This window comes from Streptomyces sp. CB02056, assembly GCF_001905545.1.
Lineage (GTDB): Bacteria > Actinomycetota > Actinomycetes > Streptomycetales > Streptomycetaceae > Kitasatospora.
Genome location: NZ_LIPD01000015.1, coordinates 1 through 199193, shown reverse-complemented (window position 1 = coordinate 199193; position 199193 = coordinate 1). Strand labels below are relative to the sequence as shown.

General features: G+C 73.5%; 165 protein-coding genes and 3 pseudogenes. 81 read left to right on the top strand and 87 right to left on the bottom strand.

Annotated features, from left to right (window positions below; translation table 11 throughout):
• The 3 genes and pseudogenes from AMK13_RS33545 to AMK13_RS33530 form a co-directional block, all read right to left on the bottom strand.
• A pseudogene (locus AMK13_RS33545) lies at positions 1 to 720 on the bottom strand (hypothetical protein); the annotation flags it as partial.
• Positions 720 to 1196 (bottom strand): hypothetical protein, encoded by a 477-nt coding sequence (locus AMK13_RS33540; RefSeq protein WP_074005426.1) that lies wholly within the window; start codon positions 1194 to 1196, stop codon positions 720 to 722. The pseudogene AMK13_RS33545 and the gene AMK13_RS33540, both read right to left, overlap by 1 nt.
• Before the next feature lie 206 nt (positions 1197 to 1402).
• Positions 1403 to 2320 carry a helix-turn-helix domain-containing protein gene (locus tag AMK13_RS33530; protein WP_074005424.1) on the bottom strand — a complete coding sequence of 306 codons (918 nt, stop codon included), beginning with the start codon at positions 2318 to 2320 and terminating at the stop codon, positions 1403 to 1405.
• 228 nt (positions 2321 to 2548) lie between these two features.
• On the opposite strand from AMK13_RS33530, the gene AMK13_RS33525 reads away from it, so the two are divergent.
• From AMK13_RS33525 to AMK13_RS33515, 3 genes are all read left to right on the top strand, one after another.
• Positions 2549 to 3250 carry a CHAP domain-containing protein gene (locus AMK13_RS33525; RefSeq protein WP_074005423.1) on the top strand — a complete coding sequence of 234 codons (702 nt, stop codon included), beginning with the start codon at positions 2549 to 2551 and terminating at the stop codon, positions 3248 to 3250.
• 381 nt (positions 3251 to 3631) lie between these two features.
• A complete protein-coding gene (locus tag AMK13_RS33520; RefSeq protein WP_074005422.1) occupies positions 3632 to 5149 on the top strand; it encodes a S8 family serine peptidase in 1518 nt (505 codons plus the stop codon).
• Between the two features lie 249 nt (positions 5150 to 5398).
• Positions 5399 to 5938 carry a hypothetical protein gene (locus tag AMK13_RS33515; protein WP_143204700.1) on the top strand — a complete coding sequence of 180 codons (540 nt, stop codon included), beginning with the start codon at positions 5399 to 5401 and terminating at the stop codon, positions 5936 to 5938.
• 124 nt (positions 5939 to 6062) lie between these two features.
• Here the strand turns inward: AMK13_RS33515 and AMK13_RS33510 are convergent, their stop codons facing one another.
• Genes AMK13_RS33510 through AMK13_RS33500 form a run of 3 tightly spaced genes read right to left on the bottom strand, consistent with a single transcriptional unit; the run spans position 6063 to position 8667 of the window.
• Positions 6063 to 6665 carry a hypothetical protein gene (locus AMK13_RS33510; RefSeq protein ID WP_074005420.1) on the bottom strand — a complete coding sequence of 201 codons (603 nt, stop codon included), beginning with the start codon at positions 6663 to 6665 and terminating at the stop codon, positions 6063 to 6065.
• Positions 6662 to 7921 carry a DUF7224 domain-containing protein gene (locus AMK13_RS33505; RefSeq protein WP_074005419.1) on the bottom strand — a complete coding sequence of 420 codons (1260 nt, stop codon included), beginning with the start codon at positions 7919 to 7921 and terminating at the stop codon, positions 6662 to 6664. Before AMK13_RS33505 ends, AMK13_RS33510 begins: the two co-directional genes overlap by 4 nt.
• A gap of 2 nt (positions 7922 to 7923) precedes the next feature.
• A complete protein-coding gene (locus AMK13_RS33500) occupies positions 7924 to 8667 on the bottom strand; it encodes an ATP-binding cassette domain-containing protein (protein WP_074005441.1) in 744 nt (247 codons plus the stop codon).
• 402 nt (positions 8668 to 9069) lie between these two features.
• On the opposite strand from AMK13_RS33500, the gene AMK13_RS33495 reads away from it, so the two are divergent.
• On the top strand, positions 9070 to 10050 hold the full coding sequence (locus AMK13_RS33495) for an endonuclease/exonuclease/phosphatase family protein (RefSeq protein WP_074005418.1): 981 nt from the start codon (positions 9070 to 9072) through the stop codon (positions 10048 to 10050).
• Positions 10051 to 10104: 54 nt separating this feature from the next.
• On the opposite strand, the gene AMK13_RS33490 is transcribed toward AMK13_RS33495, so the two are convergent.
• The gene (locus tag AMK13_RS33490) at positions 10105 to 10680 is read right to left on the bottom strand and encodes a hypothetical protein (protein WP_143204699.1); all 576 of its coding nucleotides are present in this window, start codon (positions 10678 to 10680) and stop codon (positions 10105 to 10107) included.
• Between the two features lie 1037 nt (positions 10681 to 11717).
• On the opposite strand from AMK13_RS33490, the gene AMK13_RS33485 reads away from it, so the two are divergent.
• The 4 genes from AMK13_RS33485 to AMK13_RS33470 all read left to right on the top strand — a co-directional run bounded on the left by AMK13_RS33485 (position 11718) and on the right by AMK13_RS33470 (position 15236).
• On the top strand, positions 11718 to 12290 hold the full coding sequence (locus AMK13_RS33485; RefSeq protein WP_074005416.1) for a VanZ family protein: 573 nt from the start codon (positions 11718 to 11720) through the stop codon (positions 12288 to 12290).
• Positions 12287 to 12976, top strand: coding sequence for a DUF6518 family protein (locus AMK13_RS33480; protein ID WP_143204698.1), 690 nt, complete (start codon positions 12287 to 12289; stop codon positions 12974 to 12976). The genes AMK13_RS33485 and AMK13_RS33480 overlap by 4 nt, the downstream gene beginning before the upstream one ends.
• A 291-nt stretch (positions 12977 to 13267) precedes the next feature.
• Positions 13268 to 13675, top strand: coding sequence for a hypothetical protein (locus AMK13_RS43135; protein WP_143204697.1), 408 nt, complete (start codon positions 13268 to 13270; stop codon positions 13673 to 13675).
• A gap of 481 nt (positions 13676 to 14156) precedes the next feature.
• Positions 14157 to 15236 carry a hypothetical protein gene (locus AMK13_RS33470; RefSeq protein ID WP_074005413.1) on the top strand — a complete coding sequence of 360 codons (1080 nt, stop codon included), beginning with the start codon at positions 14157 to 14159 and terminating at the stop codon, positions 15234 to 15236.
• Positions 15237 to 15313: 77 nt separating this feature from the next.
• Here AMK13_RS33470 and AMK13_RS46160 read toward each other — a convergent pair whose 3' ends face one another.
• From AMK13_RS46160 to AMK13_RS33450, 4 genes are all read right to left on the bottom strand, one after another.
• On the bottom strand, positions 15314 to 17662 hold the full coding sequence (locus AMK13_RS46160; protein ID WP_074005412.1) for an FtsX-like permease family protein: 2349 nt from the start codon (positions 17660 to 17662) through the stop codon (positions 15314 to 15316).
• Positions 17659 to 18345, bottom strand: coding sequence for an ABC transporter ATP-binding protein (locus tag AMK13_RS33460; RefSeq protein WP_074005411.1), 687 nt, complete (start codon positions 18343 to 18345; stop codon positions 17659 to 17661). Before AMK13_RS33460 ends, AMK13_RS46160 begins: the two co-directional genes overlap by 4 nt.
• Entirely contained in the window at positions 18342 to 18875 is a 534-nt protein-coding gene (locus tag AMK13_RS33455; RefSeq protein WP_074005410.1) for a PadR family transcriptional regulator, read from the bottom strand. The genes AMK13_RS33460 and AMK13_RS33455 overlap by 4 nt, the downstream gene beginning before the upstream one ends.
• 156 nt (positions 18876 to 19031) lie before the next feature.
• On the bottom strand, positions 19032 to 20288 hold the full coding sequence (locus AMK13_RS33450; protein ID WP_074005409.1) for an alpha/beta hydrolase: 1257 nt from the start codon (positions 20286 to 20288) through the stop codon (positions 19032 to 19034).
• A gap of 145 nt (positions 20289 to 20433) precedes the next feature.
• On the opposite strand from AMK13_RS33450, the gene AMK13_RS33445 reads away from it, so the two are divergent.
• Together AMK13_RS33445 and AMK13_RS33440 are read left to right on the top strand one after the other, a co-directional pair.
• On the top strand, positions 20434 to 20892 hold the full coding sequence (locus AMK13_RS33445) for a MarR family winged helix-turn-helix transcriptional regulator (protein ID WP_049654428.1): 459 nt from the start codon (positions 20434 to 20436) through the stop codon (positions 20890 to 20892).
• A gap of 110 nt (positions 20893 to 21002) precedes the next feature.
• Positions 21003 to 21287, top strand: coding sequence for a hypothetical protein (locus tag AMK13_RS33440; protein ID WP_117484918.1), 285 nt, complete (start codon positions 21003 to 21005; stop codon positions 21285 to 21287).
• A 57-nt stretch (positions 21288 to 21344) separates the two neighbouring features.
• On the opposite strand, the gene AMK13_RS33435 is transcribed toward AMK13_RS33440, so the two are convergent.
• The gene (locus AMK13_RS33435) at positions 21345 to 22157 is read right to left on the bottom strand and encodes a maleylpyruvate isomerase family mycothiol-dependent enzyme (RefSeq protein ID WP_074005407.1); all 813 of its coding nucleotides are present in this window, start codon (positions 22155 to 22157) and stop codon (positions 21345 to 21347) included.
• Between the two features lie 221 nt (positions 22158 to 22378).
• Between AMK13_RS33435 and AMK13_RS33430 the strand changes: the two genes are divergently transcribed.
• From AMK13_RS33430 to AMK13_RS33400, 7 genes are all read left to right on the top strand, one after another.
• Positions 22379 to 22903 carry a SigE family RNA polymerase sigma factor gene (locus AMK13_RS33430; protein WP_074005406.1) on the top strand — a complete coding sequence of 175 codons (525 nt, stop codon included), beginning with the start codon at positions 22379 to 22381 and terminating at the stop codon, positions 22901 to 22903.
• Entirely contained in the window at positions 22890 to 23762 is an 873-nt protein-coding gene (locus tag AMK13_RS46155; protein WP_074005405.1) for a hypothetical protein, read from the top strand. The genes AMK13_RS33430 and AMK13_RS46155 overlap by 14 nt, the downstream gene beginning before the upstream one ends.
• Positions 23763 to 24014: 252 nt before the next feature.
• Positions 24015 to 24551 (top strand): EF-hand domain-containing protein, encoded by a 537-nt coding sequence (locus tag AMK13_RS46355; protein WP_074005404.1) that lies wholly within the window; start codon positions 24015 to 24017, stop codon positions 24549 to 24551.
• A complete protein-coding gene (locus AMK13_RS33415) occupies positions 24548 to 25681 on the top strand; it encodes an isocitrate/isopropylmalate family dehydrogenase (RefSeq protein ID WP_241853145.1) in 1134 nt (377 codons plus the stop codon). The genes AMK13_RS46355 and AMK13_RS33415 overlap by 4 nt, the downstream gene beginning before the upstream one ends.
• Positions 25678 to 26301, top strand: a complete 624-nt coding sequence (locus tag AMK13_RS33410) for a cysteine hydrolase family protein (protein ID WP_074005403.1) — start codon at positions 25678 to 25680, stop codon at positions 26299 to 26301. The genes AMK13_RS33415 and AMK13_RS33410 overlap by 4 nt, the downstream gene beginning before the upstream one ends.
• A complete protein-coding gene (locus AMK13_RS33405) occupies positions 26298 to 27248 on the top strand; it encodes an SAM-dependent methyltransferase (RefSeq protein WP_074005439.1) in 951 nt (316 codons plus the stop codon). Before AMK13_RS33410 ends, AMK13_RS33405 begins: the two co-directional genes overlap by 4 nt.
• Before the next feature lie 455 nt (positions 27249 to 27703).
• Positions 27704 to 28489 (top strand): MHYT domain-containing protein, encoded by a 786-nt coding sequence (locus AMK13_RS33400; RefSeq protein ID WP_049659004.1) that lies wholly within the window; start codon positions 27704 to 27706, stop codon positions 28487 to 28489.
• Positions 28490 to 28683: 194 nt separating this feature from the next.
• Here the strand turns inward: AMK13_RS33400 and AMK13_RS33395 are convergent.
• Positions 28684 to 30657, bottom strand: a pseudogene (locus AMK13_RS33395) (M4 family metallopeptidase); the annotation flags it as partial.
• A 942-nt stretch (positions 30658 to 31599) separates the two neighbouring features.
• On the opposite strand from AMK13_RS33395, the gene AMK13_RS33390 reads away from it, so the two are divergent.
• From AMK13_RS33390 to AMK13_RS33360, 7 genes are all read left to right on the top strand, one after another.
• On the top strand, positions 31600 to 32970 hold the full coding sequence (locus AMK13_RS33390; RefSeq protein WP_074005402.1) for an aminotransferase-like domain-containing protein: 1371 nt from the start codon (positions 31600 to 31602) through the stop codon (positions 32968 to 32970).
• Positions 32967 to 34112, top strand: a complete 1146-nt coding sequence (dpgA, locus tag AMK13_RS33385; RefSeq protein ID WP_074005401.1) for a 3,5-dihydroxyphenylacetyl-CoA synthase DpgA — start codon at positions 32967 to 32969, stop codon at positions 34110 to 34112. Before AMK13_RS33390 ends, dpgA begins: the two co-directional genes overlap by 4 nt.
• A 20-nt stretch (positions 34113 to 34132) precedes the next feature.
• Positions 34133 to 34816 carry an enoyl-CoA-hydratase DpgB gene (gene dpgB, locus AMK13_RS33380; RefSeq protein ID WP_049659703.1) on the top strand — a complete coding sequence of 228 codons (684 nt, stop codon included), beginning with the start codon at positions 34133 to 34135 and terminating at the stop codon, positions 34814 to 34816.
• The gene (gene dpgC, locus AMK13_RS33375; RefSeq protein WP_074005400.1) at positions 34813 to 36114 is read left to right on the top strand and encodes a (3,5-dihydroxyphenyl)acetyl-CoA 1,2-dioxygenase DpgC; all 1302 of its coding nucleotides are present in this window, start codon (positions 34813 to 34815) and stop codon (positions 36112 to 36114) included. Before dpgB ends, dpgC begins: the two co-directional genes overlap by 4 nt.
• A gap of 67 nt (positions 36115 to 36181) precedes the next feature.
• Positions 36182 to 36412: an MbtH family protein gene (locus tag AMK13_RS33370; RefSeq protein WP_074005399.1), complete on the top strand. Its 231-nt coding sequence runs from the start codon at positions 36182 to 36184 to the stop codon at positions 36410 to 36412.
• Positions 36409 to 38457: an ABC transporter ATP-binding protein gene (locus tag AMK13_RS33365; protein WP_074005398.1), complete on the top strand. Its 2049-nt coding sequence runs from the start codon at positions 36409 to 36411 to the stop codon at positions 38455 to 38457. Before AMK13_RS33370 ends, AMK13_RS33365 begins: the two co-directional genes overlap by 4 nt.
• A complete protein-coding gene (locus tag AMK13_RS33360; protein WP_074005397.1) occupies positions 38454 to 43406 on the top strand; it encodes a non-ribosomal peptide synthetase in 4953 nt (1650 codons plus the stop codon). Before AMK13_RS33365 ends, AMK13_RS33360 begins: the two co-directional genes overlap by 4 nt.
• Positions 43407 to 43458: 52 nt before the next feature.
• Here the strand turns inward: AMK13_RS33360 and AMK13_RS33355 are convergent, their stop codons facing one another.
• Both AMK13_RS33355 and AMK13_RS33350 read right to left on the bottom strand, forming a co-directional pair.
• On the bottom strand, positions 43459 to 43686 hold the full coding sequence (locus AMK13_RS33355) for a hypothetical protein (protein WP_074005396.1): 228 nt from the start codon (positions 43684 to 43686) through the stop codon (positions 43459 to 43461).
• Positions 43687 to 43831: 145 nt separating this feature from the next.
• Complete coding sequence (locus AMK13_RS33350; RefSeq protein WP_079272724.1) at positions 43832 to 44878, bottom strand: DUF4190 domain-containing protein; 1047 nt, start codon at positions 44876 to 44878, stop codon at positions 43832 to 43834.
• Between the two features lie 237 nt (positions 44879 to 45115).
• On the opposite strand from AMK13_RS33350, the gene AMK13_RS33345 reads away from it, so the two are divergent.
• Both AMK13_RS33345 and AMK13_RS33340 read left to right on the top strand, forming a co-directional pair.
• Positions 45116 to 45652: an AAA family ATPase gene (locus AMK13_RS33345; protein WP_074005395.1), complete on the top strand. Its 537-nt coding sequence runs from the start codon at positions 45116 to 45118 to the stop codon at positions 45650 to 45652.
• A gap of 84 nt (positions 45653 to 45736) precedes the next feature.
• Complete coding sequence (locus AMK13_RS33340) at positions 45737 to 46156, top strand: helix-turn-helix domain-containing protein (protein WP_049660094.1); 420 nt, start codon at positions 45737 to 45739, stop codon at positions 46154 to 46156.
• 29 nt (positions 46157 to 46185) lie between these two features.
• Here the strand turns inward: AMK13_RS33340 and AMK13_RS33335 are convergent, their stop codons facing one another.
• Positions 46186 to 47196 carry a S66 peptidase family protein gene (locus AMK13_RS33335; protein ID WP_074005394.1) on the bottom strand — a complete coding sequence of 337 codons (1011 nt, stop codon included), beginning with the start codon at positions 47194 to 47196 and terminating at the stop codon, positions 46186 to 46188.
• A gap of 156 nt (positions 47197 to 47352) precedes the next feature.
• Positions 47353 to 48186, bottom strand: coding sequence for an arylamine N-acetyltransferase family protein (locus tag AMK13_RS33330; RefSeq protein ID WP_079272723.1), 834 nt, complete (start codon positions 48184 to 48186; stop codon positions 47353 to 47355).
• Positions 48187 to 48360: 174 nt separating this feature from the next.
• Between AMK13_RS33330 and AMK13_RS33325 the strand changes: the two genes are divergently transcribed.
• The 3 genes from AMK13_RS33325 to AMK13_RS33315 are packed head-to-tail and all read left to right on the top strand — an operon-like array spanning position 48361 to position 52057.
• A complete protein-coding gene (locus AMK13_RS33325) occupies positions 48361 to 49968 on the top strand; it encodes an alpha/beta fold hydrolase (RefSeq protein ID WP_079272722.1) in 1608 nt (535 codons plus the stop codon).
• Positions 49969 to 50027: 59 nt separating this feature from the next.
• Complete coding sequence (locus tag AMK13_RS33320) at positions 50028 to 50741, top strand: response regulator transcription factor (RefSeq protein WP_074005393.1); 714 nt, start codon at positions 50028 to 50030, stop codon at positions 50739 to 50741.
• Positions 50741 to 52057 (top strand): sensor histidine kinase, encoded by a 1317-nt coding sequence (locus AMK13_RS33315; protein ID WP_074005392.1) that lies wholly within the window; start codon positions 50741 to 50743, stop codon positions 52055 to 52057. The genes AMK13_RS33320 and AMK13_RS33315 overlap by 1 nt, the downstream gene beginning before the upstream one ends.
• Before the next feature lie 104 nt (positions 52058 to 52161).
• On the opposite strand, the gene ligA is transcribed toward AMK13_RS33315, so the two are convergent.
• The 3 genes from ligA to AMK13_RS33300 all read right to left on the bottom strand — a co-directional run bounded on the left by ligA (position 52162) and on the right by AMK13_RS33300 (position 56841).
• Positions 52162 to 54213 (bottom strand): NAD-dependent DNA ligase LigA, encoded by a 2052-nt coding sequence (gene ligA / locus AMK13_RS33310; RefSeq protein WP_074005391.1) that lies wholly within the window; start codon positions 54211 to 54213, stop codon positions 52162 to 52164.
• A 66-nt stretch (positions 54214 to 54279) separates the two neighbouring features.
• The gene (locus AMK13_RS46150; protein ID WP_074005390.1) at positions 54280 to 55329 is read right to left on the bottom strand and encodes a hypothetical protein; all 1050 of its coding nucleotides are present in this window, start codon (positions 55327 to 55329) and stop codon (positions 54280 to 54282) included.
• On the bottom strand, positions 55330 to 56841 hold the full coding sequence (locus AMK13_RS33300) for a phenylacetate--CoA ligase family protein (RefSeq protein ID WP_241853139.1): 1512 nt from the start codon (positions 56839 to 56841) through the stop codon (positions 55330 to 55332). It abuts the gene before it with no gap.
• A gap of 395 nt (positions 56842 to 57236) precedes the next feature.
• On the opposite strand from AMK13_RS33300, the gene AMK13_RS33295 reads away from it, so the two are divergent.
• The gene (locus tag AMK13_RS33295; protein WP_074005389.1) at positions 57237 to 57887 is read left to right on the top strand and encodes a hypothetical protein; all 651 of its coding nucleotides are present in this window, start codon (positions 57237 to 57239) and stop codon (positions 57885 to 57887) included.
• Between the two features lie 51 nt (positions 57888 to 57938).
• On the opposite strand, the gene AMK13_RS33290 is transcribed toward AMK13_RS33295, so the two are convergent.
• From AMK13_RS33290 to AMK13_RS33275, 4 genes are all read right to left on the bottom strand, one after another.
• Positions 57939 to 58709, bottom strand: a complete 771-nt coding sequence (locus tag AMK13_RS33290) for a hypothetical protein (RefSeq protein WP_074005388.1) — start codon at positions 58707 to 58709, stop codon at positions 57939 to 57941.
• Between the two features lie 157 nt (positions 58710 to 58866).
• A complete protein-coding gene (locus AMK13_RS33285) occupies positions 58867 to 59286 on the bottom strand; it encodes an SRPBCC family protein (RefSeq protein WP_074005387.1) in 420 nt (139 codons plus the stop codon).
• A 39-nt stretch (positions 59287 to 59325) separates the two neighbouring features.
• Positions 59326 to 60336, bottom strand: coding sequence for an aldo/keto reductase (locus AMK13_RS33280; RefSeq protein ID WP_074005386.1), 1011 nt, complete (start codon positions 60334 to 60336; stop codon positions 59326 to 59328).
• Between the two features lie 206 nt (positions 60337 to 60542).
• Positions 60543 to 62114 (bottom strand): alkaline phosphatase family protein, encoded by a 1572-nt coding sequence (locus AMK13_RS33275; protein ID WP_074005385.1) that lies wholly within the window; start codon positions 62112 to 62114, stop codon positions 60543 to 60545.
• A 217-nt stretch (positions 62115 to 62331) separates the two neighbouring features.
• Between AMK13_RS33275 and AMK13_RS33270 the strand changes: the two genes are divergently transcribed.
• Positions 62332 to 63144, top strand: a complete 813-nt coding sequence (locus AMK13_RS33270) for a GntR family transcriptional regulator (RefSeq protein WP_074005384.1) — start codon at positions 62332 to 62334, stop codon at positions 63142 to 63144.
• 95 nt (positions 63145 to 63239) lie between these two features.
• Here AMK13_RS33270 and AMK13_RS33265 read toward each other — a convergent pair whose 3' ends face one another.
• The gene (locus AMK13_RS33265) at positions 63240 to 63755 is read right to left on the bottom strand and encodes a hypothetical protein (protein ID WP_074005383.1); all 516 of its coding nucleotides are present in this window, start codon (positions 63753 to 63755) and stop codon (positions 63240 to 63242) included.
• A gap of 348 nt (positions 63756 to 64103) precedes the next feature.
• Between AMK13_RS33265 and AMK13_RS33260 the strand changes: the two genes are divergently transcribed.
• Positions 64104 to 65120 carry a helix-turn-helix domain-containing protein gene (locus AMK13_RS33260; RefSeq protein ID WP_241853138.1) on the top strand — a complete coding sequence of 339 codons (1017 nt, stop codon included), beginning with the start codon at positions 64104 to 64106 and terminating at the stop codon, positions 65118 to 65120.
• Between the two features lie 381 nt (positions 65121 to 65501).
• Here AMK13_RS33260 and AMK13_RS33255 read toward each other — a convergent pair whose 3' ends face one another.
• Together AMK13_RS33255 and AMK13_RS33250 are read right to left on the bottom strand one after the other, a co-directional pair.
• A complete protein-coding gene (locus tag AMK13_RS33255) occupies positions 65502 to 66533 on the bottom strand; it encodes a DUF4232 domain-containing protein (protein WP_074005382.1) in 1032 nt (343 codons plus the stop codon).
• A 154-nt stretch (positions 66534 to 66687) separates the two neighbouring features.
• Positions 66688 to 68694 carry a ricin-type beta-trefoil lectin domain protein gene (locus AMK13_RS33250; protein WP_074005381.1) on the bottom strand — a complete coding sequence of 669 codons (2007 nt, stop codon included), beginning with the start codon at positions 68692 to 68694 and terminating at the stop codon, positions 66688 to 66690.
• 212 nt (positions 68695 to 68906) lie between these two features.
• On the opposite strand from AMK13_RS33250, the gene AMK13_RS33245 reads away from it, so the two are divergent.
• The 3 genes from AMK13_RS33245 to AMK13_RS33235 all read left to right on the top strand — a co-directional run bounded on the left by AMK13_RS33245 (position 68907) and on the right by AMK13_RS33235 (position 70545).
• Complete coding sequence (locus AMK13_RS33245) at positions 68907 to 69122, top strand: hypothetical protein (protein ID WP_074005380.1); 216 nt, start codon at positions 68907 to 68909, stop codon at positions 69120 to 69122.
• A 265-nt stretch (positions 69123 to 69387) separates the two neighbouring features.
• Positions 69388 to 70017, top strand: coding sequence for an isochorismatase family protein (locus AMK13_RS33240; RefSeq protein ID WP_074005379.1), 630 nt, complete (start codon positions 69388 to 69390; stop codon positions 70015 to 70017).
• Positions 70018 to 70116: 99 nt separating this feature from the next.
• Positions 70117 to 70545: a nuclear transport factor 2 family protein gene (locus AMK13_RS33235; protein WP_074005378.1), complete on the top strand. Its 429-nt coding sequence runs from the start codon at positions 70117 to 70119 to the stop codon at positions 70543 to 70545.
• Here the strand turns inward: AMK13_RS33235 and AMK13_RS33230 are convergent.
• Positions 70533 to 71399, bottom strand: coding sequence for a hypothetical protein (locus tag AMK13_RS33230; RefSeq protein ID WP_074005377.1), 867 nt, complete (start codon positions 71397 to 71399; stop codon positions 70533 to 70535). The two genes, AMK13_RS33235 and AMK13_RS33230, sit on opposite strands and share 13 nt — an antisense overlap.
• A gap of 204 nt (positions 71400 to 71603) precedes the next feature.
• Positions 71604 to 71945, bottom strand: a complete 342-nt coding sequence (locus AMK13_RS33225) for a hypothetical protein (protein ID WP_143204695.1) — start codon at positions 71943 to 71945, stop codon at positions 71604 to 71606.
• Between the two features lie 452 nt (positions 71946 to 72397).
• Between AMK13_RS33225 and AMK13_RS33220 the strand changes: the two genes are divergently transcribed.
• Positions 72398 to 73126 (top strand): DUF6348 family protein, encoded by a 729-nt coding sequence (locus AMK13_RS33220; protein ID WP_074005375.1) that lies wholly within the window; start codon positions 72398 to 72400, stop codon positions 73124 to 73126.
• Between the two features lie 185 nt (positions 73127 to 73311).
• On the opposite strand, the gene AMK13_RS33215 is transcribed toward AMK13_RS33220, so the two are convergent.
• On the bottom strand, positions 73312 to 73677 hold the full coding sequence (locus AMK13_RS33215) for a hypothetical protein (RefSeq protein ID WP_143204694.1): 366 nt from the start codon (positions 73675 to 73677) through the stop codon (positions 73312 to 73314).
• A 274-nt stretch (positions 73678 to 73951) separates the two neighbouring features.
• On the opposite strand from AMK13_RS33215, the gene AMK13_RS46145 reads away from it, so the two are divergent.
• The gene (locus AMK13_RS46145; RefSeq protein ID WP_274538709.1) at positions 73952 to 74074 is read left to right on the top strand and encodes a hypothetical protein; all 123 of its coding nucleotides are present in this window, start codon (positions 73952 to 73954) and stop codon (positions 74072 to 74074) included.
• Between the two features lie 105 nt (positions 74075 to 74179).
• On the opposite strand, the gene AMK13_RS33210 is transcribed toward AMK13_RS46145, so the two are convergent.
• Entirely contained in the window at positions 74180 to 74560 is a 381-nt protein-coding gene (locus tag AMK13_RS33210; protein ID WP_074005373.1) for a hypothetical protein, read from the bottom strand.
• Positions 74561 to 74919: 359 nt separating this feature from the next.
• On the opposite strand from AMK13_RS33210, the pseudogene AMK13_RS33200 reads away from it, so the two are divergent.
• Positions 74920 to 75536, top strand: a pseudogene (locus tag AMK13_RS33200) (tyrosine-type recombinase/integrase); the annotation flags it as partial.
• Positions 75537 to 75633: 97 nt separating this feature from the next.
• Here the strand turns inward: AMK13_RS33200 and AMK13_RS33195 are convergent.
• Both AMK13_RS33195 and AMK13_RS46140 read right to left on the bottom strand, forming a co-directional pair.
• A complete protein-coding gene (locus AMK13_RS33195) occupies positions 75634 to 76104 on the bottom strand; it encodes an SUKH-3 domain-containing protein (protein ID WP_079272720.1) in 471 nt (156 codons plus the stop codon).
• A gap of 2 nt (positions 76105 to 76106) precedes the next feature.
• Positions 76107 to 83867, bottom strand: coding sequence for a polymorphic toxin-type HINT domain-containing protein (locus AMK13_RS46140; RefSeq protein WP_143204692.1), 7761 nt, complete (start codon positions 83865 to 83867; stop codon positions 76107 to 76109).
• Positions 83868 to 84490: 623 nt separating this feature from the next.
• On the opposite strand from AMK13_RS46140, the gene AMK13_RS33185 reads away from it, so the two are divergent.
• A complete protein-coding gene (locus tag AMK13_RS33185; protein ID WP_143204691.1) occupies positions 84491 to 88663 on the top strand; it encodes a hypothetical protein in 4173 nt (1390 codons plus the stop codon).
• 285 nt (positions 88664 to 88948) lie between these two features.
• Here the strand turns inward: AMK13_RS33185 and AMK13_RS33180 are convergent, their stop codons facing one another.
• On the bottom strand, positions 88949 to 89311 hold the full coding sequence (locus tag AMK13_RS33180) for a hypothetical protein (RefSeq protein ID WP_074005368.1): 363 nt from the start codon (positions 89309 to 89311) through the stop codon (positions 88949 to 88951).
• A 314-nt stretch (positions 89312 to 89625) separates the two neighbouring features.
• On the opposite strand from AMK13_RS33180, the gene guaD reads away from it, so the two are divergent.
• Complete coding sequence (gene guaD, locus AMK13_RS33175) at positions 89626 to 92082, top strand: guanine deaminase (RefSeq protein ID WP_079272719.1); 2457 nt, start codon at positions 89626 to 89628, stop codon at positions 92080 to 92082.
• A 167-nt stretch (positions 92083 to 92249) separates the two neighbouring features.
• Here the strand turns inward: guaD and AMK13_RS33170 are convergent, their stop codons facing one another.
• The 4 genes from AMK13_RS33170 to AMK13_RS33155 form a co-directional block, all read right to left on the bottom strand.
• Complete coding sequence (locus tag AMK13_RS33170; RefSeq protein WP_074005367.1) at positions 92250 to 92954, bottom strand: DUF1062 domain-containing protein; 705 nt, start codon at positions 92952 to 92954, stop codon at positions 92250 to 92252.
• 353 nt (positions 92955 to 93307) lie between these two features.
• A complete protein-coding gene (locus AMK13_RS33165) occupies positions 93308 to 93826 on the bottom strand; it encodes a DUF6879 family protein (RefSeq protein WP_338016361.1) in 519 nt (172 codons plus the stop codon).
• A 230-nt stretch (positions 93827 to 94056) separates the two neighbouring features.
• Entirely contained in the window at positions 94057 to 94317 is a 261-nt protein-coding gene (locus AMK13_RS33160) for a hypothetical protein (protein WP_049649547.1), read from the bottom strand.
• Complete coding sequence (locus AMK13_RS33155; RefSeq protein WP_074005366.1) at positions 94317 to 94682, bottom strand: ATP-binding protein; 366 nt, start codon at positions 94680 to 94682, stop codon at positions 94317 to 94319. The genes AMK13_RS33160 and AMK13_RS33155 overlap by 1 nt, the downstream gene beginning before the upstream one ends.
• A 263-nt stretch (positions 94683 to 94945) precedes the next feature.
• Between AMK13_RS33155 and AMK13_RS33150 the strand changes: the two genes are divergently transcribed.
• Together AMK13_RS33150 and AMK13_RS33145 are read left to right on the top strand one after the other, a co-directional pair.
• Positions 94946 to 95809, top strand: coding sequence for a helix-turn-helix domain-containing protein (locus tag AMK13_RS33150; protein WP_074005365.1), 864 nt, complete (start codon positions 94946 to 94948; stop codon positions 95807 to 95809).
• A complete protein-coding gene (locus AMK13_RS33145) occupies positions 95802 to 95993 on the top strand; it encodes a DUF397 domain-containing protein (protein WP_074005364.1) in 192 nt (63 codons plus the stop codon). The genes AMK13_RS33150 and AMK13_RS33145 overlap by 8 nt, the downstream gene beginning before the upstream one ends.
• Positions 95994 to 96148: 155 nt before the next feature.
• Here the strand turns inward: AMK13_RS33145 and AMK13_RS33140 are convergent, their stop codons facing one another.
• Both AMK13_RS33140 and AMK13_RS33135 read right to left on the bottom strand, forming a co-directional pair.
• Positions 96149 to 96994 (bottom strand): helix-turn-helix domain-containing protein, encoded by an 846-nt coding sequence (locus AMK13_RS33140; RefSeq protein WP_074005363.1) that lies wholly within the window; start codon positions 96992 to 96994, stop codon positions 96149 to 96151.
• Entirely contained in the window at positions 96991 to 97746 is a 756-nt protein-coding gene (locus tag AMK13_RS33135) for a DUF6879 family protein (protein WP_074005362.1), read from the bottom strand. The genes AMK13_RS33140 and AMK13_RS33135 overlap by 4 nt, the downstream gene beginning before the upstream one ends.
• 262 nt (positions 97747 to 98008) lie before the next feature.
• On the opposite strand from AMK13_RS33135, the gene AMK13_RS33130 reads away from it, so the two are divergent.
• From AMK13_RS33130 to AMK13_RS33125, 3 genes are all read left to right on the top strand, one after another.
• On the top strand, positions 98009 to 98728 hold the full coding sequence (locus AMK13_RS33130; protein WP_241853137.1) for a DUF5753 domain-containing protein: 720 nt from the start codon (positions 98009 to 98011) through the stop codon (positions 98726 to 98728).
• Between the two features lie 138 nt (positions 98729 to 98866).
• A complete protein-coding gene (locus AMK13_RS44325; protein WP_181970350.1) occupies positions 98867 to 99025 on the top strand; it encodes a hypothetical protein in 159 nt (52 codons plus the stop codon).
• Positions 99026 to 99028: 3 nt separating this feature from the next.
• Positions 99029 to 100201, top strand: a complete 1173-nt coding sequence (locus AMK13_RS33125; RefSeq protein WP_198959487.1) for a methyltransferase domain-containing protein — start codon at positions 99029 to 99031, stop codon at positions 100199 to 100201.
• Between the two features lie 82 nt (positions 100202 to 100283).
• Here AMK13_RS33125 and AMK13_RS33120 read toward each other — a convergent pair whose 3' ends face one another.
• Entirely contained in the window at positions 100284 to 101264 is a 981-nt protein-coding gene (locus AMK13_RS33120; RefSeq protein ID WP_074005360.1) for an ArsR/SmtB family transcription factor, read from the bottom strand.
• Between the two features lie 113 nt (positions 101265 to 101377).
• Here AMK13_RS33120 and AMK13_RS33115 point away from each other — a divergent pair, with 113 nt between their 5' ends.
• On the top strand, positions 101378 to 101995 hold the full coding sequence (locus AMK13_RS33115; protein WP_074005359.1) for an RICIN domain-containing protein: 618 nt from the start codon (positions 101378 to 101380) through the stop codon (positions 101993 to 101995).
• 23 nt (positions 101996 to 102018) lie between these two features.
• Complete coding sequence (locus AMK13_RS33110) at positions 102019 to 102618, top strand: RICIN domain-containing protein (RefSeq protein ID WP_074005358.1); 600 nt, start codon at positions 102019 to 102021, stop codon at positions 102616 to 102618.
• Between the two features lie 120 nt (positions 102619 to 102738).
• Here AMK13_RS33110 and AMK13_RS33105 read toward each other — a convergent pair whose 3' ends face one another.
• A complete protein-coding gene (locus tag AMK13_RS33105) occupies positions 102739 to 103788 on the bottom strand; it encodes an alpha/beta fold hydrolase (protein ID WP_074005357.1) in 1050 nt (349 codons plus the stop codon).
• A gap of 369 nt (positions 103789 to 104157) precedes the next feature.
• Between AMK13_RS33105 and AMK13_RS33100 the strand changes: the two genes are divergently transcribed.
• The gene (locus AMK13_RS33100) at positions 104158 to 107004 is read left to right on the top strand and encodes an ATP-binding protein (RefSeq protein WP_241853136.1); all 2847 of its coding nucleotides are present in this window, start codon (positions 104158 to 104160) and stop codon (positions 107002 to 107004) included.
• 85 nt (positions 107005 to 107089) lie between these two features.
• On the opposite strand, the gene AMK13_RS43805 is transcribed toward AMK13_RS33100, so the two are convergent.
• Positions 107090 to 107263, bottom strand: a complete 174-nt coding sequence (locus AMK13_RS43805; RefSeq protein ID WP_158077773.1) for a hypothetical protein — start codon at positions 107261 to 107263, stop codon at positions 107090 to 107092.
• Between the two features lie 274 nt (positions 107264 to 107537).
• Here AMK13_RS43805 and AMK13_RS46135 point away from each other — a divergent pair, with 274 nt between their 5' ends.
• Entirely contained in the window at positions 107538 to 109853 is a 2316-nt protein-coding gene (locus AMK13_RS46135; protein WP_074005355.1) for a DUF7927 domain-containing protein, read from the top strand.
• 148 nt (positions 109854 to 110001) lie between these two features.
• Here the strand turns inward: AMK13_RS46135 and AMK13_RS46130 are convergent, their stop codons facing one another.
• The 3 genes from AMK13_RS46130 to AMK13_RS33080 form a co-directional block, all read right to left on the bottom strand.
• Positions 110002 to 111945 carry a glycerophosphodiester phosphodiesterase gene (locus AMK13_RS46130; protein WP_074005354.1) on the bottom strand — a complete coding sequence of 648 codons (1944 nt, stop codon included), beginning with the start codon at positions 111943 to 111945 and terminating at the stop codon, positions 110002 to 110004.
• Between the two features lie 204 nt (positions 111946 to 112149).
• The gene (locus AMK13_RS33085) at positions 112150 to 113247 is read right to left on the bottom strand and encodes a baeRF3 domain-containing protein (RefSeq protein ID WP_074005353.1); all 1098 of its coding nucleotides are present in this window, start codon (positions 113245 to 113247) and stop codon (positions 112150 to 112152) included.
• A 227-nt stretch (positions 113248 to 113474) separates the two neighbouring features.
• Positions 113475 to 114065, bottom strand: a complete 591-nt coding sequence (locus AMK13_RS33080; protein ID WP_049659083.1) for a lytic polysaccharide monooxygenase — start codon at positions 114063 to 114065, stop codon at positions 113475 to 113477.
• Between the two features lie 327 nt (positions 114066 to 114392).
• Here AMK13_RS33080 and AMK13_RS33075 point away from each other — a divergent pair, with 327 nt between their 5' ends.
• From AMK13_RS33075 to AMK13_RS33045, 7 genes are all read left to right on the top strand, one after another.
• On the top strand, positions 114393 to 114860 hold the full coding sequence (locus AMK13_RS33075) for a MarR family winged helix-turn-helix transcriptional regulator (protein WP_049659084.1): 468 nt from the start codon (positions 114393 to 114395) through the stop codon (positions 114858 to 114860).
• A 213-nt stretch (positions 114861 to 115073) separates the two neighbouring features.
• On the top strand, positions 115074 to 116276 hold the full coding sequence (locus AMK13_RS33070; RefSeq protein ID WP_074005352.1) for an MFS transporter: 1203 nt from the start codon (positions 115074 to 115076) through the stop codon (positions 116274 to 116276).
• Between the two features lie 73 nt (positions 116277 to 116349).
• Positions 116350 to 116784: a GlcG/HbpS family heme-binding protein gene (locus AMK13_RS33065; RefSeq protein WP_074005351.1), complete on the top strand. Its 435-nt coding sequence runs from the start codon at positions 116350 to 116352 to the stop codon at positions 116782 to 116784.
• 50 nt (positions 116785 to 116834) lie between these two features.
• On the top strand, positions 116835 to 117671 hold the full coding sequence (locus AMK13_RS33060) for an aldo/keto reductase (protein WP_074005350.1): 837 nt from the start codon (positions 116835 to 116837) through the stop codon (positions 117669 to 117671).
• A 71-nt stretch (positions 117672 to 117742) separates the two neighbouring features.
• Positions 117743 to 118762: a TIGR03571 family LLM class oxidoreductase gene (locus tag AMK13_RS33055; protein ID WP_074005349.1), complete on the top strand. Its 1020-nt coding sequence runs from the start codon at positions 117743 to 117745 to the stop codon at positions 118760 to 118762.
• A gap of 144 nt (positions 118763 to 118906) precedes the next feature.
• A complete protein-coding gene (locus AMK13_RS33050; protein ID WP_074005348.1) occupies positions 118907 to 120895 on the top strand; it encodes a hypothetical protein in 1989 nt (662 codons plus the stop codon).
• 241 nt (positions 120896 to 121136) lie between these two features.
• Positions 121137 to 123356, top strand: a complete 2220-nt coding sequence (locus AMK13_RS33045) for an MMPL family transporter (RefSeq protein WP_074005347.1) — start codon at positions 121137 to 121139, stop codon at positions 123354 to 123356.
• Positions 123357 to 123419: 63 nt separating this feature from the next.
• On the opposite strand, the gene AMK13_RS41405 is transcribed toward AMK13_RS33045, so the two are convergent.
• From AMK13_RS41405 to AMK13_RS33030, 3 genes are all read right to left on the bottom strand, one after another.
• Entirely contained in the window at positions 123420 to 124463 is a 1044-nt protein-coding gene (locus tag AMK13_RS41405) for a hypothetical protein (RefSeq protein ID WP_079272716.1), read from the bottom strand.
• 211 nt (positions 124464 to 124674) lie between these two features.
• Positions 124675 to 126009, bottom strand: coding sequence for a M14 family zinc carboxypeptidase (locus AMK13_RS46125; RefSeq protein WP_074005346.1), 1335 nt, complete (start codon positions 126007 to 126009; stop codon positions 124675 to 124677).
• Positions 126010 to 126135: 126 nt separating this feature from the next.
• The gene (locus AMK13_RS33030) at positions 126136 to 129255 is read right to left on the bottom strand and encodes a phosphocholine-specific phospholipase C (protein ID WP_074005345.1); all 3120 of its coding nucleotides are present in this window, start codon (positions 129253 to 129255) and stop codon (positions 126136 to 126138) included.
• 281 nt (positions 129256 to 129536) lie between these two features.
• Between AMK13_RS33030 and AMK13_RS33025 the strand changes: the two genes are divergently transcribed.
• Positions 129537 to 130187: a CatB-related O-acetyltransferase gene (locus tag AMK13_RS33025; protein WP_075983691.1), complete on the top strand. Its 651-nt coding sequence runs from the start codon at positions 129537 to 129539 to the stop codon at positions 130185 to 130187.
• A gap of 97 nt (positions 130188 to 130284) precedes the next feature.
• Here AMK13_RS33025 and AMK13_RS33020 read toward each other — a convergent pair whose 3' ends face one another.
• From AMK13_RS33020 to AMK13_RS33005, 4 genes are all read right to left on the bottom strand, one after another.
• Positions 130285 to 130587, bottom strand: coding sequence for a DUF7701 domain-containing protein (locus AMK13_RS33020; RefSeq protein WP_074005344.1), 303 nt, complete (start codon positions 130585 to 130587; stop codon positions 130285 to 130287).
• Complete coding sequence (locus AMK13_RS33015) at positions 130584 to 131069, bottom strand: RipA family octameric membrane protein (protein WP_053112619.1); 486 nt, start codon at positions 131067 to 131069, stop codon at positions 130584 to 130586. The genes AMK13_RS33020 and AMK13_RS33015 overlap by 4 nt, the downstream gene beginning before the upstream one ends.
• Before the next feature lie 163 nt (positions 131070 to 131232).
• Complete coding sequence (locus AMK13_RS46120; protein ID WP_074005343.1) at positions 131233 to 134244, bottom strand: AfsR/SARP family transcriptional regulator; 3012 nt, start codon at positions 134242 to 134244, stop codon at positions 131233 to 131235.
• Between the two features lie 148 nt (positions 134245 to 134392).
• On the bottom strand, positions 134393 to 135139 hold the full coding sequence (locus AMK13_RS33005) for a DUF4232 domain-containing protein (RefSeq protein WP_074005342.1): 747 nt from the start codon (positions 135137 to 135139) through the stop codon (positions 134393 to 134395).
• Positions 135140 to 135326: 187 nt separating this feature from the next.
• On the opposite strand from AMK13_RS33005, the gene AMK13_RS33000 reads away from it, so the two are divergent.
• The 4 genes from AMK13_RS33000 (at position 135327) to AMK13_RS45370 (ending at position 140679) form a co-directional block, all read left to right on the top strand.
• Positions 135327 to 136778, top strand: coding sequence for a transcriptional regulator (locus tag AMK13_RS33000; RefSeq protein ID WP_074005341.1), 1452 nt, complete (start codon positions 135327 to 135329; stop codon positions 136776 to 136778).
• Between the two features lie 197 nt (positions 136779 to 136975).
• Complete coding sequence (locus tag AMK13_RS32995; protein WP_074005340.1) at positions 136976 to 138406, top strand: uracil-xanthine permease family protein; 1431 nt, start codon at positions 136976 to 136978, stop codon at positions 138404 to 138406.
• A 153-nt stretch (positions 138407 to 138559) separates the two neighbouring features.
• Entirely contained in the window at positions 138560 to 139288 is a 729-nt protein-coding gene (locus AMK13_RS32990) for a heparin lyase I family protein (protein ID WP_074005339.1), read from the top strand.
• Between the two features lie 206 nt (positions 139289 to 139494).
• The gene (locus AMK13_RS45370) at positions 139495 to 140679 is read left to right on the top strand and encodes a nucleotidyl transferase AbiEii/AbiGii toxin family protein (RefSeq protein ID WP_074005338.1); all 1185 of its coding nucleotides are present in this window, start codon (positions 139495 to 139497) and stop codon (positions 140677 to 140679) included.
• 97 nt (positions 140680 to 140776) lie between these two features.
• Here AMK13_RS45370 and AMK13_RS32980 read toward each other — a convergent pair whose 3' ends face one another.
• From AMK13_RS32980 to AMK13_RS32965, 4 genes are all read right to left on the bottom strand, one after another.
• The gene (locus AMK13_RS32980) at positions 140777 to 141211 is read right to left on the bottom strand and encodes a peptidase inhibitor family I36 protein (RefSeq protein ID WP_074005337.1); all 435 of its coding nucleotides are present in this window, start codon (positions 141209 to 141211) and stop codon (positions 140777 to 140779) included.
• Positions 141212 to 141267: 56 nt separating this feature from the next.
• Complete coding sequence (locus AMK13_RS32975; protein WP_074005336.1) at positions 141268 to 141708, bottom strand: peptidase inhibitor family I36 protein; 441 nt, start codon at positions 141706 to 141708, stop codon at positions 141268 to 141270.
• Between the two features lie 59 nt (positions 141709 to 141767).
• Entirely contained in the window at positions 141768 to 142214 is a 447-nt protein-coding gene (locus AMK13_RS32970) for a peptidase inhibitor family I36 protein (RefSeq protein WP_074005335.1), read from the bottom strand.
• Positions 142215 to 142482: 268 nt separating this feature from the next.
• Positions 142483 to 143862 (bottom strand): alpha/beta hydrolase, encoded by a 1380-nt coding sequence (locus AMK13_RS32965; RefSeq protein WP_074005334.1) that lies wholly within the window; start codon positions 143860 to 143862, stop codon positions 142483 to 142485.
• Positions 143863 to 144221: 359 nt separating this feature from the next.
• On the opposite strand from AMK13_RS32965, the gene AMK13_RS32960 reads away from it, so the two are divergent.
• On the top strand, positions 144222 to 144668 hold the full coding sequence (locus tag AMK13_RS32960) for a hypothetical protein (protein WP_049653198.1): 447 nt from the start codon (positions 144222 to 144224) through the stop codon (positions 144666 to 144668).
• Positions 144669 to 145013: 345 nt separating this feature from the next.
• On the opposite strand, the gene AMK13_RS32950 is transcribed toward AMK13_RS32960, so the two are convergent.
• The 5 genes from AMK13_RS32950 to AMK13_RS32930 all read right to left on the bottom strand — a co-directional run bounded on the left by AMK13_RS32950 (position 145014) and on the right by AMK13_RS32930 (position 150280).
• Positions 145014 to 145835, bottom strand: coding sequence for a hypothetical protein (locus tag AMK13_RS32950; RefSeq protein ID WP_049653200.1), 822 nt, complete (start codon positions 145833 to 145835; stop codon positions 145014 to 145016).
• On the bottom strand, positions 145832 to 147886 hold the full coding sequence (locus AMK13_RS32945; protein WP_074005332.1) for a hypothetical protein: 2055 nt from the start codon (positions 147884 to 147886) through the stop codon (positions 145832 to 145834). Before AMK13_RS32945 ends, AMK13_RS32950 begins: the two co-directional genes overlap by 4 nt.
• A gap of 2 nt (positions 147887 to 147888) precedes the next feature.
• The gene (locus AMK13_RS32940) at positions 147889 to 148323 is read right to left on the bottom strand and encodes a hypothetical protein (RefSeq protein WP_049653206.1); all 435 of its coding nucleotides are present in this window, start codon (positions 148321 to 148323) and stop codon (positions 147889 to 147891) included.
• A gap of 425 nt (positions 148324 to 148748) precedes the next feature.
• Positions 148749 to 149312 (bottom strand): peptide deformylase, encoded by a 564-nt coding sequence (locus AMK13_RS32935; RefSeq protein ID WP_074005331.1) that lies wholly within the window; start codon positions 149310 to 149312, stop codon positions 148749 to 148751.
• Entirely contained in the window at positions 149309 to 150280 is a 972-nt protein-coding gene (locus AMK13_RS32930) for a helix-turn-helix domain-containing protein (protein WP_049653211.1), read from the bottom strand. The genes AMK13_RS32935 and AMK13_RS32930 overlap by 4 nt, the downstream gene beginning before the upstream one ends.
• A 363-nt stretch (positions 150281 to 150643) precedes the next feature.
• Between AMK13_RS32930 and murC the strand changes: the two genes are divergently transcribed.
• Positions 150644 to 152071, top strand: coding sequence for a UDP-N-acetylmuramate--L-alanine ligase (murC, locus tag AMK13_RS32920; protein WP_074005329.1), 1428 nt, complete (start codon positions 150644 to 150646; stop codon positions 152069 to 152071).
• Here murC and AMK13_RS32915 read toward each other — a convergent pair whose 3' ends face one another.
• Complete coding sequence (locus tag AMK13_RS32915; RefSeq protein ID WP_049653214.1) at positions 152072 to 153469, bottom strand: UDP-N-acetylmuramoyl-tripeptide--D-alanyl-D-alanine ligase; 1398 nt, start codon at positions 153467 to 153469, stop codon at positions 152072 to 152074.
• Positions 153470 to 153600: 131 nt separating this feature from the next.
• Between AMK13_RS32915 and AMK13_RS32910 the strand changes: the two genes are divergently transcribed.
• The gene (locus AMK13_RS32910) at positions 153601 to 154548 is read left to right on the top strand and encodes a D-alanine--D-alanine ligase family protein (protein ID WP_074005328.1); all 948 of its coding nucleotides are present in this window, start codon (positions 153601 to 153603) and stop codon (positions 154546 to 154548) included.
• Positions 154549 to 154888: 340 nt separating this feature from the next.
• A complete protein-coding gene (locus AMK13_RS32905) occupies positions 154889 to 155791 on the top strand; it encodes a hypothetical protein (RefSeq protein WP_074005327.1) in 903 nt (300 codons plus the stop codon).
• Between the two features lie 176 nt (positions 155792 to 155967).
• On the opposite strand, the gene AMK13_RS32900 is transcribed toward AMK13_RS32905, so the two are convergent.
• Both AMK13_RS32900 and AMK13_RS32895 read right to left on the bottom strand, forming a co-directional pair.
• Positions 155968 to 156273 carry a hypothetical protein gene (locus AMK13_RS32900; protein ID WP_074005326.1) on the bottom strand — a complete coding sequence of 102 codons (306 nt, stop codon included), beginning with the start codon at positions 156271 to 156273 and terminating at the stop codon, positions 155968 to 155970.
• Between the two features lie 109 nt (positions 156274 to 156382).
• The gene (locus AMK13_RS32895) at positions 156383 to 157165 is read right to left on the bottom strand and encodes an alpha/beta fold hydrolase (protein WP_074005325.1); all 783 of its coding nucleotides are present in this window, start codon (positions 157163 to 157165) and stop codon (positions 156383 to 156385) included.
• Between the two features lie 142 nt (positions 157166 to 157307).
• Between AMK13_RS32895 and AMK13_RS32890 the strand changes: the two genes are divergently transcribed.
• Together AMK13_RS32890 and AMK13_RS32885 are read left to right on the top strand one after the other, a co-directional pair.
• Positions 157308 to 160313, top strand: a complete 3006-nt coding sequence (locus AMK13_RS32890) for an AfsR/SARP family transcriptional regulator (RefSeq protein WP_074005324.1) — start codon at positions 157308 to 157310, stop codon at positions 160311 to 160313.
• Between the two features lie 135 nt (positions 160314 to 160448).
• Positions 160449 to 161006: a hypothetical protein gene (locus AMK13_RS32885; RefSeq protein WP_074005323.1), complete on the top strand. Its 558-nt coding sequence runs from the start codon at positions 160449 to 160451 to the stop codon at positions 161004 to 161006.
• 174 nt (positions 161007 to 161180) lie between these two features.
• On the opposite strand, the gene AMK13_RS32880 is transcribed toward AMK13_RS32885, so the two are convergent.
• The 3 genes from AMK13_RS32880 to AMK13_RS32870 form a co-directional block, all read right to left on the bottom strand.
• Entirely contained in the window at positions 161181 to 163013 is a 1833-nt protein-coding gene (locus AMK13_RS32880) for a serine/threonine protein kinase (RefSeq protein ID WP_074005322.1), read from the bottom strand.
• A gap of 250 nt (positions 163014 to 163263) precedes the next feature.
• Positions 163264 to 164625, bottom strand: a complete 1362-nt coding sequence (locus AMK13_RS32875) for a S10 family serine carboxypeptidase-like protein (protein WP_074005321.1) — start codon at positions 164623 to 164625, stop codon at positions 163264 to 163266.
• Between the two features lie 53 nt (positions 164626 to 164678).
• Complete coding sequence (locus AMK13_RS32870; RefSeq protein ID WP_074005320.1) at positions 164679 to 165932, bottom strand: phosphatidylserine decarboxylase; 1254 nt, start codon at positions 165930 to 165932, stop codon at positions 164679 to 164681.
• Between the two features lie 481 nt (positions 165933 to 166413).
• Here AMK13_RS32870 and AMK13_RS32865 point away from each other — a divergent pair, with 481 nt between their 5' ends.
• Positions 166414 to 167208: a pyridoxamine 5'-phosphate oxidase family protein gene (locus tag AMK13_RS32865; RefSeq protein ID WP_074005319.1), complete on the top strand. Its 795-nt coding sequence runs from the start codon at positions 166414 to 166416 to the stop codon at positions 167206 to 167208.
• Between the two features lie 66 nt (positions 167209 to 167274).
• On the opposite strand, the gene AMK13_RS32860 is transcribed toward AMK13_RS32865, so the two are convergent.
• Positions 167275 to 171129 (bottom strand): phosphodiester glycosidase family protein, encoded by a 3855-nt coding sequence (locus AMK13_RS32860; protein WP_074005318.1) that lies wholly within the window; start codon positions 171127 to 171129, stop codon positions 167275 to 167277.
• 326 nt (positions 171130 to 171455) lie between these two features.
• Between AMK13_RS32860 and AMK13_RS32855 the strand changes: the two genes are divergently transcribed.
• Both AMK13_RS32855 and AMK13_RS32850 read left to right on the top strand, forming a co-directional pair.
• Positions 171456 to 172379: a MerR family transcriptional regulator gene (locus AMK13_RS32855; protein WP_158077772.1), complete on the top strand. Its 924-nt coding sequence runs from the start codon at positions 171456 to 171458 to the stop codon at positions 172377 to 172379.
• 416 nt (positions 172380 to 172795) lie between these two features.
• On the top strand, positions 172796 to 174208 hold the full coding sequence (locus AMK13_RS32850) for an MFS transporter (protein ID WP_074005316.1): 1413 nt from the start codon (positions 172796 to 172798) through the stop codon (positions 174206 to 174208).
• A gap of 73 nt (positions 174209 to 174281) precedes the next feature.
• On the opposite strand, the gene AMK13_RS32845 is transcribed toward AMK13_RS32850, so the two are convergent.
• Positions 174282 to 174707, bottom strand: coding sequence for an NUDIX hydrolase (locus AMK13_RS32845; RefSeq protein ID WP_074005315.1), 426 nt, complete (start codon positions 174705 to 174707; stop codon positions 174282 to 174284).
• A gap of 191 nt (positions 174708 to 174898) precedes the next feature.
• Between AMK13_RS32845 and AMK13_RS32840 the strand changes: the two genes are divergently transcribed.
• Complete coding sequence (locus AMK13_RS32840; protein ID WP_074005314.1) at positions 174899 to 176002, top strand: NADH:flavin oxidoreductase/NADH oxidase; 1104 nt, start codon at positions 174899 to 174901, stop codon at positions 176000 to 176002.
• 1232 nt (positions 176003 to 177234) lie between these two features.
• Here AMK13_RS32840 and AMK13_RS32835 read toward each other — a convergent pair.
• Positions 177235 to 177753, bottom strand: coding sequence for a hypothetical protein (locus AMK13_RS32835; protein WP_074005313.1), 519 nt, complete (start codon positions 177751 to 177753; stop codon positions 177235 to 177237).
• 262 nt (positions 177754 to 178015) lie between these two features.
• Between AMK13_RS32835 and AMK13_RS32830 the strand changes: the two genes are divergently transcribed.
• From AMK13_RS32830 to AMK13_RS44320, 3 genes are all read left to right on the top strand, one after another.
• Positions 178016 to 178510 carry a carboxymuconolactone decarboxylase family protein gene (locus AMK13_RS32830; RefSeq protein ID WP_079272710.1) on the top strand — a complete coding sequence of 165 codons (495 nt, stop codon included), beginning with the start codon at positions 178016 to 178018 and terminating at the stop codon, positions 178508 to 178510.
• A gap of 548 nt (positions 178511 to 179058) precedes the next feature.
• A complete protein-coding gene (locus AMK13_RS32825) occupies positions 179059 to 179301 on the top strand; it encodes a hypothetical protein (RefSeq protein WP_074005312.1) in 243 nt (80 codons plus the stop codon).
• A 10-nt stretch (positions 179302 to 179311) separates the two neighbouring features.
• Positions 179312 to 180067: a helix-turn-helix domain-containing protein gene (locus tag AMK13_RS44320; protein ID WP_074005311.1), complete on the top strand. Its 756-nt coding sequence runs from the start codon at positions 179312 to 179314 to the stop codon at positions 180065 to 180067.
• 52 nt (positions 180068 to 180119) lie between these two features.
• On the opposite strand, the gene AMK13_RS32815 is transcribed toward AMK13_RS44320, so the two are convergent.
• The 3 genes from AMK13_RS32815 to AMK13_RS32805 all read right to left on the bottom strand — a co-directional run bounded on the left by AMK13_RS32815 (position 180120) and on the right by AMK13_RS32805 (position 181950).
• Positions 180120 to 180533, bottom strand: a complete 414-nt coding sequence (locus AMK13_RS32815; protein WP_143204689.1) for a hypothetical protein — start codon at positions 180531 to 180533, stop codon at positions 180120 to 180122.
• Between the two features lie 129 nt (positions 180534 to 180662).
• Positions 180663 to 180878: a hypothetical protein gene (locus AMK13_RS32810; protein ID WP_074005309.1), complete on the bottom strand. Its 216-nt coding sequence runs from the start codon at positions 180876 to 180878 to the stop codon at positions 180663 to 180665.
• A gap of 4 nt (positions 180879 to 180882) precedes the next feature.
• Positions 180883 to 181950 (bottom strand): zinc-binding alcohol dehydrogenase family protein, encoded by a 1068-nt coding sequence (locus AMK13_RS32805; RefSeq protein ID WP_074005308.1) that lies wholly within the window; start codon positions 181948 to 181950, stop codon positions 180883 to 180885.
• A gap of 143 nt (positions 181951 to 182093) precedes the next feature.
• Between AMK13_RS32805 and AMK13_RS32800 the strand changes: the two genes are divergently transcribed.
• A complete protein-coding gene (locus AMK13_RS32800; protein WP_074005307.1) occupies positions 182094 to 182474 on the top strand; it encodes a winged helix-turn-helix transcriptional regulator in 381 nt (126 codons plus the stop codon).
• Between the two features lie 134 nt (positions 182475 to 182608).
• Here AMK13_RS32800 and AMK13_RS32795 read toward each other — a convergent pair whose 3' ends face one another.
• Genes AMK13_RS32795 through AMK13_RS32785 form a run of 3 tightly spaced genes read right to left on the bottom strand, consistent with a single transcriptional unit; the run spans position 182609 to position 184765 of the window.
• Positions 182609 to 182854 carry a hypothetical protein gene (locus tag AMK13_RS32795; RefSeq protein ID WP_074005306.1) on the bottom strand — a complete coding sequence of 82 codons (246 nt, stop codon included), beginning with the start codon at positions 182852 to 182854 and terminating at the stop codon, positions 182609 to 182611.
• 37 nt (positions 182855 to 182891) lie between these two features.
• Positions 182892 to 184085, bottom strand: a complete 1194-nt coding sequence (locus AMK13_RS32790) for a sensor histidine kinase (protein WP_241853135.1) — start codon at positions 184083 to 184085, stop codon at positions 182892 to 182894.
• On the bottom strand, positions 184082 to 184765 hold the full coding sequence (locus AMK13_RS32785) for a response regulator transcription factor (RefSeq protein ID WP_074005305.1): 684 nt from the start codon (positions 184763 to 184765) through the stop codon (positions 184082 to 184084). Before AMK13_RS32785 ends, AMK13_RS32790 begins: the two co-directional genes overlap by 4 nt.
• A 144-nt stretch (positions 184766 to 184909) precedes the next feature.
• Here AMK13_RS32785 and AMK13_RS32780 point away from each other — a divergent pair, with 144 nt between their 5' ends.
• Both AMK13_RS32780 and AMK13_RS43115 read left to right on the top strand, forming a co-directional pair.
• Positions 184910 to 185596, top strand: coding sequence for a M15 family metallopeptidase (locus AMK13_RS32780; RefSeq protein WP_079272709.1), 687 nt, complete (start codon positions 184910 to 184912; stop codon positions 185594 to 185596).
• A gap of 254 nt (positions 185597 to 185850) precedes the next feature.
• Positions 185851 to 186765 (top strand): endonuclease/exonuclease/phosphatase family protein, encoded by a 915-nt coding sequence (locus AMK13_RS43115; protein WP_241853134.1) that lies wholly within the window; start codon positions 185851 to 185853, stop codon positions 186763 to 186765.
• Between the two features lie 32 nt (positions 186766 to 186797).
• On the opposite strand, the gene AMK13_RS32770 is transcribed toward AMK13_RS43115, so the two are convergent.
• The 8 genes from AMK13_RS32770 to AMK13_RS32735 form a co-directional block, all read right to left on the bottom strand.
• Positions 186798 to 187430, bottom strand: a complete 633-nt coding sequence (locus AMK13_RS32770) for an SGNH/GDSL hydrolase family protein (protein ID WP_241853133.1) — start codon at positions 187428 to 187430, stop codon at positions 186798 to 186800.
• Between the two features lie 142 nt (positions 187431 to 187572).
• Positions 187573 to 188226, bottom strand: a complete 654-nt coding sequence (locus AMK13_RS44315; RefSeq protein ID WP_074005302.1) for a DUF4232 domain-containing protein — start codon at positions 188224 to 188226, stop codon at positions 187573 to 187575.
• Between the two features lie 232 nt (positions 188227 to 188458).
• Positions 188459 to 189478 carry a hypothetical protein gene (locus AMK13_RS32760; protein ID WP_074005301.1) on the bottom strand — a complete coding sequence of 340 codons (1020 nt, stop codon included), beginning with the start codon at positions 189476 to 189478 and terminating at the stop codon, positions 188459 to 188461.
• Positions 189475 to 190332, bottom strand: a complete 858-nt coding sequence (locus AMK13_RS42455; RefSeq protein ID WP_107418924.1) for a hypothetical protein — start codon at positions 190330 to 190332, stop codon at positions 189475 to 189477. Before AMK13_RS42455 ends, AMK13_RS32760 begins: the two co-directional genes overlap by 4 nt.
• Positions 190329 to 191141 (bottom strand): hypothetical protein, encoded by an 813-nt coding sequence (locus AMK13_RS42450; RefSeq protein ID WP_107418923.1) that lies wholly within the window; start codon positions 191139 to 191141, stop codon positions 190329 to 190331. Before AMK13_RS42450 ends, AMK13_RS42455 begins: the two co-directional genes overlap by 4 nt.
• Positions 191142 to 191196: 55 nt before the next feature.
• Positions 191197 to 192105: a hypothetical protein gene (locus AMK13_RS42445; protein ID WP_074005298.1), complete on the bottom strand. Its 909-nt coding sequence runs from the start codon at positions 192103 to 192105 to the stop codon at positions 191197 to 191199.
• 294 nt (positions 192106 to 192399) lie between these two features.
• Positions 192400 to 193002 (bottom strand): response regulator transcription factor, encoded by a 603-nt coding sequence (locus AMK13_RS32740; protein WP_074005297.1) that lies wholly within the window; start codon positions 193000 to 193002, stop codon positions 192400 to 192402.
• A complete protein-coding gene (locus AMK13_RS32735; protein WP_198959486.1) occupies positions 192999 to 194258 on the bottom strand; it encodes a sensor histidine kinase in 1260 nt (419 codons plus the stop codon). The genes AMK13_RS32740 and AMK13_RS32735 overlap by 4 nt, the downstream gene beginning before the upstream one ends.
• Before the next feature lie 237 nt (positions 194259 to 194495).
• Here AMK13_RS32735 and AMK13_RS32730 point away from each other — a divergent pair, with 237 nt between their 5' ends.
• The 3 genes from AMK13_RS32730 to AMK13_RS45365 all read left to right on the top strand — a co-directional run bounded on the left by AMK13_RS32730 (position 194496) and on the right by AMK13_RS45365 (position 196714).
• Positions 194496 to 195140 carry a hypothetical protein gene (locus AMK13_RS32730; RefSeq protein WP_074005295.1) on the top strand — a complete coding sequence of 215 codons (645 nt, stop codon included), beginning with the start codon at positions 194496 to 194498 and terminating at the stop codon, positions 195138 to 195140.
• A gap of 34 nt (positions 195141 to 195174) precedes the next feature.
• Positions 195175 to 195789 carry an RICIN domain-containing protein gene (locus AMK13_RS32725; protein WP_074005294.1) on the top strand — a complete coding sequence of 205 codons (615 nt, stop codon included), beginning with the start codon at positions 195175 to 195177 and terminating at the stop codon, positions 195787 to 195789.
• Between the two features lie 76 nt (positions 195790 to 195865).
• The gene (locus tag AMK13_RS45365; protein WP_241853132.1) at positions 195866 to 196714 is read left to right on the top strand and encodes an AraC family transcriptional regulator; all 849 of its coding nucleotides are present in this window, start codon (positions 195866 to 195868) and stop codon (positions 196712 to 196714) included.
• On the opposite strand, the gene AMK13_RS32715 is transcribed toward AMK13_RS45365, so the two are convergent.
• The gene (locus AMK13_RS32715) at positions 196690 to 197346 is read right to left on the bottom strand and encodes a class I SAM-dependent methyltransferase (RefSeq protein ID WP_074005293.1); all 657 of its coding nucleotides are present in this window, start codon (positions 197344 to 197346) and stop codon (positions 196690 to 196692) included. The genes AMK13_RS45365 and AMK13_RS32715 overlap by 25 nt on opposite strands.
• A 407-nt stretch (positions 197347 to 197753) precedes the next feature.
• Between AMK13_RS32715 and AMK13_RS32710 the strand changes: the two genes are divergently transcribed.
• The gene (locus tag AMK13_RS32710; RefSeq protein ID WP_074005292.1) at positions 197754 to 198095 is read left to right on the top strand and encodes a hypothetical protein; all 342 of its coding nucleotides are present in this window, start codon (positions 197754 to 197756) and stop codon (positions 198093 to 198095) included.
• Between the two features lie 137 nt (positions 198096 to 198232).
• Here AMK13_RS32710 and AMK13_RS32705 read toward each other — a convergent pair whose 3' ends face one another.
• Entirely contained in the window at positions 198233 to 198994 is a 762-nt protein-coding gene (locus AMK13_RS32705; RefSeq protein WP_143204688.1) for a CPBP family intramembrane glutamic endopeptidase, read from the bottom strand.
• Positions 198995 to 199193: the final 199 nt, after the last annotated feature.

Here is a 199193-nt window from a genome sequence, read left to right as displayed (position 1 = left end):
GGCGGTGATGTAGACGCGCTCGGTGCCGGGCGCGGCGTGCAGGACGGCGTCCAGGATCTCCCCGGGGGTGCGGGCACCGAGGTCGAGGCGCACGGTCTGGTCGCGGACCGCGAGCATCCCGGCCGCCGCGTCCAGGAACACCGTGGAGCGGGCCTGCTGTGTGAAGTTCGGGCGCTTGGAGAGCAGGCCGGTCGTCACGGCCTCGAACCGGGAGCCTGCCGGGCCTTCGGGGAGGGTGGGCAGCTCGCGCGGGCCGGCCTCGACCGCCGGACGTACCGGGGCAGCGACCGAGGCCGCCGGAACGGTCGGCGCGGCGACGGGCGAGGGGGTGGGCTGCTCGAGTACGGCGGCGGGGCGGGTCAGCGCCGGGGCGACGGCGGCGGGTGGCTCGGCAACCGGCGCCGGTTCTGCCGCTTCCTCCGCTTCCGCCACTTCCGCGACGGGCGCCGGGGCGGGCGCGGCGGCGCGGACGGCGGCCGGGGTCGGGTCCAGCAGCGGGGCGATCCGCACGACGTCGCCGACCGACAGGCCCGCGGCCTTCGCGATGGCGTCGGCCTTCGCGCCCTCGTACCCCGCCAGCCCGGCCACCCGTCGCGAACGCTGGGCGGCGAGCCTGTCCAACTCCTTCCGCGCGGCCGCGACCTGCTTCTCGGCGGCCGTGATCCCGGCGCGCAGCTCGCGCAGACCGGCGAGTTCGGCGGTGTACGTCTTGCGGTCCATCAGGCACCGCCTTCCGCGGTGACGGTCGCGGTGGCGAGCTCCGCCGTCTCCCGGTCGATGCGGGCCAGGGCGGCCTTGAAGACGGGGACCAGGTCCTCGTTCATGACGTAGCCCGTCGTGCGCTGGTAGGAGGGGTTCTCGGGGTCGTACTGCGCCTCGACGGGCTGCGGCATCCCGACGGGCCAACGCTTCTTGGCGGCACCCCGGTTGACGGCCTTGGTGATCGCACCGGACCGACCGCGCAGGGACTCCGACCCGTCGGGGCCGCGCAGGTGGCCGGAGGCGACCCAGCCCTCGCCCTCGGCGGCGAGGCGGATGATCTGCACGGCGGTGGCCGGCAGGTCCCGCAGGAGTTGCGCGGCCCTGGTGACGGTCCACTGCGCGTCCTGGAGCACCGGCGCCGCCCCGTGCCTGCCCAGCAGCGCGAAGAGCTCACGCGCCAGGTCCTCGGACACGTCCTCCAGGACGAGTCTCATGTGAACCCCCTCATAGTCCCATGGTGTCGGCTAACTCCACATAGGGTAGCGCTGGGGCGCTTCCCGGCAGCGCGCGACCGGGCAGGTGGCCGCCGGTGAACCGGGCCGGCCCGGCGAGATCGTGGAAGCGCGGGCAGCGGGGGCCCGGGACGGTCTCGCCGCTGACCGTCTCGCCGTTGAGCCGGCAGATGTCGAAGACGTCGGTCTCAGGGGCGCCTGGAATCCTGGCACTTGAGCATGGCGGGCGGGGTGGCGCCGTCGTCGAGGCAGATCCTGACGGTGGAGGCACCGCCGGCAACATCCGCGGGGATTGCGGCGTTGTAGTTCTCGCTTGCGCCGCAGACGACGCCGGTGTGAATGCTGCCCAGTTCGCCGCCGGAGGCGGAGTAGCTCGTCGCCGTGGTGTCCCGACAGCCGGACGAGTCCTCGGACTTGCCTTGCCCGCTCAGGCCGACCGAGCGGTTGTACCAGGTCAGGGTGCCCTTCGTGGAGGTGTTTCCGTAGATGATGTCGAAGTCGGTGGTCGGGAAGGCGGCAGGAGGCGCGGCGGCGGGCGACGACCGGCGGGCCTCGTCCGCCCCGCCGGTCGTCGCCGTCGGGGCGAGCAGGCGATGGACCAGCAGCCCGCCCGCGACCACCCCGGCCAGGGCCGCCGTCGCCCCCGCCACCCAGGCGACCCGGTGCCGGGGCCGGCCCGCCGCCGGGGCCGCCGACGGCTCCCCGGCCCCGGCGGCCACCACCGCCTCACCCACGGCCTCTCCTGCCGCCACCGCGACCGCCGCCACCGGCACCGGGGCCGCCACTTTGGCGGATGCCGCCCCCGCCCGCAGCTCCTCGTCCACCCGCGCGCGCAGGGCGAGCGCCTGGTCGAGGTCCCCCTCCGCCAGCCGGTAACAGGACCAGAGCGCGCGGACTGCCGCCTCCGGCGCCGGGTGCCGGCCGTCCGGGCTCTCGTAGCGGGAGACGGTGGTCTGGGCGATGTTGAGCCGCCGGGCCACCGTCTTCTGCGGCAGTTCCCCCGCGCGGGCCCGCCACTCGCGCAGCGTCCGCGCCAGCTCCACCCGCGCCGACGCCCCGTCCCCGACGCCCTCCGCCTCCGGCCCGGTGACTCCCCTGTCCGGCATCCGTCCGCTCCCCTCTTCTTCGGCCCGTGCATATCCGCAGCTCGGAGCGCACGCATACCCGACTGCATACGAATGAGTAACCATCTGATCGCGCAGCGTAGGAGTCGGCGGCCCGGCCGTGCAACGCTGACGACCAGCCGGTGAAACCCCCGGCGAATCCCACCCCCTCCCGTACCCGGGCATTCGTATGCCGCCCCGGGGCACGGGATGCACTCGAAGGAGTCACCGATGTACCCGACCCGTCACCTCACGCTCCCCACCCTCAAGCAGCGCACGGGCCGCGCCGTCGCCCTCGCCGTGCTGACGGCGGCCGCGCTCACCGGGACCGGCGCGGCGGACGCGCTCGCCCTCCCGGCGACCCCGCCCGCCGCCGGCTCCACCGCCACCGCCGACAGCAGCGCCACCGCCACCGTCACCGGCGGGACCACTGCCGACGCCGACGCCCTGCGCGAGGGTGCCGCGGCGCCGGCGGCAGCCACCCTGCGGGACCGGATCGCGGCGGCGGCGCGCGGTCAGATCGGGGTCACCGAGAGCGACTCGGCCTGCCAGAAGTACCTCACCGGAAAGGGCCAGACCTGCCGCAACACCTCCTGGTGCGCGGCGTTCGCCGAGTGGACCTGGCGGCACGCCGGGGTGAAGAGCGTCCCGACCACCCTGCTCGGGCGCGGGGTCGGCAAGTGGGGGCAGGAGCACCACCTGTTCCACACCGGCTCGCCGAAGCCCGGCGACCTCGTCGTCTACGGCCCGCCGGCCTACGAGCAGGGCGGCCACGTGGGCGTGGTGGTCTCGGTGAACCGTGACGGCACCCTGGACACCGTCGAGGGCAACGTCAGCAACAAGGTAGCCCACCGCCACATCGACCCGCGTACCGCCAAGGGCGGCGTCAAGAAGTGGAAGATCTCCGGCTACGTGACCCCGCCCGGCGCCTGATCCCCACCTCCGCGCCCCGGCCCGGGGCCGCGTCCTCCGTGGGGTGGAGGGGCGGCCCCGGGCCGGGGGGTTCGCGGGCGGTGCGGCTGGGGGCGGGGCCCCGGGCCCGGTCACGGTGTACGTCCTGGCGACCAAGCCGTAGCGTTCCGGGGGCAGTTGTCGATCCCTGCTCTCCGGTTCGACGCGGGGCCGCGCACCTTGGCGGACGTCCGGGGGGGCGTGCCCGGTGCGGGAACTCCCGGTCGCGCGGGCCGTCTTGGGCACGGTCGGCATATCGGGGCGAGGTGGTGGACAGCTTTACTCCCGTACCACCCTCATGTGCCTGCCCGGCCGTCACTCTGCTGTCGGGCGGGTCCCCCACCCTGATGATGCGGAGACCACATGGCTCGACGACGTTCCTTGCCCCGGCTCGGCCTGGCCGTCCCGGTCGCGCTGGCGCTGACCGCCTCGCTCGGCTTCCTTCCCGCCTCGGCCTCGGCGGCGCCCCGAATACCATCCGCCGCGCAGGCCGAGGACGCGCACACCCTGTCGTACGTCGTCAACACCAGGACCGACCACCGCACGATCGCCGAGGTGCAGCGGGCCATCACCGCGGCCGGCGGCACCGTCGTCGTCACGTACGACGGGATCGGCGTCATCGTCGCCCACTCGGCGGACCCCGGCTTCGGCGGGCGGCTGCGCGCGGTGCGCGGCGTGGAGTCGGCGGGTGCCACGCGGACCGCGCCGCTGAGCGCGGCGGGGACCACCGAGGCGGGTGCCGTACGGCGCCTGTCCGAGGCCGAGGTGGCGACGATCGCGAAGGCGTCCGGCAGCGGCACAGAACCCCTCGAAGCCGAGCAGTGGGCCCTGCGGGCGATCGGCGCGGACAAGGCCGCGGAGATCAACCCGGGCAGCAGGGACGTCACGGTCGCCGTCATCGACACCGGCGTCGACGACACCCACCCGGACCTCGCCCCGAACTTCTCCCCCTCGCAGTCCGCGAACTGCGCCAGCGGCAAGGCCGACACCACGTACGGCTCCTGGCGGCCGGTGGACGCGAACTACTTCCACGGCACGCACGTGGCGGGCACGATCGCCGCCGCCCGCAACGGCGTCGGCGTCGCGGGCGTGGCACCCGGGGTGAAGGTCTCCGGCATCACCGTCTCCCAGCCCACCCCGCGCCAGCTGATCTACGCCGAGAGCGTCGTCTGCGCCTTCGTGTTCGCCGCCGACCACGGCGTGCAGATCACCAACAACAGCTACTACGTGGACCCGTGGCAGTACAACTGCCTGGACGACCCCGACCAGAAGGCCATCGTCGACGCGGTCAACCGCGCCCAGCTCTACGCGCAGCGCAAGGGCACCCTCAACGTCGCCGGGGCCGGCAACGCCAACCACGACCTGGCCTCCGACGGCTTCACCGACGGCGGCAGCCCCAACGACTCCACCCCGGCAAGCCGGACGGTCGACCCGCACCGATGCTGGGACCTGCCCGCGCAACTGCCGGGCGTCGTCACGGTCAGCGCGACCGGCGCCAAGGGCGCGAAGGCGTACTACTCCAACTACGGACTCGGCGTGATCGACGTCGCCGCGCCGGGCGGCGACCAGTACCAGGCCTCGGACACACCGTCCAAGGAAGGCGGCATCCTGTCGACGCTGCCGGACAACCAGTACGGCTACGAGCAGGGCACCTCCATGGCCACTCCCCACGCCTCCGGTGTGGCCGCGCTGCTGAAGTCCGCCCACCCGGAGGCGACCCCGGCCCAGTTGCAGGCACTGCTCAAGGCCCAGGCGGACAACCCGGGCTGCCCGGCCGGTCCGAACGGCGACGGCGCCGCGGACCCCGTCTGCGCGGGCGGCAAGCGCGTCAACGGCTTCTACGGCTTCGGCATCGTCAACGCGCTGCGCGCGGTCGAGTAGCGGTCGAGTAGCCGGCACCGCACCCGTCCCGTGCCCGAACGCGCTGACGCCCCCGGCTGTCCAGGCCGGGGGCGTCAGCGTTCGCGGCACGCCGGGTGCGCGCCACGCCCCACAGGTCGGGCGGTAGGCCCCGGGACCTTTCGGGCGGGTACGGGCATTGAACGTCAACTACGCTGCTGTCACCATCAGTTGGCCGATGCAGGACCGGTCCGCCGAGCGGGCGCGGATACGGGGAGGGAGGCGGCGAGGGTGCGGACGGCAACACGGATCGCGGCGGCGGTACTGGCGGTGGCGCTCCTGGCCGGAGCCGCGGCGCTGACCTGGACGCTGACCGCGGAGCGGATGAGCGCGGCCATGGGGCTGGGCCCGCCGGACGGCGTCGTCGTGGTGGAGGACTGCTACGAGGTGTCCGACAGCGAGGGCTACAACGACGGCACCAACTGCAAGGGCAGCTTCACCCCCGCCGGCGGCGGCGCGGACCAGGCCCGGCCCATCGTGGTACAGGACACGAGCGGAAAACACCGGGCCGGCACCCGGCTGCCGGTACGGCTGGCCAAGGGCGTGGCCCACGAACCGTCGGCGTCACCCGCCATCAAGTACGGCATCGCCGCCGCCATGATCCTCGTCCTGGGCACCGTGTCGGCCGGCTGGCTGCTGACGACCGCCTGGCGCGGCCACGCCCCGGAGGGCAGCATCCTGCTCACCAGCGCCGGCGTCGGGCTCATGGCCGTAACGGTCCTGGGTATCGCCGCCGGCCTGCTCGCCGGAATCGTCGCCCTGTTCCTCTGAGCCGGATCGGCAGCCCGTCATGCGGCAACCGCTCGCTGCCGCGACTCGGGCGGGCACGTCATCGGTGCGGCCACGACCGAGGCCCCCTTCATCCGACGGTCCCGCTCCGACAGCGATCGAGACGTCAGTCGCCATCGACACCGGCACGCCGGCGCAACGGGGGGACGACGAGCGAGAGAGCACCGATGGCAAGCAGGACCAGAGCTTGTATCGACGCGGTAACTGATCTGGCGTCGTGCAGTGGCCAGGCCCAGATGCCGGGCCTGTTGTGCACCAGACCGAAGGAGGCGCACAGGAAGGGGAACAGCGCAGTGGCCGCCGTGGCGACTCGCCCTCCCGCGAGCCAGCGGATGATGAGGGCGAGGCCGAGGTAGCCGGCGAAGTCGCGGGCCAGGGCGGTGGCGGCGCTGCCCGCGCCCGCCGTGGATGCCACGACGGCGGCCAGCGCGCAGACCACGACACATGCGGCCATGAAGACCGCGTCCCATCCGCCCACGGCGCGGACCGCGACGCGCTCCGCGACAGCGTCGGCACGGGCCTGGCCCTCCAGGATCAGACAGACGGGAACCAGCGGAAGGAGCGAGGACATGGGCAGGTCGAACGTCAGCCCGCCGATCACCACCGGGATGGGGACCATCACGGAGTCGGCGCCGCTGCCCAGCAGGATGCAGGAGAGCAGGCCGACGGCGACGGCGGGAACGTACCTGATGCGCAGCCACCAGATCATCGGGCCGCCTGGAAGGAGGGCGCGCCCGGCTGATGGTACTGCGTGGGGTCCAGGACCGGCTTGACGTCGCAGCGACCCAATGTGTCCGCGTTCTTCCGGAACCACGCGAGCTGTTCACCCTGCGGGAGTGTCATGACCTGACGGGCGATCTGCACCTCCTGTGGCCGGTAGCTGCCTTCGACCGTCCTGGGGGTGACTCCGGCCGTGAGCTTCAGCCAGGACGACAGTGGGGCGACCGCCTCCACGCCGGGCCAGCGGGCGAACGACTCCTTGGCGCAGTCGGGAGCCCCGTTGGGGATGTACCCCAGCGCGACGAGTGATTGCACCTCGTCCTTGCCGGGCCGGGCGGATAACGGCGCCACCGTCAAGGGCTGTGCCAGACCAACGGCTTGGAGACGCTGGTGGGCCTCGACCGCCCAGTCGGTGATGCTGGTGGCGTCGGCCCGCTGCTCGGGCCACAGGCACACCCGTGGCGCCGCCGTGGTGCAGGTCTGCTCGCTTTCCGGACGTGCTTGCGCCGCACGGTATCCGAGAGGTGCCGCGATCCCCGCCCCTGCCGTCGCCGTGGCCGCCAGTGCCAGGACGGCGGTCAGCCGGTAGTTCCCGCGCAGCCTCGTCCAGATCCAGGCGGCGACCACCATCCCGACAGCCACGACGGTCGGCGCGAGGACCGCCCGGGTGGCCGGCAGTTGGTCCAGCGCGCAGCACTCGGTGAGGTTGCGGCCGTTGAGCTGGCGGACCCAGAAGGCGTCGAGGGTCGACGGGTAGGCCATCCAGAGGAAGCTGGCGATGAGGGTCAGGGGCACGGCGAGCAGCCGCGGCAGGACATGTCCGAGTACGTAGCCGGCCACGGTGTGCGCGAGGACGACCAGCAGTTCCAGGAGGATGACGACGGGGGTGGACCAGCCCGGAACCCCACCGGCCTGCGGAACGAACAAGGCCAGGGCGGCCAGGACGGAGACCGTGCCGAGGGCCAGGGTCGGGGCCAGAACGGAGAGGGCGATGGCGGTGGCGGAACGGGCGGGTGCCGTACCGAGGACCGCGGACCGGCGCACCTTGAGGCCTTCCCAGGCCCCGCAGGCCGCGACGGCGGGTGCGGTGAAGCTGAGCAGGAAGCTGCTCTGGGCGGTGACGGAAGGCCAGTAGCCGTCGGTGATCCAGCCGGTCATTCTGCCGCTGTACATCGTGATCCACACGAGCAGGACGGGCATGGCCCGCACGGCTGACGAGATCCGGAAGATGGTGCGCCAGGGCACGGTCACACCTCCCCGGTGACGATGCCGGCATAGGCGGTCTCGGCACGCCGTTCCGCGGGGACACCGCGCGGCGCGAGCGTCAGGAAGGAATCGATGGGCCCTTGATGACGCACCTTTCCCTGGTCGAGGACGACGACCGAGTCGTAGGTCTCGGCCAGGTCCTCGGTCTGATGAGTGGAGACGACGAAACTCGTGAGGTGGCGCAGCTCGCCGATCAGTTCCCGGAAGACTCCGCGCTGGACCGGGTCGAGTCCCGCCGTGGGCTCGTCCAGGAGCACGACCTGGGCGTCGTGTACCAGGGTCTGGGCGATCCCCAACCGTCGTAACTGTCCACCGGAGAGTTCCCCGCTGCGCCGGTCCGCGAGCGAGGTGAGCCCGACCTTCTCGATGGCCTGCCGGGACCGCTCCCAGGCCTCGCTCCGCGACATGCCCTTGAGCCAGCCCGCGTAGGCCGCCTGTTCCCGCACTCGCAGGCCGGGCACCGGCCGCACGTGCTGAGGGAGCCAGCCGACCTTCCGACGGTAGGCCTTGAGGTCCTTGGAACTGCTCGTGTCCAACCCGTCAAGGGTGATGCGACCGGCCTCCGGCCTGAGAGCGGAGGCGATCAGGCCCAGCAGGGTCGACTTGCCGGCGCCGTTCGGGCCGAGCAGCACGCTGCACCCTTCTCCCAGGCGGAGGCTGAAGGAGTCCAGGACCCGGGAGCCCTTGCGGTAGCCGAAGGAGCAGTCAGTTACTTGAACAGGCATGATCACCGATCCGCTTTGCATTCTGAGCTGGTGAGAGATGTGGCGCCGCGTCACCCGGACGCTTTCCCACAGACACGTGCAGCATCGGCTATCCCACTGCACGCCGGTCCGGGCGGTTGACACAGCCGGGGCATCCATGCGGGCGCCGGCACGTGTCGGAGCGTTCCTCCCCGGAGATGGCGACGGAAGCATGCTCACATCCGTTGATCTGCACCATCTTCCTTCTGGAGGGCTCTGCCGCGAGGCCTGCTACGAAAGTTCGGATCCGATGATGCCGTACAGATCGGCGAGGGGCCCGGCTTCGGCCGGTGGTGCGGAACCGGGGCCCCGGGCGCGGGCGTCCGTCCTTCTCGACGGCGGCCGGTGATCATGGCTGCCGGCCGCCGCCCTGGAAGGAGCACCGTGACGGACCGTACGTCGAAGAGCGCGTCGCCCGCCGGCCGGAGCCGTTGGCGGCTCGCCGCGCTGGTCGGGTGCGGGGTGCTGCTGCTGGGCCCGGCCGCACTCGCGGTGGTGCGGCTGCTCGGGTGGGACGACGGCACGGTGCTGGCCCTGCCGATGGCCGGGCTGCCGTACGCGGCGCTGCTCAGCGTGCTGCTGCTGGCGGTGGTGGCGGTGCTGCGCGCACGGTGGCTGACCGGGGTCGCGGCCGCGCTGGTGGTGCTGCAACTGTGGTGGCTGGTGCCCCGGTTCGTCCCGGACGGGGCCGGCGCGCCCGCCGACGCGCCCCGGCTGCGGGTGGCGACCAGCAACAACTTCATGGGGCAGGTCTCGCCGAAGTCCCTGGTCGACCTGGTGCGCGAGCAGCGGATCGACGTGCTCGCGGTCGAGGAGCAGAGCGACTCCGCCGCCGACGCCCTGGACGCGGCCGGCATCCGCACCCTGCTGCCCCACCGGGAGCGGCCGGCCGGCACCGACACCGCGCTCTACACCCGGCTGCCCGTCGGCTCCGCCGCCGACCCGGCCTGGCCGACCACCAACCTGACCGTCGACGTCGGCGGCCGCCCGGTGCAGCTCGTCGCCGTCCACACCTACTACCCGCTCGGCGACGCCCGCCGCTGGGCCGAGGACCTGCACGGCCTGCGCGCCGCCGCGCCCGGACGCAACCACAACGCGGTCCTGCTGGGCGACTTCAACGCCACCCTCGACCACAAGCCGATGCGCGACCTGATCGGCACCGGCCTGACCGACACCCACGAGGAGCTCGGCGCGGGCCTCTTCCCCACCTGGCCCCAGGACCACCCCGACTACCGCGTCCCGGCCGTGATCCAGATCGACCACGTCCTGCACGGGCCCGCGCTCACCGCCGTCGACGTCTCCGAGCACGCCCTGCCGCGCAGCGACCACCGGGCCGTGGTGGCCGAACTCGCCGTCCTGCGCTGAACGCCGAACCCGGGCAGCCGGCGGTACGGAACGCCCCGCACCACTGCCCCGGGGTCACCGACCAGCCGCCGGAGCGGGAACCACCGCCCCGCGCGCGATGCGGGCGCGGCCGTCGGGCGGCAGGACGACGAGGTACTGCCGGTCGGCGTCCTCCACCCGGGCCAACGTGACGGACCTGCCGACCGCCGCGAGCGCCTCGGCGGCCGGACCGGCCTCCTCCGTCATCAGATCGAGCCGGGCGTGGGACTGGAGGTCCGTTGTCGGGCCGGTGATCCAGATCGCGATCGACGCACCCCGGCGCAGCGCGGCGAGCAGGTCCGTGCGCAGTGGCGCGTCGTCGGCGTCCCGCAGGAGCAGGTCGTGCAGGCGTTCCTGTCCGCACGGCCGGGACGGCGCGGCCTCGGCAAGCGCCCGGCACTTGTGGCACGAGCCCGGGTACTGCGGCTCGAAGAGGTTCAGGAAGCGCCTCAGGTACCGGCCGCGGATCCCGCACAGGGTGCGGCCCGTGCCCCCGGCGTGCTGGACACCGGGCACGCCCAAGACCCCGACCGCGGGATAGTCGGCCGGCTCGCACGCGCCGGCGAACGACCAGGTGGGGCCCGAGGCGCCACTGTCGGGAGTGTCGATCATGCGGAGCAGCATGGCACGCCCGGGACCGCCCGTTCCCGCGCGCCCACCGCGAACTCCGGTCGGCCGTCCCGAAGGGCGCGTTCCACCCGGCCGAGCCGGCCCCCTGCGGCCTCGGGTGCGTCGAGGACAACAGCTGCGCGGGGACGTCGGCGGCCCAGGTGAACACCGAGACCGGGAACCGGGTGTCGCAGTACTGGTTGCTGCTGGGCTTCCCCGGAATCCGTCCCGCCCGCCAGCACTGCCCGGCGGTTCGGGACGCTGGAACGGCGACATGTGCCCTGAGCTGCGCGTTCGGCGGCGCCTGGAAAGCCGCGGCGGAACGAGCAGGGCACTGGAACGGGTTCCGGGACCGGGGAATTCACGGAACTGGCGCACGGGCCGACGGACCGTCCCGTCGCCCGCGCACGGCCGGCAGGCCGACCCCGGCCAGCGCCGCGATGCCGAGGGGTCCGGCGGGGGAGCGACTACCTGCTCGACGTCGGCCGGATCCACGCCGCCTTCGTCACCGACACCCGAGACCGCGGCGAGACCCGCGGCCCGCTCGACCTCGTCCCCGCACCGGCGAGGAGCGCAGCGCGGTGCAGCCGGCGGCGCGTGCGTCCGGCTGCGGGGCTGTGGCCGACGAGGTCCCCGTGGGCAACGGTGCCCGAACCGACGGTGGCGAGCCGTCCAGGTTCGCACGGCCCACGGAGCAGGACGGGAGGGCAGGTGAGAGCGGTTGGGGTGGAGAGCCATGCGGCGCCGGAGGGGTGACCCCTCCAACGGCCACCGCCAAGGCGGTGGCCCAGGAACGGCTTGGCGTGCTCCTGGACGGTGGTGGCCCACCGGCCGCGGCTTGACGGGACGCCACCGGGTCGCCGGGAGCACGGACGGTTCTGATTCCCGACTTCCGATCGCCCTCCATCTTTCCGGTTTCTCCGCAAACGACTGCTGCCTAGACCTCCGGATACACATGGGCTGGGGCTGGACAGGCATCTGCCTCTATCGTGTTCCGAGGCGACAGCCCCTGGCGAATCATTCGATCGGAGTTTGCCCCCATGTGGAAGATCGCCCTCCATGTAAACGTCATGACCGTGACGATCGGCATGCTGGCGGCCCTCGCCTGCGCTTTCGCCTCTGCGATCGCCTTACGCAAAAATAGGCGACTGATGGTGCGAATCTCCCAGGTAGCCACCGTTATCGCATCCGCCGTCATCCTCTACATCACCCTTCGGCCACAGGGCGGCTGGGGGAATATCGGCCACAGCGGTCGGAGCCTCAACCTCACCCCGGCCGCATTCCTTGACGATGCCGCGCAACCTCACAGCCTCGCCTGGGAGGAGCCCATCCTCAATGCGGCGATGATGCTCCCGCTCGGAGTCGTCGCGTTCACCGGGTTCAGTCGCCGCCTCTTCGGCCTCGGCTTCGGCTTCGCCCTCTCCGTCGCCATCGAATCGGTGCAGTGGCCGACCAAGAGCGGCCGCTCTTCCGACATCATGGACGTCGCGGGCAATACGGCCGGATACCTCCTGGGCGTTGCCCTGCTTCTCGCTGCGCACAGGATCCTCTCACTGGGCACAGCGAACCGCACCCAGCAGAAGGACCGCGATGGAACGACGGTGACCCGGTGACCCCAGTGCCGCGGGAATCGAAATCACCCACTCGCCCGGCCGACGCGGTCGTCTGCGCACTCGCCGTCCCGGCGGGGTTGGCACTGGGCGTCGTGGCCCTGGTCGCCGACACTGTCCCCGGTCAGCTCGGTTCCATTCTGTCGGTGGCCGCCAGCACTGGCGTCGCCTGGGGAGTGGGAGCCGGGATTCTGGGAGCAGCCTGTCAGAGGCTGCTGACAGCGGCCTGCGCAGGCGCGCTGATCATGGTCCTCGCCGTGCTCACCTACTACGGCGGGAACGCCGTAGTGCACATCAGACCCAGCGCCGGCAGCGGCTATCTGGTGGACAAGACCGGTTTCTGGGCGATGGTGGCGGTCGTCGCCGGTCCCGCCGCCGGCGCGCTTGGATGGCGGATCACCCATGGCACCGCCCTCGCCAAGTCGTTGGCCGCGGGCGTCCTGGGGGGCCTGGTGGTGGTCCAGGGCCTCTACGCCTGGAGTCCGACGCGGTCCTACATGTTCGGTGGTGACGCGACCGCACGAGTCTGGATCTCACTGCTGCTGATCGCCGCGCCGCTCGGGGGCGCCCTGTGGGTGAGTCGCGGCCTGAGGCCGGCTGCCGCCTTCGGCTCCTTGGTCTGCACGTCGGCGATCGGGTTCTTCCTGTGGAGCACCGCGCAGTCGCTCCACCTGCTCCGATCGTGGTGAATTCTGGCCGCCGGGCCAGAATTCACCTGCGACATATCACCCATAAACCCGCGCGGCCAAATCATGACATTCCATTTTCAATTCCGCAACACATCCCATCCGGCAAAAATCGGCATCTCGATACGGATATCATGATTCAAAAACCGGAATGATGGCCACCATTAGCGGGTCAACGCCGAGCCGTTCCATCCAAGAGTCAATTCAGCATTGCGTGCACGATCACCGATTAATAAGGTCGATTCCGAAGCCCGATCAGGGCCCAGGAATACCAGGGAGAATCCCATGTGAAGCTTGACAAAGGCAGGAACGATCGCCGCGACGTCCCTGTTGTCACTCGGAGCGGGGGCCCTTCCCGCCGCCGCAGCAGAGGCGCCGTCGACGGGAGAGGCGCCGGCATCCATCCTGGACACCAGCAGGTGCACCAGCCTCAGCAACGGAACCCTCTGTGTCCGGATCAAGGACGCTCGATCGACCGTCGAGGTGACCTACTCGAAGAGCGCCGGAGGCGCTGTCACGGCGCGCTTCGGCTTCAACTACCAGGGCACCGACTACAACGATGCCGGGGCATTCAGCATCAACGCCGGGGAGACCAAGTCCTACGCCTGGCACAACCTCAACGTTCTCTGCAACAGCGTGGTGGGCTTCCTCAGCGTCACGGGCCAGGGACGTTTCCAAACCCCGGCGGTCAGCGACTGCTGACCCACGGTACTTCTACCACTCGGCAGACCTGACGCCGTCCAGCGTGGGACCGCCGTGACCACTGCCGCTCCCGGTGCATTTCGCACCGGGAGCGGCAGTGCTCCGTCTCCTCGCACGCGGCGACGACGGCCCGGGCGTCCTTGAGCGCGATCGGACTCCGCTCGGTCCGGGTGCAGCCCGACTCTGTCGTGTACGGGCTGGATCGTGGCGGCACTCCGTCTCTTCTGCGCGGCGAGGCCATCCGTCCCGGCGCCGGCGGTCGGCGCCATCTTGGCCTGATGATCGCCCCCGTCGCGCGGCGGTAGCGGGGCGGGGGCTTCGGGTCGGCCCGGCCACCGGGCCGGGACGGTTGGACAGGGCGGGGGCAGGCGGGCTGTCTCCGGCAGTCGGCGGGTGGCTTTTTCGCTTTCCATCGACCTTCGGGCTCTGATAGGACAGCACCCGGCCCGATCGGGCCCATGTGCGCAGGGGGGAACACGACATGTGGAAGACCAAGCGTCGGCACCGGGGGCGCGTCGCCTCGATGCTGGCTTCGGCGGTGGCGCTCGCCGCCGTGATGACGGCCGCGCCGGCCGGTGCCGCGCCCCGGGCCGTCACGGCTGAGGCGCCGACAGCCGGGCTGAACCTGATGCTGCGCGCCGATCCGGGGAAGGTCGTCCAGACCCGTCGGGCGCCGGACGGGACCTGGGACGCCGCCAGGGAGGTCCCGCAGTTCTACAGCTTCCGGTACTGGACGACCGTCGTCGACTCCGGACGGCTGCGGCTGCTCGGCCTCCGGTACTCCGGTCCGATGAGCACGCAGTTCGTCCAGTCGACGCAGCAGCCCGACGGCAGCTGGCCCGCGCCGACCCCGATGAAGGGCCTGGCGGAACTGCCCCTCTCCAGTCAGTACTTCCAGACCGGCAGGGCCGGCGCGGCGGTGGTGAACGGCCAGGTCCAGCTGGCGGCGATCGACCCCTCGGGCCGGCTCGTCCACACCGTGGAGGGCCCGGACGGGAACTGGCAGCCCTGGGGGGCGATCAGTGCCCCTCCGGGACTCGCCTCGGACCGGTTCTCCAGCCTCGCGACGGCCGAGGTGAACGGTGAACTCCACATCGTGGCCACCGTGTCGAACGACGGAAGCGTGCTCCACACCATCCGGCACGCGAACGGCACCTGGGACGGCTGGGGCAACATCATGGGCGCGGCCGGGACTCCCTCCCCGTGGGGTGCGCCGCACGACGTGGTCGCGGCGGGCATCAACGGACAGCTTCAGGTCGCCGTGGTGAACAACAGCCAGATCGCCGTCTACCACACGATCCGCACCTCCGACGGCAACTGGGGCGGCTGGGGGCCCATCGGCCAGCAGGTCCTCGACCAGCCCTTCTACGTGTGCGGCGCCGACGGCGCCAACGTGGACAACGAGCTGCACCTGGTGTTCGAGACCTGCACCAGCAGCGGCACGCTCTTCCACACCGTCCGCCACGCGAACGGCAGTTGGAACAAGGCCGGGTACGTCCAGGGTGCCGTCGACCTCTCCCCCTGGCGGCCGGTCCCGAACGGATCGGCCGCCGGCGGCTGACCGCGCCGGTGACGGTCGACCGGCCCGGGGCCGTCGCCCGGGCCGGCTGACCGTCACCCACCCGGGCGGGGGCGGGGCTATTCGTGGCGCAGGGCGTCCGGGCGCATCAGGCGCAGGAGTTGGGGCAGGCCGAGGGCGGTGGTGAGGAGGACGGCGCCCGCGGCGGTGGCGGTCATGGCGAGCAGGGAGGCCCAGTCGGTGTTCAGGGGGACGCCGGAGGAGTACTGGAGGACCGTTCCGGTCAGCAGGCCGGCGGCGGTGGCCAGGGCCAGGCCGAGGGCCATCGGGAGGAGGGTCTGCCACAGGACGGACAGGGCCAGGACGCGTCGGGGGGTGCCGACGGCGTTCAGGACGCCGAGGACGCGGCGCTGTTCGCGCAGGCGTTCCAGTTGGCCGACCAGCAGGCTGAGGGCGACCAGCAGGAGGGTGATCGCCGATCCGGCGGTCAGCAGGCGTTTGACGGCGAGGTAGGTGGCGTCGGGGGCGGGGTCGAGCGGGAATTCGGTGCGGGCCTGGGGGTCGATCGCCATGACGGCGGTGGTGAGGTGTTCGTTCGGGTCCGGGAGCGCGTCGGCGAGTGAGACCAGGACGGTGGCCGGCTGTCCGCGCAGGGCGTCGGCGGGGACCGCGGCGGGGGTGAGCAGGAGCAGGCCGGTTCCGATGCGGCCGTTGGGGTCGGCGTCCTGGACGGGGGTGACGGTGGCGGTCGGGGCGGGCAGGGGGAAGGGGGCCGATTCGCCGGTGCCGCGGTAGTAGGCGGCGTGGACGGTCGTTCCGGGCGGGACGGGGTCGGTGCCGGGGCGGGCGGTCGGGCCCTGGAGGGCGAAGGAGTCGCCGTCCTCGCAGTGGGGCAGGGTGGCGAATCCGCGCAGGACGGCGCAGGAGGCGATGCGGACCGAGGGCAGTTCCCAGGACTTGGCCGTGGCGCTCTCCAGGGCGAACTCGGTGTAGGCGGCGGTGGCCTGGATCCCGGGGCTGCGGGCGAGGCGGTCGGCGAGGGCCTCGGCGGTGGGGGCGCCGCCGGGGAAGGTCACCGACTGCCGGTAGGGGCCGGTGGTGGGCTGGGGCCGGGCGTACTGCTCATACTGGGTGCTGATGCCGAGGAAGAGCGTCTGCAGGGCGATGGCGCCGGCGATGGCGACGACGACGCCGCTGACGGCGGTGGCGGCCGGCCCGGAGCCCGTCTGCAGGCGGCGGGTGGCGAGTTGCCAGGACAGGGCGCCGCCGCCGGCCCGTCGGGTGACGGCTTCGACGAGCCAGGGCAGGAGGGTGCAGACGCCGGTCAGGGTGAGCAGCACGCCGAAGGCGACGAGGAGCGAGCCGCGGGTGCCCTGGGCCGGGTCGGAGAGGGTGAGGGCGAAGACCGTCAGGGACAGGCCGGCCAGTGGCAGCATGAGGCGCCATCCGATGCGGCGCCGGCCGGGGTCGGAGCGGCGGACGGTGCCGAGCGGGTCGAGGGCGGCCCGGCGCATGGCGAGCAGGGTGACGCCGACGGCCATGAGCGGGACGACGACGGCGATCGCGGCGGCGATGGCGGGCTGGGGTGCGACGTCCTCGGGGTAGAAGCTGAATCCGGCGAGGCGGACGCGTCCGATGAGCTGCCGGCCGAGGAGGAAGAGCGCCGTTCCCGCGGCCAGGCCCAGCACCGTTCCCACCAGGGACTCCCCCGCGGCGATCCGGGCGGTCATCCGGCGGTCGGCGCCGCCCAGGCGCAGTGCGGCGAGCCGGCGGTCGCGGCGTTCGCCGCCGAAGCGGGCGGCGGCGGCGAGGAAGACGCCGACCGGGGCGAGCATCACGGTCAGGCCGACGGCGTTGAGCAGGACCAGTTTGGGGTCCATGTCTTTGGGCGGTGAGAAGTGGCCGAACGCGGTGATCCGGACGGCGCCGGTGTCGACCGAGAGGTGGTCGCCGCCGAGGACGTAGTCGGCCTGGCCGGGTCCGAGCAGTCCGGCGGGGCCGATGGTGCCGGTCACGGGGTAGGGCAGGCGTTCGCGCAGCAGGTGGTTGGCGGGGTCCTTGAGGAGGTCGGCGAGGGCCGGGGAGACGGCCATCGTGCCGGGGGCCGGGTAGGCGGCGAGGCCGGGCGGGAGTGCGGCGTTCGGGCCTTCGGGTTGGACGACGCGGCCGCGGACGGGGGTGCCGTGGAAGGCGGTGTCGGCGGTGGCGACGAGGACGGTGCGGTCGCCGGGGGTGGGCAGGTCCTCGTCCCGGAAGGTGTCGTTCTGGGTGTAGAGGCGCTGGTCGCGGTGGTGGACGAGGCCGGGGAAGGAGGCGGTGAAGAGCAGGAGGGCCACGCCGAGGCCGACGCCGCAGGCGGTGAGCAGCAGGCGGCCCCAGCCGTCCCGTCCGCTGGTGACGGCGAGCCGGGCGCCGAGGGCGAGTTGGTCCAGGTGCGGTCGGCGGACCCGGGGGTCGGTGGCGCTCACCGGGTGGTGGCCAGGTCGCGGGTGCGGCCGTCGCGGACGACGATCTCGCGGTCGGCGTAGGCGGCGACCCGTACGTCGTGGGTGACGAGGACCACGGCGGCGCCGCTCTCGCGGGCGGCGCGGGTGAGCAGTTTCATGACGCGTTCGCCGTTGAGGGAGTCGAGGGCGCCGGTGGGTTCGTCGGCGAAGACGGCCCGGGGGCCGGTGATCAGGGCGCGGGCGGCGCCGACGCGTTGGCCCTGGCCGCCGGAGATCTCGCCGGGGCGTTTGGCGGCGGTGTCGGCGACTTCCAGGCGTTCCAGCCATTCGGCGGCGCGGGCTTCGGCGGCTTTGCGGCGGGTGCCGTTCAGGCGCAGCGGGAGGGCGACGTTCTCCAGGCAGGAGAGTTCGGGGACGAGTTGGCCGAACTGGAAGAGGAAGCCGAAGTCGGTGCGGCGCAGGGCGCTGAGCTCGCTGTCGGTGCTGGTGGTGAGGGAGCGGCCCTGGTAGGTGATGGCGCCCTGGTCGGGGCGGGTGATGCCGGCGAGGCAGTGCAGGAGGGTGGACTTGCCGGAGCCGGAGGGGCCCATGACGGCGACGAGTTCGCCGGCGGCGACGGTGAGCGAGGCGCCGGCGAGGGCCGGGGTGGGGCCGAAGGACTTGTGCAGGTCCTGGGCGTGGAGGAGGGGTTCGGCGGTGGTCAACGCGGGGTCTCCGTCAGGCGGGCGGTGAGGTCGTCGAGGCGGGCGGCGGTGAGTTCGAGCCAGCGCAGGTCGGCTTCGAGGTGGAACAGGGCGTGGTCGCAGATCAGTTCGTCGGCGAGGTCGCCGGCGAGTTTGCGGCGGGTCAGTTCGCGCATGGTCCGCAGGTGTTCGGCGCGTTGGGTGTCGAGGACGTCGGCGGCGGAGCGGCCGGTGAGGATGGCGAGCACGACCTTCTGGTAGAGGGTGCTCTGCAGGTAGGGCTGCGGGTCCTCGGGGTGGGCGAGCCAGTCGGCGAGGTCGGTGACGCCGGCGTCGGTGATGGCGTAGCGCTTGCGGTCCGGGCCGCCGCCGGCTTCCACGCCCTCGACGACGACGAGGCCGTTCTTCAGCAGGCGGGAGAGGGTGGCGTACACCTGTCCGTAGTGCAGGGCGCGGTCGCGGCCGAAGTGCTCGTCGTAGAGGCGTTTGATGTCGTAGCCGTGGCGGGGCTGGGCTTCCAGGAAGCCGAGGAGCATCTGTCCGAGTGACATGATCAAGGACTATACACACCATGTATACATGGTGTGTATAGCGAGGTGCGGGGCTGCCGCCGGTGCGGGCTCCTCCAGCCCGGGGCCGCCGCCGGGAACGGGGGAACGCCCCGGGGCATGGAGGTGCCCCGGGGCGTGGCCGTCCGTCCGCGCGGGTCAGCCGCGGCGCAGCGCGGTGAGCGGGGCGGGGGCGGTGCCGAGCCACCAGGTGGGGTCGGCGCTGCCGTCGGTGGTGCGGCCGTCGCGGTGGACGTAGTGGCGCACGTCCCGTCCGGGGTCGGTGAACTCGCCGGCCAGGGCCCGCTCCAGCCACTCCGCCCCGAACCGGAAGACCTCGGCCGCCACTCCCCCGAGCGGGTGGAACTCGTCCTCGTAGACCCGCAGCTCCTTCGGCGCCCGGATGCGCTCGAAGCTCTCCAGGGCCTGGGCGAGGTCGGTGAGCTCGTCGAACTCGCCGATGCCGTGGAGCACCGGGCAGGCGATGTCGGCCACCAGGTCGCCGAGCGGCATGCGGTGGGCGAGGTCGCGGTCGAAGGCCTCCTCGTCGGTGTACCCGGCCATGTACATGTAGTTGTTCTTGAAGGTCGGCTGGGCGCGCTCGAAGATCGTGGCGAAGTCCCCGGTGACGGCCTCGAAGGCGGCGAGCGCGGCCAGGCGGCCGTCGGCCGCGGCGGCCCGGGAGCCCCAGTAGCCGCTCATCGAGATGCCGAACATGCCGATCCGGTCGGCGTCGACCTCCGGGAGCGCGGCCAGGTGGTCGAGGTAGCGGCCGATCGCCCGCTCGTAGTTGCCGAGGTCGACGGTCAGCCCGCCGGCGCGGCTCTCGCCCTGGCCCGGCCCCTCGATGGACAGCGCGACCATCCCGCGCGAGGTGTAGTAGCGCTCGGCCGCCCAGATGTAGTCCTCCTTGATCATGTCCATCCCGGGGCCGAGGATGACGGCCGGCGCGTTGCGGACCGGCCCGGCCGGCAGGTGCAGCAGGGCGAAGATCCGCGAGCCCTCGAAGTCCAGCTCCACCCGCCGCACCCGGCCCTCGCGCAGCGCGCCCAGGCGCTCCACGCAGTGGTTGGCGTGCTCGCGCATGGCCGCCTTGCGCGGGTCGGCGGCGTCGAAGAGCGAGTACTGCGCCCGGCCCCACATCACGGCCGCCCTCAGGTAGAGGTCGGCGGCGGTCTGCGCGAAGCCGCCGCGCTCGTGGTGGGCGGCGCGCTCCTCGGCCTGGCCGGCCACCGTCGCCCACGCCTTGGGCAGCATCGCGCCGCTCCTGACGAGGGCGAAGACCTTGGCGAAGTCGGTGTGGTCGTGGCCCAGCTGCTCCATGGTGCCGACGGCCTCGGGGTGCAGCGCGTCGAAGCCGCCCTGGGCGAGGGCGATGTCCAGGGCCCAGCTCTGGCCGGCGGAACGGACGGTCATGACGGTCTCCTCTACGGGGTCCGACGGGGGGATCCGGTTGCGGGTCCCCCGGCGGGATCCGATTGGCTAAGCACTTAATGAATAAGTACTTAGCTATTAAGTCCCGAGGCTAGGCTGCTGTCAACCCGACGAAGAGGACCGACCAATGGCCGAGCCGCCACCCACCGACGACCGCGCCCGGGCGCTCGACCGCCTGGCGCGCGCCGCCTACCGCCTCAGCGCCGCCGACGCCCGGCTGCGCGGACGCGCCACCCGCACCCCCGGCGCGCTCTCCCTCACCCACGCCCGGGCCCTGCGCACCCTGGCCGAACAGGGCCCCCTCAGCATCGGCGGGCTCGCCGCCGGCACCGAGACCACCGGCGCCGCCACCACCCAGCTGGTCAACGGCCTGGTCGCGGCCGGCTACGTCACCCGCACCCGCCAGCCCGAGGACAAGCGCTCCGTCCTGGTCGCCCTCACCGACACCGGCCGGGCCCTGCACGACCAGCGCCAGCGGGCCCTGGCCGACGCCCTGCACGGCGACCTGGGCGACTACGACGACGACGCCCTCGACCGGGCCACCGAGGTGCTGCAGCGGCTGTCCGCCGTCTACGACCGGCTGTGACGCCGTGAACCAGCCGGAGCGGGGGCGTCCCTGACGTCCGGGGGCGCCGGGGCTGGGCCGGATGCCGCTGTGCGGGTGCAGGGGGGCGGCGTTGCGGCGAGGTTGTGGTGGTGGACACCGTCATCGTGCTCGAACCCGATACGCCGACCAACGTGCGGATCCTCGGCCCCGGCCGCGTGCCGGCGGACCCCGAGAACCCGGTACGGATGGCGCACGCCGCCCCCGCGGAGGCCTCGGGCGTCTGCGGGCCGCTCACCCTGTGCGGCCTGCGCACCTCCGAGATGACCCTCGCCCCGCACCGCTCCCCCGGGCCCGGCCGGCCGCGCTGGAACACCTGCGGGGCGTGCCGCGACGCCGAGGGGGGCGCGGCGGCCCGCGCCCCCGGTCCGGCGTAACCGGCCCGGCCCCGGCCCCGGCCCGGGCGGCCGCCCGGCGGGGTCAGGGGTCAGGGGTCAGGGGGCGGCGAACAGCCCGGGGAAGGACGGGGCCAGCCAGGGGCGGCGGCCCCAGGCGAGCACCTCGCCGCGCAGCAGGGCGCCGGGGGCGCTGCGCCGGCCCAGCGCGATGAGCAGGAACGCCACCGGTTCGACGAGGATCGTGCAGTCCGGGCGGCGGGGCGGGTCCTGGCTCACCGCGGCGGCGCCGTCCGTGAAGGTGACCGCGAACCCGTCCAGGCCCCGGCCGCGCAGCCGGTAGCAGGCGCTGTGGCCGGCCGCGGCGCGGGCGTCCGTCACCCGCGGCATGACCGTGCGCACGAACGGCATCGCCAGCCCGACCCGGCGCCGGTCGATCGGGTGCGGGCGGCCGAGGGCGACGGCGATGTCGTAGAGGTGGCCCAGCATGTGGGTCAGCAGGTAGGCGCCGAGGGTGTCCAGGTCCATCCGGCCGAGCGGGGTCGACACCGGCTCGGTGCCCGCGCGCGGGGCGGCCGCCACGGTGAACTCCCGTGCCCGCCGGGCGATCTCCTCGGCGAGCACGTCCGGGTCCCGTTCGGGCCGCTCGGCCAGCGAGGCCGCGTTCGCCGCGGCCAGCGAGCCCGGGGTGCCGTCCCCGTACGGCCGTTCCTCGCCGGCGGCCAGCGCGGCCATCAGCTCGTTGGCCATCGCCAGGTGGGCGGCCGCCTCGGCGACCGTCCACTCGGCGCCGGGGATCCGGGTGTCGCCGCGGCAGCCGGCGAGCAGGGCGACGGCCTCGTCGCCGACCGCGGTGACCTCTTCGAAGAGCGCGGTGCGCGCGGCACCGGGAGAGTGCGGGGGGAGAGTCATGGAGGTGAAGCGTGGACGAGTGCCGCGCCGCTGTCCAGGTCCCCGCACCGCCCGGGGCGCCGGGCCGACTCCCGGACCGGATCGCGGGTCCGCGCCCGCAGGCAACCCGAACCGCCCCCCGACGCGTCGAGCTGCCGTGAGAGCAAGAACGAACACGCGGCCCGGGCGGCCGCCACGGCAGACGGGAACGGCACGGACACCATGGCGGGGACGACGGCAGGATGACGAACGCGACACCGCCGGACTTCGAGGAGTTCGTCGCCGCCTGCGGGCCCAAGCTCCTGCGCACCGCCTGGCTGCTGACCGGCGACCCGCACCAGGCCGAGGACCTGCTGCAGACGGCGCTCGCCAAGGTCTGGCCCAAATGGACGCGCATCGCCCCCGACCGGCCCGAGGCGTACCTGCGGAAGGTCCTGGTGAACTGCCACGTCTCCTGGTGGCGGCGGCGCTGGACCGGGGAGCTGCCGCACGGCGAACTGCCGGAGCCGCCGCCGGGCCCGGACCCGTACGACGGGGTGGTGCTCGGCCGGGTGGTCGCCGAGGCGGTGCGGTCGCTGCCGCCGCGTCAGCGGGCCGTGGTGGTGCTGCGCTTCTTCGAGGACCTCAGCGTCGAGGAGACCGCCGAGGTGCTGCGCTGCAGCACGGGCACCGTCAAGAGCCAGACGCACCGGGCGCTGGCCGGCCTGCGCGGCCGGCTGCCGGCCCGGGAACTCCTGCTGGACGGGGGACCCCGTGAACGGCGCTGACCTGCTCGACCCGTACGGTCCGGGTGACGGCGGGCCCGACGACGAGGAGGAGCTGCGGATCCTGCTCCACCGGGCCGTCCCCGCCCTCGGTTCGCCGGAGGACCGGATGGAGCGCGTCCTCGCCCGGGTCGAGCGGTCCAGGCGCCGCCGGCGGGCGGCCGGGCTCGCCGCGGGCCTCACCGCCGGACTCACCGCCGCCGTGCTGGCCGCCGCGCCCGCGCTCGCGCCGGCACCGGTGCGGGGGGCCGCGACGGGGCCCGCGGGCTCCGTGTCCGCCCCGGTCCTGTCGCCCCCGGCGGCGGCGCCCGCCCCGTCGGTCTCGCCCGCCCCGACGGTGCCGGGGGAACCGTCCGCCGGGAGCGGGGCGACGGTCTTCTTCCCCCGGCTGCCCGAGATGCTCCTCGACCCGCCGGTGAACTGGCACGCCCTGGCCGCGTCGAGCGCCGACCCCCGGGAGCGGTTCGGCTACCTCGGCACCCAGCCGCTGGGGGCGTCCCCGTCGTGCGCGACGGTCGCGGCCCGCTGCCCGCTCGCCGGGCGGCTGGCCGTGGACGGCGCCGTCCTCGCGTTCCGGCTGGTGGACGACCAGGGGCTGGCCGAGAAGCTCGGCCCGGACCCGTCCGGGCTGGGCGACACGGCCCTCGACAAGGAGTGCGCGGCGCTCGGCGGCGACCGCGAGCTGACCGGCCTGCGCGCCATCGACCGCGACGGCCCCGCCGCGGTGGTCGAGGTGACGGCCTGCCTGCGGCAGGCCTCCGACCCGACGGTGCGCCAGGCGCGGCAGGCCTTCGACTCCGTCCGCTCCGCCCCGCCGGGCAGCCGCTCGCCGGGCCCCACGGGCCGGGCGGCAACGCCGTAGGCCCCGTCGTCCGGCCCCTCGCCACGCGCGAGGGGCCGGGCGGCATCCCGGCGGCGGCTGCGGGCCGTCGCACGAGCCAGCCTGACTATCTGTCCAACCGACCGGCCCGTCATGCGCGCGCGGGCGCATTGCCCACGATCGGGTGGTCCGGCCGTACTTCGCGCGCCGACGGCCGGGCCGGGACCGGATAGTGGAGCGGTCGCCGAGGCACGGGCCCGGCGCCCTTCGTCCGGAAGACCGAGGTGTACCGCCATGCCCACCACCGCAGCCACCGACCGTGTCGGGCTCGTGTTCTCACTGTTCGACGCCGACGGGAACGGCGCCATCGAACCGGCCGACTTCGACCTGATGGGCAGCCGTGTCGTCGCGGCGCTCCCCCAGGCCGACGAGGAGGCCAGGGACCGGCTGCTCGACGCCCTGCAGCGCTACTGGCGCACGCTGGTGACCGAGCTGGACGCCGACGGCGACGGACGGATCAGCCCCGAGGAGTTCACCGCCGTCGTGCTCGACCCGGAGCGCTTCGACGCCACCATCGACGAGTTCGCCCGGGCGCTCTCCGAGCTCGGCGACCCGGACGGCGACGGCCTGGTCACCCGCCCCGACTTCCTCGCCCTGATGACCGCGATCGGGTTCGACCACCGGAACACCACGGCCCTGTTCGACGCGTTCGGCCCGGTGGACGGCGACCGCGTCCCGGTCGCCGTCTGGGCGGAGGGCATCCGCGACTACTACCGCCCCGAGAAGGCCGGCATCCCCGGCGACCGCCTGGTCCCCGGGACGGCCCGGTGACCCCGGCCGCCCACCAGGGCACCGGCCCGGCGCCGGTGCCCGTCGCCGGGCAGCCCGCGATCGGGCTGGCGGTGGGCCGGGGCACCGGCCCCGAGCTCGCCGCCGTCTTCGAACGCGTCCTGCGGGTGCTCACCGCCGCCCGCCCCACGGGCGTGCGGATCGTCCGCTCCCCGCGCCTCTACCACTCCTACGTCTCGCTGCGCTCGCTGGCCGGCCCCGCCGGGATCCAGGACCTGACCGGGCAGGACGCGGAGCACTACGAGCGGTTCTGCCGAGACCTCGCCGACGCCGGCACCACGGCCGTCTTCCGCACCGCGATCAACGCCCAGTCCCTGTACCTGGTGCGCCACCGCCTGCGCGCCGTCAAGGTCGACCTGTTACGGGAAGGAGAAACGTCACTGCTCCTGGTCCGCGACCAGGCCCAGGGCTTCTACACCGGGGAGAACCGGCACACCCCGGGAGAGGTCGTCCGCACCATGGCCTTCAGCCGGGAGACCACCGAGGCCGTCGTCCGCCACGCCCTGGAGCGGGCCCGGCGCGAATGGCCCGACGGGCGGATCGACCGCATCGTCATGGCCTACAAGTTCCATCTCCTGGACGGCGCGTTCGACGCCTGGGTCGCCGACATCGCCGAGCGGCTGGGCATACGGATCGAGGTGTTCCAGCCCGACACCGTGAACCGCAACCTCATCACCCACGGCCTGCCGGACCGCACCCTGCTGATCGCCGGGAACGAGTGGGCCGACATCATGCACGTGGTCCTGCTGGACCGCTTCGGCGCCCAGCGGCAGGAGAGCCGCTGCACGGAGAACGTGTACCTCGGCCCCGGCGCGGCCGGACTGGTGGAGTACCAGACCGTGCACGGCTCCGCCGACGACCTGGCCGGGCGCGACCTGGTCAACCCGGTGGCCACCCTGCGCGCCGCGGCCCTCGTCGCCGAGCGGCACGCCGCGGTGCCCGGCGCCGTCGGGGCGGTCGAGACCGCCCTGGCCGTCCTGGACGACAAGGGCGTGCACACCCCGGACCTCGGCGGCCGGCACTCCACCACCGCGGTGGTCGACGCGCTGGTCGACGTCCTCGACCTGCCCGACGCGCCCACCGGATCCACCGCCCCGGTGGGCGGGCCGTGAGCGCCCGGACGGGAACGGCCCTGGTGGTGGTGGACCTGCAGAACGACTTCTGCACCGGGCCGTTGGCCAGGGCCCGGTTCGGCGGCGACGGCGCCGTCCTGGACGCCGTGGTCGCCAACAGCGTCCGGGCGGTGGACCTGGCCCGGCGCGCGGGCGTGGAGGTGGTGTTCGTCCGCTTCCTCGGCGACACCGCCCACCAGGGCGCGGCCTGGCGCGCGCGGGACCGGCGGCTGGGCAAGCGGCCGAAGTGCCTGGAGGGCACCTGGGGAGCCCGGTTCCACGGGGTGGCCCCGGCCCCGGGCGAGCGGGTCTTCACCAAACGGGCCTGCTTCGACGCCTTCCTCGGCGACGGCCTGGAGGAGCACCTGCGCGCCGGCGGCACCGGGCACCTCGTCTTCGCCGGCCTCTACGCCGACGTCTGCGTGGACTCCACCGCCCGCACCGCCTTCCAGAAGGGCTTCCACATCACCGTCCTGACGGACTGCACCACCTCCCTGCACCTGCCCCACGACGAGGTCCTGCGGTTCATGCGCGTCCTGTACGGCGCCCGCACCACCACCGGCGACGACCCCGCGGCGTGGACGGCGCCCGTGCACGAGGAGGACCCGTGCACGCCCTGACCGGACCGGAGGACGGGACGGCCGCGGCCGCGGCGCACGGCGTCGCCTCCGGAGTGGGCCGCACCGCCCTGCTGGTGGCGGCCGCCCGCGCCATCGAGACCCACCGCCCCGACGCCCTGGCCCGCGACCCGCTCGCCGAGCACTTCGTGCGCGCCTCCCCCGCCTCGGCGCACTGGCCCCTCCACCCCGACCAGGTCCCCGACGCGGAGGCCGACCCGCTGTGGGGGCGCCTCGGGCGCTACTTCGGGCTGCGCACCCGCGTCCTGGACGACCACCTGCTGGCCGCGGCGCGGGCCGGCACGCGCCAGGTCGTCATCCTGGGCGCGGGCCTGGACTCCCGGGCGTACCGGCTCGACTGGCCGCCCGGCCGCGTCCTCCACGAGATCGACACCGAGCAGGTGCTGGCCTTCAAACGGGCGGTCCTCGACGCGGCGGGCGCGGCCCCCGCCACCGAGCGCCGCCCGCTGGCCGCCGACCTCCGCGGCGACTGGGCCGGGCCGCTGCTGGAGGGCGGCTTCGACCCGGCGGAGCCGACCGCGTGGCTCGCCGAGGGGCTGCTGCTCTACCTCCCCGCCGAGGCCGAGCGACGGCTGATGGCCGCCGTGCACCGGCTCAGCGCGCCCGGCAGCACCCTGGCGTACGAGCTCAAGGACGTGGCCGCCGAACCGCCGGCGGTGCGCACGGCCCCCGCGTACGTCGCGGCCCGGGAGCGGCTCGGCATCGACCTGCGCGCCCTCTTCGACGCCGGCCCCCGCCCCGACTCCGCCGCGGAACTCACCCGCCTGGGCTGGACGGTGGCCGTGCGCAGCCCGTACGACTTCACCGCCCTGCACGGCCGCGGTCCGGCGCCGGAGCCGGACGACGCCCTGGCGGCCAACCGCTGGGTCTTCGCCGCCCGCCGCGGTCGGCCGGGCGGCGTCCCGGGCGGCATCCCGGGCCGCCGCTGAATTCCGCGGCATTCCGCGGTATTCCCTGCCGTTCGGCGGGGGGTCTCCCCCGCCGGACGGGCGGGATTATCCAAGGGGTTTTCCGAAAGGGAAAAGGATGCACCCGCTGCGAAAACCGCATTACTCGACGTAATGTCGATCATGGATTCCGCCGCCTCGCGCCGCCCTTGTCCGGGGCCCGGGTCCACATCAATTCCGCTGCATGGCAAGGGACTTCACCGATCCCCGCGTGACCGGCGGGGGTGCCGGGAAATGCCGGACGTCGGCGGATTCACCTGACCGATCCTCATCGGTTCACCCGGTTGTCGATTTCGCGGAAACTGTTCGTCGCTATACGATCCTTCAGGAATCGGATCCTGATCCCCGGCCGGACCGGCAGCCCCCGCAGTCGCCGCACCGGCCCGGGCAGAAGCGCGTTCCGCCCGTCCCCCCGCACGAACGCACTCCAGGTGACCATGCATCCCCACACCGCCCACATCGACGGGTTCCACTACGGCTGGATCAACCCGGTCCTGTCCTACCTCATCGCCTGCACCGGCGCGGCGCTCGGACTGCGCTGCACCGTACGGGCCCTGACCCTGCCGCCGGCCCGCCGCCTGGGGTGGCTGCTGCTGTCCGCGGTCGAACTCGGCTGCGGCATCTGGACCATGCACTTCATGGCGATGATGGGCTTCGCCGTCACCGGCTCGTCCGTCGTCTACCGCGTCCCCGAGACCCTCGGCAGCCTCCTGCTGGCCATCGTCGTCGTCGGCGCCGGCGTCCTGTACGTCGGCTACCGCCGCAGGACGCTCGCCTCCCTGCTGATCGGCGGCACCGTCACCGGCTGCGGTGTCGCGGCCATGCACTACCTCGGCATGGCCGCCATGCAGGTCCAGGGCGTGGTCTCCTACGACCCCGTCCTGGTGGCCGTCTCCATCGCCATCGCCGTGGCCGCCGCCACCGCGGCGCTGTGGATGACCCTCAACATCACCGGCTTCGCCGCCTCGCTGGTCGCCTCCCTGATCGCCGGGGTCGCGGTCACCGCCATGCACTACACCGGGATGGCCTCCGTCTCCGTCCGGCTGGACGACCGGCTCCTGCCCGCCGGCCTGCCCGCCTCCCAGTTCGTCGTCCCGCTCGCCGTCGCCATCATGGCCGTCATCGCGATCGGCGGGTTCGTCCTCACCCTCTCCCCGCAGGACCCGGTCGACGTACCGGCCCGGGAGCCGCTGCGCGTCAAGCTCTTCGACCGCGGCGCCTGACCGGCCCGCCGTGCCGCGCGCACGGCACCGACGCCCCGGGGGCGGCCCGGACAACGGGCCGCCCCCGGGGCGTTTCGCGCGTACGGCTGCGCCGCGGCCCGTCCCCCTCGACGGGCCGCGGCGCAGCGGCTTCACGGGGTGTCAGCGCGTGCGGGTCACACGGCCTGCCACAGCGCCGGGACGTTCGGCGGCTCCCAGCCGACCATGGCGGTGTGGCCCTGGAGGCAGCGGTAGGAGGCGCCGTTGTAGGTCACGACGTCGCCCGCCTGGTAGGTGGTGCCGGCGGTCCAGGTGCCGCCGGGGTTGGGGGTGCCCCCGCCGCCGACGGTGAGGCTGTACTGGGCGGTGTGGGTGGTGGCGCCGGCGGTGCCGGTGACGGTGATCTGGTAGGTCCCGGTCGCGGCGCTGGAGGCGGCGGACAGGGTCAGGGTGGAGGAGGAACCGGCCTGCACCGATGAGGGGTTGAAGCTCGCGGTGACGCCCGCCGGGAGGCCGGAGGCGGTGAGGCTCACGGTCTGGGCGGTGCCGGAGGTGACGGCGGTGCTCACCGTGGAGGTGGTGGAGGCGCCGGGCTGGGCGGAGCCGGAGGCCGGGCCGAGGGAGAGCGAGAAGTCGTTGCTGCCGTTGTTGGAGCAGGTGGGGTCGCCGCTCTGGGCGGGGACGCTGACGGCGTCCCAGGCGGCCTTGGCCCGGTTGAAGAAGGTGCAGGTCGGGTCGAGGCTCTTGGCGGCGGTCAGGGTGGCGGTGCGGTAGCGCTTGTAGGTCATGCCGCTGGTCTTGAGCAGCATGCCGCCGTAGAAGACCCGGCCGGCGTCCTTGATGCCGATGCCGGTGACGGAGGAGTTGTTGCAGGTGGGGCTGGTGGGCTTGCCGCCGCCGGGGTTGGAGCCCTCGGCCAGCAGGTAGAACCAGTGGTTGAGCGGGCCGGCCGCCGCGTGCTCCTCGGTCTGCGGGATGGAGGAGGAGTAGCAGTTGGGGTTGTTGCTCACCAGGGAGGGGTTGTACATGTTGCGGATCGGGCCGTTGCCGACCAGGTTGATCATCTCGCCGACGGTGTAGTCCGGGGAGTCGTACGGGGCGGGCTCGTTGGCGTACGACTCGGTCAGCGCGCCCATGATGTCGCCGGTGGCCTCGCCCAGGCCGGACTCGTTGTTGGCGCCGCCGGGGGTGTACTGGTCGATGCCGTGGCCGAACTCGTGGCCGACGACGTCGATGGAGGCGATCCACTTGTTGGCCTGGCTGTGGCCGATGGATATCGTGCTGCCGTCCCAGTAGGCGTTGACGTCGTTGAGGCCGACCTTGACCGGCCAGCTGCCGCCGTTGCCGTTGTGCCCGTTGCGACCGAGCCAGTCGCGGAGCATGTCCCATTCCTTCTGGGCCGCGAACATCGCGTCGCCGCAGCCGGTCTCCTTGCTGGAGGCGCTGCCGGTGCCCCAGGAGTCGCTGGACTTGGAGAAGACCTGGCCGGTGCTGTAGTCGGAACAGGACAGGCCGGGCCGGTTCGGGTCGCGCAGCGAGTAGGAGCCACCGGAGTTGGTGGTGCTGATGGTGACGGGCGCGGGGCCGTTCCACTCGCTGTTGATGGTGCCGGCGCGCACGTCGTCGTAGCTGTCGACGACCTCGCCGGTGGTGGCGTCCACGAAGACGTGCAGGCGGCTGGGGGCGCTGCCCTTGTGGCCGGTGAGGACGGTCTCCCAGGCCAGGCGGCCGGTGCCGTCCTTGACGCGCACGACCAGGCGGCGGGACTCGACGGAGTCGACGGCGGCCAGCTTGGTGCGGGCGGTCTTCTCGGCGTGCTCGGCGCTGACCTGCGGGGCGGTCGAGCCGCCGACGGGGCCGGTGGCGGCGGACTGCAGGGCGCGGACCTTGCCCTGGGCGTCGGCGAGGACGACCGCGTCGCCGCCGACCACGGGCAGGCCGTGGTAGCTGCGCTCGTAGGAGACGGAGTAGAGGCCGCCGAGCCAGGGGGTGACGGTCTTGCGCTCGTAGGTCTCGCCCGGGCCCTTGGCCAGCGCGTCCAGTCCGGCCGCGGCGACGGCGTCGGCGGCGTTGACGGCGGCGGCCAGGGCGCTCGGCGGCGCCGGGGAGGGGGTGGGCGCGGCGGTGGCCGGGCCCGTGGCGGCGGCGATCATGCCGGCCAGCACGGTCAGGGTGGTCGCCGTGGTCAGCAACCTGCCTGCGGTGACTCTGCGTTGCATCGAGGCTCCTCGCATGTGGGGGTCCTCGACCGCGGACGGCTGGGGCTGGTGGCGCGCCGCGCAGCCGTATCCGGGGGACGGCCGTGCGGGCCGTCCGCGCTCGGGTGCCCGAACACTCACACGGCGTCATGCTCGGGTCAATGCCCGGTGCGCGCGGGGCGGGGGGTTGGCGAATTCCGTCAAGCCGGGCGGTCCGGTTCGGCGCCAACCTGGGCTTTTGTCCCAGTGGTTGAGACCACGTCAGGTGACGGGCCATGATCGGACGGCGACCGGTCGGGGCGGGCCGGCCGCGGTGGGCCGGACCGGCGGGCGGGCCTCCGGGGCCGCCCGGCCGTCGGGCCCCGGGCCCTCTCCCGGCGGCGCCCCGGGCGGCCCGGCGCCGCGGGGGCGCGGAGGCGGGCCGGTCGGCGCCGGGGCCGCGGGCACGGCGGCGGGACCAGGAATCCGGTAGCAGGCTGTGACGGGGCGGAAACCCACAGCGCTTGACAGCCCCTCGCCCGGGGGCGCGTACTGGAACGAGGACAAACAGCAGACAGGGCCCTGTGCTCCGGATATCCGTCGGATACCGCGGCCGGTGCGAAAGCGGCGACAGGGCGTGCTGGGATCTCGGTACCCCCTCACGCCGCCTTCGGCCCGGTGCCCGACGGCGGTTTTCGCGTGCGGGCACCGCGCCGCCGCCGTTCGGACGGTGCGCCCGCGGTGGCGCCGCCGGAGCCCGTGGGCCCGTCCGAGGGGCCGCCATGAGACCGACGTCGAGACCGACCGATGTTCGAACGCGGGAGGACGGTACCGGCGATCCGCCCACGGGGCGCCGCCGCACCGTCGCCCTGCCGCGCGTCCTTCACGCGAGCCCTGGCATCCGCCGTCCGACGGGGTGCCGCACGGCGGCTCGTCCACGGAAAGGCGGGCACCATGGTGCTCGATTCGACCACGCTGCACTCGAGCATCGAAGACCCGGTTCTCGACCGGATGAACTTCCTCAACGAGATCACGTCCAGCTACCCGGACGCGGTGTCCTTCGCGCCGGGCCGCCCCTATGACGGATTCTTCGAGGTCGAGGAGGTCCACACCTACCTGCGCCGGTACGCGGCCTACCTGGAGAGCCGGGGCGCGGGGCCGGCCGAAGTGCGCAGCGGCTTCTACCAGTACGGGCCGGCGGCGGGGCAGATCCGGGAGCTGATCGCGTACTCGCTGCGGCAGGACGAGGGGTTCGAGGTCGCGCCCGAGGCGATCGTGGTGACGGTCGGTGCGCAGGAGGCGATGTTCCTGGTGCTGCGCGCGCTGTTCGCGACGCCCGAGGACGTGCTGCTGCTCGTGACCCCCTGTTATGTCGGGATCATGGGGGCCGCGCGGCTGCTGGACATCCCGGTGGTCGCGGTGCCGGAGCGTGACGGGCGGCTGGTGGTCGCGGACCTGGACGCGGCGGTGCGGGCGCAGCGTGCGGCGGGTCGCCGGCCGCGGGCCGTGTACGTGGTGCCGGACCACGCGAATCCGACCGGGTCGACGCTGGACCTGGCGACGCGTACCGGGCTGCTGGAGCTGGCCGGGCGCCAGGGTCTGCTCGTCCTGGAGGACAGTCCCTACCGGTTGAGCGGCCCGGGGCCGCGGTGCCCGATGCTCAAGGCGCTCGACACGTCGAGGAGCGTGATCCAGCTCGGCACCTATTCCAAGACGGTGTTCCCCGGTGCGCGGGTCGGCTACGTGGTGGCCGACCAGGAGGTGCGCGACGGGCGCGGCGGGATCCGGCTGCTGGCGCGGGACCTGGCGAAGGTGAAGAGCATGGTGACGGTGAACACGTCCTCGCTCAGCCAGGCGGCCGCGGCGGGTGCGCTGCTGGGTTCGGACGGGCGGCTGTCGGTGCTGAACGCGCGGGCGGCCGAGCACTACCGGCGCAGCATGGCCGCGACGCTCGCGCAGCTGGAGCGGTGGCTGCCGGAGCGGCGGCGCCGGGAGCTGGGGGTGGGCTGGAACCGGCCCGACGGCGGTTTCTTCCTCACGCTGCGCACCGGTTTCCGGACCGGTACGGCGGCGCTGGAGCGGTCGGCCCGGGAGTTCGGGGTGATCTGGACGCCGATGGAGTTCTTCCATCCGCACGGCGGGGGCGAGCGGGACATCCGGCTGTCGATCAGCTACCTGACGCCCGGGCAGGTGGTCGAGGGCGTCGAGCGGCTGGTGCGGTTCGTGGAGACGCTCAGTGAGGAGACGCGCGGCGGTGGGGCGCGCGGTGGTGGACGCACGGTGGCGACGTGCCCGGTACCCGGAACGGAGAGTGACGCACCATGACCACGGCCCTGGACCGAGCGCCGGCCGCCACGGTCCCGCGCATCGTGAGCGTGGGCACCGCCGTGCCGCCCGAGCACTACTCCCAGGAGGAGCTGCTGGACCTGTTCGGGATCACCGACCGCCGGGTGCGCTCGGTGTTCCTGCTGGGCTCCATCCGGCAGCGTTCGCTGGTGCTGCCGCCGGCGGCGCCGGACGGCACCAGGCTCCGGGAGAGCCAGGGCGACCTGCTGGACAAGCACAAGGCGTGGGCCGTGAGCATGGGGGCGGACGCGCTGCAGCTGTGCCTCAAGCGGATCGGGGCCGACCTGTCGGAGGTGGCGTACCTGTGCTGCGTGACCTCGACCGGCTTCCTGACGCCGGGGCTGAGCGCGCTGCTGATCCGCGAGCTGGGCATGGACTGGCACACCGCGCGGGCCGACATCGTCGGCATGGGCTGCAACGCCGGGCTCAACGCGCTGGCGGTGGTGGGCAACTGGGCGGCGGCGAACCCGGGCCGGCTGGCCGTGATGGTCTGCTCGGAGGCCTGCTCGGCCGCGTACACGATGGACGCCACGATGCGCACGGCCGTGGTGAACAGCCTGTTCGGCGACGGGGCCGCGGCGGTGGCGGTGGTGGCGGACCCGGTGAACGACGGGCGCCGCCCGGCGGAGGGGGCCGAGGACGAGGAGGCCGAGGAGGAGGGGCCCGGCCGCCGGCTGGAGGGGCCCCGGATCCTGCGGACCGCGAGCGTGACCATCGTCGACGCGATCGACGCGATGCGCTACGACTGGGACCGCGACCAGGGCCGCTTCAGCTTCTTCCTGGACCCGCAGGTCCCCTACCTGGTCGGCGCGCACGTGGAGGGGGTCGTCGACCGGCTGCTGGCGGGCACCTCGCTGCGCCGCGACGACGTCGCGCACTGGCTGGTGCACTCCGGCGGCAAGAAGGTCATCGACGCGGTCGCCGTCAACCTCGGGCTGACCCGGCACGACCTGCGGCACACCATCACCGTGCTGCGCGACTTCGGCAACGTCTCCAGCGGCTCGTTCCTCTTCTCCTACGACCGGCTCCTGCGGGAGGGCGTGGTCCGCGACGGCGACTACGGCGTGCTGATGACCATGGGGCCGGGTTCGACGATCGAGTCCGCGCTCATCCAGTGGTGAACCGACCAAGGGAGACCGCAATGCCCGTCAACGCCCTGCCCGAGGGCCCCGTGCTGCACGTGGACGGCCGCCGGGAGATCTCGGCCGAGCTGACCGCCGCCCTCGGCGCCCTGTGCGACGAGGCGGAGAGCGCCGGCGCCGACGCCGCGACCCTGTTCCTGTCCGGCGCCCCCGACGGCGAGGCGGTGGCGAAGGCGGGCGACACCGCCGCCGTCACGAAGTGGGAGCGGGCGGTACGGCGCTTCGAGCGGCTGCGGCTGCCCACCCTGGCGGCGGCGAGCGGGGAGTGCGGCGGCGTCGCGCTGGACCTGCTGCTGGCGGCCGACGTCCGGGTGGCGGCCCCGGACCTGCGGCTGCTGCCGTCCTTCCACGGGCAGGCCGTCTGGCCGGGCATGGCCGGCTACCGGCTGGTCCAGCAGCTCGGACCGGCCCGCGCCCGGCGCACCGTGCTCTTCGGGGTGCCGATCACCGCCCGCGAGGCCCTGGAGCGGTGCCTGGTGGACCAGGTGAGCCGGGACCCCGGGCGCACCCTGGCGGCCGCCGCCCGGCTGCTGCGCCGCCTGTCCGGCCCCGAACTCGCGATCCGCCGCCAACTGGCCTTCGACGCCCAGTGGATGAGCTTCGAGGACGCGCTCGGCCCGCACCTGGCCGCCTGCGACCGCGCGCTGCGGCGCACCCGGGCCCCGGACGGGGTGACGGCGTGAGCGCGGCCACCGGGCGGGCGCCCGCCGCCGTACGGGAGCGCGCCGCGGACGGGCTCGACCGGGCGGCGCGGCTGCTGCCCCCGTTCCCCGCGCCCGGGCCGCGCACCGGCGAGGAGCGCGAGCGCGCCGAGCGGGAGCTGGACGCCGGCCGCGCGCGGCGCACCGCCTTCCTGGACCGCCACGCCGAGGAGCTCTACGACCGGATCACCGCGGGCCGCACCCTGCGCCCGCGGCTGGACGCCCTGGTGGAGGGCGCCGCCCGCGCCGTACCGAACCTGGTGCCCACCGCGGCGCAGCTGCGCGCGGAGCGGGCCCTGCCGGTCGCCGAGCGCCTCGGCTACGAGATCGACCTGGGCGTCCTGCTGCGCGGCGTGCTGCGCGGCCCGGCCGCCGGCGGCCACCTGATGGACTCCATGCTGCGGCCCACCGGGCGGGCGCTGGAGCTGCTCGGGGAGTTCCGGGCCACCGGGGTGGTGCGGATGGACAGCACCCGGCTGGAGCGGCGCGCGGGGGTGGCCCGGATCACCATGTGCGCCGGGGACCGCCTCAACGCCGAGGACGAGCAGCAGGTCGACGACATGGAGACCGCGGTCGACCTCGCGCTGCTGGACGAGGGCTGCGAGATCGGGCTGATCCGGGGCGGCGAGATGACCCACCCGCGCTACGCGGGGCGCCGGGTGTTCAGCGCCGGGATCAACCTCAAGCGGCTGCACGCGGGCGAGATCACCCTCGTCGGGTTCCTGCTGCGCCGCGAGCTCGGCTACCTCAGGAAGCTGCTGCTCGGGCTGCGCACGGACGACGCGTCCTGGCGCTACCCGTTCACCGACATGCCGTGGGTGGCCGCGGTGGACGGCTTCGCGATCGGCGGCGGCATGCAGCTGCTGCTCGCGGTGGACCACGTGCTCGCGGCCTCCGACGCCTACCTGAGCCTGCCGGCCGCGCAGGAGGGGATCGTCCCGGGCGCGGCGGACTTCCGGCTGCCCGCGGTGACCGGCCCCCGGCTGGCCCGGCAGATCATCCTCGGCGGGCGGCGGGTGCGCGCGAGCGACCCGGAGGCCCGCACGCTCGTCGACCAGGTCGTCGACCCGGCGGACCTCGACCGGGCCGTCGAGCGGGCCCTGGAGCTGCTGCGCGACCCGGCCGTCACCGCCAACCGCCGCATGGTGAACCTCGCCCTGGAACCGGCGGACGGCTTCCGCGCCTACCTGGCGGAGTTCGCCGTCCAGCAGGCGCTGCGCATCCGCGCGGCGGACGTGCTCGGCAAGGCGGGCCGCTTCACGGCCCGGCCCTCCGGGTGAGAGCGCCGCGCCGCTGCCCTCCCCCGCCGCCCCGGCGGGCGGCACCCGAACGAACAAGGAGACCGAGATGACCAGCCCCTTCGACGACCCGGACGCCTCCTACCTCGTGCTGGTCAACCCCCTGGGCCAGTACTCGCTGTGGCCCGGGTTCGCGCAGGTGCCCGCCGGGTGGCGGATCGCCCGCGGCCGGGGCTCCCGCGACGAGTGCCTGGCGTACGTCGACCGCGTCTGGACCGACCAGCGCCCGCCGGCCCCGACGGCCGCGGCGCCGGACGGCAGGGAGGTCGTCGCGCCATGACGAGCGGCCCGGGCCCGCTGATCACCATCCGGGCGACCCCCGGCGACGGGACGCAGCCGGCCCGGGGGCAGGTCAGGCCCGGCACCTCCCGGCGGATCCTGCCCTACCTGCGGCCCTACCGGCGGCAGATCGTGGCGCTGCTGACGCTGACCGTGGTCGACGCCCTCATCACCGTCTCCACGCCGCTGCTGTTCAAGGAGCTCATCGACCGCGGCATCGTGCCGCGCGACCGGGCCGTGGTGGCGGGCGCCGCCGTCGCGGTGGCGGTCCTGGCGCTGCTGCAGGCCCTGGTGGGCTTCCTGGTCAGCCGCAGTTCGGCGCGCATCGGCGAGGGGCTGATCTACGACCTGCGCACCGAGGTCTTCCGGCACGTGCAGCGCCAGCCGCTCGCGTTCTTCACCCGCACCCAGACCGGCTCGCTGGTGAGCCGGCTCAACACCGACGTGATGGAGGCCCAGCAGGCGGTGACGGTGCTGCTGTCCAACGTGCTCTCCAGCCTGCTGGTGCTCTGCCTGGTGGTCGCCACGATCTTCTACCTGTCCTGGCTGATCGGCCTGGTGGTGCTCGTCACGGTGCCGCTGTTCGTGCTGCCGGGCCGGGTCGTGGGGCGGCGGCTGCAGCGCAACCTGCGCACCTCGATGCAGCTGGACGCCGAGCTCGGCTCGCTCATGCAGGAGCGCTTCAACGTGGCCGGCGCGCTGCTGGTCAAGCTCTACGGGCGGCCCGAGCGCGAGGACGGCCGGTTCGCCGGCAACGCGGCCCGGGTGCGGGACGTGCGCGTGGTCACCTCCGTCTACGCGCGGATGCTGCTGGTGACGGTGACGCTGCTGGCCTCGCTGGCCACCGCGGTGGTCTACGGCGTCGGCGGCGAGCTGGTGGTCGCCGGGAGCATCCAGATCGGCACCCTGGTGGCCCTGGCCACCCTGCTGGCCCGGCTCTTCGGCCCGATCAACCAGCTCTCCAACCTGCAGTCGAACTACCTGACCGCCCTGGTCTCCTTCGACCGGCTCTTCGAGGTGCTGGACCTGAAGCCGCTGATCGTGGAGCGGCCCGATGCCGTCGCCCTGCCCGTACCGGGCCCTGGCCGGGCCCCGGAGGTCGAGTTCGAGGACGTCTCGTTCCGCTACCCGGCCGCGAAGGAGGTCTCCCTCGCCTCGCTGGAGACGCTGTCGCTGCCGGCCCCGGAGCGCTCCGGCACCGCCCAGGCGCTGCGCGGGGTGAGCTTCCGCGCCCCGGCGGGCCGGCTGACCGCGCTGGTCGGGCCCTCCGGCGCGGGCAAGACCACCGTCAGCCAGCTGGTGGCCCGGCTGTACGAGCCGACCGGGGGCACCGTGCGGATCGGCGGCGTCGACGTGCGCGACCTGTCCCTGGCCTCGCTGCGCGACACCGTCGGCATGGTCACCCAGGACGCCCACCTGTTCCACGACACCATCCGCGCCAACCTGCTCTACGCCAAGCCGGACGCCACCGAGGCGGAGCTCGTCGAGGCCTGCGAGGCCGCGCAGGTCCGGGACGTGGTCGCGGCGCTGCCCGACGGCCTGGACACCGTCGTCGGCGACCGCGGCTACCGCTTCTCCGGCGGCGAGAAGCAGCGCCTGTCGATCGCCCGGCTGCTGCTCAAGAAGCCGTCCGTGGTCGTGCTCGACGAGGCCACCGCGCACCTGGACTCGGAGTCCGAGGCGGCCCTGCAGAAGGCGCTGTGGACGGCCCTGGCCGGCCGCACCGCCCTGGTGATCGCGCACCGGCTGTCCACGATCCGCGAGGCCGACCAGATCCTGGTGCTCCAGGACGGGCGCGTGGTCGAACGCGGCCGGCACGCCGCGCTCGTCGACGCCGGCGGCCTGTACGCGGAGCTCTACCGCACCCAGTTCGCCGACCCGCCCGCGCCGCGCCCCGAAGCCGGGCCGGACCCGGCCGACGGCTACGGCGCCCCGCCCCCGCTGCCGCCCGGCGGAGGCCCCTTGCGCCTGCTGCCGCCGCCCCAGGCGGCGGCCGGCCCCGACCGACCCGAACGGCCCGACCAACCCGAACGGAGAGCACGATGAGCCAGCTGACGGTCGAGGACGTGTGGCCGCTTTCCCCGCTGCAGGAGGGACTGCTGTTCCACGCCTCGTACGACCAGGACGCGCCCCGGGACGTGTACGTGGGGCAGCGGGTCCTCAACCTCGACGGCGAACTGCGGCCCGAGGTGCTCCAGGCCTCCTGGCAGGCGCTGCTGGACCGGCACGCGAGCCTGCGGGCCGGCTTCCGCTCCCGCGCGGCCGGCGACACCGTCCAGGTGATCGCCAAGGGCGTGCGGATCCCGTGGACGTACGCCGACCTCGGCGCACTGGACGAGCGGGAGGCCGACGCCCGCGCCGGCGCCCTGGCCGCGACCGACGCCCGGCGCTTCGACCTCGGCCTGCCCCCGCTGCTGCGGGTGCTGCTGCTGCGCGCCGGCCCCGACCGGTACCGGATGGTGGTGACGATGCACCACATCCTGATGGACGGCTGGTCGCTGCCGATCCTGTTCGACGAGCTGTGGCGGATCTACGACAACGGCGGCGACCCCTCGGTGCTCCCCAAGGTGCCGCCGTACCGCGACTACCTCGCCTGGCTGGGCCGCCGGGACACCGACGCCGCGCGCGCGGCCTGGCGCGCGATGCTGGCCGGCACCGGGGAGCCCACCCTGGTGGGCCCGGCCGACCGCAGCGGCCCGCCGGTGATGCTCCGGCACGTGATCGACCGGATCGGCGACGACCTCACCGACCGGCTGCGGGAGACCGCGCGCGACGCCGGGGTCACCCTCAACCGGGTCTTCCAGGTCGCCTGGGCGCTGCTGGTCGGCAAGCTGTCCGGCCGCCTGGACGTGGTCTTCGGCGCGACCGTCTCCGGCCGCCCCGCCGACGTGCCGCAGGCCGACCGGATGGTCGGGCTGTTCATCAACACCGTGCCGGTGCGCGTGCGCCTGGACGCGGCCGTGCCCTTCCGCACCGCCATGGCCGCCCTCCAGGACCAGCAGGCCGCCCTGCTCGACCACCAGCAGCTGAGCCTGCCCGAGATCCAGCGCGCCGGCGGCCCGGGCGCGGTCTTCGACACCCTGATGGTCTTCCAGAACTACCCCCGCGGCCCGATGGCCGCCCCCGCCGCCGACCCGGCGGCGCCCGGCGCGCAGCGGCCCGCCGCTCCCCCGCCCCCGGGCGAGGGCCTGGGCGGCTCCGCGCTGCGCAGCGGGGAGCAGGCCGGCGGCCCGCTGGGGCGTGGGCCGGGCCCGGAGCCGCCCGCGCCCGCCGACGGGACGTCGAAGCCGCCGCCGATGCCCGCCTGGGTCTCCCGGCGCGGCCCCGCCGGGGTGCGGGTGGCGGCCGGCGGCGGCGAGGAGGCCGCCCACTACCCGCTGACCGTCGTCGTCACGCCGGCCGACGACACCGAGATCCGGCTGGACTACCGGCCCGACCTGTTCGACGAGCGCACCGCCCGCGGCCTCGTCGACCGGATGACGCTGGTGCTGCGCCAGGTCGCGGCCGACCCGGACGTGCCCCTGGGCCGGCTGGACGTGCTGACCGGCGAGGAGCGGCGGGACCTGGACGGCTCCGGGAACCGGACCCGCCGCGAGCTGCCCGAGGCGACCCTCGCCGAGCTCTTCGAGCGGCAGGTGCGCCGCACCCCCGCCGCGGTGGCCGTGGTCGCCGGGGACACCGAGCTGACCTACGCCGCGCTGGACCGGCGGGCGAACCGCCTGGCGCACCGGCTGGCCGGGCTCGGCGTGGGCCCCGAGACGCTGGTGGGCGTGGTGGCCGAGCGCTCGCCCGAACTGATCACCGCGCTGCTGGCGGTGGTGAAGGCCGGCGCGGCGTACCTGCCGATGGACGGCCGGCACCCGGCCGGGCGGCTCCGCGCGGTCGCGGCGCAGGCGGGCCCGGCCGTCGTGCTGGTGGACGCGCCCAACGCCGGGCGGGGCCTGGCCGACGCCGGACTGTTCGCCCCCGCCGAGCTGTTGCGCCTGGCGGCGGAGCCCGCCGAGGAGACGGACGCGGAGCCGGAGGCCGGGGCCTTCCCGCCGGTGCCGGTCCGGCCGGAGAACCTCATGTACGTCATCTACACCTCCGGGTCCACCGGCCTGCCGAAGGGCGTCGCGGTGACCTACGGCAGCGTCCTCGCCTTCTGCCTCGACGAGTGCTGGTCCAGCGGGGCCCTGGAGCGGGTGCTGGTGCAGGCCAACCACGCCTTCGACGCCTCCACCTACGAGATCTGGACGACGCTGCTGCACGGCGGCCGGCTGGTGCTGGTGCCCCCCGGGGACATCGACACCGTCGAACGCGGCCGGCTGATCGCGGCCCAGCAGGTCACCAACGTGCACGCCACGGCCGGGCACTTCCGGGTGCTCGCCGAGCAGGCCCCGCACATCTTCGGCGGCGTGCGCGAGGTCTCCACCGGCGGCGACGTCGTCTCCGCGAACGCCGTACGGACCCTGCTGCGCTCCCACCCCGGCATGGTGGTGCGCACCACCTACGGCCCCACCGAGACCACCGCCTTCACCACCCAGCTGCCCTTCACCGACCCGGACGCGGTGCCCGACACCGTGCCGCTGGGGCGGCCGATGGACAACACCAGGGTGTTCGTCCTGGACGCCTTCCTGCGGCCCGTGCCGGTCGGCATGACCGGCGAGCTCTACCTCGCCGGGGCCGGACTGGCCCGCGGCTACCTCGGCCGTCCCTCACTCACCGCGGAGCGCTTCGTGGCCTGCCCCTTCCCCGCCGAGGACGAACCCGAGGGCGCCCGGATGTACCGCACCGGCGACCTGGCGCAGTGGACCCCGGACGGGCAGCTGCTCTTCCTCGGCCGCGCCGACGAGCAGCTCAAGATCCGCGGGTTCCGCGTCGAGCCGGCCGAGATCGAGGCCGTGCTCGCCGCGCACCCCGGCGTCGCCCAGGCGCTCGTCGTCGCGGTCGAGGACGAGGACGGCCACAAGCGGCTGGCCGGCTACGCCGTGCCGGCCGGCGGCGACGAGTCCGCCCTCGACCCGGAGGCGCTGCGGGAGCACCTCGCCGGGAAGCTGCCGGACTACCTGGTCCCGGCCTCGGTGACCGTCCTCGGGGCCCTGCCCGTGACGGCGAACGGCAAGCTCGACCGGGCCGCCCTGCCCCGGCCCGTCTTCGCCGGCCGGGCGGCCGGACGCGAGGCGGCCACCGACGCGGAGGAGCTGCTGTGCCGGCTGTTCGCCGAGGTGCTGAACCTCGAACAGGTCGGCCCGGAGGACGACTTCTTCGTCCTCGGCGGCGACTCGATCACCTCGATGCTGCTGGCCGGGCGGGCCGGCAAGGCCGGCCTGGCGATCTCCCCGCGCCAGGTCTTCGAACTGTGCACGCCCGCGGAGCTCGCACGGGTGGCCGGGCCGGTCGACGGGACGAAGGCGCAGCACGCCGAGGACGTCCCCTACGGCCCGGTCCCGCTGACCCCGGTGATGCGCGAGGTCGCGCGGCGGGCGGGCTCGGTGGCCCGCGCGGGCAGCCAGGCGATGCTGCTGACCGCGCCGCCCGGCCTGACCACCGGGCAGCTGGCGGACGCGCTGCAGGCGGTCCTCGACCGGCACGAGGTGCTGCGGGCGCGGCTGGAGGAGGACGAGGAGCAGCTGGTGGTGCCCGAGCCGGGCACGTCCTGGGCGGTCGCCGCGGCGGACCTGGTGAGCCGGGTGGACGCGGCCGGCCTCGACGGGGAGCGGCTGGACGCGCTGGTCGACGAGCAGGCCACCGCCGCCGAGGCCGCGCTCGCGCCGCGCGACGGCGTGATGCTGCGCGCCGTGCTCCTGGAGCGCGGCGCCGGGCGCGGCGGCCTGGTGCTGCTGACGGCCCACCACCTGGTGATCGACGGCGTCTCCTGGCGGGTGCTGGTGCCCGACCTGGCCCTGGCCCACGCGGCCCTGGCCGCCGGCGGCGCGGACGCGGCCGGGGCGGCGGTCGCCGCCGAGGCGACGTCGTTCCGCCGCTGGGCGGTCGCCCTGGCGGAGCGGGCCCGGGCGCAGCGGACGGTGGACGAACTGCCGGACTGGCGGCGGGTGGTGGACCGGGTCGAGGAGCCGCTCGCCGACCGGCCGCTCGACCCGCGCGTGGACACCGCGGGCGGCGGCCGCTCGCGCGCCGAGCTGACCGTCCCGGCGCGCACCGCGGGGCCGCTGCTGGCGGCCCTGCCCGCCGCCTTCCACGCGGGCGTGGACGACGTGCTGCTGTCCGGTCTGGCCGCGGCGCTCGGCGAGTGGCTGCGCGCCCGGGGCAGGCCGGTGCCGGAGGGCTTCCTCATCGACCGGGAGGCGCACGGCCGGGTGCCGCTGTCGGAGGACATGGACCTGACGCGCACGCTCGGCTGGTTCACCGCCGTCCACCCGGTGTGGCTGGAGACCGGGCCGATCGACCCGGCCGAGGTCCGGGCGGGCGGGGAGGACGTGGCGCGGCTGATCAAGCGGGTCAAGGAGCAGTTGCGGCAGCGGCCGGGCGACGGTCTGGGGTACGGGCTGCTGAGGTACGCGAACCCGGCCACGCGGTCGGTGCTCGCGCCGTTGGCGGCGCCGCAGATCGGGTTCAACTACCTGGGCCGGTTCGGCGGTTCCGGTGAGGAGGCGGGCTCCGCGGACGCGGACGCCGGGGTGGGCTCCGCGGCCGGTGGGCGGCCGTGGACGTCGGCGGGCGAGCACGTGATGCCCGGCGGTGTCGACCCGGCGATGCCGCTGCGGCACGTGCTGGAGATCAACGGCCGGGCGCGGGACCTGCCCGAGGGCCCCGAGCTGTCCTTCGTCCTGGAGTCGCCGGCCGGGCTGCTCGGCGGGGCGGAACTGGCGGACCTCGCCGAGCGCTGGCGGGCGGTGCTGGAGGGCCTGGTGCGGCACGCCGACGAGGGCTCCGGCGGCCACACCCCGTCGGACTTCTCGCTGATCTCGCTGGGCCAGGAGGACATCGACGAGTTCGAGTCCGCCTTCGGCGGCGGGGACGGCGCGAAGGACGGCGAGAAGGACGGCGGCTGAGGCGGCGGCGGGCAGGGGTCGCGGCCCCGGTGGGCGCGGCCCTGCCCGGGGGTCAGCCGTCGCTGCCGATCGGGCAGGTCGCGTCGGGGGCGTGGCCGAGGGGCCAGGCGAGGCCGACCAGGACGGCGTTCTTGATCTTCGGGTCGAGTTCGACGACGGGCACGGCCTTGTTGTAGGCGTTGCCCTGCGGGTCGAGGCAGATCCAGCCGCTCGCGCCGTTGACCCGGTTGCTGCCGTGCATCCGCCTCCAGCCCTCGGTGACGTCGTCCGTCGAGGGCATCGCCACCTTGTCCGTGGTCTGGTTGCGGATGCCGGCGACGGCGGTGGTGACCGAGACGGGGCCTCGGTTGCCGATTCGTGACGTGCCGTCAGAGTTGCCGCGGGGGGCGGTCGGGCGGCCTCGGGCGGTGGGGGCCGGTCGGGGGTCAGCCGGCCGGGCCGGTCCAGATGACGTCCTTGTACTCCGTGCCCATGGTGTGGTCGAACCGGACGGAGAACGGGTCGCCCGCGCCGGCCGGCAGGGCGTATGCGGTCAGCCCGGTGGCCTCCTCGCCCGGGGCCAGGGACTTGGTGAGGATCTTCATCCGTCCGCTGCCGTCGATCAGGGTGAAGACGAGGTTGCCCTTGGCGTCCCGGACGGTGGGCAGCCCCGAACCGAGGAGCGAGACCTCCGCGGGCCCGGTGTTGACGACGGTGATCCTCACCTGGACGATCGTGGCGTCCTTGGGGGTCTCGCCCACGCCCCCGCGCGGGACGTACGGCTCCGGCGCGGCCATCGTGACCTTCAGTCCGTCCGGGTAGGTGTAGGACTGGCCGAACGACAGGCGCCGGGCCCGCTCGTCCGCGGCCCGCTTCTCCTGCTCGGCCGCGAGCCGCTGGCGCTCGGCCTCGATCCGCGCCTTCTCCTTGGCCGCCCGCTCCTCGGCGGCCTTGGTCGCGGTCTCGAAGCGGATGCGCGCGGCGTCCGCCTGCGCCTTCTGCTCCCGGTGGACCTCCTGCACCCGGTTCACGACGAACACGCCGGTGCCGACCGAGACCAGCAGGCCGGTGACGCCCAGGACCACGCCCGCCAGGGCCATCGCCCGGTTGGCCGCCAGGCCCTTGCGCACGTGGCCCAGGGCGATCACGCCGAAGACCACGGCCAGCAGGGCGGGCAGCCAGGACAGCCAGAACAGGATGATGGTCAGGCCGAGCACGACGCCGACGATCCCGAGCACCATGGCCGCGATGCCCAGGCCGTTGCGGGGCTGCGGCGCGGGCGCCGGCATCGCGTAGGGCGGCCAGTACGGGGCGCCGGGTGCCTGGCCGGGGGCCTGACCCGGTATCTGCCCGGGGCCCGCGGCGGGGGCGGGGCCGAAGCCGGGGACCGTGGGGGCCGCGTCCCGGCCCTGGCCCGGCGGCGCCCACGGGTCGGCGGCGGCCGGCTCCTCGGCAGGCCGCGGGCTGCTGTCGGGCGGGACGGGAACGGTCATGCGGAATCCTTCGGGAACGGTGGGATGTCGGGCGGGCCGCTGCTCGGCCCCGGGTCGGGGGCCTCCTGCCCGGCTCCCCGACGGCAGCGGCCCGGCCCCACGCGTCACCCCCTGGGACGGGACGCCGGCCGGGCCGGCGAGTGATCAACATATACAGTGCCGGGCCACGGCCTCCCGCCGGGTACCCGGTGGGCGCCCGGTGGTGTGGGCGGGGCGCGGCGCGGGGACGGTCGCGGTGTGACGGGCAGTCCGGAGAGCGTGTTGGTCGTGGTGCGGGGTCCGAGCGGCGCCGGGAAGTCCAGCGTCGCCGCTCGGCTGCGGGCCGCGTACGGGCGGGGCCTCGCCGTCGTCGGGCAGGACCTGCTGCGGCGTACCGTGCTGCGGGAGCGGGACGTCCCGGACGGGGCGAACATCGGGCTGATCGACCTGGTCGCGCGGCACGCCCTCGACCACGGCTTCCACACGGTCGTCGAGGGCATCCTCGCCGCCGAGCGCTACGGGCCGATGCTGGCCCGGCTCGTCGCCGACCACCGGGGCCGCAGCTTCCTGTACTACCTCGACGTGGACTTCGACGAGACCGTGCGCCGGCACGCCACCCGCCCCCAGGCCGCCGAGTTCTCCCCCGAGGACATGGCCGACTGGTACCGGCCCCACGACCTGCTCCCCGACGGTCTCGAACGGGTCGTCGGCCGGCACAGCGGCCTGGAGGAGACGGTCGGGCGGATCCTCGCCGACACCGGCCTCGCCCCGGCCGGTTGGACGCCCCGGCCCTGAGGGGCCGCGGCCGGCGCGCGGGCTTCACCCAGGGCGGAACCCCGTGCTCTTCCCCCGGGGCGTCAAGTACCTAGGGTGTGAGGGGTGAGCACCCATGCGCCGAACGAAGCCCGCGTCATCCCCCTGCGCCCGCAGGCGCAGCCGCCCGCGTCCGGCGGGCCGTCCCGTCCCCCGCACCCGGCGCCCGTACGGCGGGAGCCGCTGTGGCGCGACGTCGTCGGCGACGTGCTGCGGCGCGAACGGCTCGCCCAGGAGCGCACGTTGAAGGACGTCGCGGAGGCGGCCCGGATCTCGATGCCGTACCTGTCGGAGCTGGAGCGCGGGCGCAAGGAGGCCTCCTCCGAGGTGCTCGCGGCCGCCGCCCGGGCGCTGGGCCTCGGCCTCGGCGACCTGCTCTCGCTCGCCCAGGACGAGCTGGCCCGCTACGCCGCCGTCCCGAGCCGCACGGGCCGGGGCCGCGCCCCGTCCACGGGCCGGTACGACGGGCTCTGCCTCGTCGCCTGACCGCTGCGGCGGCCGGCCCCGGCGGGGGGTCAGGAGACCGCCGGGGTGAGCAGGGTGAGGGTGCGGGCGGTGGCGTCGGCCTCGGCCCGCACGCCGAGGGGCAGCGGGAGGTTGGGGCCGGCGTGGCCGAAGTCCACGCCGGCGAGGACGGGCAGCGGGCGGTCGCCGAGCACGTCCAGGACCACCTCGCGCAGCGACGGCTCTCCCGCGCCGGCGGGCCCGTCGGAGCCGACCCGGTGCGGGGTGCCGACCACCATCGCCGCGATCCGGTCCAGGACGCCGGACAGCCGCAGCACGTGCAGGTCCTTCCAGACCGCGGACAGCGGCCGGTCCACCTCCTCCCAGAAGAGCACCGCGCCGTCGAAGGACCGCGCGGGGACGGCGTACGGGGTGGCCTGGAGGGCCACGAGCCGGTTGAGCAGGCCGCCGACCAGCGGGCCCCGGGCGCGGCCGGCGCGCCAGCACTGCCACGGGGAGAGCGCCGGCAGCGGCCCGGGCGGGGCCGGCACGGTGAGCACCCGTAGGTACGCCTCGCGCAGCGCCCGGTGCGCGCCGTCCTCCTCGGGCCCACCCGCGAAGCGCCCGCTCCACTCGCCGAAGCCGTAGGTGGCCATGTCGGCGTGCACGCCGACCAGTCCGGTGCGGGCGTGCAGGGCCAGCAGCAGCTGGGAGACGTCGCTGCAGCCCAGCACCGGCTTCGGGTCGGCGCGTACGGCGTCCAGGTCCAGCAGGTCCAGCCAGCCCGTCACCGCCTGCCCGCCGGTGTGCGCGACGATCGCCCGCACCTCGGGGTCGCGCAGCAGCGCGTTGAACTCCGCCGCCTGCTCGGCGGGACGGCCCGCGGCCCACCAGTGCCGGCGCCCCTCGGCGACCGACGGGCACACCCGTACCCGGAAGCCGAGTTCCTCCAGCACGGCCGTGCCGCGGGCCAGGAGGTGCCGGTCCCCGTCCTCCAGCGGACCGGACGGCGCGGCCACCGCCACCAGGTCGCCGGGGCGCAGGGCACGCGGGCGGAGCAGGGCGGTCGGCGCGGTGGGCATGGGGCGACCCCGGTTTCACAGGTGGGCGGATCCGGCCGGGCCGGACGGGCGGGACACCCCCGGCGGCCGCACCGGCCGGGCGGGTCGGACCGCAGTCTCGCCGTCGGCCCGCGCGGCGGCAACCGGTTTTCGCCCGGGCGGGCGGTCGCCGGGCGCTCAGCCGGGGAGGGCCGGCAGGCTCGGCAGGCGGTCCAGGGTGATGCCGAAGCGGGTGCGGTACGCGGCGAGGGCCTCGTCGTCGGTGAGGGTCCGTTCGGTGCGTTCGCCGGCCGGGGTGGTGGTGATGAGGCGGTTGCCGCTGAGGGTCGCCCGGCCGCCGTCCGCGGTGAGCAGTGTGCAGGTCGTGGAGCGGGTGAAGTGGGAGTCCGGTGAGGTGGTCTGCCACCGGCAGGTCGGGGCGAAGTCGGCGAGTTCGTACGGGCGCGGGCCCAGGCGGTACTGGGGCGTGCCGTCCCGTAGGACGTCCAGGTCGCCGTGGGCGCCGGTCGGGGTGAGGGTGAACGCGCCCTCGGCGTCGGCCTGTTCGCCGCGCTCGTCGAGGCGCAGCGGGTGGTGGCTGAAGCGGCCGAAGCCGACGTCGGCCAGCCACGGTTCGTCGAGGTCCACCCGCAGGGCGAGGTGGTCGAAGGGCGGGCCGAGCCGTTCGCCGTCGAAGACGCGGGCGGCGAGCAGGCCGACCCGGTAGCCGAGCGAGGTGAGCAACTGCGCGAAGGCGCCGTTGAGTTCGTAGCAGAAGCCGCCGCGGCGGCGGGTGACGACCTTGGCCAGCAGGGCGGCGGGGTCGAGGACGATGCTCTCGCCGAGGTGGATGTCCAGGTTCTCGAACGGGACGGTGCGCAGGTGCGCGAGCTGGAGCCGGGCGAGCGCGTGCGGGGAGGGGGCGCCGGGGTCGGGCAGGCCGATGCGGTCGAGGTAGGCGTCCCGCTGGGCGGCGGTGAGGCCGCCGGTGGGGCCGTCGGACGGCTGCTCGGGGTGTGGCACGTGATCCATCGGGCCATTCCACCCGGGAGGCCGGGCGCGGGGCCATCGGCTTTTGGTCCTACGCCCCCGGGTTCCCGCGCGTCCGGGTTCTTACACGCCTTTGCCGTCACTCTGCCGAACGGCTGACGGGCGCCCGGCAGAGTCGTGCCCACACCGACCGCAGGACGTACGGAGGACACCGCGATGACGACGAGCACGGCGAGGGGCACGGCCACCGGGGCGAACGGCGCGAGCGCGAACGGCGCGGACACGGGCGGCGCGGGGCGGCGGGCCCGGCGGGGCGCCCTGGCCGCCGCGGCCCTGGCGGTACTGGCGACGGCGCTGCCGCTCGCCGCCGCCCCGCCCGCGCAGGCCTCCGCCGCCGGGGCGCAGGGCCGGCCCGCGTGGTGCCCGGCCGTCCCCGGCCACCGGGTCGACTGCACGACCATGCGCCGGCCCCTGGTGACGGGCGAGCCGCGCCTGGGCGGCGTCGACGTGAGCTACGCGGTGGTGCGCCACAGCCGCCCCGGTCCGGCCCTGGGCACCGTCGCCCTCAACCCCGGCGGCCCCGGCGAGACCCTGATCGACCGCGCCGAGCAGGTGGCCGGTGCGCTGCGGGGGGTGCTGGACGACTACGACGTGCTCCTGCTGGACCCGCGTGGCACCGGCCGCTCCGGCCGGCTGCCCTGCGACGTCACCGAGGCCGAGTACCGCTGGGCCCCGCGGGCCGGCCAGCGCGAGCTCGTCGCCGAGTGCGCCGAGGAACTCGGCCCGCGTGCCCGCGGCTACACCAGCGCCGCCACCGCCGACGACATCGACGCCGCCCGCGAGCGCCTGGGCGCCCCCAGGCTGGTGCTGTACGGCATGTCCTACGGCACCTACCTGATGCCGGTCTACGCCGACCGCCATCCCGAGCGGGTCGAGAAGATGGTGCTGTCCGGCGCCTACCCGGTCGCCTTCGACTCCCTGGCCCGGCCCGGCGCCCAGCAGGTCTCCCTGACGCTGCGCCGGATCTGCGAGCGCAGCGGCGCCTGCGACCCGGACACCGCGGTGCACGACCTCGCCGCCGTCGCCGAGCGGCTGCGCGCCCGCCCGCTGAAGGTGACCGCCGAGGCCGGCGGCGAGCGGCGCACCGTGCTGTTCACCGAGGACAAGCTCGCCGACCTGATGTACGAGCCGGCCACCCGCGGCATCGGCCTGCACCCCGGGGAGTCCGGGCTGCTCGGCGCCCTGCCCGCCGCCCTGCACGCCTTCGCCGCGGGCGACGAGGGGCCGCTGTCCGCCCTGGTGCGCGGCGAGATGGAGGGCACCGGCACCGAGGACCAGGCCTCCTTCCTGGCCGTCACCTGCAACGACTACGTCCGCGCCTGGGACCCGGACGCCCCGGTGCCGGAGCGCCGCCGCCAGTACCGCGCCGCCCTGGCCGCCGCCGACCCGGCCGACTTCGGGGCCTTCAGCCCCGAGGGCTGGGCCGCGGGCCAGACCGACGGCGGGGACAACTGCCTGAACTGGCCGCGCCGGGGTACCGCCCGCCCGCAGCCGACCGACCTGGGGAACCTGCCCGACGTGCCCGTCCTGGTGCTCTCCGGGGACCTCGACACCAACACCCCCGAGGTCAACTCCCGCCTGTCGGCGGCCCAGTTCCGCCACAGCGCGTTCGTCTCGGTACCCAACAGCGGACACCTCCCGGAGATGGGGTCCACGGGCTGCGCCCTGGAGATCTCCAGCGGCTTCATCCGCACCGGCGAGGTCGGCGACACCTCCTGCCTGGCCCAGGTCCCGCCGGTCGCGGTCGTCCCGGTCCCCCGCTGACGCGTCGTCGGCAGCCCCCGACCGGCCTGACCACGCCCGCCACCAGCGAGGATGACACCATGACAGATCCCACCGCCGACGCCCGGCGCACCGTCCTGGTCGTCGAGGACGACCCCGGTGTCCGCGCCACCCTCGACCACCTGCTGCGTTTCGAGGGCTACCGGGTGCTCACCACCGCCGACGGCCAGGAGGCGCTGGAGCTCCTGGAGCACCGGCGCCCCGACCTCGCGGTGGTGGACGTGGTCATGCCCCGCCTCGACGGCCTCGCGCTGTGCCGGATGCTGCGCCGGCGCGGCGACCGCCTGCCCGTCCTCGTCCTCACCGCCCGCCACCAGCTCGGCGACCGGGTCGCCGGGCTGGACGCGGGCGCCGACGACTACCTCGCCAAGCCCTTCGCCACCGAGGAGCTGCTGGCCCGCATCCGCGCCCTGCTGCGCCGCACCGAGCCGCTCGACGCCGGGGACGGCGAGGACACCGGGCTCGTCCTCGCCGACCTCGCCCTGGACCCGGCCGCCCGGCTGGCCCACCGCGGCGGGCGCCGGCTCGACCTGACCAAGACCGAGTTCGACCTGCTGGAGCTGCTGCTGCGCAACCAGGGCACCGTCCTGACCCGCCACCGGATCTACGAGCGCATCTGGGGCTACGACTTCGACACCGACTCGCGCTCGCTCGACGTGTACGTCGGCTACCTGCGCCGCAAGACCGAGGAGCACGGCGCGCCCCGGCTGATCCACACCGTGCGCAACGTCGGCTACACCGCCCGGACCGCCTGATGCTGCGCACCCGCATCGGCCTGGTGGTCCTCGCCTCCGTCCTGCTGGCGATCGCCGTGCCCGTCACCGCCGCCTACCGCGGCGTCAGCACCCTGGTCTCCGACCAGCTCGACCGGAGCCTGCGGGACCGGGCCGAGACCGTGCTCGCCGCCCTGGACCTCGGCTGGCTGCCGCCCGCCCGGCCCGACACCGTCGAACAGCTGCTGCCCGCCGACGGCACCGCCCGGCCGCTGGCCCCGGGCGGCGGGCCGGCGCTGCCGGTCTCCGAGCGGGCCCTGGAGGTGGCCCGCACCGGGCAGGGCTCCCACCAGGAGGACGCCACCGTCGACGGCACCCCCTACGGCGTCCTCACCCAGGCCCGCCCCGACGGGCAGGGCGCGGTGATGGTCGGCCAGACCTACGCCGGGGTCACCGAGGTCGACGACGCGTTCCTGCGGCGGATCACCGTCACCAGCGTGGCGGCCGCCGCCGCCTGCGCCCTGCTCAGCTGGCTCGTCCTCGGCCGCATCCTGCGCCCGGTGCGGCGCCTGGCCCGCGCCGCCGAGCACATCACCACCACCCGTGACCTGGCCACCCCGCTGCCCGCCGCCGGGCGCGACGAGGTCGGCGGCCTCACCCGGGCCTTCGAGTCGATGGTCGGCGCGCTGCGCCGCTCCCGCGAGCAGCAGCAGCGCCTGGTCCAGGACGCCAGCCACGAGCTGCGCACCCCGCTGACCTCGGTGCGCGGGTGTGCCGAGCTCCTCCAGCGCGCCCGCGGCCGGCTCGCTCCCGAGGACGAGGAGCAGATCCTCGCGACCCTGGTCACCGAGACCGTCGCGCTCGACGAACTCGTGCGTGAGCTGGTCGAGTTGGCCACCGACCAGCAGAGCGCGGAGGAGCCGGAGCCGCTCGACCTGCCGGCCGCCGCCGAGGACAGCGCGCGGCGCTTCCGCCGCCGCACCGGCCGGGAGATCGCCGTCATCACCGAGGGGCCCGTCCCGGTGCTGGCCCGTCCGCGGGCGCTCCAGCGCTGCGTGGACAACCTGGTGGGCAACGCCGTCAAGTTCAGTCCGGACGGCACCCTGGTCCAGGTCCGCGTCACCGGCACCCGGCTGGCCGTGCGCGACCGCGGGCCCGGGATCGCCGCCGGCGACCGGCAGGCCGTCTTCGGGCGCTTCTACCGTGCCGCCGGCACCCAGTCGACCCCGGGTTCGGGGCTGGGCCTGGCCATCGTCCACGACCTGGTCGTCGCGGACGGCGGCACCGTCTTCGCCGCCGCCGCTCCCGGCGGCGGTGCCGAGGTCGGCTTCCGGCTGCCGCCGGCCCCGGGCGGCTGACGGTCCGCCGGACGGCGCCCCGGCGGACCGTCCGGAGGGGCCCGGGCGGACGCGTGAGCGCGAGAAGTCCGGCCCCGGCCGGACCCCCGCGCGGGACGGGCCCGTCAGGCCGGGAGGAGGTGAGCGGCCACCAGGGTGGCGAAGTCCTCGGGGGTGAGGATGCGGATGCCGAGCTCCTCGGCCTTGGCGCGCTTGGAGCCGGCCTTCTCGCCCGCGACCAGGAGGGTGGTGCGCTTGGAGACCGAGGAGGAGGCCTTGCCGCCGGCGCGTTCGACCAGTTCGTTCATCTGGTTGCGGGAGAGGTCGGCGAGGGCGCCGGTCATGCTGCCGGTGACGACGACGGCCTCGCCGGCGAGCGGGCCCCGGTCGTCGGCGGTGTCGCCTTCCCCTGCCGTCGGTGTGGCGGCGGGAGCGGTGGGGGCGGTGACGGCGGTGCCCACGCCGAGGGCGGCGAGGCGGTCCAGCAGCGGGGCGAGTTCGGCGAGTTCGGCGGCGACGACGCGGGCCTTCTCGGTACCGATGCCGTCGACGCCGGCCAGGGTCTCGGCGTCGGCGGCCCGGATCGCCGTCATGGAGCCGAAGTGCGCGGCGATCCGGCGGGACATGGTCCGTCCGGTGCCGCGGATGCCGAGGGCGCAGAAGACCCGGTTGAGCGGCCGGGTGCGGGCGGTGGCGATCGCGGCGAGCAGGTTGTCGGCGCTGGTCTCCCCCATCCGGTCCAGAGTGAGCAGCTGTTCGCGGGTGAGGGTGAACAGGTCGGCGAGGTCGGTGACCAGGCCGGTTTCGACGAGCTGGACGGCGCGGGTGCCGCCGAGGCCCTCGATGTCGAGCTGGTCGCGGCCGGCCGCGTAGAGGACGGAGGCGACGGCCTGGCAGTCGCGGCCGCGGACGCAGCGCCAGCGCTGCTCGGTGGTGTCGATGGCGTCGCCGCAGCGCGGGCAGGTCTCGGGGAAGGCGATCGGCTGCTCGGCGCCGGTGCGGGCGTCGAGCACCGGGGCCTCGACCCGGGGGATCACGTCGCCGGCGCGGTAGACGAAGACCTGGTCGCCGATCATCAGGCCGCGCCGTTCGATGTCGGCGGGGTTGTGGAGGGTGGCGAAGGTGACGGTGACGCCGTCGATGACGACGGGTTCGAGGACGGCGCGCGGGGCGATGACGCCGGTGCGCCCGACGTTCCACTCCACCGCGAGCAGCCGGGTGACCTGGTGCTGCGCGGCCAGTTTGCGGGCCACGGCCCAGCGCGGTGCGCGCGAGCCGGAGCCGGCCTCGGCGCGGTCGGCGGCGAGGTCGGCCTTGACGACCACGCCGTCGATCCCGAAGGGCAGTTCGGCGCGCAGCGCGGCGATCTCCTCGACACGCTGCTGGACCTCGGCGGTGTCGGCGCAGCGTCGGGGGCTGGCGGCGGTGGTGGCGGCGGTGTGGGCGCCGAGGGCGGCGAGGTGGTCCAGCAGGGCGCTGTGGGCGAGGCCGTCGGGGCCGATGGCGTCGTAGGCGAAGAAGGTGAGTTCGATCCGGTAGGGGCGGTCCTTGGCCCGCAGGGTGCCGGCGGCGCCGTTGCGCGGGTTGGCGAAGGGGGTGGCGCCGTGGTCGGCGCGTATCCGGTTGGCGTGGTCGAACTGGTCCTGGGTGAGGAGGACTTCGCCGCGCAGTTCGATGTCGGCGGGTTCGGTGAGTTCGGCGGGCAGGCCGAGGACGGCGTCGGCGGCGTGGGTGATGTCCTCGCCGGCGAGGCCGTCGCCGCGGGTGACGACCTGCTGGAGGCGGCCGGCGCGGTAGCGGGCGGCGATGGCGAGGCCGTCGAGCTTGGGCTCCACGCACCAGGCGGTGACGGGGCGGCCCAGGCGCCGTTCGAGGCCGGCGGCCCAGGCGTCGAGTTCCTCGGCGGAGAACACGTTGTCCAGGGAGAGCATCGGGGCGCTGTGCGGGACGTCGCCGTTCGCGGCGCCGCCGGCCACCTTGCCGGTCGGCGAGTCGGGCAGCGTCTCGCCGGGGTGGGCGCTCTCGTAGGCGGCGATGGCCCGCAGCAGGGTGTCGTACTCGTCGTCGCCGAGCGGGGTGGAGCCGTCGGTGTAGTACGCGGCGGCGGCCCGGACGGCGGTGGCGACGGCGTCGGCGTACGCGGACGGGGAGGACAGCGGTGCTGCGGTGGCGGTCATGCGGGAATCATGGCGGCCGGCACTGACAGGGCCCCGGGGCGCGCGCCGGCGGAACGCTGGGAGGTGTCAGACCAGCCGGGCGGTGGTGGGGGTGTCGGTGCCGTGGCGGCGGGCGTCGCGGCGGGCGTGGCCGGGGGTGGGGCCGGTGCCGAGGACGCGGCCGTCGGCGAGGGCGAGCCAGGTGCCCGGGGGTGTGCCGTCGGGGACGGGGGCGGCGAGGGCGGCGGCGGGTTCGTGGCCGACGGAGGACGGCAGCGGGAGAGGGAGCTGGTGGCCCTCGCGCCACTGGGCGGTGGTGCGCTCGCCGCCGGTGCGGCGGCGCCAGTACAGGTGCTGGGCGACGATCAGCGGGCCCAGGGCGGTGAGCAGCGGGAATCCGCTGGTGAGCCAGCCGGCGGCGAAGCAGGCGCTGACCGTGCTGGTGGTGAGCAGGCCGACGAGGGCGGCGACGGTGGCGGCGGTGCGGCCGTGGGCCTTGGCGGCGACGAGCGGGTAGAGGACGAGCAGCAGGAGGTCGCCGAGGCCGACGGCGACGGGGGCCGGGCCGCCGGTGAGGGCGAGCAGGGGGGCGAAGGGGCGGTCCTGGACCTGTTCGAAGAAGCGGGTGGTGGTGTCGGTGAGGGTGGTGGCGGCCAGGTCGTAGCCGGTGAGGACGGCGGCCAGGGCGGCGGTGTGGCCGGAGCGCAGGCCGCTCTGGGTCCAGAGGTTGGCGACGCCGACGACGGCGGTGGCGATCATCAGGTCGCTGCCGGCGCGGGCGGCGGCTGGGTGGCCGGTGAGGGCGGCGAGCGCGGTGGCGGCGGTGGCGGTGAGGGCGGCGGCCCAGGACCAGGGGGTGGCGCGCAGCGGGGTGGCGGCGAGCAGCGGGGCGAGGGTGAACTGGACGGCGAGGCAGGCGACGAGGCCGAAGACGGCGGAGACGGCGGCCGCGGGCAGGGCGGTGTAGAGCAGCGGGGCGAGGACGACTCCGGCGCACAGGACGGCGATGTCGCCGCCGGTGTAGACGCCGACCGGGGGGCGGGGCATCCGGACGCGGGCGAGGTACCAGGCGGCCAGGGCGGTCTCGGCGGCGACGGCGGCGCTGAGGGCGGCCAGGGCGGCGGGGTCGACGGTCATTCAGCGCCTTCCGGGGACACGGTCGGGGGCGGCGGGGGTGCCGGGGGCGGCGGGGACGTCGAAGGTGCCGAGGGTGTCGAAGGTGTGCTCGCGCAGGTCGGCGCGCAGGGGTGCGGTCGGCGGCATGGCGGCGCGGTCCTCGTACAGCAGGATGTCGGCCAGGCGCAGGCCGGCGGCGCGGGCGCGGTCCTCCAGGCGGCCGCGCAGGGCGGTGGCGGGCAGGCGGTCGACCAGCAGGTGCAGGCGGGCCGGTCCGTCGGGGCCGTCGGGGCCTTCGGTGAGGGCGTGGCGGGCGGGCAGCGGGACCTCGGGTTCGGCTTCGACCAGGTCGAGCACCTCGCGGGTGGTGACGGTGCGGCTGAGCGGGCCGTTCCAGCGGCCGAGGATCTCGGAGGTGGCGGGCAGGTGGGCGAGTTCGCAGTCGGGCGGCTCGGCGGGGAGGCGTACGAGGTCGCCGGTGGCGTAGCGCAGCAGCAGGGTGCACTCGCGGTAGGGCACGTAGGGGGTGTGCACGACGGTGCCGGTGCCGCCGGGGGCGGTGGCTTCCCAGGTGAGCGGGTCGAGGACTTCGAGGTGTCCGAACTCGGTGGTGTGGTGGAGGTGGCCCCGGGTGCAGGGGGTGGCGCCGGAGGGCAGGATCTCGGTCATCAGGTAGGCGGAGGTGGCGGTGGCGCCGAACACGGCCTCGGCGCGGCGGCGCAGCGGTGCGGAGAGCACCTCGCCGCCGACGCTGATCGACTCCAGGCCGAAGTCGGCTTCGCGCCACTTGTGCTGTTCGGCCTCCTGGACGAGGGCGGCCAGGTAGGAGGCGGAGGTGGTGAGGTGGGTGACCTGGGGGTCCTTGCCGGGCAGGCCGAGCGGGGCGGCGAGGCGGTCGAGGGCCACGGCGGGGGCCACGGTGCCGAGTTGGACGAAGCCGGCGCCGGCGCGGGTGGCCGACTCCTCGGCGTTGACCAGGGACAGGGTGGCGCGGGAGCAGCCGGCGTAGGCGACGGTGTGGCGGGGGCGCAGGCCGAGGCCGAGCACGGCGGAGATGGTGCTGAAGGCGATGGCGCACTCGAGTTCGGCGCGGGAGAACCACACGGCGGTGGGGGTGCCGCTGGTGCCGGTGGTGAGCGCCTGCAGGGCGGGGCGGGCGGTGTCGGAGACGAAGGCGGCGGGCAGGGCGCGCAGCGCCTGTTTGGGGGTGACGGGGACGCGTGACCAGTCCTCGGGCTCCAACCGGTCGGGGTCGAGGCCGAGTTCGGCGAAGGTGCGGCGGTAGTAGGCGGTGTGCCGGGCCGCCGTTCGGGCGGTGGCGCGCAGGCTGCGGCGGGCCACCTCGCGCCGGACCTGCGGGTCGACGTGTCCGGCGCGGCCGGGCAACAGGGCGGAGTCCTCGCCGGGCTCGCCGAACTCGGCGATGGTGGCGACCAGGTCCCGGGCGAGGCGCTCCAGGTCGCGGGGGCGGATGCGACGGTTCGTCAGGATCGCTGCGCCGTAGCGCAGTTGGCTCAGCGCGGTCGCGAACAAGCGGACTCCCAGGCCAGGGTCGGACGATGGGCCACCCGGCCCCGGCCGGGGTCGGTCGGATCAGACCATGTGCAGGAACATCGCGGCGGTGAGGGTGCTGAAGGCGTACTTGAGGTAGTGCTTGACCATGATCGGTTCTCCCTCGTACGGGCGGCCGGCCGCCCTGGCCGGGCGCAGCGGCGGATGTCCGGGGCCGGGTTCCGGCCTGCGGGCAACGGCAGTATAGGGACGGTCCGGCGGTGTGCAACAGGCTATGTGCACAGCCAACCTTCCGCTTGTGCAGGGGAGTTCGGGGTTGTGGGTGTGCGGTGGGGGTGTTCTGGGCACGATCTGACGAATCCATGCCGGGTGCCGGCCGCGTGGCGGTCCGACACCCCCTCCCCCGAGGAGTCCCCTTGACGAACACGTTCCTGCGGCGGCTGTCCTTACCCGCCGCGCTCGCCGTCCTGACGGTCGCGGCGTCGGCCTTCGCCACCGGTACGGCCCACGCGGCCGAGCCGGGCGGCCCGTGTGACCCCCGCGTCTCCCGGACCGGGCTGTACGAGGTCTCGACCGCCGTCGTCGAACCGGTGCTCACCCACTGGAAGGGCATCACCATCGCCCCGGGCACCACCGGCTCCGTCGAGACCACCGTGACCGAGGTCCAGAACGTCAGCACGACCTTCAACGCCTCGACCGAGATCAACGCGGAGGCGGGGGCGTTCTTCGCGAAGGTCTCCATCAAGGTCGGCTTCTCCGTCCAGACCAGCAAGTCCACCACCAGCACCTGGTCCCAGAAGGTCACGCTGAACTTCTCCCGCCCCGGCGACTACGCGGTGTTCAAGGGCACCAACCGCGTCCAGGGCAAGGCCGACGAGTACGTCTGCCTCCCCCGCGGCGGCTGGGGCAACAACGACCCCGGTGACGGGTACTGGGCCTACGCCTTCGGCTCCCACCCCACCTACAGCACCTTCGACGCCGAGATCGAGGGCACCGTCTCCTGCGACACCCCGGTCAACCCCGGCACCGTCCAGGAGCTGGCCCGCAACAAGCTCGTCTGCCACTGAGCCCCACCCCCGCCCGGGGCCGGTCCGTGCCCAGGACCGGCCCCGGGCGGGTCAGCGCCGGGGTACGGCGGTGTGCGGGATGGCGAGGTCGGCCATGCGGTGCAGGACGGCGGCGGGGATCGCGGGATTCCTGGCGGCGGCGTCGGCCCGGCACGGGTCGAGCAGCAGCACCACCAGCTCCTCCGGCGGCAGGGCCGGGTTGACGCGGGCGAAGTGCCGCACGCCGCTGTCGGGGTCGGCCGCGAGCGCGGCCGCGGTGGCGGGGGCGAGCCGACGGTCGGCGGCGGCGGCCCGACGGACGGCCGGGTCGGGGTCGGCGGCGGCCCGTTCGACGTGGGCGGGGGTGGCGGCGGGGTCGTCGAGGGCCAGGGCCCGCAGGCGCGGGTTCGGGTCGGCGGCCAGGCGCAGCAGGCCCTGGCGGGGGAAGCGGGGGTGGTTGCGCGGGCGGCCCGGCCCCTCGGCCAGTTCCGCGAACAGCTCGCGCAGCGCCGCCCCGGGCGTGGCGGCGATCAGCCGCTCCCACTGGGCCGGTGACAGCCGGCCGCTCTCCGCGGCGCCCATCCGCACGCGCCGGTCGGGGTGGGCGATCGCGGCGTCCAGGACTCCGTCGGGCAGGTCGTCGCGGTCCAGGAAGTGGTGCTCGCCGGCGTCCAGCAGGCGCAGGAGCAAGCCGCCGGGGGCCGTGCGGTTGTGGCCGAGCCCGGACAGCCAGGCGAGGCCGGTCGCGCGGTCGACGGCGGTGGCGCGGGTCAGCGGGGTCCAGACGGGGCCGGGCTCGACGGGCTGTCCGGCCTCGGCAGGGGGTGTCGGTGCTGGTGTCACCGGCGGGAGCCTACGCCCGCCGCCCGTACGGCCCGCGGGGCGGGGCCGGGCAGGTCGGAGCGGCGGGAACGGGCGGAAACGCCGGCGGCGCGGCGGCCCGGACACCCGATCCCCCAGGTGTCCGGACCGCCGCGCCGCCGGTGCGCGGTGCCCCGGGTCAGCCCGCGAGGGTGCGGGCCAGGGCGTCGAGGCCGTCGGCGTAGATGCCGGTGAACAGGTCGACGACCTCCTGCTCGGTGGCGCCGACGGGGTTGAAGCGGCCGGACCACTGGACCTCGGCGAGGTCGGCGCGGCCCGGGACGGCGTGGACGCGGAGGGTGGAGACGTAGCCGTCGACCGGGAACGGGGCCTGGAGGATGGCGTAGCTGTACTGCCGCTCGGTCTCGTTGAAGTCGACGAGGCGCTCGACGATGACGTCGCCCTCGGGGTTCTTCAGGCTGCGCACGCGGCCGCCCTCGGAGGCGGTGCTCTCGGGGATGTAGGGCAGCCAGTCGGGCAGGGCGTCGAAGCCGCCGATGAGGCTCCAGACCTTCTCGGGGGTGGCGGGGACGGTACGGCTGACGGAGGTGGAGGCCATGGTCGTTTCTCCTGTCACTGCGGTGGGGTGTGCGGGTGGTCAGGCGTTGTTCGGCAGCGGGGCGGCCGGGCTGACCAGGCCGGCTGCGCGCAGCTCCTGCCAGAACGCGGCCGGGACGGTCTCGTTGAGGGCGGCGACGTCCTCGGCGATGCGGCCGGGCTTGGTGGCGCCGGGGACGGCGGCGGCGGTCACCGGGTGGGCGAGGGAGAACTGCAGGGCGGCGGCCTTGATGGAGACGCCGTGCTTGGCGGCCAGGGCCTTGAGCTCGGTGACGCGCTCGATGATGTGGGCGGGGGCCTGCTGGTACTCGAAGTGGGTGCCGCCGGCGAGGATCCCGGAGCTGTAGGGGCCGCCGACGACCATGTCGACGCCCTGCTCCTGCGCCATCGGCAGCAGCCGCTGGAGGGCGTGGTCGTGGTCGAGCAGGGTGTAGCGGCCGGCGAGGAGGAAGCCGTCGGGCTGCGGCTCGTCCAGGGCCAGGGTGAGCTCGATCGGCTCGGTCTTGTTGACGCCCAGACCCCAGGCCTTGATGACGCCCTCGTCGCGCAGGCGGGACAGGACGCGGAAGGCGCCGGTGCGGGCCTCCTCGAACTTGGCGAGCCACTGGTCGCCGTGGAAGTCCTGGGCGATGTCGTGGACCCAGACGATGTCCAGGCGGTCGGTGCCCAGGCGCTTGAGGCTGTCCTCGACGGAGCGCTCGGTGGCCTCGGCGGTCCACACGTGGAGCATCTTGTTCGGGTTGCCGTGCTCGAAGAGGCCGCCCTTCTCGCCGAGGTCGCGGGCGCCCTCCTCCAGCTCGTCGAGGATGACGCGGCCGACCTTGGTGGACAGGACGTACTCGTCGCGCGGCTTGGTGGACAGCACCTCGCCCAGGCGCTCCTCGGAGAGGCCGGCGCCGTAGAAGGGGGCGGTGTCGAAGTAGCGGACGCCCTGGTCCCAGGCGGCTTCGACGGTGGCCAGGGCCTCGGCGTCGGGGATCGCGCGGAACATGTTGCCGAGCGGGGCGGTGCCGAAGCCGAGCTTGCCGGGGAGGATGTTCTTCAGGGACATGTCACTGCCTTTGCGGAGCGGGCGGGCGTCATGGGGGACCCGCCGGGGGTTGCGTCCGCACCGAAGGATTAGTGCAAACGCGCCTTACATGCAGGAACAATAGTTGCATACGCGTGACAATGCAAGGGGTGGGCCGATCCCGCCGTCTACGGCCGCGGGCGGGGGCGGGGCCCGGTGCCCCTCCCCCGCCCGCGCCGCCGCCCGGGTCAGGAGGCGGTGAAGGAGACCTGGTCGACGGTCCAGAAGGCGCTGTTGGTGCCGGTGTAGCGGAACTGGAAGCGGGCGGTGGTGGCGCCGGCGGGGACGGTGACGGGGAGGTTCTCGACGGTGTTGAGGTCGCTGCGGTAGGACTTCACCAGCTGCGGGGCGCCGTTGTCGAAGACCACGTAGATGTCGCCGGTCTGCGGCCCGTCGACCTTGTAGTTGGTCGCGAAGGACAGCACGCCGCGGCTCGCGCCGGAGACCGGGTAGGCGGGGCCGACCAGGGTGGAGTCGAACTGGCCGGCGCCGTGCGCCTTGTCGTCCCACTCGTCGGAGTCGGCGACGGCGAACACGTTGCGGGCGCGCACGTTGGTCTCGCGGGACTGGCCGAGCTGGGCGGCCGTCCAGAACTCGTCGGTGGCGAAGGTCCAGCCGCGCCACTCGGTGACGCCGCCGCTGGGCATGCGGGAGTTGTCGATGCTCCAGCCGGCCGGCGGGGTGTGGGTCCAGCCCTTCACCCCGGCCGGGATGCCGCTCTCGTCGGCGCGGGCCTGAAGGCTCGGGCGCAGCGCGTCGAAGGCGTCGGGGGCGATCTCGTCGATCGGGCGGCCGTCGAGCTTCCAGGCGGGGTCGAGGGCGACGCCCTCGTGCTTGAGGACGGTGGGGGCGATGTCGACGGGCTTGACGTCGTAGCGGCGGGAGCCGGGGGCGTAGCCGGTGCCGTTGGCGATCAGGAAGGTCTGGCGCTCGTTGGCGCTGTTGCCGCCGTGGCCGCCGGCGTCGGTGTGGCCGTGGTCGGTGGTGACGACGACCAGCCAGTCCTCCGAGGCGTACGTGGGACGGGACTTGACGGCCTGGAGGACCTGGCCGACCAGGGCGTCGGCGGAGTGCAGGGCGGCCGCGTACTCGGGGCTGGTGCCGCCGTGGTTGTGGCCGGCCTCGTCGACCTGGTCGAAGTGCAGGAAGGTGGTGTCGGGGTTGCCGTGGGCGAGGTAGTCGACGGCGTCGGCGGCGGTCTTGGTGTCGTTCTCGCTCTCCTGGAGGCGCAGGTCGGCGCGGCCGTTGAAGACGTTGCCGGCGATGGGGTTCCAGGAGCCGATCACCAGGGTGGAGGTGGTGGGGTCGGCGTTCTCCAGGCGGGTGGCGAAGTCGGGGAACAGGTCGAAGCGGGAGCCGGTGAAGCTGTTGTCCTTCACCTGGTGCTTGTCGGGCCACGCGCCGGTGGCGATGGTCGACCAGCCGGGGCCGGAGAGGGTGGGGGCCAGCGGGTTGGCGTAGAGGTTGCTGGTGGCGGTCATGCCGCCGGCCATCAGAGCCTTGAGGGCGGGGGCGTCGGCGGTGAGCAGCTTGTCGTAGCGGGTGCCGTCGACGCCGATGACCAGGGTCTTGGCCTGCTTGGTGCCGTTCGGCAGGCCCTGGTACGGGCCGCTGGGGGCGGCGGCCCCGGTGGCGGCCCCGGTGGCGGCCCCGGTCGCGGCGGGGGCGGCCGTGGCGGCGGTGGTCGGTGCGATCAGCGCGGCGGCGGTGGCGGCGAGGGCCGTGGCGGCGGCGAGGGCGGCGGTGCGGGAGGTGCGCATCGAGGGCTCCCAACTGGTCGTCAGTGCGGTGCAGTTGCACCGGGAGTGAGGATGCGCCGGGCGGGCGAGGACGGGCCCTCGCCGGATCCACGGTTGTATGAACAACCGCGGAAATTCAGACCAGACCCGTTACGCTTCCGTGATCATCGACCCCGGGGAGCCGGGCACGGCCCGTACGGCCCGGTGCGGCCCGGGCGGCGCTCGGTAGGCTTGCGCGGTGAACCACCCCATCTCCCGGGCCGGCCCCGAAGCGGCCCGCGCCGGCGTCCCCGAGCACGGCCGGGTGCCCAAGTACTACCTGGTCAAGGCGCGGCTGGAGGAGCTGGTCGCCGAGCTCGGCCCGGGCGGGCGGCTGCCCACCGAGGCCGATCTGGCGCAGCGTCACGGCGTCGCCCGGGCCACCGTGCGCCAGGCGCTGCGCGAGCTGCTGCTGGAGGGCCGGCTGCGCCGGCAGGGCCGGGGCACGGTCGTGGCCGGGCCGAAGATCGAGCAGCCGCTGTCCCTGAGCAGCTACACCGAGGGCGTCTCGCGCCAGGGCCTGCGCCCCGGGCGCACCCTGATCGGCCTGGACCGGCTGCCCGCCGACGCGGCGGTGGCCCGGCTGCTGGAGGTCCCCGAGGGCGAGCCGCTGTGGCACCTGGAGCGGGTGCTGCGCGCGGACGAGGAGCGCGTCGGGCTGGAGTCCACGTACGTGCCGGTGGCCCGGGTGCCCGCGCTGGACCGGGACTTCGACCCCGAGGGGTCCTTCTACGGCTACCTGCGCGAGCACGGGGTGCGCCTGGGCGCCGCCGAGGAGCGGATCGAGACGGTGCTGGCCACCCCGCGCGAGGCGCTGCTGATCGGCACCCCGCCGGCGCTGCCGATGCTGCTGCTGCACCGCCGCAGCCTGGACGCCGCCGGGCGCCCCCTGGAGCAGGTGCGCTCCCTGTACCGCGGCGACCGGTTCAGCTTCACCCTCGCCCTCGGCGCCCCGGACAGCGCCCCCCGGGTGGGCGGCGCCACGGAGGCGGAGCGACCGCGGGGGAACTGACGCCGGCACCGGCGGCCGCAGGGGGTGCGGCCGCCGGTGCCGGGCATCACGGGCCCGGCGGTGTCAGCAGGTGCCGGGCACGGGCCGGGTGGGTGTCAGCAGGTGCCGACGCGGCCGGACTGCGAGGACCAGACCGGGACCCAGGGGCTGCTGTTGTCGTGCGGGCGGTAGACGACGATGTTGGCGTCGTTCTGCATGCGCACCCAGTTGGCGCTGGGGTTGCAGCCGAAGCCGCTGCCGGTGGCCCACTTGGCGTTCTTGAAGGTGTCGTAGACGACGAAGTTGCCGTCGTACTGCATGATCGCCTTGCCCGCGCCGCCGAAGGTGGCGGTGTTCCACATCGCGGTGCCGTAGCGGTCGTACTCCACGAGGTTGCCGTCGGTCTGGTAGGTCAGCCGGTAGGCGCCGTTGGCGGAGACGAGCGAGTCACCGGGCAGCAGGCAGCTGCCCCAGTTCATGTGGTCCCAGCCGCTCGGGTTGCGCGAACAGTTCCACTCGCTGTTGACGTCGGCGGACGCGCTGGTGGCCGTCGTCAGCCCGGTGAGCGAGGCCAGCGCCAGGGCGGCGCCGGCGAAGGCGAGCGTGCGCCTGGTCCTTCCGGTGTTCCTCATCGTTCCCCTCTTTCCGCTGCGGCGCGGTTCCCGACCGGCCGCGGCACGGTCTCGTCGACGGCGGTACGGGACACGCCCCGTACGCCGCCCTCCGATGGGAGCAGGGCCTGTCGGTCCCTGCGTTCATGCCAACGGGCAGTGGCGGACGGCCGGTTCACCGGATTTCCCGTCGGGCGACGGCGGCCCCGGGCGGAGCGCGGCCGGGCTCCGGGCCCCCGGGCGGAGGACACCGGGCCTGACCTTGTAGGTTTCGGTGTCACCGGCTGCGAGGGGCCGGTGACACCTGGTGGGGAAGGGGAGCCCGACCGGACAGGGAAGGGGACGGACCCCGGACGGGAAGGGCGGACAGTGACCACGAGCACGGCGAGCGTGTTCCGCGGTGAGGGCGTACCCGAGAGGGAACGGTTCGAGTGCTGGCGGGAGTTGGTCAGCCGCACCCGGGACAGCGAGGTGACCAGCGACCACTCCGACGACTTCCGGGCGGAGATGCGGCGCCTGGAGCTCGGGCCGGTGACCCTCCTGCGGACCTCCTTCCCGCCGACCCGCTTCCAGCGCACCGAGCGCCGGGTGCGCCGCTCGGACCTCGGAGTGTTCCACCTGACCCTGCTGCTCGACGGCGGCTTCGTCCTGACCCCCGGCAGCGGGCGCACCGAGACCTTCGGGCCCGGCAACCTGCACATGCTCGACAGCTCCCACTCCTTCGACCTGCGGGCCTTCGGCTCCCGCGCCCAGGCGCCCGCGGAGCGCCGGATCGAGGCCGTCGGCGTCGACTTCCCCACCGCCCTGCTGCCGCTGCCGCCGCACCGGGTGCACGAGCTGCTGGGCCGCGGCTTCTCCTCCCGGGAGGGCGCCTGCGCGCTGCTCTCGGAGTTCCTCGTCGGCCTGGACCGGCAGGCCGCCGTCCTGGGCCCGGTCGAGACCCCCCGGCTGGGCGGCATCGTGGTCGACCTGGTGGCCGCCTGGCTCGCCCGGGAGCTGGACGCCGAGGCCGCCGTACCCGACGACACCCGGCAGCGGGCCCTGGTCGAGAACGTCCGGGCCTTCGTCGGACGCAACCTGCACGACCCGGAGCTGACCCCCGCCGTGATCGCGGCCGCCCACCACATCTCGGTCAGCTACCTGCACCGCCTGTTCACCCGGCAGTCCGGCGGCGAGACCGTCGCCGCCTTCGTCCGCCGCCGCCGGCTGGAGCGGGCCCGCCGCGACCTGGCCGACCCCGCGCTGCGCGACCTGCCCGTCCACGCCGTCGCCACCCGCTGCGGCCTGCCCCGCGCCGCCGAGTTCAGCCGCGCCTTCAAGACCGCGTACGGCCTCTCCCCCAGCGAGCACCGCCAGCGGGCCCTGGCCGGGGGCGCCGGCGGTTAACCGTACGGGCGGCACGGCCGCGCCGACGGGGCCGCCGGGATCGAGGAGTCCCTCTACGCCGCGATGGACGCCGCCTGCGAGGGCCTGGACACCGACGCGGTGCTGCGCCTCCTGCACAACACCGGCCGCCGGCCGACCCACGCCCCCCGAGAACCCCGCACCGCGAGCACCCCGCGCGCACGGACGGGCCGGAAGGCCGCACCTGTCCACCCAGTGCCAAGGACTGTCGACTCGGTGCCAACACGGCGGGGGTGCCTCCCTGGCATCCTCCACGAGTGAACACCGCGCGGCGGAACATCTCGTTCCGTTTCCGCGCCGACGGCCCGGCACGCCACGGGGGAGCGTGCCGGGCCGTCCTTCCCTCTCCAGGACCTCAGGACCTCAGGGCCTCGGGTCCGGCGACGGCTTGTCGTTCGCGTCCTCCCGGGCCCAGGCGCCGGCGCCGAGGCGGCCGGTGGTGCCGAGGTCGAGCTCCGGGACGACCATCACGGGGGCCGCGTCGGCGGTGGCGCGCACCCGGACGTAGGGGGCGTTCTGCGGGTCCCCGGCGCCGGCCTCGGTGGTGTTGCGCCACACCAGGGTGGCGCGGGCGCCCTCCCCCGGCCCCAGGGCGATCTTCTGCGGCGGGTTGTCCGCGCCGGTGCCGGAGGCGATCTCGGCGCCGCCGCGCAGGATCCGCACGCCGTCGAGGGGCTTGTGGTCGGGGTCGAGCGGCTGCACCTGCGGGTAGCCGTCGAGGGTGACGGTGGCCGTCCCGCAGTTGCGCAGGTGCAGGCCGACCGCGCGCAGGCCCATCGCGGCGCTGCCCTCGTCGGCGTACAGCCGCAGGCCGGAGGGCGGGCAGGGGCCGCCGGCACTGGGCGCCTCGGCGGTGGGCACGCTGCGGACCTGGAGGAGCTCCGGCTTCGGCGGGTGGGGGTTGTCGGACCGTCCCAGGGTGGGCGCGCCCGGGCGGGAGCCCGGCCCGGTCGCACCGGGCACGGCCAGGTCGATCCGCCCCTTCTCGGTGGCGCCGGGGGCGAGCCCGGTGACGGTCCGGGTGAGCTTCCCTCCCCCGCCCGGGCCGCCGAACACCGCCGCGCCCCGGTCCGGATCGGGACCGTTGAACACCACGGTGTAGTCGTACGGTTCGGCGTTCGGGTTGGTCACCTCGTACTCGAAGCAGGTGCGGCCGACGGCGGTGATCCGCGCCCCGCCCTGGGCGAGCGCGGTCGGCTGCGGCACGCCGGGCGCGCTCGGCGGCGCGCTGCCGCACGGCCGGGGGCTGCCGGAGCCCTCCGGGCCGCCGCCGGAGGCCGCGGTCGTCGCGGTGCCGCAACCCGCGAGCAGGAACGCGGCGGTGGCGACGGCCACGGCGGACGCGGCAGGGTGCCGGGCCGTCAACGGGCGGCGGGACGGGGAGAGCTGGCGCATCGGGCGAGTCGATCACGCCCCGCACCGGACGGCAGTGAGCTGCGCCACTTCACGGGCAACAGTCCTGCCACGGTCCGCGCCCCTGGCGGACGGGCCTCGGGCGCCGACCCGTACGGCCGGCGCCCGAGGCCGTGACTCCGGCAGGTGGCTCCGGTCAGAGGAGCTGGAAGGACCACTCCTGCTTCCAGCCGCCCTCGCAGCTCCACACCCCGAGCTGCTTGAAGTCGGAGTCGTGGGTGAGGCAGTCGTCGTCGCCGATCTGGACCCGGTACTTGCCGTTGCCGAGGCCGACGAACTCCCACTTCTGGTTGGCGGTGTCGCCCCACGCCTGCTGCTCGGCGACGTAGGTCTCGGGGTTCTCGGTGAGGTTGAACCCGAGGTCGTTGACGATCCGGTAGCGGTCCCCGCCCAGCGGCTTGACCGTCCAGGTGGAGCCCTTCGCCCCCAGGATCCCGCCCACGATCGGCGAACCCCAGCTCGCGGTCTCGTTGGGGGCCGTCGCGCCCAGCCCGTTGGCGAGCTTCAGGAACAGCGGCCGCTCGGTCGGGATGTCGGAGGACGGCTTCGGCTTGGGCTTCGGGTCCGGGTCCGGCTTCGGGTCCGGCTTCGTCGGGGTGGTCGGGTCGGTCGGCGTGATCACGCCGCCGGACGTGGATTCGAGCACCCACCCCTGGTGCCAGTCCTGCTTGCAGGTCCACACGCCGAGCTGCTTGAAGTCGGCGTCGTGGGCGAGGCAGTCGTCGCCGGAGATCCGGATCTGGTACTTGCCGTTGCCGATCGCGGCGAGCTCCCACTTCTGCCGGGAGGAGTTGCTCCACGGCTGGAGTTCGGCCAGGTAGCCGCCGTTCTCGGTGAGTTCCAGCCCGTACGAGCTGGTGATCCGGTAGCGGCCGCCGCCCGCCGGGGAGAGCTTCCACTTGGACTCGTTGCCGCCCCGGAGCCCGGCGACGACCGACGCGCCGGCGGAGCCGTTGACCGGCACGGCGCCCAGGCCGTTGTCGAGCTTCAGGTACACCTCGGCGCCGGTGCCGGTGCCGCCGCCGGTCGTGGGCGGGGTGGTGGTCGGCGGGGTGCCGCCCCAGGCCCAGTTCTGGTTGGGCGCGTCCCGCCGGTCCTCGGAGCCGCAGGCCCAGGCCGCCACCGTGCTGCCGTTGGCGGTCCGGCCGCTGAAGTCGTCGATGCAGACGTCCTTGGAGCGGTCGTCCTGGTCGGTCATGTGCCGGAAGCCGCCGCCGGCCGACATGTTCCAGCGTTGTCCGGGGATCTCCAGGCAGTCCCACACCTGAAGCTTGGTCCCGTTCGCGGTCTTGTTGGCCTCCAGGTCGAGGCACTTGCCGTTGGCCGCCTGGAGCTTGTAGCCGTTGTACGTCCATTTCTGGGCGTCGCCACCGTTGCATTCCCACATCTGGACGGGGGTGCCGTTCGCGGTGCCGTTGCCACTGACGTCCAGGCAGGCGTGGTAGCCGGGGGCGCTGGAGTCGGGGGTCAGGCTGCCGGTCCTGGTGCCGTAGCCGGAGCGGGAGGGGAAGTGGACGGTGCGCACGTCGCCGTCGCACTTGTACGGCCGCGCGGTGCCCGAACGGCAGGTCCACGGCTCCTTCTTGACGCTGTCGCCGTCGTTGCCGGTGAACGCCCAGTTCAGGTAGCCGCCGTCGCCCCGGTTGCGGAAGGTCGAGTCCCCCTGGAAGACCCAGATCCGGAAGACGTCGTAGCCGGACGGCTCCTTCTTCTCCTTGTCCAGGAAGTGGTTGAGCTTGTAGGTGGTGTCGAGCAGCACCCCCCGCATGTCGGACTTGTACTCGTTCCGGAACCACTCGGTGTCGTACAGGTCGGTGCCCACGGTCTTGAACACCATGACGTTGAACCCCGGGAACTTCGCGCTCAACTTCGTCGCGGTGTTCTGGGTGAACTCGGCGTTGTCCAGCTTGTTGAGGTTGGCGGCGTCGTGCATCAGCCTGATCGTGTCGAAGGCGGAACTGATCAGCGCCGTCATGCAGTTGCCGCCGCCCGGCGAGGCCGGGGTTCCGCAGGTCTTGTCCACCGGGGCCGCCGCGGCGGCTGCCGCGGGCGCGGCCTGGGCCTGCGCGGTCAGGCCGGAGACCACCGCGACGGCGGCGACCCCGCAGGCCAGGGCGCGTTTCAGGCGGGAGAGGAGGTGCAAGGTCGGAACCGTCTTTCTTCTCGGGGAAGTTGGATGGTGGCACCGGAAGTTCGCCGTCCCGCGGCTCCTGACGCGATCCATATGACAAGATCAAGAAGCCTGACGCCTTTCACGCGCCACCCCGGTCAGCGAGCCCCGCTCACCGGCCTCGATCCCTGTGGCCCGGGCGAGCGGGCCGTCAGGGAGTCGTCAGAGATTGGAGGACCCGCGAGGTGTCCACATCACCGGAGTTCCGCGGCTTCGACCTGGTCCGGCGCGGCTACGACCGCGAGCAGGTCGACCACTACCTCAGGGCCCTGTCCGGGGCCGTTTCACTGCCGCCCGTGCCGGCGTTCGAGATCAGGTGGCGGGGCTACGACCGCGAGCAGGTCGACGCGCGCATCGCGGACCTGCTGCGCGGCGGGGGCAACAGGGGCGGCAGGGCGTAACCCCACGCGGCGGGCTCGGCGTGGGAAGTCGGACCGGCCGACTTCCCGCGCAACGGCCCGGCACGGTCAGCGCCGCCTCGAACACCCCGAACGCCTCGTCCACCGCCGGGTCCGCCACCGTCCCGGCGGCGACACCCCCGCCCCGCTCGTGGATCGGGCCGCAGACGCCGAGGCGTCACTTACTGTAGGCACATGAGTGCAGATAGGCGTGTCCGGGCGGATATGGCCCGGTTCGACACGGATCGCCCCGGCGGGTGAGGGCGTCATGACCGCACCCCGGATCCCCCTCACCATCGACAACACCGCGCTGGTCCTGATCGACCACCAGGTCGGCACGATCGGGTGGGCCGGCGAGCCGGCCGGCGAGGACGAACGCGACCAGCTGACGATGTGGGTGCGCACGATCGTGCGCTTCGCGGCGGCGGTCGGCGTCCCCGTCGTCCTGACCAGCAGCCTCGAGGACCGCCAGCAGGGCCCGCTACTGCCCGACCTCGAGACCCTCGTGCCCGCCGCGTACGCCGCCCGGGTACGGCGCGCGGGCGTCATCAACGCGTGGGACGACCCGGCGTTCGTCGAGGCCGTCCGTGCGACCGGTCGGGAGAACCTCCTCGTCGGCGGCCTGACCACCGAGGTGTGCCTGGTGCCGCCGGTCCTGTCCGCGATCGAGGACGGCTTCGGCGTCGCCGTCCTGCTCGACGTGTCGGCGGCCGGCACGCGCACCTCCGCCGCCAACAGCCGCGACACCCTGCGGGCCGCCGGGGCGGAGCTGCTCACCGTCGTCCCGGCGCTGACGCGGCTGCTCGGCAGCTGGCAGAGCGAGCACGCCGCCGCGTTCTTCGACGCGATGGGCGGCGAGGGCGTCTTCGCCGCCTTCGCCCGCGGAAACCTCAGGTAGACCCCGCACCGGCCTCGGACCGGTCCCGCACCGGCCTCGAACCAACCTCGCACCAACGTCGAACCGACCTCGGACAGACCTCGGATAGGGAGCACCCGCATGTCCGGCATCACCGCAGCCGACCGCTTCGAGATCCACGAACTGCTGGCCCACTACTGGAAGACCGTCGACGAGGGCGACCTCAAGGGCTTCGCCGACACCTTCACCGAGGACGGCAGCCTCACCAACTACACGGGGACGACGACCGGCCGCGAGGCGCTCGCCCAGTGGCTCGACGACTACGGCCCGAGCCGCGCCGGCAACCGGCACATGAGCACCAACACGACCGTCACCGAGGTCGACGCGGACACCGCGACGGTCTGGAGCTACATGGTCGTCATCGCCGCCTTCGAGCCGCGGACCCAGACGCCGCACGTCGCGGCCTACGGCCGGTTCAACGACACGGTGGTCCGCGTCGACGGCGGGTGGCTCTTCAGGGAGCGCCTGATGGACGACCTCGCCCTGAACGCCATCGACTACCCGGGCTGAACCACCGCGGGCGGCGCTCCCTGACCGGTGGCGCCGTCCTGCGCGATGACGGCCTGGGCCCGCTGCGTCCGCGCGCTCAGCTGCTGGGCGAAGCTCCGCAGGGAGTCGGCGTTCCTCGCGATGTACTGGTTGTCGTAGGCGGTCTCCACCGCGACGAGCCGGCCGACCGTGTTCAGGGAGAGCTTGCAGGCGATGTCGGCCTCGGCCGTCGGCACCTCGTCGGGGCTGCGCGGGGGCGGCGTCCCGGCGGCGGGGGCGGTGCCCGCCGCGGGAGTGGTGCCCGCCGCGCCCCACTTGCGGTCGCTGTAGGCGTCCGCCGGGTTGGCGTAGCTGTAGCCCTTCCCCTTCATGCACGCGCTCCACTCCGCGTACGCGGCGGTCAGGCGCGGGTCGGTGAGGGGGATCCGGGGGCCCTTGTCGGGCAGCCCCTGCGCGGTGCCCGGCACCGGCGGCGGCCCGCCGAGCGCGTCCGCGCCGGCCTGCCAGCAGCCGCCCTTGGGCACCGGCCTGCCGTTGAAGCTCGTGACCGGCTTCCCCGAGGGGTCCGCTCCGTAGAGCACCGAGGTGACGTCCGGGGAGAGGGTGGAATCGGGGATGACCTGGTTGCGGTCGTACCCCTTCTCGGCCGCCTTCGCCGGGGCGAAGTACCCGTAGAGCTGGGTCCGTTCCCGGGCCGCCGTCGCCGCCTGGGTGAAGGCGTCGTAGGTCTCCTCCGGGGCCTGGAGGCCGAAGTCCTTCATGCAGCGGGCCGTGACGAGGTGCGAGGCCCGACTGATCGTCACGGCCTGTTCGGCGGTCGGCTTGTAGCCGTCGAGGGGAAGGGTGATCTGCTCCGGCCGGTCGATGACCGGCACCTGCCCTGTCGGCGGCGGGCCGGAATTCGCCTGGCCTCCACCGGAACAGGCGGAAAGGGAACTCACGGCCACGGCCAGAACGGTGAGCGCGAGCGGGGCGCGTCCCCGCGGTGGCATCGGCATAGGAATTCTTCTCCTCCCTGGAGAAAGACGGAGAAAAGCGGGCGGCGGGCATCCGGAGGACGCCCGCCGCCCCTGGCGGAATCACACGATCTGCACTTCGGAAACGTGCGCGCTGGTGAAGCTGAGGCTTCCGCCGGCGTAGAGGTTGTACGGCGTGCCGTTCGCCGTGATGATGCCGTTGTTCCACTGCGAGGTCACCAGGTTCACGCCGTCGACGTTGGGGTAGATGGCCCCCACGCTGCCCGCGTAGCAGAGCTGCCAGCCCGACATCCACAGCTCGATGCCGTAGGCCTTCGCCCCGCCGCCGGGGCACTGCACGGGGCCGATGGCGCTGGCGGGCGAGGCGGCGACGACGCCTCCGCCGACCACGGTGGCGGCGGCGAGTGTCACCGCGGCAATTCGCTTGCTGATACGAAGATTCATGGAAGTACCGCTCTCCCTGTCCCATTCGACTGACGGATCGTTGCGACCTGGCGATGCGAAATGACCGGCCCGCGTCGGGCCGTTTTCCCCGGCCCTCGCGGCCCCGTATCGCCGACAACGGAAGAGAGTGTCACTCGCCGCCGGGATCGACCAGCCCTTGCCGAGGGCCGACGGAATAAAGCGGACAAAGGCGCCCTCGGGGGCGGCGGGCAGGAATCCCGAAGACGATCGTCCGATTCGCTTCTGCCTGCGGATATGCCGGGAATTCACGACCGCCGAAAACAGGTTGATGTACGTACATCGTCAAGCGGCCTTCGGGCCGCCCTCCGGCCGCTGTCTAGCGCAGGAGCCGCAGGGCGAGGACGTCGCGGCGGGTGCCGTCGGATCCGGAACCCGCATGCATGGGGACCGCGAGGCGAACAGCCCCATCGCCGCCTCCGTATGATCCCCGCATGTCCTGGATACGCCGCCGCTCTCGCGCCACCGAGCCACCCGATGGCCGACTGCCCGATCTCGCGTTCCTCGCGCTGGTCCGCGATGCACTCGAGGAGGTCGCACCCGACAGTACGGCGGGTGCCGAGCTCAAGGGCAACTCGCTGCTCAGTCCGCGGGGTTGGGCCGTCGCCGTTGGGCCGGCGGGCCACGGGGACGACCGGCACTACGACCTGATCGCCATCCCGGACGTGAACGTCCAGCACGACCCGCCCTGCTTCGGGGACTGCGCCGTAGTCGTCACCACCCCGCGCGACGCGGCCGGACTGTGGGCCCGTTCCGCCGGCGCCTGCATGCTCGAACTGATCGACGGACGCGGCCGCTTCGCCGACCACCTGGATCCCGCCCAGGAACACGGCGTACCGGGGTGGCGGTCCATCACCTCGGGCGTGCTGGCGTACGGACTCTCCGCCGAGGAGAATCGCGACCTCCAGGAGGCGCTGCTGGAAGCGAATGTGCTTCACGAGATCGCCGACACCTTCACCGCCGACCTGGAATCGCCCTGGTTCAACGGGGTCCGCGTCTTCTACGGCGGCGCCCCGGGAGCAGTGGAGTCCGAGATCCGGATCAACGGCGAGCGGCACGAGGCCGCCTCAGCCGCACTGGCCGCGCTCAACCTGCCCGAGCCGACGGTCTTCACCGTCGCCCGTTCCTTCAGCCTGATGCTGCCCGCGGAGCGCACCCCGTAGCGGGTGGTGGTACGCCACTTCTCCATGTTCGGGACCTGAAGATGCTGGCGGTGGGCCGGTCGAGCCCGTCGAACTCGGTCTCCGTCTGGGACGGGACCTTGTTGTCCAGACCGATCCACAGCACCGCTATCGGAGGCCCGGCAGCGTGGTACGCCGCGTTGACGCAGCAGACCCGGCCGTGGCTGTCATAGAAGCTGTCGGTGATGTTGCCGGCCGCCGTCCACGTCGTACGCCTGCTCCTGGACTTGGCGCGGGCGCAGGAGACCGTCGTACAGGGAGATGCCGGTGCGGTAGTCGCCGTCCTCCAGCAGCATCCTGGTCGTGACGGCGGGCTGCTTGCCCGGCTCGATCGTGTAGGCGTACGTCGCGTTGGCCGACGCGCTCTTGTCCCGGCCTGGGTTCCACACGGCTGTGGTGCGGCCCATGGCGTCGTAATCGGCGTACGTGGTGCGGCTGTTGACGTCGACGACATTCACCGGCAGGGCGCGCAGGCCGTCGCGGGTGGTCGTGGTCGCGGACTTCTTGGCGTTGGTCGACCGGACGATCGTCAACTGGGAGCCACTCGCCGGGAGCGTAGGACGTCGTGCGGTCTCGGAGGTGATCAGGTCAACCCGGTACCGGGTCATCGGGACAGCCCTCGGCGGAGTCGGCCCGGCTGGGAAGCGGGTCTCCGTGGCCGAACACGACGGGCTGGAGCGTCTGCACGGTGGCGCCGGCCTTGGCCGTGCGGGTGACGGACTTCAGCCACAGGGCCCGGCCACCGCGGACCGACCTCTACCCCTGTGGCCCGGGCGAGCGGTCGTCAGAGATTGGAGGACCCGCGAGGTGTCCACATCACCGGAGTTCCGCGACGTCGACCTGGTACGGCACAGCTACGACCGCGACCAGGTCGACGCGCGCATCGCGGACCTCCTACGCGGCAGGGGCAACAGGGGCGGCAACGCGTAACCCACGTGGGCTCTTGGTGCAGGAAGTCGGACCGGCCGACTTCCTGCACCAAGGGGTGTCCTGCTACTCCCATGGCGAACGCTCAGCCGGGCTGCGGGGCACGGACTACAAGAGACACCGGTCGGGCGCCAACGTCCGGTCGATGTACTCGTCGGAGTCGGGGGCCTCCCCTGTCAGGACGGTGGCCAGGAACTCGGTCATGGTGCCGTCGAAACGGACGAACTCGCTGATGTCGAAGCGCCACACCACGACCGGCCACTGGTCCGGGTCTCCGGCCGAGGTGCCCCAGCAGAAGTAGTCGGAGATGGTGTTGTTGGCCCAGACGAGCAGACCGCCCTTCGCCGGGAACGGCGCGTAGGGCCTGCCGAGCTCGGGATTCCACTCGTACCACCCGTCGAGCATCTCCTCGACTTCCACGTTGAAGTGGCGGAAGTGTTCGTACCTCTCCTCGTCCGGAGTGCCGGGGTCGAGGTCCGGGGTCACCATAGCGAACTCTCGCCGCGGAAGTGGGCACGGCCGTACCGCTCCACGAACGCACCGTAGTCCGAGGGCAGTTCGGTGCCTAGCCCTTCGACGGCCCCCTCCCAGTACACCCGGAACGGCTCACATCGGGGCTCCCCCATGATGTCCGCGAGACGGCCGACAGCGTTCGCCATTTCCCGTTCCCCCCTGACCTCCGAGCGGGACCATCTGCCACCGCAAGGGCTCAGCCTCCCATCGCTCACGATCTTCGACCCCCGCCCTGCCCGCCGGCCGTCGGCGGCCATGAGGAATCCGGGCGGGCAGGGGGCCGGCAAGCCAAGGGTCGCGTACGGCGACGCCAGGTGCGACCCCCTCTGCTGCGCCGCCCTGAGGCGCTGTTCGAACCCGCCCTGCACACCGGACTCCGCAGGGCGAACTCCTCGGCCTCCGCTGGGAAGACCTCGGCCTCGTCACCAGTACCGCCAGCATCCGCCGCACTCTCCAGCGCACACGCACCGGCGGCCTCACAACCCTGCCGACCAAGACCATCAGCTCGGAACGCCGCATCGCCCTCCCGGCCGCGTGCGTCACCTCGCTCCGCGTGCACCGTGAGCGACAGGCCCGCGAGAAGCATCAGGCCGGCGCAGAGTGGGTGGACAACGACCTCGTCTTCACCCGCACGGACGGTCACCCCATCGAACCCGCCACCCTCACACGGCACTTCAACGCGCTACTTCGCCACTCCCGCCTGCGGGCGATCCGGTTCCACGACCTGAGGCACTCGACTGCGACCCTGCTCCTGGAACAGGGCGTCGAAGGCGTCGTCATCAAGGAGCTGCTGGGCCACGCCCACATCGGCGTCACTGCCACGGTGTACGCCCACGTCCGGATCCGCCTTCAGCGGCAGGCCATCGACCTCCTCGGACACGCACTCGGAAACCTCGCCGAGACCGGAATCGAGGGCGACGAGCCGCCGCTTTGTGCAGCACCCGTCCGCTGACGTTGCCGTCAACTACTGCCGCCAGAGACCGCTGAGGCCCCACCGGAAGGCATTTCCGGTGGGGCCTCAGCTATTCCTCTAAAGCACCGAACGCGCCCTACAGCTCCCAGTTCCCAATGAGTTGTGGCCTGGATCCATCAGCCAGCTTCGCAAAGAAATCGTCAACGCAGTCCGCATATGCGAACACCGAGGAGTCCATCCCAGCAAAGAACTTGCCAGATGGCGACACATACACGGTGAGGTGAAATCCATCAATTCCCAATGGGCACAGGGATTCACCAACTACGCCAGAGCAGCGTCCAGCAATCCTCGCATCACGCGCGGTGCACACCCGCGTGGGGTCAAACTCAGTCCAGCAGAATATCTCCTTGCTATTCAAGTCGATGCTGGGCAGGTGCTCGATCCGGAGTTGCCAGAACGCCTCCAAGAATCGGTGCGCCGCAGGCGACACATCGAAGCCGACGAGCTTCATCTCACGTACGAGTCCAGAGACGTCGGCCACGACGCCAGGCCTCCAGCCTGCCGCTTCAACCAAACGGCGCCCTCGTCCATGGATTATCAATTCCATGCTCACCCTCCGACCGATAGGTCAGTCGCGCCACGCCTCACTAGCGCACTCTGGCAGGATAGACAGGCCGCCTCGGGTAGGCCAGTGGAACTTCTGACAGTGAGAAATTCGATATCGCTGAATTGAAGAGGACGCCCAAACATGCCCTCAAAATCAGCCGCATGATTGGCAAACAGTGCATTGCATGCGCGCATCTCCGCGCAGTTAGCCGCATCTCCCTCGAACATCTGCCCGCCATCGGCTGCAGCTTTCTGGATCTCAGGCTCCAGATAGGCTGGGCGGGAGGAAGCTCCAGAATAGCCAGGCTCCATCATGTCCGTGTTCTTGATGCGTGCAACGGAAGTCATCGTGGCATCTTCTGGCGCTTGCTTGGCGGCGGCGCGAGCAGCAGAGCCCATATCCGGACCACAGGAATTGTGGACCAAGATCGGCACATCGCCCGCCACAACATAGTACGTGTGGAAGTCGGCGATCGTCAGGTTGTACATCCAGGAGCGACCCGCAACAGGGCGCACGGCCGCGACCTCGATGAGGTCGCCGGATTCGCTCTTGAGGACATGCCCAACCGTGAGCTCACCCGCTGGCGTCCACGAACGGGTCGTGTCATCCCAGAAAGGGTGGTTGGACGTGGTGTGGACGGTTTCCTCGGCAACGCCTGCGGTTTTGATTGTCACATCGACGAGGTCTTCGTCGTCGTTGATCAGAGTGGCCAGGACAGGCCGGTCCCCGTTGTCCTCCCCTGCGGGTCGTTCCGGGTCGTTTGACTTGACCTTGTCGCCGATCTGGATTTCGCCGATATTCTTGCTGGTACCGTCGGCCATCAGAACGGGCGTGTCGGGCGTGAAACTGCAGTTTCCGAAGAGCTTTTTGAGTGCCTTCTTAACTACCCCAGATTCTTTGATCAGACCCTTGGCTGCCCTGGCGCCCTTAGCTGCTCCCTTTACGGCTCCGGGCCCACCACCAGCAATCTCCGCTACAGTCTCGGCGATCTCCCCGAACCTGTAGGCCGGATCGTTGTGTGAAATACCGAACAAGTCAGCTGCAGGGTGCGCAGTCGTTTTCATCGGAACAATGCCTGGAATGACGGTGACGCCAGCCTGCTGGTTAACCCCCGCCATGGCATTATTCATCGCGGCAAACGGGCTGTTCTCCGTCAGCCACCCGACGGCGGAGTCGAACCCGCCAGCAGCCATCTTTCCGGCTATGCCGGGAAGATCCTTTAGTTTGGGTCGATCCGGGAAGATCATGATCCCAAAGATCGAGATCAGTCCGCTGGGGTCGCTGAGGTTGACGGGGTTGTTGTTGCTGTAGGCGTAGCCGTTGATCTGCTGTGGGTCGGTGGGGTCGAGGATGGGGTCGACGGAGATGAAGCGGCCGTTGGCCGCGTCGTATTCGCGGGCACCGAGGTGGGTGAGGCCGGTGGTGGCGTCGTTGGTGCCGCCGACGAAGCCGCGTTCGGTTGGCCAGGAGGCCGGCTTCTTGCCTCGGGGGGTCCCGAAGGGGGTGGTGTCGCCTCGGGTGTAGTCGAGGTTGTCGGCGCTGATGGTGAGTTGGGCGGTTCCCTGCTGGTCGTTGATGAGGTAGTTGAGGCTGCCGTCGGAGGCCTTGACGAGGGTGACGGGACCAGCGGTGATGTAGCGGGTGCCGGTGACCTTGTTGGCAGTCTTGTCGAGCTTGAGCTCCTGGCCGTCCAGGTAGAGGGTCACCGCGTCGGGCTCACGGCGCAGGAGGCGGTTGCCGTTGGCGTCGTAGAGGAAGGTCGTGCTCTTGCCCGCGGTGGTGGACTTGGCGCGGTGGCCCTCGGTGTCCCACTCGAGCGCCTGGTCGCCGTCGACGGTGACGCGGCGGACGGTGTTGCCGGCCTCGTCGTAGGTGAAGGTGTCGGTCCGGGCGCCGGTCCCGGTGATGTCGACCCGGGACAGGGCGTGGGGCCGGCTGCCTCCCGCGGCGGGGTAGGTGGAGGTGCGCTGGGTCTGGTCGCTCGGCGGGTTCTCGGGGATCTGGGTGAGCTGCGCCCAGGGCAGCCAGCTTCCGGTGGCGTAGGCCCGCTTGGTGTAGTTGATCGCCCCACTGGCGACCGTGATGAGCTTCAGGTCACCGCCGGAGCTGACGACCGCTGCGGACGTGGGCTGGTTGAGCTGGCCGACGACCTGGCTGACGTTGCCCCAGCCCGCCCAGGTGGCGTCGGGCTTGCGGATGGTGTGCCAGATGTTTCCGCCCGCGATGGCGGCGACTTCGAGGCCGGCGCCGGTCGCGGTGGCGGTGAGGCTGGTGGGCGAGGTGAGCGCACCGGTGGCGCCGTAGACGTCACCCCACTTCTGCCAGATGCCGTTGCCGAAGCGCACGGTGTGCCAGAGCCTGTCGCCCGCGATCACGATGACCTCGAGGCCGGAGCCAGTGGCCGCGCTGGTGACACGGGTGGCTCCGGTGAGGCTGCCGGTCTCGCCGTAGACGTTGCCCCAGCCCGCCCAGACACCGTCGGGCCTGCGCAGGGTGTGCTTGAGCACGCCGTCGGACAGGGCGAGGACCTCCAGACCGGAGGCGGTGGCGGACAGCGAGAGCTGGCTCGGGTTGGTGATGGGCCCGACCACGTTGGTGACGTCGCCCCACCCTCCCCACTTGCCGTTGGCGTCGCGCAGGGTGTGCCACACCCTGCCGCCGGCGACGGCCATGATCTGCAGGGTGTTGTCGGCCCAGGCCGCCACGACGTACTCGACGGCGGCGGGCAGAGGCCCGGCCTGGGTCTTGTGCAGGTTCTCGAAGTTGGCCCACGTGCCGTCGGCGCGCTGCTGGGCGAGGTAGACCTGGCCGTCGGCGATCGCGACGGAGGCGGTCTGCCCGTCACCGGCGATGGCGACGGAGGTCACCTTACCGGTGTCCATCAGCGGACCGGGGGCGGCACCGAAGCTGCGGTTGGTCGCCTGGGTCCGGTTGCCGGCCGCGTCGTAGGTGTAGCTACTCCAGTACGGGTCCACTCCGCCGACATAGGGGGCAGTGGTCGAGGTCGGCTTGGCCACGCAATCGTCGGTCGACGACCAGGCATCGGTCAGACGCTGGGCGAAGTCGTACGTGTAGCACTGGGTGTCCGCGACAGTTGCGTTGTCGCGGTCGTCGCGGACCCGGGTGATGTTTCCGACCGGGTTGTAGGTGTAGGTCTTCTTGTCGAGGGTCTGCGGGCCGCTGCGCTCCCGGTCGGTCTGGACGAGAGCGAGTCGCTGGGTCGCGTTCTCGTAGTCGTAGGTCTGGACCGCCCTGGACCCGACGTTGCCGGTGACACTCTGCTGGAGCTGGCCCAGCGGCGAGTAGGTGTTGCCGAGCGAGTACACCCGGCTGCCGCCGCTCACCGTGGTGGGCAGACCCAGCGGCGTGTAGTTGCGGCGGACGGTCTCCTGCGGGAGTCCGCCGCCGGCCGGATAGGTCGTGGTGTCGACCAGGCCGGTGTTGGGCGTGTAGGTCTGGGAGGCGTTGTAGGTGCCGGCGAGCAGTCCTTCGCTGTCCGGGACGGTGACGGTGGTTCCGGTGGGTCGGGCCGCGCCGTCGAACCCGGTGATGCCGGTGGTGTAGGCCTTGCCGTTCTCCCAGCGGGTGCTGCCGGTGGCCAGACCGTTACTGCCGGGCAGGGTGTCGTAGGCCCACTCCGCCAGCTTGGTCCCCGTGGTGGAGCCGTCGAACATCCCCGTCTTGCGGCCGAGGACATCGTAGGCATACGCGAGCGTCTTGCCACGAGCGTCCGTGACGGTGGCAAGTGTGCCGTCAGTGTTGTAGGTGCTGGTGGTGGTGCCCTTGTCCGGGTCGACGGCCTTGGCCTGGCGGCCGAGCAGGTCGTACTCCCAGGTCCAGGCGTTGCCCGCGGCGTCGGTGAACCGGGTGAGCTTGCCGGCCGGGTTGTAGGAATACTTCAGGGCCTCGTACGCCGACACGGGGGCGTCGAAGTCCGGGCTCCCGCTCTTGTAGTGCCGCACCTCGGAGGTACGGCCCCGGGCATCGGTGATGGTGAGCGTGGGGGTGCCGCCGTCGGGCGGGGTCGTCGCGCTCCAGTTCACGCCGTAGCGGGTGGTGGAGCGCCACTTCTCCATGTTCAGGGACTTGAAGATGCCGGCGGTGGGCCGGTCGAGGCCGTCGAACTCGGTCTCCGTCTGGGACGGGACCTTGTTGTCCAGGCCAATCCACAGCGCCGCGACCGGAGGCCCGTCGGCATGGTACGCCGCGTTGGACCGGTAGACCCGGCCGTGGCTGTCGTAGAAGCTGTCGGTGATGTTGCGGCCGCCGTTGTGGGCGGTGCTGCCGCCGTGCGCCTCCTCCTGGACCTGACGCGGACGCAGCAGACCGTCGAACAGGGCGATGCTGGTGCGGTAGTCACCACCATCGAGCAGGGTCCTGGTCGTGACGGCTGGCTGCTTGCCCGGCTCGATGGTGTAGGCGTACGTCGTACTGGCCGAGGCGCTCTTGTCCCGGCCCGGGTTCCACACGGCCGTGGTGCGGCCCATGGCGTCGTAGTCGACGTACGTGGTGCGGTTGTTGGCGTCGACGACCTTCACCGGCAGGGCACGCAGGCCGTCGTAGCTGGTGGTGGTCGTGAACTGCTTGGGGTTGGTGGACTGAACGACGGTGGCCTGGGAGCCGCTCGCCGGAGTGTAGGACGTCGTGGTCTCGGCGTTGTTGACGTCCTTGACGGAGGTGACTCGCCCGTACTGGTCGTACGCGGTGGTGACGGCCGTCAGGTAGTGCGGGGTGGCGCCGTCGTAGCGATCCAGGGCTTCCGTCGTGATGGCGCTGCCCTTGCCCGGCTCCGGTGCTGACCCGAGGGGCTTGCCGTCGTAGGCCGTCCTGGCTTCGCTCGTAACGGTCACCGGCGTAGCGGCGGTCGAGCAGAGCGTGCTGGCGGTCTGGACGGACTGCGGGTAGGAGATCAGCCAGTTGGCGGTGTCGGGGGTGACGTAGGTGGTGCGGGTGCACTGCTCGTCACCGGTGACGTTCGTGTCGCCCTCGTCCGAGACGGTCTTGACCTGACCGTAGTCGTCGAAGGTGCTACTCGACCGCGCGGTACGGGCGGTGCTGCCGTCCGGCTGGAGCGCCTTCGTCGTCGTGCTCTCGGTGCGGACCATCGAGGCGGTCACCGGGGGCAGGACTGCGGCTTCGGGCCGGCCGGTCTCGCCCGGCGGGGTGGCGGTGGGCTTGCCGTCCTTGCTGGGCAGGGCCTTCACCGCCCGGCTCGCGGTGCCTCGGACCCAGGGGTTGTTCACCGTGCTGGTGATCGGCTTGCCACCGTCACCGTCGTAGACGATGGTCTCGCGAGCATAGCCGGCGAGTTCGTTGCTGTCCTTGACACCCTGGAGGGGGCTGACCGGCCTCGGCTGACCGTTGGCGAGGGTGTCGCCGTCCATGCCGCGGAAGTAGACGGTCTCGGTCAGGCTCTTGCCGGAGTCGCCGACGCGGGTGCGGACCCGCTGGTAGCCGCGGAAGTCGCTCCAGGTGCGCTGCTTGTCCGGGGTGAGCTCGGAGTTGTCGCGCCGCCAGGCGGCCCCGTCGAGGTACTCGTACGCGGTGACCTTGTCGGGGGATCCCGAGCCGGCGACCAGGTCGTGCTCGGTGACCTTCTCCACGAGGTACTTGTGGAACCAGTCGAGGACCGGGTCGACCGCGCCCTCGGGGGTCCACCACGTCGGATAGCAGCGCCTGGTGTTGCTGTCCAGGGCGGGAACAGACCCCGCAGCGCAGTCGATGGCGGTGTACGTGATGTCGGTGTTGGAGCCGGTCTCGGAGGTGATCCGGTTGACCCGGTACCGGTTCATCGGCGGCCGGCCCTCGGCCGAGTCGACCCGGTTGGGGCGCAGGTCCCCGCCGAAGGTCACCGGCTGGAGCGTCTGCGCGGTGGTGCCGGCCTTGGCGGTACGGGTGATGGACTGCAGCCACATGGCCCGGCCGCCGCTGTCACCGGTGGCAGGGAAGTACTGGTCCAGGCTCCAGGCGTCGATGTCCCGGTAGCTGCCGTCGCCCTGCAGGGCCTGCGTGCTGATGCCCGTTACGCGCCGCTTGGACCAGAAGGTCGGGGAGCTGTTGCGGCAGTCCTGGTCCTTGTCGCAGGACTGGTCGACCGGGGTGTCGAACCAGTTGGCGGCATTGGCCTTGGTGAAGGAGCAGTCCGCCGCCACACACCGGTCGGCAGTGGAGAAGGTGACCTTGCCCGCGGGCGACGCACCGTAGACCTGGCCGGCCCGGTGGCCGTACTCGATGCGGTTCAGCGTGACAGCACGGGTGTAGACCGCGTCCGCCTTGGGGGTACTGGTGGCGGCGCCACTGTTCTTGGCGTAGGCGTTCTTCTCCTGGTCGTAGAAGTACGCCACCGCATTGCCGTGCGGGTCCACGACGTAGTCGAGCTGCCAGCGCCAGGCCCGGTCGCGCGAGGAGTCCTTGAACGCGGGCGCGTAGCCCGGCTCGCCGGGCTGGTTGCCGAACACGGGCACGGTCAGGGCCGCACCGGTCTCGGGCTTGCCGGCGCTCCAGCCAGGCAGGCGGTTCTTGCCGAAGAAGTACTGGGTGCCGTCGGTCGTGGTGACCTTCCAGTACTCGTTGTCGGTGTCGCCGTTGGCGGTGTCCGACGCGTTGCCGTTGAGCTTCTCCACCCGCGAACCGTCGTCTTTCGACAGCTTCCACGTACCGCTCGCGTCATCGCGCACCAGTGCGGAGGCGCTCCCGTTGAGCGAGACCATGGCGTTGTCGGACTTCCAGCACAGGTCACCACCCGTGGCGGGAGCGTTGCTGCCCGAACCCTTGTCATCTGTGCACGCGGTGTAGCTGCGCTCGACGAAGCCGGGGTTGTAGTCCCAGCCGTCACCGATCCACGAGGACTGGTTGTTGGTGGACGCGGTACGCCCGTCGATGGCCCCGGACGAGTAGCCGAGGGCGACCTTGGGAGCCATGCCGCCGGGAACCGGCGGCAGCTCGATCGGGTAGGACCAGTCGAAGGAACCGGTGTTGCCGGTCACCGACCAGGTGCTGGACGGGGAGAGCGAGGTCGCCTTGTAGTTGCCCTCCGGGCCCGATGCCCCGGCGGTGGCGGCCAGAACCGTCGCACCGGCGACCGACGCACTCGCCGCCTGGACGAACGACGCCTTGACGGCGCCGTCAGCGGGAACCTGGTCAACGGGTGCGGAGACCACGACATCCGCCGTCAGGGTGCCGGCCTTGGTGTCATTCGACGCGGCCAGCGGCGTGGCCGTGCGGCACTGCGGCTGGTCCGGCGTGGTCAGCGCACACGGGGGAAGCTGAACGAAGGTCAGGCGCGAACCCCAGTCGGCCCCAAACGACTCCCGAAAGGCCTTGTAGTCCAGCTGGACCCGGGCCTTGTCCGGCGTGGCGCTGCCCGCCACCGGCTCCAGGTTGACCAGGACACCGTCGAGACCCACGATGGCCGCCGCAGCCCGGTCCGACACGGCCACCCGGACCTTCGACTTCCCGCCCGCCGCCGGCTCCGACCCGACGGAGGTGACGGTCAGCGGGAGGCCGGGCGCCTTCCCCTGGGGCGAGGACTTCGGCGCCGAGGCCGCCGGCACGTCGACCTCGGCCTTCCCTGGCTTGGGCCATGCCGCAGCCGGAGGCGCAGTCGGGGGCGCAGTCGGGGGCTGGGCCGCCTTCGGGCGCTCCACCTCGACCTTGGAGAGCGGGACGGCCTCGACGTGCTGGACGGGCGGCAGCTTGAACTCGCTGCCGGCCGCTACCGCGATGGCCGGAATCTGCACAGCGGCGGCGATCAGAGCCGTCACGGCTATGGGCACAACTTTACGGAGTACTGGGCGTGTTATTGCCTCGGACCGTCGCGTTCGCGGTCCGGGCAATGCGCCCGCTTCGGATGGATGCATCCGTTTCTTTCCTCTGGTCGTCTTGTGCGGGTGCGATCACACCCGGCGGGACGCTATCAAGGGCTGCTGACGAGACGCTCGTTGATGATTCGTCACGCACCTGACCGAAGGTCATTTATCTCTCTTTTATAACTCCTTCACACACTCGGCGACACCCCTCCGCATTGACAGCATGTCGCAAAATACGGCTTTGTCTCATAAAGTCCTCCCTTCTTACTCACTCTCCGCGCCGTGTGATCACAATGTGGCATCTGTTTTCCCCCTCCCCTCAGATCCGGCCACCTCACACTCCACCGGATCGTCACCACTCGCTTGCATGATGGGGGCGCCCTCGAACCGAACAGAAAGTGAAGGGGATGCACCATCACAACGCCCGCCGAATAGGGCGAACGACCCAAAAGTCGGCGGCCGCGCTGATCGCAGCGGCCACCGTCGGAATCGCAGCGATGGGACCAATTCCCGCCCGCGCGGACAGCGGAAGAACTTCCACCACCCCTCGACCGAACACCCCTGAGCAAGAAGCTTTTTTGAAGGCTCATCAGACCAGAAAGCCTGTCGAGGTCGCGGGCCGGCAGGACGAGACGACCGACCTCGTGGCGAACCCCGACGGCAGCTTCACCCTGCGTCGGCACGCGCGGCCGGTCCGCGCGAAGGTCGGTGGGCAGTGGCAGCCGGCCGACGCCACGCTGGAGCGCCGTTCCGACGGAACCATCGCGCCGAAGGCCTCCGTCTTCCCGATGACGTTCTCCGCCGGCGGCAGCACCGCGCTGGCCACCATGCAGAAGGACGGCAAGTCCCTCGCCATCACCTGGCCGACGCCGCTGCCGCAGCCCGAGCTGAACGGCAGCACAGCCCTGTACCGCGATGTGCTGCCCGGGGTGGACCTGAAGGTCCTCGCCGAGGCCGACGGCTTCGCCCACCAGCTGGTCGTCAAGACCCGCCAGGCCGTGAACGACCCCCGCCTGGTCCAGGTCACCTACGGCCTGAAGACCGCGGGCATCACGCTCAACGCCGACAAGGACGGCCGGATCGCCGCGACCGACACGGCCGGCGGCACGGTCTTCACGGCGGAGGCCCCGCGGATGTGGGACTCCCACGCCCCGGCCGCCGCTGCCCAACAGCAGCAGCCCACCGCCACCGCCTCCCCGTTGAAGGCCAAGGCCGCACTGGCAGCGGCCCCGTCCGCCGGCAGCACCCCGCCGTCGGACCCGGCCGCCGCCGGCAGTGGCGAGCACGCGCCGAAGACGATGGCCACCGAGATCACCGCAGACACCCTGCGGGTCACCCCGGACGCCGACCTGCTGCACGGCGCCGACACCGTCTTCCCGGTCGTCATCGACCCGACGTTCACCGACGGCTGGCGCAACCGCTGGGCGGTCGTCTACTCCGCCACGCCCAACGACGCCTACCCGGACGGCAACGGCTGGCACTCCGACAACCCGGCGGACGAGCCCCGCGTCGGCTACAACGGCAGCGGCAACACCCGCTCCTACTTCGAGATGAACACCCGCGGCCTGGCCGGCGCCACCATCATGTCGGCGACCTTCCACGTCGAGGAGACCCACTCCTGGGGCTGCGACCCGGCCGCGGCGGGTAACACCGAACTCTGGGCCACCGGCCCCATCAACACCACCACGCCGACGTGGAACAACCAGGCCTCCTGGATCTGGCAGCTCGATGCCAAGGCCTTCGCCCATGGCAACCCCGGCTTCTGCCCCGGTGTGCAGGGCGCGGACTTCAGCACCGAGAACCTGCGCCAGGTCGTCCAGGGCGTCGCCGACCGGGGCGACGACAGCGTCACCTTCGGACTGCGCACCCCGGACAACTACCTCGGCAACAAGAACAGCTACAAGCGGTTCAAGAACAACCCCTGGCTGGAGATCACCTACAACCGGCCCCCCGTCCTCCACGACTACGCGGCCTGGGAGGGGCAGTGGACGCCGGGCAGCAGCAGCAACGTCAACGTACCGTGCGTCAGCGACCCGGCCGCCTGGCCCACCGTCGGCCGCAACGACGTCGTCCTGACCGCCAGGATCTCCGACCCTGACAGCGACGTCGCCCTGAGCGCCAAGTTCGAGGCCTGGGACCACGACACCGGGCAGTACATCCTGGTCGATCGGGCCTCTGCCCCCAACGGGACCTGGGCCATCACGAGGCTCGGCTGGGCCAAGATGCGTGACGGCGGCCGCTACAAGTGGCACGTTCAGGCGGAGGACGGCATCGCCGGCTCGGGTTTCGGCCGTGACTGCGGTTTCAACGTGGACAGCACCCCGCCGTCCAAGCCGACCGTCACCTCCGCCGACGGCCACAGCATCGACATCGAGGACGTGCCCGCCCGCACCCCGCGCACGGTCAAGTTCGCCTCCAGCGACCAGTTCGGCCTGAAGGGCTTCTGCTACTCCCTCAACAAGCCCCTGCCCGTGGTCAACCAGGGCTGCGGCGGGACCTGGGTGGACGCCGGCCCGGACGGGACCGCCACGGTCTCCGTGACCCCTACTCTGTGGCCGACCAACCGACTCACCGTCCAGGCCATGGACAAGGCAGGCAACCTCTCCCCCTATGACGGCTCGGACGGCGGCCCGAACTCCAGCACCAGGCTGATCACCACCGCCCGCAGCAACTTCGTCCACGACGCCACCGACGCGGCGCTCGTCGGTGACCGACCCGGGGACCTGACCGGCGACGGACACGCCGACCTGGTGGCCGCCACCAGCACCGGCGAACTCGTTCTCTACCCCGGCCGCGGCGACGGCACCTTCGACCAGCCCCGGACCGTCGCCAACCCCGGATGGTCCGGCGCCCAGATCACCCACCGGGGTGACTTCGCCAGCCAGAGCCCGGGCCAGGCATCGGACGGCTACGAGGACCTCCTCGTCAAGCAGGGCACCCGGCTCTACCTCTACCCCGGCAACGGCATGGGCGCCCCAGACGAGTCCAAGCGCACCGAACTGCTCCATCCCAGCGGGGCCGACTGGTCGGGCACCAGCCAGATCGTCGCCGCCGGGAATCTCGACACCGATCCCGGTAGTGACCTGATCGCCAAGGACGGCGACTCCCTCGTTGTCTACAGCGGTACGGCCGCAGGGCCTCTGGCCACCGAGTCCGACATCAACAAACTGAAGCCCGGCACCGTCGTCTCCGCCTCCGGCTGGAGCGACTACGACGTCCTCGCCCCCGGCGACGTCAACGGCGACGGCATCCCCGACCTGCTCGCCCGACGCAACACCACCGACCCGAACGACGCCGAGTACGGACGCGTCCGCCTCGTCCTAGGCGCCCGCAACGCCGACGGTCTCGGCTACCAGGTCGGCGCCCCCGTCACCGGCACGATCTACGCCACCGGCTTCGACCCCCAGCACCGGCCCCTGATCACGACCCCGGGCAACCTGCACGGCACCGTCGCCGACAGCGGCAAGGGCTACCGGCTGTTCACCCCGACCCCGGGCCAGTCCACCGGCGACGTCCTCGCCACCACCCCGGCCGACCCCGCCGCCCCGGTGACCTACTACACCGCCGACGGGACGGCGCAGTCCACCACCTGCCCCACCGGCTGCCTGCTGATGTACCCGGGCACGCCCACCGGGCTCGGGCAGCCGCGCCTGGCCGCCCAGGGCAACCTTCACACCGTCACGGCGCTGGACGGCGGGCAGAGCCTGCGCAGCCCGGCGACGGCGATGACACGCGCCGCCGACGGCACCCTCGTCGCGGTCAAGACCAACGCCGACGGCAGCCTATGGGCGACCAACCAGACGAGCACCACCGGCGGCTTCCGCGACTGGTACGCGCTCAGCGGCCCTGGCGTCCACACCGGGGACCCCGCGCCGATCCTGTCGCCGGCCTCCGGCGGCACCGTGCACGTCTTCGCCCGCACCCGTACCGGCCAGATCGTCGACTACGCCCAGACCGGGCCCACCTCGGCCTTCAGCCCCGCGGCGGCGGTCGGCAGTTCCGCGCCGGTGTTCGCCCAGGACCCCGCCGTCAACCTCGCCGCCAACGGCAGCATGATCGTCACCGCCGTCGACACGGCCGGCGACCTGTGGGCGACCAACCAGCCCGCGCCCGGCGCCGCGTTCGGTGCCTGGTTCAAGGTCAGCGCCAGCGGCGGCCTCACGGGTCGCTCCGCGGCCGTCCTGTCGCCCGCGGGAGGCGGGACCGCCAACCTGTTCGCCCGCACGACGAACGGGCACATCGGCTACTTCGGCCAAGGCAGCCCCACCAGCGGATACAGCCCGGGTGCCTACCTCGGCACCACCTCGCCCGTCTTCGCCGGGGACCCGAGCGTCACCACGGCCTCCAACGGCACCATGATCGTGGCCGCCATCGACGTCAACGGCGACGTCTGGGCCATCGACCAGGCCGCGCCGGGGACGCCGTTCCGCGAGTGGTACAGGATCAGCGTCAGCGGCGGCACCGGCGGCGCCACCAGCATCGTGCTGTCCGCCGGAGCCGGGGGCACCGTCAACATCGTCGCCCGCACGAGCAACGGGCACATCGCCCTGTTCGGCCAGGGCGGCCCGACCACCGGGTTCAGCACCGGCGCCTACCTCGGCAACCCGAACATGACCTTCGCCGGGGACCCGCGCGTCACACTCCTCGACAACGGGGCCATGATCGTCATGACCACCGACGTTGCAGGCACCACCTGGGCGATCGACCAACCCGCCCCTGGATCCGACTTCCGCTCCTGGTACCGGATCTGACAGCTGGCAGGAGGAAATGAGTCCGGCTGGCCTGGCAGCACACGCCAGGCCAACCGACAACTCAAGCTGACAGCGGGTGATCCGCGCCCCGCCCTGGGCAACTGTCGTCGGCTGCGGCACGCCGGGCGCGGTCGGCGGCGGGGTGCCGCACGGGGTAGGGCTGCCGGAGGCCGCGGTCGTGGCGGAGCCGCAACCCGAGGACAGCGGTGCGGCGTCAGTGGCGGCCGCGAGGTGGCGGTCAGGCGGCGGGCGGGGCATGGAGGGCTGGCGCATCGGGCGGGCCGATCACGCCCGCCGCCGGACGGCAGTGAGCCGCGCCGCTTCGCCGGCCACAGTCCTTGCCAGGGTCCACGCCCCGCCGAAAGCCGCTCCGGGGCGCGTCTCAGTCGTCGTCGCGGCTCTGGAAGTACCACTGCTGGGCTTCACCCCCGTGGAGCCGGTCGGCTCCACCGGGGCGCTGTCCTTGCCGCCGGTCAGGGACAGGGCCCTGCCGTCGCCGACCACCGCGGTCTTGAAGCGGCCCTGGTTCTCCAGCGCCACGTCCCGGTCCGCCGGGTTGTCGCTCAGGACGGCGTCGTCGCCGTCGACGGCCGGGTACCGGCCCATGCCGACGTTCCGGACGGTGTCGTACCGCCCGTTCTCCTCCACGTCCCGGTGCCGGGTGTCGAGCTCGCGCTCCTTCTGTCCGACGACCCTGTCGCCCCGGGAAGGTGCTCCCCCGCACCGGCGGGGCCGGGCGCGTCGGCCGCCCAGGGCCCACCTATGCCAGTCCCGCCGAAGACCACTCGACCGGCGGAATCCGGCGCGCAGCGCCGGTCGGCCCCTCGTGAGACTGGGAGCGCAGTCGCCTCGCGGCCGATCGGTCCGCACACGTCCGGCCTGCTGTCCGGTGGGGAGCACAGGGAGTCCGGAGCCTCGGACGGGCCTCGCGGCCGCCTCAACCCCCCTTGGGAGTGAGCCCCATGCGAACCTCTGCGTTCTCCGACGACGGACCCGGCGGACCCGACCGCCTCGGCGACACCCGCGACACCCGCGACACCCGAGCGGGCGGCGAACCGTCCGCCGGGGCGGCCGGCCGGTGCCGCCCGGCGGTGACGGCCGTCCGGGGCGGCCTGGTGTGGTTCCGCGACGACCCGTTCCTGACGCCCGAGGGCGAGGACGACGGGGACGCGCTCGTCTACGTGGAGGACGGGCTGCTGGTCTGCGAGGACGGGAAGATCGTCGCGGCCGGGGACTACGGCGACCTCGTACGCGGCCTCCCACCCGACACGAAGATCGTCCACTACCGCGACAAGCTGATCCTCCCGGGCCTCGTCAGCACCCACGTCCACTACGTGCAGACCCGGATCATCGCCGCCTACGGCAACCAACTGCTGGACTGGCTCAGAGCGGACGTCTTCCCGGAGGAGTCCCGGTTCTCCGACCCGGACTACGCCCGCGACGTCGCGGCCCTGTTCTGCGACGAGCTGCTGCGCAACGGCACGACCACGGCCCTGGTCAACTGCGCCACCTACCCGGAGTCGGTCGACGCGCTGTTCGCGGAGAGCGTCGGTCGCGGGATGCGGCTCGCGGCCGGCAAGGTGCTGATGGACAGCGAGGAGTGCGCGGCCCCGCCCGAACTGCTCGACGCCTCCCCCGAGGTGGGCTACGAGCAGTCCAGGGAGCTGATCGAACGGTGGCACGGGGTCGGCCGCAGCATCTACGCCGTCACCCCGCGGTTCGCCGTCGCCTGCACCCCCGGGATGCTGCGCGCGGCCGGGGAGCTCTGGCGGGAGTACCCCGGCACGCTCCTGCAGACCCACCTGGCGGAGAACCAGGTCGAGGTGGCGAAGGTCCACCAGCTGTTCCCGGAGTGCGAGGACTACGTCGACGTCTACGAGACGTACGGCCTGCTCGGCCCCGGCGCGGTCTTCGCCCACGCCGTGCACCTGTCCGAGCGCGAGTGGAAGCGCCTGTACGAGACCGGCAGCGGCATCGCGCACTGCCCGACGTCCAACCTCTTCCTGGGCTCCGGCCTGTTCGACATGCCCCGCGCCACCGACCCCCTCCGGCGGGTACTGGTCGGACTCGGCTCCGACGTCGGCGGCGGCACCAGCCTCTCCCTGCTCCAGACCGCGGGCGAGGCCTACAAGGTCGGCGCCCTGCGGGACTTCCCGATGACCGGGGTCAAGCTGTTCTACCTGGCGACCGTCGGCTCGGCCTCGGCGATGCGCCTCGACCACCTCGTCGGCTCACTGGAACCGGGGCACGAGGCCGACTTCATCGTCCTCGACCCGGACGCCACCCCGCTGCTCTCCGCCCGCACCTCCAACGCCGGCTCCCTCGGCGAACTCCTGTTCACCTTCGCGCTGATGGGGGACGACCGCGCCGTCCTGGCCACCTACCTCAACGGCCGGCTCGCCCACGAGCGGGACGCCGACGACGCGCCCACCGGGTCCGGGCGCGAGCCCGTCCGCCGGTTCGACGCCGGCGGGGGGAAGCGGTGGCAACGGACCTCTGAGCGCAACTACATGCGGTGGACGGTCTACGACCCCGAGACCGGCTGGTCGAAGGAGCGGGGCACCACCATCAGCGTCCCCTTCGGTCCCGGCATCGACGTGTACAAGGACTCGCTCTGGTCCCTCGGCACGGGCGGCTGGAAACCCTTCCAGATGATGTGCAACCGCTACCAGAAGGAGGACGACACCTGGTACACCAGGCTCTTCGTCAACGACGTCGAGGGCAACTACGTGCTCGCGTCCGACCAGGTCGCGGTGCAGCACGCCAACGACTTCCTGTACTGCGTGAACCACCGCACCGAGGACGACGCCCGCCTGTGGTGGACGCGCTACAACTCGGAGGGCCCCGAGCATGGTTGGTCCCCGCACCGGCCGGTGGAGGACGACCGGGACGTCGCGGTCCGGTCGACCAACCCGGCCGCGACCACCGTCTACGACGGCCTCCTGTACTGCGTGCACGACGACGAGGACGGCTTCCTGCGGTGGATCACCCACGACACCGCCACCGCGACCTGGGGCACCGACCGGCTGGTCCCCGGCGACATCGAGGTCGCCCGGGCACCGGTCGTCGAACGCTTCAAGAACGACCTGTACTGCGTGCACGACCGCGGCGGGGACGAGCTGTACCTCATCACCTACAACAGCGCGACGGACGAGTGGAGTTCCGACGAGCCCATGGTGGACACCGACGGGAACCCGATCCGCACCGGCTACCGGCCCGCCATCGCCCGGTTCAACGACTACCTGTACTGCGTCTACTTCGTCTACGAGAACGCCTACTACGGGTCGCTCTGGTGGACCCGGCTCCACGAACTCGGCGACGAGTGGAGCGTCCCGGAACACATCCCCGACGTCTACTCGAGCTCCGGGCTCGACCTCACGCCCTACTACGGCGGCCTGTACTGCATGCACCGGTTCTGAGCCGGCCCGCGCTGCCCGTCCCCGACGATCTGCCGAGGGAGAATCCCGCGGCCTTGACCGCTGCCGCGGCCGGCCCGCCCGCGCGGGACGCGGGCGGGCCGGATCGGGGACGCGGACGGTGTCGGCGGCCTCCTCGTCCATCGCGAGCAGGCCGTCCGCCCGACCGATCAGGTGCTGCCGACCGCCGTGGCCCGGCGTGGGAGGTCCCGGCCGGGTGCGGGCGGCAGCCCGATCCGGGCCGGGTCGGTGCGTTCGGCGGCGGGCGCGTCGGGGGACTTCGCGTGTTTGGCCGCGTCGACGGAACCGGGTCCGTGGATGGTGAGTTCGAAGTCCTGGTGCGCCTTGGCGTCCGGCGCGAACGGCAGGCCGATCCGGCCGTCCGCGACCAGACGGCGCACCTCGGCCCGGCTCAGGCCGAGACCGAGCTGGAGCAGCCGCTCCACCCGGACCGGCGCGGGCAGCTCGAAGCGCACCCGCACCGGGAGCGGGTTCGGGTCGTCGAGCGCGTACAGCGGCATGCGGGCCTCCAGCTCCCACGTCCCGGTCCAGTCGAGCCGGTACCGGTTCTTCGCCGCGAGCGACGCGCTCATCACCAACTCCCGCACCGCTGCCGGGTCGTTGGTCTCGTACGCCACCAGCCGGGCCGGCTCCAGCGTCGAGACGTGGGCGCGCTCGTGGACGGGCACCTTCGAGGTCCGGTCGCACGTCGCACAGCTCAGCAGCAGCCAGACGTCGAGCAGCTTGCCGTTCGCGTTGACGCGGATCTTCCCCGAGGCGCGGTGCCGCGTGCCGGGGCAGTCGGGGCAGGGCCGGACGACGGTGGGCAGGGCGGACTGACGCACGGCCCACAGGGCCTTGCGGTCGGTATTCATGTGTGTGGGGTCTTTCAGGACTCAGCAGGAGGGCATGCCGAACTCAGTCGGCGGCTCCCGCTCTCTGACGGATGCTCACGAGGGGCGCGACCGATCGCCCCGGGGCCGGTTCGTCAGGCTCCGAGGTCGATCGCGCGACAGGTACGTACTACGTGGCAGTCATCAAAAGTCCATGCGGGAGATCATGATCGGGACGGCGGCCCGCGGCAACCGGATTTCCCCGCGCCCTCGGCCGGCCCCGCCCACCTCCCGCGCCACCTCCACCGGGCGGGCGCTTGGATCTTCCCGGTCCGTGCGAGTCGCTACCGGGGTGGCAGGGGCTGATGCCGGGACGGCCATGGACGGTCGGTCGGTCAGGCGGGACGGTAGTCCGCGTGCGGTGTCGCCCGTTCCCATGCGACCTCGTAGGCCGCCAGGTACCGCTGGGCCAGGTCCGGATCGGTCCGGACCTCCATGCCGGCCTCGGCCCACCGCCCGTCCCCGGTGAAGTGGTGCAGGATCACCACCTCGTCGTCCATGACCCAGCCGTCCAGACCGGGCAGGAGCAGGTCGCCGGCGCGGGAGCGCGGCAGCCACCGCACGTCCTCCCCCGCCGCGACGTTCGGGAACGTCACGTCGTACTCGTACCGGATGTAGTCGGTCACCGGCTCGGAGACGACACGCAGACGGCGCATGGCGACCCCACGGCCAGTTGCCTCAGCCACCACGTCCAGCCACGACCGCCACCAGGACTCGCGGTCCGCCGGATCGAGCCGCTTGCCCTGCTGCCAGGCGATGAACTCGGGGTCGTCCGGCATGTAGCTGTCGCGCATCTCCAGATGCACCGCCGAGCGCCGCGCCTTGGCCAACTGCTCACGAACCGCCGTTGCCACCGTCGTTGACCTCACTGTCCGACCTGGGGATGACCTGGACCATGGCCCCGCCGGTGAAGGGCCGTCAAGGGCGTGATTGAAGCAGCGCCGGAGCCCCCGGCGCGTGGGCGGCGGGGGCTGGCGGGGTCAGGCGTCCTGGTCGGGCGGCGGGGCCGCGCGGAGGGTGGTGACGATGCCCAGGGCGACGATGGCGGTCGCGAGGGCGAGGAGGACGGCGAAGGCCGTCCCGATCAGGTATCGCACGAGGTCCTGCGCTCGGCGTCGAGGAGCAGGGTGAGGAGGTTGAGGAGAGTTGAGGCCGGCGCCGTGTTGAAGCGGACGAGGACGCGGCCGTCCATGGTCCGGTCGGTGCCGATCGAGGGGAAGATGAGGCCGAACTCGCGTCCCCGCTCCACGACTTCGTCCAGGAGGGCGCTGATGTGGTCCTCGGTGTAGTAGCGGATCCGGGGGTCGGTCGGCAGCATCGGGTGACGGCCGGGGCGGTAGATCATCAGACGGCGCCCTTCCGCAGCTCGAACCAGACGGATTTGGCACGCTCGTGCGGGTCGACACCCCAGCCGTGAGTGAGGGCGGCCACGAGCTGAAGGCCCCGGCCGGACTCGGCGAGCAGGGACAGCGGCGGGCTGGAGGGCAGCACCGGGCTCTCGTCCGTGACGGAGACCCGGAGGACGTCCCCCTCGGAGATGATCTCGACCAGCGGCGCGGGGGTTTCGGTGTGCCGCCAGGCGTTGACGAGGAGCTCGCAGAGCGCGAGCTGCGCGTCGAAGATCGGCGAGGCGGACCAGCCGACGCGGGTCATGGTGTTGCGGAGCGTCTGCCGCGCGACCGCGATGGTGGGGGTGTTGATGTGACGCATGGGAGTTCTCCCGAGGCGTGAGTGAGGGGGAACCGGCGGAACATGTGTCGCCGTGAGCCAGGCCGTGGAGAAGGACATGGCTGCTCTGCGGTGCTTGCTAGCAGGCGTTACTGACGATCCGTCGGATCGATGTGAGATCGACCCTAGCGCAGGCCAGTATCCAATTTTCCACTCTTGGGGGAAGTTCACCCTAGGGTGGTAACTGGTGGACCGCCGCTCGACGCGCGCGGCACACTGGCCACACGCACGCCTGGAAGGAAGCCATGCCGCCACGATCGAACCCAACGCTCCGTCAACGCAGGCTTGGCACTGAGCTGCGGAGAATGCGCGAACGGGCTGGCTACGGTGGCTCAGAGTTGGGCCGTATTGTCGGAATGAGTCCGGCTCAGGTCACTCAGATGGAATCAGGACGAATCGGCATCAGTGTCGACCGTCTCCGCACCATCGCCACTGCATGCCATTGCGCCAATCCCCCGCTGGTCGACGCCCTCGCCGAGATGATCGGCGAGCGTGGGCGAGGTTGGTGGGAGGAGTATCGCGAAGTCCTGACGGGAGACTTCCTCGAAGTCGCAGAGATCGAGAGCTATGCCACGGCACTCTCCACCTGCACGACCACCTACATCCCGGGCTTGCTGCAGACCGGCGCCTATGCCTCCGCAGTCTTCACGCGGGTCTGTCCCCCGCTGTCCCATGCGGAGATCGACCTCCGCACCGCCTTCCGCGTGCAACGGCAGCAGATAGTTCGCTCGGGCAAGACTCGACTCCAGGCGTTCGTCCATGAAGCCGCGCTGCGGATGCAGTTTGGTGGTCCCAAGGTCCTTGCCGAGCAGCTCGATGCGCTCCTCAAAGACTCCGAGCACCCGGGGATCTTGATCCGTGTAGTGCCATTCGCTGTCGCCACATTCCCAGGCGCTTCCGAGAACCTCACGTTCGCCAGAGGGCCGATTCCCGAGCTGGACACTGTCCAGATGGATGTTGCCCAAGGCGTCCTGTTCTTCGACTCCCCAGCAGACCTGGCCATGCATCGAACCATCTTCGATCGCTTGGACGACCTGGCACTCTCCCAGGAGAAGTCGCGGGACCTCATTCAATCTGCCAGGAAGGAAGCGGAGAACAGCAATGCCTGAGTCCCACTGGCAGAAGTCCAGCTACAGCGGCGCGACCAATGAGTGTGTGGAGGTCCGTACGGTGAGCGGCGCTGTCGAACTCCGCGAGTCCGACGAGGGCCACCTCACCCTCCGCACCACCCCCACCACCTTCGCCGCCCTCCTCCACGCCCTCAAAGCCGGCGAGTTCGACCGCCACGCCTGAACCCTGTGCGCAGGAAGTCGGCCCGCCCGACTTCCTGCGCAGACACCCCACCGAACCGCTCCGACGCCGTCGTCCACGGCGACGGGGACCGTTGTTCGCCGCCCGGCGGGCCCTTGCTCTCCGCAAGGACCCGCCGACAGAAGGACCCTGCTTCCTCAGTGATCATCACGCGGCACCCGCCAGGACCTGACGATCACCCGGTGTGCCGCCGGACCGTACACGGCGCTCTCCGCCAGCGCGTCCCATGCCCGGATGTGGAGCGCGACGTCCGCCGGATCGTCCAGCCACATCTCCGCGTGCCAGGACTCGGTGATCACCAACGTGCCGTCATGGATCGAGAACCCGACTCCCGCAGGCACTTGCAGATCGGCCTCAAAAGGAACGATACCCAACCGAACGTTCCCACCCGCCAGCCACGGCATCAAAGCCCTCATCTGGGCGGCCATCACGGCCGGCGAGCAGAGACGGGACAGGAGCGCCCCTTCCCACACCAGGAAGTGGAACGAACGCGAGCGATCGGCGAGCACCCTCTGGCGCTCCATCCGAGCCGCCACCGCCGCCTCGACATCACGGATCGAGGGATGAACCCTGGTGTATCGGGCGAGGACCGCCCGAGCGTACTCAGCCGTCTGCAGCAGGCCGGGAATGAGAGTCGGATCGAACGACTGACGATGCCCGGTCTTCTTTCCCTGCGCGGCATGCGCCTCCTGCACCGGTCGCGCGCCACCCGCGAGCTGGCGCCTCCACGACCGGTACTGCGTCTCCAGCGTCCGTAGTCGGCCCACGAGTTCGGCAGCGGCGTCAGGCCTGCCGACGGCCTCCGCCCACGCGACCAGATCCGCTGTGCCGGGCGACTGCCTTCCATTCTCCAACTTGCTGACCTTGGACTGCGGCCAACCCAACAGCGCGGCCAGGGCGCGGCCGGACAAGCCGCTCTCGGTGCGGAGTTCACGCATCCGGGCACCGAGAGCAACCCGTGCCTGCTGAAAGTCGGTGCTCACATAGCGGAAACTACCTGAGCCCGGAACTCCGCGTAGCGCACCGCGTGGTGCCAGGCGGCGTCACGGGCCTGGCAGGCGCGAAGGACCTCCAACGGGTCGGTGACCAGTTCCATGCCGACGGTGCGCTCCCCTTCGAAGTGAAAGCGCGCGACCGTGCGGGAGTCGAAGAGCCAGAAGTCCGATAGCCCGGCCAGCCCGGCGGCGTCGGCGTCCGAGCGCCACATGTACCGGATGTCCTCACCGGCCGCCACGTTGGTTCGGGCGCACGCCAGCAGGTACCGCTGCCCTTCGGTCGGCGGGTTGTCCACCAGCCGGACCCGCTCGAACCGCTTGCCCTTGTCGACCATGCGGCGCACGTTCTCGAACCAGGGGTGCCCGACCTCGCCGGCGGTGTCTCCGCTGCGGAGGAACTCGGAGTAGGAGGGCATCTGCTTGTCGGACAGATAGCCGGTCCTCGTCTCCAGCCGCCACGCGGTGTGCTCGAAGCCATCGTTGATGAACTCGGTGATCCTCTGCTGCGGCACGAACTCCGGCACGGTCGTCGACTCCCTCGGCGCGAACCTCACGAGCAGTTCGCGAGGCACGACTACGAAGCCTTCATCCTCCTTCACGTACTTGAGTTGCGCCACATCCTCCGGGTCCGTCACCGCGTATCCCTGCACCAGCACCTCGCCGGTGTCCATGTCCTCGTACAGCGTCGGACAGTCCCCGACACCAGAGGTGCTACCCACTACTTGCAGCCGCCTTGCCATGGTCCTTCTCCTGTCCGAGAGCTCGGAAGACCTCATGATCTACGCCAACTTGCTCTGCATCATGGATGATTCTCGATTATTCTCAGACGTCTCCGAACCGCCATGGCTCCTCGCATCGCGGCACCCTCGCGAGACTCGCCGATTCTTCTGACAGTGCCTCACTCTCGTGGTCCACATAGTCGAGAATCACGAATCCGATACTCGCTCAACATGGTTACCCGGGCGTTCCGGGTAAGACCGACCGACCATCAGGGGGACGACTGTGAGCCTGAACCAGGAGCGTGCGCTGGTCGGCTACGACGAGATCGAAGCCGGGGCCGAAGGCGTCGGGCAACCCGGAGCGGCGGCCGAGCTGTCGGCGAGGCTGCGCGCCTTCGAGTCAGGGACCCGTTCCTGGCGGCGGCAGTTGGCCGCCGGGCACAAGCCGGTGCAGGACACGCTGACCGCCGAGCACGACCGCTCGACGGTCATGCGCGCGTGGGAGGGCGCCATGGTCGCCGGCATGCTCCAGACGCCCGACTACGCCCGGCACGTCTTCAGCGCCTTCGTCGACCTCCACCGGTCACCGCGCGACGTCGAGGAAGCCGTACGCGCCCGCGTCCAGAGGCAGGAGAGCCTGTACCGGCCGGGCCGGAAGTACCACATCGTCATGTGGGAATCCGCGCTGCGCGGTCTGATCTGCCCCCCGGCCGTGATGGCCGCCCAACTCGACCGGCTCAGCGGCGTGATCGGGCTGGACACCGTCTCCCTGGGCATCGTCCCGTTCGAGGCCTCGCTCACCTTGCCGCCGGCCAACGGCTTCTGGATCCACGACGACCGGCTCGTCATCGTCGAGGACTGGCACGCCGAACTCTGGCTCGACCAGCCGGACAACGTGGCGCTGTACCGGCGCGTCTGGGACACGCTGGCCGGCTCCGCCGTCTACGGCGCCGACGCCCACCGGGTCATCGCGCGGTGCCGCCGGGCTCTCGGGGACGTGTGAGGAATCCCCGCGAACTCCGCTCCCAGCGGCTCGAATACCCGAGAATCACGCGCCCGCCCTCGAATCGGACACGCCTAACGTGCTCACTGACACCCGTGAGCAGCACGGGAGTCGACCGAAAGCAAAAAGGGGAAGCGCATGCCCGAGTTCGACGGTGGCAAGCACGGTGGCGGCCAGGGCAACGGCCAGGGCGGCGGTCAGCAGGACGACTCCAGCAGCGGCAACAAGCACGGTGGCGGCGGCAGCGACGAGGGCGGGAACACCTCGGACGGCAGCGGCCCGGCGTCCGGGCACTGACGCGTGAGCGACCGGCACGAAGCGGAGGCCGGCCGGGCCAGGCTGGCCTCCGCGCTCATCGCGAACGGATCCCTCGCCCCCGACTGGCTGGCGTCGTACCACGCCGTTCCGCGCCACTGGTTCGTCCCTGACCTGATCTGGCCGGGCCGGGCGGACGGGGTGCGCCAGGGCGAGTCCGTGCACCGCTTCGCCGATCCGGACGGGTGGTTGGGCGCCGTCTACTCCGACGCGCCGCTCACCACGCAGTGGGACGACGGCGAGCACAGCGGGTTCGACCGCGGCACCGTGCCCACCTCGTCCAGCTCCATGCCGACGATGGTGTTCTCCATGCTCGCCGCCCTGGGCATGGCGGACGGCGACCGGGTGCTGGAGATCGGCACCGGCACCGGGTGGAACGCCGCTCTGCTCTCCCACCGCGCGGGGGCCGGGAACGTCGTCTCGGTCGAGGTGGACGAGGACAGCGCGGCCGCCGCACGGCACCGGCTCGCCCGCGCCGGGTACCGGCCCCGGCTCGTGGTGGGCGACGGCTCGGAGGGCTTCGCCGACGGCCCGCCGTTCGACCGGGTGATCGCCACCTGCTCGGTCCACCGGATTCCGTACGCCTGGATCGAGCAGTCCCGGCCCGGCGCTGTGATCGTCGCCCCGTGGGCGCCCGAGTACGGCGGGGAGGCCGTCGTCCGGCTCACGGTCGGCGACGACGGCACGGCGAGCGGCCGGTTCGTCAGGTCGTCCGCCTTCATGCGGCTGCGCCGGCAGCGGACCGTTCGGCCCGGCAGCCTGGAGTACCTGTCCGGGCCGTGGCCGGCCGACGGGGCGGTCTCGTCGACGGCCCTCTCCCCCGACGCCGTCGGCGGGTGGCCGGCCATGTTCGCCATCGGCGTGCAGGTGCCCGGCGCGTTCCCGCTGACCGAGCGGTACGCCGACGGCACGTACACGCTGTGGCTCCACGACACGGCCGTCACGTCCTGGGCCACCGCCGACTGGGAGCCCGGCCGGACCGCCTACGAGGTGGTGCAGTCCGGCCCCCGCGGCCTGTGGGACGAGGTGGAGGCGGCCTGGCGCTGGTGGCGTCGCCGGGGGCACCCCGGCTTCGAGCGGTTCGGGCTCACCGCCACGCCCGAGGGGCAGACGGTGTGGCTGGACAGTCCGGACAACCCCGTACCGGCGCCGCACTGACCGGAGTGGGAAGTCGGCCCGGCCGACTTCCCACTCCGCACCCCTCGCCCTCCCCCGGGCGGGGGCGCGCCCGGGCGTACGTCTACACGGCTCCGCCGAGCCGCTGGTAGAGGACGTGCCGGGACTGCCGGGTGCGGCTCACGAGGCCGGCCCGGTGGAGGATCTGCAGGTGGTACGAGGCCGTGGCCGGGCTCAGGTACAGCCGCTGCGCGAGCTCCGTCGTGGAACGCGGCTGGCTCAGCTCCGCCAGCAGCCTGCGCCGCATCGCGCCGATCAGCGGGTGGTCCCGCTCGGGCGCCAGGCAGTCCACCGGCCCCGCCGGGTAGACGATCAGCGGGGTGCGCGGCGCCGGCACGCCGGGCGGCTCGCCCGCGCAGAACAGCGCCCAGTCGACGAAGACGCTCGGCGTCAGGATCACCCCGTCCGCGTCCACCGTCAGCCGGTGGATGCTGCCCGTCCGCAGGTGCACGATCAGCTCGCCCTCGCGCCACTCCAGGTTCGGCGCCAGGTGGTTGAGCGCCTCGGCGAGCCCGCACCGGGCGATCTCCGACGCCCGCGCGGTGACGTCGGCCTCCAGCCTGGCCCGGATCCCCGGCCACGACGTCGCCAGTGCCCCGTGCCAGAACCGCGCCATCTCGTCGGCGAGGCGGCGCGCGACGTACTCCTCCCCCCGCTCCAGGGCCCGCAGCAGCTGCCGCGGCGGCGGGTGGCCGGAACCCCGGTCCCACGCGTGCCCGTTGACGGCCCCCGCCAGTTCGTAGTGGACCCGTTCCCGCGGGGTCGTCGCGATCTGGTGCAGCGCCGTGTCGATGTCGGTCAGGAACGCCGGGGGCTCCGGCCGGATGAAGTCCGGCGCGTACCCGAGCGGACCGCCGCCGCCGACCACGGCCAGCAGCCCCAGCCGGTTGCGGGACAGCGCCTCCGTCGCCCTGGCCCGCCACTGCGGGGTGAGCGTGCCCGGGCTGAAGCCGACGAGGCGCAGCAGGTCCTTCGCCGCGCCCACCGGTGAGACCGCGAACCTGACGCCCCCCAACCCCCGGGCCCCCAGGCGGATCCGGATCACGAGTGCTCCCCCTTCGCCAGCCCCTTCGAAAGAAATCGAATCATTCGATCGGTCGATCGGCTTGGCGTTTGCTGGATTCACCGCACAGTCCAGCCCCGAGAGGAACAGGACCCGTGATCGTTCACAAGAAGCTGGCCGCCGTCGCCGTCGCCACGGCAGCCCTCGTCGTCGGCGCCACGGGCGCGGCGTCCGCCCAGGGCGCCGGGTCGGCCGAGTCCGCCGGTGGTGCCGGTCACGTGGCCTGGAGCCAGGGCCAGGCGCCCGGCACCCAGTCCGGCACCCAGGCCGGCGCGCTCACCGCCGGCCTCTACGTCCGGATCTACAGCCTGTACCGGGGGACCACCGGCCAGTGCCTGGACGCCGACGCCACCAACGGCGGCAACGGCACCCGGGTGCAGGTGTGGGGGTGTAACGGCACCGCCCAGCAGGAGTGGTTCCTGTCCACCGACGGCAGCCTGGAGAACGTGCGGTTCCCGGGCATGTGCCTGGACGCCGACACCAACGGCGGCGGCGGCAACGGCACCCGGGTGCAGCTGTGGCAGTGCAACGGCACCACCCAGCAGAAGTGGTACCACCCCTCCGGGGACCTGGCCATCTACAACGTCCGCTACAACAACGGCAACAACACCGTGCTGGACCGCGACATCAACGTCGCCGGCGACGGCGCCCAGACCCAGCTGTGGGTCAAGAACTTCCAGTCCCAGCAGTGGTGGGACATCCGCACCGCGTGACGCCGACCCGGAGGAGACCACCCATGGCAACCAGTGGCCACAGCACAGCGGCCTGGCCCCGGACGAGGCTCGGCACGGGGGCCCTCGGGCTCCTCGCCGCGCTCGCGTTCGCCGTCGGGGCGACGCCGGCCTCGGCGTCGGCGCCGACCGCGACGGGGCAGGGCGGCGCAGCCTCGTCCCCCTCGGTCAGGGACGGGGAGATCGTGGAGCTCTGGAACTACAACAGCCAGCACTGCCTGTCGGTCGGGGCCGGGAGCACGGCGGGCGGGGCCGGGATCATCCAGTGGTCCTGCTACGGCGGCGCCGAGCAGTACTGGGGCCTCTACCCGATGCCGAACTCCGGTGGCGGCTACGAGATCGTGAACAGGAACAGCGGCAAGTGCCTGGCCGATCCGGCGAGTTCGCCGAACGCCGGCGTCCAGCTGATCCAGTACGGCTGCGACAAGGGGCCGGAGCAGACCTGGTACTTCGGCTCGAACCCGGACACGGGCTTCGCGCAGATCAGCAACCGGGCGAGCGGCCTGTGCGCCGCGGTCGGCGGTTCGAGCACGACGCCGGGCGCCCCGGTCGTCCAGTGGCCCTGCACCGGCGGCTCCGAGCAGCGGTGGACGACGTCCGGTTGACGGCCGGACGACCGGACGGCCGCCGGTGACCGGGTCTCGCGGCTTCTCCCCCACGAAGCCGCGAGACCCTGCCCGACGCGGCCCGGCCCGACACAGCCCCGGCGGGCGGCTGCCCGTCCGTCAGAGGTGGTCGGCGTCCAGGACGGCCCGGGCGAAGGCCTCGGGTGCCTCCTGGGGGACGTTGTGGCCGACCTCGGGCAGGGTGCGGTGGAGGTACGGCCCGGTGAAGAGGTCGCGGTAGGAGGCGCCGTCGCCGGGGGCGGTGAAGGGGTCGCGGCCGGGGTCGAGGGTGACGGTGGGCACGGCGATCCGGGGGCGGGCGGCGAGCCGGTGCTCCAGCTGGTCGTAGCGGCGCTCGCCGTCGGCCAGGCCCAGGCGCCAGCGGTAGTTGTGGATGACGATCGCCGCGTAGTCGGGGTTGTCGAAGGCGGCGGCGGTGCGCTCGAAGACGGCGTCGTCGAAGGCCCAGGTCGGCGAGACCTGCCGCCACACCAGGCGGCACAGCTCGCGGCGCCTGTCCCGGTCCTCCATGGCGAGGCGCCCGCGTTCGGTGGCGAAGTAGAACTGGTACCACCAGGTGTGCTCGGCGGCGGGTGCCAGCGGCTCCTTCTGCGCCTCGACGTCGGTGATCAGGTAGCCGCCGACCGAGACCAGGGCCCTGACCCGCTCGGGCCACAGCGCGGCGATGATGTCGGCGGTGCGCGAGCCCCAGTCGAAGCCGGCCAGCACGGCCCGCCGGACGCCCAGCGCGTCCATCAGGGCGAGCACGTCGAGGGCGACGGCGGACTGCTGGGCGTTGCGCACCGTGCGGTCGGACAGGAAGCGGGTGCTGCCGTGGCCGCGCAGGTAGGGGACGATCACGCGGTAGCCCCGGGCGGCGAGCAGCGGGGCGACGTCGACGTAGCTGTGGATGTCGTACGGCCAGCCGTGCAGGCAGATCACGGCGGGGCCGTCGGCCGGCCCGTCCTCGGCGTAGCCGACATCGAGCACGCCTGCCCGGACCCGGGCCAGGCGGGAGAAACCGGTCCGGCCGGGCACGGGGGACCCGGCCGGACCAGCGGGGGCGGCAACCCCGGCAACCCCGGCGGCCGGTGGCAGGGCGGCCAGGGACAGCGCGGTGGTGCCCGCGCCGAGTCCGACGGCCCTGGTGAAGGTGCGCCTGTCGATCATTCCGGTTCCTCCGCCTTCGCGAACATGCCGCCCGGGAGCATGAACTGACGGTTCGTCAACGTACCGGACCGCCGCCGGGTGCCGTGGGCAGCACCCCGGGACGGCCGGGGCACGGGTGGCGCCCGGGGCCCCGCCGGAGCGGGCCGGACGGGACCGGGTGGGGGTGAGGGGGCCCGGGTTGCGGGTGGGGGCCGGGGTGGGAGGCAGGCGGCGGCGACGGCGCCCCGGCGGCGAGCCCCGGGCGCGGCCACGGCATGATGTGCCCATGGCCTTCGCACCCCTCCTCGGCGAGCGCCGCGCACGTGAACTCGCCGGACGGCCGTGAGCCGGCCGGTCGAGCCGGGATCGCCCGGCGCCGGATTCGCGTTCGTGGGACGTCAACCTGAACTGGACCGTCTCACCGACTCCATGCTCCGCCCGCCCGCCGTCGTCCTGATCGAGGGCGAGGCCGGCCTGGGCAAGTCCCGCCTGGTGGCCGAGGCCGCGGCCCGGGCCGCCGCCGCGGGCCGCCGGGTGCTGACCGGCTTCTGCCACCCGCTGCGCGAGCCGCTGCCCTTCGGCCCGGTGGTGGACGCGCTGCGCGGCGTCGGCCCGTTCCTGCCGCCCGCGGACCGCATCCCGGCCAGTGCCGGGGCGCTGCGCCCGCTGCTGCCGGACCTCGCCGACCGGCTCCCGCCCCCTCCCCCGGGCGCCCCCGGCGAGGGCCCGCCGGGGCTGCGGCTGCTGGTCCAGGCGGTGCGGGCGCTGCTGGGCGCGCTCGGCGAGACCGTCCTGGTCGTCGAGGACCTGCACTGGGTGGACGACGCGACCCGCGAGCTGCTCCTGCTGCTGGCCCGGGACGTGCCGCCCGGCCTGGCCCTGGTGCTCACCTACCGGGCCGAGGACCTGCCGCCGGACACCCCCGTGCTCGGCGCCGCCTACCGGCGCCCGGCCGGGGTGGGCGGCGCGCTGCTGCGGCTGTCCCCGCTCGCCGAGGCCGAGGTGCACGAGCTGGCCCGGGCCGCGCTCGGCCCGCGCGCGACCGCGGCCCTCACCCGGGTGCTGTTCGAGCGCAGCGAGGGCCTGCCGCTGGTCGCCGAGGAGGACCTGATCACGCTGGGCGAGCGGCGCGGCGCCGACGCGCTGACCACCGCCGCGGACCTGGCCGCCGACCTGGAGCAGTCCGAGGTGCCGCGCGGCCTGCGCGACGCCGTCACCGAGCGGCTGGCCGTGCTGTCCCCGGACGCGGCCGCGATCGCCTGCGCGGCCGCGGTGCTCGGCGTGCCGGCCGGGGAGGAGCTGCTCGCCGCCGTGGCCGGCCTCGACGCGCAGGCCGCGGCGGACGGCCTGACCGAGGCGCTGCGGGCGGCGGTGCTCAACGAGAAGCCGCTGGCGCGTTACGGCTTCCGGCACGTCCTGGCGCAGCAGGTGGCCTACCGGCGGCTGCCGGGGCCGCGGCGCGGCGCCCTGCACCGGCGCGCGGTGGCGGCGCTGGGCGCGCGCGAGCCGAGGCCGCTGGTGCAGATCGCCCATCACACCCTGGCGCTGGGCGACCGGGCGGCCTGGCAGGAGGTGGCGGAGGCCGCCGCCGACCAGGCGGTGGCGCTCGGGGACAGCGGCAGTGCCGGGCCGCTGCTGCGCCGGCTGCTGGACGAGCCGGACCTGGACCCGCGCCGGCGCGGGCGGGCGGCGCTGGCGCTGGCGCGGATCGCCGCCGACGGGGTGGACTCGCTGGCGAGCGCCGCCACGCTGACCGCGATCATCGCCGATCCGCGGCTGCCGGTGCCCGACCGGGGCGAGATCCGGCTGTCGCTGGGCTTCCTGATGGCCGTGCACGGCGGGGACCGGGCCGGTTTCGACCGGATCGAGGAGTCCCTGGAGGAGCTGGAGCAGCGCCCGGACCGGGCGGCCCGGGCGATGGTGGCGCTGGCCATGAACGAGCGCGACGGCGCCGGGGAGCGCGCCTGGCAGTGGCTGGAGCGGGCCGAGCGGGTCCTGGCGGCGAGCCCGGACGAGGAGGTGGCGGCGGCCGTACGGGCCACCCGGCTGACCTTCCTGGCCCGCGAGGGCGACCCGTCGGTGTGGGAGCGGCTGGAGGCGCTGCCGCGCAGCTCGGAGCGGCCGGAGATCGTCCGGCAGACCACCCGGGCGCTGTACAACGTGGGCGAGATCGCCGTCGAGCTGGGCCACGACCGGCGGGCCGCGCGGCTGTTGGAGGAGAGCCGGCGGCTGGCCCGGCAGGCGGCGATCCCGTACCTGGAGTGCTACAGCCGGATCGCGCTGGCGCGGCTGGACGGGCTGGCCGGGCGGTGGGAGGGGCTGGAGGAGCGGCTGGCGGCGCTGGGCGCCGAGTTCCCGGACCTCGCGATGGCCGGCATCGAGCAGGCGTTGCTGCTGGGCCGGCTGGCGGCGGCGCGCGGGCAGCTCGCGGTGGCGTACGCCCGGTTCGCGGAGGCGGAGCCGTACGGGGAGCGGGAGTCGCAGGTGACCGGGGCGCTGCGGGTGGCGGCCGGGCCGGCGGCGCTGCTGCTGGCGGAGGGCGACGTCGCGCGGGCGGCGGCCGTGGTCGCGCCGGCGCTGGACACCCTGCGCGCGGCGGGGGCCTGGCCGCGGGCGGCGGAGCTGCTGCCGGTGGCGGTGGAGGTGCTGCTGGCCGGGGGCGACCGGGCGGGCGCGGCGGAGCTGGCCGGGCAGGCGGGGGCGGGCTTGGAGGGCCGGGACGCGCCGGCCCCCCTGGCGGCGCTGGCCTTCGCCCGGGGCCTGCTGCTGGCCGACGGGGGCGAGCCGGCGGGCGCGGGCGCGCAGTTCGTGCGCTGTGCCGGGCTGTGGCGGGAGATCGGGCGTCCGTACGAGGCGGCGCGGGCCGAGGAGCGGGCCGCCGCGGTGTCGGCGGGGGTCGACCGGGTGGCGGCCGGGGAGCTGATCGGCGCCGCCGAGCGGGCCTACCTGGCGCTGGGCGCGGCCTGGGACGCGGCCCGCTGCCAGCGGCTGCGGCGCGAGCTGGGCCTGGGGCGGGCGGCCTCGCCGGGGCGGCGCGGCTACGGCGAGCGGCTGTCGCCGCGCGAGCGGCAGGTCGCGGCGCTGGCGGCGCAGGGTGCGGCGAACCAGGACATCGCCCGGGCGCTGTTCCTGTCGACCCGTACGGTCGAGCACCACGTGGCGAGCGCGCTGCGCAAGCTGGGGGTGGGCCGGGCGGGGCTGGGCGAGGCGCTGGCGGCGGAGGACGGGGCCTCCTGAGGAAAAAGGGGGTCCCGCCCGCTCCCTCAAGAGGCGGGACCCTGTCCGTGGTGTCGGCCGTGCCGGTGGGTGGGTGGGTGGCCGGTCAGCCGTGCCGGTGGTGGCCGGCGCGCTCGACGAGTCGGGAGAGCCGGGCCAGGCGGGCCAGGCCCGGGCGGCGCAGGCCGCTGCCGCTGCGGCGGGCGGGCAGGACCAGTCCGGGGTCCGGGGCGGTGAAGTGCGCGTCGGCGTAGAGCCGCAGGCGTTCGCGACGGGTCATGGGGGCGACCTCCGGGGGGTGAGGGGTCGTCGGCTTGGGCGGGTTCCAGGAAACCGGCTGGGCCGGGGCGGGAACAATGCGTACCGCTACCCAATCCCCCGTACCGAATCCTGGGTACCCACCGCTCCCCCGGACCGGCGGAGGGCACACCCCGGGCCGTCCGGCCACCGGTGCTGACCCGGGCGGGTGAAGAAACCACCCGTCAGGCTTCGATTCCCGCCGGCGCAGGTACGAGGTTCTGCTGTCCGTGTCGCCTCCCGACAGCGAGGTTCCCGTGTCACCTGTCCGACGGCTGCGGCCGCGTCCACCGCACGTCCTGTCCGCGCTGCTGGCGGTGGTGCTCGGTGCGGGCGCCGCGGCCCTGGCGCCGCCGCTCGCCGCGGGGGCGCCGCACACCGGGCACGCCCGGGCGGCCGCGAAACCGGCGGCCAGGGCCGCCGAGGCCGCCGCGCCGAAGCCGCGCGGGGCCGGGACGCAGCGGCCGATCGGCCCGGACCCGGTGGTCGACCTGCTGGCGCACGGCAACCTCACGATGGCCTCCAACTCGGTGCTGACCTGCGACGACAGCGACGGCACGGTCTGCTCGGACACCGAGGGCTCGAACAACGGCCGGACCAAGTTCATCAAGGTCGACCCGAACGCCCCGGGCCCCAACGCCGCCTCCGCGCAGCTGCTGCTGCCGGCCGGGGCGAACGTGCTGTCCGCCCGGTTGTACTGGCAGTTCAACCCGACCAACACCAGTACCGCGGGCGGCACCTCCGGGGACATCAACAAGGGCAACCAGGTGTCCTGGAAGGTCCCGGGCGCGAGCGGCTACCAGCAGGTGACCGCGGACACCTACGACTGGTTCGACCAGAAGGTCGGCGGGAACCCGCCGGAGCCCCTGCTGGCCGGCGGGGCGGTCAAGGACGTGACGGCCGAGGTCCGGGCCGCCGGCCCGGGCAGCTACACCGTCGCCGACATCCAGGCGTGCGCCGGCCGCTCCTCCGCGCAGAACTACGGCGGCAACAACGTCGGCTGCTGGGGCGGCTGGTCGCTGGTCGTCGCGTACGAGGACCAGGCCGAGCCGCTGCGCTACCTCCAGGTCTGGGACGGCTACCAGCTGCTGCGCGACCCCGACAACTCGACCACGCTGACGCTCGGCGGCATCCGCACCCCCGCCACCACGGCCCCGCGGGCCACCATGGGGATCACCGTCGGCGACGGCGACGCGCCGATCGCCGGGGACACCCTGGCGGTCGGCTCCACGCCGGAGAACCTGACCCTCCTGCCGATGCCCGGCCCCAACGGGGTCGGCACCGACAACGCGTTCACCAGCCGGATCGACCACGTCGCCGCGGACGGCACCGGCACCAACATCACCACCCGCGACCCCGACCCGGTCAACAACTACGGCTACGACGCCCGGATGATCGACGTCACCGGCAAGATCCCGGCCGGCAGCGAGCAGGCCCTGGTCCGGATCAGCGGCGCCGGCGACGCCCTGGAGCCGCAGGCCGCCTGGCTGGCCCTCGACGCCCTCGAACCCGACCTGCGGATCACCAAGGCCAACACCCCGCCCGGCAGCCCCGACGACAACCCGCCCGGCCTGGTCGGCCCCGGCGAGACCATCACCTACACCTTCTCGGTGGCCAACCGCCGCCAGGACGGCAGCAGCACGGACCTCGACACCGCCACCGGCGTCACCCTGACCGACACGATCCCGGCGGGCACCACCTTCGTCCCCGCCTCCAACCCGGCCTGCCAGGCCAGTGGGCAGACCGTCACCTGCACCGTCCCCGACCTGCCCCCGGGCGCCGAGGCCAACGTCGCCTTCCAGGTCACCGTCGACGCCTCGACCGCCGTCGGCACCCACCTCGACGACACCGCCACCCTGCGCTTCGAGGGCAGCCAGACCCGGCGGGCCCAGGAGCGCACCAGCAACACCGTGCGCAACACCGTGGCCGCGGTGCCCGCCTACAGCATCGCCAAGACCGCCGACCCCACCACCGCCAAGCCCGGCGACACCGTCCGCTACCGGATCCAGGTCACCAACACCAGCCAGGTCGACGCCCCCGGCGTCACCCTCACCGACGACCTGTCGGGCGTGCTGAACTCCGCCGCCTACGGCAACGACGCCGCCGCCGACCGCGGCCAGGTCCAGGTCTCCGGCACCACGCTGACCTGGAGCGGGGACCTGCCGGTCGGGGCCACCGCGACCATCACCTACTCCGTCACCGTGCGTTCCACGCTGACCGCCGACGCGGTGCTGCGCAACACCGTCTCCTCCGACACCTTCGGGAACAACTGCCGCCCCGGCTCCACCGACGCGCACTGCCGCGCCGAGGTCCCGGTCACCGTGCCCAGCCCGAGCCCGTCGCCGAGCCCCAGCCCGTCGCCCAGCCCGAGCCCGACGTCCTCGCCGAGCCCCGGCCCGACGACCTCGCCGCAGCCGAGCCCGAGCCCGACCCACGCTCCCCCGCCCGGCCACGGCGGCCAGCTGCCCGAGACCGGGAGCAACGCGGCCCAGGTCCTGCTCTTCGGCCTCGCCGCGCTCGGCACCGTCGCGGCGGGCGCGCTCCTGCTGTGGAGGAGCCGCCGCACCCGCTGAGCCCCCGCACCCGCACGACCCCACGGCCGCGCCCACGCCCCCCGCGTGGGCGCGGCCCCGTGCTGTCGTCCGCCACCGGGCACGCCGCGGCCCCGCACCGCCGACGGGGGCGCTGCGGGGCCGGGGCGATACGGGGCCGGGGCGCCGGTCAGCCGCGCGGGGCGGTGTCCAGGGCGCGGGCGTCGGCGGCGATCAGGCCGGCCCGGTCGGCGACGACGCCGCGGCCGGCCTGGTCCTCGGCCCAGGCGGCGAGCGGCTGGTACTGGCCCTGGCCGAGCATCGTGGTCAGGGTGGCGACGGCGTTGCGGTCGGCGCCGGAGGTGAGCACCAGGGCGGCCAGGCCGGTGGGGGTGGCGGCGACGGTGAACGCGGTGGTGGTCTCGGCGCGGCCGCCGGGGCCGGTGGCCTCGGCGCGCAGGGTGTGCCCGCCGAGCGGGAGGGCGGTGGCGTCCAGGGCGGTGCCGGGCGCCAGCTCCTTGCCGTCCAGGGTGAGGCGGACGGTGTCGGCGCCGGTGGACTGGACGGCGGTCACCGGCCGCGCGGCGCGGTCCAGGGTGGCGCCGGCGGCCGGGGAGGTGATCGCCACGGTGGGCGCGGCGGGCCGGACGGGGGCGCCGCCCTGGAGCCAGGCGCTGTTCCAACCGGCGAGCTCCGCCGGGCGGTTGGTGATGACGCCGTCGACGCCGGCGGCGTCCAGGGCCTTCCAGCGGGCGGCCGAGTCGACCGTCCAGACGTTGACCGCGACGCCGGCCGCGTGCAGGTCCTTCACCACGTTCGGGCGCGCGGCGAGGCCGGCGTCGGACGGGTTGTAGGCGGACAGGCCGAGGTCCCTGGCGACCGCCACCGGGTCGGCGTCGAAGTCGCCGCGCAGCAGTCCGAGCGGCAGCTCGGGGGCCAGCTCGCGGGTGTAGCGCAGGGCGTCGACCTCGAAGCTCTGGACGAAGACCCGGCCGGTCATGCCGTGGTCGCGGACCTCCTTGACGATCCGGGCGACCTCGTCGCGGCTGTGCTGGCCCTTGATCTCCAGCAGCAGGTTGCCGCCGCGGGTGCGCAGGTCCTCCAGCTGGGCGGCCAGGGTGGGGACGCGGGCGCCGGCGTAGGCGGGGCCGAACCAGGAGCCGGCGTCCAGGGAGTCGATCTGGGCGGCGGTCAGGTCGCGGATGCGGCCCTTGCCGTTGGTGGTGCGGTCGACGGTGTCGTCGTGCAGGACGTAGGGGACGCCGTCCTTGCTGGGCTGGACGTCGTTCTCGATCCACTCGGCGCCGCCGCGGCGGGCGATCTCGTCGGAGAGCAGGGTGTTCTCGGGGGCGGCGGAGGAGGCGCCGCGGTGGGCGAAGACGGTCAGCGGCGCGCCGGCCGGGCGCAGCCAGCCGCCGGGGGCGAGCGCGGTGACCTTGAGGTCGTCGAAGGAGACGGTGGAGCCGTTGACCACCAGGGCCTGGCCGCCGTCGGCGCTGCGGGCGACCTGGGTGGTGCGCAGGGCCTCCTTGCCGTCGAATATCCAGAGGGCGGTGGTGCCGTGGACCTCGACGGCGATGCGCACGTCGCGGCCGGTGCCGGCGGCGGTGGGGGCCGCGGCGGTGTTGGTGACGTTCCAGACGTTGGCGGGGGTGCGCTGGGCGAATTCCAGGCCGTTGGCGGCGGTGGTGCCGGTGCGCATGGTGGCGATCGACCAGGGGGTGACGCCGGACGCGGGGACGTCCAGGCCGAGGGCGGTCCAGCGGGCGTTGTCCTGGACGCTCTCGAAGCGGGCGGTGGCCTCGATGCGGAAGTCGTCCAGGTGGCGGCCGAAGGTGATCCGGCTCTGCTGCCCGGAGTTGGCGGAGGTGCCGACCAGGCGGCCGCCCTCGACCTTCCAGTCGCCCTCGACGGCGGTGAAGCCGGCCGGCAGGGCGGGGCCGGAGAAGTGCTCGTCGAGGACGACCTCGCCGGGGGCCGGGGCGGCGCCGGCCGCGGCGGCCGCGGGGGCGGCTTCGGCGGAGACGGCGCTGGGGACGTTCAGGGCGACGGCGGTGAGGCCGAGCGAGGCGGCGACGGCGGCGGCGAGCAGGCCGGTGCGGCGGGCCGAGCGGGGGCGGTGACTCTGTGTCATGCGCCGCAGGTTAGGGGCGATTGCCGAACCGGGCGCCACGATTCCGGGAACCGTTCGTGGCCGTTGCACGTGCGGTGCGCGAAGATGGCGGATTCCGTGCGCCGGCTGGCCGGTTCGTTTCCGTACGAGCGCGGCGGACGCGCGGCGGGCCGGGTGCGCCGCAGCCGCCCGTCGGGGCGGCTGCGGGGTGGGTCGGGGGGCGGGTCAGTAGCGCAGGACGGCGGCGATCCGGCCGGCGTCGGCGAGGGTGTCGTCGGGGACGAAGCCGACCTTTCCGCCGGTGTCCAGGGCGCGCTCGATCACCTCGTCGACGATGTCCTCGCGGGCCCCGCTCTCGCCGGCCTCGGCAGGCACGAGGTGCTCGCCGTCGTCGCGGACGGTGGCGCGGAAGTTCTCCTCGACCACCAGGCGGGCGATCCGGCCCTGGCCGACGGCCTGCCAGACCTCGTCCAGGCCGGCCGCGAACTGCTGGGCGCCGCGGGCCTTGTCGAGCTGGGCGAGGTGCTCGGCGACCTCCTGGTCGGCGTGGGCGCGCACGGCGGGCTCGACCACCTTGCGGACGGTCTCGGCGTCGGCCTGGGCCAGACCGCCGTGCGGCAGCTGGGCGGCGGCCTCCTTGGCGATCGGGCCGACGGCGTCCAGCAGGGCGAGCGCGGCGGCCTCGCCGACCACGTACAGCGGGCGGGGCGCGGCGGCCAGCAGCCTGCCGACCTCGGTGTCGGCCTGGCGCAGGAAGGTCTTGGTCGCCTCGTCGCGGAAGGTGCTGGGGGTGTCGCCGATCTGCTCCTGCCGCTCGGGGTCGGGGTTGTCGAAGACGCGCGTCAGCGGGAAGCCGTGGTCCTTGTCCTCGGTGACCCGCTCCTCGGTGCCGCCCCACAGCACCACCTTGTCGGCGGCCACCGCGAGCACCCAGTGCGGGCGCTCGGCGGCGTGCGAGGCGACCAGGTTGCGGGTGAGGAAGGTGTCGGACAGGACCACCCGGGCGGGGGCGGTGCGCCCGAGTGACCAGACCTGGTGCTCGCCAGGCGCGGCGAAGAGCGCCAGGCCGTCCTCGGCGTGCACCAGGTCGACCTCCGTCAGGGCCCGGTCGAGCTGCTCCAGCACGTCGATCCGGTCGGCGCGGGAGACCTCCGGGTCGGCCTGGACGCGTTCCTTCGCCTCGGCCAGCAGGTTGCGCAGCCGGACCGGGTCCTGGGTGTTGTCCGGCTCGCGGCGGTGGGTGGGCATCAGGATCGACACCGCCGGGTAGGGCCGCGGCCGGCGCAGCTCGGCGAGGACGGCGGGGCTGAGGTCGGGGCGCATGGAGACCCTTTCCGAAGGCGGTCGGCCTTCTTGCGTGGACGCGCGGAGCCTTGGCACTGCTGCCAAATGTCGCCAATGTACCTATTTGCGGCTTCTGCGGCGCGCGAGCACGGACGGGGAGGGGCCTTCAGCACGGGGGGCGGGCGGCCCGCCGGCGCCGTCCGGGTTCGGGCGGCGGCGTCGGCGGGCACGCGACGGCCGGGGCCGTCGGGGCGGGCGGGGAGCGGTCAGAACTGGACGTCGGTGCAGGAGTAGAAGGCGTTGCCGGTGTCGGCGACGTCCCAGACGGCGACGACCACCTGGTGGCCGGTGCGGCCGGTGGGCAGGGTCGCGGTGTGGGTGGTGGTGGCGGCGGGCTGGCGGCCGTTGTAGGGGACGGTCAGGAACGGGGTCAGATCCAGGGAGGCCCGGGTGATCGGCTGGCTGGCGTCGTAGCCGGGCTTGGTCAGGAAGTACCTGAAGCTGCTGGTGGAGTGCCGGGCCTCGATCTCCCAGGTGAAGGTGAGCTGCTGGCCCGCCGTCACCTTGGTGGTGGGCCAGCTGCCGCCCCGGGGGTTGTCCAGCGGGGCCCAGCGGGCGTCCGCGCCGGCGCAGATGGTGCCGTCCGCCGGGCCGCGGGTCGGGAAGCCCTTGGGGCCCTCGACGCTCTGCGGCTCCCACTGGATGTCGCCGCAGTCCCACGGGACGGCGTTGGCCCCGCAGAGCGCGGAGCGGCTCGGCGGCAGGTTGATGAAGCCGTGCGACTGGGCCGGCAGGGCCGCCGCGATCGGCAGGGCGATCGCGGCCGCGGCGGCGGCGATCAGGTGGCGCTTGCGCATGGTGCTCCTCCGTGGGGGTGGATGGAGTGTGCGCCCGGCGCGGGGCGTGCGCGTGCGCGTGGGGGTGCGCACGGCGGTCTGCCCGAGACATGGCATGCCCGCGCCAGACCGGTTGCCCGACACCGTAGGATCTGCCTTCCCTCCGCGTCAATGGTCTGAACCATTTGCGCCAAAGCCGCGTGATGACTGGGCTCCGACCTGCATCCCGCGGCCCCACCCGCTCCCGAATCGCGGGGGAGATTATTTGCACAAGCGCTATACAAGCTCTGGCCGATATTTCTGTTCATGGCTTATCCTGGACCCAGCCATACCCGGAAGGAGGGGCCCATGACCGCCACGGACCCCGCGCTCACCGCGCTCGCCAACGGCTGGGGCGCCCTGTCCCTCCTGCACGGCAGGATCGAGTCCCACATCGAACGCGCCCTGCAGGCGAAGCACGACCTGAGCGTGCGCGAGTACTCGCTGCTCGACGTGCTCAGCCGCCAGCACGACGACGAGGGCGGGCACCTGCAGATGAAGCAGGTCGCCGACGCGGTCGTGCTCAGCCAGAGCGCCACCACCCGCCTGGTCACCCGGCTGGAGGACCGCGGGCTGCTGTCGCGCTACCTGTGTCCGACCGACCGCCGCGGCATCTACACCAACGTGAGCGAGGACGGCCTGAGGCTCCTGGAGCAGGCCCGGCCGACCAACGACGCCGCGCTGCGCGAGGCGCTCGACGAGGCCGCCCGCACCCCCGCGCTGGCCTCGCTGGTCCAGGCGGTCGAGGCCGTGGACGCCGCCGCGCCCACCCGCTGACCCCGGCCGGCCCCGCGCCGCCACTCCCCCGGGCCCGGCCCGTCCGAACCGCACACGCGGTCCGGACGGGCCGGGCCCGGCCGCGTTTCCGGCCTCCCGACCCCGACCCTATGGCGCGTGCCACCTATCCGCGTTTGCACTTATCGCGCGTCTGCAACTATTGTTAGGGCACGCAAGGCGCTAGCTCAAGCAATCACAGAAGGGTTCGGGCCCATGCCTCTCGCTCTCATCGCCCTGGCCATCGGCGCATTCGGGATCGGGACCACCGAGTTCGTGATCATGGGACTCCTGCCCCAGATCGCCGGCGACTACGGCGTCTCCATCCCCAACGCGGGCCTGCTGGTCACCGGCTACGCCCTCGGCGTCGTCATCGGCGCGCCGCTGATGACCGTCCTCGGCACCAGGATCAGCCGCAAGACCATGCTCATGCTGCTGATGGGCCTGTTCGTGGCCGGCAACCTGCTCTCCGCGTTCGCCCCGTCCTTCCCCGTGATGCTCGCCGGGCGCATCGTGACCTCCCTCGCCCACGGCGCCTTCTTCGGCATCGGCTCCGTCGTCGCCGCCGACCTCGTCGCCCCGCAGAAGAAGGCCGGCGCCATCGCCACCATGTTCACCGGGCTGACCGTCGCCAACATCGTCGGCGTCCCGCTGGGCACCTACATCGGCCAGGCCGTCGGCTGGCGCACCACCTTCGCCGGCGTCGCCGCGCTCGGCGTGGTCGGCCTGCTCGGCATCGCCAAGCTCGTCCCCGCCATGCCCCGCGCCGAGGGCGCCCACCTGCGCCGCGAGCTGACCGCCTTCCGCAACCCCCAGGTGCTGCTCGCCATGGCGATGACCGTGCTCGGCTTCGGCGGGGTCTTCGCCGCGATCACCTACATCGCCCCGATGATGACCAACGTCGCCGGCTACGCCGACGGCTCCGTCACCTGGCTGCTGGTCCTGTTCGGCGTCGGCATGTTCCTCGGCAACCTGCTCGGCGGGCGCTACGCCGACCGCAAGCTGATGCCGATGCTCTACACCACCCTCGGCGGCCTCGCCGTGGTGCTCGCCCTGTTCACCCTCACCGCCCACAACAAGGTCGCCGCCGCCGTCACCGTCCTGCTGGTCGGCGCCCTCGGCTTCGCCACCGTCCCCCCGCTGCAGAAGCGGGTCCTGGACCAGGCCCACGGCGCCCCCACCCTGGCCTCCGCCGTCAACATCGGCGCCTTCAACCTCGGCAACGCGCTGGCCGCCTGGCTCGGCGGCATGGTGATCAGCGTCGGCCTCGGCTACACCGCCCCGAACTGGGTCGGCGCCGTCCTCGCCGCGGCCGCCCTGCTGCTGGCCTTCTGGTCCGCCGCCCTGGAGCGCCGCGACCGCACCCGGGAGGCCGCCGCCACGAGCGCGGCTCCCCGCCACGCGGCCCTGCAGCACTGACCATCGACACCACCGGCACACCACCGGCCACCGCCCCGACCGGAACCCACCCCACCCCGGGAGAAGCACCACCATGAGCACCACCACCGCAGTCGCCCCGATGACCACCGCCGACGCCGAGCTCCTGGTCGACGCGGCCCGCAGCGCCGCCGAGGCCGCGGGCGTGCCGGTCAGCGTCACCGTCCTGGACGCCGGCGGCCACCTGCTCGCCTTCCGCCGCGACGACCGCGCCGTGCTGATCTCCGGCGAGACCAGCACCCGCAAGGCCTACACCGCCCTCCAGCTGAACGCCCCCACCGCCGACCTGGTCGACCTGGTCAAGCCCGACGGGCCGTTCCACACCCTGCCCACCGCGCTGGACCGCCCGCTGCTGTTCATCGCCGGCGGCATCCCCGTCCACCGCGACGGCCGGCTGGTCGGCGCCCTCGGCGTCGGCGGCGGCGCCCCCGCGCAGGACCACTCCTTCGCCGCCGCCGCCCTCGACCGGCTCGCCCAGCTCGCCCGGTGAGCACCCTCCGCCCCACCCCACCGACCACACCCTCCGAAGGAGACCAGCACATGACCACCCCCACCGTCCCCACCGTGAAGCTGAACAACGGCGTCGAGATCCCCCAGCTCGGCTTCGGCGTCTTCCAGGTCCCCGACGACCAGACCACCGCCGCCGTCGCCGCCGCCCTGGAGGCCGGCTACCGCAGCATCGACACCGCCGCCATCTACGGCAACGAGACCGGCGTCGGCCGCGCCCTGGCCGCCTCCGGCGTGGCCCGCGAGGACCTGTTCGTCACCACCAAGCTGTGGAACGCCGACCAGGGCTACGACGCCACCCTGCGCGCCTTCGACGCCAGCCTCGCCAAGCTCGGCCTGGACCACGTCGACCTCTACCTCATCCACTGGCCCACCCCGGCCCGCGACCTCTACCTCGACACCTGGCGCGCCCTGGAGCGCCTCGTCGAGGAGGGCCGCGTCCGCGCCGCCGGCGTGTCCAACTTCCAGCCCGCCCACCTCCAGCGCCTGCTGGACACCAGCGCGCTGGTGCCCGCCGTCAACCAGGTCGAGCTGCACCCCGGCCTCCAGCAGGCCGAGCTGCGCGCCTTCCACGCCGAGCACGGCATCGCCACCGAGGCCTGGAGCCCGCTCGCCCAGGGCGCCGTCCTGGACGACCCGGCGATCACCGCGATCGCCGAGCGCACCGGCAAGTCCCCCGCCCAGGTCGTCCTGCGCTGGCACCTGCAGCTCGGCAACATCGTCATCCCCAAGTCCGTCACCCCGGCCCGCATCCGGCAGAACCTCGACGTCTTCGACTTCGAGCTGACCGAGCAGGACATGGCCGCGATCGCCGCCGGCGACCGCGACCTGCGCACCGGCCCGCACCCGGACCAGTTCAACGCGAGCTGACCCCGCCCCACTCTCCCGTCCCGGGCGGTCGCACCGCCGCCCGGGACGGGATCTTTTGTGAAGGACCCGCCATGGCCCCGTCCCACCCCGCACTCGCCCGACTGGCCCCCGCCGACGGCCGGCTGACCATCGGCCTGGAACTGCCCCTGGACAACGACTGGGGCCAGGACCGCGGCCGGGCCGACCGCGCGGCCGGCCGCCCCTTCGGCGTCCCCGACCTCGCCGGGCACGCCCGCCTCGCCGCCCTCGCCGACCGCCTCGGCTTCGCCGCCCTGTGGGTGCGCGACGTCCCGCTCTACGACCCCGTCCGGTTCGGCGACGCCGGCAGCGTCTTCGAGACCTTCACCCACCTCGGCCACCTCGCCGCCCTCACCCGCGACGCGGTCCTCGCCACCGGCGCGGTCGTCCTGCCGCTGCGCGAACCGCTGCTCGTCGCCAAGGCCGCCGCCACCGTCGACGTGCTCTCCGGCGGGCGCCTGCTGCTCGGCCTCGCCAGCGGCGACCGCCCCGTCGAGTACCCGCTGTTCGACCGCGACTTCCACGGCCGCGGCGCCGCCTTCCGCACCGGCGTCGAGACCCTGCGCGCCGCCTGGCGCCCCGGCCCGCTGGAACTGCCCGCCGCCGGCCTCGGCGCCGAGCAGCAGCTGGAGGTCCTGCCCCGGCCCGTCCACCCCGGGGGCATCCCGATCGCCGTCGCCGGCGGCGCCCAGCAGAGCCCCGAGTGGATCGCCGAGCACGCCGACGCCTCCCTCAACTACCCCCGCGACCCGGACGCGCTGCGCACGCGGCTGCGCCAGTGGCGCGACCTCGCCGGCGACAAGCCCTACCTGACGCCGATGGTCCTCACCCTCGCCGAGGACCCGGCCGCCGCGCCGCGCCCCATCCGGCTCGGCCTCAGCACCGGGCGCACCGCCCTGATCGAGCACCTGGAGCTGATGGCCGAACTCGGCGTCGCCCACGTCTCCTTCAACCTGCGCCCCAACGACCGCCCCGTCGACGAGCTGCTCCAGGAGCTCGCCGAGGAGGTCCTGCCCCGCTTCGCCGCCCCCGCCGCCGTCCCCTCCGCCGCGGCGGCCGGCCGGCGCGGCTGAGCCGGGGACGGGCCCCGCGCCGGCTCGCCCGTACCGGGCAATTTCCGCCGCGTCCCGTGGCCGGATGCGCCCGGGCGGCCGGCCGGTGTGGCAGGTAGGGGGACGAACCGCCGTTCGTCCCCCTACCGCCGAAACGGAGCCCCCATGCGCCGACGCCGCGGCGTCCTGCTGACCGCCGCCCTCCTGGCCCAGCTCGCCGCCGGACCCTCCCACGCCACGGCACCCGCCCCGACCGGCCAGTGCGGGGTGGTGCGCAGCGGCGACACCCCGCTGGGCGGCGCCGAGGTGACGCTCTACCAGGCCGGGGACGGCGCGGGCGCCGCGCCCCGGGTGCTGGCCCGCACCCGCAGCGCGCGGGACGGGCGCTTCGTCCTGGACTACCGCCGCCCCGAGGACCCGCGCGCCGTGCTGTACGTGCTGGCCGGCCTGCCCGGGCCCGGGGGCGCGCGCGGCGCCGGCGGGCCGGCGGTGCTCGCCGCCGTCCTGAGCGGGGCCGGGGCGCCGCCCGAACTCGTCGTCAACGAGCGCACCACCGTGGCCGTCGCCTACGCCCTGGCCCGCTTCACCGGCCCCGACGGCGTGGCCGGCCCCGACCCCGGGCTGCGCAACGCCGCCGCCGTCGCCCACAACCTGGCCGACACCGGCACCGGCGGCATCGCCGCCCCGCTCGCCGCCCCGCCCAACGGCGCGCTCACCTCGACCCTGGCCGAGTTCAACACCCTCGCCAACCTGCTCGCCGCCTGCGTCGACGGCGCCGGCGGCGACTCCTGCGACCGGCTGCTCGACCTGGCCCGGCGCCCCGGCCGGGAGCGGCCCCGCGACACCCTGCGGGCCGCCGTGGACATCGCCCACGACCCGGGCCACAACGCCGCCGAGCTGTTCGCCCTCGCCGCCACCGCCCCCCGCTACCGGCCCGCCCTGCCCGCCGCCCCCGAGGCCTGGACCGTGGCCCTGCGCTACGACGGCAACGGCCACGAGCTCGACGGCCCCGGCAACATCGCCTTCGACGCCGACGGCAACGCCTGGGTCAGCAACAACTACCGCTACGGCGCCGACCCCACCGTGCCGGTCTGCGGCGGCGACACCGTCCTGAAGTTCACCCCGGACGGCCGGGACGCCCCCGGCGCCCCCTACCGGGGCGGCGGCCTGTACGGCGCCGGGTTCGGCGTCACCGTCGACGCCCGGGGCTCCGCCTGGGTCGCCAACTTCGGCTTCCAGGGCCATGGTTGCCCGATCGACCCGGCCCCGCTGGAGCGCAGCCTCTCGCAGTTCGCCCCGGACGGCACCCCGCTCTCCCCGCCCGAGGGCTGGCGCGCCGACGGCATCGTCCAGCCCCAGGGCCTGGCCGCCGACCGCTCCGGCACCGTATGGGCGGCCGGCTGCGGCGCGGACAGCGTGACCCGCGTCCCCGACGGCGACGCCACCCGCGCCCGGGAGGTCCCCACCCCCGCGCTGCACAAGCCCTTCGGCGCCGCCGTCGACCCGGCGGGGCGGCTGTGGGTCAGCGGCAACGGCAGCGACAGCGTGCAGGTCCTGGGCCCCGACGGCACCCTGGAACGGGCGGTGACCGGCGGCGGGCTGCGCCGCCCGCTCGGCATCGCCACCGACAGCCGGGGCAACGCCTGGGTCGCCAACAGCGGCATCCTGCCGGTGCCCTGCGGCGACACCACCGCCGGGGACCTCGCGGACGCCGCCGTCGCGGGCGACGCGGGCCCGCGCCCGGGCGCCTCCGTCACCCTGATCCGCTCCGACGGCACCCCGGCCCCCGAACCCTTCACCAGCGGCGGCCTGTTCCTGCCCTGGGGCGTCGCCGTCGACGGCGAGGACACCGTCTGGATCGCCAACTTCGGCGGCCACCGCGTCGCCCGGCTGTGCGGCGTCGACCTCACCGCCTGCCCGCCCGGCTTCACCACCGGCCAGCCACTGTCCCCGCCCGACACCGGCTACCCGAGCGACGGGCTGGAACGCAACACCGGCCTGCAGATCGACCCGTCCGGCAACGTCTGGCTCGCCAACAACTGGCGCACCCTGCCCCTGCAGACCAACCCCGGCGGCCACGAACTCGTCGTCCTGGTCGGCGCCGCCGCGCCCGTGCCGGCCCCGGGGCTCGGCGGGGCCGCCACCCGGCCCTGACCGGGGGCCGGCCGTCCCTTGTGCGGCGGCGCGGGCCTACGGGCCGGTGCCGCCGGAGCCGTCGGGGGCGTCGGGGGCGTCGGGTTGGGGCCGCAGGTCGCGGGACCATCGGACCGTCGGAGCCGTCGGGCCCCCGGGGCCGTAGGGGCGACTACCCGCCGGTACCGGTGGCGGGCCGCGGGCCGTCGGGGACACTGCGCCGAATCGGCGCACCGCCGTGCAGGAGACCCGGGAGCCTTCCATGCCGCCGTCCGCCCGCCCCGCCCCCTCGGCCGCCGCGCCACCGGCCCGGCGCTCGGCGCTGCGCCGCCTGGGCGAGTGGTGCGCGCGCCACTGGCTGACCGTCGTCCTGCTGTGGCTCGTCGCCCTGGCCGGCGTCCAGGCCGCCAACCGGGCCGTCGGCGGCTCCTACTCGGACGACTTCTCGCTGCCCGGCACCCAGGCGCAGCAGGGCCGGAGCGTGCTGCAGGCGCACGAGCCGGCCGCGGCGGGCACCAGTTCCCAGGTGGTGCTGCACGACGCGGCGCAGCTGACGGGCTTCCAGCCGCAGATCGCCGGGGCGGTGGCGGCGCTGCAGCAGCTGCCGCACGTGCTGTCGGTGCAGAGTCCGCTGCCGCCGCCGGGGCAGGGCCCGGTGCCGGGCGGGCCGCTGTCCGCCGACGGGCTGACCGGGTACCTGACCGTGCGGTTCGACACCAATCCGACGCTGCTGGGCAAGGACTACCTGCCGGGGGTGGACGCGGCGGTGGCGCCGCTGCGGGCGGCCGGGGTGCAGGTGGAGTACGGGGGGCCGCTGGGCGAGCTGGCCCGGCCGGCGGCGGACGACCGGTCCAGTGAGGTGATCGGTTTCGCGGTGGCGGTGGTGGTGCTGCTGGTGGGGTTCGGCAGTGCGATCGCGGCGGGGCTGCCGCTGCTGACGGCGCTGGTCGCGGTGGTGGTCGGGCTGGGGGTGCTGGGGCTGGTGGCGGCGCTGTCGACGTTCGCGACCGTGGCGCCGACGCTGGCGACGATGATCGGCATCGGGGTGGGGATCGACTACGCGCTGTTCCTGCTGACCCGTCACCGGCAGAACCTGATGGACGGGGTGGACCCGGTGGCCTCGGCCGGGCAGGCGGTGGCCACCAGTGGGCGGGCGGTGCTGGTCTCCGGCTGCACGGTGGTCATCGCGCTGTCCGGGCTGTCGGTGTCGGGGATCTCCTTCATCGCCAAGCTGGGGGCGGCGGCGGCCGTCACGGTGGTGTCGGCGGTGCTGGGGGCGCTGACCCTGCTGCCGGCGCTGATGGGGCTGATCGGGCGCCGGATGGACCGGTTCGCGGTGCGCCGTCCGGTCGCCGAGGCGGGCGGGGACGGGCAGGACGGGGCGTGGCACCGCTACGCCCGGCGGGTGGAGGCGCGGCCGTGGTGGTACCTGGTGGCCGGGGTGGTGGTGCTGGCGGTGCTGTCCGTCCCGCTGTTCTCCATCCAGCTGGGCCACATCGGCGACGGCGCGGACTCCACGGACTTCACCGACCGGCGGGCCTACGACCTGATGTCCCAGGCCTTCGGGCCGGGTTCGAACGCGCCGCTGACGGTGGTGGTCGACCAGGGCGCGGTGCCCGCCGACGCGCGGGCGGGGGTGCAGGCCTCGGTGCAGCGGGCGCTCACCGGCCTGCCCGGCGCCGCGAGCAGCACCCCTCTGCAGACCAGCCCGGACGGGGCGGTGCTGTTCGCCACCGTCGTCCCGGCGGGCGCCCCGCAGGACCGGGCCACCACCGACCTGGTGAACCGGCTGGCGGACACGGTGCTGCCCGGCGCGGTGGCCGGCAGCGGCGCGCGGACGTACGTGACCGGCAACACCGCGGCGCAGGTCGACTTCCTGGACATCGTGTCGAGCCGGCTGGTGCCGATCATCGCGGTGGTGGTCGGGCTGGCCTTCCTGATCATCCTGCTGGTCTTCCGCGGCGTGCTGGTCGCGGTCAAGGCGGCGGTGCTCAACCTGCTGTCGATCGCGGCCTCGTACGGGGTGGTGGTGGCGGTGTTCCAGTGGGGCTGGGGCGGGCCGGCGCTGGGGGTGGCGGGGAAGGTCCCGATCGAGAGCTACGTGCCGATGATGATGTTCGCGATCGTCTTCGGGCTGAGCATGGACTACGAGATCTTCCTGCTCTCCCGGGTGCACGAGGCCTGGCTGCGCACCGGGCACAGCCGGGACGCGGTGGCGCACGCGCTGGAGATCACCGCGCGGGTGATCACCTGCGCGGCGCTGATCATGGTGAGCGTGTTCGCCGCGTTCGTCGTCAGCGACAACGTCGTCATCAAGATGATGGGGCTGGGCCTGGCGGTGAGCGTGCTGGTGGACGCGACGGTGGTGCGGCTGCTGCTGGTCCCGGCGGTGATGACGCTGCTGGGCTCGGCGGCCTGGTGGACGCCGCGGTTCCTGGACCGGGTGCTGCCGCACATCGACACCGAGGGCGTGAACTCCTAGGCGGCGCCTTGCCGGCGGCCCCGGTCACCCGGGGCCGCGGGCGGGCCGACGGTCTGGAGACGGTCAGGGGGTGCACATGGCCAGGGCGCGGCTCTGGCCGCTGTGGGCGCGGACCGTCCAGGTGTTGGGGTTCTGGGGGTCGGGGGCGTTGAGTTCGACGTCGTCGTCGACGTCGCCGGTGGCCGTGGTCCGCAGGCGGGCGTCCTGGCCGCCGCCGGCGAGCTGGGTGCCCTGGGGGCAGGCGGCGCGGACCTGTCGGCCGTCCGGGGACCAGTCGGAGGCGACGACGGTGGGCACGGGCGCTCCGGTGACGCACATGGCGAAGGAGCGCACGGGTCCGCTCTTGGCCTGGACCATCCAGGTGTTGGCGCTGTTCGGGTCGGGGGCGTTGGCCTCGACGCCGTCGCTGAGCGCGCCGAAGCCGTTGGTGTCGAGGCGGGCGTCCTGGCCGCCGCCGACCAGGCCGTAGCCGCTCGGGCAGGTGGCCTTCGCGATCCACCCGTCCTTGGACCAGTCGGAGACGACGACCTTCGCCGCGGGGGCTCCGGTGGCGCACAGGGCCATGGCGCGCGCCTGGCCCTTCTTGGCCTGGACGGACCAGGTGTCGGGGGTGTTCGCGTCGGGGGCGTTGAGTTCGACGTCGTCGTCGACGTCGCCGGTGACCATGGTCTGCAGGCGGGCGTCCTGGCCGCCGCCGATCAGGTGCTTGCCCGCGGGGCAGGTCGCCTTGGCGATCCAGTGGTCCTGGGACCAGTCGGAGGCGACGACGGTGGGCACGGGTGCGTCCTTGGCGCACATGGCGATGGCGCGGACCGATCCGGTCTTGGCCTGGACCGTCCAGGTGTTGGCGCTGTTCGGGTCGGGGGCGTTGGCCTCGACGCCGTCGCTGAGCGCGCCGAAGCCGTTGGTGTCGAGGCGGGCGTCCTGGCCGCCGCCGACCAGGCCGTAGCCGCTCGGGCAGGTCGCCTTCGCGATCCACCCGCCCTTCGACCAGTCCGAGGCCACGATCTTCACCGTCGGGGCACTGTCCGCCGAAGCCGAGGGCAGCCCCGCCACCACGGTGCCTGTCGCGAGCACCCCCGCGAGGACGAGACGGGTCCTGTTCATCACGCACTTCCTTCCGCGCACGTCAAAGCCCCTGCGGAGCAGGGGAGTTCGCGCCGAGTCTCCCGTCCGGGTCCTCGCCGCCACCTCGCGGCCGACCTGATTCCCCCGTTCGGGTGATGGGCGGCGTCCCCCGGTCACGCGCCGCCGGGCACGTCCGTTCGGGTTTCCCCGGGGCGGCGAACGGCCCTGCGGCCGGCTCCGGGGACAGCCCCTACCGCTCCGGGTGGCGCAGGGCGACGGCGGCGCGGACGGTGGCGGCCTGGTGGGCGGCCTGGCGGGCGACGGGGAGCCAGACGGGCTGGAAGGTCCGCTGGTACTGGGCGCACCAGTCGCGCAGCAGGTGGTCGAGGCGGGCGGCCTGGGGTGCGGCGGGGGCGCCGGCGACGCGGACGGCGCGGCGCAGCAGGGCGGCGGCGCGGACCGGGACGCGGTGGGCCCACAGGTCGATGCCGGTGAGGCGGGCGCGGGTGATCGGGGTCTGCAGGAGCTCCTGTCCGTGGCCGTCCGGGTCCCATGCGTCGGCGAGTTGGTGCAGGGCGGTGAGCGGGGTGCGGGCGGCGCGCAGCAGGGGGGTGTCGGGGTTTCGCACGTAGGGCAGGGCGGCGTCGAGGAGTGCGGTGAGGAGTGTGCCGCGGTGGCGCAGGCGGTCGGCGCAGGTGCGCAGGTACAGGCGGACGGCGGTGGCGGGGCGGTTGTCGCCGAGGTGGGCGCTGGTGAAGGCGGGGACTTCGACGAGGACGGTCTGGCCGCCGTGGCGCTGGGGGGCGAACCAGGTGCCGGCGCGGGCTTCGTCGGCGCCGTGGTGGGGGGTGAGGACGCCGGTGGTGGTCTCCTGCCGGTCGATGTGGTGGGGGGTCATGAGGTAGACGCCGGGGCCGGATTCGTGCAGGCGGAAGGTGTCGAAGTTGCCGGTCTCGACGGGGATGCCGTGGTGGGCGGCGGAGCGGGCGAAGGGGTGGGCGAGGGCGGCGGGGTCGCTGGTGGCCTGGACGAAGGTGCCGCCGACATCGGTGCTGTGGAGGGAGAACTGGAGGGTGGGGCGCAGTTCGTCGATGAGGTCGAGGAGGGTGCGGCTCTCGGGGAGGTCGGCGCCGGCGGCGGGGGCCCATTCGGGCTGTTCCTCGGCGGCGGGGCGGTAGTAGTGGTCGAAGTAGTCGGGCAGGGTGCGGGCGTGGCGGCTGCCGTCGGCGAGGTGGGCGCCGTCGGGGTCGAGGCAGAGCAGGAAGTGCCAGGCGAGGTCGGGGCGTTGGGCCGTGAGGGCGTGGTGGGCGAGGTCGTCGACGGCGGCGCGGGCGGCGAACTCGTCGGCGTGGGCGCCGGCGACGACGAGGAGGTTGTGCGGGGCGCGGCCGGTTCCGTGCGGGGCGGGGCCGACGGTCAGCAGGGTCAGGGGGCGTCCGGCGCGGGAGGTGCCGACGGTGCGCACCCGGCAGCGGTCGGGCCGGTGGGCGGCCAACTGGTGGGCGGTGGCGGTGAGTTCGTCGAGGCTCGGGTAGCGGTCGTGGAGCTTGGCGGCCCGGCCGGCCGGGGTCGTCGTGTCGGTCACCTTCGGTTTCCTCCCCTGTGGTCGTGGCAGTAGTTCTACCTGGCACGCGGGGCCGCCGGTACGGGTCGGGCCCGCCCGGGCGCGGTGGCTCGGGCGGGCCCGGTAGGGCTGGAGGGGCCGGCGGGGTCAGTCGGTGACGGGGCGGGTGTCGAGGCGGATGTGGTCGACGGCCCAGTACCAGTTGTTGCCGGCGTCGTACATGCGGAACCTGAGGGTCACCGAGCGGGCTCCGGCGGGGACGGCGAGGCTGCGGGTGATCCGGGTGTTCTGGACGTCCTTGCCGGCGTTGTCGTTGCCGGTGGCGTCGGAGCTGTAGGCGAGCAGGCGGGTCTCGGTGCCGTTGTCGAAGACGGCGGTGACGGAGGCCTTCTGCGGGGCCTCCTGGCGGTAGTGGGAGTCGAAGGCGAGGTGGAGGGTGTCGGTGCCGGCCGGGATGGCGACGGCGGGCGAGACCAGGGTGGAGTCGAAGACGCCCTTGCGGGAGGGCGAGCCGGTGTCGTCCCAGTCGTCGGGGTCGGCGACGGCGACGACGCCCAGGGCGCGGGTGAAGTTGCCGCGGTCCTGGGCGCCGAGGGCGGCCCATTCGCGCTTGGTGTGGAAGGTCCAGCCCTGGAGGCGGACGGTGCCCTGGGGCATGGCGGGGGCGTTGACCACCGTCCAGCCCTTGGGGGCCTGGGCGGTCCAGCCGAGCAGGCCGGACTCCGGCTTGAGGGCGCCGGCGAGGGATTCGAAGTCCTCGTCGAGGAGGTGGCCGGTCATCGCCGGGGCGGGGCGGGCGGCGAGTTCGCCGTCGGCGAGGGCGAGGCGGCCGTCGGCCTGGGCACGGGCGGTGACCAGCAGGCGGTGGGTGGCGCCGGCGGGCAGTTGGGCGGGCGGGGTGACCTGCCAGACGGCGGTGGCGGTGGCGCCGGCGGCGAGCTTGTCGGGTGCGGCGGTAACGGTGGTGGCCGTCCAGCCGGGCGGGAGCAGCGGCTGGGTCTCCAGGCGGGTGAGGGCGGTGGTGGCGGTGAGGGTGGCGGTGACGGTGGCGGGGCGGCCGGGCAGCAGGACGGGTTCGTCGATGGTGGTGGAGGCGGCGCCGAGGGCGAGGTCGACGGTGAGGGGGTCGGCCAGGCCGAGGGCGGGGTCGGTGACGGTGCGGTCGTCCCAGGGGAAGCGGCCGGCGATGCGGCGGCGGAAGGCGAGGTCGCCCTGGACGGCGACGGCGACGTCGTACCAGCCCTCGGGGCCGACCTTGAGGTTGACGGTGCGGTCGTCGCCGGCCGCGACCCGGACCTCGCGCAGGCCGTCGCCGTAGGCGAGGTCGCCGACGAGGAAGGTCTGGGCGGTGCGCGAGCGGTTGATGACGTCGACCTCCAGGACCTTGCCGCCGCCCTCCTCGGAGAGGGAGACCTCGTAGCCGGAGGCGGTGTCGCCGCGCAGGTGCCACAGGGCGCCGTCGGGGCCGTGGACGCGCAGGTCGTAGCCGGCCGGGCCGACCTTCCAGACGTCGGACAGGCGGCTCCTGGCGGCGACGGTGTAGTGCTTGGGGGCCTCGCCGGGGGCGGGGTAGACGGCGAAGACGGCGCCCTGGCGGCCCTGGTTGACGAAGTCGAGGGTGAGTTCGTCGCCCTTGAGGCGGGGCTTGACCAGCAGGTTGTAGGGGGCGGGGCGGGAGGAGCGGGTGCCGCGCTGCTGCCGGGGGAAGGTCTGCGGGCTGGGCACGGTGGGGGCGGGGAGCTTGCCGGTGTCGTCGACCTTGCGGCGGTTGCCGCTGGTGTCGGGCAGCTGCGGCCAGGCGGGGTTGCGGCCGGAGAAGTCGAAGACGTTGGTGAGGTCGCCGCAGACGGCGCGCCGCCAGGGGCTGATGTTGGGTTCCTGGACGCCGAAGCGCTGTTCCAGGAAGCGCAGGACGGAGGTGTGGTCGTAGACGGTGGAGTCGACGACGCCGCCGCGGGTCCACGGGGAGACGACGACCATCGGCACCCGGACGCCCAGGCCCATCGGGTAGGGGCCGGAGACCAGGGTCTCGCCGGCGGGGAGGGTGGCGGACCAGTCGAGGGTGCCGTCGGCGGCCTTGACCCGGTACTTCCCGTCCTGGCCCACCACCCGGTGGTAGGTGGAGCCGCCCTTGGCGACGCGGACGACGACCTCGCCGTCGACCGGGACGTTGGACTTGCCGCGGCCGTCGGCCAGCGGCGGGACGGGCGGCAGCTGGTGGTCGAAGAAGCCGCCGTGCTCGTCGTAGTTGAGGATGAAGACGGTCTTCTGGAACACCTCGGGCTTGGCGGCGAGCGCGGAGAGCAGCCGGGCGGTGAGGTGTTCGCCGTTCGGCGGCGCGTAGTTGGCGTGCTCGGACAGGGCGGCGGGGGCGACGATCCAGGAGACCTGCGGGAGGCGGTCGGCCTGGACGTCGGCGGTGAAGGCCTCGACGAGGGCGTCGCCCATGGCGAACGGGTCCTTCGCCTTGGCCGGGTCGCCGACGGCGCGCATGCCGCGCTCGTACAGCGGCTCGCCGGGCTTGGCCTTGACGAAGGGGGTGAACCAGGCGAGGGCGTTGTCGTCGAAGTTGTCGAGGGCCTGGTAGGTCCTCCAGCTGACGCCGGCCTTCTCCAGGCGCTCGGCGTAGGTGGTCCACTCGTAGCCGCCGGGGATCTCGGTGTTGTCGGTCACCGGGGTGTCCCGCACGGTGCCGCCACTGGTGCCGGTCATCGCGTGGTCGCGGTTGGTGTTGGTGTTGCACTGCGTCGAGGAGTAGTAGGCGTCGCAGACCGTGAACACCGAGGCGAGGGCGTGGTAGAAGGGCATGTCGGCGGGCTCGTAGTAGCCCTGGCCGAGCCAGCCGGAGGAGCGGCGGGTGACGGAGCCGTCGGCGCGCCCGTCGTTCCAGGCGCTCATCGAGTCGCCGTAGCCGAAGGACGGCGCGCCCTGCTGGTAGGCGCTGGTGTGGGCGGCGTTCATCGCGAAGGGCAGCAGGTAGCCCTCCTTGCGGCCGGGGTCGGGCTGGTGGAACACCGAGCGGCCGTCGACGCCGCGTACGGCGGTGCGGTCGCCGAAGCCGCGCACGCCCGCCAGGGTGCCGAAGTAGTGGTCGAAGGCGCGGTTCTCCTGCATGAACACCACGACGTGCTGGATGTCCGCCAGCCGTCCGGGCCGGGCCGGTGCGGCGAGGGCCTGCTGGACGCTGATGGGGAGGGCGGACAGCACCGCGGCCGCCGCCGCGCCGCCGAGGACGCTGCGGCGCGACAGTTCGGGCTTCGGACTCATGGGGGTGGGGCTCCTTGCTGACGGACCGCGGGTCTTCGGTACGGGGGCCGGCCGCGCGGTTCGGACCGGACCCGTTATGTGTACGAGACCGAGGTGGACGCGGCCGTGGTGTCCGATGACCGGCCGATGACCGTCAGGAGGCTCCGAGCTGTACAGACAACTTGACGTCATTTGATCAAGGAAGACGGCCGGTGCGGGGAAAACCCGCCGGACCGCCGCACCATCCGATGGATCATGGAACCCCTGATGTCCCGTCACCACGAGAGCGGTGCCCCCTGGTGATCCCCGCCGTGCCCGACCCGACCGTGCTGCACCCCTTCCCCGAACAGCCCCGGGTGGTGCTCCTCAAGCCGCTGCTCACCTCGCCGCTGATCGAGGTCGGCGAGTACTCGTACTACGACGACCCGGACGACCCGACGGCCTTCCAGACCCGCAACGTGCTCTACCACTACGGGCCGGAGAAGCTCGTCATCGGGAGGTTCTGCGCCTTCGCCACCGGGGTGCGGTTCGTCATGAACGGCGCCAACCACCGGATGGACGGGCCCTCCACCTTCCCCTTCCCCATCATGGGCGGCTCCTGGGCCGAGCACCTCGACCTGATCACCGGCCTGCCCGGGCGCGGCGACACCGTCGTCGGCCACGACGTGTGGCTCGGCTACCGCGTCACCGTCATGCCCGGGGTGCGCATCGGCCACGGCGCCGTCGTCGCCGCCGGATCCGTCGTCACCTCCGACATCCCCGACTACGCCGTCGCCGGCGGCAACCCGGCCAAGGTGATCCGGCTGCGGTACGACGAGGCCGACATCGCCCGCCTGCTGGACCTCGCCTGGTGGCACTGGCCCGCCGAGCACCTCACCCGCCACCTGCGCACCGTCATGTCCGGCACCGTCGACGAGCTGGCGGCCGCCGCCCCCGGTGCAGCCGGCGCCTGATCCCGCGTACGGTGCCGGGCCCGCGGCCGGGGCCGCTCCCCCGCCGCGGGCCCGTCGCCGTCCCCCGGCTGCGGCCGTCCTCGGGCCGCGGCCGTCCTCAGGCCGTGGCGGGGCGGTGGAGCCGGCGGGCGGCGGTGCGGATGGCGAGGGTGTACGGGGCGTCCAGGGCGCGGGTGCGGGCGTCGAGGTCGTGGAAGGGCACCAGGGCCCGGTGGGTGTCGTCGGTGGTCTGGGTCCAGGCCGTCCAGGCGTTGTGGACGTCCTCGTCGGTGACCTGCTCGCCCTTGGCCTGGAGCAGCACGGCGTAGAGGCGGAACAGGTCGTCGGCGCCCTCGGGGGGTCTGGCCTCCGTGGGCAGGCAGGAGCGGATCAGGTCGGCGATGGGGTCGAGGTGGCTCATACGGCCAGTGTGCCGCTGACGAGCGTGCCGGTGAGCAGGATCAGATGGGCCGCCGCGAATATCATCGGCACGAGCCGTTCCGTGGTGCCGAGTTCGGTGTAGTGCCGGTGGCGCCGGCCGGCCGCCGCGGTGTTCCTGAGGGCGTCCCACTCGTCGGTGTAGATCCGCGCGGACAGCTTCTCCTCCAGGCTGTTGATGACCTGGAACTTGGCGCCGTTGAGGTCCCGGTAGCTGCGCAGCTGCATCCACCAGGCGCCGGAGAGGGTGATGCCGGCCAGCGCGACGGCGGTCGGCACCCACCACGGGGACTCGGACAACTTCGGTATGCCGAAGCCGATCAGGGTGACCAGCGCGGTCTGCACGGACAGGAAGAAGGTGTTGGCGCTGCCCCGGCGGGCCGAGACCCGGTCGGCCATCTCCACGGCGAGCAGGTACAGCTCCAGCAGTTCGGACCGACGGTTCGGCTCCGGCGGCGTGGTCATCGCGCATCCCCCTCGGGCAGGTGGTGTGCCGGCTTCGCCCGCTGCCCGGGCTTCCCCCGTTGTGTCCATCCTTCCCTTCGGGCGGGCCCGCCAGTGCTGCGCGGGGGTGCCCGGCCGCCGGCGGTGGGTCCGGTCAGCGCGGGTCCGGTCGGCGAGGGTCCGGTCAGCGCGGGTAGGTCGACGGCCGCGCGTACGCCGGGCCGCCGGGGGCGGTGGCGTGCACGGCCGTGCCGGGCGCCGCGGTGCCCGGCGACGCGACGGCGGGCGCGACGGCGCCGGCCACCGCGGCGCCGCCGTCCGACAGGGCGCGCAGCGCGGCGCCCGCCTCCGACTCGCCCTCCCCGTACTGGTGCGCGCGGGCGGTGCGCAGCGCGGCGCCGAGGTGGCGGGCGGCCTCCTCGGGGTGGCCGGTGGCGGCCAGGGCGCGGCCGTAGAGGGTCTGCAGGACCACCCGGCGGGTGACCGGGAAGGGCGGTTCGGCGACGGCCAGGCCGCGGGCGGCGTGCTGGGCGGCCTCCTCGTGGGCGCCGGCGGCCAGGCACTCGTGGGCCAGGTACTGGCGGGCGAGGCCGACGAGGTCGGCGCGGCCGGCCCGTTCGGCCAGGGACAGGGCCTTCAGCAGCAGGCCGTGCACCCGGGCCCGGCCGGTGTGGTCGCCGTGGCGGGCGAGCGCGACGGCGTGGTTGACCAGGGCGACGGCCTGGGCGCAGCCGTCGCCGGCCCGGGCGGCGAGGTCGGGGGCGCGTTCCAGGTGGTCGAGGGCCTGGTCGGGGCGGCCCTCCTCCAGCAGGACCCAGCCGAGCAGGGCCCGGGCGCGGGACTGGGCGCCGGGGTCGCGGTCGGCCTCGGCGGCGGCCAGGCCGTGTTCGAGCAGCGGCGCCCAGCCGTCCCGGACCTGCCAGACGATCAGCGGCCACTGGAGCAGCACCAGGCGCCAGGCGCGGTCGTGCAGTCCGGCGGCGACGGCCGCCTCGACGGCGCCGCGCAGGGTGTCGCGTTCGGCGGCGTACCAGGCGAGGGCGCTCGCCCGGTCGGGGAAGGGGCGGACCTCGGCGGGGCGGCGGGTGCCGGGCGGCAGGGCGCAGCACGGTTCGCTGCCCGGTTCGGCGGCGGCGCAGGCGGTGAGGAGGGTGTTGAGCAGGTGGTCGAGCAGGCGGGGCAGCACCTGGGTGTCGGTGTCGCCGGGCAGGCTGCGGGCGTAGAGGCGGACCAGGTCGTGCAGGGTGTAGGCGTCCCGGCCGATCTGCACGATCAGGTGGGCGGTGGCCAGTTGGGCGAGGGCGGCGGCGGCCTCGTCGGGGCGGCAGCCGGCCAGGGCGGCGGCGGTGCGGCTGTCGAGGGTGGCGCCGGTGTGGGCGCCGAGGCTGCGGAACGTCCGGCGGGCGGGTTCGCCCAGGTGCTGGACGGTCAGGGCGAGCGCGGCGGCGACGCTGGTGTCCTCGACGTCGAGGAGGTCCAGGCGGTCCTGCTCGTCGGCGAGTTCGTCGGCGAGGGCGGCCAGCGCGCGGGCCGGGCCGGTGGCCAGGCGGGCGGCGGCCAGCCGCAGGGCCAGCGGCAGGCCGTCGCACAGGTCGGCCAGGCGGGCGGCGGCCTCGGGTTCGGCGGCGACCAGGTCGGGGCCGAGGGTCGCGGCGAGCAGGGTGACGGCCTGCGGGGAGGAGAGTTCGGCGAGTGGCACGGGGCGGGCGGCGTCGGAGGCGACCAGGCCGCCGAGCCGGTCGCGGCTGGTGACCAGGGTGACGCAGTCGTCGCCGTCGGGCAGCAGCGGGCGCACCTGGTCGGAGCGGCGGGCGTTGTCCAGGACGATCAGCATCCGGCGCCCGGCGGTCAGTTCGCGGTAGCGGGCGCCCATCGCCTCGGCGGTGGCGGGCATCCGCTCGACGGGCAGGCCCAGGGCGAGCAGCAGTTCGCGCAGGACGGCGGCGGTGTCGCGCTCGGGCAGCGGGCTGTGGCCGCACAGGTCGACGAAGAGCCGGCCGTCGGGGAAGTCCTGGTGGCGGCGGTGCGCCCAGGACAGGGCGAGGGTGGTCTTGCCGACGCCGGCGCCGCCGGTGAGCAGGGCGACGGCGCCGGGGGCGGCGGTGGCCCGGTCGAGCGCGGCCAGTTCGTCCTCCCGGCCGGCGAAGCCGCGCGGGCGGCGGGGGAAGGGCCAGGGGGTGTGCTGCGCGGCGGTGGCGGCGGGTGCTGCCGGGGGGCGGGCGGTGACCGGTGCGAGCGCGGGTGCGGGTGCGGGGGCGGGCCGCTGGTCGGGGACGGAGGCCAGGCCGCCGACGGTGGGGACCCGCGTGGGCGGCACGGGGTCGAAGGCCGGGCGGTCGGACGCCAGGCGGTCCGGCGGTTCCTGGTCGCTCGGGTGCCGGGCGGGCGGCACCCGGTCGGAGCGGCCCGGCGGCAGGGCGGGGCGCGGGGCGGCGTCGGGGCGGCTCGGCGGGGTGTCGGTGCGCAGCAGGCGGGCGTAGGCGTCGGTGAGTTCCGGTCCGGGGTCGATGCCGAGTTCCTCGGCGAGGGCCCGGCGGGTGCGGTGGAACCAGTCGAGGGCCTCGGAGCGGCGCCCCGCGCGGCCGAGCGCGTGCATGAGGTGGGCGACCAGCGGTTCGCGCAGCGGGTCGGCGGTGGCCTCGGTGTGCAGGAGGCCGGCGGCCGCGCAGTGGTCGCCGAGCCGGCCGTGGGCGCGGGCCAGGTCCTCGACGGCGGCCAGCCGCCGTTCCTCCAGGGCCCGGGCGGCGGACTGCAGCGGCAGGCCGGCGGTGGTGCCGGCCAGGGCGGGGCCCCGCCACAGGGCGAGTGCCTCGCGCAGGTCGGCGGCGGCCCGGGCGGCGTCGTCCAGGGAGCGGGCGCGGGCCACCAGGCGGTCGAACCGTACGGTGTCCACGGCCTGGTCGGGTGTCCGCAGCCGGTAGGCGCCGTTGTCGGTGACGAGTTCGACGCCGGCGGCGGGGGCGTCGTGGGCGGTGAGCAGGGAGCGCAGCCCGGAGACGTGGTTGTGGATGACGGTGCGCGAGTGCCGGGGCGGTTCCTCGTCCCAGAGGGTCTCGGTGAGCCGCTCGACCGTGACCGGTGCTCCGGGGTTCAGCAGGAGCATGGCCAGCAGGCTGCGGCGCTTGGCCGATCCGGCCGGAAGCTCGCGGCCGTCCGCGGCCACCACGGTCACCGAGCCCAGCAGTCGGAACTCCACGCACCCCCCTTGGATCAGATGTATATGACAAGCATATGACAGCACGCGATCCGTCGGTCGCGGAGCGTCGCCCACGAACGGGCGGGGCGGCGCACCGCGGGCGGCGGGGCGGCGGGCACCGGCCCCGCCGCCCCGCCTGGTCCGGGGACTACGAGGTGACGGCGTCGTCCATGGACTGCTGCCAGTAGCTGACCTTGAGCGAGTCGTCGATGTACAGACCCTTGGCGGGCAGCGAAGGGTTGCTTCCCGCGCCGACGCTCTCGTTGCCGGAGGGGCCGTGGAAGTAGACGGCCAGCGAGGTCTCGGTGCGGCCGTGGCCGCCGCTGCCGTCGGTGGCGGACAGGTTCACCGAGGCGTAGCCGGACTCGCCGGGCTTGAGCGTGACGACGGCCTGCGGCTTGGAGTCCTCGATGACCGGCGGCACCGACTGGGCCTCGCCGAAGCGCACGGCCGGGTAGCCGTAGAGGTAGCAGGGGGCGCTGCCGGTGTTGGTGACGGTCAGCAGCAGGTGGTTGACCGGGCGGGTCAGCGGGGCCGCGACGGTCTTGGTGACGGAACCCTCACAGGTGACGGCCTTGCCGTCCGCGAGGCTCGGGGGCTTCGGGGCGGCGGGGGCCTTCGCGGAGGGCTTGGCGGAGGCGGGCGAGCCGGTCTGGGCCGGGGCGCCGGTCGCGGCGGGGGCACCGGTGGCGGGTGCGGGGGCGGGGGCCGCCGGGGCGGGGGCGCTCGCGGCGGGCGGGGCGGTGGGCGCCGGGGAGTTCGCGGAGGTCCCCTTGCCGCCCGCGTCCCCCGCGTCGTCGTTGCACGCCGTCAGGGTGAGCGCGGCGAGCGCGGCGGTCGCGACGGCGGCCAGGAGGCGGGTGCGGGAGGTACGGGCGGTGCGGATGCCGAGCATGTGGGCGTGGCCTCTTCGAAGATCGTTCGGTGTGGTGCTTGGATGACCGGAGCCTGCCCGGTGGCCCGTCCCAGCCGCCACGGTCAACGGCCGGTCAGGGACGCTGGGACACTGGGAGGGGCCCTGAGCAGGGGGGATGCCGGGGCCCTGGAACACGGGGATGAGACATGGGGGTTGGACGATGGGAATGCCGCACGCGACGGGGAGCCCGGCGGCGGACGATCTCGCGGCACTGCTGGGGGAACTGAAGGAGCGTTCGGGGCTCAGCTACGGGACGCTGGCCAAGCGCCTGCACCTGAGCACCTCGACGCTGCACCGCTACTGCATCGGCGCCGTGGTGCCGCCCGAGTTCGCGCCGCTGGACCGCCTGGCGCGGCTCTGCCGGGCGACGCCGCAGGAGCTGATGGAACTGCACCGGCGCTGGATCCTGGCCGACGGGGCGCGCCGGGCCCGGCCGGGGCAGGAGGCGGGGGCCTCCGCGGCCGCTGCCGCCGCCGTACCTGCGGCCGTACCCGCTCCCGTCCCGGAGCCCGTACGGGAGGCGGACACCGGGCCGGCGCCGTCCGAGCCGGCGCCGGACGGGCCGCCGGACGGCGGGGGCGACGAGCCGGTCGCCGTCGGCGTGCCGTCCGGGGGCCCCGCGCCGGGGCGGGGCCGGCGCCGGGTGCTGCTGGCCGCCGTCACCGCGGCGGCCGTGCTGGGGGCGGTGGCCTTCAGCCTCGTCCCCTCCGGCGGGCACGGGAACGGGGCCAACGGTGGGAGCGCGGAGGCGGCCGCCGACCAGCGCCCGGCCGGCGCCGCCGAGGCGGTGGCCACCGACACCGGCCAGCCGGGCGGTGCCGGGCCCTCGACGCCGGGCGCCTCCGCGTCCACTCCCCCGGGCGGCGCGGGCCAGGCGCCCTCCGCCGCCCCCTCGCCCTCCGACTCCGCGCCCGGCACCGCGGCCGGTTCCGGCCTCACCAGCTCCGACCCGGGCGGGGCCGGTGAGGCCGGCCCGGGCGTCTCCGCGAGCGCCTCGCCCACCGCCACCGCCACCACCGACCCGGCGCCGCTGAGGATCGCGACCCGCCCCTACGTCTACGAGAACCCGTGCTACCAGCACTTCCTCGTCGACAGCCCGCCCCAGCAGGTCGGCCCGCCCGCCAACGAGCCGGAGGCGCCGCGCTGGGCCGCCGCGTACGGCGCGGTCGCCTCCGGGGAGCAGCGGGTCGCGCTGACCGTCCAGGGCACCGGGAAGGACACCGTCGTCCTGGAGGCGCTGCACGTACGGGTCGTGACCAAGGGCGCGCCGCTCCCCTGGAACGACTACGCGATGGGGGTGGGCTGCGGCGGCGGGGTGGAGAGCGCCTCCTTCGACATCGACCTGGACAGCGGCAGTCCGACGGTCACCGCCCGGGGCGGGCAGCGCTCCTTCCCGCGCAAGGTCAGCGAGTCCGATCCCGAGGTCTTCTACGTCACCGCGCGCACCCGGGCGCACGACGTGCGCTGGGAGCTGACCCTGGACTGGTCCAGCGGCGGGCGCAAGGGCACGATGCGCGTCGCCGCGGGCAACACGCCGTTCCGTACCAGCGGGGCCACCGGGCGGCCGGGCTACGACTACCCGTTGGGCGGCAGCGAGTGGGAGCGCCGGCCGCGCTGAGCCCTCGGAAGCCGAGCCCGGCGAACCGGACGAACCGCCCGCGCCGGGCGGGCCGGGACCAAGCGGAGGAACCGACTCCGACGGCTGTTACCACACGTCCGCGCAGCTCACGCGCGGGCCGGGTGATCGCCAGGGCACCCGGCGGCCACCACAATGGTGCGGACAGTTCCTCGGAAGTACAGAGAAAGCGAAACACCATGGATCTCGGCGTGCGCTGGAAGCTGCACGGCGACGGGCGTACGCCCGCGCCGGGGGCGGTGGTCCGTCCCGACGAACGGCTCTCCTGGCCCCGCACGGTAGGCCTGGGCGCCCAGCACGTGGTGGCGATGTTCGGGGCGAGCTTCGTGGCGCCCGTGCTGATGGGGCTCGACCCGAACCTCGCGATCATGATGTCCGGCGTGGCGACCGTGATCTTCCTGCTGGCCACCAAGGGCCGGGTGCCCAGCTACCTGGGCTGCTCGCTGTCCTTCGTGGGCGTGGCGGCGGTGATCCGGGCGCAGGGCGGCACCAGCGCGACGGTGACCGGCGCGGTGTTCGTGGTGGGCGTGGTGCTGTTCCTGGTCGGGGTGGCGGTCCAGCGGTTCGGGGCGCGGATCATCCACGCCACGATGCCGCCGATCGTCACCGGCGCGGTGGTCATGCTGATCGGCTTCAACCTCGCCCCGGTGACCGCCTCGACGTACTGGCCGCAGGACCAGTGGACGGCGCTGCTGGTGATGCTGTTCACCGGTCTGGCCGTGGTGTGCCTGCGCGGCTTCTGGTCGCGGGTGGCGATCTTCCTGGGGCTGCTGTTCGGGTACGGGATCTCCTGGCTGTTCGACCGGGTCTTCGGGAAGATCCACTCGGTGGACGGCGGCGGGCACATGACCGACCACTGGCGCCTGGACCTGTCGGGTGTCGGCAAGGCGGACTGGATCGGCCTGCCGACCTTCCACGGCCCGTCCTTCCAGTGGTCGGCGATCCTGGTGGCGCTGCCCGTGGTGATCGCGCTGGTCGCCGAGAACGCCGGGCACGTCAAGGCGGTCGGCGAGATGACCGGCTCCAACCTGGACGACAAGCTCGGCACCGCGATCTCGGCGGACGGCATCGGCTCCATGCTCTCCACCGCCGTCGGCGGCCCGCCGAACACCACGTACTCGGAGAACATCGGCGTCATGGCCGCCACCCGGGTCTACTCGACGGCCGCCTACTGGTGCGCCGCCGGCTTCGCCCTGCTGTTCGGCCTGTGCCCGAAGTTCGGCGCGATCGTCGCCGCGATCCCCGGCGGGGTGCTCGGCGGCATCACCGTGATCCTCTACGGCATGATCGGCCTGCTCGGCGCGCAGATCTGGACCAGGGCCCAGGTCGACCTGCGCAACCCGCTGAACCTGGTGCCGGCCGCGGCGGGCATCATCATCGGCATCGGCAACGTGTCGCTGAAGTTCACCGACACCTTCAGCATCAGCGGCATCGCGCTCGGCACGCTGGTCGTCATCACCGGCTACCACGCGCTGCGGGCGCTGGCGCCGGCGCACCTCAAGACACAGGAGCCGCTGCTGGACGAGGGCACCTCCTCGTACGACGAGAACGCGGAAGGCGCCGGGGGCGCCGGGGGCACCGGGGGAACCGGGGCACCGCGCACCCCGTAACGGACGGGAGCGGGGCCGGGTTCACCCCGGAGGACGGCCGGCGGAAGTGTCCGAAAAGGACCTTCCGTCGGCCGTTTCGTCTGGTCGGGCGGGGCGGTTTGCTGGTCGAATCACTGCTCGCTCGTATCGGCCACTCATCCCCCCGGGAGAGGCATGTCCGTTCTGACGCACCGCCGCAAGGCCGCCGCCGCGGCCGCCGCCCTCGCCACGCTGGCGCTCACCTGCGGCCAGGCCTCCGCCAGCAGCCCCGCCGCCGCGGGCAAGGTCCTGTGGACGCCGAGCACCAGCACGGGCCCGTCCTCGTTCAAGGCCGTCCAGTGCGCGGCGAACAACTTCGGCGTGGTGAAGGACTCCGTGAAGGGCAGCGTGTGGCGGGCCTTCCAGGCCGCCGGTGAGGAGCGCTGCGAGACGCTCAGCCCGGACCTGAAGGAGGGCGACACCTTCTACCTGGGCTGGTCGTCCAAGGTGGACATCAAGGACACCAACAGCCGGTACGTCTTCCAGCTGAAGTGCTCGCCGAGCACCGACACCGCCAACCACCCGATCGAGATCGACATCGTCAACGGGCGCGTCCGCCTCCAGGAGTGGGACACCGCCCACGTGGCGCACTCCCTGTGGACCGCGCAGACCACCAACAACACCTGGCACTCGTACGCGCTGAAGATCCGCCTGGGCCGCACGGACGGCACCATCGACTTCTGGTTCGACGGCGTGAAGCAGACGTTCACCACGGGCTCGGGCACGTTCAAGGGCACCACCTGGGACGGCGACCGCAACTACCTCAAGTGGGGCTCGTACCACCCCTCCACGGGCGACGCGACGAACACCTTCACCAGCCCGGTGATGGCCACCACCCTGGAGGCGGCCACCGCCGGCTCGTGAACAGCCGTGGGCCCGGACCGCGCCGGACGCGGTCCGGGCCCACTGTCCGGCGGAGTCGTGGCCACCTGCCCCGCAGGCGAGTTCGCGCACGTACCGGCGCGTTGCCCGCCCGGGCAACCTTTGCTGCCCGCCCGTACCTGGCACTGGTTCGCCCCCGCCCAGTATCAAGGAGGAGTCGACCGCCCCGCGCCCGTGGAGAGCCTTCCTTGCACGATCACGAGACCACCAGAGCCACCGAGACAGGCGGCCGTACCCCTGCCCGCAAGCCCAGCCCCGCCCCGCCCACGCGGCTGCTCGGCCTCCAGGCCACGGTCGGCAACGCCGCGGTCGTCCAGATGCTCCGCCAGACCGGCCGATCCCAGACCGGCCGATCCCAGACCGGCCATTCCCAGGCCGGCCACTCCCAGGCCCGGCCCGAACAGCACCGACACACCGTCGGCCACGTCCCGGCCCGTCCTCCGGCCGCCGTCCAGCGCGCCGAAGGCGGATCGGACACCGACGCCGAATCCGAGTTCCGACTCGGCGTCGCGGCCACGTTGGAACGGGTCATCAACGACGACGTCAAGGACCGGCTGGGTCTCAGCGGGCTGCACCTGAGCATCGGCGGCGGAGGCGGGGTGGCCGCGCTGAAGGCCGCACGGCCCGTCCAGGACCTCGATCTGCGGCTCCACATCGCCGACCCCGAGGGCCAGGACCCGGAGCTGCGCCGGCAGGTCGTCGCGTACCTCGAAGCCCTGCTGCAGGACGAAGCGGGCACGGACGCCAACGGCACGACGGTGAAGGGCACGTTCGGCGGGGCCGAGGTCAGCGTCACGCTGGGCAAAGTGCCCACGGAGACGCGGGACATGCAGGTGCACGAGAGCTCCGCCCGGGTCCCCCTGACGGTCGTGGCGCCGCTGCGCCTGTTCACGGACAAGGTGACCGCCTTCGCCATGCGCAAGGAGAAGGAGGGAGAGGTCCTGGCGGAGAAGCGGCAGCGGGACGCCCGTGACCTGCTGACCCTCTACTCGCAGATCACCGCCGAGGGGGAACTGGCGGACGTACTGGCCGAGAACGCGGACAACGACGAGCTCATCCACCACGGCCTGAAGAAAGCGGCCCAGTTCACGCAGGAACTGGGCCGCTACCGGAAGGACCACACGGGCGACTTCGAGCCCGCGGAGTGGGAGCGCCTCCGGGAGATCGGACGGACCCTGGAGAGGGTTGCCAAGAGTCTGCGCAAGTCCAAGGCCGAGCCCCCGGCGCAGCCGGCGAGCCCCTCCGGCACCGCCCCGGCGGCCGTCGACGCCCCCGCCGGCACGGATTCCGGCGCGATGACCAAGGCCGACCGCAAGGCCGCCAAGCAGGCCAGGCGGCAGCAGAAGCTGACCGAGCGGCCACCGACAGACTGAGGCACCCCGCTCCGGACCGTAGGCCCGGACCGCCGTGGATGCGGTCCGGGCCTACGGTTTCACACGGCCGCGGGGGTCGGCCGGGTCCTGCGGCGGATCAGCAGTACTTGAAGGAGCTGATCTTGTCGTTGATCCACGACGGGAGGGAGGGCCACCGTTCCCAGGGGCCGATCCTGAACTCCAGGCCGCCGTAGTCGTTGTTCTCGTAGAAGCAGATGCTGCTCCCGGTGTTGTTCACCACCGACGACGTGACGTCCTGCATCCCCGTCCACAGGCCGTTCTTCCGTTCCAGCTTGCCCATGTCGCTGATGTTCTGGTCCGAGGCGATCGCCGGGAACTTGCCGGTGGAGCCCGTGTTGCCGACGTAGCTGTTCTCGGTCCACAGGCAGACGTAGTTGGTGGGGCACGCGCCGGCGCCCTGACCGATGCCGAGGATCGTGTTGGCGCTGGCGGAGCCCGACACGGTCACGACCAGTCCGACGGCGGCGGCCGCGCACAGGCCGAGCCTGGTCATCTTCTGGGAAAGCTTCATGACGATCCGTTCAGGTCGAGGTGGGGAGTCGAGGTGGGGGTCGAGGCGATGGGGGGTCAGCAGTACTTGAAGGAGCTGATCTTGTCGTTGATCCACGATGGGACGTAGGGCCAGTGCTCCCCAGGGCCGATCTTGAACTCCAGGCCGGTGTACCAGTTGTTCTCGTAGAAGCAGATGCTGCTCCCGGTGTTGTTCAGCACCGACGAGGTGATGTCCTGCATGCCCTTGTCCCCACCGGAGCTGCGCTTCTGGAGCTTGCCCATGTCGCCGGTGTCCTGGTTCGACGCGAAGGAGCCGAACTTCGCGTCGTTGATGGTCCCGCCCCGGATGAAGTTGGCCTCCGACCACAGGCAGACGTAGCCGTCGGGGCACGACCCGGCCCCGTGGCCGATGTCGTAGACGTTGGTGGCGCTCGCGGAGGTCGCCCCGGTGACGATCAGGCCGACGGCGGCGGCGGCGGACAGGCCCAGCTTGGCCAGGTTCCTGGAGAGCTTCATGACGATCCGTTCAGGTCGAGGAAAGGGGAAGGAGGGGAGGGAGGAAGGGAGGGGGCAGGTCAGCAGAACTTGAAGGAGCTGATCTTGTCGTTGATCCACGACGGGACGGAGGCCCACTTCTCCCGGGGGCCGATCTTGAACTCCAGGCCGCCGTAGTTGCTGTGCTCGTAGAAGCAGATGCTGCTCCCGGTGTTGTTCACGACCGAGGAGGCCTCGTCCGCCATGCCCTTCCAGCGCCAGAGCTTGCTCTCGTACTTGAACGCCGCCAGGTCCGGGGTGTTCTCGTTCGCGCCCACGGCCCCGTAGTCGACCCCGCCCTTCGGGTTCCCCACGATGTAGTTGTTCTCGCTCCACAGGCACACCCAGTTGGCGGGGCACTTGCCGGGACCGGTCTCGATCGAGGTGAGGATGTCGGCGCTCGCCGTCGTCGTCGTGGCGGCGAGCACCCCGGCCACCGTGGCGGCACCCACCGCGAGCCTCGTCGCCAGTCGCCGCAGGTTCATCATGATGGTCTCCTCTGCTCTTCAACTGCCCAGGGGGCGCTCCGACGTTCGTTCGCGGAGCAGCACCACTGTGGCGGCGAGGGCAGGCGGGACGCATCGGTCATCCGACTGCATGGGGAACCGGCGCCGGCGACCTAAGTCGGCGACCTGGCCGGACCGTAGGCGTCCGGGCATAGGTAGCGCGGCCCGCGGACGCCGACGGGGCCCGGACCGCGGTGGCTGCGGTCCGGGCCCCGGGCTTTCCGTTCCCCGGCTGCTTCGGCTGCTTCGGCTACTTCAGCAGGAAGTCGTACACCGCCTGCCGTCCGGCCGGGTTCGCCGCCCGGTTCTGCACCGAGTGCGCCGCACCCGGCACGATCACGATCTGCGGGTCGTGCGCCAACTTCGCCTGCTCGTAGAGCAGTTCGTACGGCGTCGCGATGTCGCGGTCGCCGCCGAGCAGCAGCACCGGCACGTCCGGCAGCCTGCGGTGCGCCGGCGGGATCGGCGGCACCGGCTCGCGCGGCCAGTCCAGGCAGACCAGGAGGCTGCCGAGCCCGGTCGCGGTCGCCGGGTCGTACGGCCAGGTCTGCTCGGCGGTCAGCCGCTGCCGGGTGCGCTCCAGCGCCGCCGCCCGGCCCTCGACGGGGGTGTCGGTGCTGCCCCACGGGAAGCGCGCGTCCGCGCAGACGGTGGCGGAGTGCAGGCCCTGGCTCAGATCCTCGGCCGGTGCGGCGTCGACCACCTGGTGGACGAGGTCGAAGAGGTCCTGGAGCTTGGCGGGCTGCCCGGCGGCGGCCTCGTGCAGCGCCTCCGGGACCCCGCCGAAGTCCGGGTCGATGAACTCGTAGCCGGTGAGCGCGCTCAGGACCTGCACCCCGTTGCCGTACCGGCGGACGGTGGCGGCGAGGTCGGCGGCCGGGTCGGTGGTGCAGCCGGTGGCCTGGCAGGCGGCCCGCAGCACCCGGGCGGTCGCGGGCATCGCGGCCAGGTCGAGGGGGTCGAAACCCCCTGGCGGCGCCACCGAGTCCAGCACCAGGCGGGCCACCCGGGACGGGTGGGCGAACGCGTACCGCTCGGCGACGATGGTGCCGTACGAGACGCCGTCCAGGGTCAGCCGTCGGGCGCCGAGGGCTCGGCGCAGCAGGTCGATGTCGGCGACGGTGTCGGCGGTGCTGTAGAAGCGGGCGTTCGGGCCGAGGGCGGCGGCGCAGTCGGCGATCGACTGCTTGCGCGGCACGGCGAGGTCGGAGGAGCCCATGTCCTCCTGGAGGCCGGGGCACTGGAGCGCGCCCCGGCCGGTGCCGCGCTGGTCGTACATGACCAGGCGGTAGTCCTTGAGGACGGGCTCCAGCTTGCCCGCCATCTGCCGCACCGTCGGGACGCTGGCCTGGCCGGGGCCGCCGGAGAGGAACAGCAGGTCGCCTTTGGGGGCCTTGGTGTTGCCGCTGATGGCAACGGCGAGGTCGAGGGTGCCGGGGACGGCGCCGCTGTGGTCGAGCGGGACGGTGAGGGTCCCGCAGGTGAACTCGGGCGCGTCCGGACAGGGTGCCTGCCCGGTGATCCCGCCGCCTGGCCTGTCCGTGGCGGCTGCGGGGGTGGCCAGGGTGGTGCCGGCGACCACCGCGACGGCGCCCAGCAGAGCGGCGATGCGGCCGCGCGTGCTCGTCATGTGAGTCCTTCCGCTCGCACCGCGCCCGTGCGACGCGGTCACGGAAGCAGCCTGCGCCCGGGACGGCGGCGAAGGCGAGCACCCGAGCGGGATTCGCCCGGGGAGCGAGCCGGAAGTCCCCGGACGGCCCCCTGTTGCCGATCAGCCCTGACGCCACACCTGTCAACTGGTCAACGGACCGGCATGACCCCCGGATGCCCGTCCTCCCCCTCACCACCACCCACGCCTGCACCTGGGAAGATCTTTTCTTAAATTATTACAAATCATGACATTATCGGCCGTGTATGACTTCCGTCCGGCGAGCGCGACCCACCGCCGACGAGACTCGCCGTGTCAGAGGCCGCGGCTACGCTCCCGACATGGCTTCCTATACGAATGACCCGCTGCACCAGAAGCTGGTCGCTGTCCTGATCCCCCTCCTGCGCCGCACGTGCCCGGCAGATGCCGGCGGCTACGGCGGGTCGTACGAGCTGCGCCTGACCGCCCAGGAGGCCGAGGAACTCGGCGGCGTCCCCCTCATCCGATCGGCAATGCGCAAGGCAGCGCGCGAACTTGGCTGGTCAAAGCTGCAGACCTACGGCATGGGCCCCACGGGCGACATGGCGCTGGCTGGTGTCGTCGATGAGCGACAGATACCCGAGGAGTTCACAACCGTCGTCGAACGGCACCGGCTGGACAAGCAGCGAGCCGCCGCCGAGGCGGCCTGGCAGCTCGTCGCCACCGGCCGGCCGCATGCGGTACGCGGTTCGGCCTTCGTGACCACCCAGGAGTTCCGGGCCGCATACTCCGCGGCCGACCACGCCTGATCCGTGCCGCCCACTGGCAGGCCAGGAGCCGGCATGAGTCGGCAACGCCGCTCATGAGCGAGTTCCACGGCCTCGTCTATGAACAGTTGCTCCGAGGCCACGCGCACGGGGTCGACGGGAACCGTCAGTCGAGGCTGTGTGGCGTCGCCGACCGCTCGACTCGGCCTCCTGGTTTCCCGGGCGACCGGTGCCCGTGAGCTCGGAACTCAAGCTCGTCACGGTGCAATCGCACCCGGGCAGCTCGCCAGGCGGTATCGAAATCGATCTGCTCGGAGGCCGCCCGGGTGAGGCGCCAGGCGCACCAGCTAGTCCGTGGGGCGAGCAACCAGCGCAGGAGGGTGGTTCTCATCTCGCCGGCTCCGGCCGGTCGGCCTCCTCCGCCGACTCGGCACCGTCGTGGATGTCGAGGGCCTCTTCAAGCTCGGTCGCAAGGTCGCCGTGGCCGGCAGTCCTCATGTAGTCGGACGTGAAGGTGACGAGCAGCCTCCGCTGATGCAGCTGGTCGAAACGGGAGAAGAACGTGCGCAAGATCTCCAGAACTTGGAGATCGGTCGGATCAGTGGACGGTTTGCGGGCGGTCGCGAGCAACTGCGACAGACCGGCCAGAGCCTTGGTGAAGTGGGTCCTGGAATCCTCATCGGTCAACTTGAAGTCTTTGAGATGATCCGCCCACGTTCCCGTGTCGGGCATGGTCAGAGCTGCGGCCAGGATCGCCGGGTCGGCAAGCGCGAGGGCGCGAGCTCTGGCCGCCTGGAGGAAGACGGCGTCCTCCACTCCCTGATTCTGGCGGGCGCGCATCACTGCAGCAGTAGCTTCGGTGGCGGCGCGGTCCAGAACCACGGTGGCCTCGGCCCTCAGGACGTGATCTGGGTATCCGGCCAACGGACGCGGACCTGCCAGATGGTCGGCCAGGGCATCCCTCGCACCTGGCAGGTCGGCCGGATCCAGCTGAGCGGCGGCATCCACTGCCGCTCTACGAAGCGAAGTGCGGATGAGCCGTGCGAGGGCCGGTCTGTCGTATCCCGGCAGGTGGTCGGGGTACGCGGTGGCAGTGATCTCCGCAGTGAAGGCGATGTCCGGGTAGCAGGTGGGCAGGACGGCAGGGAACGCGGTCACCTCACGCCGCAGTGCCCGCCGCTGCGCACGGGTCGCGCCGGGCTGGCTCACGATGGCTCCGGCCGGGCGGCCGGGAAGCGCCGGCTGATCAACCGCCGGCGGAACTCACGCATGGCCTTCGTCTCGGCATCGATCTCACGGCCAACGACGATGGCCGCAACCGGATCGAGTCCGATGCGACCGCTGACAATCCGCTCCACGAGGTCGAGAACCTGCTCGCCCGGCAGAGAGCCGTCGATACTGGCCTCGGCCCAGGCCGCGAGGGTGCTCTCACAGGTATGAGCGAGGGCCTTGTCTGGCAGGGTGTCATTCCATCCTGCGACGATCTTGTCAGTGACGGACTCGTCGTGGCGCGCTGCGGCAAGCAGGAGCTCCGTCGGGTACGGATCGGCGGTCAGGTCTGCCAGGGCGAGGAAGGCCCGTCGGCCAGCGCGTGACCTGCTGGCCCTGCCGGGTGTGCTGCTGTCCGGTGGTCCGATCCAGTCATTGACGGCTGCCCAGGTCAAGGCCAGCTTGCCGTGCTCGCTCACCAACGCGCGCAGCGCCCTTCCCGCCTCGCCGTTGGCCTGATCGTCAGCGTCCCGAGCGAGGATGTGCCGGAGGCGTACCAGAGCTTGACCGGGAAATCTCGCGGCGAACGTGCCCTGGCACACCAGGGCGGCGACTCTGGCGACCTCTTGGTCTTTGCTCTGCGCCCAGTTCTCCCGCAGTTGCTTGCGCACCGTCGCACCGAGAACCGGATGCTGCGCTGCGGAGGAGAGCATCCGGGCAGCGGCGTCGCCACGGCTGAGCGCCGCTGGAGCACTCCGGGTGGCCGGGCTGGGCAGGACAGTGCTGTCATTGTGCTCGGCTGCCAGTTTCGCCAGCAGCTCGGCAATGGTGTCGAGCCGGTCAGCCCCGATCTCTCCCTTGGCCGTGATCCGCGCGATCCACTTTCTGATGTGGCTCTGTGCGTCGGCAAGTTCGGTCCAGATGTGCCTGAGCACCGCATAGCCGTAGCCGGGCCGGTGGGTGAAGGTCACCTTATTGTCGCTGACCTTTGCTCCTGCGTCACGCAGACGGCTTCCCAAATCCAGACCCGACAGGGCGTTGCGCACGCTGTCGTCGACTTTCTCTCCGAGTAGATCTCGGGCGGCTTGGTGCACTTGGGAGGGGCTGGCCCCTTCCAAGAGCACCGCTGCCAGGAGCAGGGCGCGGTCCTCCGGTCGTTCGACGGTCCGCCCGAAGAACCCGGTGACGTAGTCGCGCCATCCGGTGAACCGTTCGACTGCCGCTGCGAGCTCCTGCTCGCTGTCGGCTGCGCCTGCGAGCAGCCGGGCGAGTTCGGCGGCATCTGCCGGGTGCATGCCGTCAGTCACCAGCTGGGCAAGGTCCTGCTGGTTCTCCTTGGGCTCGTATCCGGACTGCAGCCGCTCGACGAGTTCCGTACGACGGTGAAACAAGCTGAGGTGCGAGCTGACCAGGTGTCGGGGTGCGGGCGGTCGAGCCTGGACTACGGCGGCCGCTTCATGTCCCATGGTGGGCCAGCCGTCGCGGCCGGCGATCACGATCAGGCAGGATCCGATCTCCGCGAGCCGACGGCCGTGGCCGCTCAGCTTCGACGGCATCTCCTTCGACCAGTCGGCGATCTCGGCGGAGACGTTCAAGAGATATCCGCAGTTCTCCCCGATCGGGAGCAGGCTGCTGTCCGGCGGGTCCCAGTCCGGCGTGATCTGCCAAAGCTCCAGCGAGGGCCTGCCCTCGCTCCGACGAGGCTTGTCCATCATGGTCAGGGCCCGGACAGCGGTGGCATAACGGCCAGTGCCTTCGTCGCCGGCCACAACTGCCAGCCCGCCTCCACGAAGGAGCACGTCACGGACGGCTTCTGCGGCGAGGACCTCTTCACCATCGCGATCGATCCTGACCCATGCCTGCCGCACCACCGAGATCACCGATGGCTCGACGGAGTGGACGGGCAGCAGTTCCTTCTCATGGATGTTGACCACGGCGACCGCGTTGGCCCCGTCGGCAGCCTGGGCCTGGACGACCACCGACCGGTGATTGCCATCAGCTCGTTGGCCCCCGAAGGACTCAAGGCCGGGCTCCTCCATCAGCCGCTCCACTGTTACCTCCTGGGCCGCGTGGAAGCGGTGATGGAGCCCTTCCCCGTACTCACGTTGCCACCAGCCTGAATGACCACGCTGTTGGTGTTCCCGTTCGCGTTCATCACCGCGCCCGCAGCCCTGCCCCCAACTCCCAGGTCAGTAAGCAGTTGCTCCAGCTCTTCAACCGCGTCGGGGTTACGCTGCAGATACATTCCAAGTTGCCAGAAGCACTGCGCCCTCAGCGCCTCCGGGTCCCCGTCACCGTTCGGGCCGCATCTCTCGCCGGCGACGTCCAGTTCTGCCAACTGCCGCTCCACCACCGCTGGTTCATCACGTCGCAGGAAACGGGCGATCTTTTCCCGGACCAAGCCCCACCCGGATCGAGCCACCTCCGCAGCCAGCGCCTCGGACGCACGCGTCGCCAGGTCCATCATGTCGATCTCGGCAGCACTCATCGCTCACCTCTCATCCGGCCCGAGACGATGGGCCACATCCCGAAAGAATGCGAACGGAGCGTGACATCACACAAGCGGAACGTGCACATCGACTGGATCCCGTCCTTGGAGGCTCCAGCGTGCCGAGTGGGCGGCCCGCACTCGTTCGAATCCTGCACACGGCACACTTCCCGACACTCACACAGTCTTCGATGGGCGCCAGGCGGATGCTGTTCGACTAGCGCGTCCCCAACCACGACCGAACGGCGAGCTCAGGCTGGCGTGAATTCGCCGTCAGACTGGAGAGCTCCACCGAACCAGCTATACCAAGGCTCCGACAGGCCCCGAGACACAGGCGCCTCCTCGCCCCCCGGCTCGAAGGGGTACGCTGCCACTCTTCCGACCGGCAGGCCGTGACGCAGCCCGGGGCGCTGCAGCGGCATTGGTCAGTAGGCCCAGGTTGAGCCGGTTCCCCGGTACTCCTCGACCGGAATCGGGTGGACATCGGGGCGCATGCGGTCGGTGTAGAGGAGGCCGTCGAGGTGGTCGATCTCGTGGGCGATGAGGCGGGCGAGGCCGAACTCGTAGGTGGCTGTGGTGATGGCACCGTCGAGGGTGGCGGCGGCGACGTCCATGCGCAGCGGGCGGGGGACCATGCCGCGGACGTCGAAGAAGCTGAGGCAGCCCTCGTACTGTTCGTCGGTCTCGTCGGAGACGGCGGTGACCTTGGGGTTGAGCAGGATGATCGGGTCGGCGTCGGCGGTCGGGGGAAGGACGAGGGCGGCGGCGCGGGGGATGCCGATCTGTGGGGCGGCGAGCCCCATGCCCTTGGCGAAGGAGTGGACGCGGCCGATGCGGTCGACGGCGGTGAACAGTTCGTCGATGACGTCCTGGGCGGCGGTGCGTTCGGCCGGTAGGTCGAAGGGCTGGGCGGGGTGGTTGAGGATGGGGGTGCCTTGCTGGATCACGCCGAGGGACTGCATCTGCTGGCTTGGCCGCACCTCGATCACCTGGTCTCCTTGGTCTGTTGCTGGTTGTCGGCGGTGGCGCGGAAGCGCCATTCGAGGCGGAAGCGGGCGTGCAGCGGTGGGTCGTCTGTGGCCCAGGCGAAGTGCCGGCGCTCGCCGTCGTCATGGCGGCTGACGGCGGTGCGCAGGGGAACGGCCTCGGCGGTCATGGAGGTCTCGGTGCCCCACACGACCGGGTCGAGGGCGCTGGGGAAGTCGAGGCGGACGGCGAGGTGTTCGGTGGGCAGGCGGACGGCGCGCTGGAACCAGTGGCCCCACTTGTCGGCGCCGACGCTGTAGGCGTACTCGATCCAGGTCGCGTCGCCCGGGTAGAGCGGGAAGCGGCCGTGCTCGTTGTCGAACAGGAGCCAGACCTCCTTGAAGGCGTCGCGGTCGTGCTTGGCCTGCCACCGCATGTCCTCGCCCTGGCACGAGGCGCTGAGCGCCAGTTCGTCCCAGGTCAGTGGGTGCCCACGGTAGTGGGCGTTGGAGCGCTCGGGTTCGCCGGGGTAGCGGTCGACGGCGATGCGGATGAGGTAGCGGGTGATGGGCTCGGCGCCCGTGTTCCGTAGGCGGCGGCGCATGGTCAACCGGTAGGTGGAGCCGTCGAATTGGAGTGCGGCCTCGTCATGTTCGACCACGATCGCGGCCCCGGAGGCGTAGGGCTGATCGGCTCGGCGAGGTGTCGGCGGGGCGGTCGGGGTGCGGCTTCGGGAGCGGGCTGCGTCGTAGTCGAGCCAGCGCCGCCAAACGGCTTTCCCGGCATTGAGGGTCTCGTCGGCGAGGCGGGCGAACTCCTCGGTCGGCTTGTGGCGGCCGGACTCCACGTGGCTGACGTACGAGGGGTCGAAGCCCATCTTCCCGGCCAGCGCGCGTTTGGAGAGGCCGCGCACCTCGCGCCAGTGGGCGACTTCGGCGGCGAACGCCTCCATGGCCTGGTCGACCGCGTCGTGGCTGGCCGTCGGTTCCATCCGCTCCGCCCCCAGTGAGTGATGAATGAACCGTGAGTGACCTTAGCTCACCATCCCGTCACGGTCCTGCCTCCGGTTGTCATTGCCCCATCGGGCCCGCACTTCAAGCGCCTGACCAGTACCAACCGCCCACCTTCCGTTCTGCCGAGAGGGGTTGGCCGTGTACGAGCCCCGTCCCGCCACCGAGGTCAGCATCGCGATCCGGCCGGCGCGGTCCTCGGCGTCATCGTGCACGACGACTTCGATTCGGCCCGACTCGGTGCTCACCCGGCGGCCGACTCGGCGCGGGACGGCGGCACCTGCGCGCAGCGCCCTTCCACTCATCGCCCTTCACGGGCTGGACTCCGAACTGGAGCGCACAGCATGGAAACCAGGAACGTGATCGTCCCCGTCCACGACGGCCCCATCGACTTGACCCGCCCGCACTTCGTGGGCGTCGGCGGCGCCGGCATGTCGGCCCTCGCCCGCCTCCTGCTGGAAAGCGGTAGCCGGGTGTCCGGCTCCGACACCGACGACACCACCGCCCTGCGCGAGCTGGAGGACGCCGGTGCCTCGGTCGCCATCGGCCACACCGCCGGCAACCTCCCCGCCGACGCCACCGTCCTCGTGTGGTCCAGCGCGGTGACCCCGGGCAACCCCGAGGTCGCCGCTGCCCGCCGCTCCGGCATCCCGGTGGTGCACCGCTCGGACGTGCTGGCCCGCGTGATCGCCGCCGCCGAGCAGTCCGTCGCCGTGGCAGGCACCCACGGCAAGACCATGACCACCGGCATCCTCAGCGCCGCCCTGGCCCACCTCGACCCCTCGTACGCCATCGGCGGCACCCCGGTCGACCACCCCAACGCCCACCAGGGCTTCGGCGGCCTCCTGGTCGCCGAGGCGGACGAGAGCGACCGCACCGCCGGCCGCTACCACCCGCAGGTCGCCGTCGTCCTGAACGTGGACGACGACCACCCCGAGCAGTACGTCGACCTGAACGACGTCCTGGACGTCTTCGAGCGACTGGCCCGCAACAGCTCCATCCTGGTCGTCTCCTCCGACGACCCGGGCGCCCGGCTGCTGATCGAGCGCCTGCAGGCGGCGCCCGGCCCGCGCGTGGTCACGGTCGGCGAGGCCAAGGACGCCGACGTGCGGGTGCTGCGCGTGCTGTGGGACGGGGCCGCCAGCCACGTCACCGTGCAGGACACGGACGGGTCGTGGCACGAGTTCACCGTGGCCGTCCCCGGGCGGCACAACGCGCTGAACGCCGCCGCCGCGTTCGCTACCGGCCGGGTGCTCGGCACCGAACCCGCCGACCTGGTGGCCGGCATCAACGCCTTCCAGGGCATCAAGCGCAGGCTCACCACCACCGGCACCCACGCCGGGGTGACGGTGCTGGACTCCTACGCCCACCACCCGAGTGAGATCACCGCCGACCTGGCCACCGCCCGGATGCTCACCGAGGGCCGGGTGATCGCGGTGTTCGAGCCCACCGGCTGGACCCGTACCGCCGCCCTCGGCGAGGAGATGGGGCGTCGGCTCGCGGCGGCCGACGAGGTCGTCCTCCTGGACGTGCACGCTTCGGTCGAGTCCCCGCTCACCGGGGTCAGCACCGCGCCGATGGCCGCGCAGGTCGTCGCCTGCGGCGGCCGGGCCCACACCGCGGGTGACGGGCGCGATGCGGCGGATGTGGTCGCCGAGCTGGCCGGGCCCGGCGACCTGGTGGTGACGATGGGCACCGGGACCGCCGGCCGCGTCGGCAGGGCGGTACTGCTGCGGTTGGCCGAGGCCCCGGCGACGGTCCGGGCCGCGTAGTCAGCCGGTGAGTCCCATGGCGTCGGGTTTGGCGAGCCGCATCGCGGCGTCCTCAAGCCCGACGCTGTGGGAGCCCTTCACCAGCACCACGTCTCCGGGCTTGAGGTAGGTCAGCAGCAGGTCGAGGGCGGCGTCGCGGTCCGGGACCAGCGTCGCCGTCACTCCGCCGTCGACCGCGCTCGCGTGAACCAGGGCGGCCTCCGCGCCGCCGACCGCGATCAGGTCCGTGACACCGTTCCGGGCCACCATGCGGCCCAGCTCCGCGTGGTGGGCGTCGGACTCCTCGCCCAACTCCCGCATCTCGCCCAGCACCGCCACCGTCCTGCGTCCGCCGCCGGCCATGGCGGTGAGCGCGGACAAGGCCACGGCCATCGATTCGGGGTTCGCGTTGAACGCGTCGTTGATCACCGTCACGCCGTCCGGCCGCTCGGTGACGTCCATCCGGCCCGGCGTCAGCTGCCGGGCACCGGTCAGCGCCTCCGCCGCCTGCCGCACGCTCGCACCCAGCCCGATCGCCACCGCGGCGGCGGCCGTCGCGTTGGACACGTGGTGGGCGCCGTACAGCCCCAGCTTCACCGGGGCGCTCTCGCCCCTGTACGTGAGGGTGAACGAGGGCCGGCCCGCTCCGTCCAGCTCGATGTCGACGGCCCGCACGTCCCCGGCCCGCGCCCCGAACGTCAGGACCGGCGCGACCGTACGCGGCGCCATCGACATGACGTACGGGTCGTCGGCGTTCAGCACCGCCAAGCCGTCGACGGGCAAGGCCTCGACGAGTTCGCCCTTCGCGACGGCGATCGACTCCTTCCCGCCGCCGAACTCGCCCACGTGCGCGGTCCCGACGTTCAGCACCAGGCCGACCTTCGGCGGGACGATCCCCGTCAGGTACTTGATGTGCCCGGCGCCGCGCGAGCCCATCTCCAGCACCAGCAGGCGGGTGCTCTCGTCCGCCCGGAAGACGGTCAGCGGCAGGCCGATCTCGCCGTTGAACGACAGCGGCGTGGCCACGGTGGTGTCCATGGTCTCCAGCACCTGGGCCAGCAGGTCCTTGGTGCTGGTCTTCCCGGCCGAGCCGGTCAGCCCGATCACCGTCGGCGCCTTCAGCCGGTCCAGCACCGCGCGGGCCAGCGCGCCCATCGCGTCCTGGACGTCCGGCACCACGATCGCCGGCACCCCGACCGGCCGGGCCGCCAGCACCGCCGTCGCCCCGGCGCGGACGGCGGCCTCGGCGAACCGGTGCCCGTCCGTGTGCTCGCCCGGCAGCGCGATGAACAGCGCCCCCGGCTCCACCAGCCGCGAGTCGATCACCCCGGGCCGGTCCACCACGGCACCCGGATCGGGGGCGTCGTGCGGAGCGCCCCCGACAGCCTCGGCGATCTCTTGCAGGGTCATGGGGACCATGGTGGCTCCGATCCGTCGACGCACCCGCCCGCTCGTCCCGGGGCGGCCTGCCCTCGACGCTAGCGGCTCCCCGACGCCCCTCCCGTCATCCGGCGCATTCCGAACCAGACTGCGACAAAAGGAAGATGAGCATGTCTGCAGCTGAACGTCGTATCGCTCTCGTCACCGGCGGCCGCTCCGGCGAACGCGACCGCTCGCTGATCTCCGGCGAGGCCGTACGTGAGTCCCTGGCCCGCCAGGGCCTGCCGCACTTCGTCCTCAACCCCACCGACGAGGACTTCGCCGACCGCGTCCGCGAAGCCGACGTCGCGTTCCTCGCCCTCGCCGGCCAATGGGCCGAGGACGGCAAGCTCCAGGGCCTCCTGGACAGCCTCGGCGTCCCCTACACGGGCTCCGGGGTCCTGGCCAGCGCGATGGCGATGCACAAGCCCACCGCCAAGACCCTCGTCCTCGCCGGCGGCGTCACCGTGCTGCCGCACATCCCGTTCCGGGGCCACGACGACCCCGAGGAAACCGCCCGGGCGTGCGTGGAGGAGCTGGGCCTGCCGGTCATCCTCAAGCCCACCTCGGAGGGCGGATCGATCGGCATGCGCGTCTTCAGGGACCTCAACTCGCTCACCGCCACGCTCACCCACGACACCCGCGGCGGCGAGTGGTTCGTCGAACCGTTCAAGGAAGGCAGCGCCGTAACCTGCGGCGTCCTGGAGAAGGACGGCGCCCTGGTCGTGCTCCCGCCGCTGGAGACCGTCCCCACCACCGCCGAGTTCTACGACCACAAGGCCAAGCGCGACCCCGCCGGCCACCGCTACCGCTGCCCCGCCCAACTCCCGGACGCCGCCCTCGCCACCATCTCCCGCGCGGCCGTCCGCGCCCACCAGGTGCTGCACTGCTCGGGCCACTCGCGCTCGGACTTCCTCGTCACCCCCGACGGCGAGGTCCACTGGTTGGAGATCAACACGCTCCCCGGACTCTCCACCCACGGCAACCTCGCCACCATGGCCGCAGCCGCCGGGATCAGCTACGACACCCTGATCCAGACCATGCTCGCCGCTGCCCGGGCGAACGGGTACCGACCGTGAACACCGCCGACCTGCCGCTGTCGGCAGCCGACATCCACGCGGCCGCTTCGCCGTGCCCGCACCCACACCGCCAACACCACCCCGCCCCTGACTCCCGCACAGGAAGTCGACCTCACCGACTTCCTGTGCAGCATCGCGGCCGGTCGGAGTGGAGCCGGGATGCTTCCGGCCCCCGGCGCGCCGAACGGCCCGCTCCGACGGCACCGGCCGGCGCACCCGTGCGGACCGGTTTCGTGTGACAACCACTCAGCCAGGCACCAAGCGTGACGCCATGGACACTTTGAGTGTCAGTGGTGACTCCTACGGTTACCGAGACACAGTCAATCGATAGGAGAAGAACATGACTTCGCCGAAGAAGCCACGCCGCAACTACAGCAGCGGCACCGTCGCCGGGCTCCTCACCCTGGCCCGCGGCGGCTGCTACTGGCCCGAATGCAAGGAGCCCACCGTCCGTATGGTCGAGGGCGATCCCATCCAGAACCTTCAGATCGCCCACATCCGTGCACTGGAGGACAACGGCCCCCGCGCCGAGCCCACCTGGTCGGAAGCCGAGCGCAACCATTTCTCCAACCTGATCCTGCTCTGCACCGTCCACCACAAGGTGATCGACGGCCCTCGCAGCGGGGCGTTCTCGGTCGAGTTGCTTCTCGACTGGAAGAAGGCTCGCGAGGCCGACGGGGTCGACGCGCTCGAAGGGCTCGGGGACCTCACCAAGGCCGACCTCGGCGAGCTCATCCGTGAGGCCCAGGCCGAGTTCGCCGAACGCCTCGGCCCGGCCCTCGACGAGTTCGCGAAGTCGGCCCCAGAACTCGCCTCCGTCCTCAAGCTGGCCACCTCCGAGTTCGCGGAGCTGCGCAACCACCGCGGCGGCGTTTCCGAAGACACCGCCATGCTCCTGCAGGATGCCGCCCGCTCGCTGCACGGGCTGGAGGACAACGCCAACACGCTCAGCCGGGCGGCACGCGACCTGAAGGGTTTGGAGGACAGCGCTTGCACCCTGGCGGATGCCGCAGACGGGCTGAAGGGCCTGGAAGGCAACGCGGCGGCGCTCGCGGCGGCCGCCCAACGGCTGCGGGGCCTGGAGAGCATCGCGAGCATGCTGGCGAGCGCCGCGAACAAGCTGGGGAACCTGGAAGGCCAGTCCTGGGAACTCAAGGAAGCCTCGCAGGAAATCAAGGAAGCCGCCAGGGAGGTTCTTCGGGCGACCGAGGCCCTGAACGAGGCACGCCGCCGCAACCGGTGACGGACGCTGCCCGCTCAGCCTCCCCGGGGCGACCGAGCCCCGGGGAGGCGCTCCGGCCCGCTTTCACGCACCCGAAGACTTCGGGCCCGCTCGTCCGGGTCCTGCCGTGACCGGTCTTCCCCAAGGAGTCGGCCCCCGCCGCGATTCGGCGGGGGCCGACTCCCGGGGCCGGAGGGTCAGTTGTCGTTGTTGACCTTGGTGTACGCCGCGCTGTAGCCGGTCGGGCAGTAGAGGGTGTCGCTGCCGTTGCCCATGTGCCAGAGGCCGTTGACGGTCGCCTGGCTGCCCTTGACGTTGTCGTTGTTGCAGACCAGCACCAGCTGCCAGTGGTTCTTGGTGGCGGTGGTCTGACAGCTCACCGAGCCCCAGTTCGTCCCCTGGGTGGTGCTGCAGTACGAGGTCGCCGAGGCGGTCGGCGCCGCCATCACACCGGCGGCCACCAGCAGTGCCGCACCCGCCCCCAGAGCCGCGATTCGACGCATGGCCTTCTCCTTTGTCGTGTCCGGACAACGTGAGCGGTCAGCATGCCGAAGATGTGATCGGTTGTATCCACCGGCGACACGACTGGCCGAAACCGGTCCTTCCGCTTGTCTACTGGGCGGTGGTGAGGAAGTCCAGGACGAGGGGGCTCGCGGTGGTGCGGAACTCCTCGAAGTAGGCGTGCCGGGCGCCGGGGAGCAGGTGCGCACGGGCGCCGGGGATGCGGGCGGCGAGCAGGGGGGCGTTGGCGGCGGGGTTGAGCCGGTCGTCGGCGCCGTGGACGACCAGGGTGGGGGCGCCGATGGCCGGCAGGAGGTCCCAGGCGTCGTGCCGGTTGCTGGCCGCGAGGTGGCGGCGGCGGGCGTGGACGGGCATGGCGGGGTCGCCGAGGGTGTGGTGCGGGCCGGGGTGGGAGTCGAGCCACCGGGGGGTGTACATCAGCTCCAGCAGGGCCTGTCGCGCGGCCTCGGGGTCGGGTTGCGCCAGGGCGCGGCGGACGTCGGCGCCGCGTTCGACGCCGTGCGGGCCGCCGGGTGAGGTGCAGCCGAGGACCAGGGCGCGCACCCGGTGCGGGTGGCGGGCGGCGAGCTGCTGGGCCACCCGTCCGCCCATGGAGGTGCCGTAGACGTCGGCCCGGTCGATGCCGAGGTCGTCGAGGACGGCGACGACGTCCCGGGCGAACTGTTCGGTGCTGTACGGGGTGTCGGGCTTGTCGCTGCCGCCGGTGCCGCGGTGGTCGAGGGTGAGGGTGGCGCGGGCGGGGTGGAAGTCGGCGCGGACCGCGTCCCACCAGTGGTGGTCGTTGGCCTGGCCGGCCAGCAGGACCAGCGGCGCCCCTTCGCCGCGCAGCTGGTAGGCGATGCGGGTGCCGTCCGGTGCCGTCGCGCGCGCCATGGTCTCCCCCTCGATCCCGGGCCGGCGGCCAGGGTATCCCCGTACTCCCGGACGGGCCCGGGGCCTCGTCCCTGACCAGGGGTGATGCGGTCGGTAAAATGCGCGCCCGGGGGATCGTGTGCGGGCGGAGGGGGATTGGCCGGTGGGTGGTTTACGGTTCACGGTGCTGGGGCCGCTGCGGGGGTGGCGGGACGGCGGCGAGCTCGTGCTCGGATCGCCGCAGCAGCGGAGCCTGTTGCTCGCGCTGCTGCTGAGGGCCAACCACCCGGTGTCGACCGGTCAGTTGGTCGACGACCTGTGGGGCGATGATCCGCCCGCCAAGCCCTCCGCCGTGATCCGGACGTACGTCCACCGCCTGCGCCGCGTCCTGGGGCCCGCCGCGCCGACCACGCTCAGCGGGGGCTACCTGTTCGCCCTGGACGCCGGCGGGCTGGACACCCACCGGATCGAGGAACTCCTCGGCGAGGCGCGGGAGCTGCGCACCGCCGGGCAGCACGCCCGCGCCGCCGCCGTGCTCCGCTCGGCGCTGGCGCTGTGGCAGGGCGAGCCGATGACCGGGCTGCCCGGCCCGTACGCCGAGCGGCAGCGCGGCGAGTGGGCCGAGCGCCGGGTGACCGTCCTGGAGTCCTGTCTGGAGGCCGAGGTCGAGGCCGGGCCGTCCGGCGAGGCCGTCGCCGAACTGGCCGCCGTGGTGGCCGAGTACCCGCTCCGGGAGCGGTTCTCCGAGCTGCTGATGCTCGCCCTCTACCGGACCGGCCGGCAGGCGGAGGCCCTGGGCGTGTACCGCGCGGCGGACCGGCGGCTGCGGGCGCAGCTCGGCGTCTCGGCCGGGCCCGGGTTGCGCGAGTTGCAGCGCCGGATCCTGGTGGCCGACGCCGCGCTCGTGGCGCCCGCGCCCACCTCGGCGTCCACGTCCTCGCCCTCGGCCACGCCCACCTCCTCGCCCGCACCGACGACGGCCCGGCCCGCGGCCGCGGCCCGCGCGCCGTACCCGGCGGCGGTCCGGCCGACCCAAGTCCCGGCCGACCTCGCCGACTTCACCGGCCGCGAGGCGCAGACCGAGGCGCTGCGGGCCGTCCTGCTCTCCCCCGGCACCATGCCCGTGGCGACGGTGTCGGGGCTGGGCGGCGTGGGCAAGACGGCGCTGGCCGTCCACGTCGCGCACACGCTGGCCGCCGACTTCCCCGACGGCCAGCTCTACCTGGACCTGCACGGGGCCGACGGCCGCCCGACCCGGCCCGAGGAGGCGGTGGGCGCCTTCCTGCGGTCCCTGGGCGTGCCGGCGGAGGGGCTGGCGCCCGGGCTCGCCGAACGCTCCGCCCAGTTCCGCTCGTTGCTCTCGGGCCGGCGGGTGCTGGTGGTCCTCGACAACGCCCGGGACGCCGAGCAGATCAGGCCGCTGCTGCCCGGCCGGGCGGGCTGCGCCGTGCTCGTCACCAGCCGGGCCAGGCTCGGTTCGCTTCCCAACGCGCACGTCGTCGAGCTGACCGCGTTCGCCCCGCAGGAGGCCCTGGGCCTGCTCGAACGGGTGGTCGGCGGGCAGCGGCTGCGGGCCGAGGCGGACACGGCCGGGGAGCTCGTGCGGCTCTGCGGCCACCTCCCGCTGGCCGTACGGATCCTCGCCGCGCGCCTCGCCTGCCGGCCGGGCTGGTCGATGGCCCGGCTGCTCGACAAGCTGGCCGGGGACCGCCGGCGGCTGGACGTGCTGCGCGCCGGGGACCTCGCCGTCGAGTCGGCGTTCCGCTTCGGCTACGACCAGCTGACGCCCGAACAGGCCCGGGCCTTCCGCCTGTTGGCGGTTCCGGAGGTGCCCGACCTGTCGCCGGGGGCGGTCGCGGCGGTGCTCGGCCTGCCCGAGCAGGAGGCCGAGGAGCTGGCCGAGTCGCTGGTCGACTGCTCGATGCTGGAGACCGCGCCGCCGGACCGCTACCGGTACCACGACCTGCTACGCGCCTTCGCCCTGCAGCTCGCCCCGGAGGGGGAAGCGGAGGCGGAGGGGGACCGGCCGGCCGCCGTCCTCACCCGCCTGGTGGCCCGTCACCACGGCGAGACCGTCGCGGCCCTCGGCCCGGCCGCCGCCCGCGCCGCCCTGCCGTTCACCGGTGCCGCCGCCCGTGGCGGCGGCTGCGGTACGGCGGCGGCCCACGGCCGCGGCGACTACCGCGGCATCGGCGCGCTGGTCGGCCAGTACGCCGCCCTCCCCGAGCCGCCCCGGCTCGACCTGGCGGCCGAACTGCTGCTCGGCTACGTCCTGTTGTGCGAGACCGGCCAGGCCGCCCGGCCGCTCGGGCACGCGGCCAAGGTGCTGCTCCACGCCGCCGTCCGCGCGGGCGACCGGACGGGCGAGGTCAGGGCCCGGCTGGTGCTCGGACGGCTGCTGACCGAGGTCGGCTCCGAACCCGCGGCCCTCGCCGAGCTGTTCAGGGCCCGCGACCTGTGCACCGCCCACGACCTGCCGGGGCCGCTGCTCGCCCTGGCCCACGCCTCGCTGGCCGCCCTGTTCGCCCAGGTCGGCCGACCGGGCGACGCCGTCGACGGCTTCACGGCGGCGATCTCGGTGTGGGAGCGGCTCGGCGACCGGCGCTCGGTGGCGGCCGAACTGCTCAACCTGGCGGGCGCGTTCACCGGGCTCGGCCGGTCCGAGGCGGCGGTGCGCGTCGTCGACCAGTCGCTGCTGATCTGCCACGAGCTCGCCGACCACGAACTCCAGGCGCTCGCCCTGGACTCGTTGGGGACGATCGCCCACGACCGCGGCGAGTACGAGCAGGCCCTGCGCCACCACCGCAACGCCCTGGCCCTGCTGCGGCCGGACGACCGGCGCCGCACCGGCCGTACGCTGCTGCGGCTCGCCGAGTCGCTGCGCGCCGTCGGCCGCGGCGAGGAGGCGGTGGCGGCGGCCGGGCGGGCGGTGGAGGTGCTGACGCTCGACGGCGACCGCCGGGGGCGGGGGCTGGCCCTGGCGGCGCTCGGCGACGCGCTCGCCGACCACGACGCGACCGAGGACGCGGCCCGGGCGCACCGGTCGGAGGCCTACGACATCCTGGCCTCCATCGGCTCCCCCGAGGCCGCCCGGCTGCGCGAGCTGATCGGCCCGGCCCGCCCCGCCGTCCGGCCGCGCCGGCAGTGGCCGTCCTGGCTGCCGGCGTGACCCGCCGGAGGTCCGCCCGGTCCGGCGAGCCGACCTGGGGGGCGCCTCCGCGGGAGGACAGGGGGACGCCGGCAGGTCCAGGGCGCGGACAAAACCGGTATCTCCGAGTGCGGGCGCCCTGGCAGACTCCCCGCCATGGCCAACTCCTACGCGCGACCGGTCCTGAGGACGGCGGACCTCGACGAGGCCCTGCGGGCCGCCGGGCGGTTGCTGGATCTCGCCGACACCCGGGAGCTCGAGGTCGACTTCGACGCGCGCGTTCCCGACGCGCGGGCCCTCGAACGGCTCCTGGGCCTCCTGCCGGGTGCCGAGTGGTGGGCCGACGGCGCCGGACACGGCTCCTCCGACAGGGGTGACCCGCCGTCGGCCCACCTCCCGGTCCGGTTGATGGGCTGGGGCATGTCCGCGGACGTGGTGCGGCCGGTCCTGGCGGCGGCGGGGGCATGCCCGGTGTCGGTCCGCTGGGACTTCTCCGGCTGGCCGGAGGCTCCCGACATCGGCCTCGGTGCCGGAGGTCCCAGGGGCGCCTACGTGACGGTCTGCGCGCATGCCCGGGACCTCGACCTGACGGAGCCGGCGGCCGACCACACGGTGTTCGTGCACGTCAAGCATGTCGAGGCCGAACGCGCCCCGTGGCTGGCGGCACAAGTCGGCCTCCAGGTGATCGGCGAGCTGGTGATGGCCCCGTGGTGACCCGGGGCCGTGGCACCGCCCACAGCGCCGCCCCGGCCCCCGGATCGCGGACGAACCCGGCGTCGTCCGCGTCGTAGTCGTACAGCTCGCCGTCGCGGCCCCGGTCGACGGCGGTCTCCGGTCGGATCCGGGCGGCGGCGGGAGGCCCGGGAGCGGGGATGCCCGGCCGGCGGCTCAGTTGAACGTCCACACCTGGTTCTGCGCGCCCGTGCAGGACGCCACGTGGGTCCCGACGCCGATGCCCTCGGACGTCAGGCACAGCTGGGTGGCGACGTTGGCGATCCGGTAGCCGCCCGGGACCTGCGCGATGGCCCAGACCTGGTTCCAGTCGGCCGGCGGGCTCGTCCAGATCTGCACCAGTCCGCTCCTGCGGTCCTGGTCCAGCACCTTGGTGAAGTTGCTGGAGGCGTTGCGCAGGTAGTACATCCCGTCGGCGACCCGGTCCAGCCGCCAGAGCTGCGCCGCCGTGCCGTTGGCGAAGTAGGTGCCGACGGTGTTGCCGTCCTGGTCGTTGGAGGAGTAGTTGTCCAGCGCGCCGTTGGTGCCGGTGATCCGCGCCTCGGCGGGCAGTTGCGGTTTGGGCTGCGGCGTGGGCTGGGCGGACTGCGTCGGGGTCGCGGGCGTCGTGGGGGTGGCCGTTTCGCCGGGGGCGGGGCGGTCGGGGGCGGCGGAGGTCGGCGCGGGCGCGGCCGGGCTCTGGCCCGCGGCGGGGGCGGGGGCCGGGGCGGCGGGCGCGGCGGGGACCGGCGCGGGCGGCGGGGCTGCGGACGTGGCGTACGGCGGGGCGGTGGCCGGTCCGGGCCCGGCGGCGGGCGCGGGGCTCTCGCCCGTGCCCGGTCCGCCCGACGGTACGGGGGCCTGCGCGGGGGCGGACGGCTGTCCGGCGGGCGGGCGGCCGGCCTCGACGAGGGCGGCTGCGCCCGCCACCGCGGACCCGGCCGCGGGCCCGGCGACGGCGGCGCCGGGCGGCGTGGCGTCCCGGCCGGGCCGTACCACCGTCGCCCCGGCGGCCCCGGCGACGCAGAGCAGCGTCAGCGCCGCCACCCCGGCCAGCGCCCGCAGGCGGCGCCCGGGGCGGGGTATGCGCCGGGCCCTCGGCGCCTGCCGGGCGACGGGCCGCTCCGGGCCCGACGGCGACACCGCCGCCTCGCCCGCCGCGAGGGCCTGGCGCAGCGCCGCGGCCATCGTCGCCGCGTCGGGCCAGCGCTCGCCGGGGTCCTTGGCCATCGCCCGCTCGACCACCGCGCGCACCGGCGCGGGCACGTCCCCGGGCAGCGGCGGGACGGGCTCCGTCAGGTGCTTGAGGATCAGTTCGAGGGCGGTCTCCCCGTCGTACGGGAGCCGACCGGCGAGGCACTCGTAGAGGACCACGCCGAGCGCGTAGAGGTCCGCCGAGGCGGTGACCGTCCCGGTGGAGGCCTGTTCCGGTGCCTGGTAGGCGGCGGTGCCCAGCACCACCCCGGGTACGGTGAACCGGGGGTCGCAGGCGGGGCCGGCGATGCCGAAGTCCGCGATCACCGTCCGGTCGCCGTTGACCATCAGGTTGGCGGGTTTGATGTCCTGGTGGACCACCCCGGACGCGTGCGCGGCCTCCAGCGCCTCCAGCACCTGGAGGGCCAGCCGCAGCGCCTCGGCCACCGGCAGGGCTCCGCGCCGCTCCAGGACGGCGCTCAGCGGCTGACCGTCGATCAGCTCCATCACCAGGTAGCCGACCGGGCGCCGGCCGGGCACGTCACCGCCGTGTCCGTCGCAGCTGTGCCCGTCGCCGCCGCTGTGCCCGTAGTCGTACACGCCGACGATGCCCGGGTGCCGCAGCCGGGCCATGACGCGGGCCTCGGCGTGGAAGCGCTCGGCGAAGCCGGGCTCGTCCAGCAGGGCCGGCTTCACCACCTTGACCGCCACCCGGCGGCCCAGGACCTCGTCCTCGGCGAGCCACACGTCGCCCATCGACCCGCCGCCGAGCCAGTCCACCAGCCGGTAGCGGTCGGCGAGCACGGTGCCGCGCAATGCTTCTCCCTGAATCGAGCCCGAGGGGGCCGGAGCGGATCCGGGGGCCGGCCCGGTCCCCTGGGCGCGCCCTGGTCCGGGACGCCCTCCGAGGATCGTGGCACCGGCTGATAGTTACTGACTTGCCATCATATGAATGATGTTCAGCTCGGGCCATCACCACCCCGCGCCCGCGGCACCACGAACGGCGGGGCGGCACCGCAGTGCCGCCCCGCCGTCCGATCAACTCCCCGGCGCCGTCGCCGGTCCGCTACACGAGCGGCCCCTGCGGGTCGTGCCCGTGGAAGGGGCGCTCGAAGAGCCAGTTGTAGAGCATCTCCCGGCAGGTCTCCGGCTGGTACGCCGGCACCTCGTGACCCGAGTCGGGGATGGACACCTGCGTCAGGTTGCCGCGCTGACGGACGAAGCCCTTGGGGTCGCCCGGCGGCTGCTGCCAGATCAGACGGGGCGCGCCGTGCCACTCCGGGTCGCGGTCCCGCATGAGCCTGTCGAGGATCTCCTCGGTGCTCCGGAAGCCGCAGGCGGTGTCGAAGTTCCCGGTGTAGAGCAGCACCTTGTAGCGCTTGGCGCCCCCGTCGCTCCTGTCGATGAGCGCGCCGTACTTGTCGGACGCGTCCGCCATGTTGTCCTCCACCAGGGCATCGGCCACCGGGCCGCTGTTGTCCTCGCACGTCCACTCGAGCCCGAGCGGCACGTGCAGGGCCTTCCTGACGGGATCGGTGTTCAGGTACGCCTTCAGCGTCTCCCAGGGCAGGCCCTTCCAGCCCCGGGCGTCGTAGATGTCGAAGTTCCCGCCGTAGGCCAGGGTCTTGTCCACCAGGGCGTTGCCGTCCTTGGTGGCCTCGGCCAGGCTGCCTTCCTTGATCTCGGCCTGGACCTTCGCGTAGTCCCGGAGCAGTTCCTCGCGCTGGCCGAGGCCGATGAACCCGGTGGTGTAGACGTAGTCGATCATGAGGCCCAGCGAGAGCTCGGGGGTGATCCAGCCGTTGCCCACCGCGATCCCGCGCAGGTCGATGTGCTGTCCCGCCTTCCGCCCGTTCTGCTTGTCGATCTCCAGGGCGATCGCCGGCACGTACTTGCCGGCGTAGCTCTCGCCGCAGACGTACAGCGGGCACTTCGCGTACTCGGGGTGCAGCTGGAAGAACTTCTGGAGCGCCTGCCAGAACATGTGGCCGAGTTCGGCCTCGTCCTCGACGTACTCGTCGTGCTTGGGGTCGTCGGAGTGGCTGTACCCGGCGCCCAGGGGCTGGTCCCAGTAGAGGAGGTGCGCCTCCTGGTTCCAGCTGGTGGTGGTCAGCGACACGGTCCCGACGGTGTCCTCGGTGATGGTCAGCGGGCCGTTCTCCAGGAAGAGCCCGATCAGCGAGGAGGCGCCGGGGCCTCCGTTGAGCCAGATCACCAGCGGTGTGGCGCTGATCAGGTCCTGCTGGTCGGCGACGGGCACGTGGGGGCTGCAGGTCTGGCTCTCGAAGAACCAGTAGAAGAGGTTGTTCTTCGCGGTGCCCGTGCCGTCGAGCTGTACGCGCCCCGCGTAGGAGCGGATCCCCAGCTCGAGGCTCTTGGTGTCGAGGAGGTTTGCCGGGATCGACGTGACGAGGTCGTCCGGGTCCATGGTTCAGTCCTTCGTTCGGGGGCGGATCAACGGGATCGACGGGATCAGCAGGATCACCGGGCGAACGGGATGCCCCGGCGGGACTGCGCGTGGTGGGGGTGGCTGAACAGCCCGTTCGTCCGCTCCGGGTCCTCGAGGGTCCCGATGCGCTGCCCCATGTGCAGCTGCAGGGCCGGGAAGCGGCCGTGCTCGAACAGCAGGATGTTCAGGGAGCCGCCGTACTGGAAGTTCCCGATCTTCTGGCCCTTCGTCACCGGGACGGGCTTCTGGGGGTTCTTGAACTCCGCTTCGTACTGCACGGAGCCGATCGAGTTGAGGCCGACGGTCACCATCGCCACGTGCGTCTCGTGCTTGCCCCCCCTGGGGTCGGTGAACATCGTCCTGAAGATGAGGTATCCGCGGCGGAAGGTGTCGAACATCTCGTAGTCGAACCCGTAGCCGACGTTCCCCTTGTTGAGGAGCTCGGGGAAGTCCCGCATCCCGTAGTAGATTCCGTGGACGTCGTCGTGGGACTCCACGACCTCACCCGCTACCGGCGCGTGGTACCAGTGGTAGGTGTCGGGCATCAGGATGCACGACACGGCCGTGCCCCCGGGCACCGTCTTTCCGCCCTCCTCCCTGGGGACGAACCTCTTGTAGTACTCGGAACCGGCGAGCAGCTGCTTGACGTTCATGGTGACCGTCTTGACCGGGATCGGCGTCTCCTCGGCCAGGTCGTCGACGATCATGTTGATGACGCAGTCGGTCGGGGCGACCACCACACTGTTGTCGTCCTGGGCGTCGATCGGGCGCTTGCCGTCCTTCAGCTCCCGGATGAAGAACTGGTTGAAGGTGGCCCAGGGGCCGTCCTTGAAGTCCTCCATCCTCGTGCCGAGTTCGCTCTCCCAGAGCTTGATGAGCTTCTGCCCGTCCTTCCCCGTGTCGTCCATCTGGTCGCCCTGCAGGTTGGTGAAGTCCTTGGTCATCTCCAGGCCGGGACCGCAGGTCACGAAGACCATCCCGTAGTCGTTCTCGTAGGTGAGCCAGCTGAACTTCTCGATGTAGTCCAGGCCGTCGTTGGGCTTCGTCGTGGTCCAGTTGGTGTACCACTCCGCGAAGAACTTCTTCAGATCCTCGATGCCCTTCCCCTGCCAGTCGTAGTACACCTTCTTTCCATCGGGATCGGTCGGGTCGGCCGGACACTTCACCACGTTGGCGATCGTCGCGTCGAACAGGGTCTTGAAGCCCTCGTGATTGGTGCGGTACCAGTCGTCGATCCTGTCGAGGAAATCTTTGAGGGGCTTCGGGTACTCGTCGTTGTCCGGCATGACTCTCCCTTTCGCATCCGCCGCGGAGGCGTCCCCTTTCGGATCGCCTCTCCGGTCTCGGCGTCCACGAGTATGGTTGCGCCCCGGCCCGCCGCCGACCGGACACGCATGGGCGTCACCGGTCCGTGAATCCCCTTGCCGGTATGAGGAATTACCCCCACCGGCAACCGGCCGGAAAAGCCGAAACGTTCTTCCGGCCGCCTCGACCGGCCCCCGTCAGCCGACCGGCCGAAGCCGCCGGCCACGGCTGCGGGGCGCTCCCGCTCCAACGGCGGACGGCCGGATGGCGCATCGGAACGTCCCGGCGTCCCGCGGTCGCGGCCGGCGGGATCGTTGCTCTGGCGGGGTGATCCGCCACCGCCGTGCGCACGTTGGGGCCCGTCGGGCGCCCGCCGTGCCGTAGGCATGACCCGTGTCCCGGGCCCGCCCCCGTCACCCGCGGAGCCGGGCCCCTCCCCTCCCCCGTCGTGAAGGAGTCGCCATGCCCGCCACGCCCGCCATGTCCCAGGAACCGGGCACCGTCACAGGGTCGTCGGACGCCGCGGCGTTCGGCAAGAGGACACAGGTGAGCACCGACCCGAACGACTGGGTCCCCGTCCTCAAGGCGGGCTTCGTCTGCACCGTCGCCCACCTCGAGATCAGCACCCCGGGCGACCAGCTGGTGATCAAACCGAGGTGCGTCCCCATGGTCTACGCCTACCACGAGGAAGGCGGCCGGAGGCTCCTCTACCTGCACGGGTCCATCTACTACCCGACCGGGATCCCGGTCTCGCTGAAGCACCTGTGGAGCGAGGACGGCGTGTCCGTCTCCCTGGCCGTCACCCTCGTCGACGGCCTCGTCGTCGGACGCGCGGCCATCAGCACCTCGCTCAACTACCGCTCCGTCGTCGTCAACGGCGTCGCCAGGAAGGTCGACCCCTCCGGGCGTGCGAAGACCTTCCACGCGCTGAGCGACCAGGTCATCCCCAATCGCTGGAACGAGCTGCGCCCCATCGACGACACCGACCTGAACACGGACGGGCAGAATCACCCCACCATCGGGGTCCTCTCCGTCGACCTCGACGAGAAGGAGACGACCGTCCACGCCAAGATCGCGACCCACCCCGAGGGGCCCGAACACGAGACCCAGCGGGACTTGGACTACCCCCACGCCTGGGGCGGCACCCTCACCGTGCGCCAGACGTACGGCGATCCCGTCCCCGACAAGCACGTCCCGCCGGGCACCCCCGTCCCCACGTCCGTGCAGGACCTCGTCAAGCGCCACCGGGCCACGTAGGACACGGCACCGCAGGCCCGGACCGTGCGTCACGGTCCGGGCCTGCGGCGTGTCACTGACGGTTGGTCACAGCTTCGCGCACTGGCCGCCCTTCGGGCCGCTCACGGTGTTGGCGAGGCCGCCGTTCACCGGGGCCGGGGTGTTGCCGGAGCAGTCCAGCGGGCCGCGCACGGTGGTGCCGGCCAGCAGGGTGGCGCCCCGGTTGAGCGCGAGGTGGAGCGGGCCGGACAGGGTGGCGCGCAGGATCGCCGTGGTGCCGGTGGTGCCGCTGACGGCGACCGGGCCGTTCACGGTGGTGTCGCTCAGCACCAGGGTGTTCGCGCCGCGGGCGGAGAGCGGGCCGGACAGGACGGAGTCCAGCGCGACCAGGGAGGCTCCGGGCTGCACCAGGACCGGGCCGTCGACGGTGGCGCCCTGGAGGCAGGTGACGCCCGAGGTGACGGCGAGCGAGGAGTGCCGGCCGCGCACGGTGGTGGTGCAGGCGGGCAACGCGCCGACGGTGAGCGGCTGTTCGGCCTTCACCCCGCCGACGGTGACGCTCAGCGTCCCGCTGCCGGGGCGCAGCCCGGTCAGGGTGGCGGTGGCCGGGTCGTAGGCGGCGACGGCGGTGCGCGGGGCGCTCGCGGCGGTGCCGATGTGGACGGCGGTGCCGCCCCACTGGGCGGTGACGGGCCAGGCGACGGGCACGGTGCGCTCGCCGTCCTGGGTGAAGGTGGCGTGGACGGGGGCGGTTTCGAGCAGGCCGAGGGCGGTGGGGGCCTGGAGGTCGACGGTGTCGGCGCGGGCGCGGACCTCGGCGCGCAGCCAGGCGGAGGTGTCGTCGGCGGTGGCGTAGGGGTCGGTGACGCGGCCGGCGGCGGGGTTGACGCCGAGCATCGTCCAGCCGGTGAAGCCGCCGCGGTCGGGTTCGGCGGCGGGGCCCTTGCCGGAGTTGCCGTTGATCAGGTGCGGGACGCCGTCGATGCTCTGGGCGTGGAAGGCGCCGACGTGGCCGGTGACCATGGCGGCGGACTTGCCCTTGGTGCGGAAGTCGGCGAGCCACTGCTCGACGAGGGCGGCCTCCTTGCGGTCGCCGAGCTGGCTGCCCTGGTCGGGCAGCGGGTCGCGGGTGGGGTGGTGTTCGAAGAGCAGCAGGCCGGTGACGGACGGGTCCTGGGCGGCGCCGTCGAGGGCGGTGCGCAGGGTGGCGATCTGGTCGAAGCCGCTGCCGCGCAGGGTGCCGAGCGAGCTGTTGAGGGTGACGAAGCGGGTGCCCTTGACGTCGAAGACCTGGGTGGTGTCGCCGAAGGCGGCCTTGAAGTTGTCGATGGTGCCGGGGCCCATGACCTCGTGGTTGCCGGGCACGTAGTGCCAGGGGACGGTGTGGCCGGTGAGCTGGTCGAACTCGTCGAGGAGCGTGCGGGCGAGGGCGAAGTCGGCGGGGGCGGCTTCGTCGACGAAGTCGCCGTCGATGACGAGGAGTTCGGGTTTGGCGGCGGCGATGTCGCGCAGGGTGCGGCGGGCGGCCTGGACGATGTCGCTGTCGGGGCTGCGGGCGATGAACTGGGCGTCGGACATGACGGCGACGCGCAGCGGGCGGCCGTCGACGGTGCCGTTGGTGAGCACGACGGGGTCGGTGACCTTGGGCTGGGCGGGCAGTTCGACGTCGGGGGCGACCTTGACGCGCAGGTCGGCGAGGGTGAGGGCGCCGGTGTAGGAGCGGGCGGCGCTGGTCTCCATCAGGCGGAAGCGCTGGAAGGTGAGCGGGTACTGGACGCCGGCGGGGACGGGGAACTCGACCTTGCGCCAGCCGGTCCAGGTGACCATCGGGGCGTCGAGGTTGGCGGTGACGCCGGCGGCGGTGCGGTACTGGATACGCGGCCAGGCGCCGTTGCCGTCGCCCTCGATCCACATCGTGATGGAGCGGGGCTGGCCGGGCAGCACGATGCCCTCGGGGGCGATGGCGTACTGGCCGCGGGTGCCGGTGGAGTGGGTGAAGTCGTAGGCCAGGCGCAGGCCGTGGGTGCCGTCGGGGCCGGGGGCGGGGGCCGTCGAGCCGCCGGGGGCGCGGTCGTTGCCGGACTTCCAGGCGGCGGCGTCGGAGAAGTCGGCGAACGGCTTCTCGGTCATGCCGACGGTGACGGCGACGGCGCTCTCCAGGGTGCCGACGGTCAGTTTGAGGGTGGCGGACTTCCCGTCGGCCAGGGCCTTGAGGGCGATGGTGCCGTCGGGGGCGGCGCTCGTCTCGACCACGCCCTCGCCGCCGGTGACCTTGACGTCGGCGGCCTCGACGGGTGCGGTGTGGCCGAGCGCGTCGTAGCCGGTGACGGTGAGGCGGGCGGTGGCGCCGGCGCCTTCGAGGGCGATCGGCGCGCTGCCGGCGCTGACGCGTACCGCCGGGCCGAGCACGGTCAGCGGCAGGACGGCCTTCGCGGCGCCGGTGGCGGTGACGGCGACCTCGGCGGCGCCGGGGGCGCGGCCGGTGACGACCGCGTCCAGGCCGCGGCCCTCGACGCTCGCGGTGGCGCCGGTGGCGGTGGACCACGCGGTGGCGGACGGCGTCGCGGTGACGGCGCCGTACGCCTCGTCGTGGGGCAGGGCGCGCACGGTGCGGTGCAGGCCGGGGAAGAGGCGGGCGGCGGTGTCCACGGCCGGGGCCGGGCGCAGCCGGAAGCCCTTGGCCTGGCCGGAGCCGGGGGTGGAGAACAGGCCGAGGCCGTTGGCGACGGCGCGTTCCCCGCCGTTGTCGGAGGGGCTGCTGACGGTGCCGGCCCGCTCGGTGCCGGGCAGGCGGGCGGCCATCGCGGCGGAGCCGCCGCCGTCCATGTTGAGCGCGTTGTGGGCGCCCATGTCGCGCAGCAGGACGGCGAGGTCGGGGAGGCTGATGCCGGGGCTGTCTGCCTGCCGGCCGTCGACGGTGACCAGGTACATGCGCCGGTTGTCGGCCGAGAAGCCCACGGCCGTACGGGCGTTGAGCTCGTTGCCGTCGTTCTCGCCGGAGCGCTGGGCGACGCCGTCGGCGACCAGGACCTGGTAGCCGCCGACGGCGACGGCGACCTCGCCGAAGGAGGCGCGCGGGCGGTAGCCGACGGAGACCCGGTCGCCGGGCCTGAGGTCGCGCAGGGCGCGGGCGCCGGCCTCGCGGCCGACCAGGACGGTGGCGCCCTCGGGGACGGCGGCGCCGAGCGTGTCGCGGACGGCGGTGACCCGGCCGTCGCGCAGTTCGACCTCGGCGACCTCGGCGGAGCCGTTGGCGACGTTGCCGCGGGTGGCGTCGCCCCAGGCGGGGGTGAAGACGCCGACGCCGTCGGCGGGCAGGCCGTAGGTGTTGACGCCGTTCAGCGTCAGTTCGCGGCCGCCGGGCAGGCTCGCGTGGCCCTCCAGGAAGACCTGGGCCATCCGGGCGAGGCCGTCGGTGCCGACGGTGACGGCCTGGTTCCAGCCCTCGACGGGGGCCTGGACCAGGCCGTCCTTGCGGGAGACGCCGACGCCGAGGGGGGCCTCGGAGGCGTTCATGTCGAAGTAGTCGCCGTTGATCGCGGCGACGGCTCCGGCGCCGCGGGCCATGTCGGTGACGCTCTGGCGGGTGGTCACCTTGCCGGAGGACAGGTAGTCGACGCTCAGGCCCTCGGTGTCCAGGTCGGCGACGAGGACCTTGCCGCGGATCCAGCCCGGGCCGCCGAGGCGGTCGAAGGAGGTCATGGTCAGGCCGGGGGCGATGGGGGTGACCTCGCGGCGGGTGACCACCGACTCGCCGGGGCGGTCCAGGACCAGGTCGGGGGTCTGCGCCCGGCTCTGCGCGGGGGCGTCGGTGGGGGCGGGGGCGGCCCAGGCGGGTGCGGCGAGGCCGGGCAGGCCGGCGGCCAGCGCGGTGGCCAGCGCGAGCGCGCCCAGGGCGCGGCGGCGGGTGCGGGTGCGGGTGCCGGCGGGCGGGGGTGGCATGGGGGTCTCCTCGTGCGGCGGCGGGCTCGGGCGTCTCCGGCGGCGTGCGGGGCGCCGGAAGTGCCGTTCGCCCGCGGACGGTGCGGCCCGGGGGCGTTTCCTCCCAGGCCGCGGGAAGTCAACCGTGCACGGACGGCCTCCAGTTCACGCGCCGGTGAACCGGCCCGCTCGGCGCCGCGAACAGGCGGGCGGATCCGGTGGGAAGGCTGACGTACCGCCACAAAGGGGGTGCGGCTTGCCTCTCCGTGTCCGCCCCCTTCCGTGTTCGTCCCCTTCCGTGTTCGGCGTTTGCCCCTCCCCCTGGGGCAGGGGGCACAGTGGCGGGCGTGCAGGACGACACGATCACCATCGGCGAACTCGCCGCCCGGACCAGGCTCAGCCTCAAGGCCCTGCGGCTCTACGACGCGCGGGGTCTGCTGCCGCCCGCCCTGGTCGACCCGCGCACCGGCGTGCGGCGGTACGGCCCGGCGCAGGTCGAGCGGGCCCGGCGGATCGCGCTGCTGCGCGCCGCCGGGCTGCCGCTGGCGCGGATCGCGGCGGTGCTGGACGCGGCCGAGTCGGACGGCGACGCGGGCGAGCGGGAGCTGCTGGCGTACTGGCGGGAGCGGGAGGCCGAGCACGCGGCCCGCCGGGAGGCGGTGGGCTACGCCCGCGAGGTCCTGGCCGGACGGGGCACGGCCGTGTTCGAGGTCGCCGAGCGCGACGTGCCCGAGCAGCACGTCCTGTTCGTCCGACGGCACGTGGACGCCGCCGAGCTGCCCGGCTTCCTCGCCGAGGCCTCCGGGCTGCTGCTCGGCCGGCTGCGGGAGGCGGGGGCGTGCCTGTCGGGGCCGCTGTTCGCGGTCTACCACGGCCTGGTGGGCGAGGACTGCGAGGCCCTGGTCGAGGTCTGCGCCCCCACCCCGGACGCGGTCGGGCCGCACTGCGTCGGGCCGCACGGCCCGTTCGCGGTGCGCGTCGAGCCCGCGCACCGCGAGGCGTACACCGCCCTGACCCGCCGGCGCACCGCCGCGATGGCCGCCGCCCACGACGCGGTCGCCGCCTGGGTCGCCGCGCGCGGGTACGGGCGGGGCGGGCCGAACCGGGAGGTGTACCACCCGAACTGGGCGACCGCCGGGCCGCTGGAGCACGTCGCGGACGTCGCCGTGCCGCTGGCGGGCGCGGGCTCGGGCTCGGGCTCGGGCTCGGGCGCGGGCTCGGGCGCGGGCGGCCCTCGGAGAGGAGCTGACGACGGGCTCACAACGGGCTGACGCCGCGCTCACGGCGGGCTCGTGACGGCGCCCCGGCGGTGACGCGGCGGGGTCGGTCCCGTACGGACGGGCACCGCCCCGGTGTGGAATGGGCCACATTCCAGGGGCCGTTGACGGTCCGAAGTGACCAGGGTCACGTCCGGCGCGCGTTCGCGGCGCCCGGCGGCGCGGCCCCGTGGCGGGACTGGGCGGGCGCCGTGGCGGCACGGGCGAAGGGCCCGTCCGCTTCGGGACCTTGGTCGCGAATCCCCTCGACCTTCGCCCCGGTGGCGCCCCCTCGGAACCGGGGCAACCGTGGACGGTCGCCCGTTGTGACCGGGCGGTGGCGCCGTCCGAGGTGGGCGGCGTCTTCCCCTGCCGTCTACCCGGCGCACGGTGCGCAGTGCGTGCCGTACGCTCCGGAGGACCCCAAGTACATGTCCCAGACCATCGACAACGCCCCGTATACCGCGTTCCACCGCAGGCTGGCCCTCGCCTGTTCGGGCGGACCCCTGCTCGACGGCTACATCCTGAGCATCGTCGGCGTCGCCCTGATCGGGATGCGCCCGGACCTCGGGCTCTCCACCGCCGAGGTCAGCCTGATCGGCGCCGCCGCCCTGGTCGGCATGTTCGTCGGCGGCGCGCTCTTCGGCGTGCTGACCGACAAGATCGGCCGGGAGGTGATGTACACCGCCGACCTGCTCGTGATGGTCGCCTGCTCGGTGCTCTCCTTCTGGGTGGACGCGGTGTGGGCGATCACCCTGCTGCGCTTCGTGCTCGGCATGGCCGTGGCCGCCGACTACCCCATCGCCACCTCGCTGCTCGCCGAGTGGCTGCCCGCCAAGAAGCGCGGCCGCCTGCTCGGGCAGCAGATCGTCGCCTGGTACGCCGGCTCGGTGCTCGCCTACGTGGTGGGCTACCTGTTCCTGGAGCTGGCCGGGCCGGGCAGCTGGCGGTGGATGCTGGCGAGTTCCACGGTGCTGTGCGTGGTGTTCCTGGTGATCCGCCGCGGCTCGCCGGAGTCGCCGCGCTGGCTGGCCGCCAACGGGCGGGTCGGTGACGCGGTGCGGGTGGTCGAGAAGCACCTCGGGGTCCGGGTCGACGGCCGGGAGCTGATGCCCGATCCGGCCGAGCGCGGCCGCCCCGCCGGACTGCGCCTGCTGATGACCCAGCCCTACCGGCGCCGCACCCTGTTCTGCGGCCTGTTCTTCATGTGCCAGGTCGGCCCGCTGTTCGCGATGCTCACCTTCGGCCCGCAGATCCTCTCCTCCTTCGGCATGCCGGGCGGCACCGTGATGGAGACCCTCGGCACCGGCCTGATCAGCCTGGTCTTCCTGCTCGGCTGCTACCCGGCGCTGCGCCTGATCGACACCCGCGGCCGCCGGCCCGTCATCATCTGGTCCTTCGCGCTGATGACCGTCCCGCTGGCGCTGCTGGGCGTGTGGCCCACCGCCCCGGCCGCGATCGCGCTGCTGGCGCTGTGCGCGTACGCCTTCCTGTGCGGCGGGCCCAACGTGCTCGACTGGACGTACCCCAACGAGCTGTTCCCGACCGAGATCCGGGCCACCGCCGTGGGCGTCGCCACCTCGGTGAGCCGGATCGGCGCGGCCGTCGGCACCTACCTGCTGCCGCTGTCGCTGACCGGGCTGGGCACCGGCCCGACCATGCTGATCGCCGCCGGGGTCACCGCCCTCGGGCTGCTGGTCTGCGTGGCGTGGGCGGAGGAGACCCGCGGCACCGCGCTGGGCGCCTCCCCGGCTGCCCCTGCCGCCCCTGCTGGTGCCTCCGCCGGCGCGCGGACCGCGCGGGGCGCCGTTCCGGCGCAGCGGGTGGCGCAGACGGCGCGCTGACGGAGGACCGCCCGTGCCGTTTCGGCCCCCGCCCGGGCGGGGGCCGAAACGGTCTCCGGGCCGGGCCTGCGGGTCAGGCCAGGTCGCCGCGTTCGCGTAGCAGGGGCAGGAGGTGGTCGCGGACGGCGGGGGCCAGGCGCAGGGTGTCGTCGCGGCCGTCGGTCCAGCGCAGGTCGGCGAGTTCGGCGGCGGGGACGGGCTCGCGGTCCAGGGTGGCGGTGAAGACGGTCATCAGCATGGGCACGCCTTCGAGGGCGGCGGTGGCGCGGATGTCGGTGAGGTGGCGGGGGTCGACCGGGGCCGCGCCGAGCTCCTCGCCCAGTTCGCGGGCCAGCGCCTGGAGGGCGTCCTCGCCGGGGTCGGGCTTGCCGCCGGGGAGGTAGAAGACCTCGGGGGCGGCCTGCTTGCTGACGACCAGGAGCCGGCCGTCCTGGATGATCGCGGCGGCGGCGACGGTGAGGGGCGTTTCCGGGATGCTGGTGGCTGCGGATTCGATCATGGAAGCGATTGTCGCAGGTGGGAGGGTGTCGGGAGGGCGCGCCGACGGGGAACCCTTGCGAGTCCGTGCGCACGCAACTATTGTTTACGAGTGTAAATGCAGCTGCAAAAGTTGCATGCTCGCCCTTGCTTCACCCCGCATCCTTGCTTCACCTGCGTCCTGGCGTCAGCCGACCCCACCGGGAGTCCGACATGAGCACCTCTCTCTTCGCCCCGCTCACCCTGCGGTCCCTGACCGTCCCCAACCGGATCTGGATGCCGGCGATGTGCCAGTACAGCGCGGCCCCGGACGGCGCCGCGGCCGGCGTCCCGACCGACTGGCACTTCACCCACCTCGCGGCCCGCGCCGCCGGCGGCACCGGGCTGATCATCACGGAGGCCACCGCGGTCAGCCCCGAGGGACGCATCAGCCCGTACGACCTCGGCATCTGGAACGACGAGCAGGCCGCCGCCTTCCGCCGGATCACCGCCTTCCTGAAGAGCCAGGGCACCGTCCCGGCCATCCAGCTCGCCCATGCCGGCCGCAAGGCCTCCACCGAACGCACCTGGGTCGACCGCGGACGCCCCGTCACCCCGGACGAGGAGCACGGCTGGACCCCGGTCGGCCCCGGCACCGAGGCCTTCTCCCTCGCCCACACCACGCCGGACGAGCTCACCGAGGAGCAGATCGGCGAGATCGTGCGGCAGTTCGCCGACGCCGCCCGGCGCGCGCTCGACGCCGGCTTCCAGGTCGCCGAGGTCCACGGCGCCCACGGCTACCTCGTGCACCAGTTCCTCTCCCCCCACACCAACCGGCGCACCGACGGCTACGGCGGCTCCTTCGAGGGCCGCATCCGCTTCGCGCTGGAGGTCGTCGACGCCGTCCGCTCGGTGTGGCCCGAGGACCTGCCGGTCTTCTTCCGCGTCTCCGCGACCGACTGGCTCACCGAGAACCCGGAGGACGGCCGCGAGGGCTGGACCTCCCGGGACACCGTCCGCCTCGCCAAGGAGCTCCGGGCCCACGGCGTCGACCTGCTCGACGTCTCCACCGGCGGCCTCGTCCCCGACGCCCGGATCGAGGCCGCACCCGGCTTCCAGGTGCCCTTCGCCGAGGCCGTACGCCGCGAGACCGACCTGCCGGTTGCCGCCGTCGGCCTGATCACCGACCCCGCCCAGGCCCAGGCCCTCCTCACCGAAGGCCGCACCGACGCCGTCCTGATCGGCCGCGAACTGCTGCGCAACCCCTACTGGGCCCGCCACGCCGCCACCACCCTCGGCGCCGAAGTCACCACCCCCATCCAGTACCACCGCTCCTGACCCCCGCCCCGCCCAGCGCAACGCGGGAAGTCGGCCCGACCGACTTCCCGCTCCGCCTCGCGCGGGCACTTCCCCACCAACCGCCCGCGCACCCACCCCACCAACCGCCCAGCGCAGCACAGTGGGCAGTCGACCCCGTCGACTGCCCACTCCACCTCGCACGTGCACTTCCCCATCGACTGCCCTACCCGGCACGAGAAGTCGGCCCCGCCGACTTCCCACTCCGCCCCGCTCACCGCAGTCGCTCCACCAACTTCCCAACGCAGCACAGGAAGTCGAGCCCACCGACTTCCCACCCCACCTCGCGCAGGAACTTCCCCACCAGCCGCCCCGCACGCACGAGACCTTGGCCCTACCGACTTCCCACTCACCCGCCCACACATCCCCAGCCAACGGAGCAGGGGCGAGGGAGCAGAGCAGCGAAGCACAGGAAGTCGGCCCCATCGACTTCTCACTCCGATCCGCTCGCCGCAGCCATCAACGGACCAGCGCAGCGTGGGAAGTCGAGCCCGCCGAATTCCCATTCACCCGCCCTCACCCGACGAAGCCGGAAGGGAGCGGAGTGGCGCAGCGCGAGAAGTCGGACCCGCCGACTTCCCACTCCAGCCCCCGTGCTCACCCACCAAGCCGCGCAGGCCGGGGCCCAAAAAGAGGGACTGCCAGCCAACCTGCGGGCGGACGAGCAAGGCTGACCGAGCTGCACCCGGCGAACATCGATGCGGCACGAGAAGTCGACCCCTCCGACTTCTCACTCCATTCCAACCCCCCACCCCCACCCGGCAGAGCGATGTGGGGGGGGGTGATGGGAGTGCCGCACACAGGAAGTCGAGCCCACCGGCTTCTCAATCACCCCGCCCACATCCCCACCCAGCGGAGCAGGGGCGAGGGGTCCGGAGCAACGAAGCACAGGAAGTCGGGCCCGCCGACTTCTCGCTCCAGCCCCCGTGCCCACCCGCCGAAGCGGTGCAGGTCGGGCCCGAACACCCGGGATAAGGAAGTGCCAGCCGATCTGCGGTGGACGAGGGGCGGCTGGACCGGCGCAGCGTAGGAACTCGAACCTGGCGACGTCCTACAGCAGGTGACACGGCGCGGGGAGTCGGGCCCGCTGACTTTCCGCTCCGGCCCGCGCGCCCACCCTCCATTCTGTGCGGGCCGGGGCCCGGGGAACTGCGGGTGGGCTAGGGGTGGCGGGAGTGGCATGGCGTGGAAAGTCGGGGTGGGCGAGGGGTGGGTCAGGAGTTCTGCCGGCCCGGGATCTCGGTGGTGTCGGGGTCGATGGGGGTGGCGTCGCTCAGGTCTTCCACTCTCAGTGGCTGTTGGCCGTCGAAGACGACCGCGAGGCCGTAGGGGTCGCAGATGGGCAGGCGGCCTTCGGCGAAGTGGAGGTGCCACTCGTCGAGGTAGAAGTTGAGCTGGGGGGAGTCCAGTGGGAAGTCCGCGGCCGGCAGGCGGAGGTAGGGCTGTGACTTCGCTTCGGTGAGGCCGAAGAGGGCCGGGTCGGCCGCCACTGCCTCGCGCACGAAGTGGAGCGCCGTCTCGAGGTAGTGGTCGATCCTGCCGAGGACCTCGGCGACCAGGGGGAGGTCGGCCCGGTCGAGGTCGTCGGTGTCTTCGAGCAGGATGGTGGCCTCGACGGGGGCGCCGTACAGCGTGCTCCTCGGTGCCTGGTCGATGCTCCAGACTCTCAGGCCGTCAGGACCCCGGGAGGGGAGCAGCCGTCCGATGCCGTTGCGGAAGACGTTCGGGGGCACGGTGACTCCGTCTCGCGGGACTCGGGACTCTGGGCGCGGCCGCGGGGGCTGCGGCCGTTCCCTCGGATGGTACGGCCGCAGGAAATCTTTCGGCTCAGCCAGGGCGCAGTGATGGCATTTCAGGGGGTCTCGACCGCAAATTTTCCTGCGGGGCGGGGTGCGTGTCGGATTTGAGTTGGAGTGCACTCCAAGTTCTACGGTTTCTGCCGTGGTCGCCGCCGCACGTGGTCGGCGGCGCGGGAACGGGAGAGGAGCGGCGCCGATGAGCAGGTCCGCGCACGAGGCCGAGGTCCGCCGGGAGCGTTTCGCGCGCGGGTTGGAGGTGCTGGAGCGGATCGACGGCGAGGTCGGGCGGCGGGTGGTGGACGCGCTGGGCGACGTCAGTCCGGAGCTCGGGCACCAGGTGGTCGCCTGGGGGTTCGGGGAGATCTACAGCCGGCCGGGGCTGCCGCCGCGCGATCGGCAGTTGGTCACCCTGGGCATGCTCACCGCGCTCGGCGGGTGCGAGCCGCAGCTGGAGGTCCATGTCAACGCCTCGCTGAACGTCGGGCTCACGCCGCAGGAGATCGTCGAGGCGCTGCTGCACTCCGCCGGCTACTGCGGCTTCCCGAAGGCCCTGAACGCCACCTTCGTCGCCAAGAAGGTGTTCGGCGAGCGCGGCCTGCTGCCGGTCGCGGCGGACCGGCAGGACGACCGGCGGGACGACCAGCAGGAGGACCGGCCGACGGACCGGCAGGCGGGCCGGCCGACCGACTGACCGGCAGCCGGCCGACGGACCGACCGGCCCGGTGGTGCGGACTTCGGCGCGGCAGAAGGTGCCGCAGCTGGCCCGCCCTGCTGGAACAGGGCAAGCCGGATCCCCTGGGTGGTGTCGAGTGGCAACGGCCGGGGAGACCGCGTGCATGGGGCGCGACAGGCCAATGCCGCGCGGGGCCCTGGCGCCTCCGGCTCCTGGCCGGGGGCGGGGCTGGTGCGGGGCGCTCACCCCGCCGATATCCACTGAGGATGGCGTTTCGATTTCCTCGCGGCAAGCCCGAAAGCGCGTGGGAGGTCGGACGCGGCGGGCAGCGGGACCCGGGGGTGCGGACGGCCGGACGGCCGTGAGCTGCGAATTCCTTCTGACGGTTTTTCAATTTCGGCTGGGACAAGGCGAGAAACGGCGGCGTAAACCGTTGGACCGCCCCCGTGGTACACGGCGACCCTGTGCGTGGGTGTCCAGCCCGCCCGGCTCTGGAAGGCCGGACGGGCACGCGTGAGGACCCCGGTCGAGTGGCAGCAACCGCAACCCAGCGAAGCGGAGACCGCATGGAACAGCAGTACACCCCGGCCGCGAACGCGGCGTGCGTCGAGGTCCGGACGGCCCCCGGCACCCCGGTGCCGGTCCCGGCCACCGTGCTCGTGGTCGTCGTCCTCCTCCTCACCACCGCCCTGACCACCCTCGGCACCCCCGCCCGCACCGCCGTCGCCACCCTGGCCGGCGCCGGACTGCTCGGCATAGAGCTGGTCCGCCGCCTGGCCGAGGCGCTCACCGTCCACCGGGCCCGCTAGGAGGCGGCCGGTGGGGCGCCTGAACAGCGCCCTGGCTGAGCAGGACAAGGAGGTCCGGACGCTCGCGCGGTGGCTGCGCGGACTGCGCGAGCGCTCCGGCCTCACCTACAGCCAGATGGCGCGCAAGACCGTCGAATTCACCCGGCCCGTCTCCCTCGCCACCCTCTCCCGCGCGGACGAGGGCCGTACGGTGCCGACCTGGCCGGTCACCGAGGCCTACGTCCGGGCCTGCGGCGGCTCGGTGCGCACCGCCGAGCGGCTGTGGCTGCGCGCCGACGCCCGCAGGCCCGGCCGGAGGGGGAAGGTCGCGGGCTGCGGACCGGCCGCGCACCGGGCCCTGCGGTACGTCACGGAGCGTTCCGAACTGCTCGTCGCCATGCGGCGGTTGCGGCTGCGCGCCGGGAGCCCGACCCTGCGCGAGCTGGAGACGCGCGCGGTGCGGGGCGCGGTGAGCCACCTGCCGCGCAGCACCCTGCACGGAGTGCTGGCGGGCGAGCGGGACTGCACCGAGCGGGTCCTCGTCGAGTTCGTCCGGGCCTGCGGGGTGGGCCCGGCGGAGGAGGACGAGTGGGTCGCGGCCCTGCGCCGCACCACCGGGGCGCCGCCCCCGCCGTCCTCCCAGCCCGACGTCCGCCGCCAACTCGCCGAGGCCCACGCGGAGATCCGGCACCTGCGCCGCACCCTCGGCAGCCGCCCGACGCAGGAAGTCGGCCCGTCCGACTTCCCGCGCCGTACCGACCGGTTGGCGGGACGGTCCGTCCCCTGACCGGGAGGCCCCGCCCGGCCTGCGGGAGCGGGAAGCCGGCCCGTCCGACGTGTCATGCCGTGGCCGGTGGCTCCTCCTCGGGCAGCAGGTACCGGCCGAGGTGCGCCGTGAGGAACGCGGCGATCGTCTCCGCGTCGGTGGACTCCGCGGGCAGGTCACCCGGGCGGGGCTGGTGGATCCTGATGAGTTCGTCCCTCAACCGGGCGTCGAGAAGCGGCGCTTGGTAGCTGTCGATGGTCCCGCGGTAGAACAACCAGTCGAAGATCCTGACGGCGGGGCAGCGGCCGGACTGCGGCTCGTCCGACAGGTGGCTGTCCCCCCAGGCGCCGACGTAGACGTAGTCCGCGCGCCTCAGGGCTCCGTCGAGGTACGGGGTGGGGTGGTCCTTCAGGTTCCAGTAGCTGCGGGCTTCGGCTTCGGGTACGGGTTCCGGGAACGCGGCAAGCCAGAGACGGAATTCGAACACCGGAACAGCCTGGCAGACCCGCACCGGATCCACCGCCACTTCCGCTCCCCCGCTCCCCCGCGCCCGCCGAGGGCGCCCGCGCCGGCACGGGCTGAACGGGGATCCGGCGGGCGGGGGCGCGGGCGGGGGTCAGTCTCCCGGGCGGCGGCGCAGCCACCGGTAGAGCAGGGCGGCCGTGGCGGCGCCGGTGGCCAGGACGGCGGCGTCGAGCCAGGTAGGCACGGCCGGGTCCTGCCCGTGGTGCTGGTAGACGCCGGACAGCAGGGCCCGGGCGGCCAGGGCCGCCACCGCCCCGGCGCCGGTGGCGATGAGGGCCTCGATCTGGCCGGTGCGGCGGGAGGGCACCGGCTCAGAACCCGGTGAGGGTCGTCTTGCCGATCGCCGTACCGGACTCCTGGAGGCGGTGGGCCGCCCGGAGGTTGGCGGCGTTGACGGGGCCGAGGTCGCGGGTGGCGGTGGTGGTGAGGACGCCCGCGTCCACCAGGCGGGCGACCCGGTCGAGGATGCGGTGCTGCACCGCCCGGTCGGCGGTGGCGTGCAGGGAGCGGGTGAACATGAACTCCCAGTGGAAGGAGATGCTCTTGCCCTTGAGGACGCCGATGTCCAGGGAGTCGAAGTCGTCGACGGCGACGATGCCGCCGAAGGGCTTCAGCGCCTCGGCGTAGGCGGTGAGGTTGCGGTCGGTGGCGACGGTGCTGAAGACGTGGTCGAGGCCGCCGGGGGCGACCTCAGCCAGCTGCGGGCCGAGCGGGCGGCTGTGGTCGATCACGTGGTCGGCGCCCATGCGGCGGGCGAAGTCGGCCGACTCCGGGCGGGACGCGGTGCCGATCACCGTCAGGCCGGTGAGGGCGCGGGCGAGCTGGGTGACGAGGGAGCCGACGCCGCCCGCGGCGGCGGTCACCAGCAGGGTGCCGCCCTGCTCCGGTCCGCCGGTGCCCAGGCCGAGGCGTTCGAAGAGGCCCTCCCAGGCGGTGAGCGCGGTCAGCGGGAGCGCGGCGGCCCCGGCGAAGGAGAGGGTGGCGGGCTTGCGGCCGACCAGGCGCTCGTCCACCGCGTGGTAGCGGGAGTCGGCGCCGGGCCGGTCCAGGGCGCCGGCGTAGTACACCTCGTCGCCGACCCGGAACAGCTCCACCCGCGAGCCGACCGCGACCACGGTGCCGGCCGCGTCCCAGCCCAGCACCCGCGGCTCGCCGCCCGGGTCGGCGCTCTGCCGGACCTTGTGGTCCACCGGGTTGACGCCCACCGCCTCGACCCGCACCAGCAGGTCGCGCGGGCCCGGCCGGGGCACGGGCAGCTCGACGTCGAGCAGGCTCCGCGGGTCGTCGACCGGCAGGCTCCGGCGGTAGGCGACGGCGGGCATCGTCGCCGGGATCCCGGCGGTCTCGGGCGTCGGGGGTGTCGCGGGCACGGCGGTCATCAGGGCTCTCCTCCTCGGGGCGCCCGGGGTGTCCGGGCACGTCGGAGACGGTATGCGGAAGGTAGTGGTTACCCGCAAGGACCATTGGTACCTGTTGGGTACCGAAGCAGTACCCGACGGGTACCAATGGGTACCATCGGCGCGTGACGACGACCCGTACGGCGAAGACCCACGCCCCCGACTGCACCGACCCCAAGTCCGTCTACGCCGCGGCCTGCCCCTGCCGCGACATGCTCGACCTGCTGGCCAACAAGTGGAGCGCCCTCGCCCTGGGTGCCCTGGAGGACGGCCCGCAGCGCTTCGGCGCACTGCGTACCCGCCTGCAGGGCGTCAGCCCGAAGGTCCTCACCCAGACCCTGCGCAGGCTGGAGGAGCACGGCCTGGTCCACCGCGAGATCCACGCCGAGGTCCCCCCGCGGGTCGAGTACAGCCTCACCCCGCTGGGCGTGGACGCCTGCGCCCCGCTGGCACACCTGCGCACCTGGGTGGAACGCAACATCGACCGCTTCCCCGTGACCGGCTGAGGACGATCGGCGGCGGACGCCTGCGGTCGTGCTCGGCGACCGGTCGTACTCGGCGACGGCAGGCGGTACGGCCGTCCCGGTCGGGTTCGAGCGCGGCTTCAAGCGTTCGAGGTCGGCTCCGAGGACGCCTCCGCTCAGGGCCCGGACGGGGCGTCGACGGCCTTCGCCCTGCACTGCGGGCAGCTTCCAGGCCGCTTCCTCGCGACGAACGGATGCCGGTAGACCGTCACCCGGCGCCGGGGGATGCCGCAGAGCGTCGCCGTGTCGGCCAGGGCGTGCTCCAGGGCCGGGTCGCCCGTCTCCCGGCTCGCGGCGAAGCCCGTCGGAGCGAGCCCGAGCGTGAACCGGAGGGAACGGAGGCGGCGACCGAGCTGCGGCATGGCCGCCACCTTCCCACACGGCGCTTTCACCGTGACGTCAACGAGAGCCGGGCAGACCGGGCAGGCCCGGCAGGTCGAGGGTGGCGCGGAGGCCGCCGGCGGGTTCGGGGGCGAGGTGGAGGGCCCCGTGGTGGGCGTCGGTGACGGCGGCGACGATGGCCAGGCCCAGGCCGTGGCCGCGGCGGGCCGGGTCGGTCTCGGCGGTGCGGCCGCGGCCGCGCAGGAACGGTTCGGTGAAGGTGGCCACGGCCTCCGCCGTCAGCTGGGGGCCGGTGTTGGCGACGGTCAGGCGTACCCGCCCGGGCCGTTCGGAGTCGGCCCCGGTGGCGACGGTGACCCGCCCGCCGGTCGGCAGGTTGTGCCGCAGCGCGTTGTGCAGCAGGTTGACGGCCGCCTGGCGCAGCAGGACGGGGTTGCCGGTGGTCGGGGCGGGGCGCAGGTCGGCGGTGAGGGTGACGCCGAGGGCCCGGGCCTCGTCGCGGACGGCGGCCAGTGCCTCGCCGGTGGCGGTGGCGAGGTCGGTGGGGGCGAGGTCGGGCGGGGCGTGGCCGAGGTCGGCGAGCTGGAGCAGGGCCTCGCTGATCTCGATGCCGCGCTGGTTGGTGTCCTGGAGGCGGCTGACGAGCCGGCCCCAGTCCTGGCCGGCCGGGTCGGCGGCGGCGACCTGGAGCATGGTGCGGGTGATCGCCAGCGGGGTGCGCAGTTCGTGGGAGGCGTTGGCGGCGAAGCGCTGCTGGGCCTCGAAGGAGTGCTGGAGGCGGGCGAGCATCTCGTCGAAGGCGTCGGAGAGGTCGGTGAACTCGTCGCGCGGCCCGGTGAGGGCGATGCGGTGTTCCAGTGCCCCGCCCGCGGCGCGGTGGGCGGCGCGGGTGATGTCCTGCAGCGGGCGCAGCACCCGGCCGGCGATCAGCCAGCCGCCGACCAGGCCGACGGCGGTCAGCAGGGCCAGGGCGTAGCCGCTGGCGGTGAGCAGGGAGCGCAGGATCTCCTGGCGGGAGGGGGCGTCGGAGCGGTAGCGCGGGTTGGAGGAGGTGAGGGGGTAGTTGGGCACGTAGCGCATGCCGACGTAGACGACGGCGAGGCAGAGGACGCCGGCGGTGACGGCGAAGAGGGTGTAGCTGAGGGTCAGGCGCATCCGGGCGGTCAGCCGGCGCGGGCGGGTTCCGGTGCGGCGTCCGCCCGTACGGCGTCCGGAGGCGGAGGCGGAACCGGGACCGGGGTCGGGGTTCACTGCGGGGTGCCTTCCTGGCGCGGGTCGGTGAGGCGGTAGCCCACGCCCGGCACGGTCTGGATCACCCACGGGTCGCCGAGGCGTTTGCGCAGGCCGGAGATGGTGATGCGGACCGCGTTGGTGAAGGGGTCGGCGTTCTCGTCCCAGGCGCGTTCCAGCAGGTCCTCGGCGCTGATGACGCCGCCGTGCGCCGCCATCAGGACCTCCAGGACGGCGAACTGCTTGCGGGACAGGCCCACGTAGCGGCCGTCGCGGTAGACCTCGCGGCGGAAGGGGTCCAGGCGCAGCCCGGCGTACTCCAGGACGGGCGGCGCGGCCTGGGCCGGGCGGCGGGCCAGGGAGCGCAGCCGGACGACGAGTTCGGCGAGGTCGAAGGGCTTGGTGAGGTAGTCGTCGGCGCCGAGTTCGAAGCCGGCGACCTTCTCGTTCAGGCGGGCGGCGGCGGTGAGCATCAGCACCCGGCAGCCCAGGCCCTGCTCGACGATGCTGCGGCAGACGTCGTCGCCGTGGGTGCCGGGGATGTCGCGGTCGAGGACGACGACGTCGTAGCTGTGGACGGCCAGGCGCTCCAGCGCCGCGTCGCCGTCGGTGACGATGTCGCAGGCCATCGCCTCCAGCCGCAGACCGGCCTGGACCGCCTCCGCGAGGTAGATCTCGTCCTCCACCACCAGGACCCGCACGTGCCGTTCTCCCTCGCTCCGCTGTTCGTACCCATTGGACCCGATGGGGCCTATCGAAAACGTATCGGCCTGCGCAGACGTCCTCGCAACACCGACTTTCCTCCAATGGTCCGGCAACGGACGAGCACCACCGGGAGGCAGGAAATGGACACGACGGACACCCCGACGGAGACGGGGACCAGCACGGCCACGGGCACGGAGACGGGGACGGCCACGGGGACGAGCGCACGGAGCGGACGGCAGCGGCGGCTGGCCGCGGGCGCCGCCGCGACGGCGGTGCTGGCCCTGGCCGGGGCGTGCGCCGCCGACCCGCCGGGCACCGAGGCCGTCCTGCGCACCCTGGCGGCCACCGTCACCGCCCAGCCCGTCACCGCCCCGCCCGTCACGACGGAGGCGGAGGCGGACGGGGAGATACCCGACGGCCGGACGCTGACCCCCTCCGACACCGGCTCCCCCGCCGTGGGCAACCTGGACGGTCCGCTGCGCGAGGCCCTGCAGCAGGCGGCCGTCGACGCGCGGGCCAAGGGCATCGAGATGACCGTCACCTCCGGCTGGCGCAGCAAGGCCTACCAGCAGCGGCTGCTGGACCGGGGGGTGGTCACGTACGGGAGCCTGGAGCAGGCCCGGAAGTTCGTCAACACGCCGGAGAAGTCCGCGCACGTCAGCGGCAAGGCGGTGGACGTCGGCCCGACCAGCGCCGACTACTGGCTGATCCAGAACGGCGCCCGGTACGGGCTGTGCCAGGTGTACGCCAACGAGATCTGGCACTTCGAACTGCTCACGACGCCGGGCGGGACCTGCCCGGCGCCGCTGCCGGACGCCGCAGGGTGAGGGGGCGCGCCGTGACCGCTCCCGCCGGTTCCGACACGCCCGCCGAGGCACCCGACGGGGCCGCCCGGCCGTCCCGGCGACGGTCCGCACCCGGGTGGTGGGCCGTACGCCGGTGGCTGGCCGCACCCGGGTGGCCGGCCGCACGAGGGCAACGGGCCGCACGGGGGCGACAAGCCGAACCCCGCCGACAAGCCGCACCCCGCCGACGGGCCGTGCCCCGCTGGCGCGCCGTCCCCCGGTGGCGGCGCGGGCGCGTGCCCGCCGCGCTCGGGCTGCTCACCGCGCTCGCCCTGGGCGGCCACCGGCTGGTGCCGGAACTGGGCGTGGGCCTGGGCAGCCTGTGGGAGAGCGCCCTGCCCTGGAGCGCCCTGGTGGCGGTGGCGGCGCTGCTGTGCGCGGCGCTGCGCCGGGCACCGGCGGCGGCCTGCGCGGGCGGGGTGCTGGCGGTGGTGTGGGCGGTGGCGTTCGGGCCGCTGCTGCTGGGCGGCGGGGCTCCGGCGCACGGGGCGTCGACGGGCGGGAGCGGCGGGCCGGGGCTGACGGTGGTCACCCACAACGTGAACGCCGCCAACCCGGACCCGGCCGGCACCGCCCGCGCCCTGCTCGCCGCCAGCCCGGACCTGGTCGCGCTGGAGGAGGTCACCGACGCCGCCCTGCCCGCCTACCAGGGCGTGCTGGACAAGGCGCTGCCCCACCACGCCCGCACCGGCACCGTCGCGCTGTGGAGCCGCTACCCGGTGACGGAGTCCCGGCGGCTGGTCATCGACCCCGGCTGGAACCGCTCCCTGCGGGCCGAAGTCAGCGCCCCCGCCGGGCCGTTGGCCGTCTACGTCGCCCACCTCGCCTCGGTGCGGATGACCGCCACCGGCTTCGCCACCGCCCACCGCGACCGCGACATCGCCGCCCTCGGCCAGGCCCTGGACGCCGAACCGCTGCGCCGGGTCCTGCTGCTGGGCGATCTCAACACCGCCGCCGACGACCGCGCCCTCGCCCCGCTCACCAGCCGCCTCACCCCCGCGCGCAGCGGCTTCGGCTTCAGCTGGCCGTCCGCCCTCCCCCTGGCCCGGATCGACCACATCCTCACCCGCGATCTCCCCGCCACCGCCACCTGGACCCTGCCCGCCACCCCCAGCGACCACCGGCCGGTGGCGGCGCGGCTGCGGGGCTGACGGCGGGGGCCCGGCGGCAGGCCCGAACCCGGTCAGGCGACCAGCCGCAGCCAGGCCGCCGCGAGGGCGGCGTGGCCGGCCGGCGTCGGATGGACGCCGTCCTCGGCCCAGTGCTCCGCCCCGCTCGTCGCGGCGAGTTCGGCGAACCTGCCGTCGGCGGCGAGCAGGTGGGCCCCGTAGCGGCGGGCGAGCCTGCGGACGGCCCGGATCTTCGGGTCCAGGTCGGCGCGCCACCGCTCGCGTTCCTTCTCGCCGATGAGCGCGGCGCCGGCCTCGACGGTGCCGCGGATCGGCAGGAGGAACGGCTCGATGAGGACGAGTTCCGTGCCCGCTTCGGCGAGGGGCGCGAGGAGGCGGTCGTAGCCCGCCTCGAAGCGTTCGGCGGGGATCGGGTACCCCCGCGGGTCGAGGATGCGCCGGCCCGCGTCGTTGACCCCGACGAGGATCGAGACGACGTCCGGGCGCGCGTCGAGGACGTCCGCCTGCCAGCGGGCTTCCAGGTCCGTCACCTTGTCGCCCGCGTTCGCGGTGTTCAGCCAGGTCACCGGCCGGTCGGGGTGGCGGTGGGCCCACTCGCCCGCGACGCGCAGCGGGTAGCCGTGTCCGAGGCCGTCCCCGCTCTCCCGGCGGCGGCAGTCGGTGGTCGAGTCGCCGGTGAACAGCACGGTGATTCCCGGCCGGAGGGTGATCGTCGTGGGTGCTCCTCGCGAGGGGTGGGTCCGGACCTCTCGAAGGTGCCGGGCCGCACTGTCACCGCGCTGACGTCAACCTTCATCTCACCTGCGGGGACCGCGAGATGACGATGTGTCAGCCGACGGGGACGGCGTCCTTCGGCAGGGTGTGCCAGTTGGTGACGACCGGCTTGTCGACCGGGGTGGTGCCGACGGGGACGGTCACCGGGTTCGGGTCGGGGGTGCCGATGCCGATGATGACGTCGGTGTACTGGACCGCCTGGTTGCCCTTGGTGGTCTTGGTCATGATGCCCGCGTACACGGTCTTGGCGCCGCTCAGGGTGATCTGCTCTCCCGCCCCGTGCTCGAAGGCGGCGGCCTCGATGCCGCCCGAGCCGAACGCGATGACGGGGTGGCCTGCGGGGAGCGTGCAGGTGATGCCCGACTTGGCCTTGGCGCTGATCAGGAGGTAGCCGCCGGCCTGGGTTTCGGCCTTCGCGCCGAAGTCCAGGTCGTTGGCACCGCAGACCTGGCCGTACCCGCTCTTGTCGCCGGGCGCGGCGGATGCCGAACCGGCGGGCGCGGCAGGGGACTTGGGCGGGGCGGTCTTCGTCGGTGCGGCTCCGGCCGGCGCGGCCGTGGCGGGCGCGGCGGGCTCGGAGGGCGCGGCGGCCTTGGTCACGGGGGCGGTGGGGGCGGCCGCGTCGCTGTTGTCCGGTCCGCAGGCCGTGGCGGTGGCGGCGATCGCCGCGACGGCGGCGGCGGTGAGGGCGAGGCGGCGCGTGCGCATGGGGGTCTCCTGCTGTCGTCCCGGCGGTGCGGTTCACCGGCGTGCGATCACCGTACGGGCGGGTCGTTCACGGGCCGGTGCGGGAAATATCCCGATCCTGTCCCAGAAGGCCTGCGCCAGAAGGCTTGTGTCAGAAGGCCTGTACGGACGGGGTGTTGGACGACGCGCGGGCGGGGAACGCCGCCGGGCCGGCCCCCGCAGGAAGGGGGCCGGCCCGGCGGAACGGAGCGGGTCAGCCGAGCAGTTCGCCCTGGAGGGTGACGACCTGCCGGAAGGGCGCGGTGGGCACGCCGGCGGGGTTGGTCATGGTGATGACGGCGACGACGTCGGCGGCCGAGAGGTAGGCGACGCGGGCGGTGGGGGCGCCCTTGGTGCCGGCCGTGGTGGACTCCACGAGGGTCAGGCTGCTGCCGTCGAGGGCGTCCCAGTCGTCGTGGGGGGTGCCCTTGGTGGAGGGTGCGGCCTTGGGGCCGCCCTTGGAGCGCACGTCGGCGAAGGCGCCCCAGGACTCCCGGACGGAGCCGAAGCGCAGCAGCCGGATCTGGGTGCGGGTGCCGTCGGAGGCGGTCCACTCCCGGACGGTGGCCGCGCGGCAGGCGTGCTCCAGCAGCACGGAGCGCATCTTGACCGGGTCCTGCTGCTCGTCGGCGATCGCGTCGCAGGGCACCCACTGGCCGAACGCGGATCCGGCGGCGGAGGCGGAGGCGGAGGCGCCGGCGGACGCGGAGTCCGAGGGCGCCGGGGAGGCCGGGGCCGACGGGGAGGCGGTCGGCGAGCCCGAGGGGGTGGCGGCCGCGGTGGGCGCCGGGAAGACCGGCGGGGTCAGCGAGCCGCCGGCCTCCTTGGGCGCGGGCAGCAGCAGGTAGCGCAGGTCCGCGTGGTGCGGGGACTTGCCCTTGTCGTCCGGGGCCTCCTGGCCCGCGGGCAGCGGAGGCAGCGTCAGCGGCGCGAAGGTGTAGCGGCCGTCGCTCGCGGTGGCCAGGCCCGGCAGGTCGGTCCGGTCGGGGGCGGTGACGGCCAGCGCGCTGCCGGTGCCGGCGAGGGCGAACACCAGGACGGCGCAGCTCCAGCGCACCGCGGCCTTGCGGCGCCGGGTGCGGCGGGCCTCCTGCTCCGCGAGGACGGCGGGGTCCTCGGCGGCGGCGAAGGGCTCGGCGACGGGCGCGGCGAGCGCCTCCAGGACCGGATCGGCCCCCTTCCCGGGCACGGGCGCGTTCGCGGGCGCGGGCGGCGGGGTGGCGTGGTCGGTCATACGGAGGCTCCGGGGCGGGCGAGGCGGTCGAGCTGGAGGGTGAACAGGGCGACGATCTTGTCCTTGGGCAGCGGCGCCACGCCCTCGGCGCTCATGACCACCAGGAGGTCGCCCTCGGCGGCCGAGCACTCCAGGTAGTCGATCGGCGCGGACGGCGGCGCCGGCATCAGGTAGCAGTGCGCCTCGGGGTGCCCGGGGACGGCCGGGCCGACCCGGAACAGGCCGGTGTCGCCGGTGAAGACCGCGGTGTACTCGTTGATCCGCTGCACTTCCTGCTGGTTGAACTGGCGCAGCTTCAGGCCGATCACCAGGTCGTCCCCGTCGGCGAGGTAGGTGCGCACGCCGGAGGCCTTGACGTGCATGCCCTCCCAGTAGGCGCGCATCTTGTCGCGCTTGTCCTTGGGGAGCTGCTGGAGGTCGGCGTCCATCTCGGCGGACAGCTGCTCGCCGTTCTGCTCGCTGTCGTGGCCGTAGCCGCCGTCGTCCGGGCCGGGCCGGTAGCCGGCCGGGACGGGCAGCAGCAGGTCGCGCATCGAACCGAAGTGGCTGCCGTTGGACTTGGCGCCGTACGGCGTGGCGGTCGCGGTGGGGGTGGGACCGGTGGACGGGGCGGCGGCGGTGGCCTGCGCGGGGTCGTCGTACTGGGTCTTGATGATGCCCACGCCGATGGCCACACCGACCAGCGCGGCGGCGGCGGTCGCGGCCCCCGCGCGCAGCAGGCGGCGGGAGGCGGGGCTCGGGCCTGCGGGTGCGGCGGGGCCTGTGGGCGCGGCGGACCCGATGGGCGAACCCTCGGGTGCCGGTTCGGGCGCGCCCGGAGCGGCAGCGGAGGTGGTCACGGTGTCGTCGTTCATACCAGCCGCTCCCACTGCCGCTTGGCGAGGTCCTTGAGGGTGTCGGGGTTCACCGGCTTGGTGTCGAAGACCTCGATCGTCATCTCCACCGAGCCGCGTTTGGCATGGGCCCCGCCGTAGTAGAACTGCTCGGTGCTCTCGGACCAGTGACGGGGCAGGATGTCCACCTTGTAGCCGCCGTTGGCGCTCTCGGCGAACGGCAGCGGCCAGTAGCCGGTCTTCGCCTCGTCTGCGCGGTCCTCGGTGAACTGGACCAGCTGGACGCGGTAGAAGACGCCGTCCTTCTTCCAGTTCACCTCGGCCGCGCGCCGGAAGCCCCGCGAGGCGAGGTCCTTGAACGTGTCGGCCGCCCCGCTCTTCTCCTCGGCGATTTCGCCGATCGAGACCCAGCTCGGCTTGTCCGCGTGGTCCCCCCAGGGGGCGCTGCCCTCGGGGGCGCCGATCAGCAGCTTGGTCAGGTCGCCGTCGATGCCGATCGGCGCGGGCTGCTCGGCGGCGAGGGCGGCCGGGTCGACCCGCTCGGCCGGGTAGGCCGGGCGGGCGGCCTGGAGCGGCGGCAGCGGCGTGGGCGGGCGCTGGGCCTGCACGGCGTAGCCGACGCCGCCGCCGGCCAGGGTGCCCAGCACCAGGGCGCAGGCGGTCAGCAGCACGGGGCGGGGGCGGCGCGGGCCGCGCGGGGCCTTCGGGGCACCGGCCTCGGGTGCGAACGGCGCGGCGGGTACGGCGGGTTCGGGCGCGACGGGCGGCACGGCGGGCGGCGGCGGAGCGGCGGGCACGGCGGGCACCGGCTCCGCGGGTTCGGTGGTCACGGAAGTGGCTCCAGAGGAGGAGGAAGAAGAGGACGGGGAAAGGGCGGAGCCGGGCTCAGCCGCCGGTGGTGAGCCACTCGCGCTGGCGCTTCATCAGCTCGTTCAGCAGCGCCTTGTCGGGCGTCCCCTTCACGTCGACGTCGATCGTGTACTGGACGTCGCCCTGGCTGGAGATGCCGCTCATCGAGCCGGTGAAGGCCTGCTGCTTGGGGGCCTTCAGGTAGCCGCGGCCGCCGGAGTCGCCGTCGATGTCGAACGGGTCCAGCGACTTGATCTTGTAGTTCTTGGCGAAGTCGGACGCCATCGCGGTGGAGCCGAACTTCAGCAGGGTGACGGTGACTTCGGCCTTGCCGTCGGCGGTCCGGTACATCCGGTTCGCGCCGCCCTTGTAGCCGTAGGACTTGAGGATGTCCATGATGCCGTCCTGCTTGCCGAAGAGGTCGGCGACGTCGTCGTCGCTCATGGCCATCCCGTCCACGGGCCCGTAGGACTCGCCGCCGGCCGGGATGGGGAGCAGGAAGTAGCGCAGGTCGCCCTCGTGCTTGCCGCCGCTGACGGTGCCCTTGACGGTGCTGACGGGGGCGGGCTCGGCCGGGACGGCGGTGGGCACCGGGACGGGCGCGGCCGAGGGCGTCGCACTCGGGGCGGCACTCGCGCTCGCCTTCGACGGGGCCGGGGCGGCCGCGGCGGCCGGGCGGGTGTCGGGCTTGCCGACGGCGACGGTCACGGCGGCGCTGGCCGCGGTGACGGCGAGCAGTCCGGCGGTGGCCAGCGCGACGCCGACGGCGCGCGGCAGCCGGCGCGGGGCCTGCTCCGGTACGGGCGGTACGGCGGCGTCGGCCTGGGCGTCGGGTGCGGCAGCGGCGGGCGCGGCGACCTCGGGAGCGGCGGCCCCCGGCGCGGCGGCTGGCTCGGCCGGTGCCGGAGGTCCGGCGGCGGCGCCCTCGTTCTCGGGCTCAGGCAAGGAAATCCCCCCAGTGAAGAATGCGGAATCCCACGCGCGGGCTCCTCACGGGAACCACTCCCCCAGCGGGTTCTCCGGGCATTCCGTCACGCGTGTCGGCAGGAATTATGAAAGGCCGCCGACACCACTGCCAAAACAATCAACCGCCACACTTTCCCCCAATGTTCGACGAATCGGACACACCGTGATCGAACCGCAATGGGCGCTGTCCTGCGGTGATGACACTGTGTCGACACATCGATTCGAACACGGCCTGCTCCCGCCCCGCCGGTGCCGGGCGCCGGACCGGTGCCGTCAGATCCACCCTTCCTCCCAGGCCCGCCGCGCCGCCTCGTGGCGGGTGCGCACGGCGAGCTTGGTGATGGCCCCCGAGAGGTAGTTGCGGACGGTGCCGGGGGCGAGGTGGTGCTGCTCGGCCAGCGCGCTGATCGGCTGGCCCCGGTGGACGGCGCGCAGCACGTCCAGTTCGCGCGGGGTCAGCGGGCAGGGCGTCTCGGTGAGGGCGTGGGTGGCGAGCCGGTGGTCGATGTAGCGGCCGCCGCCGTGGACGTCGCGCAGGATGTCGGCCAGTCGGGTGGCGGGGGTGGTCTTGGGCACGAAGCCCTGGATGCCCGCCGCCAGTGCCCGGCGCAGTACGCCGGGCCGGGCGTGGCGGGTGACGAGGACGACGGGGACGGGGTGGCGGCGGCGGATGGCCTGGGCGGCGCCGACGCCGTCCAGGTGGGGCATCTCCAGGTCCAGCAGGGCGATGTCGACCGGGTGGTCGGCGGCGGCCCGGACGGCCGCGGGGCCGTCGCAGGCCTGGGCGGTGACGGTCAGGTCGGGTTCGAGGTCGAGGAGCGCCGCGAGGGCGCCGCGGGTGAGGTCCTCGTCCTCGGCGAGCAGGATGCGGATCACGCGGGGGCCTCCCGGTCGGTGTGGCCGGCCAGTTCGAAGCGGCCGTCGGGGTGGGTGGTGGTGCCGACGTGCCCGCCGATGGCGTGGAAGCGTTCCCGCAGCCCGGCCAGGCCGCTGCCGTTACCACTGCCGCTGCCGCCGCGGTCGGTGGCGGGGTGCGCCGGGGCGCCGTCGTTGCACAGCAGGACGCGGACCCGGCCCGCGTCCGCGGTGACGGTGATCCGGCAGTGCCGGGCGCGGCTGTGGCGCAGGATGTTGGTGACGCCCTCGCGGACCAGGGCGGCGAAGGCCGGCTGGAGCTGGTGCGGGACGCGTTCGGCGTCGCCGTCGACGGCGGTGCGGATCCCGGCGGCCTCCAGGAGCCCCACGGCGTTGGCCAGTTCGGTGCCCAGGCTGGCGCTCCGGTAGCCGTGGACCACGGCCCGGGACTCCTCCAGGGCGGCGCGCGCCAGTTCGGTGATCTCCCGGAGCTGGGCGCGCGCCTCGTGGTCGCTGCGGCCGACCAGCCGCTCGGCCAACTCCCCCTTGAGCGTGATGGCCTGGAGCCGGTGGCCCTGGAGGTCGTGCAGGTCCGCGGCGAAGCGCATCCGCTCCTCCGCCACGGCCAGACCGGCCGTGGCTTCGCGGACCTGCTCGGCCTCCAGCACCGCCCGCCACAGCCGGAGCAGGACCAGCTCCACCGCGGCGACGAACAGCAGCATCCCGGCGCCGGTCGCCGCCGGCACCCCGGGCAGGAGGCCGGGGGTCTCGTGGCGCCACTGCGCCACGGTCTCGCCCAGCACCGCGCAGACCAGTGCGACCGCCGTCAGCAGCCGGCGCCGCGCCCGGGCCGGCAGGGACAGGGCCAGGGCCGCCGTCATGGCCCCGGGCACCATCGCCCAGTCGAGCGCGGTGTACGGACGGTCCGCCATCTCGCCCCAGGTGGCGACCGCCACCGCCAGCAGCGCGAGGCTCCACCGCCACTCGGCCGCGGAGGGACTGCGGGGGCCGTACCCCTGTCCCTCCGGCGGGCCGGCACCGGGCTCCCGACCCACGGCGCGAGGCGGCACCGCCCGGCGGACGAGCCGGGTGTGCTGGACCAGGACGGCGACGATCACCGGGGCCGTCAGCGCCGTACGCACCGGGTCCAGGTTGAAGACGACGTCGTTCGCGGCCAGCAGCAGCCACAGGGGCCCCAGGGCGAGCAACGTCCGGCGGGTGAGGAGGCCCAGCCGACCCGGATCGACCACACCGGCCACCGCGAATGAGGTGCTCATGTCCGGCCAGCGTAGAGGCCGTCGCCGGGCCCTGTCTGTAGCCGAACCAGCCAATAGATCATGACAGTTGTCATAAACCGACCGTGACACCGCCCGGCCGGTTCATGGCATCAGCCACTACTGGCGACCGGCGCGCGCCCGCGAGACTCTCCACCGTCTCTCCACGGGGTGCGCGCCCGGGCTTCGCCGCGTGCACACCCTCCCCCCTCACCTTCCACGACCGCTCCAGGAGCACGGATGACCATCGCCCGCAGGACCCGCCGGCGCCGCACCCTCGCCGCCTCCGCCACCACCGCCCTCGCCGTCGGGCTGCTGAGCCTCGGCGCGGCGCCGGCCGCCCACGCCGACACCCTCCCGACCCTCTGCAACCCGGCCGTGGACCGCACCACGGCCGAGCCCGTCAACGTACAGGTCACCCCGCTCGTCACCGACTTCCTGATCTACAACGTCGCCCCGGGGAGCACCGGGCACCACAGCGACATCCTGACCCGGGTCAACTCGGCGACCACCACCGTCGACAACAAGACCGAGATCACCGCCACCGCGAGCGCGCTGTTCCTCAAGGTCGAGGTGAAGGTCGGCTTCTCGGTACAGAAGACCACCTCCAGCACCACCAGCACCACCGTCAGCGACACCTGGGACCTCGTCGATCCCGGCCGCTACGGCCTCTACCGCGGCACCCGGGTCGTCACCGGCCAGTACGTCAACCGCATCTGCGCCCAGACCGGCGGCCCCAACACCGGCATCTGGGTCACCACCTCGCCGTCCCCCGGGACCTTCACCACCTACGAGTCCCCGGAGATCGGCTCGGTCCGCTGCGCGCCCGCCGAGGCCGCCGGCACCGTACGCCGCGCCGCCCAACTCCTCATCAGCAGCTGCTGACCGTCCCGCCGACCCGACAGCCCTTGGAGATCCCGTGACGAACCCGCACCGCACCACCACCCGCCGGGGCGCCGCGCTGCGCGCCCTCGGCGCCACCGCCCTCGCCTCGCTGTCCGGCCTGACCCTGCTCGCCGCCCCCGCCTCGGCCGCCACCCAGGGCCTGGCCTCCAGCGAGTGGCACGGCTACGTCTGCGACGACGGCTACTACCGGATCAGGACGCCCTTCAACCAGCTCGTCGAGCGCAACCAGTACAGCGCCTGGGGACAGGCCATCCAGAACCCCGACACCGGCGCCTACAACCAGCAGTGGAAGCTCTGCCACTACAACTCCGACAACCAGTCGTTCATCTTCCGCAGCCGGCAGAACGAGGGCGACTGCCTCGGCGTGTGGAAGCAGAACCCGAACGACGGCGCCACCGGCGGCGAGGGCGCCAATCTCAACCTCTTCGACTGCCAGGGCTGGATCTACGGCAACCAGATCTTCCACTTCCTGTACCCCGACCCCGGCAACACCAGCAAGGTGATCCTCAAACTCGGGCACAGCGGCTTCTACGCGGCCCTCGGCGACCCGTCCGGCAGCGCCGGCTCGGCCATCGCCCAGTACTCCGACCGGGTGGCCGTGTTCACCCTGGAGCACCTCGCTTCCTGACGTCCCCGTGGCCGTACGGGCCGGGCCGGGCGGCGGTCCGGGCCCGAGGGCGGACGGCTGCGCCTACCGTTGGACCGTGGACGGACAGGTGTGCGGCGAGGAGTGCCCGGTCGACGGGCCGGACCCGGACGGCCGCGGGGTGCCGTTCGGCCGGCCCGACCCGGCCCGCGCCGACCCGGCCTGGCCCGGCGCGGGAGGCGGGCCGGCGGCCGGGGCCGCCGGGGCCGGGGCCCCGCGATTCGCCGTCGGCCCCGGATACGCCCTCTACCAGGGGCCGTTGGCGGACAGCGCCTTCCACCGGCACGCCACCTTCCAGGTCGCCGTCGCGGCCGCCGCCCGCACGGTGGCCATCGACGACGACACCGGGCGGCGCCACCGCGGGCCCGCGCTCGTGGTGGCGCCGATGGTGCGCCACCGGATGGCCCCGACCCGGGAGGTGCTGACCTTCTACGTCGACCCGCACTGCGCCTTCGCCGACCGGCTGCGCGCGGGCTGCGGGCCGGGGGTCGCCGTCGCCCCGCAGTGGCAGGGCCTGACCGAGCGGGACGTCCGGCCGCACGGCGGGCTGCCCGCCACCGGGCTGGACCCGCGGCTGCGCGCGGCGATGGCGGCGCTGGCCGCCGACGGCCGGGAGCCGCTGGAGGGCCTGGCCGCGCGCGTCGGACTGTCCCCGCAACGCCTGCGGGCCCTGGCACGGCGACAGTTGGGGGTGCCGCTGGCACGCTGGCGCAGCTGGCAGCGGCTGTCCCGGGCGGCACTGGCCCTCGGCGAGGGGTGCTCCCTGGCACAGGCGGCGCTCGCGGGCGGGTTCGCCGACCAGGCCCATCTCACCCGGTGGATGCGGGAGTTGACGGGGCTGACGCCCTCGCAGGTGCTGCCCGCCCTGCGCGGAACGGCGGTTCAGGCCGGGCGGCGCGCGGTGTAGAAGGACATCGAGCCGGTCACCGTCGCGACGGTGTCCACCTCGCGCACCCCCTCGAAGCCGGCCTCCGCGATCAGCCGGGGCAGGATGCCGTCGGCGTTCGGCTGGGTGTCCTCCTTGCCGTCGGCGAACTGGACGATCCGGAAGGCCAGCCGCATGGCCGCCGTGCGCTGCCGCCCGTAGTCGGCGATCACCAGCTTCCCGCCGGGGCGCAGCGTGCGGTGCATGGCGGCGAGGACGGCCTGCTTCATCGGGACGGGGCACTGGTGCAGGACGAGGCTGGAGACGACGGTGTCGGCGGTCCCGGCGCCGACGACCTCGTCCACCGCGTCGCCCATGCCGGTGCGGAAGTCGGGTTCGATCCCGGCCGCGGCGGCCTTGCGGCGGGCCAGGCGCAGCACGGCGGGGTCGGGGTCGACGCCGACGACGGTGGCCTGCGGTTCGGCGCGGCCCAGCAGGACGGCGAAGGACCCGGTGCCGCAGCCGACGTCGACGATGACGTCACCGGGGCGCGGGGCGGCGTGCATGGCGAGCAGGCTGCGCCACAGGCGTTCGCGGGTGAGCGAGACGATCGGGTCGTAGAGCCCGAGGGCGAGGCGCCCGGCGGCGGGGGTGAAGGCGTCGGTCGGTGTCATCCGGCCAGTGTGGTCGGGCGGTTGGGGCCGCGTCTTGAACGAATCGCTCGCGGGCCGGGGCACCTGTGGCCGGGCGGCCCCGCGCACGCTGCGACGCCCGGAAGAGTGATTCAGGAGTGCGCCGAAGTCCGTCGGCGTCTCCCGCCCGTGCCGACCGGTCGTGCGGCCAGTATCTCGGTGAACGTGCCCGTACACCGCATATCGAAGGTCTCTAGAGATTTTCCCTGCCCACATGACCGATCCCCATTCCGCTACGGCACGGCTTGCCGCCTTCCTGAGACGAACCTATTGTGGTAATTGGATCCGATAAAGCTATTCATATGCACTGGACCACATGGCCTTTCGCTCGGATGATGATCAGATAGCGAATACTCTCCGTGCGCGCCCAGCGGGAGAGGAGAGCCGAGATGACATCGAAGAAGTCGGCGAACGTTGCACAGGCGAACGTTGCGCAGCTGGCCGGCCCCGGGGTGCTCGGCAGAGAGCAGGACCCTCCGCTCTTCCACTTCGACGTCCCGGCCGAGGATGTCGGCGCCCTGGTGGCGGACACGCTCGGGTACCTGCAGCAGCTTGGCATCGGCCCGGAACAGGGCATCGCCCCGGACGGTGCGATGACCCTCGTCCTGGCGGACGCACGACGCGCCTGGAACGGCAAGGAATGGATCGAGCAGACCGCGGCAGCCGAAGGTGGCACGAAGTGCTGCTACACGTCAGGCAGTCAATCGATCTGCCACCCCCACAGCGCTTAATAGGAGATAGGTTCCGACCCTTGGCTTTGTTCACGGAGTCGATCTCCCGTGAACAAGACCGATCGCGGAACTCGCGCGACTCGTCGCGCTCCCTTGCTGTCCTCCTTTTGCCGACCGGACGGTGCGACGTCTACCGACTAGCGAGGACGCGGGGGTGGAGGAGGAGCGGGAACGGGACCGGGAACTGTACGGGCCCGGAGCAGCAGGGCCAGCCCGAGCCCCAGGTCGACGGCCAGGCCCAGTGCCTGCAGCCAGTCGGCCGTCTTCCCGGGCGAGTAGATCTCCAGGTAGTCGGACAGCGCGTGCACCAGTACCAGCGGCCAGACGCTCCCGATGTACAGGCGCGCCCCGCACAGGCAGAAGCCGAAGGCGCCGGCCTCCAGGACCTGCCACAGCGTGTTGCCCAGGGGCGCGCCGAAGAACAGCCAGTTGCCGAGGTGCCCGACCCCGAACAGCACCGCCGTCAGCACCACCGCGCGCACCGGGCCGAGCGGCCGCGCGACCTCCAACACCAGTGCCCGGCTGCTCAGTTCCTCGCTGACCCCGATGGCGAGCATCAACACCACCCCGCCCACCAGGGTCGCCGTGCCGCCCTCGATCCCGGGCAGCGCCGCCAGCCCCGCCACCACGACCAGTGGCAGCAGCACCGGCCAGCGCGCCATCACCCCGAGGCCCGTCACCCCGCCGGTCGCCAGCAGCCCCCAGGCCCGGAGCAGCACCAACACCACCGCCGCGCCCGCCAGATTGACCACGGTCGGCCCCAACTGCGGGAACCACCCGGGCTCCAACGGCGGCAGCACCTTCGCCACCACCACGATCACCGCCTGCCAGACGACCGCGACCCCGACCGCCCCCAGCACCGGATGCCGGCGCACCTGGCTCCCCCATCGCTTCAGCACGGCTCGATGGTAGGCGCGGCAACGTCAAGTCAGCGCCAGCCCGGACGAGTTGATCCCCAACCGAGATGCCGGTGACAGGTGCACAGGAAGTCGGCCCCGCGACTCTGCTGGCGAAGTATTCGATCTAGGTCAGGCTCAGGCCGTTGTTGCGATGCCGTGTTGGGTGCAGAGTGTGTGGATGCGGGTGGGGCGGCGGCTT

Coding starts and splice junctions, on each gene's coding strand:
- AMK13_RS33540 (WP_074005426.1), bottom strand. CDS start 1,196: ATGAGACTCGTCCTGGAGGACGTGTCCGAGGACCTGGCGCGTGAGCTC.
- AMK13_RS33530 (WP_074005424.1), bottom strand. CDS start 2,320: ATGCCGGACAGGGGAGTCACCGGGCCGGAGGCGGAGGGCGTCGGGGAC.
- AMK13_RS33525 (WP_074005423.1), top strand. CDS start 2,549: ATGTACCCGACCCGTCACCTCACGCTCCCCACCCTCAAGCAGCGCACG.
- AMK13_RS33520 (WP_074005422.1), top strand. CDS start 3,632: ATGGCTCGACGACGTTCCTTGCCCCGGCTCGGCCTGGCCGTCCCGGTC.
- AMK13_RS33510 (WP_074005420.1), bottom strand. CDS start 6,665: ATGATCTGGTGGCTGCGCATCAGGTACGTTCCCGCCGTCGCCGTCGGC.
- AMK13_RS33500 (WP_074005441.1), bottom strand. CDS start 8,667: ATGCCTGTTCAAGTAACTGACTGCTCCTTCGGCTACCGCAAGGGCTCC.
- AMK13_RS33490 (WP_143204699.1), bottom strand. CDS start 10,680: ATGATCGACACTCCCGACAGTGGCGCCTCGGGCCCCACCTGGTCGTTC.
- AMK13_RS33485 (WP_074005416.1), top strand. CDS start 11,718: ATGTGGAAGATCGCCCTCCATGTAAACGTCATGACCGTGACGATCGGC.
- AMK13_RS33470 (WP_074005413.1), top strand. CDS start 14,157: ATGTGGAAGACCAAGCGTCGGCACCGGGGGCGCGTCGCCTCGATGCTG.
- AMK13_RS33455 (WP_074005410.1), bottom strand. CDS start 18,875: ATGTCACTCGGACAGATGCTCCTCGGCTTCCTGGAAGCCCAGCCCCGC.
- AMK13_RS33450 (WP_074005409.1), bottom strand. CDS start 20,288: ATGACCGTCCGTTCCGCCGGCCAGAGCTGGGCCCTGGACATCGCCCTC.
- AMK13_RS33445 (WP_049654428.1), top strand. CDS start 20,434: ATGGCCGAGCCGCCACCCACCGACGACCGCGCCCGGGCGCTCGACCGC.
- AMK13_RS33435 (WP_074005407.1), bottom strand. CDS start 22,157: ATGACTCTCCCCCCGCACTCTCCCGGTGCCGCGCGCACCGCGCTCTTC.
- AMK13_RS33430 (WP_074005406.1), top strand. CDS start 22,379: ATGACGAACGCGACACCGCCGGACTTCGAGGAGTTCGTCGCCGCCTGC.
- AMK13_RS46355 (WP_074005404.1), top strand. CDS start 24,015: ATGCCCACCACCGCAGCCACCGACCGTGTCGGGCTCGTGTTCTCACTG.
- AMK13_RS33400 (WP_049659004.1), top strand. CDS start 27,704: ATGCATCCCCACACCGCCCACATCGACGGGTTCCACTACGGCTGGATC.
- AMK13_RS33390 (WP_074005402.1), top strand. CDS start 31,600: ATGGTGCTCGATTCGACCACGCTGCACTCGAGCATCGAAGACCCGGTT.
- dpgA (WP_074005401.1), top strand. CDS start 32,967: ATGACCACGGCCCTGGACCGAGCGCCGGCCGCCACGGTCCCGCGCATC.
- dpgB (WP_049659703.1), top strand. CDS start 34,133: ATGCCCGTCAACGCCCTGCCCGAGGGCCCCGTGCTGCACGTGGACGGC.
- AMK13_RS33370 (WP_074005399.1), top strand. CDS start 36,182: ATGACCAGCCCCTTCGACGACCCGGACGCCTCCTACCTCGTGCTGGTC.
- AMK13_RS33365 (WP_074005398.1), top strand. CDS start 36,409: ATGACGAGCGGCCCGGGCCCGCTGATCACCATCCGGGCGACCCCCGGC.
- AMK13_RS33360 (WP_074005397.1), top strand. CDS start 38,454: ATGAGCCAGCTGACGGTCGAGGACGTGTGGCCGCTTTCCCCGCTGCAG.
- AMK13_RS33355 (WP_074005396.1), bottom strand. CDS start 43,686: ATGCCCTCGACGGACGACGTCACCGAGGGCTGGAGGCGGATGCACGGC.
- AMK13_RS33350 (WP_079272724.1), bottom strand. CDS start 44,878: ATGACCGTTCCCGTCCCGCCCGACAGCAGCCCGCGGCCTGCCGAGGAG.
- AMK13_RS33335 (WP_074005394.1), bottom strand. CDS start 47,196: ATGCCCACCGCGCCGACCGCCCTGCTCCGCCCGCGTGCCCTGCGCCCC.
- AMK13_RS33330 (WP_079272723.1), bottom strand. CDS start 48,186: ATGGATCACGTGCCACACCCCGAGCAGCCGTCCGACGGCCCCACCGGC.
- AMK13_RS33325 (WP_079272722.1), top strand. CDS start 48,361: ATGACGACGAGCACGGCGAGGGGCACGGCCACCGGGGCGAACGGCGCG.
- AMK13_RS33320 (WP_074005393.1), top strand. CDS start 50,028: ATGACAGATCCCACCGCCGACGCCCGGCGCACCGTCCTGGTCGTCGAG.
- AMK13_RS33315 (WP_074005392.1), top strand. CDS start 50,741: ATGCTGCGCACCCGCATCGGCCTGGTGGTCCTCGCCTCCGTCCTGCTG.
- ligA (WP_074005391.1), bottom strand. CDS start 54,213: ATGACCGCCACCGCAGCACCGCTGTCCTCCCCGTCCGCGTACGCCGAC.
- AMK13_RS46150 (WP_074005390.1), bottom strand. CDS start 55,329: ATGACCGTCGACCCCGCCGCCCTGGCCGCCCTCAGCGCCGCCGTCGCC.
- AMK13_RS33285 (WP_074005387.1), bottom strand. CDS start 59,286: ATGGCCTCCACCTCCGTCAGCCGTACCGTCCCCGCCACCCCCGAGAAG.
- AMK13_RS33280 (WP_074005386.1), bottom strand. CDS start 60,336: ATGTCCCTGAAGAACATCCTCCCCGGCAAGCTCGGCTTCGGCACCGCC.
- AMK13_RS33275 (WP_074005385.1), bottom strand. CDS start 62,114: ATGCGCACCTCCCGCACCGCCGCCCTCGCCGCCGCCACGGCCCTCGCC.
- AMK13_RS33265 (WP_074005383.1), bottom strand. CDS start 63,755: ATGAGGAACACCGGAAGGACCAGGCGCACGCTCGCCTTCGCCGGCGCC.
- AMK13_RS33255 (WP_074005382.1), bottom strand. CDS start 66,533: ATGCGCCAGCTCTCCCCGTCCCGCCGCCCGTTGACGGCCCGGCACCCT.
- AMK13_RS33240 (WP_074005379.1), top strand. CDS start 69,388: ATGACCGCACCCCGGATCCCCCTCACCATCGACAACACCGCGCTGGTC.
- AMK13_RS33235 (WP_074005378.1), top strand. CDS start 70,117: ATGTCCGGCATCACCGCAGCCGACCGCTTCGAGATCCACGAACTGCTG.
- AMK13_RS33225 (WP_143204695.1), bottom strand. CDS start 71,945: ATGAATCTTCGTATCAGCAAGCGAATTGCCGCGGTGACACTCGCCGCC.
- AMK13_RS33220 (WP_074005375.1), top strand. CDS start 72,398: ATGTCCTGGATACGCCGCCGCTCTCGCGCCACCGAGCCACCCGATGGC.
- AMK13_RS33210 (WP_074005373.1), bottom strand. CDS start 74,560: ATGGTGACCCCGGACCTCGACCCCGGCACTCCGGACGAGGAGAGGTAC.
- AMK13_RS33195 (WP_079272720.1), bottom strand. CDS start 76,104: ATGGAATTGATAATCCATGGACGAGGGCGCCGTTTGGTTGAAGCGGCA.
- guaD (WP_079272719.1), top strand. CDS start 89,626: ATGCGAACCTCTGCGTTCTCCGACGACGGACCCGGCGGACCCGACCGC.
- AMK13_RS33170 (WP_074005367.1), bottom strand. CDS start 92,954: ATGAATACCGACCGCAAGGCCCTGTGGGCCGTGCGTCAGTCCGCCCTG.
- AMK13_RS33160 (WP_049649547.1), bottom strand. CDS start 94,317: ATGATCTACCGCCCCGGCCGTCACCCGATGCTGCCGACCGACCCCCGG.
- AMK13_RS33155 (WP_074005366.1), bottom strand. CDS start 94,682: ATGCGTCACATCAACACCCCCACCATCGCGGTCGCGCGGCAGACGCTC.
- AMK13_RS33150 (WP_074005365.1), top strand. CDS start 94,946: ATGCCGCCACGATCGAACCCAACGCTCCGTCAACGCAGGCTTGGCACT.
- AMK13_RS33145 (WP_074005364.1), top strand. CDS start 95,802: ATGCCTGAGTCCCACTGGCAGAAGTCCAGCTACAGCGGCGCGACCAAT.
- AMK13_RS33135 (WP_074005362.1), bottom strand. CDS start 97,746: ATGGCAAGGCGGCTGCAAGTAGTGGGTAGCACCTCTGGTGTCGGGGAC.
- AMK13_RS44325 (WP_181970350.1), top strand. CDS start 98,867: ATGCCCGAGTTCGACGGTGGCAAGCACGGTGGCGGCCAGGGCAACGGC.
- AMK13_RS33110 (WP_074005358.1), top strand. CDS start 102,019: ATGGCAACCAGTGGCCACAGCACAGCGGCCTGGCCCCGGACGAGGCTC.
- AMK13_RS33105 (WP_074005357.1), bottom strand. CDS start 103,788: ATGATCGACAGGCGCACCTTCACCAGGGCCGTCGGACTCGGCGCGGGC.
- AMK13_RS43805 (WP_158077773.1), bottom strand. CDS start 107,263: ATGACCCGTCGCGAACGCCTGCGGCTCTACGCCGACGCGCACTTCACC.
- AMK13_RS46130 (WP_074005354.1), bottom strand. CDS start 111,945: ATGACACAGAGTCACCGCCCCCGCTCGGCCCGCCGCACCGGCCTGCTC.
- AMK13_RS33085 (WP_074005353.1), bottom strand. CDS start 113,247: ATGCGCCCCGACCTCAGCCCCGCCGTCCTCGCCGAGCTGCGCCGGCCG.
- AMK13_RS33080 (WP_049659083.1), bottom strand. CDS start 114,065: ATGCGCAAGCGCCACCTGATCGCCGCCGCCGCGGCCGCGATCGCCCTG.
- AMK13_RS33075 (WP_049659084.1), top strand. CDS start 114,393: ATGACCGCCACGGACCCCGCGCTCACCGCGCTCGCCAACGGCTGGGGC.
- AMK13_RS33070 (WP_074005352.1), top strand. CDS start 115,074: ATGCCTCTCGCTCTCATCGCCCTGGCCATCGGCGCATTCGGGATCGGG.
- AMK13_RS33065 (WP_074005351.1), top strand. CDS start 116,350: ATGAGCACCACCACCGCAGTCGCCCCGATGACCACCGCCGACGCCGAG.
- AMK13_RS33060 (WP_074005350.1), top strand. CDS start 116,835: ATGACCACCCCCACCGTCCCCACCGTGAAGCTGAACAACGGCGTCGAG.
- AMK13_RS33055 (WP_074005349.1), top strand. CDS start 117,743: ATGGCCCCGTCCCACCCCGCACTCGCCCGACTGGCCCCCGCCGACGGC.
- AMK13_RS33050 (WP_074005348.1), top strand. CDS start 118,907: ATGCGCCGACGCCGCGGCGTCCTGCTGACCGCCGCCCTCCTGGCCCAG.
- AMK13_RS33045 (WP_074005347.1), top strand. CDS start 121,137: ATGCCGCCGTCCGCCCGCCCCGCCCCCTCGGCCGCCGCGCCACCGGCC.
- AMK13_RS41405 (WP_079272716.1), bottom strand. CDS start 124,463: ATGAACAGGACCCGTCTCGTCCTCGCGGGGGTGCTCGCGACAGGCACC.
- AMK13_RS33030 (WP_074005345.1), bottom strand. CDS start 129,255: ATGAGTCCGAAGCCCGAACTGTCGCGCCGCAGCGTCCTCGGCGGCGCG.
- AMK13_RS33020 (WP_074005344.1), bottom strand. CDS start 130,587: ATGAGCCACCTCGACCCCATCGCCGACCTGATCCGCTCCTGCCTGCCC.
- AMK13_RS33015 (WP_053112619.1), bottom strand. CDS start 131,069: ATGACCACGCCGCCGGAGCCGAACCGTCGGTCCGAACTGCTGGAGCTG.
- AMK13_RS33005 (WP_074005342.1), bottom strand. CDS start 135,139: ATGCTCGGCATCCGCACCGCCCGTACCTCCCGCACCCGCCTCCTGGCC.
- AMK13_RS33000 (WP_074005341.1), top strand. CDS start 135,327: ATGCCGCACGCGACGGGGAGCCCGGCGGCGGACGATCTCGCGGCACTG.
- AMK13_RS32995 (WP_074005340.1), top strand. CDS start 136,976: ATGGATCTCGGCGTGCGCTGGAAGCTGCACGGCGACGGGCGTACGCCC.
- AMK13_RS32990 (WP_074005339.1), top strand. CDS start 138,560: ATGTCCGTTCTGACGCACCGCCGCAAGGCCGCCGCCGCGGCCGCCGCC.
- AMK13_RS32980 (WP_074005337.1), bottom strand. CDS start 141,211: ATGAAGCTTTCCCAGAAGATGACCAGGCTCGGCCTGTGCGCGGCCGCC.
- AMK13_RS32975 (WP_074005336.1), bottom strand. CDS start 141,708: ATGAAGCTCTCCAGGAACCTGGCCAAGCTGGGCCTGTCCGCCGCCGCC.
- AMK13_RS32970 (WP_074005335.1), bottom strand. CDS start 142,214: ATGATGAACCTGCGGCGACTGGCGACGAGGCTCGCGGTGGGTGCCGCC.
- AMK13_RS32965 (WP_074005334.1), bottom strand. CDS start 143,862: ATGACGAGCACGCGCGGCCGCATCGCCGCTCTGCTGGGCGCCGTCGCG.
- AMK13_RS32960 (WP_049653198.1), top strand. CDS start 144,222: ATGGCTTCCTATACGAATGACCCGCTGCACCAGAAGCTGGTCGCTGTC.
- AMK13_RS32940 (WP_049653206.1), bottom strand. CDS start 148,323: ATGAGTGCTGCCGAGATCGACATGATGGACCTGGCGACGCGTGCGTCC.
- AMK13_RS32930 (WP_049653211.1), bottom strand. CDS start 150,280: ATGGAACCGACGGCCAGCCACGACGCGGTCGACCAGGCCATGGAGGCG.
- murC (WP_074005329.1), top strand. CDS start 150,644: ATGGAAACCAGGAACGTGATCGTCCCCGTCCACGACGGCCCCATCGAC.
- AMK13_RS32915 (WP_049653214.1), bottom strand. CDS start 153,469: ATGGTCCCCATGACCCTGCAAGAGATCGCCGAGGCTGTCGGGGGCGCT.
- AMK13_RS32910 (WP_074005328.1), top strand. CDS start 153,601: ATGTCTGCAGCTGAACGTCGTATCGCTCTCGTCACCGGCGGCCGCTCC.
- AMK13_RS32905 (WP_074005327.1), top strand. CDS start 154,889: ATGACTTCGCCGAAGAAGCCACGCCGCAACTACAGCAGCGGCACCGTC.
- AMK13_RS32900 (WP_074005326.1), bottom strand. CDS start 156,273: ATGCGTCGAATCGCGGCTCTGGGGGCGGGTGCGGCACTGCTGGTGGCC.
- AMK13_RS32895 (WP_074005325.1), bottom strand. CDS start 157,165: ATGGCGCGCGCGACGGCACCGGACGGCACCCGCATCGCCTACCAGCTG.
- AMK13_RS32885 (WP_074005323.1), top strand. CDS start 160,449: ATGGCCAACTCCTACGCGCGACCGGTCCTGAGGACGGCGGACCTCGAC.
- AMK13_RS32875 (WP_074005321.1), bottom strand. CDS start 164,625: ATGGACCCGGACGACCTCGTCACGTCGATCCCGGCAAACCTCCTCGAC.
- AMK13_RS32870 (WP_074005320.1), bottom strand. CDS start 165,932: ATGCCGGACAACGACGAGTACCCGAAGCCCCTCAAAGATTTCCTCGAC.
- AMK13_RS32865 (WP_074005319.1), top strand. CDS start 166,414: ATGCCCGCCACGCCCGCCATGTCCCAGGAACCGGGCACCGTCACAGGG.
- AMK13_RS32860 (WP_074005318.1), bottom strand. CDS start 171,129: ATGCCACCCCCGCCCGCCGGCACCCGCACCCGCACCCGCCGCCGCGCC.
- AMK13_RS32850 (WP_074005316.1), top strand. CDS start 172,796: ATGTCCCAGACCATCGACAACGCCCCGTATACCGCGTTCCACCGCAGG.
- AMK13_RS32845 (WP_074005315.1), bottom strand. CDS start 174,707: ATGATCGAATCCGCAGCCACCAGCATCCCGGAAACGCCCCTCACCGTC.
- AMK13_RS32840 (WP_074005314.1), top strand. CDS start 174,899: ATGAGCACCTCTCTCTTCGCCCCGCTCACCCTGCGGTCCCTGACCGTC.
- AMK13_RS32830 (WP_079272710.1), top strand. CDS start 178,016: ATGAGCAGGTCCGCGCACGAGGCCGAGGTCCGCCGGGAGCGTTTCGCG.
- AMK13_RS32825 (WP_074005312.1), top strand. CDS start 179,059: ATGGAACAGCAGTACACCCCGGCCGCGAACGCGGCGTGCGTCGAGGTC.
- AMK13_RS32805 (WP_074005308.1), bottom strand. CDS start 181,950: ATGACCGCCGTGCCCGCGACACCCCCGACGCCCGAGACCGCCGGGATC.
- AMK13_RS32795 (WP_074005306.1), bottom strand. CDS start 182,854: ATGCCGCAGCTCGGTCGCCGCCTCCGTTCCCTCCGGTTCACGCTCGGG.
- AMK13_RS32780 (WP_079272709.1), top strand. CDS start 184,910: ATGGACACGACGGACACCCCGACGGAGACGGGGACCAGCACGGCCACG.
- AMK13_RS44315 (WP_074005302.1), bottom strand. CDS start 188,226: ATGCGCACGCGCCGCCTCGCCCTCACCGCCGCCGCCGTCGCGGCGATC.
- AMK13_RS32760 (WP_074005301.1), bottom strand. CDS start 189,478: ATGACCGACCACGCCACCCCGCCGCCCGCGCCCGCGAACGCGCCCGTG.
- AMK13_RS42455 (WP_107418924.1), bottom strand. CDS start 190,332: ATGAACGACGACACCGTGACCACCTCCGCTGCCGCTCCGGGCGCGCCC.
- AMK13_RS32735 (WP_198959486.1), bottom strand. CDS start 194,258: ATGAGCACCTCATTCGCGGTGGCCGGTGTGGTCGATCCGGGTCGGCTG.
- AMK13_RS32730 (WP_074005295.1), top strand. CDS start 194,496: ATGACCATCGCCCGCAGGACCCGCCGGCGCCGCACCCTCGCCGCCTCC.
- AMK13_RS32715 (WP_074005293.1), bottom strand. CDS start 197,346: ATGACACCGACCGACGCCTTCACCCCCGCCGCCGGGCGCCTCGCCCTC.
- AMK13_RS32710 (WP_074005292.1), top strand. CDS start 197,754: ATGACATCGAAGAAGTCGGCGAACGTTGCACAGGCGAACGTTGCGCAG.